Below are 204,701 nucleotides of genomic sequence, written 5' to 3' on the forward strand. Positions count from 1 at the left end.
GCTTGGATGATTCCTTGACCTCGATCACGTCGCCGAGCTTGACCAGATAGCTCGAGATGTTGACCTTGCGGCCGTTCACCTTGACGTGGCCGTGGTTGATGAACTGGCGCGCGGCGAAGATCGTCGAGACGAACTTGGCGCGGTACACAACCGCGTCGAGACGGCGCTCGAGCAAGCCGATCAGGTTCTCGCCGGTGTCACCCTTGAGGCGGCTGGCCTCGACGTAGATGCTGTGGAACTGACGCTCGGAGATGTTGGCGTAATAGCCCTTCAGCTTCTGCTTGGCGCGGAGCTGCACGCCGAAGTCGGAGAGCTTGCCCTTGCGGCGTTGGCCGTGCTGGCCGGGGCCGTATTCGCGGCGGTTCACGGGGCTCTTCGGGCGGCCCCAGATGTTCTGGCCCATACGGCGATCGAGCTTGTACTTCGCCTCACTGCGCTTAGTCATCGCGTCCTCTTCAGGTACTTGGTTTGAGGAAACGCGCCCTCCTGTGTGACGGGCTAGCCCGGCACTGACAGGTCCGATCCCAAAGCTTAAGGGACAGGACCACGGGTCGCGAAACGCTTCGCGGGCCGAAATCGGCCCGCGAGCAAGCGGCTTTTAGGGGGATTTGGGGCTCGCTGTCAATGCGAATGGCCCGGAATCACGTTCCGACTGCCCGGATCGACTTCGACCCGGCCGCACGCAATTCGGCAGCGATTTCAGTGTTCAGGACCTGTTCCAGCCGGGTCAGGACGCGGGCGATCGGGGCGGCGTCGGTGACCCGATGATCCCAGCGGATCACGACATGGATGGTCTGGTCAGGCCCGACCACCCCATAGCTGACGATGAAGGGGCCGGGCGTGATCGGGTGAAGCTCGCCACCGCCATAGGCGGCCACCGAGCTCACCGCGAAGCTGCCGAACCAGTTGCCGCGCTGCCGGCCGAAATTCAGCCCGATCGCCCAGGACAGCCGCCGCAACGGCAGCGGCAGGCGGGTCGCCCGCATGATCTTGCGAAACATGGGAATTTCGTCGATCGGGGCGGTCTTTGCGTGCCGGATCTCGGCGTCGACCGCAGTCAGCGTCATGGCCTCGGGAGCCGCGATTCGCTGCGGGATCACGCATTCCTCGCCGCCCTCGACCCGGGCAATGGCCACCGACGCTACGCTCTTCGGCAGCTCGTAAAGCGACGGCCAGGGCCATTTGGCATAGACGGTACGCAGGACCGGCTCGTCCCTGGCGACGAGGGCAAAAGCCTTGACGAACATGGCCGCCCAGCCGGCTGGCGCCATCGCGCCCGCGCGGGCCTCCAGCAGGGGGCCGATATCGAGCGAACGGGAAAGCGACACGAAGGGCACGCCCATCGAGGCGTGCATGAGGTCGATAATCAGGCGACGCGGCAGCGAAATGGTCTTGGGCGTCCCGCGCATCGCTCTTTGGTTTCCCCTGATTAAAGTTTGTGCAGCGAGCGGGGTTCCCGCTCGCCGCCTGCTCTAGCACGAACCAACCCGCGTGGGGCCGGTCGGTTCGCCGCATCAGGGCGCCGGCGAGGCCAGCGGCTTGGTCTTGTCGACGACGTAAACTCCAAGCACTTTCATAGCCTTGTCGCCGTGGGCTTTGGCGTCATGCACGACGCCCGCCGGGATCTGGTAGGAATCGCCGGCTTTCAGCCTCTTTTCCGGCTGCCCGTCGATGAGGAGATTGAGTTCACCTTCGAGCACGTAGCCGGTCTCGATGCCCGGATGGGTATGGCGTCCGGCCGCGCCGCCCGCCGGGACCTCCGCGATGGCCGTGATGGTGTTGTAGCCATCCGGAAACTCGACCTTCTGGAGCGGGGTGCGCTTGATGCCGGGCTGCTGGGCGAAGGCCGCAACAGCGAGGCCGGTGAAGGCGAGAGCGAGCAAAGTCTTTTTGAGCATGGTTTTTCCTCCCTGGAACGGCTGAGCCTAGCAGCGCCGCGGTTCCCGGCAAGACTCAATGGCTAGCGCTTGATCCCCTCGAACGCTGCCATGATGCCGCGCTGGAATAGCGACCAGTCGAAGCCGAGCGCGATCGCGCGGTAGCCGCGGTCGACCAGGGCGTTGGCCTGGTCCGCGGTACGGGCCACACCGCCGATCGGCACACCGCTTCTGAGGATGCCGGCCTCGGCCCGCGCCACCAGCTCCAGCAATTCCGGATCGTCCATCTGGCCGCGCTTGTTGATGGAGGTGGCGAGATCGCCGGGGCCGATCACAGCTACATCGATGCCGGGCGTGGCCATGATCTCGTCGATGCGGTTGACGGCGTCGACGTGCTCGATCGTGATCATGCAGATCATCTCGTCGTCGGCGCTGGCCATGTAGTCCGGCATCGACTGGCCCCAGCGGAATGGCGCATGGAACGGACCCCAGAGCCGATCGCCGCGTGGAGGATAGCGCACGCTGCGCACCGCTTTCTCGGCCTCCGCGCTATTGGTGATCATCGGGAAATTGATGCCGAAGGCGCCGATGTCCATCGGTGCCTTCGCAAGCCATGGCTCGTTCGCCGCGATGCGCACCAGCGGCGTGCATGGGGTGCCGGTGGTGGCCGCGATCATCGCATGTGCTTCGGTCAGTCCAATCGGCCCGTGCTCGAGATCGACGATGATCCAGTCGAGAGAGCGCGCCATGATCTGCACGGTCTGCACGCTCGGGATCGTCGCGATCGCGCCGAAGGCAGGACGACCCTCGCGCCAGAGCTGGCGAAGACGGTTGAGCGGCGTGGTCGGGACGGACATGGGAAGAACCTGTAGGAAACGACGACGGCGGACCCTAGCAGCGGGGCGTCGAGGCGCAAGATCAGGCTGGAATGCGGCCGCCGAAGAACGGCGTCAGCATGGTCGAAAGGCCATGCACGCGGTTCGAGGTGAAGATCATTTCGGCGCCGGATTGCGCGATGCCACCGGTGTGCGGGCCGAGCAGATCCGAGACGCGGCGGGCGATCGCGGGCGCCGGATCAATCCAGTCGACCGGCCAGGGGGCGAGCTTTTTCAGCCGGTCGAGCAGCAGCGGGTAATGCGTGCAGGCGAGCACCACGGTGTCGGTGCGTGCGCCTGCGTCCCCGGCATCGCCCACGAAACACGGGGCGAGCTCGGCGAGGATGGCGTCGTCGCTGACGGGAGAGCCGCTGAGCTCGGATTCAGCCAGCGCGGCCAACTCGGGCGAGCCGACCAGTGTCACCTCGCAACCCTGCGCGAAATCGCGGATCAGCGCCTTGGTGTATTCGCGCTTCACGGTGCCCCTGGTGCCGAGCACCGACACGCGGCGGCTCCTCGACTGCGCGCAGGCTGGCTTGATCGCAGGCACCGTGCCGACGAAGGGCAGGGAATAAGCGGCGCGCAGATGCGATAGGACCAGCGTGGACGCCGTGTTGCAGGCGATCACGACGAGGTCAGGATCGTGCATGCCGATCAATTCCCCCATAAGCGGCACCACGCGGGCGATGATCTCGTCCTCGCTGTGGTGGCCATACGGGAAGAAGGCGTCGTCCGCGACGTAGACGTAATGCGCGTCGGAGCGCGCAGCCACGACCTCACGCAGGACCGTGAGGCCGCCAAGGCCGGAATCGAACACCAGAATCGTCGGAGAATGGGTCACGTGAACACTCTAGCCCGCCATCGTTACCATTCGGTTTTTGGGGCGGTTTTGCGGCAAGGGCACTTAGGGCTATTTTGGAGCGATTCAATTTCGCGACGGCCACATGTTCCCGGTATCAGCTGCCGTACGGCGGTGCGGATAGGGACAGGCCCGCAAAACTCCGGAGCACCGACATGATCAGAAATACCAGTCACGGCTGGGGCAGCATTTCCCGATGGCTGCACTGGAGTCTGGCGCTGATCATCATCGGCATGATCGGCTTCGGGTGGTGGATGAACCACATCCCGGCGCGTCCCGACCGCTTCTTCTACCGCTCGATCCACGCCGATATCGGCTATGTGATCCTGCTGCTCACCGTGCTGCGCCTGGTGTGGCGCCTCGTCAACCCGACGCCGATCATGCCGGCCGGGACCTCGCGCTGGCAGAAGGTCGCCGCCCATTTCAGCCACGGCGCGCTCTACCTCGCCGTCATCATCGTCACCATGCTCGGCTGGGCGCATTCCGGTGCGCACGCACCTGATTATTCGAACTTCTTCGGCCTGTTTCACGTGCCGCAATTCACGGCTCCCGACCGCGCGGCGGCTGGCGTCTATGAAGACCGCCACATCCTCTTTGCCTATGTGCTGCTCGCCTTGATCGCGATTCACGTGATCGCCGCCGTGTGGCACCATTTCATCCGCCGCGACCGCATTGTGGCGCGGATGGTGACGGACGAGGCGGGGTAGGGCGGACATGGGAGGAAGCATCGCGCCCGCGATTGCTTCGCTGCGCTCGCAATGACGGAGTAAGGTGTGGGGTCACGAAACATCCAATTGCGTCGCAGGAGGCCTCATGCTCACCGTCCATCATCTCGGCAAGTCGCAGTCCGAGCGTATCGTCTGGCTGTGCGAGGAGCTGGGGATTCCCTACGAGTTGAAGCGCTATGCGCGCGATCCCGTCACCATGCTGGCTCCGGCCGAGTACAAGGCGCTGCATCCGGCCGGCACGGCGCCGGTGATCACGGATGGCGAGCTGGTGCTCGCGGAATCCGGCGCCGTCGTCGATTACATCGTTGCAAAATATGGCAACGGCCGACTCGTGCTCGGTCCCACTGATCCCGCCTTCGCGCAGTTTCTATATTGGGTTCATTTCGCCAATGGCAGCCTGCAACCCGGTATGGGACGGATGATGATCCTGAACCGGCTCGATCTCGCCAAGGACAATCCGACCCTGCTCGCGATGAAGGGGCGTCTCGATCGGGCCTACGATCTTCTCGACGCAAGGCTTCGCGAGGCCGAATATCTTGCGGGCAGCGCCTTCACGACCCCCGACATCATGACAGTTTTCTCGCTGACCACGATGCGCTACTTCCAGCCCTATGACCTCCAGCGCTCTCCGAACGTGGTCAAATATCTCGGCCGCATCAGTGCGCGGGCGGGCTATCGGCGTGCGATGGAGAAGGGCGACCCGGGCATGGCGCTGCTCTTGGACTGAGCGGCGAGGCGATCGCTCACGCGATCCTGTTCGTGGTGGCGGCCCTCTCTGTTGCCAGCTGCTTCTGCAGGCGCTCGATGTTTTGCAGCAGCCGCTGGCTAGTCAGCACCAGGAAGTAATAGCCGAACTGCGGGTCCTGGAAGTAGATCTCGAGCAGCCGGTCGTAGGTGATCGTCAGCACCTGGCCGTCCTCGATGCACTCGACCGTTCCGGTGCGCCGGTTGTCCGGCGTGAGGAAGCCGAGTTCGCCCATGAGCGTTCCGGGCAGGATCTCGATGTTGATCTCCTTGACCAGGAACTTGCCGGTGACGGTGAGGAACATCTCGTTAGCCGGATCGCGCAGCTTGAACAGCGTATCGCCGCGACGATATTTGCGCTCGGTCATGAACGGCTTGAGCCATTCGATCGACATGTCGCCTTCGGCTGCATGGCGCGCCTTCTTGACGAGCTTGAGCATCTGCCGCAGGCGCAAGGCGTTGATCGGTAGCAGCAGGAGATAGAGCAGGAAGGTCGACACGTTGGCGGAGAGCGCGCCGAAGACGGCGAAGAACGCGCAGCCGACCATGTTAGCGACGCGCAGCGGCACCATGGTCCGCATCAGAAGGGTAGCGACGAAGAAGCCGGCGCCGACCGCGGCGAACATATTGGCCAACGTGATATTCTGGACGAAGATCTCCAGCATCCGATTGAAGATCGAGTCATAGGTGACGTTGTTCGGATCGAGGCCCATCTGGACCAGGATCTTCGCGATCCTGAGGTTATCCGTCGCCGCCTCGAGAATGCGGTCGAGGATCGACGAAATGTCTGCGCTGCCGGACGGCATGGTACTATCCCCGCGTAAGGCCTTCAGTCCCGGTCGGTATTCTCGACACCTATAGCCGAAATCGAACGACGACCGCTTGAATGAAGTTTTGGGCCGCCGTGCCGCAAGAGGCAAATTTTAGCCTGATCGGGCGTTTCGGCAATTGCCTGTTTGGCGGTGCATATGGCCGTGGCGCGCCCGCGATTCGGGGGCCAGTGGGTACGAGCCTCGGCGTGGTCGACCTCGGCGGCCGACCGGGCGAGGGGGACCAGGCGTGGGCGTGGGGCGATCCCCCCGCCTTAGGGCTTGGCGGGCGGCACGACCTCCTGCTCGACCAAGCCGAGGTGCCCCGGCAGTGAACCAGCGCGCAGCAGCATGGCGACGCTGTTTGCTTCCTCCAGGGTGAAATTGCCGGAGATCTGGCCCGAGCCGCCGGTGATGGGCTCGCGGATGATGGGGGCGGAGATCACCTTGCCGTCGAGCACGATGGCGAAGGGCTTTGCGATATTCTCTTCGGTGATGTGGGCAAAGCGCCGCGTGCCGCGGCCGTTGAAGCGGAACGAGGCGATCGGCTCTTTCGTGGCGCTCGCAAACCCCGGGCCCGCATAGCTGATGTCGTCGCCGTCGAGCACGCTGTCCTTGGCGACCAGATAAAGGCTCTTGTCCTTGAAGCCGGGCAGGACTTCCGTGCCTGCCGGTGGCGTGCCGGATTGCGCCTGCTCCGGCGGCACCGAGAGGTCGATCAGGCGGAAGCCGACCTTGACCCTGCGGGCGAAGACCGCGGTGACGCGCTCGGGCTCCATCACACCGGGCAGGAAGATGCGGATGCGGTCGGTCCCATCGGGCTGGACGCTGGCCAGCTGGACGCCGGCCTCCTTCAGACGCTGCTCGATCATGGCGATGGCATCTTCGACGAGTTCGTGCAACCGCGCGGCGGATGCCGCATTGGTCGGCACGAGCCTGACCAGTCCGTCGCCGTCGGTCACGGCGAGTGCATGCGACGGCAATCCTTCCGCGGCCGACGCGAGCTTGCGCGCGAGTTGCTCGCGGCCCTTGACGTCGGCAATCTTCAACTCGACGCCGCCGTCGCGGATCGCAAGACCGGAGAAGGCGATCTTGCCCTCGCGCAGGTTCTTGTAGACGTCGTCGCGCAAATCCGTGACTACGCTCTCGCGCAGGCCATCGGTGTCCACCTTGTAGACGATGCGTGACCCGCCGAGCTTCTCCATCTTGTCGCCGATGAAGGCCGAGATCTTGGCGCGCATCTTGTCGAGCTGGCCGTCCTCGGCGAGTGCCGCGCGGGGCAGGGCGATCACCGATGTCATGATCCCCGCTGTCACGGCGAGCGCGATGAACAGCCGGGTAGCGCAATCCCGCGGGGCGTAGTCATGATCACCTCAGTCTTGCGCCAGGGCGCTGGCGAGGACGCCGGCATGTGAGTCCTATGCCAGTTCTTGGTCCCCGGATCGGGCGCGCAGGTTCAAAAGCCTCTCACCACAGCCCGAGGCCGTTAGGTCATGGACGAACGCCAAATCATCCATCATTCTGCCCGTGCTCGGCCGGCCCATCGGTCGAGGCCACGCCAAACCAAAATGTCAAAAGACAGGGGGCGCGGACATGCATCTGAGGGAGGACGGAATTCCATGGCGGGCATCCACGCGCTCGATCGGCTCATCGGCAGCGACTATCCGGACCTGGCGACGGACGCCGAGGTTCGAGCCTTCGAGCAGGTCCCTTACGCCGATCGCGTCGCGGCCGACAGCACCTATGACGCCATCAGGCTGGGTGCGGTCCGCAACCCCAACGGGCCGGCGATCCAGTTCCTGCAAAATGCCGATCCCGCCGACACGCCGGTCGTGGTCACGTACCGCGACTTCATCGCGCGCGTCACGCAGGCCGCCAACATGCTTCACGCGCTGGGCGTGGAGAAGGGCGACGTCGTCAGCTTCATGCTGCCGCTGGTGCCGGACGCCTTTGTAACGCTGTTCGGCGCGGAAGCCGCCGGCATCGCCAATCCCGTCAATCCGCTCCTGGAGCCGCACCAGATCGCGGAGATCCTCGAGGCCACGAATACGAAAATCCTGGTGGCGCTCGGGCCGATGCCGGGCACCGACATCTGGCAGAAAGTCGAGCAGATCAGGCCGCAACTCAAGCAGCTCAAGGCGATCGTGCAGGTGTTCGGTGCTGGCGATCCGGCGAGAGGAATCTTTGCCTTCAACGACCTCATCAAGCCGCAGCCTTCGGACCGCCTTATCAGCGGACGCAAGATTCTCGGCAGCGACATCGCCGCCTATTTCCACACCGGCGGCACCACCGGCACGCCAAAGCTGGTGCGGCACACGCATGCCAACCAGGTCTATCAGGCCTGGGCGCTCAATCTGCTGCTGAAGTCGAAGCCGGGCGCCAACATGCTGTTCGGCATGCCGCTGTTTCACGTCGGGGGCTCCTTGACGCAGGTGCTGACGACGCTGTCGGCTGGCGGTTCGCTGGTCGTGCTGTCGCCGAGCGGATGGCGCAACCCGAGTGCGGTGAAGAACATCTGGCAACTGGTCGAGCGCTTCAAGCCGGAGGCGCTGTCGAGCGTCCCCACGGTACTCGCCGCGACGCTCGCGGTACCGCCTGGCAATGCGGACATCTCCAGCCTGAAATATGCAGCCGGTGGGGGCTCCGCGATCCCGGTCGCGGTGGGGTCTGCGATCCAGGACAAGCTCAAGCTGCCGGTCGTCGAGGTCTACGGCATGACCGAGACCTCGAGCGTGCACACGCTGGCCTATCGGTCGCGGCCGATCCGGCTCGGTTCGGTCGGCCTTCCCATGCCTTACGCGCGGGTCCGCATCGTCCAGCTCGATGCCGAGGGCAAGCTGATCCGCGACTGCGCGCCGGACGAGATTGGCGTCGTCATCATGGCTGGCCCAGGCGTGTTCGGCGGCTATCTCAACGACGAGCACAACAAGGGTGCCTTCGTCGACGAGGTCTGGGTCAATTCCGGCGATCTTGGCCGGCTCGATGCCGACGGCTATCTCTGGATCACCGGCCGCGCCAAGGATCTCGTGATCCGCGGGGGCCACAACATCGATCCGGCGCCGATCGAGGAGATCATGTTCCGGCATGCCGCCGTCGGCTTTGCCGCCGTGGTCGGCCAACCCGACGCCTATGCCGGCGAGCTGCCGGTCGGTTACGTGCAGCTGAAGCCGGGCGCGACCGTCGAGCCGGGCGAGCTGGAGACATGGGTGCGCGAGCGTACGCCGGAGCGCGCCGCCGTTCCCGTACAGGTCATCTCGATCGATCCGATGCCGGTGACGGGCGTCGGCAAAGTGTTCAAGCCGCAGCTGCGCTGGGACGCAGCCCAGCGCGTGTTCACGAAGGTGCTGACGCCGCTCACTGAGCGCGGCATCGACTGCAAGGTCAGGGTCGGCGCCCACGGCAGCCACGGTTCGATCGCCACCGTGACGCTCGCGGGCCTGCCGGCGGATCAGCGCGAGGCGGTTGCGAGCGAGGTGCACGCACTGCTTGCACCGTTCGTGATGCGCCACGAGGTGGTGCAAATGTAACGGGCTCAACAGACGGCTTTGGCGTCAGCTCCAGAGCAGGGCGACGCTTCGCCGCATCATCCATACCCCGATAGAGCCCCTTATGTGACAAGTATCACATAGGAAGAATTGGTAATTGAGCCATGGTCCGAATAGTCTCGTGGAATTGCATCCGGGGGGACGCAAGTGATTCCGTTTCGGATATTTGTTTTGTTGATTTTGGCCATTGGCCTCGCCTGCGGACCAGCCCATGCGGACCGGCGGGTGGCGCTTGTCATCGGCAATTCCGCCTACAAGAGCGCGCCCAAGCTCGGCAATCCCGTCAACGATGCCACTCTGGTCGGCGGCATGTTCAAGAAGGCGGGCTTTGATTCCGTCGATGTCAGGCTGGATCTCAGCGCCAGCGAGATGCGGCGCATGTTGCGCGAGTTCGCCGGCAGGACCCGCGATGCCGATATGGCGGTGATCTATTACGCCGGCCACGGCATCGAGCTGGAAGGCACCAACTATCTCATTCCGATCGACGCGACGCTGGAGACGGATGGCGACGTACTCGACGAGACCATCCCGGTGGAGCGCGCGCTGTTCGCGGTCGAGCCGGCCAAGCAGCTTCGTCTGATCATCCTCGACGCCTGCCGCGACAATCCGTTTTCCAAGAGCATGAAGCGGACGCTGGCTTCGCGCGCGATCGGACGCGGGCTTGCGAAGGTCGAGCCGACCAGCCCCAACACCATGATCGCCTTCGCGGCAAAGGCCGGTTCGACTGCGTCCGACGGCGATTCGAGGAACAGCCCGTTCGCCACCGCGCTGGTCGAGCACTTGCCCAAGCCGGGCCTAGATTTGCGCAAGGCGTTCGGATTCGTGCGCGACGACGTGCTGAGGAGCACCGGGAACAAGCAGGAGCCCTTCGTGTATGGCTCGCTGGGCGGCGATGACGTGCCGTTGGTTGCTGCCAAGCCGGCTGCAACCGGTCCGCAGGCAAATCCGCAGGATTCGATTCGCAGGGATTACGAGCTCGCGCTGCAGCTTGCCACGCGCGACGGTTGGGAAGCCTTCCTGGCGCAATATCCCGAAGGCTTCTATGCCAATCTGGCCAAGGGCCAGATGAACAAGATCGCTGCTGAAGAAACGCGCGCGTCGGCCGAGCAAAAAGCGAACGCGGCCGAGCAGCAGAAGGCAAGGCTCATTGCCGAACGCGCCCAGAAGGCCGAGCAGGACAAGGCGGCCGCGGCTGCCAAGGCCGCCGAAGAGGCCCGGGTCGCGGCGGAGAAGCAGAAGCAGATCGAGCAGGCAAGGGCGGACGCGGCCGAGCACCAGCGCAAACTGGCTGAGGCTGCCGCGGCAAAAGCACAAGCCGAGAAGCAGGCAGCGGAGAAGGCCAGGGCCGAGCTTGCCGCCAAGCAGGCCGCCGAGAAGGCGGAGCAGGCGGTAAAACCGGCGGCCGATCGGCAGATGCCTGAGGTCGAGCAGAAAGTTGCAGCCCTTGCGCCGGCGCCGGCATCCACATTGTCGGTGGCTGATCTGACGAAATCACTCCAGAGCGAACTGCGCCGCGTCGGCTGCCTGTCCGTCACTGCGGACGGCGACTGGAATTCAGCTTCGCAGCGCTCGCTGGCGCTGTTCAACAAATACGCCGGTACTCAGTTCGATGCCAAGCTCGCCAGCGCCGACGCGCTCGATGCCCTGAAAGCCAAGCCGGGACGCGTCTGCCCGCTCATTTGCAATTTCGGCTCCAAGGCCGACGGCGATCAATGCGTGAAGATTACCTGCCGCGCCGGCTATCGCGTCGGTGATGACAACGAGTGCGAAAAGATTCAGGAGAAGAAGCCGGTCGCCACGCGTGAGGAATCGCGGAGGCGGGATACGGACCGGAAGGCAAGCGAATCTTCGCCGTCCAGGCCTGAGGCGAGTGGACAGATTATTTGCAGCTCGACGGGATGTCGCCCGGTGCAAAAGGGATGTCGGCTTGTCAGCGGGACGATCCCCGGCAGGGTTAGTTCGAATACAGCCACAGGCGGCAACTTCGAGGTCTGCAATTAGGGTGTCACAGGCAATCGCCCGTAAAAGGCTCGGCGTTTCATGATCGTCTTGCGATCTCTTTCACTGTTGATTTTCGGTCTTTGGCTGGGGTGCGGATCGGCCCAGGCCGACAAGCGCGTTGCGCTCGTCATTGGCAATTCCGCTTACAAGAACGCACCGCGGCTTGCGAACCCGGTGAATGACGCCGGGCTCGTGGGCAGCATGTTCAGGAACGCAGGCTTCGATACGGTCGAGGTCAGGCTGGATCTCAACGCCAGCGAAATGCGGCGATCGTTGCGCGAGTTCGCGGCCAGGACGCGCGATGCCGACATGGCAGTCATCTACTATGCGGGCCATGGCATCGAGCTGGACGGCAGCAACTATCTCGTTCCGACCGATGCGATGCTGGAAACTGACGGTGACGTCCTCGACGAGACGGTCGCGCTGGATCGCGCGCTGTACGCGGTCGAACCGGCCAAACAACTCCGTCTCGTCATCCTCGATGCGTGCCGCGACAACCCATTCGCCAAGACGATGAAGCGCACCCTGGCCTCGCGCGCGATTGGTGGCGGACTTGCCAAGGTCGAGCCGACCAGTCCGAACACGATGATCGCCTTTGCGGCCAAGGCGGGATCGACGGCGTCGGATGGCGACTCCCGCAACAGCCCGTTCGCGGTCGCGCTGACCGATCATCTCCCGAAGCCCGGGCTCGACTTGCGCAAGGCATTCGGTTTTGTCCGTGACGACGTCTTGAAGAAGACCGGCAACAAGCAGGAGCCGTATGTCTATGGCTCCCTGGGCGGCAGCGACGTGCCGCTGGTGCCGCTGAGGCCAGTCGCCGCAGCAGGTCCGCAGGCGAACCCGCAGGACAGTGTGCGCAAGGACTACGAGCTGGCGCTTCAGGCCGGCCTGCGCGAAGCCTGGGAAGCATTCCTCCAGACCTATCCGGACGGCTTTTACGCCAACCTCGCTCGTGTGCAGTTGAAGAAGATTGCCGCCGAGGAGGATCGCACGGTGGCGACCGAGAAGGCGCGTCTGGCCGAACAGGAGAAGGCGAGGCTCGCGACCGAACGAGCCCAGAAGGCCGAGCAGGAGAAAGCCGCCGCAGCTGCCAAAGCCGCGGAAGAGGCGAGGATCGCGGCCGAGAAAGCCAAGCAGATCGAGCAGGCCAAGGCGGAGGCGGCCGAACGAGATCGCAAGGCGGCGGAAGCTGCCGCGGCCAAGTCGCTCGCGGAGAAGCGGGCGCTCGAGAAAGCGGCGACGGAGGCCGCAACGAAGCAGGCGGCGGACAAGCAGGCGGCTGATGCCGAAAGCAGGAAGGTCGCCGCGCTGTCGCCGCCGCCAAGCTCCCCGCCGCCCGGCGATCTCGCGAAATCCGTTCAGAGCGAGCTGCGCCGCGTCGGCTGTCTTTCGGCCGCCGCTGACGGCGATTGGAACGCCGCATCGCAACGCTCGCTGACGCTGTTCAACAAATATGCCGGCACCCAACTCGACGCGAAGCTTGCAAGCGTCGACGCGCTCGATGCGCTGAAGGCGAAGCCAGGACGCGTCTGTCCGCTCGTATGCAATTTCGGCTTCAAGGCCGACGGCGATCAATGCGCGAAGATCACCTGCCGCGCCGGCTATCACGTCGGCGATGACAATGAATGCGAGAAGGTGCCGGAGAAGAAGCCGGTGGTCACGCGCGAGGATTCGAAGAGGCGCGACCAGGACCGCAAGGAGGCGGAGTCCGCGGCTCCGAAGTCGCAGTCCTCCGGGCAGATGATCTGCAACAACGCCGGATGCAGACCGGTCGCAAAGGGCTGTCACCTCGGGCCGGTGCCCAATGCGAACGCCAGCGCCAAGATCACCGGCGAGGTCTGCAACTGAGGGCCAGGCAGCGGTGATGTCCGGCCGGACCAGACACGTCTGCGGTTGAGGTGAGGGCAGGCGACACGAGGCTTGCGTGCCCCGCCGCAAGCGAGCATCATTCCCAAAAAAATGGGGAAAACCGATGCTTGAGCTCTCGCGCCGCAGTCACCTTCAGCAATTGTCGGCCGTGCTCGGATCCGCCGCGCTGCCTGGGTGGTCGAGATGCGCTAGGGCTTCGGAGGCAGACATTCCCTCCGAGGGCATCGGCAAGGGCATCAAGCACATCTCCTACAGCGACATCGGCGGACGGCCCGACAGTGTGCAGGTGATGTTCAACCGGCAGCATGTCTATGTCGGACATATGTTCAGCGACGGCGTGACGGTCCTGGACGCATCCGATCCGCGTGCGCTGAAGCCGGTCAATTTCTTCACCGCGGGACAATACACTCGCACCCACCATTTACAGGTGGCGGAAGACCTGCTGCTGCTTGCAAACGGCGCCAACATCGTCGCGATGCAGTCCTACGACAATATGCGCGGCTATTTCGAGAACACGCTGGTCGACAGCATCACCAAGGCCAAGAAATTCCGCTGTGGGCTGTCGATCCACGACATATCGAAACCGAACGAGATGCGCGAAATCGCATTCCTCGAAATGCCCGGCTTCGGCATCAATCGGCTGTGGTGGCCGGGCGGCCGCTATGCCTATGTATCGGCGCATCTCGACGGGTTCACCGACCACATCCTTTGCGTGGTCGATCTCAAGACCATCACCAAGCCGGAGATCGTCGCGAAATGGTGGCTGCCGGGCATGAACCGTGCGGCCGGCGAGCCGGCAACGCCGAAGGGCAAGCGCTTTGCGCTCCATCACATGATCACGGCGGGTGATCGCGGCTATGCTGCCTGGCGCGATGGCGGCTTCACCATTCACGACATCGGCGATCCCGTGAATCCAAAGCTGCTGTCCCACATCAACTGGTCGCCGCCCTTCGCCGGCGGGACGCATACGCCGCTGCCGCTGCCCAAGCGACAGCTCGCAATCGTCGCCGACGAAGCGAACGCGGACAATTGCGCCAAGGGGCTGTTCCATACATTCGTTCTCGACGTGCGCGCGCCGGCAAATCCGGTGCCGATCGCGACCCTGCCGACCCCGCGCGACCGCGATTTCTGCACGAACGGCACCTTCGGTCCGCATAATCTGCACGAGAACCGCCCGGGCTCGTTCCAGAGCGAGGAGACGATCTTCGCAACCTACAACAATGCCGGCGTCAGGGTGTTCGACGTCAGGGACGCCTTCGCACCGAAGGAGATCGCGTATTGGGTGCCGCCGACACCGAAAAAGCTCATCGATCCGCGCCCGAACGTCGCGCTCGCGGCCAAAACCTGCGACGCCTATGTCCGGCCTGACGGGCTGATGTTCGTCTCCGACTGGAACGCCGGCATGCACGTGCTGCAATATCAGGGATGAGCGGTGTTGTAGGGTGGGCAAAGGCGCGAAGCGCCGTGCCCACCATTTGCAGCGGAGAAGTTTGTGGTGGGCACCCTTTCGCTTTGCCCACCCGGCGAGACCTGCACTAACCCGCCGGCATCCGCGTCTCTACCAGGCGCGCCCAATACGACGCGCCGTGGCCGAGGATGTTGTCGTTGAAGACGTAGGCCGGGTGGTGGCACTCGTTGCCGTCGCCCATGCCGACCAGGATCATCGCGCCGGGGCGCGCTTCCAGCATGAAGGAGAAGTCTTCGGCGCCCATCATGGGAATGAACTTGTCGTTGACGCGCTCGGCACCGACGATGTCGCGGGCGACGTCGGCGGCAAGGCCGGCCTCGCGCGCATGGTTCATCGTCACCGGATACATCCGCATGTACTTCGTTTCGGCCGAGCCGCCATAGGCGCGGGCGACGCTCTCGGCGACCTCGCCGATGCGGCGCTCGACGAGATCGCGCACTTCAGGATCGAGCGTGCGCACGGTGCCGCCGAGCTCGGCGACCTCCGGAATGATGTTGAAGGCGGTTCCGGAGTGGAATTGCGTGATCGAGATGACGGCCGATTTGAGCGGATCGACGTTGCGCGCGACGATCGATTGCAGCGCGTTGACGATCTGAGCGCCGATCAGCACGCTGTCGATGGACTTGTGCGGACCCGCGCCGGCATGGCCGCCCTTGCCGTGCACCGTGATCTGGATGTTGTCGGAGGAGGCGAGCATCGCGCCGGGTGTGGTCGCGAAATGGCCTTCGGGCAGGCCCGGCATGTTGTGCATGCCATAGACCTCCTGGATATTCCAACGCGTCATCAGCCCGTCCTCGACCATGGCTTTGCCGCCGCCGCCGCCTTCTTCCGCGGGCTGAAAGATCACCACGGCCGTGCCGTCGAAATTGCGCGTCTCGGCGAGGTATTTGGCGGCGCCGAGCAGCATCGCGGTGTGGCCGTCATGGCCGCAAGCGTGCATCTTGCCGGGGACCTTGGAGGCATAGGGTACGCCCGACGTCTCCATGATCGGCAGCGCATCCATGTCGGCGCGCAGGCCAATGGTCTTGCCCGAGGCGGACTTGCGGCCGCGGATCACGCCGACGACGCCGGTGCGGCCGATGCCCGTCACCACCTCGTCGCAGCCGAACTCGCGCAAGCGGTCGGCGACGATGCCGGCGGTGCGGTGGACGTCGTATTGCAGCTCCGGATTCTCGTGGAAGTCATGGCGCCAGGCGGCCATTTCGTCGGAGAGGGCGGCAACGCGGTTGACGATGGGCATGAGGGAGGTCCGCCTTGATTTGTAGCCCGGATGAGCGAAGCGAAATCCGGGATTTTTTGTGGGAAAAGTCCCGGGTGTCGCTGCGCTCACCCGGGCTACGAATGACGCTCAGCTTTCGCCGAACACGCGCTTGAAGATCGTGTCGACGTGCTTGAAGTGATAGCCGAGGTCGAACTGCTCGTCGATTTCGGCGTCGGTGAGATACTTCTTCACTTCAGCGTCCTTCTTCAGGAGCTGGAGGAAGTCGCCCTCGCCGCGCCAGACCGGCATGGCGTTGCGCTGCACGAGCTTGTAGGCGTCCTCGCGGCTTGCGCCCTTCTGCGTCAGCGCCAGCAGAACGCGCTGCGAATGCACGAGGCCGCCGAGGCGGTCGAGGTTCTTCTGCATGTTGGCGGGGTACACCAGCAGCTTGTCGATCAGGCCGGCGAGGCGGACCAGCGCGAAGTCCAGCGTCACGGTCGCGTCGGGGCCCATCATGCGTTCGGCAGAGGAGTGCGAGATATCGCGCTCGTGCCAGAGCACGACGTTCTCCAGCGCCGGGGTCACATAGGCGCGCACCATGCGCGACAGCCCGGTGAGGTTTTCCGAGAGCACCGGATTGCGCTTGTGCGGCATCGCGGACGAACCCTTCTGCCCTTCGGAGAAGAACTCCTCGGCTTCCAGCACTTCGGTGCGCTGCATGTGGCGGATCTCCACCGCGAAACGCTCGACCGAGGAAGCGATCACACCGAGCGTCGAGAAATACATCGCGTGGCGGTCGCGGGGGATGACCTGCGTCGAGATCGGCTCGGGGACGAGGCCCATGGCATTGGCAACATGCTGTTCGACGCGCGGGTCGATCTGGGCAAAAGTGCCGACCGCACCAGAGATGGCGCAGGTGGCGACTTCCTTCCGCGCCGCGATCAGGCGCTCCCTGGCGCGCGAGAATTCGGCATAGGCATAAGCGAGCTTGAGGCCGAAGGTCACGGGTTCGGCATGGATGCCGTGGCTGCGGCCGATGGTCGGCGTCATCTTGTGCTCGAGGGCGCGCTTCTTCAGCGCCGCCAGCACCTTGTCGAGGTCGGCGAGCAGCAGGTCGGCGGCGCGAGTGAGCTGGACGTTGAGGCAGGTGTCGAGCACGTCGGAGGAGGTCATGCCCTGATGGACGAAGCGCGCTTCGGGGCCGACGATCTCGGCGAGGTGGGTGAGGAAGGCGATGACGTCGTGCTTGGTCTCGCGCTCGATCTCGTCGATGCGGGCGACGTCGAAAGTGGCGTCCTTGGCCTTGGCCCAGACCGTTTTGGCGGCCTCCTTGGGAATCGTGCCGAGCTCGGCAAGGGCGTCCGCCGCATGCGCCTCGATCTCGAACCAGATCTTGAACCGGGTCTGCGGCTCCCAGATCGAGGCCATTTCCGGGCGGGTATAGCGGGGGATCATTGGACTGCTCCAGGAAGGTGGGCGGGCGACCCAGAAGGGGCGACCTGCCAAAATGCTTTTTACGCCGTGACTTAGCAGAGCGGGGAGAGCGAAACAAACGGCACCGGCAACGTAGCGGGGGATGATTGGGCTGGGTGGGGGCATCGGCCGGCCGCGGCGCGCGATGAGCGGAACGTGCCCCGGGGCCGCAGATATTAACTGTCAATCACGGATCATTGACTGACAGATATTGAAATCTGTCAGCGAGACGTGTATATCCGTTCTCGGACGCTCCAATTGGGCGTCTGGCGGCATCCCGGGAGCCCGACGTCCCAAGCAGATGGGGGATTGAGGGTCGCAATTGAACAACAGGGACCGCCAATTGATTGGAGACTTACGACAATGACGACCGAAATCATCAATTTGACCGGGACGATTGGGCACTGGCTCAATTTACTGGTGGCGCGCCAGATCGCGGCGCAGGCTGCAAAACTGCCTCATTAAGGCGAGAGCTTTCCGAAACGACCGGCACGGGCGCTTCGGAAGCAGCTCTGTCGCCGGGTAACTGAGCCCTCAACGGGAACATGGTGCTGGCATGAACGAAGCCGTTATCTTGACGCCGGAGCGGATCCTCGAAGTCACCGAGGACGTGCTGCGGCGTTACGGACTGGCCAAAGCCACCGTGGTCGACGTTGCCCGTGCGCTCGATGTGAGCCATGGCAGCGTCTATCGCCATTTCCCGAGCAAGGCTTCGCTGCGCGAAGCGGTTGCCAAACGCTGGCTTGACCGCATCGACGCGCCGCTGCTGGCGATTGCCAAGGAGCAGGGCCCGGCGCCTGACAGGCTCGACCGCTGGCTGCGCACGCTGTTCGCCGCCAAACGTTCGCGTGTGCTCGACGACCCCGAGATGTTCGACACTTATCTGACCCTGGCGCGCGAAGCCTGCGCGGCCGTCAAATGTCACAAGGACACCATGATCGACCAGATCGCGGCAATCCTGTCCGACGGCGTGACGCAGGGCGTGTTCGCCGTCGATGACGTCAAGACCACCGCGCGTGCGATCTTCGATGCCACAGTCCGCTTTCACCATCCGGCCCATGCCGACGAGTGGAAGGATGCCGATCTCTCGGCGCGTGTCGATGCGACGCTGGCGCTGGTATTGCGCGGGCTGAAGGCGTAGGCCGAATACTCCACGCGCTGTTCCAAAGCCGTTCGATCGTCCGCATGGGCGGCGCTTTTATCCGTCGACCTTGTGGGCGAGGGCACCATCGCGAAGCGAACGCGGATGGTGGGACTTTTTCCGCGCACGAAGAGCGGTACCCGCCAATGGCACGACCGGCGGGCTTTCCGGATACGCATTGACTTCAATTTCGACGAGGTCCTTCGCCCGCTTTCGAAGCCTGTAGAATGCAAGCTCCTGTTCGAGCATGGGGCAGTGGAATCGAATGGTTGCTGTGTCTGGCAAGCGGCAGAGTTCATCGATGAGCTCGCCGACAGTGATGAGCGCGGGATAGGTAGCTTCGCGGATAGCCTTACTCATGGCGGAACTCCTTCACTGCGGTACTAACTGGAGTTCGATGGCCTCCGTTCCAATCCGCATCGCAAGGCGGTCGAAATATACCTGGGAGACGCCCGCATGCGGAGGATGGCTCCGTGCGCCTGCCTCCAGGGAGGGGCAAACATCTAGATCTTCGTCAGTCCACAATTGGCTGCCAGCCGCACCAGCTGCGCATCCGTGCGCGCGCCGGTCTTGGTCTTGATCAGATAGTGATAGTTCTGCACCGTCTTGACGCTGAGATTGAGATGCGCAGCGATCTGTTCGGTCGTGGCACCGCCGGCGAACTGGCGCAGGATCTCGATCTCGCGTTCTCCCAATTGATCCAGCGCCGAGCCCGCCGACAGACTGTCCTCGGCCAAGATGTGCGCGATGTCGTCGCTCATGGCGCGCTCGCCGCGGGCAACGCTGCGGATCGCGGACACGACCGCGGACGGCTCGCTACTCTTGGTGACGAAGCCGCTGGCGCCGGCACTGAAGGCTGCCTTCACCAGAACGGCTTCGTTGTGCATGGTAAAGACGAGGATGCGCGCCCGCGGACTGCGCGCGCGGATGTTGCGGATGGCTTCCAGTCCGCTCGCGCCGGGCATCGAGATATCAAGCACGACGACATCAGGATCGCTCGCCTTGAAGGCGCTGTAGGCATCCGCAGCGTTGTCGGCTTCCGCCACGACATGCAGATCACCCTGGCTTTCCAGCACGCGCCGATAGCCTTGCCGCACGATCGGATGGTCGTCGACCAGCAGCACGGAAATGCCCGTTGCCGTAATCTCGTTCATGCCGGCCTCATGCGGCGAGCGGGATGGTGGCGGCGACGCTGAGTCCGCCTCGGGCGGGCAGGATCGAGAATGATCCACCGGCCGCTGCGACGCGCTCGCAGATGCCGGTGAGGCCGAAGCCGGCCGACTGCTTGACGCGTGCCGCGTCGCCGCCGCCATCGTCGTCGACACGGATCAGCAATGCATCGTCGTCGCCCGCGCGCCGTTCCACGCTGAGCGAAATCTCGCGTGCCGCGCCGTGGCGCAACGCGTTGGTCAGGCATTCCTGCGCGACGCGATAGGCCGTGATAGCGGCCGGGCCGCTGATGTCGGTGAGGTCGCCCTTGAGATCGAGCTGGATCGTCGGCCGCGCCGAGCTCTGCGAGCGCCAGCTATCCACCAAATTCACGAGGCTCGCCTCCAGCCCAAGCTCGGCGGGCAGAGGATTGCGCAGGCGCTTCAGCGCGTCGCGCAGCGAGGCCATCAGATGATGCGTGGCCTGCGAGATCATCCGCGCGTCCTGCACGATGTCGTCGCGCTTATCTGCCTTCGTGCTCGCCGTTTCGATGGTGTTGGCGAAGGCGAGGATGGCCGAGAGATTTTGTCCGAACTCGTCGTGCAGCTCGCGGGCGAGCGCGCAGCGTTCGTCGTCGCGGATCTCGATCAGGCGCCGCGTCAGCGCCGCGCGCTGTTCGGTCGCCTCCTCCAGCCGGCCGCCGAGCTCGCCGACGGCGCTGCCGATCATCGCCAGCTCCATCGAGCGGAAGCGCGGCAGTTTCGTGCGATAATGGCCGCGGGCCATGCGCTGCAAGGCCGTGACGATCGTGCGCGCCGGCGCCAGCGCATGCGCGATCGCGAGCGAGGCCAGCAGCGCGATCGCCGCCGCCATCAAAAGCGCGACGTCGATCACGTTGAGGATGTACTCCCAGGCGAGCGAAATGGCGGCCGTTTCATCCGGCGTCGCGACCACCGTTCCGGCGGTCGCCGCGCGGGGACTGACGGGCCGTATCACTTCGGCATGGCTGCCGAGGAAGGTCGGCACGATCGACGCGAACCAGCGCGGCGGCGTCTTGCCCAGCCCCTCGCTCTGGCCGCAGAGCGGCTTTTCGAATGCGATGGCCGGTTGGAATTCGACGCAGACGCCGGGCGAGATCAGCTTCATCGTCTCCAGCGTGCGCCACTCCGGAACCGGCAGAAGCTGCTCGCGTGTTCTGCTGCTACGCAACAGGAATTCGTGCCAATACAGGGCCTGAAGCGCCTGGGCGACCCGCTGCGCCGAGGCCGCAGTTGCCCGGTCGACGCTGCGATAGGCGTCGAACGTGGCCCAGATCGTCGCCGCCCCAAGGCAGAGCGCGACGATGAGAAACAGACGGGCGACAAGCTGAAGCACAAGGCGCATGCGATCACCCCAAAGTTTGCTAAGGTCAGCCTAACAACGCCGCCGCGCCTTGCCAATTGCGAGGCACGGCAAGATGGCAGCTCGGGCAAATTTCCCAAGCCGGATTGGGCATGGCTCTTTGGACGGGGGGCGGCGGCTTTGATCTAATGGGCGGAATTCACGGCCAGGAGCGGTGCAGCATGAGTTCGATGACGATTGGGCCAATCGCGGGGCCTGCTGCCGACCCATCCGAGCGCAGTGCGCTCCTGTTCTGGATGATCTTCACCGGGCTTTCGATCTTCGCCGTCGTGCTGCTGTGGCGGTTCGGCCTGATCCGCCTGATGCTGACCTCAGATCGGACCTACATTTCCAGCGTGATCGCGCTGCTCTATGTCCTCACCTGCGGTCACTGCTTCCTGCGCACGCGGGCCATTGCCCGCGAGGGCGCGGCGGCAAGGCGCTGCCGCGCGGTGCTTGCGGCCCCCGAGGGCGGCAGGGCGCTCGACGTCGGCGCTGCCGCGCTGCCGCGCGGGCTGGTGCGGGACCACATTGAGAGCCTCGTGACCAAGGCCGCGGCGCAGGACTACCGCCCCGTCGACCAGACGCTATTGCTGCGAACGCTCGCCGACCGGCTGCGCGGCTCCAACGGCTTCGGGGCCTTCGTCTCGGATACGCTGATGAAGCTCGGCCTGCTCGGCACCATCGTCGGCTTCATCATCATGCTGGCGCCGATCGCGGGACTGGATGCCGCCGACAAGGTCGCGATGCGATCATCGATGGGACTAATGAGCGACGGCATGGCGGTCGCGATGTACACGACGCTGGCGGGCCTCGTCGGTTCGATCCTGGTCCGCATCCAGTATTACATGCTGGATGCCGCGACCCAGAAGGTGTTCTCGGATGCGGTGGTGCTGACCGAGACCTATGTGACGCCGGTGCTGGAACGTAAGGGCGCTGGAATCGCGACATGATGGATGATTTCGGTCTCTATCCGCGCGAGGAGCCGTTCGATCCCTTGGGCGTGATGCTGTTCAAGGCGCTCCAGGTGATCGCTTTCCTGTTCTTCCTCGCGCTGCTCGCGGTCTCGCCGGACGCCAAGGACGGCAAGATCGACTCCAAGGCCGAGTTCATGATCACGCTGGACTGGCCCGACAGCCATCCCGACGATCTCGACCTGTTCGTGCAGGATCCCGTGGGCAATATCGCCTGGTATCGCCACCGCGAGGCCGGCTTCCTCACGCTTGACCGCGACGATCGCGGCGGAGCCAACGACTTCATCATGGTCAACGGCAAAAAGATTGCCTCGCCGATCCGCGAAGAGATCGTCACGGTGCGGGGCATCGTTCCCGGCGAATACACCGTCAATGTCTCACATTTCGTGGCTACGACCGGCGAGCCTGTGACGGCCAATGTGAAGGTGCAAAAACTCAATCCGACGGCGCAGGTGATCTTCGATAACAAGTTCACGGTCGATCACACCGGCGACGAGAAGACCGCGGTGCGGTTCCGGCTCGACGCCGAAGGCAAGGTCGTCAATGTGGACCAGCGGCCGAAATCGCTGCTGGAGACCTTTCGCAGCGGCTGGCGCAACGGCGCCGATCTCGACCCGAGCACCGGCGTGAGCAAGAACGCTGTGAGGGTGCGCCGTGACTAGCCTGCAAACGGTCATCCTCACGCTATCGATAGCCTACGCCGTCATCGGTGCGCTGCTGCTGGTCGTTCTGGTCTATGCGCGGCTGCATTGGTCGTTCAAGGCGGTCGCGGTGGTCGTGACCAGTGCGTTCTATGTCGTCAGCTTCACCGAGATGCGCGGGCTGCTCGGCTGGGCCAGCGCCGATCGGCTGCCGGCCTCGTTCAAGCTGCTGAAGGCCCGCATCGTCGAGCCGCATTCGCTGGAGGGCGATCCCGGCTCGATCTATCTCTGGGTCGAGCAGCTCGACGAGGACAATCGGCCGAGTGGCATCCCGCGCGCCTTTCGTGTGCCCTACAATGACAGGCTGGCCGACAAGACCCATGCGGCGGAGAACGAGATCGCGCTGGGACATCCGCAAGGCGGCCGGGCCGCCGATTTCGGCGGCGGCGATGGCAGCCTCATCGACATGGTCCGGGAATATGTGACGCCCAAGACCATCATGGAGACGAGCGGAGGCGATTCCTCGACCGGCGAATTCCTGGCACCACCGGCCGGCGCGCAGGGCGCCGTGTTCACGCCGTTGCCGCCGCCCCGGATGCCGCCGAAGGACGAGCAATAGGCTCTTCACCATCGCGACAGGGCAGTGCTGGCAAACCGCGCGCCGCTGGCGCATGTTCTTGACCTCCCTCAATTTAGCCTTATCGGCTCCCAATAAGGTTCGAGGGTGGAGGGTGCGTGCTTCTCGCTGTCTTCTCGGATATCCACGGCAACCGGCAGGCGTTCGAGGCGTGCCTGAAAGTCGCGCGGGCGCGTGGCGCCGAGCGCTTCATCCTGCTTGGCGACTTCGTCGGCTATGGCGCCGATCCGGAATGGGTGGTGGATACCGCGATGGAGCTGGTTGTCCAAGGCGCCGTCGCCGTGCGCGGCAATCATGACCAGGCGGTGAATTCCTCGGCCGAGACCATGAATGCCGAGGCGCAAATCGCGATCGAATGGACCCGCGGCCGGCTCGACACCGCGCAGCGGCGGTTCCTGGCGGAATTGCCGATGCTGGTGGAGGACGGCGATCGCCTGTTCGTGCATTCGGAAGCCTCCAGCCCCCGAAGCTGGCACTATGTCCGATCGACCGCCGACGCAGCCAAGAGCCTGATCGCGACGCCGGCTCATGTCACGTTCTGCGGCCACATCCACCGCCCGGCGATCTATTCGATGTCGGTGACGGCGAAGATGTCGGGACTCGTGCCCAAGACTGACGTCTCCGTACCGCTGCTGCGCGGCCGGCAATGGATTGCGGTGCTCGGCTCGGTCGGCCAGCCGCGCGATGGCGATCCATCCGCGGCTTTCGCGCTGTTCGACACGGTCTCGTGCCAGATCACCTATTGCCGCGCGCCCTACGACGTCGAGACGGCCGCGAACCGGATCCGCGAGAACGGCCTGCCGCATTGGCTCGCCGACCGACTGTCGCAGGGGCGTTAGAGGCCGATGCCGAAACCCCTCGTCAAATCAGGCGCAGAGATCGACGGCTACACGATTGGCGAATGCGTCCATGCCGGCGGAATGGCGACGCTGTGGACCGTCACCCGTCCCGGCCTCGACGTGCCGCTGCTGATGAAAATTCCGCGGGTGTCGGAGGGCGAGGACCCCGCGGCGATCGTCTCCTTCGAGATGGAGATGATGATCCTGCCGCGGCTTGCGGGTCCGCACGTGCCCTCCTGTTTCGGCACCGGCGATTTCGCCCACCAGGCCTATGTCGTGATCGAGCGCATCTCCGGGACCACGCTCTACAAGCGGTTGCCCGACCTACCGCTGCCGTATGACGAGGCGCGGCAGCTCGTCGCCAGGATCGCAACGGGGCTTGCTGATTTGCACCGGCAGAACGTGATCCATCACGACATCAAGCCGAGCAGCATCATGTTCCGCGAGAGCGGCGAGGCGGTGTTGATCGACTATGGCCTGTCGCATCACAACCATCTGCCGGACCTGTTGCAGGAGGAATTCCGCCTGCCTTACGGCACCGCGCCCTATATGGCGCCAGAACGGTTGTCAGGGGTGCGCGACGATCCGCGCAGCGATCTGTTTTCGCTGGGCGTGCTGCTCTATTTCTTCACGACCGGCGAGCGGCCGTTCGGCGAGGGCGAGACACTGCGTGCGATGCGGCGCCGGCTTTGGCGCGATCCGCACCCGCCGCGCGGCTTGCGCGCTGATTATCCGCCCTGGCTCCAGGAGGTGGTGCTGCGGTGCCTCGAGATCGAACCGGTGCGGCGCTATCCGACGGCGTCGCAGCTCGCCTTCGATCTGACCCATCCGGACCAGATCAGGCTCACCACACGCTCGGAGCGGATGAAGCGCGACCCGTTAAGCGTCGCTTGGCGGCGCCGCTTCAACCAGGGCGTCATGCAGCCGCGGGCGAAATCGGATGTCGCAGCCCAGATCGCATCAAGCCCGATCCTCGCGGTCGCGCTCGACACGGTGGAAGGCGCCCCCGAGCTGAACGAAGCGTTGCGCGTCACCACCGAGCGTATTCTCGCCACGCTGCCGTCGGCGCGGCTCGCCTGTCTCAACGTGCTGAGGCTCAACCGCATCGCGATTGACAGGACGCTGGATGAGCAGGGCTCCAACAAGCATATCGACCGGTTGGTGGCGCTCAGACACTGGGCCACGCCGCTCAAGCTCGATGAGAGCCGGCTCTCGGCTCACGTGCTGGAAGCCGTCGATCCCGCGGCGGCCATCCTGGAGTTTTGCGAGGTCAACCACGTCGACCACGTCATCATCGGCGCGCGGCAGGGCTCGTTCAGGCGCACGCTGCTCGGCAGCGTCTCGGCCAAGGTGGCCTCGGAAGCGGCCTGCACCGTCACTGTGGTACGGCCGCCGCGAATGGCTGCGGATGCGGGCGAGGAGGCCGGATAGGGCCGCGCTCTGGATCCTGGAGGCTCAGGCCGCGTGAGCGGTGTGGACGGAGCGCTTGCGACGGATCGGCCAGGAGAATTGCGGGCCGGGCTCGCAGTGATCCGCGCTGCCGCCGAAGAACTGGATGATCTCGCGGCACGGCTCGCAGTTGAACAGGTTACGCGACGCGGATGCCTTGGTCATTTCCTTGAGGCAGTTCGGGCAATGCGGCTTCATGAGCTTGGTCCAGAAAAGAATTCAATGCCGGCGCGGTGACCGGAGCGGGTGATCCAGGTCCATCTCGGGCCCGGTGTCGTCGCGCATCTCGCCTTCGGTGCGTTCGAGCCGACCGAAGAAAAAATCGAGGTCAGGATGTGGGCGCCGCGGGATGCGGCACCGGCGCTTCGGCTGACGTTTCACGAGCGCGATCTGCATGGGGTCAGGCCCGATACCAGTCGCGACGAGCGATGCGGGCCGAGCGTACCGAGACCTTCACCGGTCCGGCCGATGGACCAAACACAACAAACGCACAAAAACCAAGCCACAACGCCACGCCAGTCCAGACCAGGGTCGTCGTCATGATGTGCTCCCGCGAAAACAGGCAAGAATCACTTGCGGTGATTTGCGCGAATCAGGGAAGCCCGGAGGAGTACGGATCAAGTTGCAAATTTAGGCATTACGCGCCGCAACACCCGTAGAGGCCGCACGTCTGCGGAGTCGAGCGGGCCCTCAGATCGCCTCGCCGCGTGCACCCGCGGCGGCGTTGCGGATTGCGGCGATGTTGGTCTTATAGGCGTCCTGCGTGCCGCCCCTGAACACGGACGTGCCGGCGACGAAGGCGTTGGCCCCGGCCGCAGCCAGGGGACCTGCGACGTCGGGCCCGACGCCGCCATCGACCTCGATATCGATCGGCCGGCCCGCTGTCATGGCGCGGATGTCGCGGATCTTGCCGATCGCGGAGGGGATGAAGGCCTGGCCGCCGAAGCCGGGATTGACCGACATCACCAGCACGAGGTCGACCAGGTCCAGGACGTATTCGAGGGCACTGATCGGCGTGCCCGGATTGAGCGAAACGCCGGCCTTCTTGCCGAGTGCGCGGATCGCCTGAAGCGAGCGGTGCAGATGGGGACCGGCCTCGGCATGCACGGTGATGTGGTCGCAGCCGGCTTTCGCGAAGGCCTCGAGATAGGGGTCACAGGGCGAGATCATCAGATGCGCGTCGAAGATCTTCTTGGTGTGCGGGCGCATCGCCTTAATGACGTCGGGGCCATACGAGATGTTGGGAACGAAGTGCCCGTCCATGACGTCGAGATGGATCCAGTCGGCTCCAGCGGCGTCCACGGCGCGCACCTCCTCGCCGAGCCTGGAGAAATCCGAGGCCAGGATCGAGGGCGCGATTGCCAGGGGGCGGGGAGCGAAGGCTTGGGTCATGGCGGTTTCCCGTGGCGGCCGTAGAAGATGGACTCGCCTAACATGGGCCTCTCAGCCGGGCAATGCAGGGGCGGCGTGCTTCCTGTGGGCGGAAATTTCTGCCGCGACCGGCATGAATTGCCGGTGTTCCGGGCCGTGCAAAGTGCGGTGAAAGCGGATTTCATTGAGCTTTTTGCGCTGGCACGGCGCTTGCTGACTTCACCTGAACAGAACATTGGCCGCGGCATGCCGCATTGGTTGGAGTTGTGCAATGTTGTTTGCTCTTGGGGCCGTATCGAGCGCACTCGACGCGATCCAGTCGCTGACGAATTCGAAATCGTCCTCGTCGACGCAGAAGACGGGATCCTCGCAAAAGCCCGCGACCAATCCGTTCGCGATCGAGAGCGGCAGCAACAGCACGACCGGCGCGGCCTCGTCGGTCAATGCGGGCAAGACCCCGCAGATCTCGCCGGAGACGATGAACGCGCTGTTCGCTGCGCAGAGCCAATCCTCGGACAGCACCGGCAGCGCCGCCAGCTCGACCTCGTCGAGTTCGACGTCCTCCTCCTCGACGCGCCGCGACGCCGCCTTGAAGGATCTGTTCTCGCAGATCGATGGGGACGGCGACGGCAAGATCACCAAGTCGGAATTCGAGAATGCGCTCGGCGCCGGCGGCACCAATCTCGCGCAGGCCGACGACGTTTTCTCGAAGCTGGATTCGAATACCGACGGCAGCGTCAGCCTCGACGAGATGTCGAAGGCGCTGAAGGGCGGCCATCACGGTCACCATCACGCGCAAGGCGCGGGCGATGCCTCCGGCAGCGGTTCGGGTTCCTCCTCGCGGTCCAGCGGCGGCTCGACCTCGACCTCGACGACCGGCGCCGACGGTTCGACCACCACCACTGTCACCTATGCCGACGGCTTCAAGATGTCGACGACGGTCCCGGGCGCCTCCAGCTCCCGTAATTCGGCGTACGATCTGTTCGCGCAGTTGATGCAGCGGCAGGGCGGGCAGGGACAAGGCGCCTCAGCGGCTGTCGGTTCATCGATGTCGATGAGCGTGTAACCTTGCTCACGGCTAGCCTGCATATTCGTGCGTGATGTCACGATAGACATACCGATCACGGATTTCGCGGTTGAAGAACGTACCCTTTGAGCGCACATTCTTGAGCGCGGCGGCGACCTCGGGCGGAACGTCCGCGTAGACATAGACGCGTCCGCTGACGAAAGTCACCGTCAGCTCGCGCCTATCGGGGGCGTAGCGGAAAAAGCGGATCACGGAAGACGGCATGGCGGTGCACCTTGTCGGCCAGGGTAACGCCGTGTCAGCCGTTTCGTTTCTATCCGAACCGGTCCTTCCACGCCGGCATTGCGCCGGCAAAGGGCAGGGCCGTCGCATTGTAGACGCCGCGAGCGATGGCGCGTGCGACCACGTTGGCGGCGATCGTTCCGAGCTCGGTAAGGCCGACCAGCGGCTCGATCGGCTTCTCGCCCGTTGCGGCGGCGAACAGCACGTCGCCGTCGGTCGGGGCATGCACCGGATAGATCGCACGGGCGAACCCGGTATGCGCGATCATCGCAAGCCGCTTGGCCTGGGGTTTGGTCAGCGTGGCATCGGTGACAACGACGCCGATCGTGGTGTTCTCGCGCGCGTTCGCGGCGGGTCCGCCCTTGATGCGCATCGCCAGCATGTCCGGTGTGAACGTGGACGGCAGGCCGCGCCCGCCGAACTCGCCGTTCTCCTCGAAGGGCGCAGCCCAGAACCAAGGCCCTTCGCCAACGGTTGTGCTGCCGACCGCGTTGACGACCATGATCGCGGCGACCTTGATACCATTGGCCAGGACCGCGGAGGCCGACCCCAGTCCACCCTTGAAGGTCGCGGTGGTGGCACCGAGGCCGGCGCCGACGCTGCCCAGTGCGAAATCGTCGCTGGCGGCCAACGCTGCGGCGTAGCCGAGGTCGCGATAGGGCGCGAAGCGTCCCCAGGCCTTGTCGCCGCCGTTGAGCAAGTCGAAAACGATTGCGCCAGGCACGATCGGAATCACCGCCTCGCGAATCCGCAAGCCGCGGCCTTGTTCGGCGAGCCAGGCCTGGATGCCGCCGCCGGCGTCGATTCCAAAGGCGGAGCCGCCGGACAGCGCGATGGCGTCAACGCGATCGACGGTGCTGGCGAGGTCGAGCAACGCGTCTTCGCGCGTGCCGGGTCCGCCGCCGCGAACATCGATGGCCGCAACCGCGGGGGCGTCGAAGATGATCGCGGTCGTGCCAGTGGCGATTTTCGCATCCTCGGCATGGCCGACGCGGACGCCGGCGATATCGGTGAGAAGGTTTTTCAAGGCGGCTCCGCAGGCTGAAAGGCGCGCGCTTCAGCGATATCGCAGGGATGCCGCAGGCTCAACCCGCGAGCGCGGTCCTCAGCATCTTGGCGAGCTCGGACTTACGGTAGGGCTTTGCCAGCAGCAGCACGCCGGAATCGAGCCGCCCGTGATGGACGATGGCGTTCTCGGTGTAGCCCGAGGTGAACAGCGTCTTCAGGTCGGGGCGGCGGCGAGCCGCCTCGTCGGCGAGCTGGCGGCCGTTCATGTTGCCGGGCATGATGACGTCCGTGAATAGCAGGTCGATGTCCTTGTCGGCGTCGATGATGACGAGGGCCTCGGCCGCGTTGGCGGCTTCGAGGGCGGTATAGCCGAGGCTCTTGATCTGGGTCACGACATATTGGCGCACCAGCGCGTCGTCCTCGACGATCAGGATCTTCTCGTGGCCGCCGGTGACGGGCGCGTTCTGCAGCGCCTCGAATTCGGTCTCCTGCACGCCGCTCGAGCGCGGCAGGTAAATCTTCACGCTCGTGCCGTGGCCTTCCTCGCTGTAAATCTTGATGTGTCCGCCGGACTGCTTGACGAAGCCGAACACCATGCTGAGCCCGAGGCCGGTGCCCTTGCCGACCTCCTTCGTGGTGAAGAAGGGATCGAACACCCGGTCCATCAACTCCGGCGGGATTCCGGAGCCGGTGTCGCTGACGGCGATCATGACGTAATTGCCGGCCACCACGTCGGGATTCATGCTGGCATAGCCGTCGTCGAGGAAGATGTTGCGCGTCTCCAGCACCAGCGTGCCGCCGTCGGGCATCGCATCGCGCGCGTTCAGCGCGAGGTTGAGGATCGCAGTGGAGAGCTGGCCCGGGTCGATCAGTGCCGGCCACGCATCCTCGGTGAGTTGCGGCATGATGGTGATCTGCTCTCCGAGCGTGGGGTGCAGGAGCTTTGCGGCCTCGAGCGTCAATGCGTTGACGTCGATTTCGCGCGGTTGGAGCGGCTGCTTGCGGGCGAACGCGAGCAGATGCTTGGTCAGTTGCGCGCCGCGCTCGGCGGCGTCGTCGATCAGCTTGGTGATGGCGGCGAGCTCGGGACGGTCAGCGACCGCGTCCGCTAAAATTCCGATGGTGCCGGTGATGACGGTCAGCACATTGTTGAAGTCGTGCGCGACGCCGCCGGTCAATTGACCGATGGAATCCATCTTCTGGACGTGCCTGAACTGCGCCTCGGCCGCCTGCTTCTCGGTGAGGTCGCGGCCGATGAAGAAATGGCGCTTGACCGGCTCGGACCAGGTGCCCATCCAGTTCAGCGTGACCTCGTGACCGTCGTAGTGGTAGTAGCGCGCCTCGAAGCTGCGCTTGACCGCGCCACGCCGCGCCGCGCGCATCTCGTCGCGCGTCTTCTGGAGGTCATCGGGATGAATGAACTCGGTGGCGCTGTGCCCGATCATGTCTTCCGGATTCAAGCCGAGAATGGTCTTCACGCTCGGGCTGACCTGGATGAAATTGCCAAAACCGTCGGTGACCAGGATCAGATCCTGTGAGGTCTCGAAGATCCGCTGCCGCTCCTCGACCTCGCGGCGCAGTTTTTCTCGTGCCTGCTTCTCTTCCGTGATGTCGTGGGCGATCTTGGAAGCGCCGATGATCTGTCCGTTGGCTGATTTCAACGGAGAAACATTGAGGACGACGTCGACCCGCCGGCCGTCCTTTCGGATCCGGACCGTCTCGTGCTGTGCGATCGTTTCGTTGCCGCCGACCCGGTTCAGGATACCCCTGACCTCGGCCTTGCGGTCCTCCGGGACGATGATGTCGATCGGCTGCCCGATGGCCTCCGCGGCGGCATAGCCGAACAGATGTTCGGCGGCCTTGTTCCAGCCCGTGATGACACCGTCGAGCGTCTTCGTGATGATGGCATCATTGGCGGATTCGACGACGGCGCCGTACAGGGCAAGGCGCTTGCCATAATAGTCGCGATCCAATGCCGACTGCTGGCGCAGCCTGCCGACGAGACCCAGCGTATGCGCCTGGAGGCGGACATTTTCGATCAGGAGCACCGCGAGCACGAAGGTCGCCGCGCAGAGGCCGTAGACACGACCGGCGTAGAAGCCGAGATCGAAGCGCGCCACGTTGACGATCGCCGACAGCGCGATGTCGAACAGCCATGCGCACATCACCACCATGAGCCAGACATCGATGACCGAATGCGGACGGCGGAACCACAGCGAGACCAGCGCGGCGAAGCTCAAGGACCAGACAAAGGACACCACGCCGATCATGATCTGCGTGTAACCGCCATCGCGCAGCAGGACCGGAAGCAGGTCGTGCTGCGCAGTGACGATCCAGGTCAAGACGATCATGATCGTGACGACGCCGACCACGCTGGCGTAGATCGCCTTGCTTGCCGAGCCCGTGATCCGGGCGCCGCCGTCGGCCTCCTTCAGCCAGGCGTAGGCCAACACGCAGAGCGGAAAGCCGCCGTGCCAGATCATGTAGAGCCAGACCGTGGTCTGCTGGTTGGCCCCCAGCAGCCCGGTCGGCGAAAAAAGTCCGGGGAAGGTGAGGGCATGGACCACGGCCGCGGCGGCTGTGAACAGATAGCCCGTCGCGAGCACGAGCAGCGCGCTGGTCCTGAGCACCGCAAACTGCGACAACAGCAGGACGGCGGTGACAATGTCCGCGACCACAAGGGCGGATTGATAGCTGGCGACGAAGGCTGGCACGGGCAGTAGCGAGATACCCGCGAAGGGCACGGCCACTGCGAACAGGATCGACGAGACGCCCACGATCGCCAATGCTGCGGTGCGGTCCTTCGGGGTAGCCGGCAACGTCGAAAGGAATGTGCTTCGATCGGTCGTCGCAGACACGTGCAGCTCGCGCAGATCGGTTTTGAGCATCTTCGCCAATCTCATTTGGCCCAATCAATTTCTGCCCATGGTAGCGGGTTCTGGGCACGCATCATGACAAAACCCACTGCGACTCAACCGAAGGTTACAGTTTACTTAATTTTGGGGGGAACGCGCACCGGGGATCGGGTAAGATGCGCTTTACTGGATGGTGCAATAATGCTCTCCCGCAGCTGCGGGTTCCAGGTTTGAACCAGGCATTTTGATGTCAGGATCCGGGAGTTGTTCCCTGTGCCCCGCGTTCTCATCATCGACGACCAGAAGGACGTCCGTGCGATGGTCGCGATCGTGCTGCGCGTCAACCGTTATGAGGTCGTTGAGGCCGACAGCGGCGCAGCCGGGGTGAAAGCCTTCACCGAGGTCGGCTTCGACGCGGCAATCGTGGACATTTTCCTCGGCGATACCAGTGGCGTCGAGGTCATCACGACCCTGCGCGAGCTTGCACCGAGCCTCCCGGTCGTTGCCGTGTCGGGGATGACGGCGCTGGACTTCATGGAACAATCGCCCCACCTCGCCAGCGTGGTCTGCCTGCAAAAGCCGTTTCGGCCGAACGATCTTCTTCAAGCGCTGAGGAAGGCCCAAGCCGCGGTGGACGGCGCGATACAAGCAGCAGTCTGATCCTGACGCAGGAAGAAACGCCCCGGGCGAGCCGGGGCGCGATGATGATTGGAGGAGGCCTTCAGGCCCCGGCAAGCGTGCTTAGGTGCCGTTGCCGCTGATCGCGGCGTAGCCGCCCTTGGCGTCCCATTTGTAGACGACGTAGTCGAGCTGCTTGATATCGCCCTTGGAGTCATACTCGATCGGCCCGATCACGGTATCCCACTTGCCGGCCTTGATGGCTGCCATGACCTTCTTGGCGTCGGTGGTGCCGGCCTTCTTGGCCGCCTCCGACCAGACCTGCATCGCTGCGTAGGTGTAGAGCGTGTAGCCCTCGGGGTCGATGTTCTTGGCCTTGAAGGCTTCGACGATCTTCTTCGCGGTCGGCTTGTTGCGCGGATCGGGGCCGAAGGTGAACAGCGTGCCTTCGCCGGCCGGGCCGGTGATGGAGGCGTATTCCTTGTCGGCGAGTGCGTCGCCGGCCATCAGCACGGTCTTCAGGCCCTGGTCGCGCATCTGGCGCAGGAGAAGGCCGCTCTCTTGATGGTAGCCCCCGACATAGACGAGATCGATGTTGTCGCGCTTCAGCCGCGAGACGATCGCGTTGAAGTCCTTGTCGCCCTTGTTGTAGGACTCGTACATCTTCTCGGTGACGCCGGCCTTGTTGAGCGCCTTCTTGGTCTCGTCCGCAAGACCCTTGCCGTAGGTGGTCTTGTCGTTGAGGATGGCGATGTTCTTGCCCTTGTAGTTCTTGGCGATGAACTGGGCGGCGACCAGGCCCTGCTGGTCGTCGCGGCCGCAGACGCGCGCCACGTTCCACAGTCCGCTATCGGTGAACTTCGGATTGGTGGAGGCGGGAGTAATCTGGAGCACGTTGCCGTCGGCATAGGCTTCCGACGCGGGGATCGACGAGGACGAGCAATAATGCCCGGCCACGAACGGAATTTTCGCGCCGGCGATCTTCTCGGCGATCGAGCGCGCCTGTTTCGGATCGCAGGCGTCGTCCTCGACGGACAACGCGAGCTTCTTGCCGTTGACGCCGCCGGCGGCGTTGATATCGGCTACGGCCATCTCGGCGCCGTTCTTCATCTGGCGGCCGAAGGCGGACTCGCCGCCGGTCATCGGACCTGCGACTGCGACGGTGACATCCTGCGCGAATGCCGCGCTCGACAGCGCGATCGATGCGCCGAATGCCAGACCGATGAGCTTCAGTGATTTCATGAGATACCTCGAGGGTGGTCGCCTGTGGAAGTTACCGGGCATGCCCGGTTCAAACCGGCGCCATTCTTGAATGAATTCGAGGAGAAGTCACCGGCAAAATACGGGCATTGGCAGAGATATCGCCAAATTCGGCCGCACGGGTTCGCCTTGGGCGGCCTCAGCCGTGCCGGCCGCCTTCCAGGTAGGCGGCGCGAATCTCGGGGCGCTGCAACAACTCGGCACCGGTCCCGGCCAGGGTGATCAGGCCATTGACCATGACATAGCCGCGATGGGCGAGCTTGAGCGCGTGGTTGGCGTTCTGCTCGACGATCAGCACGGTCAGGCCGTCCTGCCGGTTCAGAGTGCGGATCGCATCGAAAATCTGGCGCGCGATCAGCGGCGCCAGACCGAGCGAGGGCTCATCAAGCAGGAGCAGGCGAGGGCGGCTCATCAAAGCGCGGCCGATGGCCAGCATCTGCTGCTCGCCGCCAGACAGGGTTCCCCCGCGCTGGCCGTAGCGTTCCTTCAGCCGCGGAAACAGCGTGAACACGCGTTGTAGCGTCACCTCGCGTTCGGCGTCGGTGCATTCGGTGGCGTCCGCGCCCATCTGGAGATTTTCCGCCACGCTCATGCGCGGGAAGATGCGGCGGCCTTCCGGCGATTGCGCGATGCGCAAATGCGCGATCTCGTGGGTGGGCACTTCGGTGATGTCGCGGCCTTCGTACAGGATCTGGCCGGCGCGGGCGCGGGGCTTGCCGAAGATCGTCATCATCAGCGTCGATTTGCCGGCGCCGTTGGCGCCGATCAGCGCCACGATCTCGCCGGCATTGATCTCGAGGTCAACGCCCTTCAGCGCCTCGATCTTGCCGTAGGCAGCGCGAAGGCCGTGGATCGCGAGCAGTGCAGTGGGCGACGTCACGACCCGCTCTCCATCACGGCCGCCGCCTCTTCCTCATCGGTGCCGAGATAGGCGGCGATCACCTTCGGATCGTCGCGAACCTCGCGCGGGGAGCCTTCAGAGATCTTCACACCGTGGTCCATCACCACGATATGGTCGGAGATCTCCATCACCACGGACATGTCGTGCTCGATCAGCAGGATCGAGGTGCCGAGCTCGTTGCGGATCGACAGCAGCAGCTCGCTCAGGGCGGCGCTCTCGCGCGCATTGAGGCCGGCGGCGGGTTCGTCCAGGCACAAGAGCGCGGGCTCGGTGCACATCGCGCGTGCGATCTCGAGTCGTCGCTGGTCGCCATAGGCAAAATTACCGGCAGCATCGTCGGCGCGATCGAGCAAATTGACGCGCTTGAGCCAGTCGGTGGCGAGATCGATCGCGCGCTTCTCGGCGTCGCGGTAGACGGGCGCGCCAATGAGCCCGAGCAAGGTGAAGCCGGAGGCGCGCATCAGCGCGTTGTGCTGCGCCACCATCAGGTTTTCCAGCGCGGTCATGCCGGGAAACAGGCGGATGTTCTGGAAGGTGCGGGCGACCTTGGCCTGCTTGGCGATGCGGAAATCGTTCAGCCGTTCCAGCGCGATCACCTTGCCGTCGTCATGGCCGAGGCGGATGGCGCCGCCGCTCGGCTTGTAGAAGCCGGTGATGCAGTTGAAGACCGTCGTCTTGCCGGCACCGTTGGGTCCGATCAGCGCGGTGATCTTCTTCCGCTCGGCAGCAAACGACAGGTCCTGCACCGCGACGATGCCGCCGAAGCGCATGGTGAGCCGGTCGACCTCGAGAATCTGGTCGCGGCTCATCCGTGCCCCTCCTTGACGAGGTCCGATGAGATCGCGTGGGCCTTGGTCAGGTACACGGTCGGCGCGCGATGGCCGATCAGGCCGCGCGGCCGCCAGATCATGATCAGCACCATGGCCATGCCGAACACCAGCATGCGATAGCTCTCGAGGCTCCGGAACAGTTCGAAACCGCCGATCATGGCGAGCGCTGCGAGCGCCACGCCAAGCTGCGAGCCCATGCCGCCGAGCACGACGATGGCGAGCACCAGCGCCGATTCCTGGAAGGTGAAGGATTCCGGGCTGATGAAGCCCTGGCGGGTCGCAAAGAACGCGCCGGCAAAGCCGCCGAACATCGCACCGGTCGCGAATGCCGTGAGCTTCGTCGTGGTGGTGTTGATGCCGAGCGCGCGGCAGGCGACCTCGTCCTCGCGCAGGGCTTCCCAGGCACGGCCGATCGGCAGGCGGCGCAGCCGGATCGTCACCCAGTTGGTGAGCAGCGCGAGCGCCAGGATCAGGTAGAACAGGAAGACGATGCGATGGGTCGGAGAATATTCGATGCCGAGTCTGGCGGCGAGCCCGTTGTCGCTGTTGTCGAGCGGGATGCCGAAGAAAGAGGGGCGGGGAATGCTGGAGACGCCGTTGGGGCCGCCGGTCAGATCCTGCCAATTAATGATGACGAGGCGGATGATCTCGCCGAAGGCGAGCGTCACGATCGCGAGGTAGTCGCCGCGCAGGCGCAGCACGGGGAAGCCGAGCAGCACGCCCCAGAATGCGGCGAGGACGCCCGCTAGCGGCAGGCAGATCCAGAATGACCAGCCGAAATTGGTCGCAAGCAGCGCGTAGGAATAGGCGCCGACCGCATAGAAGGCGACATAGCCGAGATCGAGCAGGCCAGCCAGCCCGACTACGACATTCAACCCCCAGCCCAGCATCACATAGGTGAGCACGAGGATGGCGAGATCGAGGATGTAGCGCTGGTCATAGAAGATCACAGGCACCAGCAGGGTGAAGATCAGAAGCGCCGGTGCGAGATAGCGGCCGAGGAACGACATTCCGCTCTGCACCGCCGGCGGCACCAGCTTCTCGGCGCCGGTCGGACCGATCCATTGCTTGAGCAGCTCGAGCACGATCGAGCCGCCGAATACCGCGGCGACGAGGGAGGCGACCTCGCCGAAGCGCGTCCAATAGGTGAGCTGGCCGTCGGAACCGGCTTCGGTGCGGACGCCGACCATCAGCGAGAACAGCACCAGCGCGATCAGTGCGTTGACGCAGGCGGTCTTCAGGAGAGCGGGGATGCCCGATGCGGTTTTGGCCGTATTGATCGAGGGAGCTTTCACGCGCGCGACCGTCAGACTTTTTCGACTTCGGGGCGGCCGAGCAGGCCGGTCGGCATGAAGATCAGCACGACGATCAGGATCGAGAACGCGGCGACATCCTTGTATTCGACCGAGAAATAGGCCGACCAGAACGTCTCGATCAGCCCGATCGCGAGCCCCCCGAGCATGGCGCCGGGCAGCGAGCCGATGCCGCCGAGTACGGCCGCGGTGAACGCCTTGATGCCGGCGACGAATCCCATGAAGAAATCGACCAGGCCGTAATAGAGCAGGTACATCAGGCCGGCCACTGCGGCGAGCGCAGCGCCGATCACGAAGGTCATGGAGATAGTGCGGTCGACGTTGACGCCGAGCAGCGCCGCCATGGTCTGGTCCTGCTCGCAGGCGCGCATGTCGCGCCCGAGCCGTGTGCGCGACACCAGCCAGGTGAAGATCGCCAGCAGCACGATGGTGGTGATGACCACCACGATCTGGATATTGGAGAGCTGGATGACGAAGCCATCGGCGCTCTCGTGCAGCGTATAGCCGCCGGTGATCACTGGCGGCACTGGCTTCACCCGCGCGCCTTGCGCCACCTGCGAATAGTTGGTCAGCACGAACGACATGCCGATCGCCGACAGCATCGGCGCGAGGCGGAAGGAGTGGCGCAGCGGACGGTAGGCGATGCGCTCGATGGTCCAGCCATACAGGGCGGTGATCGCCATCGAGACCAGGATCACGATCAAAAGGATCACCGGGACCGCAGTCAGGCCCGTCGAGACCAGCAGAAGGAAGGTGATCAGGGCGATGAAGCCGCCGATCATGAAGACATCGCCATGGGCGAAGTTGATCATCCCGACGATGCCGTAGACCATCGTGTAGCCGATCGCGATCAGCCCGTAGATCGAGCCGAGCACGAGACCGTTGATGAGCTGCTGGGCGAAATAATCCATAGGCTGCCGTACCCAAATCTGACGCGGCTCAAAGGGAGCTCTTCGAGAGAGTGCTGGTTTCTTCTCGGGCCCCGGCAGCCCTTAAGCATTCTCGTTTTGTAACAGGAGGGAACTGGCGGCTGCAACCGGCCTCGCCTCCGCATCAAGGCTTTTACAGAGATCATTTGGCGCTCCGGTTCCCCCGCAATGGGCGGAACCGGCTCCGTCAGCGCCATCGGATGCCTGTCGGGAGGCAGTTAAGGTAAACAAAGGGTTTAAATTGCCGCCACAGTCTGATGCGAGTTAGCTCCCGGCAGAGCCTTTCATCGAAGGCGCGGCCAAACGAAGCGGGAAGCGGCATGTTCGGAAACTGGCGGATCGGTTCGGTCAACGGCGCACTTCTGGCGGCCTATTTCATCCCGACCTGGACCCTCGTTGCCTTCAACATCATGGTGGCGCCGGTGCACGGCCTCTATGAGCGGCCGAGCGTCGCAGTCGCTCTTTTCCTCAGCGACCATCTCCAGATGGCGGGGATGGACACGGTGCGCGCCGCCTGGCTGCTGGCGCTGGGGCGCTTAACGGTGGTGGCGTTCTTTGCGATCTACCTTGCGCTGCTCTGCATCCCCCGTATCCGCAAGAACGGCGGCAGCGACGAAGCGCTCGGCATTGCGCTTGCGATCGGCAGCCTGATCTCGTTTGCGAGCATGATCATGGCCTCGAAGGTCGGCGAGATGGCCGCGCTGCGGCTGCACGCCACCGAACTTCTGCTCTTGCTCGGTGCCGCCATCGTGGTGGTGATCGAGCGGCCCGCGGCGGCGCCCAAGATCGTTCAGAAGCCCGTCGAGGCCACCCCGCCGCTAGGTCTTGAGCAGGCCGAGCTCCTGCACAATCGCTGAGGCTTCCTTGACGGCGTGGTTCGCCGCCGGCACGCCGCAATAGATCGCCTGCTGCAGCAGGATTTCCTTGATGTCGTTGGGCGTGAAGCCACCCTCGGCGAGGGCCGCGCGCACATGCAGGCGGAATTCATCCCATTGCCCAAGCGCAACCATGGTGCCGATCACCAGCACCCGCCGCGTGCGCTCGTCGAAATGCGGCCGCGTCCAGATCTCGCCCCAGGCGTAGCGCGTGATCATGTCCTGGAAATCGGTGTTGAATGCATTGCGACCCGCGATCGACTTGTCGACCCAGGCATTGCCCAGCACTTTTCGGCGCACGTTCATACCGGCATCGCGGCGTTTCTGGTCGTCCATGCTGTTTCCTCCTTCGTCATTGCGAGGAGCGAAGCGACGAAGCAATCCAGTCTCTCACGGCAGACGGATTTCTGGTTGCATCGCTGTGCTCCCAACGACGGTTGTGGCTAGCGTTGCGTCAAAAAGCCCACGACCGCGTCGGTGAATGCGTGCGGCTGCTCGACATTGGAAATGTGGGCGGCGTCAATGATGGTCATGCTCGCGCCGGGAATGCTTGAGCGGATCAATTCACCCGCCGAAATCGGCGTCGCCATGTCGTGGCGGCCGGCGATCACCAGTGTCGGGTTCTTGATGTTCGGCAGCAACGCGCGCTGGTCGAGCGTCGACAGCGCTTCGCAGCAGGCGAGATAGCCTTCGAGCGGCGAGGCCAGCAGCATCTCCTTCATCCTGGCGGTGATGTCGGGCGCGCGCTCGCGGAAATCCTGGGTGAGCCAGCCGGCGATAACGGCGTCGGCGACGGCGGCGATGCCGCCCTTCTTCACCGCGTCAATGCGCTCGAGCCATTTGGTCGGCTCGGCGTAGTAGCAGGAGGTGTTGGCGAGGATGAGCTTGCCGAAGCGCTCCGGCGCGTTCGCGCCGAGCCATTGCCCAACCATGCCGCCCATCGACAGGCCGCACCAGTGCACTTTTTCGATATTGAGGTCGTCCAGGATGGCGAGCACGTCGCGGCCGAAGCGCTCCATGGTGTAGGGGCCGGGCGGAACGTTGGACTTGCCGTGGCCGCGGCGGTCGTAGCGGATGACGCGGAATATCTGCGTCAGTGCCTTCATCTGCGGCTCCCACATCTGCAGCGTGCAGCCGAGCGAGTTCGAGAGCATCAGCGTCGGCCCGCCGTCGCGGCCCTCGACGGAGACGTTGATCAGGCAACCGTCGGCATCAATCATGGGCATGCGGGCGTCTCCGTTTTATTTGCGCGCAGGACTGCTTTATTCGCGTTCGAGGCTGTCGAGCAGGCGATCGATCAGGGCTTGGGAAGCGCCTTGATAGGCCATCGGCTCGAGCAACGCCGCAATTTTTTCCGGCGAAAGATGCGCAGTGACATGCGAATCGGCTGCGAGCACCTCGCGCAGATGCTTCTTCTCGGCGACCGCGCGCTTGCTCGCGGCCTCGATCAGATGATGCGCATCGCTCTTGCCCATCGTCTCGGCCAGCGCAAAGGTAACCGCTTCCGCCATGATCAGCCCGTGCGTCGCATCGAGATTGCTGCGCATGCGCGCGGCATCGACATCGAGACCCTCGGCGATGTCGACGATGGCGGCAAGCGCGCCGGAGGTGACCAGCATCAATTGCGGCAGCGTCGGCCATTCCGCGTGCCAGGGACCGGCGCTGCGTTCGTGGTCCTGCACCTGTGCGGCAAAAATCGTCGCTGCGAGCTGAGGCGCCATGGTCGCGCAGCCGAGCGCGCTTGCGGCTGCGACCGGGTTGCGCTTGTGCGGCATGGTCGAGGAGCCGCCGCGGCCTTCCCCGGCGGGCTCGAACGCCTCTGCGACGTCGGTCTGCATCAGCAGCGAGACGTCGCGCGCGATCTTGCCGCAGCTTCCGGCGAGAATCGCGAAGGCTGATGCGGCTTCCGCGATGCGGTCACGGTGGGTGTGCCAGGGGGCTTCTGGCAATGGCAGGTTCAGCTCCTGCGCCAGCCGTTCTGAAACGACGAGCCCCTTGTCGCCAAGTGCCGCAAGCGTGCCGGCCGCGCCGCCGAATTGCAGTGCGAGGCCCTCGCGGCGCAGCCGCCTGAGGCGGCAGCGGGCGCGGGCAAGGCTTGCGGCATATTCGGCGGCCTTCAGTCCGAACGGCATCGGCAGGGCGTGCTGGAGCCAGGTTCGCGCCACCATTGCCGTGTTGCGATGACTGCGCGCAAGTGCGGCAAAGCCCTTGATGGCGCGGCTGAGATCGGCGTCCAATGCATCGATGCCGGCGCGAAGCGTGAGCATGGTCGCGCTGTCGATGACGTCCTGGCTGGTCGCGCCCCAATGCACGTAGCGTGCGGCCTCGGCGTCGCCCTTGCCGACATTGGCGGTCAGAGTCTTGACCAGGGGGATCGCGAGATTGCCGGATCGAGTCGCGGCCTCGGCCAGCGCAGCCATGTCAAAGGTATCGGCCTTGCACGCGGCTTCGATCGGGCCCACCGCGGACGCGGGAATCACACCCGTGGCCGCCTCGGCTCGGGCGAGGGCTGCCTCGAAATCGAGCATATTCTGAAGGGTCGACCGGTCGTCGCAGACCGCGCGCATGGCCACGCTCGACAGCATCGGCGCGAGCAGGGGGGAGAGGGATGTGCTCATATTGTGCGGGACCTAACCACCATGACCCGCCTGTGCCAATCCCAAACCGGCGGCGCAAGCTTTTTGCAGTTGCGAATATGCATTGCACGTGACCGAGGGCCACCCTTTCTTTTGCCGCCTCCGTGCGGTACTTGAGCTGCATTATAGTTGCGCGATCCAAGTTCGGTATCCCGGGAGGCACCCAATGGCCATGACGATGAACGGCGAAGTCCAGCTTGCGGCGCCGCGCGAGGCCGTGTGGGCCAAGCTCAACGATGCCGAGGTGCTGAAGGCCTGCATCCCCGGCTGCGAGGAGCTGGAGAAGACCGACGATGGCGGCTTTCGCGCGACGGCGAAAATGAAGGTCGGTCCGGTGTCGGCGCGCTTCAAGGGCAAGGTCACACTGTCCGATCTCGACCCGCCGAACGGCTACAAGATCTCCGGCGAAGGCGAGGGCGGGGTGGCCGGCTTCGCCAAGGGTGGCGCCGTGGTCAAGCTTGCGGAGAAGGACGGCGGCACGCTTTTGTCCTACGAGGTCGAGGCGCAGATCGGCGGCAAGTTGGCGCAGCTCGGCCAGCGCCTGATCAACGGCGCCGCCAAGAAACTGGCCGACGAATTTTTCGCGAACTTCGCCAAGGCGGTACAGGGCTGAAGGCCAACACCTCAAGCATTGCGCCTTTCGGCATATCGCGTTTTGTCATGGCGCCTTGCATTCCGGGTGATGTTGCCCCGGGGCATAATGGCCCATATGATGGGTTGGAATAAATATAAGAACCGCTTCGACGGGACCCGTCGGGGCGCTGATAGAGAGTGTTTATGGCAAAAATCTCCCTCATCGTGAACGGCAATCCTGTCACGGCCAACGTCGATCCCCGCACCCTGCTGGTGCAGTTCCTGCGCGAGAATCTGCGGCTCACCGGCACCCATGTCGGCTGCGACACCTCGCAGTGCGGCGCTTGCGTCGTGCATCTGGACGGCAAGGCCGTGAAGTCCTGCACCACGCTCGCCGTGATGGCCGATGGCCACGAGGTCAAGACGATCGAGGGCCTGGCCGCCGACGGCGCGCCGCTGCATCCGATGCAGGAGGCCTTCCGCGAACACCATGGCCTGCAGTGCGGCTTCTGCACGCCCGGCATGATCATGACCGCGATCGACATCGTCCATCGCAAGGGCAACGAGCTCGACGACCACACCATCCGCGAGGAGCTGGAAGGCAATCTCTGCCGCTGCACCGGCTACCAGAACATCGTCACCTCGATCTCCGCCGGCGCCAAGGCGATGGCGAAATCCGATCTCGCGTAAACCTCGCGCGCACTCTGCGATCAGGACATTCAGATGTACGATTTCAAATACCATCGCCCCGGGACCGTTCGGCAGGCCGCCAACCTCCTGGTGAAGAACGAAGATGCCAAGGTGATCGCCGGCGGCCACACGCTGATTCCCGTCATGAAGCAGCGCCTCGCCAGCCCGCCGCATCTGGTCGACCTCTCCCATATCGATGGGCTCAACACGATCGAGATGAAGGGCCGCGCGCTCGTGATCGGTGCCACCGCCAGGCATGCCGAGGTCGCAAGCTCCGCCATCGTCGGCGAGGCGATCCCGGCGCTCGCGAACCTGGCCGGCCAGATCGGCGATCCCGCCGTGCGCCACAAGGGCACGATCGGCGGCTCGCTCGCCAACAACGACCCGACAGCGGACTATCCGGCTGCCGTGCTTGCGCTCGGCGCCACCATCGTCACCAACAAGCGCCGCCTCAAGGCGGAGGAGTTTTTCCAGGGCCTGTTCACGACGGCGCTCGAAGCCGACGAGATCATCACCAAGGTGATGTTCCCGCTGCCGAAGAAGGCGGCCTATATCAAGTTCCGCAACCAGGCCTCGCGTTACGCGCTGGTCGGCGTGTTCGTGGCGCGGCGTCCCTCCGACGTGCGGGTCGCGGTCACCGGCGCCGGCTCCGAAGGCGTGTTCCGTGTCACCGCGTTCGAGGAAGCCCTGAAGAAGCGCTTCGCCGCGAAGGCGCTTGACGGCATCGAGGTGCCCGCGGACGGCCTCAACAGCGACATCCATGGCAGCGCCGAATACCGCGCGCATCTTATCGGCGTGCTGACGCGGCGCGCCCTCGACGCCGCCAACGCCAAGGAATGAGTGATCCTCACGCCTCGGCCCAAACTTGTCCCCGGTGAGGGCGTAGCGAGACTGGCTTTTTCATGACCTCAGCGGCCAATACGTCCGGTGCCAATACTTCAGTTGTATTGCCGGCATCGGTCGATTCGATGCTCGAACTCCTGACGTCGCGCGGCTATCTCGCCGAGCGATCGCTGGCCACGGTGACCTATCTGTCGCTGCGCATGGGCCGGCCGCTGTTTCTGGAAGGCGAAGCCGGCGTCGGCAAGACCGAGATCGCAAAAGTGCTGTCGGCGGCCTTGGGGCGGAAGCTGATCCGCCTGCAGTGTTACGAAGGCCTCGACGTTTCCTCGGCGGTCTACGAATGGAATAGCGCCGCGCAGATGATCGCGATCCGGATGGCGGAAGCCGCCGGCGACACCGATCGCGATCAGCTCTCCTCCGATATCTTCGCCGACCGCTACATGATCAAGCGGCCGCTGCTGCAGGCGCTGGAGCCCGACGTTGCGGGACCGCCGGTGCTCTTGATCGACGAGCTCGACCGCGCCGACGAGGCGTTCGAGGCATATCTGCTCGAAATCCTCAGCGACTTCCAGGTGACGATTCCCGAATTCGGCACCGTGAAGGCGCCGCATCCGCCGATCGTGATCATCACCTCCAACCGCACCCGCGAAATCCACGACGCGCTGAAGCGGCGCTGTCTCTATCACTGGGTCGATTATCCCGATGCCGATCGTGAGCTCGCGATTGTCAAGTCGCGCGTGCCGGGCATCTCCGCGAAACTGTCGCAGCAGGTCGTGCGCTTCGTCCAGGCGCTACGCAATCAGGATTTCTACAAATCGCCGGGCGTTGCCGAGACCATCGACTGGGCCACTGCGCTGTCGGAGCTCGACGCCCGCTCGCTGACCCCGCAAGTGGTCGGCGACACGCTGGGCGCGCTGCTCAAATACCAGGACGACATCACGCGGATGCAGGGCGACACCTTGCAGAAGGTGCTGAAGGACGCGACGAGCGAGTAACTTGTCATTCCGGGGCGCGCGGGAGCGTGAACTCTGGTGCGCAATTGCGCACCTGAGAATCTCGCGCCACAATCTCTGGATTCCGGGTTCGTCGCTTCGCGACGCCCCGGAATGACGGAGCGAGGAAAGACCATGGCCATCAACCACCTTGCGCCTGAGCAGACCGAGCAGTTCGCCGACAACATCGTGGGCTTCGCCCGCGCGCTGCGTTCGGCCGGCATGCCGGTTGGGCCGGGTGCGGTCATCGATGCCATGAGCGCGCTTGAGGTGATCGACATCGGCCACCGCGCCGACGTCTTCACCACCCTGGAGGCGATCTTCGTCAAGCGCCACGAGCATGCGCTGATCTTCAAACAGGCCTTCAACCTGTTCTTCCGGGCGTCGGAAGAGTGGAAGCACATGCTGGATTCGGTGCCGCTGCCGGAGCAGGCCAAGAAGAAGCCGCAGGCCGGCTCCCGCCGCGTCCAGGAGGCGATGTCGCAGCCGCGCATGACGGAGACGCCGCAGCACCAGGAGCAGGATTTGCGCCTGTCGGTCTCCGACAAGGAAATCCTTCAGAAGAAGGATTTCGCTCAGATGAGCGCGGCTGAGATCACCGAAGCGCTCCGCGCTGTCGAGCGGATGCGGCTGCCGCAGGCCGAGCTATTGACGCGCCGGCACCGGCCTGATGCGCGCGGGCTTCGTCTCGATTTGCGCCGCACCTTACGCGCGTCCTTGCGCACCGGTGGCGACATCATCGACATCCATCGCCTCGGGCGGATCGAGAAACCGGCGCCGATCGTCGCGCTGCTCGACATCTCGGGTTCGATGAGCGAGTACACCCGCCTGTTCCTGCATTTCCTGCATGCCATAGGGGACGCGCGAAAACGTGTCTCGGTGTTCCTGTTCGGCACTCGCCTCACCAACGTGACCCGGGCGCTGCGCCAGCGCGACCCCGACGAGGCGCTGGCGAGCTGCTCGGCCTCGGTCGAGGACTGGGCCGGCGGCACGCGGATCTCGGCCTCCCTGCACAATTTCAACAAATTGTGGGCGCGGCGCGTGCTGAGCCAGGGCGCCATCGTGCTGCTGATCTCCGACGGGCTGGAGCGGGAAGCCGATTCCAAGCTCGCCTTCGAGATGGACCGGCTGCACCGTTCCTGCCGGCGGCTGATCTGGCTCAACCCGCTGCTGCGGTTTGGCGGCTTCGAGGCCAAGGCCCAGGGCATCAAAATGATGCTGCCGCACGTTGACGAATTCCGTCCGGTACATAATTTGAGCTCGATCCAGGAGCTGATCACCACGCTCTCCCGGCCGCTGCCGCCGCATCACCGCAGCTTGATCCGCTCCGCAGCCTGAGAGGTAGCCATGCTCGATCGCGACGAGGATATTCTGAAGGCGGCGGAGGACTGGCAGAAGGCCGGCCGTGGCGTCGCGCTCGCCACCGTGGTCGAGACCTGGGGCTCGGCACCGCGTCCGGCGGGCTCGAGCCTAGTCATCAACGACGAGGGCACGTTCCTGGGGTCCGTCTCCGGCGGCTGCGTCGAGGGCGCCGTGGTCACGGAGGCCATGGATGTGATCCAGAGCGGCAAGCCCAGGATGCTGGAGTTTGGGGTTGCCGACGAGACTGCCTGGAATGTCGGGCTGTCCTGCGGCGGCACCATCCGCGTCTTCGTCGAGAAAGTCGGCTAGCCGTGAAGCTCGAGATCCTGCACGAACTCAATACCGAGCGCGCCGCGCGCCGCGCGGTGATTTTGGTCACCGACACCGAGAGTGGTGAGCAGCGCCTGGTGAAGGCCAAGGATTTTGCCAAGGATCCATTAGGCGCCGAGCTCGACAAGCAGCTTCGCATGGGCAAAAGCGCCAGCGTCGAAGCCGGCGGCAAGAAGCTTTTCCTCAACGTCTATGCGCCGACCGCAAAGCTCGTCATCGTCGGCGCCGTCCATATCAGCCAGGCCCTGGCACCGCTGGCGCGCTCGCTCGGCTACGACGTCACCGTGGTCGATCCGCGCACGGCCTTTGCGAGCCCCGAGCGCTTCCCCGACGTTCCACTGGTCGCGGAATGGCCCGACACGGCGCTGCCGCTGCTCAACGTCGACGCCTACACGGCCTTCGTCGCGGTAACGCACGATCCCAAGATCGACGATCCCGCGCTGCTGCACGCCTTCGAGCGCAACTGCTTCTATATCGGCGCGCTCGGATCGCGGAAGACGCACGCCAAGCGCGGCGCCCGGCTGCGGGCGCAAGGCGCCAAGGAGGCTGACATCGCGCGCATTCACGCGCCGATCGGGCTTGCGATCGGCGCGGTCTCGCCGTCCGAGATCGCGGTCTCGATCATGGCCGAGATCACGGCGGTGCTTCGCCTGCCGCCCAAAGAAAAAGAAGAAGCCGCATGAAGTTCGGCCCGGCGAGTCCCAGGGATGCGATCGGCGGGGTGACCGTCCACACCCTGCGCCAGGGACCGCTGGTGCTGAAAAAGGGCACGACGATCGGCCCGGCCGAGGTCGAGGCGCTGGAGCGCGCCGGCATCAAGGACGTTGTGGTGGTGCGGATGGAGGAGGGCGATGTCTCCGAGGACATCGCTGCCGCCAGCATCGCGCTCGCGGTCGGCGGCGAGGGCATCCATGTCGAGCGCGCCTTCACCGGCCGGGCCAATCTGTTCGCCGCGCAGCCAGGCGTGCTGGTGATCGATCGCGCCGCGGTGGACCGCATCAACAATATCGACGAGGCCATTACCTTTGCCACGCTCTCCGCCTACAAGCCGGTGGTCGAGGGCGAGATGGTCGGCACCGTCAAGATCATCCCGTTCGGCGTCAAAGGAAACTTGCGTGATGCCGCGGTGAAGGCCGCGGGTCGCGACGTTCTGAAGATCGCGCCTTACGTCATCAAGCGCGTCGGCGTGGTCTCGACGCTGCTGCCCGGCCTGTCCTCCAAGGTGATCGACAAGACGTTGCGGGTCACCGCCGAGCGGCTGGCGCCAGCCGGAGCCGGCATCATCGCGGAGCGGCGGGTTCCGCATGAGGAGCAGGCGCTGTCGGCTGCGATCAAGGAACTGCTGGGACTTGGCGCCGAGCTCGTGATCGTGTTCGGTGCATCCGCGATCGCGGACCGCCGCGACGTGATCCCTGCGGCCGTCACCAGCATCGGCGGCGAGATCGAGCATTTCGGCATGCCGGTCGACCCCGGCAACCTGCTGCTGATCGCCCGGGCCGGCGCCGTGCCGGTGCTGGGCGCGCCCGGCTGCGCGCGCTCGCCGGTCGAGAACGGTTTTGACTGGGTGCTGATGCGGCTGCTCGCCGGCATCAAGGTGACGCGGTCCGAGCTGATGGGCATGGGTGTTGGCGGCCTCCTGATGGAGATCGTCACGCGCCCGCAGCCGCGCGCAAAACCGGAGATCGAGGGCAACAACCAGGTCGCGGTCATCGTACTCGCGGCGGGCCGCTCGACCCGAATGGGTGGGCCGAACAAGCTACTGGCCGAGCTCGATGGCAAGAAGCTGGTGCGAATAGCGACCGAGCAGGCGCTGGCCTCCAAAGCGTCCGAGGTGATCGTCGTCACCGGCCATCAGACCGAGCTGATCGAACAAGCCTTGCAGGGCCTGAAGGTGCGTTTTGTCAAAAATCCGGATTTTGCCGGCGGCATCGCAAGCTCGGTCAAGGCGGGCATCGCGGCCGTTCCCGAGGCGTCCGACGGCGCCGTGGTCTGCCTCGGCGACATGCCGCTGATCGATGCCGGCCTGATCGACCGTCTCATCGACGCGTTCGCACCGGACCGCGGCAATCTCATCGTCGTGCCCGTCAGCGAAGGCCGCCGCGGCAACCCCGTGCTGTGGTCGCGCCGATTCTTCGGGGAGTTGATGACGCTCGACGGCGATGTCGGCGCGCGCCATCTGATCGCCAAGCACACCGAGGCGGTCGCCGAAGTGCCGGTCGACGGCGAGAGCGCCTTCCTCGACATCGACACGCCGCAGGCGCTGGAAGCGGCACGGCGGGGATAGCGCCGCAAGGTGGGCAAAGGCACGCAGCGCAGTGCTCACCGTCTCTCGACACCGTCGTGTTTAATTGGTGGGCGCGCTTCGCTTTGCCACCCTGCGGCACGCCCAAGCCTCAATTTCAACGCCTGTTCACCATCTGGAAACGACCGCGGCTTACAGTCGCCTTCACCTGCCTTGGGGGGAGGGGTTTTTCCATGGCTTCGAACGTCGTCGCGCGCCGTTGCGCGATGTTTTTCTTTGCGCTGTCCGTCTGCATCGCGGGCGCTCGCCATATCACGGATGCGCATGCCGCCGGTGCATTTGCGGTCGGCAAGTGCGGCGCTTACGGCCAGGCCTTTGATTATGGCGCCGAGCACGAAGCCCGTGCGGCGGCGCAGAAGCAGTGCAAGGGCGATTGCACGACCGTGACGATGAAGCGCGCCTGCGCCGCGATGTCGGTCGATCTTTCCAATCCCTGCGGCGCCTATGGCTATGCCGTCAAGCCGAAGATCTCGACCACGCTCAATGCCGCCACGCGCGAATGCTACAAATACGGCGGCAAGGAATGCGTGATCCGCGCCTGGGCCTGCGACGCCAAGGGTTGATTCCTGTTGCAGTCATTCCGATCGTGCGTAGCATCGAATCCGGAATGACAGTCGGGGAGTTGTATGCAGTTCGATACCAAGATCGCCATCGTGATTCGTACCGATCTTCAAGCCTGGCAGAAGCTCAACGTCGCGGCCTTCCTCACCAGCGGCATCGCCGCGGCCTTTCCGGAATGCATCGGCGAGCCCTATGAGGACGCGTCGGGCACGAAATATCACGCGCTGATCGGTCAGCCCATCCTGATCTATGGCGCCGACGGTCCCGCATTGACGCGCGCGCTCGATCGGGCCCTGACGCGCAACGTCAAGCCGGCGGTCTATACCGAGGACATGTTCAAGACCACTCATGATGCCGCCAACCGCGAGGTGGTGAGGGCAGTGGCGCGCACCGATCTCAATCTCGTCGGTCTCGCGATGCGCGCGGAGCGCAAGGTGATCGACAAGATCGTCGACGGGTTGAAGTTTCATAGTTGACGTGAACGCGCGCGGTCTTGCGCGCGCTTCCACCTGCGATGCCTCACCCCGGCGGCATGCCCGCGAATTTGGGCAGGTCAGGGTCAAGACGATCCCAGTGATGTCCGCGCGCGGCGAAAGTGACCGCCTGCGGCTTGTAGCGGGCGGGCTCGTCGAGGCTTGCGGCGCGGATCGTGAAGACGTCGGGCTGTGCCGCGAAGGTCATGTACACAGGCACGCCGCACTGTGTGCAGAAACCGCGCGTCTTCACGTTGCCGCTGTTGGCGACCATGTCCCAATGCTTTGCCTCGCCCGTCACCGTGACGCCGTCGCCTGCGAATGTCATGTACGAGCCGTGGGCGCTGCCGCTTTCGCGCTGGCAGTCCCGGCACTGGCAGTGATTGCTGAACAGCGGCTCACCGGCAATCGAATAGCGGATCGCGCCGCAGGCGCAGCCGCCGGTATAGGGCTTGGTCATGCGATTACTCCTTACTTGTCTTCGCCGCTGATCTCGTCGAGCTGGCGGACGACCTTCTTCCAGCCGCCGCTCATGCCCGTGTAGGCCGATTCGTTCCTGGGCAAGACGAAGCCCGCATGAACCAGACGGATCCGCGTGCCGTCCTCGACCGGGGTGAGGGACCACGTCACGACGGTGTCGAGCGGCGCGCCGTAGCCAATGTTGCGCTCATCGCCGCCCTTCCAGGCGTAGACGAGGCGGCGGTTCGGCATGACTTCCAGTACCCGGCAATGGATGACACCATCCCATGCGCCGCCCGGCGTGGTCTGGTAGGTGAAAGTGTTGCCTTCGACGGCCTCGAAACCGGTCGGCGGCATCAGCCAGCGCGCGATCAGCTGGGCGCTGGTCAGCGCCTTCCAGATCGTCTCCGGCGCATGAGGGAGCACCTCGTCGATGACGATGTCTTTTGTCTCGGCTTTCAATTCAACAGCACTCACGGCTCGATCTCCTTCAAGAGGTCACGCAGGTTCTGGAAGCGCTCGCGCCAGAACACGCCGTAATGGTCCATCCAGGAGACCAGCGGTTCGAGGCCTTGCGGCGCGGCACGGTAATAGACGTTGCGGCCCTCGGCACGCTCGGCGACGAGGCCGGCCTGCTTGAGGGACTTCAAATGTTGCGAGATCGCGCCTTGCGTCACGCCACTTCCCCGCGTGAGTTCAGCGACGCTGATCTCCGTGCTCTCGAACACGCGTTCGAAGACGGCGCGTCGCGTCGGGTCCGCGAGGGCGCGCATGACGGTGGTAACGGGATTTGGGGCGGCTTCGATCATAGAATTAGATTAGCCGTCGCTAATAAATTAGTCAATACTAATTTGTGGACCAGATTGGGTCCGCAGCGCTGTCTTGACTATGACTGACTGGTCAGTCATATCAGATAGATGACCAGCAAACCCGCCAAAGCCGCCACGCCGCCCGCAGCTCGCGCGAACGCGAAGGCCAATTCACACGCTGGCGAGGACGCGGTGCCCGCGTCGAGCCGTGCCACGCGCGCGGCGGAGCGGCGCGCGGCGATCGTGGATGCCGCGATGGAGGAATTCATCGCGCGGGGCTTTGCCGCGACGCGGCTCGACGACATCGCGAAGCGTGCGGGTGTCGCCAAGGGCACCATCTACCTGCACTTCAAGGACAAGGAATCGATGTTCGAGGAGCTGGTCCGGACGGTGATCGTGCCTGTCGTGACCCGGTTGACGGCATTGCCGCCACCGGCGGGCTCGGTGCGCGATCTGGTCGAGGCGTTTGCGAGTAACTTCCTGAAGGAGGTCATCGGCACCAGGCGCGGCGATCTCGTGCGCCTGATCGTGGCCGAGGGGCCGCGGTTTCCCTCCGTGGCCGACTTCTACTACCGCGAGGTCGTCTCGCGCGGCATCTCCGCCATGCGCGCCCTGATCGAGCTCGGCATCGCCCGCGGCGAGATCCGCCAGAAGAACCTGGCGCACTATCCGCAGATCCTGGTCGCACCCGCGATGATCGCGGTGATCTGGCAGAGCCTGTTTGCGCGGCACGCGCCGCTCGACGCGCAGGACATGCTGCGCGTTCATCTCGATTTGATTTTTGGCGAACGGAGCACGACATGAGGCCGTCGCAAGCAATTTCTGTACTCGCATTGATCGCGGTCCTCGCGACCGGGCTTGCCGGTTGTAAGGACAAGCGTGATCCCGGCTTCCAGGGCTGGGTCGAGGCTGACATGATCTTCGTTAGCCCAGACGAGGCGGGTCGCGTGACGAAGCTCAATGTCCGCGAGGGCGATCAGGTCAAGGTCGGCGATCACCTCTATTCCGTCGACGACGATCTCCAGCTTGCCGATCTCAATCAGAACAAGGCGACGCTGGCGAATGCGCAGCAAACCTACGATCGCGCGGCTTCGCTGAGCAAGACCGGCTCGGGCACGCAGGCCAATCTCGACTCGGCGGTCTCCGCCTTGCGCGTCGCCGAGGCACGGGTGGCGACCTCGGAGACGCGGATGGCGCGGCGCAAGGGCTTTGCGCCGGTCGCCGGTACCATCCAGCAGATCTATTTTCGCGAGGGCGAGATGGTGGCGGCGCAGCGGCCGGTGCTCTCGATCATGCCCCCCGGCAACATGAAGCTGCGCTTCTTCGTGCCGGAGACCGAGCTGCCGAAGCTTGCGATCGGCGATACGGTGCGGATCGCGTGCGACAATTGCGCCGCCGATCTCACCGCAAAGATCTATTTCATCGCAACCTCGGCCGAATACACGCCGCCTGTCATTTACAGCCTCGAGGAGCGCAACAAGCTCGTCTATCTGATCCAGGCGCGGCCTTCGCGTCCCGACGCCTTGCGCGTCGGACAGCCGATCGACGTCTATCTCAATCCAAAAACTCCGGTGGCGGACAAACGATGAGCGGCAATGGCATCGCGATCGACGTCAAGGGCCTGACCAAGTCGTTCGGCGGCCGGGAGGTCGTGCACGATCTGTCGATGCAGGTGAAACGCGGCTCGATCTACGGCTTCCTCGGGCCGAACGGCTCCGGCAAGACGACGACCATCCGCATCCTCTGCGGCCTGCTCACACCCGACAGCGGCGAGGGCACCTGCCTCGGCTACGACATCCTGAAGGACGCCGAAAAGATCAAGCGCCAGGTCGGCTACATGACCCAGCGGTTCAGCCTGTATCAGGACCTGTCGGTGCGCGAGAATCTCGAATTCGTCGCGCGGCTCTATGGCCTTGCCGACGCCCGCGGCGCCGCGCGCGACATGATCAAGCGGATCGGGCTCTCGGGGCGCGAGGAACAGCTCGCGGGCGAACTCTCCGGCGGCTGGAAGCAGCGGTTGGCGCTAGGTGCCTGCACATTGCCCAGTCCGAAACTGCTGCTGCTCGACGAGCCGACCGCCGGCGTCGATCCCAAAGCGCGGCGCGATTTCTGGAACGAGATTCATGCACTCGCGGCCGACGGTCTCACCGTGCTGGTCTCGACCCACTACATGGACGAGGCCGAGCGCTGTCACGAGATTGCTTATATCGCCTATGGCCATCTGCTCGTGCATGGCACCGTGGACGAGGTGATCGCGAAATCCGCGTTGACGACCTACACCGTGACGGGCGAGGACCTGAACGAGCTCACGGCTGCGCTCACCGGCAAGCCGGGAATCGACATGGTGGCGCCGTTCGGCACGTCGCTGCACGTCTCCGGCCGCGACGTCGCCGCGCTCGAGGCCAGCATCGCGCCGTGGCGCGAAAAAAGCGGACTGCATTGGCACAAATCATCGCCGTCACTGGAAGACGTGTTTATCGAATTGATGAGCCGTTCCAAGGACAATTTCCAATGAGCGCGGTCGATCATCCTGAACCCCAGCACGCGATCCGGGAGCGCTTCGGCTTCTGGAGGCGCTCCTATGCGATGCTGATCAAGGAGTTCATCCAGCTCAAGCGCGACCGCGTGTCATTTGCGATGATCGTGATGCTGCCTGTGATGCAGCTGCTCTTGTTCGGCTATGCCATCAACACCACGCCGCACAATCTGCCGAGCGCGGTGCTGCTTCAGGAGGATTCCGATCTCGCACGCTCGATCCTGAAGGCGCTGGAGAACACCGCCTATTTCCGCTTTCTCTACGAAGTCCACGACGTCGAAGATTTCGACAATCTCCTGAAATCCGGCAAGGTTCTGTTCGGCGTCGAGATCCCGCGCGGCTTCGAGCGGGCAGTGCGGCGCGGCGATAAGCCGGCGCTGCTGGTCGCGGCTGACGCCACCGATCCAGTGGCGGCGAGCGCGGCGATCGGCTCGCTCGGCATGGTCGTGCAGACCGCACTCAAGCACGATCTCTACATCGGAGATCCCCCGGAGATGCCGTTCGAGATCCGCGCGCACGCCCGCTACAACCCCGCCGCCGCGTCGAGCCTCAACATCGTGCCGGGCCTCGTCGGCACCATCCTGACCATGACCATGCTGATCTTCACCGCGCTCTCGGTCACGCGCGAGGTCGAGCGCGGCACGATGGAGAGCCTGCTGTCGATGCCGATCAAGCCGGTCGAGGTGATGTTCGGCAAGATCATTCCCTACGTGCTGGTCGGGTTCGTGCAGGCGTTCCTCATCATTGGCATCGGGGTCGGCCTGTTTGGCGTGCCGGTGCTCGGAAATCTGTTCCTGCTGGCGCTGCTCTCGACGCTCTTCATCACGACCAATCTGGCGATCGGGTACACGATCTCGACGCTGGTGCAAAACCAGCTCCAGGCGATGCAGATGTCGATGATGTTCTTCCTGCCGAGCATCTTGCTGTCCGGATTCATGTTCCCGTTCGCCGGGATGCCGGCCTGGGCGCAATATGTCGGTGAGTGCCTGCCGCTGACGCATTATTTGCGCATCGTCCGCGCCATCATGCTGAAGGGTGCGAGCATGCAAAATTTGCGTTTCGACGCGTTGGCGCTGGCGGTCCTGATGCTGCTCGCCATGACCATCGCCGTGACGCGCTTCCGCCGCACGCTGGATTGAGGCAAGATGCCCCTGGAATCAAGGGGGCGGAATGGTCAGTTTTGCGAGCAGGAAGGCCCGGCAGCATGCCGTGATGTCCGAAGACTTCGAGCGCGAGCTGACGCGCGAGGTGCTGCGCACCGAGCTCGTGCGAGTGAGGGCGCTGATCACGACGGGCTGCGTCATCGTCGTGTTCCTCACCGCGATCTACCTCGTCAATTCCTCCGTGGTGCAGCGGGTCTGGCGGGGCACGGAGGGGCTTGCCGAGGTCTATGGTCTCCTGACCGGCTTCATCCTGTTCGAGGTCTGGGTCCACAGCCAGATCAGGCGAAACCTCAAGCTCGACCGCGATCTGCCGGTGATCCGGCGCTATATCGGCGCGCTGATCGAGACCTCGCTGCCGACCGTCATCCTGATCCTGCAGATCCGCAGCATGGGCGCGAGCCAGGCGCTCGGCTTCGTCGTGCCGCTGATCTATTTCATTTTCGTCATCCTCTCGACCCTGCGGCTCGACTTCTGGCTGTCCACCTTCACCGGCTTCGTCGCTGCGGGTGAGTTGCTCGCTGTGGCGCTGATCTTCGATCCCGCCAGCGGGAGCGGCGAGCCGCAGATCTATTTCCACGCGGTGCGAAGCACCATCATCCTGATCTGCGGCGTGCTTGCAGGCGCGGTCGGTGCGCAGCTCCGCCGCCAGTTCGCCGCAAGCATTGCCGCAGCGACCGCGCGCGACCGGGTGACCAACCTGTTCGGTCAGCACGTGTCGCCACAGGTGGTGGAGCGGCTGATGGCGGCGGGGACGAGCGCCGCCGGCGACCTCCGCCGCGTCGCCGTGATGTTCGTCGATTTCCGCGGCTTCACCGCCGGCGCGCAGTCGCGCACCCCGCAGGAGGTGGTCGACCGGCTCGACGGCGCCTTCGCCGTCCTGGTCGACATTCTCGACCGCGAGGGGGGCATCGTGAACAAGTTTTTGGGCGACGGCTTTCTGGCCCTGTTCGGCGCGCCGCTGGAGACCTCCGACGCCGCGCACCGCGCGGTCGCCGCGGGCCGCGAGATGCTGACCGCGATGGAGCGCATCAACGCGCAGACGAGCTGGCCGCTCAGAATCGGAATCGGCATCCATTTCGGCGAGGTCGTCGCCGGCAATATCGGCTCGCCCCGGCGCAAGGAATACACGGTGATCGGAGACACCGTGAACTTCGCCTCCCGGCTGGAGGCGCTGAACAAGGAGTTCGGCTCGCAGCTCTTGATCTCGGCGGCGGTCCGCGAGGCGCTGGGCGAGGACGGCGACGATGCGGTGTCGCTTGGGGAGGTCGAGGTGCGCGGCTATGAGCAGAAGGTGGCGGTGTTTCAACTGGGGTGAGGGCCGCCGCCTGCGCCTTCACTTGTGAGTCGCGTTTCGTTGAAGCGGCTCGCGTTTCGTTGAAGGCGCGTGATGAAATATCCTTGGTAGCTTTTGGGTCTTGCACGGTGGAAGCCGAAAATCTCAGCTTCCCTTTGCCACCCGGAGAAAGCCAATGACTCGATCGATCCTTGTTGCAGCCGCCCTGATCGCCGCCGCTGTCACCCAAAGCCAGGCCGCATCGGCGCGGGACAGCGTGCCGCGCCGCGCCGCAACTCACGTGGCGACCGACTGCGTCAGGGCTCCGGCAGCAGGCGCGTATGCCTCTGCGCCTTACGCACAGCCGCCTTGCCTGCCCAACACGGCGTCCGCGTACTAACTCGCGGCAGAGACGAAGCCGGGCCGGTGAAGTCCGCCAGCCCGGCGTCGCGAACGCTGATGGCGGACTGCGCGGGATCTCGCGCTGGAGGCCGAGTAGATTCGGCGCCGTATCGCAACGGCGCGGCCGGCGAAGATTTTGCGAAGACGGCCTACCCGCTGCTGCGCAACGCGTACGGCCTCGATCGACTGCTCTGGGGCAGCGACTGGCCGCACACGCAGTTCGAGAAGGCGCAAAGCTACGCGAAGAACCGGCGATTTATCGATGGGCTGATCGTCGATCAGAGTGAACGCGCGCAAGTGCTCGCATCGCCACGTTCGCTCTGCCGCTTTTGATCCGTCTTCCGCGATTGCTCCGATTGCACTCTATTTTGGGGCATGACGGGCGATGTCGCCGGCTTGTAGAGTGCCGGCGATGCAGCCGACCGAGGCTGCGCTTGCGTGAAGAGGAAGCGAAGATGCAGCGCCGCTACATCACCGTCGACGTGTTCACCGACCGCGCCTTCGGCGGCAACCAGCTCGCCGTGGTGCTGGATGCCGGCGGGCTCTCCACGCAGCAGATGCAGGCGATCGCGACCGAGTTCAACTATTCGGAGACGACCTTCGTACTGCCGCCGCGCGATAAGGCCAACGACGCCGAAGTGCGCATCTTCACGCCGGTGTTGGAGATCGCCTTTGCCGGTCATCCCAATGTCGGCACAGCCTTCGTGCTGGCGTCGCTGGCGAAGGAGCCGAAACCGCGCCTGCTGTTCGAGGAGAAGGCGGGGCTCGTGCCGGTCGAGATCGTGCGGGAGCAGGGCCGGGTGGTCAGAACGGAGCTGACCGCGCCGCAGCCGCTGGCGCGGTATGCGCCACTGTCACCTGCTGAAGCCGCGAGTTGCATCTCGCTCGGCGCGGATGACATCAAGACCGACAACCACGCAGCGCACGTCGTCACCGTCGGAAACGCGTTTCTCGTGCTGGAGCTGCATTCGCGCGAGGCGCTGAAGCGGGCCCGGCCGGATGCCGCGGCCTATGGCAAGATATTGCCACGCGATGGCGCCCGCTCGGTGTGGTTTTATACCCGTGACGTGCCCGCAGCGGAGGCGCCATGTGAGCGCCAGGCGCGCATGTTCATGCGCGGCGCCAGCGGCCTCACCGAGGATCCCGCGACCGGCAGCGCAACCGTCGCAGCCGCCGCGCTGTTCGCCGATCTCGATCCCAGGCGCGACGGCGAGTTGAGGCTCACGGTCGGCCAGGGCTTTGACATGGGCCGGCCCAGCGTCCTGCAGACGCGCGTGCGCAAGCAGGACGGCAAGATCGTCTCCGCCCATGTCGGCGGCAGCTGCGTGCAGATGATGGAAGGGACGTTGAGGCTTGATGGGGAGGGTTAGCTCTCTATTCCATCGTCATGCCCGGGCTTGTCCCGCCTGCGCGGCCGAAGCCGCTTCGGCGACGCGAAGGCCCGGGCATCCACGTTCTTCGTGCTGTGTGGCAAGGCGTGGATGGCCGGGACAGGCCCGGCCATGACGGAGAGAGTCGTTCAGGCCTGCCGTCCCGCCAAATTCTTCACCGTTACCCCATCGCGCTCCTCGATGATCTCCGCGATCATCTGGCGGTGGCAATGGGTGTGGTCGCGCTCGTAGCAAAGCAGGCAGACGGGACCGGCTTTCTTCACCAGCGCCGAGAGCTCGTCCATCTGCTCCCTGGCCTCCGGCGTCTTCAGGTGCTTTGAGAAAACCTTCTCCAGTACATCGTATTGCCCGCTGCGGGCGGCGAGGCGGCCTTCCTTGGGCGTGCCGAGCGCTGCCAGATGGACATAGGCGATGCCGCGTTCATCGAGGCCTGCGGCGAGCTGCCTCTTGGAAAAGCCGGGCCGGCGCGATGACGTCACCGCGCGCACGTCGACGACGAGCTTGACGCCGGATTGCTCCAGCTCGTCGAGCACTGCCTTCGGCGGCGTCTGCTCATAGCCGATGGTGAAGAGCTTTTTTGCCTTTGCCATGAGACACCTTTAGCGAAATACCTCAGCTCACCCGTGCGATCAGTTCCATCGCGCCGGCTGGCGCGCGCACCTTGCCCTCGTGGATGACATAGGCGAACACGTCGCGCGGCTCCTTCTTCGGCTTGGCCTTGTCGACCTTCGGCAGGTCGTCGGGTTCGCTTCCCTCGGCCCAGTCCTGAAAGCGCTTGGCCCAGGCATCGAGCTGCTTCGGCGGATAGCAGGTCTTGATCTCGTCATTGCCCTTCTGCAGTCGCGCATAGACGAAATCGCCGGCGACGTCGGCGATCGCCGGATATTTGCCGTGCTCGGCGAACACGACGGGCGTCTCGAATTCGCGGATCAGCGCGACGAAATCCGACGTGCAGAAACTGTCGTGACGGACCTCGACGACGTGGCGCAGCGCGCGTCCCTCGAGCTTGCGCGGCAACAGCTCGAGGAATTTTCCGAAATCGGCGCCGTCGAATTTTTTGGTCGGCGCAAACTGCCACAGCACTGGCCCAAGATGATCGCCGAGTTCCAGCACGCCGGAATCATAGAAACGCTTGATGGAATCTCCGGCCTCGGCCAGCACGCGCCGGTTGGTGGCGAAGCGCGGCCCCTTCACCGAGAACACGAAACCATCAGGCACCTCGCTCGCCCATTTGCGAAAGCTCTCCGGTTTCTGCGAGCCGTAATAAGTCCCGTTGATCTCGATCGAGGTCAGCTTCGAGGCGGCGTAGGACAGTTCCTTGGCTTGCGTGAGCTTCTCCGGATAGAACACCCCGCGCCATGGCTCGAAGGTCCAGCCGCCGATGCCGATGAAGATGTTGCCGGATTTTTTGGACGCGGTTTTTGCTTTGGCCACGGGAGGATCTCGGATGCGGGAGGAGGGCCTCCATCCTAATCAAACCAGTTGTGATTGGCCAGTTGCGACGTCCCGTCTAAGCTCGCGATAGGATCTGCGAAAAAAGGAGAACAAGATGCGGATGCTGATGGTGGGAGCGGCGCTCGTCATGATGACATCTGCTGCCATGATATCTTCAGTTATGGCCGACGATGACGATGCCAAGGGTGCGCAGAAGCTCGCCACGCAGGGCCGCGACGATTATTGGCATTGCCTGGCGCGGGAATATTCGCGCGTCGGCAATCAGGGCCTGTCGGAACAGGATTTTGGCCGCTCCGTCGCCGGAGCCTGTCCGTCGGAGCGACAATACTACCGGGTGGCACTGCTCGATTATCTCACCGCGCAATATCCGGATATTGATGCCGGCGCCCATCTCGCGACCGCGAACAGGGCGGTGGAGGCGGCGCAGAAGGACATCGTGACGGCCTTCGTCAAGCACAAGCCGCCGCAGAAATAGCCCATTGAACCGGTGCGTCCGGCAAGCCCTTCCGGCAGCGCGCTCATCCATGGTATCACTGGGCGCATCTGGAACAGGGATGGGTTTCCATGTCGTCTGAGTCGGTGGGGGGCATTTTGGGCGCGATCGTCGCGGCGATTGTGCTTGCGGTCGCCGTCGTCTTTGGGCCGATCGGCCAGTACGGCAAGCCGCCCAAGCCTGCGAAGGCCGAGCCGGCCGGGGCTGCGGCGCCGGCGGCCCCTGCCGCGCCCGTGCCGCGAGGGCCGGTGATCAAGGAAGTCCCGAACCAGTAAGCGCGTGAAAAAGGCATCTTTCGCCCCTTGTAAAGCGGCGTTACCGTTCCCATTTAGCTTCTAACGGCGACGTTGAGCGAAAAACTCCGGCGCTGGAACGACCTTGGAATAGCACAGGCTGCGCCGGATGTACGCGCGGCCCGCCCTTCCGGGGTCGTTGGCATTTTTGGCCCCTTTTGGGGCCGCCCCCCAGAGAAACCCTGGCTTGCTGGCGCAAGTTCTTGGCAGCACAGGACGCGGCGGATATACGCTGCCGTCATGAATGAAGCGATCAGACCGGGCTCCGACATCCCACAGAAGGCTTCGCCGGCGCCCGAATTGTCGGTCGTCGTCCCGACCTTCAACGAACGCGACAATGTCACGGTGCTGTACCGGCGGCTGGAGGCCGTGCTGGCCGGCATCGCCTGGGAGGTCGTGTTCGTCGACGATAATTCGCCTGATGGCACCTGGGACGTCGTGCGCGCGCTGGCCCAGCGTGATAGCCGCGTGCGCTGTGTCCGCCGTATCGGCCGCCGCGGCCTGTCGGGGGCCTGCATCGAGGGCATCCTGGCCTCCAGCGCGCCCTATGCGGCCGTGATCGACGCCGACCTCCAGCACGACGAGACGCAACTGCCGAAGATGCTGTCGCTGCTCGCGAGCGGGCAGGCCGAACTCGTGGTCGGCAGCCGCTACATCGAGGGCTACAAGAGCGAAGGCTTCAACAAGCAGCGCGCCGGCGCCAGCGCGCTGGCAACGGAACTCGCCAGGAAAGCGCTGCGGGTCGAGATCGCCGATCCCATGAGCGGCTTCTTCATGGTTCGCCGCGACCGCTTCGAGCAGCTCGCGCCGAAACTTTCCGTGCACGGCTTCAAGATCCTGCTCGACCTCGTCGCAAGCGCTAACGGCACCTTGCGCGCCATCGAAATTCCCTACACGTTCGGCGAGCGCCAGCACGGCGAAAGCAAGCTCGATTCCATGGTCGCGCTGGATTTTCTCGGCCTCGTTCTGGCGAAGTTCACCAACGATGCTGTCTCGTTACGCTTCCTGCTGTTCGCGATGGTCGGCGGGATCGGCCTCGTGGTGCATCTCACCACCCTGTTCATATCGCTCGAGCTGTTCAAGGAGCCGTTCGCGGAAGCGCAGGCCTCCGGCGCCATCGTCGCAATGACCAGCAATTTCGTCCTCAACAACTTCCTCACCTACCGCGACCAGCGGCTGAAGGGCTTTGCACTGCTGCGCGGCCTGATCGCGTTCTACATCGTGTGCAGCGTCGGCCTGCTCGCCAATGTCGGCGTCGCCTTCTCGGTCTACGACCAGGAGCCGATCTGGTGGCTTGCGGGTGCGGCCGGGGCGCTGATGGGCGTGGTGTGGAACTACGCGATGTCCGGATTGTTCGTCTGGCGCAAGAAATAGCTCACGATGGGCGGGGCTGACGCGCGGATCGTCCGCAATACGGCGCTGGTGACCGTTGCGCTGGTCGGCTTGCGGCTCGTCGCAGCCGCCTTCACGCCGATCACCTTCGACGAAGCCTATTACTGGATGTGGTCGCAGAACCTCGCCGGGGGGTACTACGACCACCCGCCGATGGTTGCCTACGTCATCCGCGCCGGCACCCTGATCGCCGGCGACACCGAGCTCGGCGTTCGCGTGGTCTCGATCCTGCTCGCGCTGCCGATGAGCTATGCGGTCTATCGCTCCGCCGCGATCCTGATCGGCGGCGCGCGGGTGGCCGCGACCAGCGCCATCCTGCTCAATGTAACGCTGCTGGCCTCGGTTGGCACGCTGATTGTCACGCCCGATGCGCCGCTTCTGGTTGCCTCCAGCTTCGTGCTGTTCTTTCTCGCCAAGGTGCTGGAGAGCGGCCGCGGCATCTGGTGGCTCGCGGTCGGCGCAGCCGTCGGTGCGGCGCTCCTGTCCAAATACACCGCGATGTTCTTCGGGCTGGCGATCCTGATCTGGATCGCTGCCGTGCCGAAACTGCGGCACTGGTTTCTCTCGCCCTGGCCGTATCTGGGCGGTTTCGTTGCGCTCGCGTTGTTCTCGCCGGTGATCCTCTGGAATGCCGATCATCAATGGGTCTCGTTCGCAAAGCAGCTCGGGCGCGCCAGGATCGAGGATTTTCGTCCGGTCTTCATCGCCGAGCTGATTCCGACGCAGATCGCGTTCGCAACCCCGCTGGTGTTCATCCTCGGCGCGATGGGGCTGCACGCGCTGACCTGGCGCCGGGCCGGCGCACTCGCCTCGCGCGTGCTGATCGAGACGATGTTCTGGACCATCGTCGCCTATTTCGTCTGGCATTCGCTGCATGCCCGCGTCGAGGCCAACTGGTTCGCGCCGGTCTATCCGCCCTTCGTCATCGCGGCGGCCGCCGCCGCCAATCTGGTGCAGTGGAAGCCGCGGCAGCGTCGCCTGGTGGATTTCTGCCTGCGCTGGGCCGCACCCACCGGCATCGTGATGTTTGCCGCGCTGATCGTGCAGGCCAATACCGGCTGGCTGTCCGGCTATCGCCGCGATGCGACCGTGCGCAGCGTCGGCGTCGGCTGGCGCGAGCTCGCTGCCGAAATCGAAGCGGTGCGAGCTCGCAATGGCGCGACCTGCGTGCTTGCCCCGGACTACGGCACGACGGGCTGGCTCGCCTTCTATCTGCCGCGCGGCAGCTGCGTGGCGCAGCAAAACCAGCGCATCCGCTGGGCCAACATGCCCGAGCCGGATCCAAAGCTGCTTGCGGGCAAACTGATCTATGTCGACGAGCTGCGCTCTGACGGCCATCCCGCCGTCCACGATCTCTTTGCCAAGGTGACGCAGGTCGCGCAATTGCAGCGCAAGCGCGGCCCGCTCGTGATCGAGACTTACAGCATCGATCTGCTCGAAGGCGCCAAGGGCGACGTGCTGGACCGCTCGCCGCCGCCGGAAGCGCGGTAGCTCTCCTCGGAACGACGACGAAAGTTCAGTTGATCATCTCGGCCTTGGTCGAGGCCTGGTTCGGCCTGTCCTGGTCGCGCCAGAACCAGACGCTCACGACGCCGGAGCGGCCGCGGACCTGCGTGAGCAGGGGGCCCGACAGAACGCCGTCGGGACCGCCCTGAAAGTCGGCCGCATCCAGCAGCGTATCGCTGAGCGCGAGCCGCGCGCCGTTCTGAACGGCAACCTCCATCAACCGGCTCGCGACGTTGACGGTGTCGCCCGTCGCCGTGATGTGCTGATGGCTTTCGCCGAGGCGCGAGGCGACGATCGGGCCGAAATGCGCACCGATCTTGAAGCCGAGCTGATCCCTGATCGCAGGCGGCAGCGACGCGATCCAGCGTTCGACGCCGCGGTGCAGGTCGATCGCGCATTTCAGCGCGCGTGCGGCGTCGTCGGGCATCGCGCCGGGCAGGCCGAACAGGATCATGGCGCCGTCGCCGAGAAAGCCGCTGATCATGCCGCCGCAATCGACCGCGGTCTTCTCGATCAGCGCGTGAAACGCCTTCAGAATGTCCTGGAGTTCGCCCGGATCGATCCGCTCGCTCAGCGCCGTGAAGCCGGAGAGATCGATGAAGACCACGGCGGCGTCCTGCCGGACAGGTGTCGACAGGAAATTCGGATCGCGCGCCAACCACTCCTGCACGGCCGGCGCCTGGAATTGCGCGAGCGACCGGCTCTTGGCTGCGAAATATTGCGTGCGGCGGCCTCCCGCCCATAATTGCACGCCGGCAAAGACCGCAACCGGCGGCACGGCTGCGGCGAGCGTGGTCGCGGCGTTCAGCCAGACGCCGTGCGTGAACGCAAACAGATTGAATCCGGTCCAGGCGATCATCACCGCGGCCGCCGCGACGATGCCGAGCGCGCTGCGCCGGCAGGCGAGCAGGCCCACAAGCAGCATCGGCAACAGGATCGCGATGAGCGCGTCGGCGATGTGGACCTTGCGGTCGCGCACGATGCTGTCGCCGGCGACGAGATGGGTGATCGCGGTGGAGACCACTTCGACGCCGGGCATTAGAGAATCGAACGGTGTTGGGTAAAAATCACCGCCGCCGGCGACCGAGGCCCCGATCACGACGATCCGGTTCTCGATCGCCGCGCGACTTAACGTGCCGTCGAAGATGCTCTGTGCGGTGACGGTGCGGATGGTCCGGCGCGGGCCGTAATAGGTGATCGGTAACGCGAAGTCGGTATCGGTGGGCACCGCGCGGTCGCCGAGCATCAGATGGTCCGGCGCGATCGTCAGCGACTTGTCGAGCGCGCGCGCCGCGACCCGCAACGGAAAGGACAGCTCGACCTTGTCGCTCGTCCGGAACAGCATCGGCACCGAGAGCGGTGAGCCCGATTGTCCGGTCGCAACATTGACGACGCCGACTTCGGCATGATCGGCGAACGCCGGCAAGGGCAGCAGGAAGCGCTCGGCCTGCGGCAGGGCGGCGAGGGGGCCTTGGCCGCTGGTCTCCACGGTCTCGCTGGCGGACGGGAAGATCGCTGCGGCGGCAAGGACGATGGGACCCGTAGCCAGCGTATTTGCCAGCGTAGCGTCGCCGATCGCAGCGCTGCGATCGACCAGCAGCAGGTCGATCGCGACGACCTTCGGCTTGAACTGCACGATGGTGTCGACGACGCGGGCGAGATCGGCGCGCGGCAGCGGATAGCTGCCGCCGCGCTTCACGACGGTGTCGTCGATCGCGACGATGGTGACGAGATCGGGCGGAACCCGCACGCCGCGGACCTGCGTCCGCCAATCCGCCAGCGTCGCCTCGAGGCGATCGAGAAACCGCAGATGACCGTTGGCGTGACCGGCATAGATGCCCGCGCCCCACAGTGCGGTGAGGACGAGTGCCACCAGGATCTGAACGCGTCGGCTACTCATGTGGTCGTGTTGCAATTTCTCTATCGTCCAAATGCTGTTCGCCGCGCCCAGGTGACCCGAACCATTGGCCAAGTCTTACTGACCAAGTCTTGCCATCAACGCGTCGACGCGCGGCTGGCCCCATGTCTTGACCGTCAACGGGCCTGTGGCTTCCACGTCGACGCCTTGGCCACGGTCTAATACCACGCTGCGCCCACCATTCCTGCGGCTCACGCCGACACGGCCGTCAGCCACGAAGACGGAGGTCTTGGCCTCTGCGACATCGACCGCCCATTTCGTGCCGCGCACCGCGGCGATCGCCTGCGGCGTCAGCACCTTGAAGGGATTGCCGCCGGGCTTCTTGGGCACCTCGACCAGCAGCGCTTTGCTGCTCAACTCCACCGAGTCTATATGTCCGTCGCGGTTAGCGTCCTTAAGTTCAAATCTGGCACCGCTTTCGGCAACGATCGTGATGCCGTTGTTGCAGCGCCAGGTCTGCGTACCGGCAGCAGATGGCGTCGCCGTGCAGCCCACATTGGCGGCAGGCTGGGCAATCGCGTGTCCGATCAACAGAAACGACCCCGCCAGAGCGAAAAACCCTGCGCGCACGAACTCTCTCATGCCAGCCTCCGTTTGCGTGCTCGGCACAGTTCAAGGCGATCTTGATACGGTACCGTATCACACGCAGAGGCTGCTGAAAAGTGCCGGTTGCCGTAGCTATTTTCTCGCTGCGGCCTTTTCCAGTGCGGTGCGATCAACTTTCGGTCAGGGCACCTGCTCGCGTGCGCGGTGTAGCTGCTGACAACCGCGCTGCGGCTGCGGAGCAGAGGGTGCTTGCGCACCAGCCTCGCGCAACGCTTCCCCCGCTATCTTCCGGGTATTGAACACCACGAAAACGACTTGGTTGGATGGCCTTAGAGATGCGGCCGGAGACGGTCGCCGGCAACGCCAATCCCGCCGAGAATTATAGTTAACAGACGCCCTTAAGTCCGTAGTTCTGCGGGCTTTTTTCTCGAAATGGGACACCCCAACGGGTTGCCTCACATCCGCCCGAACTTAATCCGCATTTAACTAAAAGTGGCCTTAATGACGCTCCGACCCTCTGCGAGATGCTGTTCCCGGATCGTGACCAGCGGCGCTTCGAAGGGGGACCGAGTGACACCGTTCTGGACCCAAGGCGAATGAGTACGAGTATCGCTGCGCAAGGCATCGCGGCACGAAAGTCCAAAGGATTCTCGAGCAATTCCTATCGGAAGCCTTCCCGGAAAATGACCACCCAAAACGTGCTTGGCGCCGCCGTGATCGGCTGCGTCGTGCTTGGCGCCGGCTGGACCATCTACAGCAACATCTTTGCCGCCAGCGTCTATCCGACCGTCGGCAGCAGCGGCTACGACGAGCCCGTGATCAAGCGGGCGCCCAGGGTCGCGCTGCGCGAGGCCGGTGAGGCCGTCAAGGACGCCTTTGCGCTCTTGCCCGACCGCTTCCAGGTGGCAGCGCCGATCTCGCGCGAGATGTTCAACGATCGCTTTGCCGCGGCTGCGACCCAAGGCGTGACATCGAATGCGGCCAGCGCCGCGCCCGCAACCAAGGTCGCCGAAGCCAAGGACGCGCCGAAGCCGAGCGTGATCGCGAGGGTCGCGGAAGTCCTGAAGCCAGGTCCCGCCAAGATCGCTGACGCTGCGAAGTCCAAGCGCGGCGCTGACGCGCCGCTGCAGCTTGCCTCGGCAGATCCGGCCGAGATCGTGCCGGCGCCTGAGGCGAAGCCAAAATCGATTGCCGATCGCGCCAAGGCTGCGGTGATGTCGATTACCGGACCGCGCCAGTCGATGGTGGAAAAGCTCTGGGGCAAGCGCGAGCCGTCCGGTGGGCTGCTCGCCTATGCCTCGGCCGACGCCAGCGTGACCGCCTCCATCGCGCCGAGGGAGCAGAACCCCATGCTCGGCGGTTCGGCGCCCTATGAGCGTGACACCGCGGTCTACGACATCTCCGCTAAAACGGTTTACTTGCCCGACGGCACCAAGCTCGAGGCGCATTCCGGCCTCGGTTCCAACCTCGACGACCCGCGCTCCTCGCGCGTCCGCATGCGCGGTGTGACGCCGCCGCATATCTACACGCTGAAACCGCGCGAGGCGCTGTTTCACGGCGTGCCTGCGCTGCGCCTGACCCCGATTGGCGGTGAGAGCGCGATCTACGGCCGCGACGGCCTGCTCGCGCATACCTTCATGCTCGGGCCCAACGGCGATTCCAACGGCTGCGTGTCGTTCAAGGATTATTACGCGTTCCTCGACGCCTACCGCAACAAGGGCATCCGCAAGCTCGCGGTGCTGGCGCGCGTGGACTAGGCTCAGTCAATTCGAGATCACGCAAAGGGCCGCTTGCAGCGGCCCTTTTCTGTTTCGCTTCGCGCGTGCGTTTTAGCCCGGCCAGCACTGCCCGCCGCCGTCGATCCGCAGCACCTGACCGGAAACGAAGGCGCCCATGGGCCCTGCGAAGAATTCGACAACGCGCGCGACCTCGTCGACGGTTGCGATCCGGTCGAGCGTGCCGGTCTCGACCATTCTGTCGGGGTCGACTGCACGCGTTCCGAGGAAGCGGCCGGTGCGGGTATCTCCGGGCGCGATGCAGTTGACGGCGACGTCGTAGGGGCGGAGCTGGTCGGCCAGGCATCGCGTGTAATGGGTCACGCCGGCCTTCGAGACCGCATAGATCGAGCCTTGGGTACGTCCCTTGAAAGCGGCGACGGAGCCAAGCGTCACGATGCGGCCTCGTCGGCGCTCCATCATGCCGCGCGCGACCGCCTGGCATGTCAGGATGGTGGAGAGCAGATTGCGCTCCAGCACCGCGCGCACGTCGGCCTCCTTGATATTCACCGCATCGTTCGGATCGGGCTTGCCGCCCCCGGCCGCGATATCGCCCCCGGCATTGTGCACGAGAATGTCGATCGGGCCGAGTGCCGCTTCGGTCTCCGCGATGACGCGTGCGATGTCCTCGCCCTTGGTGAGATCGCCGAGCACGCGCTGGCTGCGAACGCCGAATTCGCGGCCGATCTCGACGGCGACCGCGGTGAGGGTGGTGCCCTCGCCATACTCGGCCGGCCCGTTCTCGCGCATGCCGTGGATGGCGACGTCAGCGCCGAGCGCGGCAAGCTTCTCTGCAAAAGCGCGGCCGAGCCCGCGCCCCGCGCCGGTCACCAGTGCAACTTTGCCTGCCAGAAGCTTGTTGGTGTCATGCGATGTCATGATCTTGTTCCTGTTGTGAATGTCAGTCTGCGGCGAGGTCGAGGCCGATCGCCAACGCCTGCACGAGGCACATCGGTGCGACAAGCGTACGCAGCGCGGGCTCAGGCATGTCCTGGATCTCGAACACGACGCTCGCGCCCTCGACGATCGGGCTCAAAAGGCTGTCGGTGATGGAAATCGTGGGCACGCCCCGCGCGACGAGTTCGGGAAACAAGCGCGCCGTATCCGGATAGTAATTTCGGAAGCTGATCGCGACCAGCGCGTCGTCTGATGTCGCCGCGTGCGACTGCTCGTGGATGCTGCCGCCAAGGCCGTCGAGCAGGACGACGCGCCGTCCGAGCTTGCGCAGCACGTAGGCGAGGTGGATCGCAACCGGGAACGAGCCGCCCAGGCCGAGCAGATAGATGTCACGTGCCTTGGCAAGGATCGCGGTTGCGGCGTCGAGTTCGCGCGCATGGACGGATTGGCTGAGCGTGACCAGCGATGATTGCGCTTCGGACACGAAACGCGACAAGACCGCGGCCGGCTGGCGGCCGAGCACTGACTTCTCCTGGCTCTTCATGCGGGCGAGGCGCGCCTTGTAGCTTGGCGCGACGCCGGCGACGAGACGGGAGCGGAACACCTGCTGCATCTCGGTGAAGCCGCCGAACCCGAGCGCATGCGCGAAGCGAACGATCGCCGACGGCGGCACCCCTGAGCGCTGCGCCACCTCCGCCACGGTGCCGAGTGCGACATCAGTCGGGTGATCGAGCACGAACTCCGCGATCTGCTGTAACCGGCCGGACAGTGCCCGGTGCCGCTGCGCGATCGCGCCGCGCAGTTCGTCATAAGTCATGGCGCCAGCCGCCTTGTTCATCGAGTCGGATCTCCGGATCGGCCGCCTGTTTAACGGCATTTCACCATTTGGATCAAATATTCTACTTTACATAACATATGGAATGAATATTCTAATCCCACAAGAAGCAAAAGACTTCGGAAACGGGAGGACACGATGAGAGGGCGTCAGATCTCACGGCGAAGCGTTCTGAAGGGCAGCTTGATGGCGAGCGTCATCGGCGGCGCCGGCAGCTTCTTTGGGCCGTGGCGGCAGAATCATGCCTGGGCGCAAGGCGCGAAACCGATCAAGCTGGGCCTGACGTGCGATGCCAGCGGTCAATACGGCAACAGCGGCCAGGATGATTTCCGCGGCATCAAGATGGCGATCGACGAGATCAACGCCAAAGGTGGCGTACTCGGGCGCCAGGTCACGTTCATCACGGCGGACACCGAGACGACGCCAGCTACCGGCAGCCGCGTCGCGGAACGTTTCATCACCCGCGAGGACTGCACCATCCTGATCGGCGCGCTGCATTCGGGCGTCGCCAACGCCATCACACAGGTCGCTAGCAAATATGGTGTGATCTACATGAACACCAATTCCTCCGCGCCCAGCGAAGCCGGGGAGAACTGCTCGCGCGTGAAATTCGTATGGGACGGCAACGGCACCAATTTTTCCAAGGCGTCGGTCAAGAACGCGGTGGACTCCATCGGCAAGAACTGGATGCTGCTGACCAACGACTATGTCTGGGGTCACACGACGTCTGCCGCGACCAGGACGCAGGTCGAGAGCGCCGGTGGCAAGATCCTCGACAATCTGCTGGTGCCGCAGAACACGCGCGACTTTACTGCCTATCTGCTGAAGATCCAGCAGGCCAAGCCCGATGTTGTGGCGACCGCAGTTGGCGGCGACGATATCAAGGCATTGCGCGAGCAGGTGGCGCAGCTCAAGCTCGACGGCAAGCCGGCCTGGATCAACAACCAGCAGGACTGGCCCGATGTGTGGGGCGCGCCCGACAGCCTGTTCGGCGTGTTCGGCACCACCTGGTATCACAAGCTGCCGCTGCCCGGCGTCGCCGAATTCGTCAAGAAGTGGCAGGCCGCCAACAAGGACGGCCCGATCCCGGTGCCGGGCAACGTCTCCTACAACGGCTACATGTCCACGCGCGAACTGCTCCGTGCGATCGAGCGGGCAGGGTCGACCAACAACGTCAAGATCATCAAGGAGCTCGAGAACCTGAAGGTCTCGGCGACCGATCGCATGCAGCATTTCGACGCCTACATGGATCCGATGACGCACCAGATGCAGCAGACGATCTATCTGGCGCGGCGCAACGCCAAGCCGGTCGACAATACCGATCTGTTCGAGATCATCAGCTGGACGGAGCCGAAATCGGCCGCCGATGATGCGGCACCCGGCAAGTGCAAGCTCACCCCCTACGAGCAGGTGCCGACCGTCGACTCCTAGAGACGGTGCGTCACATCGCAGAACGAGCGGCGCGCATCTCGCGCGCCGCGCCTCCGGGACCGTCAGCCTCCCGGATGACACATGCCAGTTGCGAGAGCCAAAAACCTTGTTCGACCTTCTTCCGCATCTCCTCAACGGCCTGACGCTCGGCCTGTTGTTCGCGCTGATCGCACTCGGCTTCATGCTCATCGTCGGGCTGATGGAGCAGATCAACCTCGCGCACGGCTCCCTGTTCGCGCTCGGGGCTTATGTCGCCATGCAGCTCACGGGGCCGCGCCCTCCATTGCCGATGGAACTTGCGAAAGCGTGGCTCGCGCTGCCGCTCGGCTGGCGCTATGCGGCGACGTTGATCATTGCTCCCGTGATCGTGAGTCTGGTCGGCATGCTGATCGAGCTCTGCATGCGGCGCACTTACGGCAAGGATCCGCTCTACGGGCTGCTCCTGACCTTCGGCGCCACGATGGTGATCGAAGAGATGATCCGCCTGGTGTGGGGCACGCGCGACTACGTGCTGCAGGTGCCGTCCGCCATCAACGGCGGCTTCCTGTTCGGCGACCTGATCTGGTCGACCTATCGCTTCTACGCAGCGGGCATCGCGGCCGGGGTCATCGGCCTGGTCTGGCTGTTGATCGAAAAGACCTCGTTCGGTGCGACGGTCAAGGCCGGCGCGCATGACAGCGAGATCGTTCGCGCGCTCGGCATCAACCTGTCGCGGTTGCGGATGCTGGTCTTCGTGTTCGGCACGATGCTGGCCGCGATCGCGGGCATCATCGTCGCGCCGATCTGGGGCATTCGCCCGCATATGGGCGTCGATGCGGTCATTCCTGCGTTCCTGGTGATCGTGCTCGGGGGCGTCGGCAGCTTTTGGGGTGCGGTCGTGGCGGGTCTTTTGGTCGGACTGTGTGTCGGCCTTGCCGGCGCCTACGCGTCCGAATGGTCGCTGTTGTCGATGTACATCTTGCTCGTGGCCGTCGTGACGTTCCGCGCGCGCGGCCTCTGGGGCAAAAAAAGCGTGCTCGAGGCCTAAAGGGAATGATTGTGGGACCAAAATCTTCACCGGACGCTGCGCGCCTCGTGACGCCGACGATGCTGGTGCTCTGGCTCGTGCTTGCAACGGTGCCGCTCTGGATCACGCGGATCGGGCTCTATCCCTATCTCGGGATCGAGATCCTGATCTGGTCGCTCTATGCGCTCGCATTCAACCTGGTGCTGGGCACCGCCGGACTTCCGTCGTTCGGTCATGGTGCCTATTTCGGCATCGGCGCCTACGCGTTCGGTCTCTGTCAGTTCGACATCGTCGCCAATCTCTGGATATGCCTGATTGCCGCGGCCGCGGCGGCAGGTCTCGCCGGCGTGCTGGTGGCGCTGTTCATCTCGCACAGGCGCGGCATCTATTATGCCTTCATGACGATTGCCTTCGGCCAGATCTTCTGGACGTTGGCGATAAAATCGCACCGGATCACCGGCGGCGAAGACGGCCTTCTCAAGATCAAACGGTTGCCGGCCGATTTCGGGCTTGTGTCGTTCGATCTCAACGACAATGTCGCGTTCTACTATTTCGTGCTCGCCGTCTTTGCGGTCGGCACCGCCGCATTGTGGAGGCTGGTGCACTCGCCCTATGGCCGCGTGGTCGCTGCGATCAGGCAGAGCGAAGTTCGCGCGAGCCATCTCGGCTATAATGTGTGGCTCTACAAAGTCGCGATCTTTGCGCTGTCGGCCGCCGTCTCGGGGTTTGCCGGCGGATTGTTCGCCATGGCGCAGCTCGCCGCATTCCCCGACGTCATGAGCCTGCATCAATCCGGCTACGTCGTGATGATGACGCTCGTCGGCGGTGGCCTCGTCAGCTTCTGGGGTCCGGTGATTGGCGTATTTCTCTTCCTCACCGCCCGAGACGTGATCGGTGCGCTGACCAATGCCTGGATGCTCTATTTTGGTCTGCTCTTCATCGCCATCGTGCTGTTTCGCCCCGAGGGCATTGCCGGCGCGATATCCGCTGCCGTGCAGCAGCACTCACTCGGCGCCTTACGGCAGCGCGGTACCTCGGCGATGCGGCTGCTGTTCGGGAGCGGGCGATGAACATGATCGAAGCCGCAGCCGTTCATGTCCGCTTCGGCGATCGGGTCGTGCTGGAGAGCGTCGATCTCGCGGTCGCGGAGGGCGAGTTTCACGGCGTGATGGGCCCGAACGGCGCCGGCAAAACCACGTTCTTCAATGTCCTCACCGGCCGGGTGAAACCGAACCGTGGTCGAGTCCTGCTCGCCGGCGAGGATGTCACGGGCCTCAGCCCGCACCGCATCGCCACCAAGGGCATCGCCCGCTCGTTTCAAATCATGACACTGTTCGACGAATTCTCCGCGCGTGACAACGTCATGATGGGCTTGCCCGAGTTTCGCGCCCGTGGCCACGATGTCGCGCGCGCAGCGGCGGGCGACAGCCGGCTTGCCGCGAAGGCCTCTGAATCGCTGGCGGCAGTTGGGCTTGCCGACAAAGGCGACATCCGCGCCAAGGACCTGTCCTATGGCGACCGGCGCGCGCTGGAGATCGCGGTCGCCCTGGCGCAGGCGCCCCGGGTGCTGTGCCTGGACGAGCCGACGTCCGGCCTCGGCTCCGACGGGGTGCACCGGCTCGCAGCCCTGATTGCTCGCCTGAAGGGGCGGCTGACCATCGTCGCCATCGAGCACGATATGGAGTTCCTGTTCTCGTTGGCTGACCGGATCTCGGTCATCCATTGGGGCCAGGTGGTGGCGCGCGGAACGCCACACGAACTGCAGCAGAACGAATGGGTGCGGCGCTCCAATCTCGGGAAGTTCGCATGATCCTCGAAGTGGACGCGGTCGATACCTTTTACGGCGAGACCCAGGCGCTGTTCGGCGCCTCGCTTGCCATCGAGCACGCCAAGGTGTTTGCGCTGCTCGGCCCTAACGGCGCCGGCAAGACGACCATGCTCCGCTCGATTCTGGGGCTGACGCGTCCGCGCCGCGGCTCCGTTTGTTTCGACGGTCACGACGTCACGCGCGATCCGACCCACGAGATTGCGCGCGCCGGCATCGGCTGGGTACCCGACGACCGCCGGCTGTGTCCGACATTGACGGTTGCGCGCAACCTGTCGATCGCGCAAAAGCGCACGCGCTTTCGCCACTGGAGCGTCAAGGAGGCCGCTGCGATCTTCTCACCGCTCGAATATCTCATGGAGCGCGACTGCGAAAACCTGTCGGGCGGCGAAATGCAGATGGTGGCGATCGCCCGCGCGCTGGTCGGCTCGCCGGGATTGGTGCTGTTCGACGAGCCGAGTCAGGGATTGGCGCCGAAAATCGTCGGCGACGTGCTCGCGACGATCTTGCGCATGAAGGACGAGGGCATTGCCTCGCTGGTCGTGGAGCAGAACGCCGAGATCGCGCTGGCGGTCGCAGACCATGCCGCGGTGATCGATCGCGGCCGGATCGTCTGGACCGGGGAGGCCGCGGCCTTGCGCGATGACCGCGGGCTTCGTCAGTGCTTGCTGGGAGTACAATAAGTGGCCGCACCGCTGCTCGTTCTCGACGACGTTCGAAAGGTCTATACACGGGGCCGCGTGATCCGCCGACCGACATTCACGTTACAGGCAAACCTGTCGCTGGACGAACCTGATATCGTTGGTGTCGTCGGCCCGAATGGCGCCGGCAAGACGACCTTGTTCGAGATGATGACGGGCTCGAACGCCCCGACCTCCGGGCGCGTGCTGGTCGCGGGCACCGATATCCATGGTGTCAAATATCGCGAGCGCGACCGGCTCGCGATCCACTATCACCAATCCTATCAGGTTAGGCGCTTCCGGAAGCGCATTCCGTCCGCCTTCCTGGCGCCGTCGCCAACCCGGACGCCGCTGGTTCACCTGTTCGACGAACCGCAGTTCAACCTGCAGGATGGCTATATCGGCTTCATGCTCGATTTCTTCCGCAAGCTGCGCGACGAGGGGCGGCTGGTCGTGCTCTGCATGCATCCGACGGCGGCCTGGCACCTCGACATCCTTGCCGAGATCGCCGGGCGATTCCTCTTTGTGGCCGGCGGTGGGGTGACACGCATGGCCGATTTCGGCGCTCTGGTCGCCGAGCCACGCTTCCGCTCCTATCTGGGGCCGGAGATGACAAAGGCGGCGGACGCGATTTGTCACCGAGCTATTCCTATCCCGACCTAACGCAGAAAAAAGCGACCACAGGAGAATCCGTTGGCCTATTCGAACACCCAGCTTTTCATTGGCGGCAAATGGCGACCGGCCCATTCGGGCAAGGTGATCGAGGTCCGCAATCCCGCGACTGAAGAGGTGATCGGCACCGTCGCCCATGCGGGACGGTCCGACCTCGACGAGGCACTCGCCGCAGCCAGCGCCGGCTTGAAAATCTGGCGAAACGTTGCTCCCTTCGAGCGCTGCCGCATCATGCGCAAGGCCGCCGCGATCATGCGCGAGCGCAATGAGGAGATCGCGCCGCTGCTCACGATGGAGCAGGGCAAGACGCTCGGCGAGGCCAAGATGGAGGCGATGGCCGCCGCCGACGTGATCGAGTGGTTTGCGGAGGAAGCCAAACGCGCCTATGGCCGCCTGATCCCCGCGCGCGGCCCGGGCATCTACCAGCTCGCGATCAAGGAGCTGGTCGGCCCGGTTGCGGCGTTCGCGCCCTGGAACTTTCCGATCAATCAGGTCGTGCGCAAGCTCTCCGCCGCACTCGGCGCCGGCTGCTCGATCATCGTCAAGGCCCCGGAGGAGACGCCGGCCTCGCCCGCACAGCTGATCCGCGCGTTTGCGGACGCTGGCGTGCCCGATGGCGTCATCAACCTGGTCTACGGTATTCCTGCCGAGATCTCCGAATATCTCATTCCGCATCCGGTGATCCGCAAGATCTCGTTCACAGGCTCGACCCATGTCGGCAAGCAGCTCAATGCGCTCGCGGGCCTGCACATGAAGCGTGCCACCATGGAGCTCGGCGGTCATGCGCCGGCGATCGTTTTCAAGGACGCCGACGTCACATCGGCGGCCAAGATTCTGGCGGCAGCAAAATATCGCAATGCCGGGCAGGTTTGCATCTCGCCGACGCGGATGCTGGTCCAGGATGACGTGTTCCGTGAATTCGTCGACACATTTGTCGACAGCGCCAAGTCGTTCAAGGTCGGCAACGGCCTCGATCCCGAATCCAAAATGGGCTCGCTTGCCAATCCGCGCCGTGTCACCGCCATCGAAGGCATGGTGCAGGATGCCGTCGGCAAGGGGGCAAAGCTCGAGACCGGCGGTAAACGCGTCGGCAACAAGGGCCATTTCTTCGAGCCGACGGTGGTGAGCGACGTGCCGAAGGATGCGCGCGCCATGAACGAGGAGCCGTTCGGCCCGCTCGCGCTGATTTCACGCTTCTCGTCGTTCGACGAGGTGGTCGAGGAGGCCAACCGCTTGCCGTTCGGGCTGGCGTCCTACGCCTTCACAAGCTCGGCAAAGACGGCGGCTGCGATCGGTTCGGCAGTCGAAGCCGGCATGATGTCGATCAACAGTTTTGGTCTGGCGCTGCCCGAAGTGCCGTTCGGCGGCATCAAGGATTCCGGCTACGGCTCGGAGGGCGGCACCGAGGCGATGGAGGGTTATTTCAACACCAAGTTCATCAGCCAGACGGGCGTGTGACCGGCCGGGGATGCGCAGCTAGCGTTTGACGAAAACCAGATTGCAGGCCCGCGCCTCGTTGCGCTTGCCGGTTCCGCGGGTGCGATCGAACTGCGCATCGACCGTAAAGGCGTAGGGCGAGCCGGGCGCTAGATTGTTCAGCGTGTACGCGCTCGCTCCCGTCGTGCCGCGCGCGCTCAAGGTGGTCTTGCCGTCCGCCGGGATCTGGCCGTCGATCTCGAGCCGGTTGATGTTGTTGCCCGGACCCTGCGCCTCGGCATGAAGCACGCCGTTCGTGACGGTGGCGACCAGAGGTCTGGTGAAGCCCTGCGCCTTGCCGGTGGCCAAGCAGTTCAACGTCACGTCCCAGCTGCCGTCAAAATCCTTGCTTCCGCCGCTCCGGCCGTTGCCTGACGGCGCGAGCGCCACCTTCTGCTTCAGCCCCTCGATTCGAGCTTTGGCGAGCGTGGCGAAGATGCAATTCGGGAATCTCGCGAGGTGATCCTCGAAAGCGCCCAGCGTGCCGATGCCGTCGGCAGCCTTCCAGTGTGCTTCTGCTGCTGCGCAAGGGTCAGCCCGGGGCGCGGCTTGTGGCGCCGCCGGCGCCACCGTGACTGACACCGGTCCGTTCAGGTAGAACTTGCCGATGATCGACAGCGACAGCTCCGGGAGTTGGGTCTTGCCGCTGGAATCGTAGACGTCGCTGCTGATGTCGCGAAAGACTTCGCCGATCTCCTGCGGCTCCTCGATGTGCTTCAGGAACGCCGTCGTATAGGGGCTGTTGCGGCCGCTGCCATCGGCCGCCGTCTGCCCGGACTGGGTTGAGAACGACACGATCGTGCCGCGCGGTGCTTCGACTTTCGACAGGCCCCGCCCGATCGAGGCGCCGCGCGTCATGCCGGCGGAGCGTTTCAAGGTTTCGGCCAGCGGATTGTCGCGGCAGGAATCGAGGATGAGGATGCGCAGGTTCTTGGCCTGCTGCAGGTCGTTCACGATGTCGTCCACCCGCACGAAGCGCTTCAGGTCGGCTTCGTCGCTCAGCACGGCATCGACAGGCATCAGATAGTTCACGCCGTTGTACTGCATCGCATGGCCGCTGTAGTAGAACATGGCGACGTCGGCTTTGCTCGCGGCGCGCGCGAAGCGGATGGTGAGGTCCTGCATGTCAGCTTGGCGCAGGTCGATGCCCTGGAGCACCTCGAAGCCGCTGCGCTTGAGCGAGGCGGCGACGTCTTCGGCATCGTGCGACGGGTTGGGAAGCTGCGCCGTACTGGCATAGGCGCCATTGCCGATCACCAGGGCGACGCGGGTTTCCGCCGATGCCGGCGCAACGGAAAGCCAGCAGGCCAGGAGGGCAAGGCAAAGTCCGGCCGGGCAAAATCTGGAAAGAGCACGCATGAATGCCTTCCAAGGAAATGTCGAAAAATATCCCTCCAGATTAGCGCATGCCGCGCCGACATCAATGCCCTGCCGGAGCACCGCTCAGATTTCCCGGCCGTGACATCCTGTCACGCCGGGCTCGCCGCCATCGTCTTGCGGACGGCCATTTCGGTCGCAATCGCGTCCCGCACGGCCGGTCGCGCCTGCATGCGCGCGAGATAGGCCGACAACGATGGCCATTGCGCGACGTCGATTCCCGCGGGACGGAGCAACAGCAAAGCCCAGGTGAGATGGGCATCCGCGACGGTGAAGCTGTCGCCGACGAGGAATTCGCGGTCCGTCAGATGCGCGGCAGGCATCGATAATGTCTGCGCTATCCTTGCACGCGGCTTGGCGAGCGAGGCGTCGTCCTTGTACCAGAAGGTTGGAAACAGGAACGCCTTGTGGATCTCGGCCCCGACGAAACTGAGCCATTCCTGGAGCCGATACCGGTCGGGATTTCCGAAGGCGGGTGCAAGGCCCGCCTGCGGCTTTAGGTCGGCGATGTATTGCAGCACCGCGGCGCTTTCGGTCAGCCGTTCGCCATTCTCCAGCACCAGGACCGGCACCGCGCCCTTTGGGGAAACGCCGAGGAAATCGCTGCCGTCGTCCACGACCTGCTTGGTCTGGAGATGGACCGGATGATAGCGGGCCTCGATGCCCGCTTCCATCAGCGCGATGCGGCTCGCAAGCGAGCAGGCCATCGGTGAGAAATAGAGTTGCAGCATCGCCTACGCTCCTTCAGGTCAACGTCTCGGTTTGTGCGATGATCGCAAACCGGTCCGACAATTCGGCCAGGGCGACCTCGTGGATGATCCTTGCGGAGAGCGCTCCGCCGCGGCCGTCGGGAAGATCGCGTGTGGCGCAGGCATCGGCTGCGATCGTCGTGCGCAGGCCGAGGTCGAGCGCGGCGCGGGCGGTCGAGCTGATGCACATATGGGTCATGAAACCGGCCAGCACGATGTTCGTGCGTCCGGTTGCGGCCAGCCGGACTTGCAGGTCGGTGCCGGCAAAAGCGTTCGGCAGCGCCTTTTCGATCACGGCTTCGCTGGCGAGCGGCGCCACGTTCCTGACGATCGCGCCGCGCGCGGCCTCGCGGTCGAACAGGCTGCCGGCACGTCCCTTGTGCGCGATATGGAAGATCGCAGCGCCGCTCGCCCTCGCGCGGGCGAGCAGGCGCGCGGCGGCGGCGATTGCGGGCTCCGCGTCCGGCAAGGCGAGCGGCCCGGCGCAATATTCGTTCTGGATGTCGATTAGCACGAGGCAGGAATCGGCGAGCCTGGGCGGAGTGAGATCGGCGCCGGACAATTCAAGCAGGGTTTTTGGGGCGGTCATGCGGGTCCGGCCTTAAGGCATATCGGATAGCGCCACAGTAGCGCGGCGGCGGCCTGCCAATGTGCAGGACTATTGCAGCATATGGCTGCAAATTTGCAGGAGCCCGTCGTGCCTGCTAGGCTCATCGCCATGAACTGGGACGATCTGCGCATCATCGCCGCGGTCAGGGACGAGGGCACCTATGCCGGCGCCAGCGCGCGGCTGCGCATCGACGAGACCACCGTCGGCCGCAGGCTCGCGCGCATCCAGCGCGATCTCGGCGTGCCGCTGTTCGATGCGGTGGACGGCCAGCGCCGGCCGACGCGGAGTTGCGAGGCGGTGCTGGCGCATGTCGAGGCGATGGCCGCACATGCCGCCGAGATCGGTCGCGTCGGCGAGAGTCTTGCAGGCCCGGTGGGACGCCTGCGTATCGCCTCCACCAACACGGTTGCCGAGGAGGTTCTGTCGCCTCGCGCGAGCGACTTCCTGCGCGCCAATTCCGGCCTGACGCTGCAATTCCTCACCTCGAGCGAGAACGTCAAGTTCTCGCGCTGGGAAGCCGATCTCGCTATCCGGCTGCGCAAGCCCGACAAGGGCGACTTCGCGATCTCCAGGCTCGGTGACGTCAAGCTCTATTATTTTGAGCCTGTCACGACCGAAGGCGAGCCGGTGCTGTGCGCCTATCCGGACGAACTCGGTGCCATTCCTGAGATGCAATTCCTGCGTATGAAGCAAGCCCACGCGCGCTGCGTTACCGACAACGTTCGCGTCATCCGTAACCTGATCCGCGCGCATCAGGCCGCCGGCGTGTTGCCGGAGCATGTCTGCGCGGACTTACTCGGCGATCGCCGCCTGCGCGCCACGCTGCTGCCTGGGCGCCGCGACGTCTGGCTGCTGGTGCAGAACCATCTCAAGCGCGATCCGGCGACGCGGCTCACCATCGAATGGATCCGCCGCTGCTTCAGCGATCTCGCGCGCGGTTGATTGCGACCCATGAACGCGATCCGCGCGCGGCGCGACCAAGTTATGGGATTGCGTACGCGCGAGGGTTGCGTAATCTCGCGACGACTACGGGCTTGATCAGGGCAGGCGCATGACCACTCTTCAGGAAACCATCCACCCGCAGGCCAAAGCGCGGGAATGGAAGGCGATCGTCATCCTGATCCTCCTGATTCCGGTGCTGTGGTCGCCGCCGTTCCTGTTTCGCATCTTCCTGTTTCAGCCGTTCAACATCCCGTCCGGCTCGATGACGCCGACGCTGGTCGTCGGCGACTACGTCTTTGCTGCAAAATATGCCTATGGCTATGGCCGTTATTCGTTTCCCTTCGCGCCGTCGTGGATCTCCGGGCGTTTCCGGGCCACCGATCCCGAGTATGGTGACGTCGTCGTGTTCCGGACGCTAAAGGACACCCCGGTCGACTATGTCAAGCGCGTGGTCGGGCTGCCCGGTGATCGCATCCAGATGCGGCAGGGCCAACTCATCCTAAATGACCGCCCGGTGACGCGCGTCGCTCTGAAGCAGGCATTCGCCGGCTCCACCTGCGGCGTGGATGACGGTGCGAAGGCCAAGCGCTGGCGCGAGACGCTGCCGAATGGCGCGTCCTACGTGACGCAGGACTGTGTCGACAACGGCTACTACGACAACACCGACGTCTACACCGTGCCGCCGGGCCATTTCTTCGTGCTCGGCGACAATCGCGACAACTCGAGTGACAGCCGCGTGATGTCGTCGATCGGATTCGTGCCGATGGACAATCTGGTCGGCAAGGTGACGCGGATATTCTGGTCGCTCGACCAGCACGGCGAACCGCACACGGAGCGGCTGGGGAAGGTGTGGTGAAGCCCCACTGTCATTCCGGGCTCCGCGCTGCTCCGGGATGGGACCACCGAAGAAAAACAAAACCCCGGCATCGCTGCCGGGGTTTCGCATTTTGTCGTTTGCCGGAATGGCTGGATCAGAAATCCATGCCGCCCATGCCGCCGCCCGGGGGCATCGCCGGACCGGAGCCGCCCTTCTTGGGCAGCTCGGCGACCATGGCTTCCGTGGTGATCAAGAGCGCCGCAACCGAGGCTGCGTTCTGGATCGCGGTACGGACCACCTTGGTCGGGTCGATGATGCCCTTCTTGACGAGGTCAACATATTCGCCGGTCTGGGAGTCGAAGCCGTAGGCGTACGACTTGTTCTCGAGGACCTTGCCGACGATCACGGAGCCATCTTCACCGGCGTTGATCGCGATCTGGCGAGCGGGCGCGGAGAGCGCCTTGCGCACGATCTCGACGCCGGTCTTCTGGTCGTCGTTCTTGGTGCGCAGGCCCTTGAGCTGCTCGGAGGCACGGAGCAGGGCGACGCCGCCGCCCGGGACGATGCCTTCCTCGACCGCGGCGCGGGTCGCATGCATCGCGTCATCAACGCGATCCTTGCGCTCCTTCACCTCGACCTCGGTCGCGCCGCCGACGCGGATCACCGCGACGCCGCCTGCGAGCTTGGCAAGACGCTCCTGGAGCTTCTCACGGTCGTAGTCCGAGGTGGTTTCCTCGATCTGCGCCTTGATCTGCGACACGCGCGCTTCGATGTCGGCCTTCTTGCCGGCGCCGTTGACGATCGTGGTGTTCTCCTTGTCGATCATCACCTTCTTGGCGCGACCGAGCATGTTGAGCGTGACGTTCTCGAGCTTGATGCCGAGATCTTCCGAGATCGCCTGGCCACCGGTCAGGATCGCGATGTCCTGCAGCATGGCCTTGCGGCGATCGCCGAAGCCCGGAGCCTTGACGGCCGCGACCTTCAGGCCGCCACGGAGACGGTTCACGACCAGGGTGGCAAGCGCTTCGCCTTCGACGTCCTCGGCGACGATGACCAGCGGCTTGCCGGTCTGCACCACGGCCTCGAGCAGCGGCAGCAGCTCGTTCAGCGAGGAGAGCTTCTTCTCGTTGATGAGGATGTAGGCGTCGTCCATCTCAACGCGCATCTTGTCGGCGTTGGTGACGAAGTAGGGCGAGATGTAGCCGCGGTCGAACTGCATGCCCTCGACGACGTCGAGCTCGGTCTCAAGCGACTTGGCTTCCTCGACGGTGATGACACCCTCGTTGCCGACCTTCTTCATGGCGTCGGCGAGGAACTTGCCGATCTCCGCGTCGCCGTTGGCCGAGATGGTGCCGACCTGGGCGATCTCGTCGTTCGAGGTCACCTTCTTGGAGTTCTTGACGAGGTCCGCAACGACGGCTTCGACCGCGAGATCGATACCGCGCTTCAGATCCATCGGGTTCATGCCGGCGGCAACCGACTTGGCGCCTTCGCGTACGATCGCCTGGGCCAGCACGGTCGCGGTGGTGGTGCCGTCGCCGGCCGCGTCAGCGGACTTGGAGGCGACTTCGCGCACCATCTGCGCGCCCATGTTCTCGAACTTGTCCTCGAGCTCGATCTCCTTGGCGACGGTGACGCCGTCCTTGGTGATGCGGGGAGCGCCGAACGACTTGTCGAGCACGACGTTGCGGCCCTTCGGACCGAGCGTGACCTTCACCGCGTTGGCGAGAATGTCGACGCCGCGAAGCATCTTGTCGCGCGCATCGACCGAGAATTTGACTTCTTTAGCTGCCATCTGGATTTTTTCCTTAGGTGTTTAACTGGATAAGAGAGGGGCTCTTAGGCCGCCTTCTTCTTGGAAGCGGGGACGTCGAGGACGCCCATGATGTCGCTTTCCTTCATGATCAGCAGGTCGACGTTGTCGATCTTGACCTCGGTGCCGGACCACTTACCGAACAGCACGCGGTCGCCGACCTTCAGGTCGATCGGGATCAGCTTGCCAGCTTCGTCGCGGCCACCCGGGCCGACGGCGACGATCTCGCCCTGCGAGGGCTTTTCCTTCGCCGTGTCGGGAATGATGATGCCGCCAGCGGTCTTCTCTTCTGCGTCGATGCGCTTGACCACGACGCGGTCGTGAAGCGGACGGAAATTCATGCAGTTCTCCTAAGCTTTTGCACGATTTGGGAATTTTGGGTTGTTAGCAGTCTGCGCCAGCGAGTGCCAGCGCAGGCACAACTGAGATAAGGCAGGATTTTGGCGGGAGCAAGGGCTTGTAGCAGAAAAATAGCACTCGGAGGCGCCGCCTGCCAAAATCTCTTTCCATCGTTAATCGCGCTCGGCGCAGTATTAGCACGGAGCTAGATCTGCTGCTAACGCATTGAATTTCAACAGCTTGTTAAACTTTTGGGCTTGAGATGGATTGTCAGTTTGCGTCACATTTCTCTTATGTGAGCGCATCAGCAGCGGGTGGCTCTTAAGGCGCACCGGAAAGCCACTCCTTGAATGCGCTCCTGCAAAGGAGGTTGGCATGGGCTTGCGGAGTAGAGCCGTTTCGGACGATTTCCGGAAACAGCTGCTGGGTTACGGAATGACGACGGCGCAGATTCTCTACCGGATGCCGGATCATCCCTCGCTGCTCCAGACTTACGTCTGGCAGGACTACGACATGTTTCCGAAATTTCCGGCGCTGAAGGATTTTCTGGCGTTCTGGCAGGAAAAGCTCGACGGACCGCTTCACTCGGTGACAGTGGCGCATTCCAAGCTGATCAAGCCGGCCGAGTTGCGCGCGGTGGACGGAGTATTCCGGCTGCATTGAAGGGCGGAGCTGTAGGGTGGGTTAGCGTCAGTGTAACCCCCCATGCTTCAACGCTTGCGCAAAGAAGTGGTGGGTACGTTAGCGCTAACCCACCCTGCGATTTCGCATTCTGTGCTAGCCTCTCCCCATAACAACAGGGGAGGCCGCCCATGGCCAAGAAAGCAAAATCGCGCAGCGCATCGCAAGCCGCGGTGAAGAAGCGTAGCGGGGCCAAACCCGCAGCACGATCCACGGCGCGCACGGCGGTGAAGGCAAAAGCCCCCACGACAACGGCAAAGTCATCCGTCAAGAAACCGGCGCGGCCCAAGCAGCGCATTGCGATCAGCCATCACCGCGAGGAAGACTTCAAAGCCGACGGTCTGCGTACCTACGCGAAATATCGCGACCTCGGCATCGCCGCCGCCAGCCATGGCCTCGCGCAGGCGCACGTGATCCGGCTGCAAGGCCCCTGCAATCCGGACGAAGTGTCGAAGCTGCACTTTCACGACGTCGAATTCCAGATGGTCTACGTGCTCAAGGGCTGGGTGAAGACCTATATGGACGGAGAGGGCGAGACGCTGATGAAAGAAGGTAGCGCCTGGACCCAGCCGCCGAAGATCAAGCACATGATCCTGGACTATTCGGACGACGTCGAGCTGCTGGAGGTGATCCTGCCGGCGGAGTTCAGGACTGTGGAGTTGAAGGCGTAGGCGAGGCGGAGATCAGCCGCCGTCGTTGCAATAGCGTTTCCACATCGCGCGATAGGCATCGTCCACCGCTTGCACGTATGAGATTGGGTTGCCGGCGGCGGCAGCCCTGATCTGTCCGGGCAGTTCGCCGCGCAACTTATCGAGCTCGCCGATCTGCAACCCACGGCTCGCTGCGATTTCGACATAGGCCTCATCGCTGTCCGCGACCCACTCCGGCAGGCCCAGCGCGGTGAGGATGGAGCCGGCAGCACGGCTCGGCAGGCTGTGACCGAGCTTCGCCACCACCGGCACGCCCATCTGCAAGGCTTCCCACGTGCTGACGCCGCCATTCTGCGGGAATGGGTCGAGGCCAATATCGACGCGATTGAACGTTACCAGATGTTCGTCTCGCGACGTGGCTCCGAGCAGATCGACGCATTCGGCCGGCAACTGGCAAGCGGCAAACCGCGCCAGCAGATTGTCGCGGACCAGCTGAGCGTCCAGTGCAGTATCCTTGATCAGCAGTCGCGAACCCGGCACCCGCTCGAGAATCCTAGACCAGACTTCCACCGCCTCGTTCGAAATCTTGCTGATGCGGTTGAAGACACCGAATGTGATGAAGCCGTTCGCGAGCGCCGGCGTCGGCGCCCGCGCAATCCCGGGTGGCAGCGGCGCCAGCGTCACAAAGCACGGCAGGTCAACGATGGTCTCCGCAAACAGATGCCGAACCGCGGCAGGAATCGCGACCGGGTCCGAGAATAGATAATCGATGGTTGGCAACCCGGTCCCGGTACCATGGCCCCAGCCATGCGCCTGAATAGGTGCCGGTTTGCGCGCAAACACACCGAGGCGGTTTCCGCTGGTGTGGCCGGACAGATCGATCAGGATATCGACGCCGTCGGCGCGGATCTGAGCGGCGAGGCGATCGTCGGACCATTGCGAGGCGTCGCGCCAGCGATCGGCGATCCCCTGAAATTCGCTGGTCGTCGCATCCGTTTTCGGTGAACAAGCGTAGCACACGATCTCGAACTGTGCCCGATCATGGTGCTGCAGGACCGGCTTGAAAATGAACGCCGCTGAATGTGTGTGAAAATCCGACGAGACATAACCCAGCACCAGACGGCGATCCGGATCGCGGCTGTTCTCATGCGATCCCGCCGCTGCTGAGGCGATCTTCGCACCGATCTGCTCCCACCATACATGTCGCGCTTGCTGATGCTGCGCAACGCTGGCGTCGGCCATGAAATCGAGGGTGAATATCTTGCTGGAGATCGTGCTCTGATCAGGCTCGATGTCGAGAGCTCTGTCGAAACTGGCGAGGGCTTCGTCGACCCGGCCAAGTGCCGCGAGACATTGGCCGAGCAGGCTGTGGGCCTGAGAGAAGCCGGGATCGGCCGCGAGAGCCTTCTCGCAATCGGACAATGCTTCGGCAACTTGCCGGGTCAGGAGCAAGATACTGGCCCGCCAGAGCCATCCATTCGCGTCGTCGGGTGCGAGGGCGATTGCGCGATTGCAATCCGCCATGGCTTCGTCAAATCGCTGAAGCTCCCGCAATGCAACGGCGCGGGTCGACAGCGCCGAGGCGTAGTCAGGCTTGATCGATAGCGCGCGGTTTAAGCTTGCGATCGCTTCGTCATAGGCGCGCACACGGCAGAGCGCCCAACCCCGGCCGTTATGGGCTTCGGAAAGTCTTCCGTCGATTGCGAGCGCCTTGTCGTAGCTCTCGAGCGCTTCCTGATAAAGTTCAAGGGCCGCGCTTGCGTTGCCGAGATTGGACAGGGCCAAGGCGTAGTTGGGTCGAAGGGCGAGGGCCTTCCGATAGCTCTCGCGGGCCTCATTGTGACGTTTCAGCCCGTTGAGCGCGACGCCCAGGCTCATATGGGCTTCGGCAGATCGCGGATCCAAGGCCACCGCTCGGCTCAGCAAAACTTGCGCCTGCCGATAGTTTTTGGCTTCAGACTCCAAAGCGCCCAGCAAATGCAGCGCGATGAATTGGTTGGGCGCAAGCTCCAGGAGTTCGCGATAGGCCGTCTTGGCCTCGGGGAGAAGTCCCGCCTTGTGGAGCTGGAGGGCGCGCGCGAGCAGCGGCCCTAGCTCGGCTTTTTGCCGTTTCTGAAGCCGGGCATTTTGAAATGCCCGCTGGCCTGCGCTGTTGCTCATGAATCAATTCCAGCCGAATCTCCTGAAGAGATTAACATGGAAGGATTGTCGCGATTGCGCTGCGCCCCCTCGGAGCTACGAGGGCGCCAGCCTCACACAAGCTTCACGTCAACACCCCCACCACTGCTCCCATCAGACACGTCGTCAGCGTTCCCGACACGATGGACTTCAGCCCGAGCGCGTTGATTTCCTCGCGCCGTTCCGGCGCCATCACGCCGAGACCGCCGATCATGATGCCGAGGCTGGCGAAATTGGCGAAGCCGCACATCGCATAGAGCATGATCAGGCGCGAGCGCGGATCGAGCGTGCCGGGCGGCAGCTTCGAGAAGTCGACATAGGCGATCAGCTCGTTCAGCACGGTTTTCGTGCCCATCAGGCTGCCGGCGGTGATCGCCTGATCCCACGGCAATCCCATGAGCCAGCACACCGGCGCCATCACGAGGCCGAGCAGGCGCTGCAACGAGATCGCAGCGCCGCCGACATCAGGCAGCAGGCCGAGGATCGCATTGACGAGATAGACCAGCGCCACCAGCACCAGCAGCATGGCGACGATGTTGATCAGCAGCTCGATCCCCGCGCCCGTCCCTTTCACGATCGCGTCCATCGTGCTGGAGACCTCCATCTCGGGAGCCTCCAGCGCGCCGCCGGTGCGCTTGTCGGATGTCTCCGGCACCATGATGAGGCTGACCAGGATCGCGGCCGGGGCACCCAGCACCGAGGCGATGACGAAATGGGCGGCTGCGTCGGGAATGAGGGGAGCAAGGAGCGTCGCATACAGCACCAGCACCGTGCCGGCGATGCCGGCCATGCCGCCGGTCATCACCAGGAACAACTCGCTGCGGGTCATTTGCGCGAGATAAGGCCGCACGAACAGCGGCGCCTCGACCATGCCGAGAAAGATGTTGGCGGCGGTCGAGAGTCCGACCGCGCCGCCGACGCCGAGCGTCCGCTCCAGCAGCCAGGCCATGCCGCGCACGACCGGCGGCAGCACGCGCCAATAGAACAAGAGCGTCGTCAGCACGCTCATGACCAGCACGATCGGCAGCGCCTGGAACGCCAGGACGAAATCGGCACCCGGTGCTTTCAGGTCGAAGGGCAGGGGACCGCCGCCGACATAGCCGAACACGAAGGAGGAGCCGGCGCGCGAGGCCGCCGAGATCGCGCCCACCGCGTCGTTGATGGCACCGAACGCGCGCGCGACGACGGGCACCTTCAGGAGAACAATCGCGGTGACGAAGGTGGCGACGAGGCCGATCGCCGCCTGGCGCAGCGAGGCCGCGCGGCGATTCTCGCTCAGGACCAAGGCGATCAACAGCAATGCGAAAACGCCGAGTGCCGATTGCAGCCGCAGCATGATGTCCCCAAACCCCGATGATTATGGCCACCCCTGCGTTGCAAACGCAATGCCGGGAGATTGTCGAAGCGTCTCGCTGTTGACAAGCAGGTCCGCGTCAGCCACGCGGAGCACGTCGACATCAGGAGCCGGATAGCCCGAGCGTGACCGAAGAGGCGATGCCAGACCAGCCCATATCGGGAAACCCGCCGGTCAGTGCCCGCGCGCTCCTCTCCCATCGCGCCTTTCTGTTCTTTCTGCTCTCGCGCAGCCTGTCGCGTTTCTCCAGCCAGATTGCGGCGGTCGCGATCGGCTGGCAGATCTACGATCTCACCGGCTCGGCCTTCGATCTCGGCATGGTCGGCCTCGTGCAATTCCTGCCCACGGCGCTGCTGGTGTTCATCGCCGGCCATGCCGCCGACCGCTACGAGCGCAAGCGCGTGGTCCAGCTCTGCCAACTCGTGGAAGCAGCGACCGCGCTCTATCTCGGCGTCATCACCTATCTCGGCTTGGTCAGCGAAGTTCAGATTTTCGTGGCCACCTTCGTGCTCGGCATTGCCGGCGCGTTCGAGAGCCCGACCACCGCGGCGCTGCTGCCGGCGATCGCGCCGCAGGGCTCGCTCCAGCGCGCCACCGCCGTCTCCAGCGGTGCGGCGCAGGTCGCGACCATTACCGGTCCGGCGCTAGGCGGTTTTGCCTACGCGGTTGCGCCGCATCTCGCCTACGCGGTGATGGTGCTGTTCTGGATCTTCGGGATGATCCTGACCGGCTTCATCCGGCCGCGCCCGCAGGCGATCGCCAAGGACATGGCGGGCGCCGACAATATCTTCGCCGGCGTCCGCTTCATCCGCGGCAATCCCGCGATCCTCGGCACTATCTCGCTCGATCTGTTCGCGGTCCTGTTCGGCGGCGTCACCGCGCTTCTGCCGATCTATGCCCGAGATATCCTCCAGACCGGTCCGATGGGGCTCGGGATCCTGCGCGCCGCGCCCGCGGTCGGCGCGCTGCTGATGACTATGGTGCTGGCCCGTCACGCCATTTCGCGGCATGTGGGCCTGCGCATGTTTCAGGCAGTGATCGTGTTCGGCGTCGCAACGATCGTGTTCGCGCTGTCGTCCTGGATGTGGCTCTCGGTGCTCGCGCTCGCCGTTCTCGGCGCGGCCGATACGATCAGCGTCGTGATCCGCTTCTCGCTGGTGCAGCTCGCGACGCCCGACGAGATGCGTGGCCGGGTCGGTGCGGTGAACTTCCTCTTCATCAACGCCTCCAACCAACTCGGCCAGTTCGAGAGCGGGGTGGCCGCCGCACTGTTCGGCGCCATGCCGGCAGCCGTGCTGGGCGGCGTCTGCACGGTCGCGGTGGCGCTGTTGTGGATGCAGCTGTTCCCGAGCCTGCGGCAGGTGGAGAGGCTGGAGTAGGAGAAGGTCTCGTGTCCCGGACGCGGTGCAGCGCGCAAGCGGTGCGCCGCTGAGCCGGGACCCATGTTGTCGCAAGCAACGTCGGAGAGTGATGGGCCTCGGCTCAGCAGCGCGTCATTTCATGCCGCGCAGCACCCGGGGCACGTGATTAGCAGTCCGGATTGCTTCGTTTTGCTCGCAATGACGACTGCGGAAATACCGTAGATGAATCAATAGGGCGCCTACTGTGCATGGGGTTGTTTTCGCGTTTTTTGATTCAGCCCCGTCCCACGAACGGCATCTTGGTTGCCATGACGGTCATGGTCAGCACGTTGGCATCGAGGGGCAGGCCGGCCATGTAGGCGACGGCATCGCCGACCGCCTTCGCATCCATGCGCGGCTCCTGCTTCGACGTGCCGTCGGGCTGCAGCACGCCGGGGCCGTTGACCATGCGGTCGGTCATGGGCGTTGCGGCGTTGCCGATGTCGACTTGGCCGACCGCGATGTCGTACATGCGGCCGTCGAGGTTGGAGGCCTTGGTGAGGCCGGTGATGGCGTGCTTGGTCGAGGTATAGGCCGCCGAGAACGGCCGCGGCGCATGCGCCGAGATCGAGCCGTTGTTGATGATGCGGCCGCCGCGCGGGCTCTGGTCCTTCATGATGCGGAAGGCGTGCTGGGTGCACAGGAACGGGCCGGTGAGATTGGTGTTCACCACCGCCTGCCACTGCTCGAGGCTGAGATCCTCGAAATTCACCGGCGGTGCGCCCATGCCGGCATTGTTGAAGAGCACGTCGAGTCGGCCATAGGTGGCCTTGACCTTGTCGAACAGCGCGGCGATCGAGTCCGGCTTGGTCATGTCGGCGGTGACGCAGAGGCTTTTCCCCGCGGGGCCGAGCTTGGCCGTCTCCTCGAGCATGTCCGGCCGGCGCCCGACCAGCACCACGGTGAAGCCTATGTTCATCAGCGCCAGTGACGCCGCGCGCCCGACTCCGGTGCCGGCGCCCGTCACCACTGCGATCTTTTTCGCTTCACTCATCGTTTCCTGCCTTTTCTCTTGATCTGTCAGGTTTTGGATTCTTTTTCGTTCTTGTAGGGCGGCCGCGGAATGTTCTGATGCGCGGCGCGCAAGGCCGCCGACCAGCGCGAGCGCAAATCGTGGAAATAGGGCTCGCCCGCCTCGATGCGGTGGTTGAGGTCGGCCTCGCAGGCGTCGGCGCGCACCACCAGAACGTCGATCGGCAGGCCGACGCCGAGATTCGAGCGCATGGTCGAATCCATCGAGATCAGCCCGGTCTTCAGCGCCTCGTAGAGTTCGACGTCGTAATGCATGGCGCGGTCGAGCACCGGCTTGCCGTATTTGTGCTCCCCGATCTGCAGATAGGGTGTGTCGGTGGTGCATTCGATGAAATTGCCGGCGGTGTAGACCATGAACAGGCGCATGCGCGCGCCGTTGATCTGGCCCCCGAACAGGAAGGACACGTCGAACGATACGTCCTCAGACCTCAGTGCGGGGCCCTCGGTCGCGTGCACGGCCCGGATCGCCCGGCCAATGCGCTGGGCGGCCTGGAACATGGTCGGCGCGTTCATCAGCGTCTCGATCTCACCGGTGTCGGGGTCTTCGAGGCCCTCGGTCAGCGTCGAGAGCACCGACTGGCTGATGGCGAGGTTGCCGGCGCTGGCAATTGCCATGATGCGATCGCCGGGCTTGGAGAAGATGTGGAGCTTGCGGAAGGTCGAGACGTTGTCGAGGCCGGCATTGGTGCGGGTGTCGGCGATCATCACCAGACCGTCCCGAACCAGAATTCCGCAACAATAGGTCATTTCCTGTCCCCGAACGCGTTTGCGCGGATTACTAGCCAATTTCAAGGGCCGCTCCAACCCCCGATTGCCGCGGGGCGGCAGGGTGGAAACGACCGTGGGTGAGGGGCGCGCGGGGCGCGGCTCAGCTCTGCCGCTGGGACTGCGATTGCGACTGGCCGCCACGGCCGGCCTGCTCGACCTTGACCGCCACCGACAGCGTCTCCGCGCCGCCGCCATAGCGGGTGCCGCGTACGGGGGCGGCGCCGAGATAATCGAGCCCGATCGCGACGCGGACATGGGCGTCGGTGGCGCAGATGCTGTTGGCGGGATCGAAGCCGACCCAGCCGAGACCGTCGACATAGGCCTCCGCCCAGGCATGGCCCGCGTCCTGATGCACCGTGCCGTCGGAGCGCAGGAAATGGCCGGAGACGAAGCGCGCCGGCACGCCGCCGCTGCGGGCGCAGGCGATGAAGATGTGCGCGTAGTCCTGGCAGACGCCGCGCTTGAGCGTGAACGCTTCCGCCGCCGACGTGCCGCTGTTGGTCGGGTCCTCGTCGAAGGTCATGTGATCGCTGATTTGCGTCATCAGCGTGTGCAGGAAGCCCAGCGTGTCGCTCTCGGCCTCGCTGCGCAGCTGGCGCGCGACCGCATTCATCGCGGGATTGACCGTGGTAAGGTCGGTGGCCCGCAAGAACATGCCGGCCGGAAAGCGCTCGTCGGCGCCGCGCAGAACGCCGCCGGTGTCGTGGGTCTCGATCAGGCCCTCGGCGGTGATCTTGATGTCGCCGACCGGTCCGCAGGACAGCACGTGGGTGACGTTGCCGAACGCGTCCTCGTGCGTGTCGAGCTTGGTGTCGGTCGACACGTCGATCTGCCACTCCGCCACATATTGCCCGTCATGGCTGCCGGGCGTCATGCGCAGGATCTGGATCACGCTCGTGGCCTGCGGCTCGTAGCGATAGGTCGTGGTGTGCAGGATTCGTAGGCGCATGGTGGACCGTTGTTGTAGCGTCATCGATCCGGGCTAGCCCTGCGGGCGTCCCCGGAATGACAGCAGTATCAGATCAAATACTGCTTCGTGATGATTTCGCCCAGCCTGGAATTGTCCAAGATGAATTCCTGAATGAATTCATGCACGCCATGCTGGAAAATGTCGTTCATATTGCTGTGTTCCAGCCGGTTGCGAATGCCGCGGGCATGGCGCTGGGCCGGACCCTGGCGGCCATAGGCGACGCCGATCTGATCGAGATTGCGCACCAGATTGCCGTAGCAGCTTGCGAGCGAACGCGGCAGCGAATCGTTGAGGATGAGCAAATCCGCGATCAGCCAGGGCTTCAGTGTCTCGCGATAGACCCAGTGATAGGCCGTCAGCGCCGAAACCGAACGCAGGATCGAGGTCCATTGGTAGAAATCCAGCGGGCCGCCGACATGCTCCTCCTCGGGCAGCAGCACATGGTATTTCACGTCGAGAATACGAGCGGTGTTGTCGGCGCGTTCGAGATGCAGGCCCATCCGCGAGAACCAGTAGGCGTCGTTGCGCAGCATGGTCCGGTAGGCCGAGCCGTCGAAGCGCAGCGAGGTCTCCTGCACGAAGCGCAGGAACTTTGCTAGATCCTCGCGCGTGGAGGTCCCTCTGCTCCAGACCTCCTGCAACTCGATCCAGGCCGAGTTGATGGTATCCCACATCTCGCTCGTCAGCGCTGTGCGCACCGAGCGCGAATTCAGCCGCGCGGCCTCGATGCAATTCCTGATCGAGGACGGATTATCCGCCGAGAACGAGAGATAATCCACGACGTTGCGCTCGTTGGCTTCTTCGTACTGCTGATAGAAGCTTGCGGCGACGCCGGCGGTCAAAAGCGCCGAGTCCCATTCGTTGGTCTTGCCGATATAGGCGGCGGGAAGCGCGGTGACGCGCAGCGTCGCATCGATGGTGCGCGCGAGATATTCGGCCCGTTCGACGTAGCGGGCGAGCCAATAGAGGTTTTCGGCGGTACGCGACAGCATCTCTCTACTCGTCCAGGATCCAGGTATCTTTGGTGCCGCCGCCCTGGCTCGAATTCACCACCAGGGAGCCTTCCTTCAGGGCAACGCGTGTCAACCCGCCGGGGACGATCGTGGTGCTCTTGCTGCCGGTGAGCACGAACGGCCGCAGGTCGACGTGGCGGGGCGCAAGGCCGGATGCCGTGCAGGTCGGGCAGGTCGAGAGCGCCAGCGTCGGCTGCGCAATGAAGCCCTCGGGCTCGCGTTTGAGCTTCTCGCGGAAGGCTTCAATCGTCGCCTTGGTCGCGGCAGGGCCGATCAGCATGCCGTAGCCGCCGGAGCCGTGCACCTCCTTCACGACGAGCTCGCTCAGATGGTCCAGCACATAGGCGAGATCCTTCGGCTCGCGGCAGCGCCAGGTCTGCACGTTCTTCAGGATCGGCTCCTCGCCGAGGTAGAATTTTACGATGTCCGGCATGTAGGAGTAGATCGCCTTGTCGTCGGCGATGCCGGTGCCGACCGCGTTGGCGAGCGTGATGTTGCCGGCCGCATAGGCCGACATCAGCCCGGGCACGCCGAGGGCGGAGTCGGGCCGGAAGGTGAGGGGATCGAGGTAGTCGTCGTCGACGCGGCGGTAGATCACGTCGACCCGTTTCACGCCCTCGGTCGTCCGCATGAACACTTCGTTGTTCTTGACGATGAGGTCACGGCCCTCGACCAGCTCGATACCGAGCTTGTCGGCGAGGAAGGAGTGCTCGTAATAGGCCGAGTTGTAGACGCCCGGCGTGAGCAACGCGACGGTCGGCTCGCCGGAGGCGCTTTGCGGCGCCACCGAGCGCAAGGCGGATAGCAGCTCGTCCGGATAGCGTTCGACCGGCGCCACCCTGTGGCGGGCGAACAGGTCCGGAAACAGCCGCATCATGATCTCGCGGTTTTCCAGCATGTAGGACACGCCCGAGGGCGTGCGTGCATTGTCCTCCAGCACGATGAAGTCCTCGGCATCGACCCGGACGATGTCGATGCCGGCGATGTGCACGTAGACGTCGTGCGGCACCTGCTGGCCGTTCATCTCGGGACGGAAGACCGGGTTCTGAAAGATGAGGTCGTCGGGCACGATCTCGGCACGGAGGATATCGCGCCCGTGATAGATGTCGCGCAGGAACATGTTGAGCGCGCGCACGCGCTGCTTCAGGCCCTTCTCCAGCAGTGACCATTCCTTGCCGGACATGATCCGCGGGATCACATCGAAGGGGATCAGGCGCTCCGTGGACTCGGAGTCGCCATAGACCGCGAAGGTAATGCCGATGCGGCGGAAGAGGAGCTCGGCCTCCTGGCGGCGATATTCGAGCGCCTCGGGAGGCGTCTCCTTGAGCCAGCGCGCCAGCTCCTGATAGGCGGGGCGAAGGTCCCCACCGGGAATGTTCATTTCATCAAACGCGACTGCCATAGATCCCGACTTGTCTCCGCAAGGCGTTGCGCCATTCGACAGGTCGCGAGGCCCTGGTGAAGACCGCAACGTCCTGGCCATGCGGCAAGAGTGCATGACTTTCATGCGGTAGCAAGGGCCGGGCCAGCGCGATAAGCATGGGGAGAGGACATTTGCCGGGGATGGCCGGCGGCTTGCCTGAAAAAATGGCTGAGGACTGCTTATTTCGGCAGCAAAACCGCGTGACTTCAACGCGTTACCTCGGCAAAGTCGGGCCGATAGGTGAGGGACTTGAGGTATGAGCGAGATCGTCACGGCGGGTATTCTGGTCATTGGGGACGAAATCCTGTCCGGCCGGACCAAGGATAAGAACATCGGCTTCATCGCCGAATACCTGACCAATATCGGCATCGACCTGAAGGAGGTCCGGGTCGTCTCCGACGACGAGTCCGACATCATTGCCGCGTTGGATGCACTGCGGCATCGCTACACCTATGTCTTCACCACAGGTGGCATCGGGCCGACCCATGACGACATCACCGCTGATAGCGTCGCCAAGGCGTTCGGCGTCGGCATCGACCATCACCCGGAGGTGGTCGCCCGTTTCCGCGAGCGCTGGAGCGAGCAGGACCTCAACGAGGCCCGCCTGCGCATGGCCCGCATTCCTGATGGTGCCGAGCTGATCCAGAGCGCGACCATCCTCGCTCCCGGCTTCAAGATCGGCAATGTCATCGTGATGGCGGGCGTGCCCTCGATCATGCAGGCGATGATGGACATCGTCTCGCCCAAGCTGAAATCGGGCGTGCGCATGCTCTCTGAATCGGTCCGCGCCAATGCGCGGGAAGGCGACATCGGCAGCCCGCTGCGGGCGATTGCCGCCCAACATCCCGACACCATCATCGGCAGCTATCCCTTCATGGATGAAGAGCAGAAGCCGAACACCAATCTGGTGGTGCGCTCGCGCGATGCGGACAAGCTCGCAGCCGCAATGGCGGCGGTGAAGGAAATGCTGGCGGGATTGAACATCACCCGCTAGCAACCTAGCTGCCGGCAGACGAAGCAGGAGACGACGATGGCTGGTGAAGCACCGGAACTAAGTGCGGAAGAACGGGCGGGCCGCCCCTTTCCGGTGTCGTGGGACCAGTTCCACCGGGATTGCCGGGCACTGACCTGGCGGCTCAATGAAGTTGGTCCGTTTCATGCGGTGATCGCGATCACCCGCGGCGGGCTTGTGCCGGCGGCGATCGTGGCGCGCGAGCTTGGCGTGCGCGTGATCGATACGGTCTGCATCGCCAGCTATGACCACGACAAGCAGGGCGATCTCAAAGTGCTGAAGGGCATCTCCGAAGACGTGATGACGCTTGGCGGCGGCACCGGCAAGGGGCTCCTGATCGTCGACGATCTCGTCGACACCGGCAAGACCGGCAAGCTGGTGCGCGCGATGCTCCCCGACGCGCATTTCGCAACCGTCTACGCCAAGCCGAAGGGACGTCCGCTGGTCGATACCTTCATCACCGAAGTCTCGCAGGACACCTGGATCTTCTTCCCCTGGGACACCGCGCTGTCCTATCACCCGCCGCTTCGCGACGGGGCGGCGTGATTATCGCCGTCATTGCGAGGAGCGAAGCAACGAAGCAATCCAGGCTACCTCCGAGGATGCATTTCTGGATTGCTTCGCTTCGCTCGCAATGACCGGTGGAGGCGACCATGCCCCTGCAAAACCGCGTCACGCCGACCGGCGAGATCATCGCGACACCGCACCGCGGCATGTTCACCGGCAACCGCGGCATCATTCATGATCCCGCGACGAAGACGCTGCTGAAAAAGCGCTGGTCGTCGCCGGCCTGGATCACCTGCCTGTGCGAATTCCGCGGCTGGCGTCGGCCGGTGATGGCGCGGCGGAGCTGGACCGAGCTGTTCTTCCTCGACGAGGCCACGGCTTTTGCCGCCGGCCATCGGCCCTGCTTCTTCTGCCGCCGCGACGATGCGAAGCGATTTCGCGTTGCATGGGAGATGGGCAACGACGCCCGCGGCATCAGCGCCAAGGCGATGGATGCCGTACTGCATCGGGAGCGGCTCGATCGTGGCAAGAAGCGGCTGCATGTGCTGTCGATGCCGCTCGCGGAATTGCCTGACGGCGCGATGGTGCAACAGGGCGATGACTGCTTCCTCCTCGCGCAGGGCAAGGCGCTGCAGTGGTCACCCGCGGGCTACACCCCGCATACGAGCGCCCTCGATCACCCGATGCTGCTGACGCCGCCTTCCACGCTCCGCGCGATCATCGCTGGATATAAGCCCGTGCTGCATCCGACCGCGCGCCGCTAGCGCAGCGGCTTGCCGTGCTCATCCACTGTCGTCCGCGCATCGCGCAGCGCCCATTCGCGGATCACTTGGCGGCAGCGCGTCAGCTCGGCTTCGCTCGCGGCATTCGCATCCTTCGACGCACGCTCCACGATTGCCTTGCAATTGAGAAGCATGGAACGATCCTCTGCGCGCGCTGACAGCGCGAACGCGGCAAGCGTTGCAATGGTGAACGCCAGACGGATCACATCCTTAACCCAGCTTCTCGCGTGCCAGCGCGGCACCGGCGCCGAGCGCCATCAGCTTGGCTTCGGCGATCTCGCGCCGCATCGGCGCCATGCCGCAATTGGTGGTGGCGATGATGTTGCTCTTGGGTACGAATTTCGACACCGCGTCGATCACCTGCACGACATCCTCGGCCGTCTCCACCGTGTCGCTGGCGACGTCGATCACGCCGGCCTGCACGATCTTGGTCTTGAGCAGCGCAAGCAGGTCGAGCGGCACCTTCGAGTTGCGGCACTCGATCGCGACCTGCTGGATTGGGCTGGCGTCGATCGCGGGAAATATCTGCTCGTACTGCCGCCATTGCGCGCCGAGCGTTTCCTTCCAGTCGGTGTTGGCCTTGATGCCGTAGCCGTAGCAAATATGCACGGCGGTGGCGCAGGTCAGGCCCTGCGCGGCGCGCTCCAGCGCCTTGATGCCCCAATCGTTGACCTCGTCCATATAGACGTTGAACGCGGGCTCGTCGAACTGCACGAGATCGACGCCGTCGGCCTGGAGCGCCTTGGCTTCCTCGTTCAGCAATTCGGCGAACGCAAAGGCCATCTTGACGCGGTCGCCATAGTAGCGATCGGCAATGGTGTCGATGATGGTCATCGGGCCGGGCAGGGTGAATTTCAGCTTCTTCATCGTGTGCGCGCGGGCGACACGCGCCTCGTCGGCGTGGACGCGGCTCTTCAGCCGGAGCGGGGCGACGACCTGCGGCACCATCGCCTTGTAGCGATCCTTGCGGATACCCATCTCGACCTTGTGGGCGAAATCGATGCCCTCGATCTTCTCCAGGAACCCGTGGACGAAATGTTGCCGGGCCTGCTCGCCCTCAGTGACGATGTCGATCCCGGCGTCCTCCTGGACTTTAACGGCAAGCATCGTCGCATCGCGCTTGGCGCGGACGAGCTCGTCGCCTTGCGACTTCCAGGGCGCCCAGAGCATGTTGGGTTCGGCGAGCCATTCCGGCTTCGGCAAGGAGCCGGCGATCGTGGTTGGAAACAGCATGGCGGCCCTCTCGGCGGGTTATGATTGCGCCCCTTCCTGCCATGTCTTAACGTCGAGGTACAGAACAACAAAAGTCGCCTTGAAACCGGCGGCGCCGGACCGGAAACGCCATGATCGAATTCTTCTTCGACTGTTCCAGCCCCTGGACCTATCTCGCCTTCCACAACATCCAGCCGCTGGCCAGGGAGGTTGGCGCGGAGATCATCTGGCGGCCGATCCTGGTGGGCGGCATCTTCAATACGGTCAACCCAAGTGTCTACGCGCAGCGTGAGACGCCGGTGCCGCTGAAGGCGCGCTACATGAAAAAGGACCTTGCCGACTGGTCGCGCTCGGCCGGTCTCGCGATCAAGATGCCGCCGACGGTATTTCCGGTGAACAGCGTGAAAGCGATGCGCGGCTGCATCTGGCTCGGGCAGGAATCGGTGCCTTTCGCCACGGCGGTGTTCGAGACCTATTGGGGCGAGGACAAGGACATCTCGCAGGATTCAGTGCTCGCGGAGATCTGCAGGAAGGTCGGCGTCGATGAGCAGAAATTCTTCGCGGGCATTTCGGGGCAGGGGATCAAGGATCAGCTCAAGGCCAACACCGAAGAAGTCGTCGCCCGCGGCGGCTTTGGCTCGCCGACGATCTTTCTCAGCAAGACCGACATGTATTTCGGCAATGACCGCCTGCCGTTGATCCGCGAGGCGCTGCTGCGCGGCAAGGCGAGCGCGGCCTGATGGTGCGGGCTGTCGTTTGCCGCGCGCTCGGCGCGCCCGAAAAATTGCAGCTCGAAGAGTTTCCGTCGCGCGAGCTGAAGCCGGGCGAAGTGCGCGTCGCGATCCGTGCCGCCGGCCTGAATTTTCCCGACGTGCTGATGGCGGCCGGCGAATACCAGCTCAAGCCGGAGCTGCCGTTCACGCCGGGCATGGAGGCGGCCGGCGACGTGACCGAGGTCGGCGCAGAGGCGAGTGGCGTCTTCCTCGGCGACAAGGTCATCGTCAAGATGCGACACGGTGCCTTCACGGATGAAGCCGTGGTGACACCGTCGCAGCTCACCCCGATGCCATCGACGTTCGACTATGCGGAAGCCGCGACCTATCTCGCCGGGCACGGCACCGCCTATCACGCGCTGATCGACCGCGGCCGGGTTGCGCCGGGCGAGGTGCTGCTGGTGCATGGCGCCGGCGGTGGCGTGGGCCTTGCTGCCGTGGAGATCGGCAAGATGCTGGGTGCCACCGTGATCGCGACGGCGTCCAGCGACGAAAAGCTCGCGGTCGCCAAGGCGCGTGGCGCCGATCATCTCGTGCGCTACGATCGCGAGCCGTTTCGTGATGCTGTCAAACGTATTACCGACGGGCGCGGTGCCGACGTCGTGTTCGATCCCGTCGGCGGAGAAGTGTTCGAAAACTCGATGCGTTGCATCGCCTGGGGCGCACGGCTGCTGGTGATCGGCTTCACCGGCGGCATCGGCTCGGCGAAAACCAATCTCTTGCTGATCAAAGGCGCCAGCGTGCTCGGCGTGCGTGCCGGCGAGGCCGTGCGGAAAAATCCAGCGCTTGGCGAAGTGCGCCTGAGGGCGCTGCTCACATGGGCGGAAGAGGGCAAGCTGCGGCCCCACGTCTCGCACCGCCTGCCGCTGGAGGAGGTTGCGAAGGCGATGCGGTTGCTGATCGACCGCAAGGCGATCGGGCGTGTGGCGTTGTTGATGGACTAAGTGCCTACAAGGTCACTTGTACTCCCGCTCAGTCCACCACGGGAAATAATCCGGCATATCGCTCGATACCTTGTTCTTGAACTGCGCAGGGCGCTTTTCCAGGAACGACACCACGCCTTCCTTCACGTCGTCGGAGCGGCCGCGGGCGTAGATGCCACGGCTGTCGACCTTGTGGGCTTCCATCGGGTCGTCAGCGCCCATCATGCGCCACATCATCTGCCGGATCAGCGCCACCGATACCGGCGCGGTCTTGGCCGCGAATTCCTTGGCGAGCGCCCGGGCGGTCGGCAGCAGATCATCGGGGGCCACGACCTTGCTGACGAGACGTCCTGCGAGGGCTTCCTGCGCCGGGAAGACGCGGCCCGAATAGCACCATTCCAGCGCCTGCGAGATGCCGACGATGCGCGGCAGGAACCAGCTCGAGGCCGCCTCCGGCACGATGCCGCGCTGGGAGAACACGAAGCCGAAGCGCGCGGCATCGGAGGCGATGCGGATGTCCATCGCGAGCTGCATGGTAACACCGATGCCGACCGCGGGACCGTTCACCGCGGCAATCACCGGTTTCAGGCATTTGAAGATGCGCAGTGTCACCTGGCCACCGCCGTCGCGCACCTGAGAATCACTGTAGTCGACCTTGCCGTCGGCGAAGCGCTTCACCGGTCCGCGACGCGCGTCGCGATCAAAGGTGTCCGCGCCCGACGAAAGATCTGCGCCCGCGCAAAACCCGCGACCGGCGCCTGTGACGATGATGGCGCGGACGTCGTCGTCCTTGTCGGCGGCGTCGAACGCGTCGATCAGCTCTCCTTGCATCTGCGCGTTGAAGGCGTTGAGCTTGTCGGGCCGGTTCAGCGTGATGGTGAGGATCTGCTCGGCGACCTCGTATTTGATCGTCTCATACGCCATGGTGGTTTCCTTCCCTGTCCTGAATTCTGTCTCGAAGAGACGTCATGCATAGCCGCCAGCGTCCGTCTTGCGCGGACTGGGCATGTGGCGGCCAGTAAGAGAACGCGGATGGCCAGTCTAAACAACAAGCCCGGCCATGACGGAGTGTATCTAATTCGCCGGCGGGCTCGGCCAGGGCTTCTGCGGCCCGCGCAGGCTCTCGAAAGCCTTGGCCATGCCAAGCACGCCGATATCGTCGAAGCGGCGGCCGACGATCTGCACGCCGATGGGAAAACCCTTGGCGTCGAAGCCGCCGTTGATGGAGATCGCCGGATTCTCCGACATATTCCATGGCACGGTATAGGCAATGTGTTCGAACGGCTTCATGGGATCGTTGGTCGGCGAGGCCCACTCCGCCGGATAATTCACGTTCGGCGCGGTCGGCGAGATCACATAGTCGAGCTCGCAGAACAGCTTTGATGCCGCAGCGCGGATTGCCATGGTCTGGTTGAAGCCCCTGATGACGTCGACGCCGGACAGCTTTGCGCCGGACTCGCCCCATTTGAAGATGTAGGGCAGCACCTTTGCCTGTTCGGCCGGCGTCAGCTTCGACAGATCATCCCACATCCGTGCGCGCCAGAAGTTGTCGAGGCCGTCGAGCATCTCGCGCGTGAGGATGCCGTCGACCTCGCTGACGACGGCGCCTGCGGATTCGAACGCTTTCGCCGCCTTCACAGCGACCTCGCGCACCGGTTTCTCCAGCGCCAGGCCAACGCCGGGATCGAGCATCAATCCGATGCGCAGTTTGCGCGGGGATTTCTCCGGCCCCTTCCAGTTGAGGGGCTCCGCTGGAAGGCTCATGCCGTCGCGCCGGTCGGGTTTTGCGATCACGCTCATCATCAGCGCGCAATCGTCAACGGTGCGGGTCATGGGGCCGGCGACGCGGCCGACATAGGTGGGATCGATCGGCACGCGGCCAAAGCTCGGCTTCAATCCGACGAGGCCGCACCAGCCCGCGGGCAGGCGGACCGAGCCGCCGATATCGGTGCCGAGATGCAGCGGACCATAGCCGGCCGCGGCCGCGGCGCCCGCGCCGGCGCTGGAGCCGCCGGGGTTCTTGGAGAGGTCCCAGGGATTGCGCGCGAGCGCGTGGAAGGAGGACAGCCCCGAGGACAGCATGCCGTAATCGGGCATGGTGGTCTTGGCAAAGATGATCGCGCCGGCTTCGCGCAGGCGCGCGGCGGGCGGTGCGTCCTTCTCGGCCGGCACGAGCTTGACGCTGGCCGCGCCCAGCGGCACCGGCACGCCTTTGGTCGCGATGTTGTCCTTCACCGTCACCGGCACGCCGTCGAGCGCTCCGGACGGCTCGCCCCCGGACCAGCGCGCGGTCGAGGCCTTCGCGGTCTCGCGCGCGCCGTCGGGATCGAATGCATAAAGCGCCTTGAGGTGCGGCTCCCACGCGGCGACGTGCGCGAGCACGTCTTCCAGCACCTCGCTCGGCGAGAACTGCTTGGCGCGATAGCCCGCGATCAGATCGACCGCAGAGAGATCGTGCAGCGAGGTGACTTCCTCTTCGACACCCTTTTTATGCATGGGCACCCGCCGGCATCCGGGTCTCGATGATCCGGGCGAACATGCTGGCACCGATCGGCAGGATCTTGTCGTCGAGCACGAAGCCGGGATTGTGCACGGGCACCGAGCCGTCGTGGCCGACCCAGAAATAGGCGCCGGGAATGGTTTGAAGCATGTCGGCAAAATCCTCGCTGCCCATCTTCGGCTGGGCGCGGGTGATCACGTTGGCGGGGTCGACGATGGTGCGCGCGACCTCCTCGACCACCTTGGACTGCTCGACCTGGTTGACCAGCACATCGAAGGTGTCGCGGATGTCGACGTCGATCACGCACTGATAGGCGCTCGCAATGCCGGTGCAGATCGTGCGAATGCGTTCGCTGATCAGGATGCGGACTTCTTTCGAGAAAGTGCGGATGGTGCCGCAAAGATGCGCTTCGCCGGGGATGACGTTGTACGCCGAACCGGCGTGAATCTGCGTGATCGAGACGACGGCGGCCTGCAGCGGCTCGACGTTGCGGCTGACGATGGTCTGGATCGCCTGCGCCAGCGTGGTCGCGATGATCACCGCGTCCTTGGAGCGTTCGGGCATCGCACCGTGCGCGCCGTAGCCAGTGATGCGGAGGTCGAAGAAGTCGGCGCTGGCCATCGCGGGGCCGGGCAGGATCGCGATCTCGCCGTGGTTGAGGTCGGGCGCGTTGTGCAGGCCGTAGAGTTCGTCGCAGGGAAATTTCTCGAACAGCCCGTCCTTGATCATCGCGCGGGCGCCGCCGAGACCTTCCTCGGCCGGCTGGAAGATCAGGTGCACTGTGCCGTCGAAGTTCCTGGTTTCCGCGAGGTAGCGCGCGGTGCCGAGCAGCATGGTGGTGTGGCCGTCATGGCCACAGCCGTGGAAGCGCCCGGGGATTTTCGAGCTCCATTTCAGATTGGTGTTCTCCTCCATCGGCAGCGCATCCATGTCGGCGCGAAGCCCGATACGCTTGCCGCTCGAACCCTTGCCCTTGATGACTCCGATCACGCCGGTACCGCCGAGACCGCGATGCACCTCGATGCCCCAGCTCTTCAGCTTGTCCGCGACGATTCCGGAGGTGCGCACTTCCTCGAAGCCGATTTCCGGATGGGCGTGAAGGTCGCGCCTGATAGCAGTGAGTTCGTCGGCATAGCCGTCGATGCGGTCGATCGTGGGCATGTGTTCTGTCCAGTTAGCGTGAGGAGGGAGTGAAAATCGGGCCGTTCGGCTTGATGCGGATGCCCGGCCGCAGGCGCGTCCATGGCAGCGTGGCTGTGTCCGCGGGCATCGCGCCGGGGGCGGCGCAGATCATCAGCTTTTCTGCGATCGGCTCGAAATCGGCGCGGAAGTGCACCGAGCTCTTGTTGACCAAAATCTTCTCTTCGGTCGGCTCGATGCCGACATAGCGGTACATTGCCTGGTCGGCGAGCTGCGCCTTGTGCGAGGAGACGACAACGCGGACGTCGCCGATGCGCAGGCAGGCGGAGGGGCCCATCTCCATCTCGCGGCCGCCGTAGTAGGGCCCGGGCGCGATGAAACGGCCGTCGGAGAGTTTTTCAACGACGAAGGTCTCACGATAGGGCTCGTCGCCGGGAATGCCGGACTTGCCGCCGAGCGACAGCGTCACGGTGGCACCGGCGCCGGCTGCATGCGCGGCCTTGGCCGATTCCGGATCGTAGATCGCGCCGGTCGCAGCACTCGCCTTGTTGCGCACCAGCGCGCGTAGCATGCCGGTGGTGTCGGAATCGCCGCCGGCGCCGGGATTGTCCTGGGTGTCGGCGATGATGATCGGCTTGCTCGCGCCCTTCGAGAGTTCCATCGCGTGGCGCACGCCGTCATCGGGTGACCAGATCTTGCCGTCGAAATCGTCCTCGTGACTTTCGATCAACTTCACGATTGCATCCGCCGCGCGGTCGGCATCGGCTTGCGTCTTGCCATAGGCGAACACGCTCGGCCCGCAATCGCGGAAATCGGCGGCGGGGAAGCCGGGCGCGAAGGACAGCGTCGGAACCGCTTCGCTCTCAAGCGCGGCAAGCTTTTCGTAGATGCCCTTGGTCGGCTGGTCGTTGGTGCACTGCCAGCTGATCGGGATCAGGAACGGCAATTGCCGGAAGGCCTTTGCGAAACGCTGCTTTGTCTTCAGAAGCAATGCGAGATGTTGCGCGCAGGCGCGGCCGGTCTCGGCCATGTCGATATGGGGATAGGTGCGGTAGGCGATCAGCGCGTCCGCATGCTCTATCATCTCGGGCGTGACGTTGGCGTGCAGGTCGAGGCTCGCGACAAGCGGAATGCCCTTGCCGATGACGCGGCGCACGCGCGCGAGAATCTCGCCTTCGCCGTCGTCGAGATGTTCCGTGACCATCGCGCCGTGCAGATCGAGATAGACGGCGTCGATCGGGCCGGCGGCGGCAATGCCATCGACCATGACCTTCACGATGCGCTCGAAGGCGTCCTTGGTGACATGCGCCGAAGGGCTCGCGCCGCAGGCAATCGTTGGAATGAGTTCCCAGCCGTGGGCCTCGGCGCTGTCGACAAAACCGGCGAGACCGACATTGATGCGGCGCATCACCTTCAGCACGTCGGGACCTTGCGTCATCGCCGGCCAGCCGCCGCCGTGCTGGAAGTCTGCGAAGGTCGCCTTCGTCGGAGCGAAGGTGTTGGTCTCGTGCAGGAAGCCGCCGACGGCGATACGTGTCATCAACTCAAGTCCAGCAATTGAATGTGCGCGACGTTAGCCCTGTGCTTGCGGCGAGAGCAAGCCGGGAAGCAATCGCGCCGCGCATGGCGTCAAGCCGTTTTGGGAATGCTTGTCGCAACCGCCGTCATTGCGAGCGAAGCGAAGCAATCCAGAATCCTTCCGCAGGGACAGTCTGGATTGCTTCGCTGCGCTCGCAATGACGAGGCGAGAGACTAGGCGCTAGCCGCCGCGCCCTCGGCCACCGGCCGGAAGTTAGCAAAATCCCAGCCGCGGCCTGGCGCTGCCTCGAGCAAGGCTCTGGTGTACGCCTCCTTCGGATGCGTCAGCACTTCGGCGGCCGGACCCTGCTCGACGACGCGGCCGTGTTGCATCACCATGACCTCGTCGCAGATCTGTGCTGCGACGCGTAGATCGTGAGTGATGAACAGGATGGCGATGCCGAGCCGCTGCTGGATCTCGTCGAACAGTTCCAGCACCTGCGCCTGCACGGAGACGTCGAGGGCGGAGACGGCCTCGTCCGCGACCAGCACGTCGGGATCGAGCGCGAGCGCGCGGGCGATCGCAATGCGCTGACGCTGGCCGCCGGAGAACTGGTGCGGATAGCGCGCGACCGCATCGGCGGGCAGGCCGACCAGCTCGAGCAATTCGCGCGCACGCTTCATTGCGTCGGCATGCGACACGCCATAATTGATGGGGCCTTCCGCGATGCTTTCGCCGACGGTGACGCGCGGGTTGAGCGAGCGGTAAGGGTCCTGGAATACGATCTGGATCTTCTTCCGATGCGGCTGCAACAGCCGCCGCGAAATGTCCGAGATCTCGCGGCCGGAGAGGCGCACGCCGCCCGAAGTCGGGTCGATCAGGCGGACGATGCAGCGCGCCACGGTCGATTTGCCCGAACCGCTCTCGCCGACGATGCCGAGCGTGCGACCCTTGCGTAGCGTCAGCGTGACCTTGTCGGCAGCGACGACCTCGCGGCCTTTACCGAAGAACGCGCGCTCGCGGTAGACCTTCCCAAGCTCGTTGGCTTCCAGCACCACCGGTTCCTTGGTCTCAAGCCGTGCCGCGCGCGGCACCAGGCTCGGTACTGCGGAAAGCAGGTTGCGGGTGTACTCCATGGTCGGATTGCGCAGGATGGAATCCAGCGTTCCGGTCTCGACCAGTCGGCCCTGCCGCATCACGGCGACGCGGTCGGCGATCTCGGCGACCACGCCCATGTCGTGGGTGATGAACAGCACGGCGGTTCCGTGATCGCGCTGGAGGTCGCGGATCAGGGTCAAGATCTGCTTCTGCGTGGTGACGTCGAGCGCGGTGGTCGGTTCGTCCGCAATGAGCAGCTTCGGTTCGAGCACGAGCGCCATCGCGATCATGATGCGCTGGCGCTGACCGCCGGAGAGTCGGTGAGGGTAGGAGGCAAAGATACGCTCAACCTGGGGCAGGCGCACCTGCTCCATCATGTCGAGGATACGCTTCTTGCGCGCCTTCGCGTCGAGTTTGGTGTGCGCGCGCAGGACTTCGTCGATCTGACGGCCGACCGGCATCACCGGATTGAGTGCCGTCATCGGCTCCTGGAAGATCATCGCCATTCGGGTCGCGCGGAGCTGCCGCAGGCGGCGGTCGGTCGCGGTGAGAATCTCCTCGCCGACCAGCTTGACGCTGCCGCCGGTGGGAACGAGCGTGCCCTTCGGCAGCAGACCCATCGTGGTCAGGGAGGTCACCGACTTGCCTGAGCCGCTTTCGCCGACAAGGCACAGCGTCTCGCGCTCGTGCACCTGGATCGAGATGCCGTCGAGGATGTTTGCAGCATTCGGCTTCTTGCCGACGGACACGACGAGGTTGTTGATGTCGAGGATGGGGCTGGTCATCACTTGATCGGTCATCATTTGCCTTCCCGCTGCTTCATGCGCGGATCGAGTGCATCGCGGGCGGCGTCGCCGATCAAATTGATGCTGAGGATGGCGATCGAGAGCAGCAGGCCCGGCCAGAAGATCAGCGTCGGCTTGAGCTGGAAGTACTGACGGCCCTCGGCCATGATGTTGCCCCAGGTCGGCGTCTCCGGCGAGATGCCGGCGCCGAGGAAGGAGAGGATGGCCTCAGTAAGGATCGCGGACGCGCAGACGTAACTGCCCTGCACGATCAGAGGTGCGATCGTGTTCGGCATCAAATGCCGCCACATGATCTTTGGCAGGGATGTGCCGACCGAGATCGCCGCTTCAACATAGGGCTCTTCGCGCGCCGACAGCACGACCGAACGCACCAGGCGTGCCACGCGCGGAACTTCGGGGATCGTGATCGCGATCAGCACCGTCCAGAGGCTGGCCCCGGACAGCGACACCACGGCGATTGCCAGCAGGATGCTCGGCATTGCCATCAGGCCGTCCATGATCCGCATCATGACGGAATCGACCAGCTTGAAGAAGCCGGAGACGAGGCCGATCGCCAACCCAATGACGATCGACATGATCGCCGAGCCGATGCCGATCAGAAGCGAAATGCGTCCGCCATACATCACGCGCGATAGCAGGTCGCGGCCATAGGCATCGGTGCCGAGCAGGAATTGCGCCGAAGAGGGCTTCAGCCGCTGCGAGGGCGCAAGCTGGATCGGATCATACGGCGCGATCAACGGCGCCAGGATCGAGATCAGCACAACCAACGCCAGGCAGATGGTCGCCGCCGCGATGATCGGCGTCGAGGTCAGGAATCCGAGGCGCGGTCGCAGCGGCGACGTGATCGGGATGGAGGACTGGGGAAGGGTATCGACCGACATTTTTGTTGTTATCCTTAGCCCTAGTACCGGATCCGGGGATCGAGCAGCGTGTAGGCGACGTCGATCAGGAGATTGACGACGACATAGATCAGCGACGTCAGCAGGATCATCGCCTGGATCACCGGATAGTCGCGCGCCAGCACCGCATCCACTGTGAGGCGGCCGATGCCGGGGATGTTGAACACGCTCTCGGTGACGACGACCCCGGAGATCAAAAGCGCAAAGCCGGTACCGATCACCGTGATCACGGGCACGGCCGCGTTGCGCAGCGCGTGCCGCATCATCACGGCGACCTCGTTGATGCCTTTTGCCCGCGCGGTGCGGACGTAGTCCTCGCCGAGCACGTCGAGCATCGCCGCGCGCGTCATGCGCGCGATCAACGCGATATAGATGAAGGACAGCGCACAGGTCGGCAGGATGATGCGCTCGAAGAACGGCCCAAACCCGTTCGAGATGCTGCGGAAGCCCTGCACCGGCACCCAGCGCAGGTCGATCGCGAAGACCTCGATCAGGATGTAGCCGACCACGAACACCGGCACCGAGAAGCCGAGCACGGACAGGCCCATCACGAAGCGGTCGATCCAGGTGCCGTGCTTCCACGCCGCGATCACACCCAGGGGAACCGCGACGATGACGGCGAGGATGATGGTCGACAGCGCGATCGAGATCGACGGCTCGACCCGCTGGCCGATCATCTTCATCACCGGAAGGTTGGAGATGAGTGACGTTCCGAGATCGCCATGCAGCAGCTTGTTCAGCCAGGTGATGAACTGCACGATCAGCGGCTCGTTGAGGCCGAGCGAGGTGCGGATGCGCTCGAGCCGCTCCGGCGTGGCGTTGTCGCCGGCCAGAATCGCGGCGGGATCGCCCGGAGTGAGGCGGAGCAGGAGGAAGACGAACAGCGCCACCACGCCCATCACGGGCACGGCGGCGAGAATTCGGCGAAGGAGATATCCGAGCAAGTTGGATCCCGTCAGATGAGAGTCAAATCAGAGACAGCGGCTGGAGCCTGGGGTTCTGCCACCAGCCTAACATTTCAGCAATTCCCATGCCATCCGGGCCACCGTTTTTGCAGTGCGGTCAACTTGTTTCGGTGATCTGGCCCGGTTTTGGCGATGTGGCTCGCGCCGTTACTCCAGAGTCGCGAGCAGCCCCGCCATCAGCCGGCCGCGTTCGACCAGACTTTCAACCTCGATATACTCTTCGAGCGTGTGGCCGTTGCCGCCACGCACGCCCAGGCCGTCGAGAGTCGGGATGCCCATTGCGCCCGTGAAATTGCCGTCGGAGCCGCCGCCGGCGCTCGCATGCGGCAGTTCTGCGCCAAGCGACTTGGCGATCCCGCGCGCCCTTTCATACAGCGCCATGGTGCCGGCATCAGGCTCCCAAACCGGACGTGTCACGCCGCGCGTCACCTTGAAGGTGACATCATTGGTTGTACCGGAGAGCGCCAGCATCCTCTCGACGCCGCGATCGAGGTCAGCCTGGCGCTTGGCCATCGAAAGCGCTTCGCCGGTGGCGGTCGTGGCAACGCAATTGACCCATTGACCCCCGTGCACGACGCCGACTGAAAACGTGCAGTCTTCGCCCGTCATCGCATCGATGGTGAGGATTTGCCGCGCCATCTCGCGAATCGCCGAGCGGCCTGCCGACAAGGTCGCGCCGGCGTGGCTGGGTCGGCCGGTCGCCTCGAGATTGAAGCGCGCGATGGCGTAACGTCCGGTGGTGACGCCGTTGTCGGCGCGGCCGGGCTCCGGCACCAGCACGTATTTGTTGCGCGCGGCTTCCGCCTCGATGATATCGCGCGTGGAGGGTGTGCCGACTTCCTCGTCGGGCGTGAACAGCACGGTGATCGGCAGTGGCGTCGTCAACGAGGCGCGGGCCAGTTGTCGGATGGCTTCCAGCGAAAGATAATTGCCGCCCTTCATGTCGTAGATGCCGGGGCCATAGCACTTGTTACCCTCGCGGCGCCATTTCAGCTTCTCGATGGTGCCTGTGGGGTGGACCGTATCCATGTGTCCGGCGATCAGGATGCCCGGTTCGCCCTGCTTCGGATGCGGAAAGCGGGCGCGGATCACGCCGCCAAAGCCCTGGCGACCGGCGATGCGCTCGATCGTCGCACCCATGATCGCCATCTCCCGCGCTGCGATATCGAGCATGCGGTTCACGGCGCTCGCGTCCCAGGTCGGGCTTTCGCATTCCACCCAGCCGCGCAGACCCTGGAGCATCGCTTCGGAATCGAAGGGAAGATTGGCTGGATTCATCTCAATGTCTCTCCAATGTCTCTTGGGCTTTGGAACATGGAACGCGCATTGCATCGGCGCGGGGCAGGACAGGCGGAGAGTGTTGTAGAGCCAAACCGATCCTTGTGGAGCCCGTGTGCGCGCCGCTTGGGCTTGCGGCGAAACCGGATTGACGCGCTCGGCACCGTCTGCAAGTCTCGAAAAGATAAAGGCATTGCATGAGGTTCGTTCGCCTAAAGAACGAACCGGATGCTCAATCAATAACCTGCCTTTGAACAGTTTCACGTCAGGAGAACTTTTTATGTTTAAGTTGATGCGCCGGGGGCCTCGCGCGTTCGCCTCCAAACTTGCGCTGTCGCTCGTCGCGCTTTCGACCGCACTGGCCTCGCCGGTGCTTGCGGCCGGCAAGACCATCACGGCGGTAATGCATTCGGATCTGCGCATCATCGATCCGATCTTCACCACGGCCTACATCACGCGCGACCATGGCTACATGATCTACGACACGCTCGTGGCGCCCGATTCGAACTTCAAGATCCAGCCGCAGATGGCGGACTGGAAGATCTCCGACGACAAGCTCACCTACACCTTCACGCTGCGCGACGGCCTGAAGTGGCATGACGGTGCGCCGGTGACGGCGGAGGACTGCGTCGCCTCGCTCAAGCGCTGGGCCGCAGTCGATGGCATGGGCCAGAAACTGCTCGACTTCACCGCCAGCATCGAGGCGACCGATGCCAAGACCATCACGCTGAAGCTGAAGGAGCCCTACGGCCTCGTGCTCGACTCGATCGGCAAGCCGTCCTCCCGCGTTGCCTTCATGATGCCGAAGCGCCTGGCCGAGACGCCGCCGGACAAGCAAATCCCCGAGCAGATCGGTTCGGGTCCTTTCAAGTTCGTGCAGTCGGAATTCCAGCCGGGCGTGAAGGCGGTCTATGTCAAGAACACCGATTACGTGCCGCGCAAGGAGCCGTCGAGCTGGACCTCCGGCGGCAAGGTGGTGAAGGTCGACCGCGTCGAGTGGATCACCATGCCGGACTCGCAGACCGCGGTGAACGCGTTGCAGTCGGGCGACATCGACTTCGTGGAAAATCTGCCTTACGACATGCTCCCGTTACTGGAAGCGAACAAGGACATCACGATCGAGGTCTCGAACAAGTTCGGTTTCCAGACGCTCGGCCGGATGAACTTCCTTTATCCGCCGTTCGATAATGTCAAAGTGCGCCGTGCTGCCTTTCTGGCGATAAACCAGAAGGACGTTCTCGACGCGCTCGTCGGCAACGCCAAATATCAGAAGGTCTGTGGCGCCTTCTTCGTGTGCGATACGCCGTTCGCGACGGAGGCCGGTGCCGAGACCCTGGTGAAGGGCAACGGCATGGCCGAAGCCAAGAAGGCGCTCGCCGAATCCGGCTATGACGGCACCCCGATCGTGATCATGGCCCCCGGCGATGTCACGACGCTGAAGGCGCAGCCGATCGTTGCGGCTCAGTTGCTGCGCGAGGCCGGCTTCAAGGTCGACCTGCAAGCGACCGATTGGCAGACGGTGGTGAGCCGCCGCGCCAGTCAGAAGCCTCCGAAAGAGGGCGGCTGGAACATGTTCTTCACCAACTGGGTCGCGGCCGACGTCTCCAACCCGATCGCCAATCTCTCGATCGGCGGCCAAGGCAAGAAGGGCTGGTTCGGTTGGGCCGAGAACGCCAAGATCGAAAAGCTCAAGGACGACTTCGTTCGCGCCGCCTCGCTCGACGATCAGAAGAAGATCGCCTCTGACATCCAGAAGGAAGCCTATGAGCAGGTGATCTACATCCCGCTGGGGCAGTATCTCCTGCCGAGCGGCTGGCGCAAATCGCTGACCGGCGTGCTCGACGGTCCCGCGACCCCGCTGTTCTGGAACGTCGACAAGTCGGAGTAGGGCAAAGGCCCTTCCTTTCGTCCGGATCATCATGCGGCGCCGCTGTCATCAGCGGCGCGCTCTTTTGCCAGTCTCGGTCCTTTGTTGACCTTACGCCGGCTGAGAAAGCGGATGCTTTCAACGTTCCCAGTCTGCGGTCATTGCTATTTGTTTCGATCCAGAACTAGATGTGTCGTGCTCGCGCATCATCTTCCTCCCTCCATTTGATTCCAGTGCCGATCGATTTTGCATTCCAGGCGATGGCCGAACGGTCCGATCGCGCGCCGGCACGATGGCGCCGGCCATTCCGGCGTTGGCTCGATGGCGTCGAGACGGGCTGGGCCGTGCCGCTTCTCGTCGCCTGCTTCGTCGGGATCTGGACGCTCTATCTGGCAGTCGCCTATGCCGGCAGCGGTCTGCACCCCGATACGCTGGAGGCCTGGACGCTGGGGCGGCATTTCGCGTGGGGCTATCCCAAGCATCCGCCATTGACCGGCTGGGTTGCCGCGAGCTGGAGCGCCATTTTTCCGCTCACCGACTGGTCGCTGCAATTGATGGCGATGGCCAACGCCGGGCTCGCGCTGGTCTTCGTCGATCGGATCGCGCGGCAATTCGTGAGGGGGCACAAGCGCGTCCTGGTGCTGTTGCTCCTGATGCTGACGCCGGCCTATCAATTCCATGCCCAGCGCTTCAACGCCAATGCGGTGCTGCTGGCGGTCTGGCCGCTGGCGACCTGGTGCTTCCTGCGCGCATTCGAGACCCGAGCGGCGTCGTGGGCGGTTGCCGTGGGATGCACGACGGCACTGGCCATGGTCGGCAAATATTATTCGATCTTCCTTGTCGCGAGCTTCACGTTTGCCGCGCTGGCGCATCCGGCGCGACGCGCCTATTTCACTTCCGCCTCGCCCTGGATTTCGGTCGTCGTCGGGCTTGCGGCGCTGTCACCGCATCTTCATTGGCTCGCGACCACGGGGGCATCGACCTTCACCTACGCGCTGAACCATGCCAACGGCACTGCGGCGAGTTCTGCTGCTGATGTCAGGAACTTCCTTTTGGGCCTGTTGGCGGCCATGAGTGTGTCAGCCGTCAGCTGGGTATTGATCGCCGGCACGCGGCTGAAGCAGTTTCCGGACGATTTCGCGGCAATGAATCCGGGCCTGCGGCTCCTCTTTTACGTTGCCGTCGGCACGATTGCGCTGCCGGTCCTGATCTCGCTCGTGATGGGCACCGATCTGCCGTCGCTATGGGCTTTGCAAGGGTTGTTTCTGTTCGCCATTCTCGTGGTCTGCGGCGCAAATTATTCAATCGAGCGCTTTTACACCGTCAACCTCACCGTGGTCGTGGCCGGTGTCGCGCTCACGGCCGTCCTCGTCGCCGCGCCGACCCACGCGGTCTATCGCAACGATCACGGTTACGAGGAGGGGCGCAATTTCTACGCGCAAGCGGCGAGCCGATTGACACGCGAGTGGCGCGAACTGACGGACGAGCCGCTCGCCGCCGTGAGCGGCGACGATTCACTGGCCTTCGCGACAGCCTTCTACAGCCCGGACCACCCGCACCACGTGCGGCCGTTCGAGGATCAATATCTCGGGGGCTTGCCGCACAAGACGACGCTGGAGCGCGGCTGGGCCGCGCTCTGTTTTCGCGATCAGGATGATTGCAGCCGGTGGATGGACTCGGTGGCCGGGCGCGCCGAGCATTTCATCAGGCGGGAACTTATCATACAGGCGCAGCTATGGGGCCGGCCCGGTCTCACGCGGGAAGTGGTTGTGCTGACGGTGCCGCCCCGTGGAAGCGGCGCGGCACCCGAAGGCATTGCGGACGATTTCAGCGCCAGCAGGCGCGCAACGGAATAGGCGTCTTGCTCAGCAGTGGCTGTCGCGGACCCGCTCGAGCCCTTCACTCGCGAATGGCACGGTGACGGCGGTCTTTTCGGCGCTCGACGGCGTGCGTTCCGTCTCCGCCCGTTCCGCGGCGTCGTGGTCTTTACGGTGTTTCGGTTCCATTGAAGCGCCCTTTCAAATTGTTGCAGTACAACATCGAGAGCGCCACGGAGTTCCTCAGCCGATGGCGCGATGATGCGGCCTGAACAACCGTCCTCTCTCCACCACCAGCACGATCGCGAGCGCGGCGAGGGACGACACGAAGAAGCCGACCGAGAACGGCAGCAACGTGCCGTCGAAGCTTTGTCCGATGGCCATGCCGACGGCGATGCCGATCAGCGTGGTGATCGAGCCGTAGAGCGAGGACGCCGTGCCGGCGATGTGGCCCTGCGGCTCCATGGCGAGTGCAGTGAAGTTGGCGACCATCATGCCGAACGAGAACATCATCAGCGCCGAGAGCACCATGAACAGGGGAAGCGGCAACGCGGCGAGGCTTTCCGTCAGCAGCATCACTCCCGCCACCGCGGTGTAGAGCGTCAGCGCGCCGTGCGAGATCACGCGCATGCCGAGGGTCCCGACGAATCGCGCATTGAGAAAGCCGGCAATGGCGGTGCCGGCCGCGATCCCGGCGAAGGCGAGCGGAAAATAATGGCCGAGGTGATAGATGCCGACAAAAACTTGCTGAGCCAAAAATACGTAGGCGAACAGCGCGCCCATGACGCTACCGGCGGCGAGCGCATAGCCGAGGGTTTGGCGATGGGTCACGGTCTGCCAGTAGGCCGTGAGCACGTCGGCCGGCGCAAGCGACCTGCGTTCGCTCTCAGGCAGGGTCTCCGGAAGCCGCAGCACGGACCATGCAAGCGCGAGCAGCCCGTAGAGCATCAGCACGACGAAGATGCCGCGCCATTGCGTCACCAGCAGCACCGCCTGTCCGAACGAAGGGGCGATCACGGGGACGGCGATGAAGATCATCATCGCAAGCGACATCACGCTCGCCATGCGGCGGCCGACGTAACAGTCGCGCACGATCGAGGTCGCGATCACGCGAGTCGCCGAGGTACCGAAACCCTGCAGTGCGCGTGCCAGCAGCAGCGTCTCGAACGACGGCGCCGCAATCGCCAGCACGCTTGCCACCGCATAGACCGCCATCCCGCCGAGCAGCACCGGGCGGCGGCCAAAGCGATCCGACAGCGGGCCCATGACGAACTGCCCCGCGCCAAAGCCGATCAGGAAGGTCGACAGCACCAGCTGAAGATGGTTGGCGACGGGGATATTGAAGGCCGACCCGATATTGGGCAGTGCCGGGAGCATCATGTCCATCGCAAGCGGATTCAGCGCCATGATCGACGCGATCACGATGACGAATTCGGGGAAACCCATGGGACGGTGTCCCGAGGACACCCAGTCGTCGGCATTGACGTCGGACAAGAAGCTCACCTCTGATTTGAGGCCCTTATCTATCTTCAATGCTGCGTTGCACAAGCAACGTTTCGGGATGGCTGGCAGGCGGTGCAGGAGCAGACAGGAATTGATGAGGTATCAGCGCTCGCGGCCGCCGCGCGCGGCGGGATCCTCCGCGCAGCTTTCGTGGTGCGGGCAGCCGGGGTCGAACCGGCACAGCGCTTGCGCGCCGAGGGATTTTAAGTCCCTTGCGTCTACCAATTCCGCCATGCCCGCTTGATCCAACGAGATCAGCCACTTAAGTCCCTTGCCGGCGGTCTGGAATTGGCATTTGCAGGCCGGAGGGGTGGTTCTTCCTTAGGCGAGCCGGCGGCACAAGGCAAAGCCTCAATCCGGACATCTGTTGTTGCTTTAGGCATTCTCAATCGACGGGGACTATTCATCCGGCATGTCAGCTTTGATCCAATATCGCCTGCGCCCGTGCTGCGTGGTCGCCGCGCTGCTCGCGGCCGACTTCGCGCTGTCCGGCTGCGCCGGCATGAGCGAGACGGTCGCTCCGGCCTTTGCCGATCCCGCCAAGTACGAATTGTACGATTGCAAGCAGCTCGAAGGCGAGCGCAAGTCGATCGCCAACCGCACCGGCGATTTGCAGAGGCTGATGGACAAGGCACAGACCGGCGCGGGCGGCGCCGTGGTGTCGGAGCTTGCCTATCGCAACGACTACATCGCAGTACGCGGGCAGGCGCAGATGGCCGATGACGCTTGGCGCCGCAACAAGTGCCGGGAAACGCCCCCCGAGGCGACGCCGGCCGCCGCGGCGCCCGCAGCCAATCCTGGCCCGAAATCGACAAGAGCCGTGCGCTGAAACGTCCTGACATCAGCGCCTCGCGTCAGGGCCGCCAGCCGTAGATCCAGTCCTGCCGTGCCAGCATGCGTTCCGGGCCGAGGGCGCGGACCGCAAGATCGCGCGCGAACGCGAGCGGCCCACTGAAATGATAGATGCGGCCCTGCTGCCGCGCGGTCCGCTGCACCCGCCGCACGCGCGCCTGGCGCGTCCGGCCGTATTGTCTCAGCGCTGCCGTGATGCCCGCGGTGGTCTCGGCGATCTCAGGGCTCAAATGCTGCGCGAGCACTGCGGCGTCCTCGATCGCCATGCCGGCGCCCTGGGCCGCAAACGGCAGCATCGCATGCACGGCGTCGCCGAGCAGCGCGACCGGGCCTTTGCTCCAGGGGCAGTCGTCGGGGACGCCGAACAGCGCCCATTTCCGCCAGCTGTCGACTGTGGCGAGCATCATGCGCGCCGGCGGCGGCCAGCGCGGCGCGGCGAAGGCGTCCAGCACTTCGCGGGGATCGCCGGGCGTGCTCCAGCCCGGCCTGTTCCAGGTGCCCGGCAGCACCGCGACCACGTTGATCTGGCGTCCGCCCGCGATCGGGTAGGCGACGAGATGGGCATTCGGGCCCATCCAGAGCTGGACCCGGCGCGCTGTGTAGTCCTTCGGCAGTTGCGTGGCATCGAGCGTACCGCGCCAGGCAATCAGCCCGGAGAAGCGCGGCTGCACCTCGGGGAATAGATGCTGGCGCACCGTCGACCAGATACCGTCGGCGCCGATCAGCGCACTGGCGAGATCGCTGCGCCGGATCGTGCCGCTGCGATGAACCACCGTCAGCCCCTTCACGTGAGGCGCGACGTCTTCGAAGGTCGCGCCGAGTTTCAGGTCGATATCGGGATGGTCGGAAACTGCGCCGGCGAGGGCGGATTGCAGGTCGGCGCGGTGCACCACCCAATAGGGGGCGCCGGCGCGCTCGGCGGCGGCTTCTCCCAGCGGCATGCGCAAAAGCTCACCGCCGGCCCGCGCGCTCATGATCGAGACTGCCTCCGGGATCACGGCGCGCAACTTGAGGCGCTCGGTGAGGCCGAGCTCGACCAGCACGCGGCTGGCGTTCGGGGAGAGTTGCAGACCGGCGCCGACTTCCTCGAGCCGCTCGGCCTTTTCCAGCACGATGATGCGGAAGCCGCGGGCCGCGAGCGCAAGCGCAGCCGTCAGTCCACCGATGCCGGCACCGGCGATGACAATCGTTCGGGGGAGCGCCACCCCTGGCCGATCGAAGCGGTCAGGCCACCTTGTCCTTCAGGACGCATTCCGGCGGACGGGCTTCGCCCGCCTTCAGGTCGGCGGCGAAACGGTACAGAGTCGAGCAGTACGGGCAGATGATCTCGTTGTCGTTGCCGAGGTCGAGGAAGACGTGCGGATGATCGAACGGAGGGTTGGCGCCCACGCACATGAACTCTTGCGAGCCGATCTCGATGACGGGGACACCGGCATCGTTGTGGAAGTGCGGGACGACATGGTCGGACATCGTACTCATCCTGGAGTGGCAATGGCGGCAGACACAATCACGACTGCCGCGGCATTATTAAGGCGCCGCGGACCATACTGGTGGGTGGAGATGATTGCTAGTCCAGCGGAACCGAAAGCTCCGCAATGCCCCATGCTCATTTGCTCATGCAAATTCGACACAATCTTGCGGCCTGAGAGAAGCCCTTCTTTCGTCGGGGACGTTGTGTCGCAATTTTGGCATACTATGTCTGTGGACGAGCGTAATTGCGACGAAAGACAACCGTTAGGCGTCAACGATCTCAGGACCGTCCAGGCTCTCCGCATGAAGTGGTTGCGAATCAGCACAGCGTTGACCGGTATCGCGGCATGCGGCTTCATGCTCGCGCAGGTAGCACCGCACGCCCGCGAGGCCGGGGCGATTCTGGCCGCCCAGGACGATCCCGCCGCGCTCTCAGAGATCAAGCTCGACGCGCTGCTGCGGCACAACGACCGCCTGATTCAAGACAACATCGAGGTCGCGCTCGCATCGGGCGATGCCGATCTTGCCGACAGTTTTGTCGCACTGGCGCGCGACCGCAACATCGCGCTGCCTGACGACCTCCCGAGCCGTGTCGGTGACGCGGTCAAAGCCGAAAACTCCACCTCGCATTTCGCAAAACGGTTTGCCACCGGTCTCGTTACCGGCAACGCGGATGATGTTGCGAGCTTGTCGGGAACCGTGGCCGGCGATCTCTTCGTCATCGGCGACATCAGGGACGTCGTCCGCGAGGGCAAGCACCTCGCCATGGGCGAGGAGACCGATCGCCTGGTGCTGGGCCTTGCGGCCGCGGGTCTCGCGGTCACGGCCGTGACCTACGTCTCCGTCGGCGGTGCCGCGCCGGTTCGCGCCGGGCTGACGCTGGTGAAGGACGCGCGCAAGGTCGGCCGGCTCGGCGAGGGACTAGCGGCATGGGCCGGCCGGTCCGCGCGCGAGGTCGTCGATACGCCGATGCTCCAGAACGCGGTTGCCTCCGGCTCGGTGCTGCGGCCGGGCCAGACCTTGAGCGCGATCAAGGCCGCGTTCCGCGCCGAGAAGGCCGGCGCGCTGGTTCGGCTCGGCAAGGATGTTACGCGCGTGGTCGAGAAGACCGGCACGCGCGGCGCGATGGATAGCTTGCGCATCGCTGAAGGTCCCAAGGACGTCGCACGCGCGGCGCGGCTCGCGGAAGCGCAGGGCGGCAAGACGCGCGCGATTCTGAAGCTGCTCGGCCGCGGCGCGCTGCTGCTGATCGGCGGGGCGTTCAATCTTGCACTCTGGCTGTTCGGTGCGGCGTTGACGCTGCTCGGCCTGTTGTCCTCGATCAAGGCGACGACGGAGCGCCTGACCCAGGCCTGGTGCGATCGCAGACGGGCGCGGCGACTTCGCCAGGCGCGGATCGCCGCCGAAGCCGTTCTGGCAAGCCCTGCCATCACGGCCTAAGATACCTCTTCCCCTCAAGATTGCGGAACTGATGATGCCGAGCTTTCACAACGGCGCCGTTGAAATTGCCTATCTCGACGAAGGCGAGGGCGATCCGATCATCCTGGTGCACGGCTTTGCCTCCAGCAAGAACGTGAACTGGGTCTATCCGACCTGGGTCTCGGAGCTGCGCAAGAACGGCCGCCGTGTCATTGCGCTCGACAATCGCGGCCATGGCGAAAGCGCAAAGCTCTACGAGCCCGCGCAGTACTCCATCCCGACCATGGCCGCCGACGTGCTCGCGCTGATGGATCACCTCGCCATCCCGCAGGCCGATCTCATGGGCTATTCGATGGGCGGACGGATGACGGCCTGGCTCTCCCTCAACGAGCCGCAGCGCCTGCGTTCGGCAATCCTTGGCGGCATCGGCATCGGCGGCCTGATCGAGGGCACCGGGCCCGGCGAGAACGTCGCGAAGGCGCTGGAAGCGCCCTCGCTCGACGACGTCTCCGATCCCGTCGGACGCACGTTTCGTGCTTTTGCAGACCAAACCCGTTCCGACCGCAAGGCGCTGGCCGCCTGCCTGCGCGGCACGCGCGATCTCATGACGAAGGACGAAGCCGCGCGCATCGACGTGCCCGTGCTGATCGCGGTCGGCAGCACCGACGACGTCGCGGGTTCGGCCAGCGCACTCGGTGCCATCATCCCGGGTTCGGAAGTGCTCGATATTCCCGGTCGCGATCACATGCGCGCAGTCGGCGACAAGGTCTACAAGACTGGCGTGCTCGATTTCCTCTCACGCCGCGCCTGAGGCGATGAGGCGGTTTCAGCTATCCTGAAATGTCTCGTTACAGTGGGCCATCCACTCCGTTCGGCAACCGTCCATTCCTGTACCTAGGGATCGGGGTTCGCTAAGGGCGCATATGAGACTCAGCTCGAAGCCACAGCTTTATCGAGGTCAATCGGATACTTGCAATTCCGATCCGTCCAACTGCGCACGGGCTCCGTCGGCGCGTCGCGCAGCCCGGTAACGGCCGGGCGACTGACCAATGTGCCGGTGAAACAACTTCGAAAACGCCGCTGCAGTCTCGTAACCGATCCGGTTGGCAATCCGTGCGATCGGTTCGTCGCTGGTTTCCAGCAGGAACGCCGCCTCCGCCATCCGGCGTTCGATCACATAACGTTGCATGGGCTGGCCCACGAGCCTAGTGAAGCGCGCCGAAAATGCCGAGCGGCCGAGCCCGACGCGACGGCCTAGGTCGCTCAGCGTCCAAAGCTGCTCCGGACTTTCGTGAATCAGCTTCAGCGCCGGTCCGATATGGGGGTCAGAAATGGCCCCGATCCAGCCGCCTTGCCCGGGACTGAGAGACGCGATCCAGCTTCGCAGCACCTCGACGAAGAGCACTTCCGTCAGTCGTGAAAGCGCGACGCCTTGGCCAGGACGCTCGAGCGCGGACTCGCTCATCATGCGGCGCAGGATGGCTTCAAGCCAACCACGGTCGGACGTCGGCTTCAGCAAGAGCACGGGTGGAAGCAACTCCAGCACGCTGCCAAACGTCGGCCGCGACACCGTGAAATTGCCGCAGAGCATGGTCGAGAGCGGCTTTGCACGGCTGCCGTGACGAACGAATCCGAGGCGTGGCGACGACCGTTCGATATCCACGATGCGCAAAGGCTCGGCCCGGCGATCCGAATAAAACACATGGGGCTCGCCACGTGTGATGACGACAAAATCGCCCCCGGTGATCTGGATTTCCTCTCCCTGTTCGAGCGCGAGGGTCGCTGAACCTTGGCTGAGATAGTGAAACAGGGCGTAGGGGCGCGCCGGCAACTCAAGATGCCAGGGATGGCCGAGCTCGAAGTGAAAGAGCAGCGTCCCGCCGAGACGAACCCGATCGAGCACCTGGGTGAGTATATCCATCCCCCGAGACTAGAACCGCGGACGATCGGACACAAGACACGGACGATTGGTCCCTATCGTCCGAGAGGTCCACGGAATACGTCATGCCACGGCGGGCCGACGGGACGTGCGGCAACCATTTCGCCAACGGCAGATGGAAGAACCGCGACCTTGCTGGAAACGCCTGTCCATTCCCCCGGACTACTTTCGTCCGATATGCCAACAGGAACAAACAATGCGAACTATTCTCCTCTCAGCCGCCACCGTCCTCCTGGCCGGAACGACGTTGGTCGGAGCCGTACATTCCGCCGAACTGCCCAAGGGGGCAGCCCACAACGTCGTGCTCGTGCACGGCGCCTTCGTAGACCAGACGAGCTGGCAGCCGGTTGCCGATATTCTCACCAAGAAAGGCTACAACGTCACGCTCGTCGAAAATCCACTCACTTCGCTCGCCGCCGACGTCGATGCGACCAAACAGGCGCTCGCGAAGCAAGCCGGCAGGACCGTTCTGGTCGGCCACTCATGGGGCGGCGTGGTGATCACGCAAGCCGGCAACGATCCCAAGGTTTCGGCGCTGGTTTATGTGTCCGCCTTTGCGCCGGAGGTCGGTGAATCCCTGGCGTCGCTGGCAAAGGCCGGTCCGCCGACCGAAGGCGGCAAGGCGATCCACCCCGATGCGAAGGGCAATCTGTACATCGATCCAAAGGTGTTTCCGTCAGCCGTCGCGGCTGACCTTCCTCCGGAGATCGCCGCGCACCTGGCCAACTCGCAGCTTCCGCTGAACCACGTTGCATTCGAAGCCCCGGTCGACGTTGCGGCCTGGCATGACAAGCCGACGTTCTACGTCATCAGCACGAAGGACAAAGTCCTCGCGCCCGAGGCCCAGAAGTCGTTCGCGGCCAGGATCCACGCCCAGACGACGGAAGTCACCGGCAGCCATGCCTCGCTCGTCGTCCATGCGAAGCAGGTCGCTGAGGTGATCGAAAAAGCCGCCCTCACGAGGTGACGGTACCGCTCCCGGCGCTGTGGCGCCGGGAGCCCGCGCGCTCCCGCTCGACCATTTTAAGCCAGGCATCCGTAGAGTGCTGAAACGTCCTGACGACACTTCAGCTCACGGACGTGAACACCTCCAATCGCGGAACGCAACAAGTGTTGTCATGATGTGAGCGACGCATTGGAATGGACATTCATGCATGTATAAGGCACTTCTTGTCACCCTCACTGCTGTGGCTCTTACCACCGTGTCTGCCGCGTCTGCTCCCGCCGTCAGCAGAGAGCCGCTGAATGCTGCGACGCTCAGCGCAATCAAATCGAAGTTCGGAAGGCTGATGAAATTGGCAAACAAGCATGATTTCAAGGCTCTGCATCGGATGTTCTGGCAATCGCCCTCGGCCCTTTTGGTGGCCAAGAGCGCGATCCCGTCCGAGGGAAACTGGGCCGGCTTTTGGGGTAACGCGGCGATTGATCAATAGCTGCATGATATCGGTAGCCCGGTCCGGTCGTACTCGAGCCAGATTTTTCGAAGCTCAGGGTTGTCGGCCTGACGCGCGACGTCGCCGAGTCCTATGTGCCGATGAACATCACCGTCTCTTATGCGGGGCAAGATGGAACAGCCAGGCCGTTTCTCATGATCAGCAACTGGCTTCGCGTCGGGAAGGACTGGAGGGTCGCTTCCGAAATCATTCTTCCGGTGCCGGCGGCACCGGCACAAAGAGCTAGCCGCGGAACGCCTCAGTGGTTGTACGGCACTGACCGTCTCGCACTTGGGTCCGTTTTCACGCAGCCGGCTGACTAACGGCTGGTCGTGCTCATGCCACCGCCCCGCCGCGTGTGCCGATTTGCGGGGGCGATGAAGGGCTCCAAACACTCTTGAGAACGAACGATGCGCTGGTCTTACTGGATAAACGCGATCGCTGCTCGGACGAAACCAGGCACGATGGCGCTTCACCCCAATCTCACCGCGCTTTGCTGTCTTCCCCAAGGCGGCGCGCCAGCGCCATCAGCACGGTGAAGGTCGCAACCCACACCATCCGCGCGCCGTAGCGGTCGTGCGGGCCGGAGATCACGCCGCAGATGAAGGCATTGCCGAGCAGCGCCAGCGTGATGGTCGCCGCCAGCAAGGTCAGGTCGTCGAGCCGGCGGTTCGCGAGGGCATGCGCCAGCAGCGCGACCAGCGCCAGCATCGAGGCCAGCGCGACGGGAACGTGCAGCCAGTTGATGGTGTCGAAATCCAGTCCCCAATTCTGCTGGCGCGCGGCGCGCATCGGCGCGGCCTGCGAGGGGACATAACGTTCGATGATGCCGCGGGTGTGCGGGATCCAGCCATTGGTGCCTTCGCCGGTCGCCACATGGAGCAATTGCCGTCCCAGCGCCCGCAACGCCGCGCCGGCCTGCCAGACAGGATAGTCGGCGAGCGAACCCACGACGATGCTGCCCATCTCGTCGTTCATGCCTTCGAAGCGGCCGAGCGTGTTGAACATGCTCTTGCCCCACAGGAATTCGTCGGCGCTCGCCGGCAATTGGTCGCGATAGGGGCAGAGCTTGAGTTTTTCGCGTGGGCAATGGTCATTGAGATAACGCGCAACGATGCCGTCCTGCATCATGCGGCCGAAGGCGACGCCGGTGCCGCCGGGCGTCCACGTCCATTTGCCCGACAAGGCATGGTTCGCCAACACCAGCATCAGGCCGCCGGCGACGATGGTGAGGCTCGCTTGGACCAATCCGGCGATCGGAAGTCGGCGCCCCAGCAACGGCCGCGCCATCCAGCCGGCGAGGCAGAGCCCGAGCAGCACGCCGAGCGTGGCGCTGTGGGTCGCGGCGGCAAAGGCGGTGAAAACGAACAGCGAGATCTTTTCGAGCGCCGAGGTCCGCTGCCCACCGATGACCAGCAGGAATAGCGACAGCACCGACAGGCCTGCAAAAATGTCGGTGAGCAGCATGCTCGCAAGCCAGGGCAGCGCAGTCGACAGGATCAGGAGCAGGCTGATCACGACGAAACGGAACGTCTGCATCATCGAGAGCACGCGCAAGGTGAGCTGCAACAGCCACAGCGTGGCCAGCGACTGGACCGCGAGGTTGATCCAGAACCCTGAACTTTCGCCATAGTGCAGATAGATGCCGAACACGGTGGAGCGGCTCGGGACGAGATAGCCCTCGTACCAGCGCGCCAGATAGCCTCCGGTATCCCATTGCAACAGCGGATAGCCGTTCCAGAATGCCGGCGCGATCAACAGGAGCGGCAAGGCGATGGCGGCGAGCCGCAGCCAGAGTGAGCCCGCGGCGCCCGCGCGCACATGATCGGTGGTGATGGTCAAATCCGCTCCGTCCTCACTCGGACCATGCCCGCAATAACGGTTGAGGCGGAATTCACCAATAGTTTGACGCCGCCCGGCTTGAATTTGGCGAAACCCTGACCATTTTGAGCCGACCTTGCGGCCCGGGGTGTCGGAAGAAACTGTTGTGATTCAACGCGTTGGCATGCCCCCGCCGGACAACGCACTGTTCACTCTCAGGCAAGCCCGTCAGGACTTTGTCGCCTAGACTGTGTTATAGAACCAGTGAAACGAGCCAATTCGAAAGAGCAGATCTCATGGCAGTGCATCAGGTCAATCCGGGAGGAAAGCTTGCAACGCTTGATCCGATCTGGGATCGGATCCGCGGCGAAGCGGAGGACATCGTCCATCGCGAGCCGGAGCTTGCGACCTTCATCTATTCGACGGTGCTGCATCACAGCCGCCTGGAAGATGCGGTGATCCATCGAGTCGCCGACCGGCTCGATCATTCCGCGCTGTCGGGCGATCTCGTGCGCCAGACCTATGACGAGGCGCTGCGCGACGATCCCGATCTCGGCAACGCCTTCCGCGCCGATCTCGTCGCCGTCTACGATCGCGACCCCGCGACCTCGCGCTTCATCGATCCCTTGCTCTATTTCAAGGGCTTTCACGCCATCCAGACCCACCGCCTCGCGCATTGGCTCTATCTGAAGGGCCGCAAGGATTTTGCGTATTATCTGCAGAGCCGGGCGTCTGCGGTATTCCAGACCGACATCAATCCCGCCGCGCGCATCGGCCGCGGCATCTTCCTCGACCACGCCACCGGCTTCGTCTGCGGTGAGACTGCGCTGATCGAGGACGACGTCTCGATCCTGCATGGCGTTACGCTCGGCGGCACCGGCAAGGAGAACGAGGACCGCCATCCGAAAATCCGCCACGGCGTCCTGATCGGCGCCGGCGCGAAGATCCTCGGCAACATCGAGATTGGTCATTGCGCGCGCATCGCGGCGGGCTCGGTCGTGGTCAAACCGGTGCCGCACAACGTGACGGTCGCAGGCGTGCCTGCCAAGGTCGTCGGCGAAGCTGGCTGCGCCGAGCCGTCGCGCACCATGGATCAGATGATCAACGCCATGGGACTCTGAGATGGGCCTCTGAGGCGGGCCTTCGAGCTTGTCGGAAGGGGCGGATTTTCCGCCCCTTTCGTCCCAAAATTCTTTGGCAATTCATGCTGGCGGTTGGTCGCGTCTCGTCCTAAAACCCGCGCCAACCCAGATTTCGATTGGAGACTTGCCGTGGACGTCAAGGAAGTTAGGAAGCTCGACGCGTATTTGAAGCGCGTATTCGGCAATCCCAAGATCCGCGTCGTGCCGCGGCCGAAGAAGGATGATTCCGCCGAGGTCTATATCGGCGAGGAATTCATCGGTGTGCTCTTCGTCGACGACGAGGACGATGATCGCTCGTTCCAATTCCAGATGGCGATCCTCGAGGACGACCTCGTCGACCAGGAATAGTTCGGCGATCGTCTCGCTCAATGGGGCCGCGCGGGCGCGGCTCCATGCCTTTGCTTTCTTGCAAGAACATATATCTGCGAGGGTGATGTTCAGCTCAGGTCGTGCAGGTCTTTTCCGAGGGGAGGTGTCAGACGAAACGTCGAGAATACGACTTCTAGCCCCGCCCGTTCGGGTGTGCAGGCCATCGGTCCCACAAGGTAGGAGTTTGCTTTAGGAAACGCCGCCAGCCGCATGAGGGGCCAGGATTTGCCGTCGGCCGAAACCTGCAGACGAAGGACACCGTTGGCGATGGTCGCGCGGACCCAGAAGTCGCTGGCATTATGCTCATAGGGTGCTGTCGCCCAGTCTGATTGCCCGTTTGTCAGCACGCTCGCGAGCATAGCGCGGCCATCTGACAATTCGATTCCGGCTTTGACCCAATGATGCGCGTCGAGGCGCACCATGATGCCCGCCTGATCATAGAGCGCCCGGAAATCGCCCTGAACACGCAAATCTGCGGTGAATGCTTCGCCTGTCGGAAAGCCCAGGAAATGTCCGCTATCGCGATTGAAGCCGTAATGGGTTTCGCGCCAGAAATCCGTGGCCTTGTCCGTGAGGATCCGCAGGTCATCACCCTCTGCCGCCCATCGCTGCGGTTCATTTAGCCACACACCGTCACTTCTGCGGAGAATCATGACTAACCTCTGTCGCGGATGCCTGCCGGTTCGGTCCGTGAGTCGGACGAGCACGGCATCGTGCATTGAGATGAAAAGGCAATGTAGCCGAGATTGCTTCGCTTCGCTCGCAAGGACGAGCAACAGCTTCACCGCCGCCCCATCCTGACACCATACGCGCGAAGCTGACTTCGAAAAATACGAAGCATTACAGGAGCTTGGCTACTGTGCATGGGGTTGTTTTCGCAGTTTTTGTTTTGGAGGCGCAGGTCGCGCGGTCGCGTTCAGCCCTTCGGGCCGCGCAGCTGCGCCGTCAGTTTCTCCATCGCTTCCGCCGTATCGCGCCACTGCGACAGCCAGCTGCGCGGAAAGCGGAAGGTGAGGTCGGCGCCGCCGACGCGGCGTTCGGCGAGGCACATGCCGGGCGTCGCACCATCGCGCGTGCAGCGCGCGGTCAGCGCGGGACTTGCGGCAGAATAGAGATCCTCGGTGCCGTAAGGCGTGTCAGCGCGGAATATCCGCATCGTCAGCCCATCCTGAGGCATTGCCGCGGCCTGGTCGAGATAGCGCGGATAAATCGTGGCTACGCGCTGCTCGGGCGAGAGCGCATCGCGATGTGCGGCGATCGACAGGAAGATGCGGTCGATCGGCTGCATCGCCGCATCCACGCTATCGGCGGTGACGTGCTTCGGCGCGCCCGGCGGCTCCAGCGAAGGGTACAGGAAGTCGAGATCGATCCGCTCCTGTGGCCCGGAGTGGCGCTGGATCTTCATGCGGATCGCGTTGGTCGGCAGGTTGAACAGCGTGTCGCCGACGCTCACCGGCAACTTGTCCGGGGCATTCGCGCCGCTCGGACCCCAGGTCGGCCACAACAAATAGGCGACGAGCGCGACGGCGCACACCGCGGCAATGCCGCCGAGCACGATCGGGACGACGTGGGCCCGGGTGCGCACCCGGGGAGATTGAGGGGAAATTGCCGAAAACACCGTCATGAGCCGCGCGAATGAGCCGGAAGTCGGCCGATGGCCGACGAATCAGCGGCGAATATGCCACGTGGTGGCGATTTCGCGGAGCGTTGGCCGGCTGCAGGGAAGGGAGAGAGGCCTGCGTGGAACGGCTGGCGGCGTTAACCTTCCCTTAAGGATAATGTAGCGTTAACCGGCACTCTTTGTCACAGGAAGGTACCTCGCGTTGCGTAAGGGCGGACTGTTCCGATGACACCTGAAGCTCTCAACACATTCTTCTCGATCGGCATTGGTTTCGCGCTCGCGGGAGCGCTCGTGAGCGGATACCAGACGGTCGCACAGCGGCCGGCCGGCTTCGGTCTGTTGCAGGACGGCGTGGCGCCGAAGACCTTCGCGGCGGTTCCGTTCCTGGTGTTCGCGGCGCCTTTCATCATCATGCGCAATACTCTGCGCGGCAGGCAGGTGGAGAGCCGCCGCGTCGAATTCGTGATGATGGCGACCGTCATCGCCGGCTTCTGGAGCATGATGAGCGGCACCTTCTTCCTGATGACGCTCCGCGCGGCCGGCGTTCTGGTCTGATGCGCGCCGCTGTAGGGCTGCCTGCGCGGCGGCCCTTTGCGTCAAGGCCGCCGTTTCGCTATGGCTGGGGTTGACGCGACAGGAGACCCTCATGGCGATCTACGAGCTCGACGGGCAGGCGCCCGACCTTCCCGCCGACGGCAACTACTTCATCGCGGAGACCGCTACCGTGATCGGCCGCGTGCGCCTGAAGCCGGGCGCGAGCGTCTGGTTCGGCGCGGTGCTGCGCGGCGACAATGAGTGGATCGAGATCGGCGAGGGCGCCAACGTGCAGGACGGCTCGACCTGCCACACCGATCTCGGTTTTCCGCTTCAGATCGGCAGGAACTGTACGGTCGGGCATAACGTCATCCTGCACGGCTGCACCATCGAGGAGGGCGCACTCGTCGGCATGGGCTCAATCGTGATGAACGGCGCCAGGATCGGGCGCAACAGCATCGTCGGCGCCGGCTCCGTCATCACCGAGGGCAAGGAGTTTCCCGAACGGTCCCTGATCATCGGCTCGCCGGCGCGGGTGATCCGCACGCTCGACGATGCTCAGGTGCAGAAGATGGGGAGTGCTGCGAAGTTCTACGTCGCCAATGGACCGCGCTTCACAAAGGGCCTCAAGCGGATCGGGTGAACTCAGCTTCCTTCGGACTCGCGCGCTTCTATTGCGCTTGCGACCTTCTCGTGCCCCGCGGACCATAGGGCATGCTCATCGCTACCGTCCTGGTACGGATTGGCTTCCGCCGGAATGTTTTTACGCGCCGCGCGTTCGCCTTCTGCAAAAGCATCGCGATCGTTCATCGTGACTGCGCCTTTCTGTTTGCGGAGCAGAAGATCAGCTTGCGCGTGATCGTGCCCGCCTTCCCGGTTTCAAGCTGATGCGACGGCATTTGTTCCGGAACCGGTCCTTGCTGCGGCGGTTGATCGGCGAAGGAGAATTTCAATGGCCAGATTGCCTATAGCCCGTTCAATCAAGACCGTGATCGTGATCTTCGCCCTTGCCGCGGTGCCGGCCGCATCGTTCGCGCAAGCCACCGGCGGCTCCACAGGATCGGCCGGAGGTGTCGCCAATTCTCCGGCTCCCGCGCCAGGCACCAACAGTCTGGGGACCGCCCAATCGTCCGGTGCGAATGCACCCGGCGTCACCACTGGGACCGGCGCAGGTGGGTCCACCGACGCCGCCGTCAACGCCGAGAACCGGCTGCTCGACAAGAAGCTCAAGAGCATCTGCCGCGGCTGCTGACGCTCGCGGGGAAGTGAGACAGTGAGGCTGTCAGGAACGCCTCAAGCCGATTAGCTTGGTCCTGCTTTGGAGCGTGGAGGGTATCCACGCAGAGGATCGAGTGATGTTACGGAAGATGATGTTGACGGCGCTGGCTGTGGTGGCGGTTGGGTCGTCGATGCCGCAGGCGGCACAAGCGGGCGGTCACGGCGGCTGGGGTCATGGCGGCGGTGGCTGGGGCCATGGTGGCGGCTGGGGTCATGGCGGCCACTGGCATGGCGGTGGCTTCTGGCCAGGCGTCGCCATCGGTGCCGGTATCGCCGGCGCAGGTTACTACGGCGGGTATTACGGCTACGGCCAACCGTATTACGGCAATCCATATTACTATGGTACCGGATACGATGATGGCGGTTATGGCGGCTGCTACGTTGTGCGGAAGCGCGTCATGACGCCATCGGGCTGGCGCGTCCGCCCCGTGGATGTCTGCGAATAGGCGGCGGTACCCGTCAAAAAACAAGGCCGTTGACGCAATATACCGTCAACGACCTTGCCAGCCCCGGACATTGAAATCGGCTCACGCCATCCGGTAACGGCGAGCATCGCTTGGAATCACACGGGCGAATGTGATCCAGTTCACAAGTCCAAAAATTTAAGGGTGGCGGCGCCGGCTGCTCAGCCGCGCGAGCGCTTGCGTGCACTGGCATGGACACGATGCCGTGCAGGTTTCCTGCGGGTAACTGAGGGAGTCTCCGCCTCGCTCGCCCGGGCGCTGGCAAAGGATTGCCGCAGGCCATCGATGGACTCGTTGAGTGTCGAGACCTGCTCGGACAGACGCTTGGTGTCGGCCTGCTGGAATGCGAGCAAGCGCTTCACACTCTGGAGCTGGTCTTGCACGACCTGGAGCTGGTCAATCGATTCCTGCTGGGTTGCCTCCAGCCCCTTGGTCTTCTCGACCAGCTGCTCGGATGCCTGTGCGGTGCGAGCCTGCAGCTGCCGCGACGCCACCACCCGGTCGGTCTCAGGGGCCGCACCGGTATAGGCACGCCAGATCGCGATCGAGGTCACCCCCGCGATCAGGAGCAGGAGCGCGGCGGCGGTCAGCGCGATAGGCTGGGCGCCAAGGCGAAGGAGGGGATGGGACCGCGTGTCCTCTGCGAGATCGATCATCGCTGACAAAACCCAAATTGAAACTTGGTGAGTGGCGAAGACCGGCAACCTGAGGTTACCGGGGCGTCCCGAAAGCGTTACGTGTCGGCAAGGAATGGGACCAAAAAGAGGCTAAGAGCAAAAAAACCAACAATCAGGATGCCTTAGGGCATCCGTGCCCCCGTCAGAGGCAGAGATCAGGGCTGAAACAGCGAAAACGGACCGGAATAGGTCTTCGAGCGCGGCGCCGCGTAGGGCCCGAGCCGGGAGGTCTTCAGTCCCAGTCGCACCAGTGATTCTGCCAAGGTCACCGCGGCGGCGACGCCGTCGATCACGGGCAGGCTGTGCGTGGCGGCGAGTTCATTGGCGAGATCGGCCATGCCGGCGCAACCGAGCACGATGGCCTCTGCGCGATCGTCGCGGATCGCGGCCGTGATTTCCATAGAGATTTTTGCGAGCGCATCGGTGTTGCGCTCCTCGAGCGCGAGCACCGGCACCTCGGCGGCGCGGACGCGCGCGCAGCGTTCGGCGAGGCCGTATTTCCGCAAATTATGCTCGATCGGCACGATGGAGACACCGAGCGTCGTCACCACGGCGAAGCGCGCGGCAATCAGGCTCGCCATGTGGAAGCCGGCCTCGCCAATGCCGATCACTGGTGCCCTTGCCGCAGCGCGCGCGGCGTCGAGGCCGGTGTCGTCGAAGCAGGCGATGACATGCGCATCCGCGCCGTCGCGGTCGGCCTCGCGGATGCAGCCGAGCATGCCCGGCACCGCGAACGCCTCGTCGTAAAATCCCTCGATCGAGACCGGGCCCATCGTGGGCTGGCGCGCATCGATCACGGTGTCGGGCAGGGCGACCGCGCGCGCGGCAGCGGCGATCTTCACCGTCATGGACGCAGTGGTGTTGGGATTGACGACGTGAAGCCGCATCGGATCAGACAAGCCCCTTCTCAGACAAGCCCTTTGCCGGCGTCCGAGCCTTTGGCCGCCTGTCGCTTGTTGAGCATGTGGATGGTGCCAAGCGCAAGCGCGATCACCGTGAACGAGACGGCCGAGATCACGGTGCCGAGCGCATAGAGGTCGGGGTTCGTCACGGTGGTGGTGAGGCCCTGGAGATCGAGAGGCAGCGTGTTCACCGCCCCGATCGCCTGGCTGGAACGCGCGAGTTCGTCCCAGGACAGTGTGAAGCCGAACAGTCCAATGCCGATCACGGAGGGCAGGATGATCGGCAGCACGACATGACGGAACGCCTGCCACGGTGTCGCACCGAGATCGCGCGCGGCTTCCTCGAGCCTGGGATCGAAGCGATTGAAGATCGCGAACATGATGAGAAGGCCGAACGGCAGCGTCCAGGTCAGATGTGCACCGAGGCCCGAGGTGAGCAGACCCATCGAGGTCTCGAAATTCTCGTTCCAATGCGCCTTGATCAGATCGTCGATGATGCGGAATTCAAGCGAGATGCCGAGCGAGGTGATGATCGAGGGCACGATGAGGCTCGCGATCGCGGAGTAGAACAGGATGCTTTGCGCCTTGAACTTGCGGCGAAACGCCATGCCCGCTGCGACCGACAGCACGACGGTGACGATCATCACGATAATGCCAAGCAGCAGCGAACGGCGGAAGGCGGCGCCGAGATCGACGATGCCGGTGCCCTGGAACAATTTTGCGATCCAGAAAGTCGATACACCGTTCATCGGGAAGGTGAGGCCGCCCTGCGGTCCCTGGAACGACAGCACATAGATCGCGATCATCGGGCCGTAGAGGAACAGCGTGTAGGCCGCGAAGAAGATCGCGAGCACGTAGAAAGAGCGCGGGCGTCCTTCCTTCATGCTCTAGAGCTCCTTCTTGATGTCGACGATACGCGACATCATGGTGATGATCAGGAACGTGATGACGAGCAGGATCACGGCATTGGCCGCTGCTGCCGGGAATTGCAGCGCATTCACCCGCGTCTCGATGATCTTGCCGGCGGCCGCGATCTGCTGCCCGCCCATCACGCCGATGGTGATGAAGTCGCCCATCACGATGGTGATGACGAAGATCGAGCCGATCACGATGCCGGGTTTTGCCAGGGGAATGATGACGTTGACTAGCGTCTGGAAACCGGTCGCCCCGGCGTCATAGGCGGCCTCGATGAGCGATTTGTCGATGCGAACCATTGAGTTGAAGATCGGCACCACCATGAAGAAGGTGAAGAGGTGCACCAGCGCCAGCACCACGGAGAATTCGGAGAACAGCAGCCATTCAACGGGATGGTTGATCAGCCCCGTCTTCACCAAGCCTGAGTTGACAAGGCCATTGCGCCCGAGCAGCGGAATCCAGGCGATCATGCGGATCACGTTGGAGGTCCAGAACGGGATCGTGCAGAGCAGCGACAGTCCCATCTGCCAAGTTTTCGACTTGACGTGAAAGGCGAGGAAGTAGGCGACCCAGAAGCCGATGAAGAGTGTGATGACCCACACGAGGAAACAAAGCTTTAGCGTCTTCAGATAAGTCTTGGCGATGGTGCAGAGATCGGGGAGCTGCGCGATGCAGCCCTCGAACGTGTCGGTGTAGCCGCGGCCCGAGAAGGCCGGCAGCAACTGGTATTCGTTGTAGTCCCAGAACGAGACGATGACGACGAAGACGAGCGGGATCAGGAAGAAGGCGAGGAACACCAGCATCATCGGCCCGGCCTGGAGCCAGGAGATGAAGGAGGGTGACAGCCGCGCCGCTTTGCTGCGGCGCGCCGTCTCCGATCCCCGGACCAGGTCCGGAGATGCCTGTTGCAAAATGTCCTCCGACGTGTCCATCAGATTACGCCGCGATGAACTCGTTCCACTTGCGGACCATGTAGTCGTTCTCGTCCATCACGGCGTTCCAGCACGCGACGCCGCCCATGCGGTCCTCGTAGGAGCCGCCGTCGCGCACGGCGCCAGCCTTCTCGAGCAGCGAGCCGTCGGGCGCCTTGATGTCCTTCTCGGCCGCCTTGCCTTCCATCCAATAGGCCCACTCGTAAGGCTCCATATGCGCCTTCGCGGTGGAGAGCACGGCCGAGTAGTAGCCCTGGCGGTTGAGATAGGCGCCGGCATAGCCGGACAGGAACCAGTTGACGAACTCATAGGCCCATTCGAGCTTCGCACCCGAGACGCCCTTGGAGACGCAGAAGCCGGAGGCCCAGGAGCGATAGCCTTCCTTGAGCGGCTGGAAGGTGCAGGCAATCCCCATCGAGCGGACCTTCGTCACCGCCGGCGACCACATCGACTGGATCACGGTCTCGCCCGAGGCCATCAGGTTGACGCTCTCGTTGAAGTCTTTCCAGAAGGCGCGGAACTGGCCTGCCTTCTTGGCCTCGGTCATCACCTTCATGGTGAGATCGATCTCTTCCTTGGTCATGTTGCCCTTGTCGGCATATTTGTACTTGCCGGTGGCTTCCACGACCATCGCGGCATCCATGATGCCGATCGAGGGGATGTTGAGGATCGAGGCCTTGCCCTTGAACTCGGGGTTGAGCAGCTCGGCCCACGAGCTGATCGGACGCTTGATGATATCGGGGCGAATGCCGAGCGTGTCGGCGTTGTAGACGGTCGGGATCAGCGTGACGAACTCGGTGGCAGACGTCGCGAACTTCTTGGAGTCCTTGCCTTCGAGATAGAGCACCTTCCAGGGTGCGGTGCCCTGGCCGCCGATCTTCTTGCCGCCGGGCGTGACGCCCTTGGTGAAGACCGGCGTGATGTTGTCGAATTCCTTGATCTTCCTCGCGTCGAGGGCAAGGATGTTGCCCGACGGCACGATCTTCTTTAGCGCGAAATATTCGGTGTCCAGCACGTCGAAGGAATTCGGCTGGGTCATCACGCGCTTGGTGACGTCGTCGGTGGTCGCGGTGATATATTCGATCTTGATGCCCGTGTCCTTCAGGCACTGCTTGGAGATCTCGTCACCCTCGTTCACTGCGGTGCCGAGATAGCGCAGCACCTTCGGCTCGGCCGACATTACATAGGGAAAGCCTGTGATGGCGCCGGAGCCCGCGGCAAGTCCGGCGAGACCCGCGGTGCTCTTCAGTAGCGTGCGGCGGCTAAGGCCCTTCTTCCTGGTCGTTTCGGTCATATCACTCACTCCTCTGTTGCGCATTCCGGTGATTGATCGGCGCTATTGCAGACGTTGCGCCTTGGCGGGATCCCAGATGGCCAGCACGCGATCGCCCGGCCGGAACTGGTGGACGTCGAAGGCGGCCTCGGGAAGGTGGGAAAAAAGGGCGGTCCCGTCGTCGAGCGTGAGCGAGACGGCGATGTAGGAGCCCTGGTACTCGGTCTGGGTCAGTAGCGCGGGCGCGCCGAAGGCGCCGTCAGTGAACGGCGCGATGCCGAGCTGATCGGCGCGCACGGCGATGAGTTTGCCTGCGTCGCTGAGGACGTTGTGACCGCCGATGAAGCGCGCCACGAATTCGGTGCGGGGGTGATGGAAGATGTCGCGGGCGCTTCCCTGCTGTTCGATCCTGCCCTGGTTCATCACCACGATGTGGTCGGCCAGCGCCATCGCCTCTTCCTGGCCGTGCGTGACCTGAACGAAGCTGATGCCGAGTTCGCGCTGTAGCCGCTTCAATTCGCCGCGCATCCTAACCCGCAGGAACGGATCGAGTGCCGAGAGCGGCTCGTCGAGCAACAGGATCTGCGGCTCGGTGATCAGCGCGCGGGCGAGTGCGACGCGCTGCTGCTGGCCGCCGGACAGCTGTGCGGGGAGGCGGGCCGCATAGGGCGTCATCGCCACCAGCTCGAGCAACTCGCCGGCGCGCTTGTGCCGCGTCGCCCGGTCGATGCCGCGCATTTTCAGGGCAAACGCCACGTTGTCGAGCACGGTGAGGTGCGGAAACAGCGCGTAGGACTGGAACATCATCGCCGTGCCGCGCTTGGCGGGTTCGAGATCCGTGACGTTCTGCGGACCCAGGATGATGTCGCCTTCGCTGACGGCCTCGTGGCCGGCGATCATGCGTAAGGTCGAGGTCTTGCCGCAGCCGGAGGGGCCGAGCAGGCAACAATAGGTGCCGGCCGGGATCTTCAAATTGACGGTGTCGACCGCCAGCGTCGTGTCGTAGCGCTTGGTGACGGCGACCAGTTCGAGGGCGGCGGGAGTGGCCATGGCGTGTCCGGGGCGAGGGCGATGCTGCGCCTCTCTCCGCAAGGTCCATGCCAATCGCGCTTGAATCGTTCTCGGCCGGCCGAATTCCAAAACAGTGCAGCGGAGTCAGATCGTTAGATCGAATCCCACGGGCTTGGGCGGTTCGCTGCCTTCGCAGTTGCGTGCACACAAAACAGGCGCGGATTGTATAAAGTTTCGCCTGTGATTGGATACAGCTGGTCGATTAGGATTCAACGCCCTCGTCGACGATCGAGTCCTCACCCCCATGGCCGTCAAGTCCCGACCGAAATCCGACGCGCCAGATGCGAGCGATCGCGTCAGCCGCATCCGGGAAGGTGTGACTGCGGCGATCCTCGAGCATCGCCTGTTGCCCGGCACGAAACTCGGCGAGGACGAGATCGGCGAGATCTACGGAGCAAGCCGAACGCTGGTTCGCACCGCGCTGCAACAGCTCGCGCATGAAGGCATCGTCAACATCGAGAAGAACCGCGGCGCCTTCGTCGCGCGGCCGACGCCTGCGGACGCCCGCGAAGTGTTCGAGGCGCGCCGCCTGATCGAGCCGACAATCGTCGATCACGCCGTTGACGCGGTGTCGCCGGCCTGGATCGGGCGTCTCCAGCGGCATCTTGCCGAGGAGCGCGAGGCGGAGCTGCGTGGCGATGCGCGTGCTTCGGTCCGCCTCTCCGGCGACTTCCATCGACTCGTCGCCGAGATGAGTGGCCACAGCATCTATCTTGGTTTTCTCAAGGAGCTGATCGCGCGCTCCTCGCTGATCATCCTGCTCTACCGCCGGCACGACACGCCGGCCTGCGGCACCGATCATCACGCCGGAATCGTCTCCGCGATCCGCAAATGCGACAGGGAGGCCGCGCGCGCGCAGATGTTGTCGCATCTGAACGAGATCGAGGCCGAGCTGTTCCTGAAGGATCCCGCCGCCGACGAGTTGCGGCTCGCGGACGTGCTCGGGGTCTGACCTCCAGGAGGTGTCCGCACCCGGCTGGGCGCGGCGACGGCTATTGCGGCTCCAACCCGAGAGTCTTGATCGACTCGAGCCAGACCGGCCCTTCCTTTTCGTAGAGCGCAATCGAGGATGCGCGATCCATGGCCGGCTGGTCGACGCCGAAGGCATCGAGCAGCTTCTGCACGCGCTCCGTCTTGCCGCCTTCGACCATCAGCTTGGCGAGCATGTCGATCCGGTCTGCCGGTATCGCAGCGGGCGCCACCAGCGCGGTAAAACTGATGAGCTGGAAGACATTGCCCGTGACCCCTTGCTCAGCAAATGTCCTGGTCTCGGGCAGCTTCTTCATGCGCACCGGTGTCGGCACGGCAATCGGGCGGCCGATGCCGGTATCGAGCACCGGCAGCGCGGCCTGATAGCTGCCGACCGCCGCCTGGATCACCCCGGCGGCCAAATCCTGCCACATCGGCGCTTCGCCGCGGTAATGCACGATGGAAATGTCGAGACCGAATTGCCGGTTGAGCTCGGCGATCGCAATATGTGCGAACGAGCCGATGCCGTACGAGCCGGCCGTGACCTTGTTGCCACGTGCGTACGCGACGAACTCTTCGATCGTCTTTGCATTGGTGGCGGAATGGACCACCAGCGGCAGATGCCCCGAAGGCGTCATGGCGACGATCGTGAAATCCTTGTCCGGATCATAGGCCAGCGATTTCAACAACAGCCGGTTACCGAGCAAGGTGGACGAGATCGTGTACATCAGCGTGTAGCCGTCGGCCGGGGAATCCTTCACCGACTGTGCCGCCAGCGCACCGCTGGCTCCGGTTTTGTTTTCGACAATGACCGGCTGGCCAAGCTTCTGCGAGATATAGTCGCCATAGGCGCGGGCGAAGGCATCGGTGATGCCGCCTGCCGGCGTGGAGACGACGATCCTGATTGCCCGGGTCGGCCAGGCTTCGGCCAAAGCCGTTTCAGAAGCGGCCATCGTCAGGCATGCCATCGCGGCAGCCCAAATTCTCGCGGATGTCCGCACTTCGGCCTCCCCTTTTCCCTGTGTCATTGGGCAGCCGGCAGCCGCCGCAACGAGGTGTCACACGGGCAGGAAGGGGGGTCAAGAAATCAAAATATCGTTTCACTGTGTGAAATGATCATCGCCGACCTGCAGGAGAACCCGGCGCAGCAAGCTTGGCACCGAGCGCCTCGGCAAGTGCGGAAGCGACCTTCTTCATCGGCGGTACGAAGCGCCGCACACCGTCCTCCAGACCGACCGCCTCGCGAAGCATCATCACGTTCATGCTGCCGAACAGGCGATTCCGCAAAACGACGGGTACGCCGATCGCCCACACTGCGCCCCCGAAGACGCGGCGGCTGTAGGTCTCGTCCATGACTGCGAACCCCGCGCTACGGATCGTGCGCAGCACTTTGGCAAGTCTGCCGGGATTGCGCGCCAGATCGTTCCAGGGCTCCGGACCAAGGGCCAGCCGTGCGGCAATGCGCTCCTGCTCGGCGGGTTCGCAGAAGGCGAGATAGGCGCGTCCCATCGAGGTGCCGAGGACGGGAAAGCGAAAACCCGGCGGGCGGCTGAACAGCAGCGATCCATCGACGCGCGTCGTGTGGGCGATGACCATGGACTCCTGATCGAGCACCGCGATGTCTGACGGCCAATGGATCTGCTTGCGGAATTTGTTCAGGATGGGTTCGGCGATGCCGCCAATCCAGGTCGGCTCATCATAGCCTGCGCTGAGCAGCAGCGCCCGTCCCGTCGGCGCGTAGCTGGCCGGCTCGGTACGACGTACCACATAACCTTCATGTTCCAGCGTCTCGAGCATGCGGACGATCGTTGACTTGTTCAGCCCCGTCGCCTTGTGCAGCGAGCCGACGGTCGACTGCCGTTCCTGATTGATCACCCGAAGGACTTCGAGGCCCCTGGACAACGCGATGACGGGACGGAACGACGTCATGCCAACTCCTTGTGATTGCCTGTGCCGCTAGCCGATGAAGCAACGGCCGGAGGGACAGGGCAGCGCGCTCGACGCCATCGCCACCGATTGCGGGAAGGTTGGCATGAGTCAAGCTCGCTGACGCGTTCATCTCGGTTTCGAGAAGGGCGGGATTCGCAGTCAACTCGATCGCTTGCTGTGCCCAGCGGCAATTTAGTTCCTGTGGTCAAGCTGGATTGTGCGCTCCCAGCCTCGTGTGGACGGCAGGGCGCTGCGACGTCACGTGACTATTCCTCGCGAGCCACACCGGCTATAGGATGGCGCTCTGTCATCGAACTGTCATGTTACCGTAAATGCTGAAGTCAGACGCAACGCCGGTTCGCAAGGCTCCGAGCGCGCGGGATGGAAATCCTGTTGCAAGGGAAAACAAGAGAACGCAAGTCGTTGCTGGCTTCTTCAGGCAGCGTGAGCCGGCCGAACTCGTCGCGGAACCTGTGATCGATCAGACGCCATTGCAAGACGCGGAACCGGCAACGGAACCACTGCGGTCGAGCGCTGCCGCGCATGGTGCCGGTGAGATCGAGCTCAAGCTTTTCGTCGATGCCGATCGCATGGCGCATTTCAAGGCCGCGCCTGTGATCGCGATGAACGCGCGCAACAAGGGCGCGCGCAAACATCTCAAGTCCGTCTATTACGACACGCCGGAGCGGACGTTGCGTCGCCACGGCTTGAGCTTGCGCGTTCGTCAGAGCGGCGCGCGCTTCGTGCAGACCGTGAAGACCGATGCGGTGGACGATCCGCTCCGCCGTGGTGAGTGGGAGATGAGGGTACTGTCGCTTGCGCCCGATCTCGGTTTGGCAATGCCGTTCATTCCCGAGAAGCTTCGCGGCAACCTGGAAGCGCAGCCGCTCGAATCGGTCTTCACTGCCGATGTCCATCGCCATGCGCGGCCGATCGAACTGCCGTCAGGCACGGTCGAGATCGCCTTCGACCGGGGTGAGTTGACGGCCGGCGACCGTTCACTGCCGGTGAGCGAGATCGAGCTGGAGCTCAAGAGCGGCAGCGCGAGCGCGCTCTACGAGATCGCGCTGCGGCTCGCGGAGCACGGCGACGTAAAGCCGTCCATTCGCTCCAAATCGGCACGCGGCTTCGATCTTGCCGCCGACAAGCCACCCTCGGCGCGGCGTCCGCGAAAACTTCGTCTCGATCCGTCGGTGACATTGGACGAGGCGTTCGCGACAATCCTGCGTTCCTGCTTCCTCCATTTGCTTCAGTCGCTGCCGGCGGCCGAGGATGGCCGCAATCCGGAAGGAATCCATCAGCTGCGCGTCTCGCTGCGCCGGCTTCGATCGGCGTTGGATCTGATGGGGTCGGTCGGCGCGCTCAGCAATCTCGATGCGCTACGGTTGGAAGCCAGATGGCTGGCGCAAGAGCTCTCCGCCGCGCGCGACTGGGATGTGTTCCGGCTCGATACCTTGCCGAAGATCGCAACAGCCTGTCCGTCGGTCGCGGGCTTCGATGCACTGGGCCTGGCTGCGGCCGGGCGCCAGTCCGACGCCTATCGCAAGGCGCATGGCGCCCTCGAAGATCGCCGCTGCGCCATGTTCCTGCTCGGCCTCGGCAACTGGATCGAGGCGCGGGGCTGGCGCAACGACGTCGCCACCGAGGATCTCGGCCAGCTCGCCGAACCCGCGGCCGACTTCGCGGCACGCATCCTATCGGCGCAATACGCCAAGGTGCTCAAGCGCGGCCGCCGCTTCAAGTCGCTTTCCGCCGAACAGTTGCACCGCCTGCGGCTCGCGACCAAGCGGCTGCGCTATCTCAGCGAGTTTCTGCTGCCGCTGTTCGCAGACCGCAAATCCACGCGAAAATTCTCGCGAAGGCTCTCCGGCTTGCAGGAGCAGCTTGGCGCCGTCAACGACATGGCGGTTACGGCATCATTGCTGGACGGGCTTGATGCCGAGCCCGACGGCACCATCGCCGCGGCGGCGATCGCAGGCTGGCAGGCGCGCGCGTCGATCGGGGTGCAACCCGTCCTGCAAAGCACATGGCGCGATTTCACCGTCGCGCGCGTGCCCTGGTCGCGGCAGGCGCCGCAGAACTAAGCGAAGTACACCCTAAAAAAGTTGCGGCCAGCCATTGGGGGAGCTTTGGCCGCCTGTTGTATATACGAGTGAATTTCAGTCGTTGACGGCTTTTCCCCGTCCTGTCCCCAGCGTGGGCAAGCTGTCGATGCGGTCCCACTCGGCGCGCGGGACCACGTGTTCGTAGCGTGAGGCGCTGCGCTCGTCGCGCCAGTTGCCGGTTGCGACCAAACCCTTGGTGTCGGCGCCGCCGTACATCCGCATCCAGGTCGCCCATGTGTGCCGAAAGATATGGAAGGTGACGAAGCCCAGCCTGAACTGCGGCTTCTTCCAGCCGGTCGGCCGGCGCTTGGGGCACGGAAGCCCGCAGGCGGCCATTGTGGCGCGCAGCAGCAGGTGCTTGAAGTGGCCGCCCTCCTTGAAGCGGAATAGCCGCACGCGGCCCGGATGGGCCTCCAGATGGGCTTGCAGCCGCATCGCGACGTCGCCGCGCAGTTTCAGCATGCGCGGATCGCCATTCTTCGTGGTCGGCAGCCACAGTGCCAGATCCTCCGGCCGCGTATTGGCGGCCAGCGCATTCAGGCCCTCGCTCTTGCGGATGCCGTTATAGAGCAGCACCAGCAGATAGAGCTCGAATTCGGGATCGACCACTGCTGCCTCGGCCAGGATGAGACTGGCATCCTCCGGCCACATGAAGTCCTTGCGCTGGCGACCCTTCGAGCCCTTCGGGCGTCGGAAGACGGGCGCTTTGTCGCCCAGCGCATGGCGGATGATGGTGATGGCGGGCGCATAGACCGCGCGATTTCTATAATCAGGTGCGCCGTGCGGCAGGAGGGTGGCTGCGGCATCGTCCAGCGCGACCTGGTCGATCTCCTCAATCGGCGTCTCGCGGAAGTGCCGCAGCAGCATCGGGACGTAGCGGCGTTCGCCGCCGTCCTGCATGTAGGCGTTGGCTGCTGTCAGGAAGGTCGGCCGCCCGGGATCAGGCTTAACTTCCGGGGCCGGGTATCGGCCGTGCTTCTCGATGCACTCTTCGATCTCGACGAGCTTGTCTCGAGCGACGGATCGTTTGTGAGTGCCGCTGCTAACTTCCACGCGGCAGCCGAGGTAGGTTCCTCGGATCTCGAAATTGGGCGTCTTGCCCTTCCGCGGCGGCCTAAGCTTGAGCGGCACTTCAACTCCTCCCGTAACGCAAACTCTATGCGGGCGATGTCGTCCGAGCGGAACACCTTATCCCGCCCCATGGGCGTGTAATAGGGCTCGCCGGACTTATCCCGGGGGTGTGCACGGAGCCATTCCGCCAGCCAACGGGGCGACGGGGCCTTCAGCTCGGCGGCGGCTTCGGCGAGGGTGTAGCGCTGGGTCATCGGGGCCCCCGGCATGTCTCGCCCTGGATCGCCCCGCAGGCCATGCAGCCGCCGTCAAGGTCGACCTCGTCGGTGGTGCATCGCTGCGGCGGCTCACTGTCGTCGCGGGTGCCGCGCTCGATCGTGCCGATGCTGCGCAGCATGCCGGCGACCAGCTGCTCGCATGTATCGAAGTCGAGATGACGAACACCGCGGGCCAACAAATCGCGCTGCAGGGCTCCTGCCATGATGACGCTGATACCGCTCATGACACAGGCACCTTAAAGCCCGGCGGAAGGTCCAGATTTTCCTGGATGGCTTCGCAAACGAACGCGAGGAGCCTCAGAGGTTCGTCGACCACGGAGGAGGGTGATGCGCTCAACAAATATTCCGAGCAGGCATAGCGCAGCACCTCGATTTCGTCGCTATATCGAAACGGCGGGCCGTCGTAGAAGGCGATCGCATCCTGAAAGTCTCGGACAGCCTCACGCCGATCGGCGCCGGGCTTGGCATCCTTGATCTCGGCGAGGAAATCGAAACAGACGTCACTGAGGCCCATCAGATCCTCCGTCCAAAGCTGGCCGGTTTGCCGCTGTCGCGGAACACGACCGTTCCATCCATCTTTCGCTTCAGGATGTCTTGTCGGCCACCGCGCATCGGATTGCGCGCGACGCGCGCTCCGTGATGGCCGGCATGGATGCGCTTCGCCTTAGCAATCGCCGGAATGTCGATGGTGGCCGTGTGCGTGCGATGACATTTGCGGTGGGCCGCGCGTCGGTTGCTGTCGTCGTCAGGCCCGTTGAGTTCCAGCGGGATATCGTGGCTGACGTCCCATGCCTGACCGACGTAGATCAATCCGGTGCAAAGATGGCAGCGGTATTTCTCGCGCTGGAGAAGCGCAAAGCGCTGAGTTGTGGAAAGGCGGATGCGCCTCTTCGACGGGCAGAATCGAAAGGAGGTCGTGCTTATCCGGTTGTCACCCATGAGCGACGCTTCCCCGGCTTTCTCCATCGAGACGCGGAGCACTCCGCGCGCGAGCTAGGATGTTTCGGGCCGCGTTCACGTCGCGGTCGTGAGTTGCCCCACAATCGGAACATCGCCAGATTCGCTGAGACAGTCCTGCGATACCCTTCGGCCGCTCGCTGGAATCTGTCGATCCGCAGCAAGAACAGGTCTGTGTCGTGAATTTCTCATCCACCTCGAGGTATGCAGTTGCTTTATAGGCAAGTTGACGCCGCAAGGTGGACCAGCCGGCGTCGAGTACGGACTTTGCCATCCGTGTCCTGGCCAACTGTTCGCTATTGACGTTGCCGATTGCGATGAACGCGTAATCGCGGGCCAGCTTCGTCGAAGTCTTATGAAGGAAATCCCGCCTTGAGTTTTTGATCTTGGCGTGGAGAGCGCGAGCTCGGTGCCGATTGCCGGCGCGCTGTGCGGTCGCGAGCTTGTGCTGCATTGCGTGATAGAAGCGCGGGGCTTCAATCTTGCTCCCATCGCTCAATGTCGCGAGCGACTTTAGGCCGAGGTCGATACCTATTGACCCATCGCCAGATGAGGGCTTTTGCTCGACTTCGACTTGGAAGCAGACGTACCAGCGCCCCAGCGCGTCCTCAACGAAGGCGCCGCCCTTGGCGTCGCGCGGTAGTGGTCGACGCTTGTTTCCGAAGTATCGATAGGTTCTGCCCAGATAGGTGATGGAATTGCCATCGATCTGCCGGCCTTGTCTCAGGAAAGGGACCCAGCCGAGGGTGCGGGCCTTGCCGAAACTGGAGCGGAAACGCGGCGCACGGCGGGCTTGTTTGCGGCTGTCGGTGAACTGTCGGCAAATCTCTTGCACGGTCTTCTGATGGATACCGAGTTCGGCGCCGACACCGTTGCATTGCTTCGCGAGATCAAAGTGAGACGCCCACCTGCGCTTCGGTGCACCGGCGTGGTATCGGGCTTCGACGTCCAGCTGCTGCGCGACACACCAATTCCAGACCTGGTTGGTCGCATGGGCGTGCCGTCGCAGTACCTTGCGCGCGGAGCGATCCTTGATGCGATATTTGTAAGTTAGAATCACTGCCCAGCCTCCGACATCTCCATCGCCACCACGTGCTCCGCCGCCGTCTGCCGGGCATCGGCGAGCAGCGCGTGAACCTCGAACGGCGAGTAGCCGAACGAGACCAGCGTCATGATGGAATCGCCGTGGTCGACGAAGGCGCCGGTCTCGACCAGGCGCGAGGCCATCTCGGCGACCTTGTGGATGCGTTGGGCGCGGACGGCGTCGAGGCAGAGCGAGCCGTCGATCAAAGGGTAGATGGTGATGCTGCTCATGTGCATCAGGCCCAAAAGATGCGCGCGCAGTGGCAGCACACAACGTCGCCGCACGATCCGATGGCATGGTGCCGACCATCCGGGCTCAACGCGCAGCGCGCGCTGGTGCCGAACGGGTCCGCGATCGTGGCAATCACGCAGCCGATCTCGCGCTCGCCGACAAAACTGATGATGTTAGCAGGGCGCTCGGCGTGGCGGGCCGGCATTCGGGCGATTTGCATGGCGGTGGTCCTCTGGCGGTTGAGAAAATCGCGAGGTGGGCGGCGGCGGTACGCCACGTGCCGCCGCCCGGCCGCGCGGGTGATCAGGCGAACAGGTTCTGGCTGTCGTTCCGGGCATGCGGGCTGCGATGCCCGCGGTAGAAATTCCGCTTCGTGGCCGCGCGCGCGACGGCGCGATCGAGCACCTCGCGCGTGGCCTGGTTGAACAGCGTGGGATCGATGAAGCGCGGATGCAGGTTCTTCGCTTCCGCGAACGACTTCGACATCGTCGCGATCAGGATGCCGCGCTCCGAGGGCACCTCGATCGTCACCATCGCCTTCGGCACCCAGACGGCTTTGGCCGCAATGCCGCAATCGGAGACGAGGATCGCCTTGGCCGTCTGGCCATGGCGCACCAGCACCAGGGCCGTCATGCCGGGGCTGGTCGGCACGACGGCCCTTCGGCCGAAACCACGAGGCGCTACGCTCGCGGAAACAGAATTGGTGAAGTGGGCAATGGTACGCATGACGCTACTTTCCTTGCACTGGTTGAGTGGTGATGTCGCAGCCGGAGCTGCTCGGCATATTCGCGAGCCTCGCCGCTGCCGAACGGAAGCGGGCGCGGCCGTCGATCGCCCGGGCGACCGCCGTAACGATCAGGTGCTTGACCCATTCTTCCGGCAGGTGGCTGGGGGTTGGTTTGCTGGTGCTGATGAGATGGAAGCGATGGGCGAGTTGCTTTGCGTCGTTCAAGAGCGATGCAAGGGCTTTGGCGCCCTCGTCGGTCTCGCAATAGGTGCCGAGCAGCGTGAGGTCGTCATAGCGCTCGCCGGTCTTGCGAAGAACGCGGGCGCCACAGGTGCCGTCATACGCGGGGCGCACGACGTAGTCGCCGATCGCGGGAGCGACTGCCTGGGCGGCTTTCGGCTTGGCGGACGGCATGGAAGGCTCCCGTGAGGCGTTTCACGGGAGGCAGGCTATTCACGGAATGTGGAGTTGTCAATCAGAAATCCACAAACTGTGAAGTTTTAGAATTTCGCTATTTGGGCCGCGCGTTCGGCGGCGCAGCCGGCTCCGTGAAATCGAATAGCGATCCGAACATGGTCATTGCGGGGCCGCTGGGGATCGGCTGGACGCGAACCTGAAAGAATTTGAGCGGGCGGTTCACGTCGATCACGATCACTGGCAGGCCTGCCGGCGTCTCAATGCAACCGAGTTCTCGCAGCCATTTTTCGTCCTGTGCCGCGACGGCAGTCTTGCCTTCCTTGATCTGGAAGGGTGATACGCACAGGACGGTGTTTGGTATCGTGTAGATCGTCCTCACGGCCTGTGCGGCCACAGGATTGATCGGCCATGTCGCGCCGAGCAAGGCTGCTAACAGCCCGAATCTAGCCCCGTTGACGCGCTTTCGCGCGAGGAGCGGCGGCCGCCCGCTCCGGGGCAGTAATCCCGCGCGGCTTGGTTGGCTCGTCAAGTTTTGCCGCCAGGTGAGGTGAGAGGGTCGACTCGTCTCCGCTGAAGATCCATTCGAAGGGGACGCCATAGGCAGCCTTGAGCTTGTAGGCATGGAACGGATCGACGGCGCGTGTGCCGTTTTCGTAATTCGAGACCGCGGTGGGGCCGACACCGAGCTTTTTGGCGATCTCAAGCTGCGACTTGCCCAGCGCAAGGCGTAGCCGCTTGAGGCGTTGCCCCACGGAAATATGAAAGTCCCGGTCTGAAATCATTGGGGAATTCAGCCACTGTTCACAGCTTGTGGCTATTCCCAATACGTGAACTGTTGACGACTCCACAGAACGTGAATATTTAGATTCCATGATTGATTCGGTCGATAAGGTCATTGAGGCGCTCGGCGGTCCCGCCAAGACGGCGGAACTTTGTGGCGTCGGCCCATCGGCGGTTAGCAATTGGGTTGCGCGCGGAAAAATTTCTAAGGGCAATCTGCTCACAGTGCGCGATGCGCTAGCGGCACAAGGTCTTGAAGCCTCCCCAGTCGTTTTTGGTTTCAAGGCGACCGAAGAGGCCCGGGCATGACGCCGCACCGGAAGGCGAACCAAAATTCCCATTACGCAATTTCCCCCGCACTAATAAGGCGGGATGTCGTTCCGTGCACCCGCCGGTTGCGCGGCTATTCTGTGTCGACAAGGCGACACAGTGCAAACGGAATCGCGGCATGCGTGGGTCCACAATTGGACCATAGATGCGGCGCGGCAAACGGTGATCATCGTGCATCGCTGTGCCGCGATGAAACATCACAGCACGTAGCGTGCATCGCGCTGCGAGGTTGCGTAGCTGGATTTGTAACTGAACCAATCGCGTTTTATGGGAGTGTTGCGTTATGGGGCGTGATTCAAGACGGCGCGTCGTGCCATCCAGTTCCCGCCGCGGAACGTCGAGGGCCAAAAACGGGTCCAGAAATGGGCCGAAAAAAATCTCGTTCGGCGCTCTTACGAGGTTCGCCGTGCCCCGCCGCACCGAACAATTTCTCACCCAACGCACCGGCTGCGGACGTTCGACTGCGAAGCGCTGGCTGTCGGGCAGGAGCCGCCCGTCCGGTGACGCGGTCTGCGCCGTCGTCGCAGATATCCTGGTGCGCCTCAGGTAGAGCGCTGCATTGCGCAGGCGCGCTTCAAGCTCGATCGACAGTGTTGCGTTGCGTAGGGGGTATGTCATGGGTGGCGAATCAACAGCACGGCGGCGCTCCGTGTCGAGTGAGAACATTGGAACATGTGTTCCAAGAAACATCACGTCGGCCCGGCGCAACAAATTTGGAACAGTTGTTCGGGCCCTCTGGCCGCACAAGCCGGCGCTCAACCTGGCGCAGCGCGCTGGGCTCTCGCAGCGCGGCGCACAGCTCATCATCGACGGCCATCGCAAGCCGAATGCTCGCGTCGCCGCTGTCGTACACGTCGAGATGCTCGACGACTGAATCCCGAGCGAAAGAACCAAAGGCAAACGCAGGATCAGCGGTCGCGACATCGGGCCGCCCTGCATGGGTTCGAGTAGGATCGTCCGTGGTCGGGTCGCGGACTGCAACGTCTGAGGGAATGGACGCGACGGGCGGAGAGAGTGCCGCAACCAGCTTTGACAGTGCCAATTCTTTTTCTGTCATCGGAAGCGCGAGAGGCACTAGCGCCATGCTCCATCCCGGGGCCGTAGATGGGTCAACCACAAGCCTTGCAGGCCGGGACAGTGGTGACAGGGCGGAGAGACGCTCAACCAATTTCATGCAGGGTAGAGCAGCCCGGTCAGCTCGTGTGGCTCATAACCACAAGGTCGTCAGTTCGAATCTGACCCCTGCAACCAATTCACGGAGGGCGGCGTGAGAACGCGTGACAAGCTCGCCGCCGAGCTGCGCAAGGTTGGCGCGCTCTCGACACGCCACCAGGTTCAGTACGAAGGGTTCGCGAAGCGCGCCGAGACCGGCGAGTTCGACGACTACGCCGACACCTACGCATGTCCGGTCACCCAGCTCTACAAAGAGCTGACGGGCGCGGGCTTCACGAAGTTCGCCGCGCGCGTCGCCGCTGGTGAGTTCGATGCGACCAAGGAAGAAAGTGACGAGTGGGTGCGCAGCCCGTCGGGGCAGGATGCCGCTAGGCGCCTCTCGCCGGAGATGCGCGCCGTGCTCGGCATGGCTCGGGTGAATTGAGGGGCGCGTGAGGGATTCGATCAACAACCGTGAAGCCATCGAGATGATGACCCGCTGCAAGCAGGAAATCCTAAGCCTGCGCGCGCAGGTCGATCAGCTGAAGCCGAAGGCCGACGCTTACGACAATCTCGCTATCGTGCTGGGCCTGCTGCCCCGCCAAAGCGTCGGCATGGGAGAAGACCTGGTCTGGATCCTCGACAAGCGCATGCGCGAATTGAAGTCGGACGAAACGACCTCGGAGGCTTGATGGCTCGTAAGGCCAAAAAGCCGAAGAAAGGCAAATACAGGCCGCGCTGCCGTTAGCGCGCCTCACAGTTCCCAGTAAGCGTCACCAGCGTATCCCAACATCACCTGCAGCTGCACCCGTTCGGTCATTTCCGGACGCGAGCTTCTGCGTCCCTGAACCATGGAGCTGTTCGATGTCTCCGATCGTGCATCACCTGATCACCGGCCTGTTCGCCTACACCATGATCGGCTCTCTGGTCTGGATGGTGATCTACAGCTACGGCCACCTGGCGCGCGTCTATGACGAACCTTCGGGCAGCGGCGAGGTGATCGACGGCATCGCCAACATCATCATCACCCTGACGCTGATCCTCGGCTGGCCTGGCATGCTCGGCGTCGTCCTGCATTGGACCCGGCAGCGGAGGGCCCGCCGGTGAACATTCTGATGGTTGCACTCTCCGTCGCCTTCATCGTGATCGCGCTGCTCTTAGCCGGCGCGCTACGGGTCGCCCGCCAGAGGGGCCGTCCTTGTCGCCTCGAGGCGGAGGCGGGTGACCCGTTTCTTTATCCGTTCGGCGAGATGCCGACGGTCCCACGCGAGCGCCACCTGGTGGCGCGCGACTTCCGCGCCTGGGGCATTCCACTTCGTTCGAATTCCGCCGCGGTTGCCCACCAGCGGAATGAGGGCGGCGGCCGTCCTGCTCTCCAATCCCTGTCGGGGACGGCCGTCGTTCTCACCTTTCCCAAGAGGAAGGCGTGATGCAGCAACATCTCACCCGCGCCGAGCAGGCCAACCTGATCGCCGGCCACGCCGTCGCCTACGCGACCGCCTATCTCGATGGCCGCCACACCGCCCAGCAGCTCGCCGACAACGCCGACCGGCTCTTTCTTGATCTGTTGGTGGTCGAGACACCTGAGACCAGCACGTTCCTGGTCCCGGTCCAGCTGCTCGCCATCACCATGATGAGGGCAGCCCGTCGCAAGATCCCGGAATCGCTCGATACCGACACGCGAGCAGAGCGCTGGCACGCCGTGATGGCCGCGCTGGTCGAACTCGTTTGCCACGAAAGCCGACAGATCGAGAAGGACCGCGCATGAAGCCGCTCTCCGAGCACATGACCGTGCTGATCGCGACCGCCGAGGACATGATGCGGCGTCCGGTCCATCAGATCCCGACGCATCTGCCGGCGGGCTTCTCCGAGGTCGCAGCCGCGATCAAGCACGCCGACAATTCGCCCTGCGACGGCATCCGCGCCACGCGCCCGGCTGTTGTGATGTGCACGGCGATCGAGGCCTACTTCGCCGAGCCGCAATCGCAAGACTATTGGCAGATGCTGATCGGCGCCACGCTGCCGCTGCTGCGGCGTGCCGCATGGCAGGCGCTCCGCAATGAGCGCGCGGTCTCCGAGGAGACGCGGCGATGAGCGTCAACCTGCTGCCCGAAGAGATCCGCCGCGAGGTCGATCGGCGTCTCGCCGCCGCGCTTCGCGATGCGGCCGGCAGCGCGCTCGGCATGCCGGGCTCCGTCGACACCTTCAAGGCCATGCTCGATCGCGCCGATCTCGCGCTCGTCCTGAAAGATGGGGTGTAACCGTGGCCGATCACTCCGCACCCCAGGCGCAAGCCTATCCCCTGCAGTGGCCGTCCGGCTTCCCGCGCTGGAAGCAGGGCCGCGTCTCGGGCTCGTTCAAGACCAACTTCGAGACCGCTTTGCGCAACGTCAAGAAGAGCCTTGAGCTGTTCGCCAAGGACAGCGGCAAGAAGATCGAATTCCCGGTGTTGTCGAGCAACATCGACTTCAACCCGCTGACCATCAACACCGGCAATCGCCCCGCCGATCCCGGCGTCGCGGTCTGGTTCGCCTGGGACGGCCTGCAGGTCTGCATCCCCGTCGACCGCTATGACACGCCGGCGGCGAACCTGCAGGCGATCCATCACATCATCGAAGCGCGCCGCGTCGAGCTTCGCCACGGCACGCTCGCGCTGGTGCGCGCGACCTTCTCCGGCTTCCAGGCGCTGCCGGCGCCGAAGGGCAAGCACTGGCGCGACATCCTGCAGGTCGGCGGCAGCGCGACCCGGGCCGTGGTCGAGGCCAACTACAAGCGTCTGGCGCAGGACTACCACCCCGACCGCGCCGGCGGCTCGATCGAGAAAATGTCCGAGCTCAACGCCGCCCGTGATGCGGCCATCGCGGAGATCGGCTGATGGCAGACCGCTCCGCAATCGAATGGACCGACGCGAGCTGGAATCCGATCCGCGCACGTAACATCGACACCGGCAAGGTCGGTTGGCACTGCGAGCACGCCACGACCGGTTGCCAGCACTGCTATGCCGAAGGCTTCAACAAGCGTCTTGGCACCGGTCTGCCATTCAAGCCCGGTCACCGCGACGACATCGAGATATTCCTCGACGAGGACATGCTGTCTCAACCCCTGTGCTGGAAGAAGCCGCGCCGGATTTTCGTCGGCTCGATGACGGACATCTTCGCCGACTTCGTGTCAGTCGATTGGATCACGGCCATCTTCAGCGTCATGCGCGCGTGTCCGCAGCATACCTTTCAGCTATTGACGAAGCGCGCCGATCGGATGAGGGCCATCGTCGGAGGCCTATCGTGTGGCTCGGATGGAATCCAGCGGCCTCATCCGAACGTCTGGCTCGGCGTCTCGGCCGAGCGGCAGCAGGAGGCAGACGAGCGGATCCCGGACTTGCTCGCGACGCCCGCGGCGATACGTTTTCTCTCGCTCGAGCCGCTGCTCGGACCCATCAACCTGCGCAATATCGCAGGCAGGCTGCCGTGGTTGCCAGCTTATCACGATCATTTTGATGCGTTGCACGAACACCAGCGGCACCGCATAGACATGGTCATCGTCGGCGGAGAGAGCGGGCGTAGTGCCCGTTCGATGCATCCCGACTGGCCGCGGCGTCTTCGCAATCAGTGCACTGACACCGGCACCGCCTTCTTCTTCAAGCAGTGGGGCGAATGGGCACCCTCAACCCCGGAGGATGCCAAGGGCAATCCGCACTCCGGATGGCAAGCGATTGCCGCACATCCCCACGTCGCCAGGGCAGCCGAGCTCTATCCGGACGCCGGAGCGAAGTTTGTCGCACGCGTCGGCAAGAAGGCAGCCGGTCGTCTTCTCGACGGCGTCGAGCACAACTCATTTCCAATCACGGAGACTCGCAATGGCGTTTGAACGCATCACGATTGCTGTCGGCAAGACCAAGCAACCGGCTGGTCTGTCGATCAGCGCGCGCGGCAACACCGTCGTTGCGGTCTCGGCTGAGCTGATCAAGCAGGCCGGTTTCAAGGCCAACGCATCCTTTGCCGTTCTGCTCGGTACCGAGGATGACGCCGGCAAGCTCCGCATCGTGCACGACAAGGATGGCGTGCCGTGCGCACGCGAATTCAAGCGCACGGGGGCGTTCTTCTTCAAGCTCGGCATGGTGCCGGCCATTGGCACGCTGCAGCGCAAGCAGCAGAGGACGGCTGCCCGCCTGGTCGACGGCGGCATTGAAGTCGATATCCCGCCGGATGATGGCCCAAAGCTGCTGGCGGCGCCCGCGAAGTCATCCCAGGCGACAACAAAGCCGGCCGCGCCGAAGACATCCGCCGGCGAGACGTTTGGCAACGTCGTCATTAACACTGGCGACGATGAAGAGAGCATCACCTTCAAAGGCAAGACGGTCGCGATTTCCGCGCGTGAAGCCAAGTTCCTGAAGATCCTGGCGAAGCCAAGGCCGAATGCCGTCGGGCTCCCCTTCATCATCGACAAGCTGTGGGACGGCCGAGCGCCTTCGAGCGCCCAGGTGATGGTGATCGCATTGGCGACCGATCTGAAGAAGTCCCTGCCGTCGATTGGGCTCACGGTCAATCACGTCAAGGGCGTCGGCTATCAGCTCAAGGACAACGTCTAGCCGATGACGCAGCTCGCTGCCTACGATCGCGCCCGAGTCGCGCTTGCCGAGGCCACCCGCGTCGACGAGGTGCTCTCGATCCGCGACGAGATGCAGCACGTGAAGCTCTATGCCCGGCAGATCCAGGACAAGGCTTTGCTCGAGGACGCGATCGTGCTGCAGACCCGAACCGAACGTCGTCTGGGAATCCTGCTCGCCGCCGCCAAGGAAGCCGGCCAGATCGCGGAAGGCCGCCGGCGGAATGACGATCCCGAAGGCGAGCGGGTCACGCTCACCGAGATCGGCGTCGACCGCAAGCTGTCGGCCAGGGCGCAGAAGGCCGCGGCGCTCGATGACGAGCACTTCGAGCGTCTGATCGAGCACACCCGCGAGAAAGTCCGCGGCGGCGGCGCCATTCTGGTCGATCCGATTCAAGCCGCGACCAAGGAAGCCGAGATCGCCGATCGCCGCGCACAACATGCCGCCCGGACCCTGAACGGCGGCTGCGTCGCCGATCTCGGCGCGCTGGCGCTGACCGGCAAGCGCTTCGGCTCGATCGGCATGGACCCGCAGTGGAAATTCCTGACCAGATCCGCGGCCGGTGAGGGCCGGTCGGCGAACATCCACTACAAGACCGAAGAGGTCGACAAGATCAAGGAGCTGCCGGTCGGGAATCTCGCCGCCGATGACTCTGCGCTCTACATGTGGATGGTCGATTGGTGTCCGCAGGACGCGCTCGATCTGATCGCCCATTACGGCTTCAAGCACATCACCACGGCCTTCACCTGGATCAAGACCAACGGCGACGATGAGGCGTTGAGCCTGTGGGACAAGTCCACCTGGCACATGGGGCAGGGCTACTGGACCCGCGCCAACCCTGAGCAGTGCTGGCTCGCCACCAAGGGCAACCCCAAACGCCTCTACGCCGATGTGCGTCAGCTGATCGTCGCCCCGGTGATGGAGCATTCCCGCAAGCCCGACGAATGGCTCGATCGCATCGAACGCCTCACCGAAGGCGATTACCTCGAGCTCCAGGCAAGGCGTCCGCGCAAGGGATGGACGAGCTGGGGTGACGAACTCCAATGGACGGGGGCCGTAGCATGAGCGTCAATCGGAAAGTCTGGACCGAGGAAGAATGGGCCACTCTCAAGCGCATGCGCGCTGAAGGCGCTCTCTGGACGGCCATCGATGAGGCACTGGGGCGCCAGCCCAAAAGCTCGCGTTCGAAATGGGAGAACGAACGCGGCAAAGAACGCGTTCGCGCGGATATCGCGGCTCGCGCTGTACGGCCAGTGCCTGCAGAGCACCAATCCCTGACCGCCGCATTCTTCGGCGATCCGCTTCCGGGCCGCAGCGCCCTCGATCGCAGGCAGGTCGAGGCTTCGAGCAAGTCGATCTCGCTTGGAGGGGTGTCGGCATGACGTCACAGCTCTCATTTTTCAACGCACACAGTACCGGCATCGGAAGCTGCAAAGACCCGGCCTGCCGCTCCGTGCATGTTCATCTGCTGGACGAGCAGGATCAAGCGCACGCACAGTTCGTGATCAACTGCGAGCACATCGAAGACGTGATCGCCGACCTGCGCACCGTGCGCGATCGGATCGTCATGGGCGGCGAAAAGAAGGGGCTCGACAATTGACCCATCGTCACCGCCTCGCCACCCGCCGGCGCCACGAAACCATCGCGATGGAGCACGAAGGCCAACGCTACAAGGTTGGGCTCGGCCGGGAGGTCCTGTGCGACGGTAGCTGCGGCGCGACGGCGATGCGCTTCGGTCCGATCGCCGAAGTCTTTTTCAATGCCCAGAAGGTCAACTCGCCGATCGACGTGCTGGTCTCCGACAGTGCGATCCTGATGTCGATGCTGCTGCAGTACGGCTGCCCGCCGGCGGACATCTTCCACGCTATGAAGCGCAACCCGGACGGCTCGCCGGCCTCGCCGCTCGGCCGCGCCGCGGCTTTCCTGGTCGAGGTCGGCCATGACTGACATCGAGCGCCAGATCCTGCTCAACCAGATCGCCATGCTCGAGGTGCTGATCCCGCTCGGATCGAACGGCCCTGAAGGCACGCGCGAGATCTTGCGCCGTCGATACCGCGAGAGTGCCGAACTCGTCCGTCAACATTCACCCCCAAAAACCTGAAGGGATTCCGCCGCCATGGATATCAAGGTCCCGCTGAAGATGCTCAAGTTCGGCCACGAAGACGGCGAGGGCATCAATGCCCGCGTCGCCGGCCGCGATGACGGCATTGCCGCACTTGCCGCCAACCTCAACGCCAACGGCCAGATCGAAAACCTCGTCGTCAAGGATGCCGGCGACGGCTTCTTTTCGGTCGCCAACGGCAACCGGCGTCTGGCCGCCTTCCGCATGATGTACGGCGATGGCGCGGACCAGCCGATCGGCTGCACCCTGCACCAGGTCGACAATAATAAGGCATTCGAGTATTCGCTCGCCACCGCGATCACGGCCGAGCAGCTCCATCCCGTCGACCAGTACGAGGCGTTCGCCAAGCTGAAAGAGCGCGGTCAGACGGAAGAGGAGATCGCCCAGCATTACGGCCTGACGGTCAAGTACATCCGCCAGCGGCTGGCCATGGGATCTTTGTCGCCGCTGGTCCGTCAGGCTTGGCGATCGGGAGAGTTCGATGAAGAGGCGGCCAAGGCGTTCACGCTCGCCGCCGATCACGCGCAGCAAGAGAAGGTGCTGCAGAAGCTCCGCAACGATGTCGCCGAGCAAAACTGGGGCGACGGTAAGATCGACGCGGACGAAGTCGAGGACGAGCTCAAGGTCGATCCCAACAACATCGGATATCTGCTGCGCTTCGTGGGCACCGAGTCCTATGAGGCCAAAAAAGGCAAGATCATCACGCGCGACCTGTTCGGGCATCGCCACAAGGTGTCCGATGAGAAGCTTCTGAAGAAGCTCGCCGATGACAAGCTGGAGGAGGCCTGCAAGCGGCTGAAGAGCGAGGGCTGGTCGTTTGCGACCACTGGGCGCCCGAACAATTCTTGGGATTACGGCTCGACGAAAATCGAGCCGACACCGACGGCGGACGAAGAGGCCCGGATCGAGCAGCTCAATCACATCATCGGCGACGACAACAGCCTGATGATCGGCGAGATGACCCCGGACCAGGTCCAGGCGCGCGCTGAGCTGCTGGAGATCCAGACGGCAATTCTCGATCGGGCCTATACGGAGGAGATGCGCGCCAAGAGCGGATGTTGGGTCGATATCGATCATAACGGTGAGCTCAAGGTCGAGTACGGCAAGATCAAGCCGAAGGAAAAGGCAGCGGCCGCTGCCGTCGAGCGGACCGAGCGTAAGAAAGCCGCAACGAACCAGGCTGCGGCCGAGGGTAAGCCCGCGCCGGAATCCAAGGTCGTCTCGAACGCCCTTCGCCAGCGCCTTGAGGCGCAGCTGATCACGGCGACGCGCGACGCGATCGCCGGGGATCCTCTCCTTGCGGAATCACCTCTGGCCGAGATCATGGCCAAGACGATTTGCAGCATGATCACGCCCGATCGGGCCTACTCGATGCCCGACGGAGTGCGGACCAAGTTGCCGACTATCCGACAGGCGCTGGATGAGAACGTCTTCAACGCCGCGATGGCGAAGCGGTTTGATGCGAAGGACTATTTCTCCAACGCGCCGAAGCCGCTGGTGTTGAAGGCCATCAGCGAGGCGATCAATCCAGACGAGGCGCGCAGGCTGGCCAGCAAGACGAAAGCCGACATCTGGAAGTGGGCGCTGGATAATCTGGCGAAGACCGGCTGGCTGCCAAAGGAGCTCCGCACCGTTCACTACAAGGGGCCGGGATCGGAGGGCTACAAAAAGCCGGTGGCTGATGCCAAGGGCGCCAAGCCGGACATCGCGACTGCGATGCATGATGCACTGACCAAGGCAGAAAAGGCGTTGAAACCGCTGAAGCGCGCTGCGGCGGCTCGTAGAGCCGCCAAGGCCCCGGCCAAAAAGCCTGTCAAAAAGCCGGCGAAGAAGAAGTAACGGTCATGCACATCGGACGCATCAAGGATGCCACGCGCGTGATCGGTCAGCGGCAGGGCTATCTCGGCCTGCCGCTGCGCGACATCACGATAGACTGTTCGGTCAACGGACCGCGCACGCCGGCGATGGAGACGGCCTGGCTGCCGACGCCGGAGGAGATCGCCGCGATCGTCTGCGGCGCGCCCGTGGTGCTGCGCATTCTCGGCAATCAGCATCCGCCGGTCGCGGTCTACGTCGGCGACATTCCGAGGCAGGACTAGCATGGCGGGCGAGGCACATGAGGGCGTGGTGTCGTTCGAGCCGCTGACGCTCGGCCGCGAGGCCGTGATGCTCGGCAAGGTGCGGGTCGGCGAGATCAGCCCGCTCGACGGCAGCCGGTACCGGGCTTGCTTCCGACTGAGCCTGCCCGAGGCCTCGGCCACCAGCTGGCGCCCCGCAAACGACATCGATGACGCCAAGCGCCTTACGCTGATCAAGATCAACGACTGGCTCAATGCCGCCGGGGTCGTGCCGATCGGCGCGGGCGCCGGGCAGCTGGTTGCCTCCGGGCGCGAGGCGGATTGATGCGCGAGAAAACATCAGGCCAACTGCTAAAGGAGCGGGACGAGGCGGATCGCGCGGCCGGCGCGGCCATGCGCCGGATTGTTGTGCTCGAAGAGAACGCGCGGAAGGAAGCAAGCTGGCTCTCCGAAGCGAAGCGCGCGGAGGGCTATTCCGACAACACATCCTTTGACGACGTCTGGGCCAACCTCCGCGCCGAGCGCGATCACCTGCGAGCGCTGGTCGCCGCGGACCCGGTCAAGGCCGACACCGATCGGCTTGACTGGCTCGACGCCGTGAACCAACGCGCCAATGCGCGCAACGGTTCTAGGTACGGCTGGAAATTCGACATCAACCATAATCGCGCAGCGCTAACGGACAACAACGCCCCGGCGTTGTCCGTGCGCGTCGCGATCGATTCTGCGCGCGACAAAAGGTGAGCTTGGTACGATGAAGCCTCCCGGCAAAACCACGCTCGTCCGCATGCAGCGCACTGCCATGCTCGAGGCGGAGCGCATCGAGATCACCCAGGACTACTGGGTCAAGGACGGCCGCATCAAGGAGCCGGAGCCATACCAGGTCGAACGCCGCGACGACTTCGCCGGCATGGTGCGATTGATCGACGCCATCAACAGCGACCAGGATTTGCTCGATCGCCTGAAGCGGCGGATGGCGGCGCTGGCCGTCGAGAGTGCGACGCCGGCGCCGGCGGCGCCGACAGAAGACGATGCAGCCGGTGACGTTGAGGTTTCGGACTGATGGCAATCGACGATGCCTTCGAAGCCTGGCGCCGGCGCGCAGCCGACGCCAAGATTCTGGATGTTGCACAGGGCGGCGACGTCAAGGCCAATCTCACGAAGAAATCGCGCGAATGGGTCGGTGCGTGCCCGCTCTGTGGTGGCGGTTCTGACGCCAAGGGCAAGAAGCGGAAAGCCGATGGTTTTGCGGTGAATCCCGCCAAGGGCATCTTCAATTGCCGGCGGGGTGGCGCCGGCGGCGACGTCATCACCATGGTGATGCACACATGCGGCGTATCTTTCTTGCAGGCCTGCGAGATGATCAACGGCGAGCCACCTCCGGAGCGCGGCAGCGTTATCACGGAAGAGACCCGCAAGAAGACCGAGGAGCTCAAGGCCGAGGCGGCCGAGCGGGATCGCCGGCGGCGCGAGGATGACAATATCTACCGAGCCCGCGAGATCCGCACGGTCCGGGACATCTACAATCAGGCCCATCCGTTCGCAGGATCGTCCGCTGAGCTCTATGCCGGCATACGCGGCCTCGTGTTTCCGCCCGCACCTCTCGATCGGGCGGCCCCGATCAAGTGTGTCGAGGCGATGCCTTATCACGTTGATAAGGACACGATCGTGCACCGTGGACCTGCCATGGTGGCGCCCATCATCAGCGCCGACCGCGAATTCCAGGGCCTGCATTTCACATACCTCGATCTCGATCGAGAGAAGGGCAAGCTGCAGCTCGAGCACGACGGCGACCTGCTCGACGCGAAGAAGTCGCGGGGATCTAAGCAGGGCAATTACATCGCGCTCGGTGGCCCACCGGCGCCGACGCTGCTGGTGCTGGGCGAAGCGATCGAAAAGACCACCGCGGTCTATATGGCACTCGATGCCAGAGGGCAGGATCTGTCTGGCGCCGCCTTCTGGTCGGCGTGCGACCTCGGTAACCTGGCCGGCAAGGCCGTGGCGACGGTCGCGCATCCAACGCTCAAGAGCGAGAAAAGCGGGCGGCCAATCAAGGTGCCGGGCGCCGTGCCGGATCTGACGGAGCCTGCGATCATCATCGCGGATAGCGTCACTGAGCTCGTGCTGCTCGGTGATTCAACATCCGACCCGTTCACGACCAGGCTTGCAATGGCACGCGCGGCCGCGAGGTACGCCAGGCCAGGACGCTCGGTTCGCGTCGCCTGGGCGCCAGACGGTTTGGACTTTGACGACCTGCTGCGAGAGGCCAAGGGCGACCAAGGCGCCATCGCGGCCGCGCTCGAGCGCATAGCCAGCATCATCGATGCGGCGCCGGAAGGCGACGTGCCTTTGCCCGACCATGCGCAGGCAGAGGCCGACGTCGACCCCGCAACCCTCGCACAGGCCGAGCGCAAGTTCGGACTCGAGCAGCTTAACGCCGGCCTGGCGCAGATCCGCGCGGCGGAGGGCGACGACCGCGCGCCCATGCTGTCGGCGATCGCCGAGCAGCTCGGCCAGCTCGCGGGCGCCGGCGCGATCGACGAGCGCTTCGCCAAGGCCTCGCTCGAGGATGCAGCCGCCGGTGTCGGCTTTATCCGCGACATGGGCGCGAAGGCCGTCAAGAGCGCGATCGCCGCTGGCCTGAAGCTTGGCAGGAAGTCGCCCCGGGATCTGGCCGAGGTGCGACGCGCCGCTTCAGCGGCGCTTGGAGCACCTCATGAGGATGGGCGCCCGCGAGAGGCGGGCGACAATGTGGTCTCTTTCCCCGGCGATCGAGAGGACCCGCCGCCGCCATCTTCCCAGGCTGCCTTGCCGTCGCCGTCCCCCGCGCCCCCCGCAGAGGGCGACGAATTCGCAACCTCCCAAATGGGAGATTGGCCGGAGGCTGCTGCGACAGCGGGGAGCGGGGGAGGCGATGAGGCGCCACCAGAGGATAGCGATGCGCTCCATATGCGGTTGGCGTTCTTTCCGCTGACCGACCTCGGCAACGCTGAACGGTTTCGCGAGCGACAGCGCGGCAGGTTGCTATTCAATACGGCGCTCGCCACGACCTCGCCGGGCCGGCAGCGAGGCTGGCTGGCATGGGATAACCGGCGTTGGTCGAGCGAAAGCGGTGCTGAAAGGGTGATGATTGCCGAGCACGAAACCGTGCGATCCATCCAGGAAGAGGCCGAGTGTGTCGCTGCGAGCGGCGATCGCGACGAAGACGGCGCCGAGGATGGCGCCCGTGACTTTGTGGTCGAGACCAAGAAGGATGGCAGCGCCACCCTATATTCCGACAAGATCGCGCGATGGGGCCGGTCGTCGGAGTCGGCGCAGAAGCTCGGCGCGCTGTCGAAACGCGGAGCACCCTATCTCTCTGTCGGCATCGGCCACCTCGATGCTGACCGAATGAAGATCAACGTCAACAACGGCACTCTGGTGATCCGCAAGCGGGATGACGGCGACTACGTCCAGTTTGCTGCCCACAGCCCTGCGGACATGATCACCAAAGTGTCGCCCGTCGATTACGATCCATCCGCGACGGCGCCGGAGTTCGAAAAGTTCCTCGCGCGCGTGCAGCCCAATCTCGAGATGAGATTGTTCCTGCAGCAGTGGTTCGGTCTGTCGCTCACCGGCGATACTTCCGCACACAAACTTGTCTTTCTTTACGGCAAAGGCCGCAACGGCAAATCCGTGCTGGTCAATGCGGTCTCACACGTCGCCGGCGACTATGCGCAGAGCGTCCCGATCGAAACCTTTCTCGACCAGGGCAAGGTCCGCGCCGGCGGCCAGGCGACACCCGATCTGGCGAAGTTGCCCGGCATCCGATTGCTGCGGGCATCCGAACCAGAAAAGAATGCGAAGCTCGCCGAGGCGCTGATCAAGCTCGTCACCGGCGGCGAGCCGATGGATGCGCGCCATCTGCAGGGCGACTTCTTCACCTTCTTCCCCGAGTTCAAGCTGACGATCCAGGGCAATTACAAGCCGACGCTGTCGGGAACGGACGAGGGCATCAAGAGCCGTCTGCTGCTGGTGCCATTCAACGTCACGATTCCAAAGGAGGAGCGGGACATGAAGCTGGCCGACAAGCTTCGCGCCGAGGCGAGCGGCATTCTCAACTGGATGCTCGATGGCCTTCGCTCATGGCTCGACAACGGCCTGACCGAGCCGCAGGAGGTCACTGACGCGACGGCGAAGTACTTCTCGACGTCGGACGTGCTCGGCCGCTTCCTCGAGAATTGCACCGTCAAGGAGCCCGGCCATCGCGTGCAGTCGTCCGTCCTTCATCAGGTCTATGAGGCCTGGTGCAAATCGTCCGGTGAGACGCCGTGGAAGAACCGCGGTTTCTCTCTCGCGATGGATGAGCGCGGGTATGAGCGCAAGCAAAGCGACGTCGTGTGGTGGCTCGACCTCAAGCTGACCAAGTCGGTCAACGACTTCGTCGACTCCCAAGGCAACCCAATTCGGGTGTCTGGCGGCGATGGTGACAACGGAAACGCGGTCGATGACGAGATCTGATCCTCCCAACCTCCCGAAATGGGAAGAATCGATTCGGCTTTAAGATGTTGGATTTATTGACGATGGGAGGTTGCGGGTAAAACGGGAGCTTCTTCCCGCATACACATGCGCGGGCGTGCGCGCGCGTAGCGACTACAAAACGAATAACTGATGTCCCTTTGTATGCGTAGAGTTCTTCCCAATCCTCCCATCCTCCCAAGAGGAAAGTAAAAACATCCTAAGACCAATGACTTGAAACTAACGGGAGGATTGAGTGACCTAAATTCAATCCTCCCGAGATCATCCCAAGAGCGATCTGGGCAATCGCTCTTCCAAAAAACTGTACCCGATCGGTACAGTTTCCGACCGCCAGCAAATCGACAGGGAAAATCGAGATGTTGGAGTTACCGAATGAAGCCGATCGCGGAAGCGTTCGAAAACCTGTCGCCGGACGTGCGTGCTGAACTTCTCAGGCCAGCGCAAAGCTACGATCCGCGGAATGCAGAGATTATCGAGGGGAGGAGGCCCTGCTGGCATCTGATCGAAGCTTACGAACCTGCTCAGCACAATGTGCAGAAGGTGCTGATGGAACGCCGTTTTGGGATATTTGTCCCGGAACAGGAAATCGTCGAGGTGCGACGTGGCCGAAAAGTTACGCGGCGGTCGCTGCTCTTTCCGGGCTACATTTTCGTGTTTGTCTGGGATATCGACCAGCACTGGTCTCGTATCGCTGAAATCCCTGGCGTGTCCCAGATCATCACATCTAAGCCGGACATGGTGCTGCTACAGCTCGGTGCACGAACCGTTGATGAAATAGCTCTCGGGATCGGCGTCTCGCGTGAGCGCGCAACCCTTCTCAAGCGACATGCCCAATCTGCGGCGCGGCGGCGCGCGATCATTGTCAGCGATGAGCTGATCAACCTGATCAGGGCAGTCGAGAACGGCGAGCGTCGGCTTCCCGAAAAGAAGCGCACGCGTGGCAAACGGCAAAACGGTGACAACGAGGTGGTCGCGACATATTCGTGGTCAGCTTTCCCCGATCGTCTACTACAGCTTGACTCAGACGAACGGAATCAGTCACTGCGTAAAGCCTTGGGCCTCTCCTAGTACCTGTCGGCAACGAAGGTGTGGAACGGAGGTGGTGGACCGAAGCGAGACGTCGCTTCATTAGCGAAGCTATGGTTTGAAGCCCGGACACGGAAACGTGCCGGGCTTTTGTGTTTGCATAGGGTGTGCGGTTGCACACCTGTGCGTTGCCGCTGCCCTCCTTGGGCGTTTCCTCCCTAGACTTGGCTACGCCGCCTGCATTGACTGCATGCTGCAGGCGGCGGCCCTTTCACGGTGGTCGATGTGGCCGGCAAGTTACGGGTGATGGGCCAGAAGCTGAGACCGCCAGCGCGCGACACGCGTATCTCGGTCAGGCCGAAGGAAGCGCTGCCGTTCTACCTGTCGCCGGAGTGGAAGGCCTTGATGAGGCAGATCATCAAGGTCCGCGGACGCAGATGCGAAGATCCCGGCCATGCGAAGGACCGGCCGCGCGAAGGGATCCGCCTCTACGGTGACCATGTCATCGAGATCGCTGATGGTGGAGCGCCTCTCGATCCGTCCAATGTGCTGCTCCGATGCGGAACATGCCACGGGCGTAAGACCGCTGCTGCTCGAACTGCCCGAAGCAGGGGGGGGTAGGTCAAAAAATCGACTGATAGGGAGCCGGAACCGCATGGGTTGTCACGCGCAGAAGTTTTTTCTGGGCCCAGAGCGTTGATTTAATCGAAGCCCAATCAAAGAAATCAAACGGCCATGAGTTCTGGCGACGAAACGGCTCCGAAGTCCAAGCGCGGCGGCAAACGCCCTGGCGCTGGCCGGAAGCCGAAAGGTCACAAGGCAACGTCGGCGTTGCCGGCGCTCGATCTCGAGGCGGCCCTGGCGGCGCCGGCGCCCGACGATATCGAGTCGACAGCGCAGGCCTACTCCCGCGGCGCGATCGCCTCGCTGGTGAAGCAGCTCTGCCACGGCAAGAGCGAGTCCTCGAAGGTGAACGCGGCCAACGCCATCCTCGACCGCGGCTACGGCAAGCCCTCCGTCGACGTCGGTGGCCTCTCGCAGCTGTCTCTGTTCGGCGGCATCCGGCCCGCGGCCGTCGTCGGCGACGAGATCCGGGTCGAGGCGCGCAAGTACGCCAACCTGGCGATCGAGGTGCTGGGTTCGATCGCCACCCGCGGCGAAACCGAGAGCGCGAGGGTTTCAGCCGCGAAGTCGCTCCTCGATCGAGGAGTGGGAACGGTGCAGGTGGCGAAAGTGCCGGAAGGACTACAGCCGAAGACTCTGGGCAAGAAGGAAGAGGCCGCTGTTGCCGCCCGCAACGCTGCCGCCGGCAAATACGCGCCGCCGGCAGCTCCCGGTTCATCTCGGCCCGGAACGATGCAGTAAATGAACTTCGTTCCGACGTGGTCGACGGCCTGCTTGGATTGGCAGAGCCGCATCATCAACCGGCAATCGCTGGTGACGTTCGATCCGATCTTTCCGGATGAGGCGGAAGCGGCGCTTTCGATCTTCCGTGATCTGAAGATCGTCGATGTGCCGGGGCGGCCGACCATCGGCGAGGCCTGTCTGCCTTGGGCCTTCGATCTTCCGCGGGCGTTGTTCGGTTCGTACGACACCGTCTCGGGAAAGCGGCTGATCCGATATTTTTTTCTATGCGTCGCGAAGAAGAACACCAAGTCGACACTGGCCGCCGGCGTGATGGTCACCGCGCTACTGCGGAACTGGCGCGAGAGCGGCGAATTCTACATCCTGGCGCCGACCAAGGAAGTCGCCGACAATTCGTTTTTCCCCGCGCGCGACATGATCCGCGCCGACGAGGAGCTGCTCAAGCTTCTGCACGTCCAGGACAGCCAGCGGCTGATCACACACAGGACGACGGGGGCGTTCCTGAAGGTCGCAGCTGCCGACAGCGAAACGGTGTCCGGCAAGAAGACCATCGGCCTCCTGGTCGACGAAATGTGGCTGTTCGGCGCCCGGGCCAACGCCGAGTCGATGATACGCGAGGCTGAGGGCGGCCTGGTTTCACGTCCGGAGGGTTTTGCGATCTATCTGACGACGCAGTCGCCGAAGCCGCCCGCCGGCATCTTCGATCAGAAGCTGAAAGACTTCCGCGACATCCGCGACGGCAAGCTGGTGGATCCGCAGAGCCTGCCGATCATCTACGAATTCCCCGAGGAGATGATCAAGTCGAAGGCTTACGAGAAGCCGGAGAACTGGTTCATTCCGAATCCCAACTGGGGCAAGTCGGTCGATCCGAACTTCCTGATCGGCAAGCGCGCGGAGGCCGCCCGCAGTGGCAAGGCCTCGCTGATCGACTGGGATGCGAAGTTTCTCAACGTCCAGGCCGGCATTAGCTCGCGTGCGGACGGGTGGGCGGGCGCTGAGGTCTGGGACCGCGGTACCGACGCGTCGCTGACGCGAGATGCGATCCTGGCACGCAGCGAAGTGGTGACGATCGGACTGGACGCTGGCGGCTTGGACGACTTGCTAGGCGTGGGCGTCGTTGGTCGCGAAAGGGAAACCAAACGTTGGCTCGGTTGGGCTCACGCATTGATCTCGACGATAGGCCTGTTTCGGCGCAAGGCGAACCTCAACGAATACCGCAAGTTCGTCGCTGCAGGGGATCTTACCGTTTTCAGGTTTCACGATCGCGACGCGGAAGAGGCGGAAACCGACCCCGACGTTCAAGCATTTCTCGCCGAGTTCCCGCCGAACCGAACGATCGAAGGAAGCCTCCCGTTCGACATCAAGTGGATTGTCGAGCTGGTGGACCATATCCAGAAGCTGGGGTTGCTTGCGCAGGTCGGCGTGGACGCCGCCGGCATTGGGCCGATCGTCGATGCCCTGAACGGCATTGGCGTGACGCAGGATGCAGAGAAGCTCGACGCGGTGCGTCAGGGCATCGGATTGATGGGCGCGTACAAGACGGTAGAGCGTAAGCTTGCCGATCGCACGTTCATCCACTGTGGCTCCGAATTGCTCAAATGGTGCACAGGAAATACGCAGGTGGTGTTGACGCCGACGGCGTCACGAATTGCCCGCGATGAGGCCGGATTCGGCAAGATTGATCCGCTGATGGCGATGTTCAACGCGGCGCATCTTATGAGCCTGAATCCGGTCGTCACGCCGAAGCTCGACATCTCGGCCATGGTTGCCTGACGGAGAGACGACAATGACGATGATCTTCAAGACAGTGGCAGGTGACGGCGGGTTGGACTTCGTTCTGTCCGACGATACGGTCGATCGCTACGGGGATATCATCGTTGCAACCGGCTGGTTGCTGGCCAACTTCAAGAAGAACCCGATCGCGCTGTTCGGTCATTCGAACGGCTTTCCGATCGGAACATGGTCGAACCTGCGGATCGACGGCGGCAAGCTGATCGGGACGCTGAAGCTTGCGGCGCGCGGCACCAGCGCGCGCATCGACGAGCTGATCAGCCTGGTCGAGCAGGGCATCCTGCGGGCCGTGTCGGTCGGTTTCATTCCGATCAAATCGGAGCCGATCAATCCGGACCGGCCTTACGGGCCGCAGAAGTACACCAAGCAGGAGCTGCTCGAGACCTCGCTGGTCTCCGTTCCTGCGAACCCCGCGGCGCTCGCCTTGGCGAAGTCGCTGAACATTTCCGACGAAACCATGACCCTGGCCTTTGGCGAGCAAGCCGAAGTGAGGCGCAGGGACGTGTCTGCCACCGGCGAGCATGCCGTCTCATCTCATGCCACAAAGGCACCCCTGAACATGAAAACCCTTGCCCAGCGCATCGAGGATGCGCAGACCGAACTCACCACCAAGAAGGACGCGCTGACCGTCCTTCTCAACGTCGACGAACTCGATGCTGACGCGATCGACGAGCTCAATCAGCAGATCGAGAAGTCCGAGCGCACCCTGACCGTTCTCAAGGCATCCGAAGCCCGCATCGGCGCTGCCGCGGCAGGCGTCGTGAACAACGGCGTTGCCGCGCCTGCGATCGCGCGCCGTCCGCTCGGCGTGGCGCAGAAGGAGGTCAAGGGCCTTGATCTGATCACCCGCGGTGTCGTCGTCCGCGCGCTGGCCTTTTCGGAGCGCCGCTCGATCGGCGATGTTCTGAAGGAGCGCTATCCCGACCACGAGGCCACTGCGATCATCTGCAAGGCGGATCAGACCCTCGGCACCACCACCGTGTCCGGCTGGGCATCGGAGCTGGTGCAGACCGCCTACGGCGAGTTCGTCCAGGCGCTGACCGGCTACTCGATCTACCCGGCGCTGCGCGACAAGGGAATCGGCCTGTCGTTCGACCAGGCCGGCAACGTGACCATCCCGGGCCGCACCGCGGGCGGCGCCGGCGGCGGCTTTGTTGGTGAAGGCCAGCCGATCCGCGTCGGCCGCATCACCACGAACTCGATCAGCATGACGCCGCGGAAGATGGGCGTCATCATCCCGTTCTCGCGCGAACTGGGCAAGCGGTCGACGCCGGCGATCGAGGGGCTGATCCGTCAGGCCATCCTCGAGGACACCTCGGCGGTGCTCGATCCGCTGCTGCTCGATGCGGTGGCGGGCGATACCGTGCGTCCCGCGGGTCTGCTCAACGGCGTGTCGGCGGTTTCGACCGGATCCGGCGGCGGCGACTACCAGGCCGTGATCGAGGACTTCAAGGCGCTGCTGGCGCCGTTCGTTTCGGCGAATGCGGCGGACGGCATCACCGTGATCATGAACCCGACGCAGGGCCTCAACCTCGCGCTGATGCCGGGCCCGGTGGGGCAGCCGAACTGGTTCGCCGAGATCCAAAAGCGCATCAACATCGTCGAGTCGACCCATGCGACGGCGGGCCGGCTGATCGCGCTCCGCAGTGCCGACTTCGCAACTGCCCTCGGTGGCGAGCCGGAGTTCGACGTGTCCGAGCAGGCGACCATCCACATGGAAGACACGACCCCGCTGGAGATCGTCAGCGGTACCGGTCCGACGACGGCCGATCCCGTCCGCTCGCTCTGGCAGACCGCCAGCATCGGCGTCCGCATGCTCTGGGACATCTCCTGGAAGATGCGCCGCGCCGGCATGGTGCAGTGGATCAACGGCACCACCTGGTAACTCGCCGCTCGTCCTTCAGTATCGGGAAGCCCCGGCGCAGCGATGCGGCCGGGGCTTTCGTTTGTACATGGGTAGAGGGCTATTCCTCCGTACTGATGACGAAAGGTTAGAATCATGGCTCTGCGCAGGTATTCCGTCCCCGTGACCACCGCTGCCGATGGGAGCGCGACCGCTTATTCCCCTTGGCTTTCCGGCTATGTGCACGAGATCCACTACATCAAAACGGACTACGTCGATGGCGTCGACTTCACGATTACCTCGGAAGCGACCGGCGAGACCATCTGGGCACAGAGCGACGTGAACGCGGCCACCGTGAAAGCGCCGCGCCAGGCAACGCATTCGACCGCGGGCGTTGCCGCGCTTTATGCGGCCGCCGGCGTTGCCGTCAATGATCGCATCGCGCTCGGTCGCGATCGCATCAAGATCGTGTTGGCCCAAGGCGGAAACGCCAAGACCGGCACATTCATCATCCTGATGGCCGACTAGCCGTCGTTTACCGACGAATGAGCGGGAGCGCGCATCGTCGCGCTCCTTCGAACCGCAACAGGGAGCGGAGCGAATGCCCACCCAGATCTTGGCAACGAATTCGACAGCTGCGGACTCCGCTGACGTGGTGGTCGCCGCCGGCACGCCGCTCACCGTTTGCCTGAAGGATGCAGCAGGCGCTCTGGTCGGCGCCGGCGCCCGGGTCGATATCCTGCTGAAGGATGATGCCGGGCAATATTTCCTGGTCGATAGCCTCAGCGCGCAGAAGCTGGCAGTCGTCATCATGGGTGCCGGGACCTACAGGTTCAGCCGCCTGGCCGGCGTCTCTTGTGGCGTGTTCAGTGGCTAGAGTCACCCAGCCGCTGACGCGGCGGCTTACTCAGCGTCTCACGTCGCGACTGAACGCATCCACTGACCTTGGGGGAGCGCACAACACACGCCAATACCTACAGTCCTCCTTGAGCAGCGCAGGGCTTCTGACGGCGTTCGATTCCCTCTACCTTTTGGGCGGCGCTGACGCCACGCTTTCGCTCACGGACATCGCCAAACCGACCCGCGTGGCGACAGTAAGCGGAACGGTCCCGTTCGTCGCTAATCGCGGCTATACGCCCGATGGCGTGTCTGGCTTCATCGACACGCTGTTCAATCCTGCCGTCGATGGCGTGAACTTCACACAGAACAGCAACTGCCATCTGGATTATATTCTTACCGCGGTTGCAACGCCGGTCGGCGGCTGGGACTTTGGCCAGACCAACTACACGATTGGCCCATTTGGATCGGTGAAGACGCAAGACTTCTCACGAAATTCGTCCACCGCGTCCCTTTCGAAGTCGTTAGTTGCGCAGGCGGGCCTCTACGCCAGCAACCGCTTCGGCTCGCCCGGGTACGATACGACAGTCGAAGGCGGGACACTATTTTCTGGCGCCAAGACATCAACCGGCGCAAATATCTTCGTCTCCGGCTCCCAAGAGGCTCAGGGGTGGTGTACCGATGCGTCGTTCTACTACGTGGCAACGACTGCCGGTCTCTATAAGCGTGCTCTGGCTGACTGGTCGACTTCCGCAAGCAATCTGACGCCCTTCGCGAGCGTACCTGGCTCAAGCAACCACACTGGCGACATCGACATTTACAACGGCAATCTGTACGTTCCGAGTTGCAGTTGGAGCGGATCGTGCGGAGGCTCGAATACCAATTCGCGCATCAACCTTTATTCGGCGACCGATCTTAGCTTCGTGTCCTCGACTGCGATCAGTGAAATTCTATCCGGCCTCGCAATCGATAGTGTTCGCGGCCTCATCTATGGGGTCGACTACTGCGATCCGACGGTTTGCCACGTGTACGATTTGACGACACGGACCAAAATCCGCACTATCACTCTTGCGTCAATCCCGTTCCAGAACTTCCAAGGCGTGGCATATAACAACGACACGCTCTTTATGAGCTGCACAAATTCGACGTCGAACATCTACGTGCTTGCCTACGATCTGACCGGCAATTTTCTCTACGGCTTCAATCCAACTGATGCGGGCGCGGTTGGCAGCATCGAAGGTCTTAGCTTCTCGGGATCAAGCTGCGGCATCATGCTCGACAATCACACGACTACGGCCCAGGTCAACTTCTACACGCTGCCGACGCTGGGCACCAACAACTCCTTCACGCAAGCCAGCTCTGCCGTGAACTCGGAGACGTTTACTATCGGCAAGCGCAATGGAACGTCCGTCTTCACGAGCAACCAGCACTTCATCACAGGGATGGCTCGCGGCTTCACCCCCGCCGAGTTGAGGACAGTTCAGCAGATCTTCAAAAGGACGGCGCAAATGGCCGGCGCGGTCTAATTGACCCGCCGAAGCACGAGCAGATTGTCGTCCTGGACGCGGTGACCGTAGCGGCCGGGGTTCTCTGCAATGTGTTCGTCGATGGCCTTCACGACGCCGGGGAAGCTGGTCGAGTAGTCGTCGAACAAGAGCAGGCCGCCCACTTGGAGGAGATCGGCGTAGCCCTGAAGGTCGGCCTTCACCGCGTCGAAGGTGTGCTCTCCGTCGATATAGATCAGCCGAAACGAAGGGCTCAATGTCTTGATCTCCGCCCTGGCTTCGACGGATGACTTGGCATGCGCCGTCACGCGATCGGCAACGCCGGAAGACTTCATGTTGTGAAGGAAGTTCGGCAAAAGGTCAGAACGATCGGCCTTGCCGACGACATACAGGCTTTCGTTGCCGGGGTTGCCCTTGAAGGTGTCCACGGCATGGACGATGCCGGTCTCGGTATCCTTACAGGCTTGAGCAAGAAAGAGCGTTGAGCGGCCCTGCCATGATCCGATTTCGAGGATATCCCCGCCAAGGTGGGCAGTGGACAGCGCCATGTAGTACATGATCTGACCGCGCTTGAGGCTGACCATGCCGGGGATCGATACGGCTTTTTCGTACAGGTCGGTGATCTTTGCCGATCCGTCCGCAACGAAGCGTGACGTGTCTTCCAGGCGTTCTAGGCGCAAGCCGAGCTTCGCAGCCATCAGGACTATGTTGCGCCGGACGGTGGATTTGAGGCCCGTGTCGAACGGCGAGTATGTGTCGACCGCTGCTTTAACCATTTGTTTCCCCTGTTCTTCGCTCGGTGCTTTAGTACTATAAGGGCCGTCTCGCAACTGTAAGGCGCGCCATGGTTAAATCGTTCTTTTTGGTCGTATTCGATCGCGACAGCGGGCAGTGCTCAGTGGAAGGGCCGATGTCCGATGACAGCGCTTGGGTGGACGTGATCACCAAGGCTGCGGATAGCGGAAGGAATCTCAGGTGCTGGCAGGCGGCTGACGAAGGTGACAGAGCTAAGGTTGAGGATGGGCTAAAGCGGCTTTTCAGCTACGAGGTGCAGCCCCCCGGGTCGATTATAGCCCTCAGCACACATTGAGATTGTCGATCATTTGCGTAAGAGGCGCGATAGGATGATCCCTCACGAATGGGGTGCTGCACGCAGGACGGGTGGTGTGGCTTTTATTCGAGGAGCCACCGCCAACGTTCGCCGGGCCCCTTCCGGCAAACGCTCAACGAGTGCGGCTACGGCATAACAGACGGTGACCGTCACAATGAATCTAAGCAGCGCAAAATCCATTCCGGCATTTTTCAGAAGTATCTGCACGGGCTGATGCAAGAACATGATCATCAGCGAGTGCTTGCCGAAACGGGCCAAGGGCGCTGCCCACCAATGGGATTGCAGCATGAACGCAACTCCACAGACCCCGCCGCAGGCGAGTAGAGAGAGCGCTAAGGTTAAAGCTGGGATCCCGTAATAGCCCTCTTTCATGTTGTATGCGACGGCAGGAAACAGCGCGGGCGCTATCAACATAGCTAATCCGAATGCCCACCACGAACTGGGGCTCGCCAGTCGAGTCTTCAGAGCAAATCCGATCAGGACCAAGGGCACGGCATGCAAGACGACCTGCAGGCTAAGTGGCATAGTCGTTGTAATTTTGTAGCTCGCCAAAAGTGCAATCACGGACAAAACGTAAATAGGAGCGCGGCCGAGATACTTCATACCGCTGAACACCGTGAGTTGAGCCAGCATGAGAACAGGGACAAACCAGGCTGTGCTGAAGAAGCCACCTGGATCGCCTCCGGCAAGCTTGGTTGCTCCGAATGCGATTCCGACGAGCGCAAGATAGATCGCTGATGGTAACATGACACTTTGAAAACGGCGGACCAGAAAGGTTTTCAGGTCCATCGTGAACGAGAGAAATATGCCTGACAGGATGAAGAACAGAGGCATATGGAATAGGTAGAGAGGTGCAGCAATGCTTGCACCCAATATGTGCCCGCCAGCAACCGCTAAAATTCCGATCCCTTTTGCAATATCGATCCACTCAATTCTGTTTTCCATCGGTCTCAAAACCCTTGTCCTGACAATGCCGCCCGCAATACAGCGTACCCAGTCTTCACGAGGTGAACCGAGTCCCGGTTGAAGTTTTCGCACTGCTGTGGTGACCAGTTGCAGGTCAAGGCCTGCTCATCGACAGGAACAAATTTGGTGTTACTTCTCGCCCCCAGATCGATCGCTATCGCTTCGTTTGTTGCGCGCCGCTCGTCTGCCTTGAAGGAGAATGAAGCTCCCCGCGGCAGGACAGGAAACACGTAGATGATAGCTTGGGGCCAAGCTCGTTGAATGCTGTCGAGGACAGCCGCTATTCCGGCAGCAATGCCGCAAGGTGCTGCTGAAGGCTCTACGAAATTGTTGGTCCCTACAATCAAGATCACGCGCGACGGGGAAATAGCAGGTCGAGCTGTCTCGATCTGCCAAAGCATCTCTTGCGTGGTTTGTCCGCCTATGCCGAGGCCTGCCACCGAGAGGCCTGGAAAATCTCGAGCTGAGAGGCTTTGCCATGCGTGGGCAATTGAGTCGCCCATGAGGGCGACATCGAATGATCCCGTCATGGTCTGAAGCTGGCGGGCTCTTAAGAGTTTCGCGGGTGACTGTTCGATTACTGGAGTGGTCGATACAGCGAGCTGAGTTGCGTCGCATGTCGAGGCCTGGGCGGGTAAGGCCGAGCAATAGAATGCTGCTAGGATGGATCCTAAAAATCCGATGTGACGGGACATGGTACTTTCAGGACAATACTGCGCTGTGGCTCGCCAAATGAGAGTAGTTCGTTCTTGTACTTTGGCCTCGGCTCGCCGCGGTAGGGTTTTCGTCCCGCTCAGGAGGCGACGCACTCTTCACGGGATGGAGTTCCTCCAGCGGTTACGCCGAAGACGCGAAACAACTGCTCTAAGGCCATATCCGGCAGCAAAGCCGAGCGCGAACACCGAGAGAAGTACGATAAGACCGATCATCGCGCCCACTGAAAACCGAAAACCATTAACAATGGCCTCATTCTAGGTCCTTCAGCCCGCGCTGCAAGTTCGAGTTGATAGCTTGGTTTACTCCCCGTCAGGGGCGGTCAGCCGCATCATTTTAGTGAGGAAATCGAGATCCTGCCAATGTAGCGACGGAAACGCTGCAAAGGTTGGCTGGCAAAAAGCCTGTAGTCGCCATCCGAGGTGCCCTATATCGCCGGCAAATTCCTCTAGATCTTGCCCGGTCAATCGCCTCTCCGCACCGCGGTTGCTTACGCAGACTGCCAGGTCGCCTTGCTCCGGTCCAAGCTCAAGAGAGTAGCTACCGTGAATGAGATCGTTTCTAACGTCCTGCAGTCGCCTGATCTCGACCACTGCCACAACCATCATGATGGCGAGAACTGGATGATCTCGAAAGGAGAGACGAGCCTCCTTCTCGAGTCGCTTAACCTTCTCGGCTAGCGGAAGCGCCTTCCATTTTTCTCTCGATCGTGATGCTCTGATCAATGCACCAAGTAACTGTTCAAGCTCAGCCTCGAATAAGCCCCAGAGAACAAACGCCCGGCCTATTGCCAGAATGAAGCTCTGTGGCGCCGGAGGGAGTAGGCTCGGCCTTCGCAGGCTTGAGATGTTTCCCATCAGAACGAAATTGCCGCCCTCCATGCTAGCCCCCGCTTAGTCGTGCCCGGCATCACTTGCTTCCAATATCCTAGCTTTCACGGTGCGCTCCCGTCCACTCCCTCAGGGGGAACGGAGGGGAGTGCTCAATGTACTCCGCTGGCCGTACCTCTCGAGATCGCGCGCGTCACAGCCTCAAGACGGGCTGCGATGCCGCTCATCCGGCGTGCAATATCTTGAAGCGCTGCTATATCGGTCGGCCCGGCGGCACTGGCGAGATTGAGTTCGTTCTGCAGGTGCTGGAATTCTGCCTTGCACCGGTCCAGTTCGGTGAGAAGCATCGCGGATTCGTCCATTGATGAACGCCCCTTAATTGTAGAGCTACGGCCAATATAGGGTCAGTTCGACGGGGCTGTCTGCTGTCTTTTCGGGGGAGGGACGGGAGTAGATCGCGCGCGTCAAAGCCCCGGGGCGGCCTGCGTTGCCGCTCAGCCGGCGCGCCCTGCGCCGTTGGTCAAATAAACCGGCCACCACGAAATCCGCGCTGGCCTAACAAGGGAGTTCGATGATGCAGGATGTCTGGTACGTGCTCGAGGACGGCCGCACGGTCGATCCGAACGAATGCTCGACCGATGATGGCGGCGTGCTCCGCGATGCGAGCGGTGTCGCCGTCAAGATGCGATCACCGGGGGTGCCGCTCAGCCGCGGCGTCAATGCTGCGAAGGAGCGCGCCAAAGCGGAGCGCGCGGCTAAAGCCGGTGGGGATCCGAAGGGGGCTGCTGAAGCCAAAGCAAAGGCCGAGGCTGAGGCCAAAGCAAAGGCAGATGCTGAGCTTGCGGCCAAGGCAGCAAAAGACATGAAGCCCGGCGAGGGCGATCTCCAATACAAGACGCGCTAGGCGCGCCTGAGATCTCTGTCCGCATCACGGCTAAGCTTATGGGGCAGGACTACTCTCGAAAGGAAGACGCGTCATGAACGGCAATGTGAAGAATCTGTACCTGTTGCAGGACGGCACGCAGGCTGATCCGTCCCACTGCGAAATCGGCAAGGATGGCGTGCTGCGCCACCAGAACGGCCTCGCAGTCGCGATGGGTGAAGACGGAAAGCCGCAGACGATCGGCGGCGCCGCCGCGTCGGGTGGCAATGCAGCGGCTGCGGCAGCAGGGAAGCCCGCGGCGAAAGAGCCTGAACAGGAAGAGGTCAAGGAGACCGACCTTCCTGTGAATGAGTTCGGTCAGCAGCCGGCGGCTACTGGCGAGCCCGCCTAGCCAATGGCCAACTGGCTGACCAAAATGCTCCCTCGGTGGTCCAGAAAGTCCACCGAGGGGCAATATCGCCCTGGGCCGTACTTCCTGACGGACGGTTGGCTTTCCGCGTCCGCCGGCAAGTTCATGAACTGGTGGCAGATGGGGCACTCGGTCAGGCCCTATGGCGGCAGCAACGCCATGGTCGAGGCATGCGTGTCGGCCTATTCGCAGACGGTGGCGATGTGCCCGGGAGATCATTGGGCCGCCGAGCTTGATTCTGACGGTGTGGCGACCGGTGGCCGCGTATGCGTGCGCACTTCCGCGCTGTCGCGCATCATTCGCAAGCCGAACGATTACCAGTCGATGTCGGATCTGCTGCTCAACATGACCCGGCGGCTGTACGAAAAAGGCGAGGCGTTCGGGCTGGCGATCCGAAATGACAGGTTCGAGATCTCTGAGATTCACTGGATGCGGAACGGGCAGCCGTTCATCGCAGAAGATGGCTCGATTTTTTATGGGCTCGGCGGTAACGAGATCGTGGAGCGACGCTTCGATCTGTCGATGCCAATTCCCGCGCGCGACGTGCTGCACATTCGCCTGCACACTCCGATGCATCCGCTGAATGGCATCAGCCCCATCTTGGCGGCGGCGCTCGATCTGCAGCTCTCCGGAGCTGCACTGTCGCAGCAGGTGGCATTCTATCTCAATGGTGCCAGGCCCAGCATCATGCTGGAGACGGACCAAAAGCTCGAGAAGAAGGAAGCGGATGAACTGCGCCAGCGCTGGGATGCCCAGACGAAGGGCGATAACGCCGGCGGCACGCCGATCCTGAGCTGGGGCCTGAAGGCCAAGGAGATCCAGTTTCGCGCAGGCGACGGCCAACTGGCCGATATGCTGAAGATGTCGGATCAGGCCGTCGCGCTGGCGTTCCGGACGCCTTTGCAAATTCTCGGCATCGGCGGCACACCGTTCGCGTCCACGGAAGCGTTGATGTCGTCCTGGAAAGCGACGGGCCTCGGCTTCTGCCTCAACCATATCGAGGAAGCATTCGGGCAATTGTTCCGCCTTCGGGGCTTCCCGGACGAATACCTCGAGTTCGATACCAACGCGATGATGCGGTCGTCCTTCAAGGAACTGATCGACGCGTTGTCGAGCGGAACGCGGCGCTTGATGCGGATCAACGAAGGCCGACGCTTCCTTGATCTGCCGGCCGTCCCTGGCGGCGATCAGATCCTGGTGCAGCAGCAGGACATCCCGCTGAGTATGGCGGGCCAGCTTCAGACCCAGGCGCCGGCGCCCGCAAACGATGCTGGCTCTAACCAGCCGACTGATGGTGATGCAGCCGATGCTGCGAAGGCCGTTTCGATCTTCAGGAAGGGGCGCAAACGTGCAGCAATCGGCCCTTGAGGCTCTTGCGGGCGAGCTCGGCGAGGTTGCCGGTGCGATCGAGCGAGACGCGAAGCTTCGTATTGACGCGCTGCTGGCGGATCTCGGCCGGCGGGACGCGGAGCGCGAGTTGCGCGTTGTGCAGCTGGAGCGTCGGCTCGAGGAGCGGCTTTCCTCGTTGAAGGATGGCGCACCTGGGCGGCCGGCCACGGCGGAAGAGATCGCGCCCGTCGTCGCCGCCGAGGTTGCCCGGCACGTCGCAGCAATGCCGCCGGCGGAGCCGGGCAGGAGTGTGTCGATCGACGACGTGCGGCCGCTGTTGCAGGAAATGGTCGCCGCGTTGCCGCCCGCACAGCCAGGCAAGAGCGTTTCTGCCGAGGATGTGGCACCCATGATCGCGGCCGAGGTCGCCCGCCAGTTGGCGGCGCTGCCCGCTGCGGAGCCCGGCAAGAGCGTGACGGTCGAGGACGTGGCGCCGCTGATCGAGACGGAAGTGGCGCGGCAGGTGGCGTTGCTGCCGCCGGCAGAGGCCGGCAAGAGCGTCACCGTCGAGGAACTGACGCCCTTGCTGCAGCAGATGGTCGACGCACTGCCGCCGGCCGAGGCCGGCAAAAGCATCACGGTCGACGACGTCGCGCCACTGATCGGAGAAGAAGTCGCCCGCCAGGTGGCGTCGCTTCCGCCTGCGGAGCCCGGCAAGAGCGTCACGGTCGAGGACGTGGCGCCCTTGATCGAGACGGAAGTGGCGCGCCAGGTGGCGCTGCTGCCGCCGGCCGAGGCCGGCAAAAGCGTCACGGTCGACGACGTCGCGCCTCTGGTCGGAGAAGAAGTGGCGCGCCAGGTGGCGCTGCTGCCGCCCGCAGAGCCGGGCAAGAGCGTGACGGTCGAGGACGTCGCGCCCTTGATCGAGACGGAAGTGGCGCGCCAGGTAGCGCTACTGCCGCCCGCAGAGGCCGGCAAAAGCGTCACGGTCGATGATGTCGCGCCGCTGATCGCCGAGGAAGTCGAGCGCGCCGTGGCGGCACTGCCGCCGGCCGAGCGCGGTCCGCGTGGCGAGGCGGGGCCGGAGGGCAAGCTTCCCGTGGTCAAGGCATGGGAAGACCGGGTGCATTACGAAGGCGAGGTCGTGACGCATGAGGGGGCGACCTGGCAGGCCTCGAAGGATACTGGGCGGTCACCGCCGGACGCCGACTGGCTATGCATCGCCAGCGCGGGCGCCGATGGCGTCTCGCCCTCGGTCGAGGGCACCTTCGATCCGGAGCGGAAGGACTATCGCCGCCTCAGCATCGTCGCGCTCAACGGCGGATCGTTCGTGGCCAGGCGGGATGACCCGGGCCCGTGTCCGGGAGAGGGCTGGCAGCTGCTGGCGTCCGTCGGCAAGCGTGGCCAGGCGGGCGAACGTGGACCGGCAGGGGTCGGTGCCCGCGGGCCGGCAGGACCTGCCGTGACGTCGCTCGATGTTGCGGAAGACGGGGTCGTGACGCTGGCCAACGCCGACGGCTCAACCGTCCGCCTCGACCTCTATCCGCTGCTCTCTAAACTGTCGGGCTGACCCATGTTCCAGGTGACACAGCCCGCCGGCGATCTCAATCTGCTGACGATCGAAGAGCTCCGCGTCGCGGTAGGACTCGCGTCTGACGACCATGCGCAGGACGAAAAGCTTGAGGTCCTCGGCAAGCGCGTGTCGGCGATGATCACCTCGGCCTGCATGGTGGTGAAGGATGGTGTGCATCCGCCGACCCTGCTGCTCGAGGGATGCCTCGAGTCCTGGCGGCTGACATGCGCGCAGCAAGGCCTGTATTTGTCGCGGCGGCCGATCTTCCAGATGGTGTCCGTGACGGTCGGAACATCGGTTCTGGCGCAGGATATCGATTACGAGGTGGACGCGGCCTCCGGAAAACTCATCCGCCTTTGCGGCGACAATGAAACGTGGTGGGCGTCCGGCCGAACGGTCGTCGAGTATGACGCCGGCTATGACACGGTGCCGGACGATCTGAAGGCGATCGCGGCGCAGCTTGCCGGCGGTTATTGGGCCGACGACGGCGTCGACCCGATGGAAAAGAGCCTTTCGATTCCCGATGTGGTCTCGATCGAGCGCTGGGTCGATGCTGGCGCCGATTCACAGATGCCGGCCGACATCCTGCAGCGGCTGATCGATGGCGGTTATGTCAACCGCAACATGGTTCTCTGATGTCATTGGCCGAACGAATCCGCGCGCGATATCGGCGCGAATTGCAGAAGTTCGAAATGATTACGGTCCGTCGGTACCACGGCTCAGGATCGCCGCGGCCGAAGCTTGAGCGCACCACATGGGGGCGGGAGCTCTCCTACCAGCCAGAAGAAATCGTAGGGGCTATCCTTCAAGGCGACTGGAAGATCATCCTGCTTGCGGAGGATCTTGAGACGGGCGCCGTCACCCTGCCTCTGCTCAACTCGGACAAGCTCGCTGTTCGCGGCAAGGAGCTCACCATCGCCGGGATCGACGACAAGACGCGTCGCGTCGGCGGCGTTCTATGTGCCTACGAGCTTCAGGTGCGCGGATGAGCGTCACGGCCGATGAAGCACTCACCGCCATCAAGGCGCGGGTTACGGGGCTTGCGTTTCCAGTCTATTGGCAGGGTGATGACGCCCCAACCTTGCCGGATGATCCGTCGCCCTTCGCATTCGTTGTGTTCAGCAATGACGGATCAGGGCGCGGCCCTGTCGCGTTCGGCGGCGGCGCGGGGCGCAATCTGTATCGCAATCAGGGCGTGATCGAGGCCTATACGTTCTCGCCGATCGGCTCGGAGGTCGGCGCCGAGAATGTGATGCGGCGCGCAGAGACCATCGCCACTCTGCTGCGCAGCTGGCGGACCTCGGAGATATCCTTCACGTCCGCCGACGTGATCTATGTCGGAAATGGCAGCAAGATTTCGGTGCCGGGCTTGTCGCCTTCGCCCGTGAATAATTACCAGTGCGCCGTTGCCGAGTGCGCGTTCCACTTCGACCAGATCGGCTAAGGCCGTAACCCCCCGCTGCGTCGTGGTGGCGCCGCATTCCACTGATGGAGATTTGCCATGCCGCTCGCAGAAGGCGTAAGTGCTCGCGTTACGCTGAAGGAATACGCCACCGGCGTGATCTCTTCGAACTCGCAGCCGGTGTCGAGCGTCGATCCGGCAGCGTCCGGCGGCCAGATTCTTCGGCGCGTCAGCAGCACGCTGAAGCTCGGGAAGGACACCTATACGTCGAACGAGGTGGCGTCCCATCGGCAGATCACCGATTTTCGTCATGGCGTGAAGCGCGTCACCGGCGGTCCGGTTGCGGGCGAATTCAGTCCCGGTACTTATTGGAAGCCCTTCGGTGCGGTGTTGCGTGCGACGGCTGCCGTTGCCGTAACTGGCGATCAGACGGATTTCACATCCGTTTTGGCGGACAACACCACGTCGAAATTTACCTTCGCTGCCGGCGACCCGGTCGCGAAGGGCTTCCGGATCGGGAGCATCATGCGCTTCACCAACATGTCGGACACGGACAACAACGCCAAGAATTTCCTGATCCTGTCGTTCGGCGGAACGTCGAATCGGGATGTGACGGTGTTTCCGGCGCCGGACACCATGACGGCCGACACAAGCTTCACCGTCGGCGAGGTCGGTCAGTCCGTCTATATGCCGACGTCCAACCATGTCTCGCGCAAATTCGCGATCGAGCATTACTTCGCGGACATCGATATTGCGCGCCTGTTCACGGAAGTCCGCTTCGACGGCTTCAACCTTCAGCTTCCCGCGACCGGTATTTCGACAATCGACTTCACCGGCATGGGACGTGACATGGAGGTATACACAGCTGGCGCGGCGCCGTTCTTCACCTCGCCGACGGCTGAAACGACAACGGGCCTCGCCGCGGCCGTCAACGGCGCACTGTTCTTCCAGGGCACGCGGGTTGGGGTCTGCACCGGCCTCAATATCAAGGCGGCCCTCGGTGCATCATCCGAAGGCGTGGTCGGTCAGAACTATGTGCCGGAAGTCTTCCTGGGCCGCCTCAATGTGACGGGTCAGGCGACCATCATGCTGGAGGATGCGACCTTCATCAATTATTTCAAGGATGAGACCGAAGTGTCGCTGCTCTCATTCCTCACGTCGAACAACAACCCGAACTCGCCTGCCGCCAGCTTCTATCTCCCGCGGATCAAGCTTGGCGATGCGGATTCACCCCTCCAGGGCGAGGCCGGCATCATCCAGACCTGCCCCTTCCAGGCATTGATGGGCACGTCGTCCAGCAATGGCAATATCGCGACGACCATTCGCATCCACGACACCGAGGCGACCTGAGGTCGCTTGAGATCTGATCCGTTCCCCGCCGCACACGGGGATCCTCGCACGGGCTGGCCGCAGTGATGCGCCCTGACCGGGCGGTGACGTCACCGGACGGCCTCGCTGGCGGGCGAGGCCGTTCACCCTTCCGCCAAAGGAAATAGAGACCATGAATAAATTTGCTTCCCTCGCCGCCGACGTGTCCAAGCCGTTTCGGGTCGAGCTGATCGATCCTGTGACCGAGGAGGTCATCCGGGACAAGTCTGGCAGTGTTGCCTATATCGACGTCTGGTCGACGGACGGTCCGCAGGCGCGCGAGCACGGGAAGAGCAAGCGCAAGGAGCTCAACCTAAGGATCAAGCAGTCGCGCAATGGCAAGGTCGAGCCGAACGACCAGCTGGAAGAGAATATTGCGCTGGTCGCGACGCTGACGAATTCCTGGTATCTCGTCGACCGCGTAACCGGTGAACCGATCGATGTCACGTGCACGCCTGAAAATGCTGCGGATCTCTATTCGCCGCCCGGCATGGGCTGGATCTTCCAACAGGTATTCGTCGAAGCGTCGAGCACGGCAAATTTTTTGCCGAAGCCGTTGAAGCCCTCTGTGCGTACGCCGAGCCAATCTGGCGGGCCGGCCGAAAGCTAGATGACCTCGGCACGGAGGGTGATCACGCGGCATCGGCGGCTCGGCAGTTAGCCGCACTGGGAAAGTCCGTAGCCGCCAAGCAGGCAGACCCTGATCTTCCGCCCTTTCCCTGGGTGCTGGAGTATCTCTGGGAACTATTCGGCGAGTTTTCGATGGGACTTGCGTCGAACGGGATGGGGCCGGTGATGGCTTCGTGGCGGGATGTTCAGGATTGGTGCGCGGCAATGTGTCTCGACCTCGAGCCTTGGGAAAAGAAGGTGCTGATCAAACTCGCGAACCATCGTGCCGCGATCATGTCTGAAGAAAAACCGAAGGCCACCAGCAAGTGAAGATGGCGTTCGACGATGATGACCCGCCCGGTACCGAGCTGATGGTACTTACCGATCAGCGTTCGCCGGTCTCGATCGGCAGGGCGGTGGCCGAGTTCGTGGCGCGGGAAATCGCGACCGTCGATGCCGAGATGGTGGTTCGGTTTGGCTATGCGGTGGCGAAATCTGTGCTGGTCGATGGCCGCAAGGATGTTGCGCTCTACAACGTCAAGCCGGACGACGGCGAGATCGTTGCCGAATGGGAGAACATGCTCCCGATCGTGCTGGTCTGGATCGCAAAGACGCTGGACGAGCGGTCGCCGCGAGCATCCGGCGAATACCAGCGCGAGCATCGGGTGCTTGCCGACGGTGTCGAGATCGATGTGACGGGTGAGATCCCGCCGGCGAAGGAATTCATCTTCTTCAACACGACCCCGTACAGCCGGCGGATCGAGATCGGCAAGACCAAGGCCGGGCGGGATTTCGTCGTTCAAGTGCAGCCGCGGATCTACGAGCGGACTGCCAAGGATGCTGCGGCGCGCTTCGGCAACGTGGCGCGCATCACGTCAGAATTCGTCATTCCGCCGAATGCAACGACGCTGCAGCACGATCAGCCGACGCGGTCGTTTACCGGTGGCAGGCGCCGCGTCAGCCGTCGTATTCGTTCGGATCGCCGGAGAGGTAGCGAAGTGACCGTGCCTGCCATCATCGTGAGGGTTTCCTGACCATGGCTACGTCGTCCGAAGCGGTTCGCCGGCTGTCCTACAAGGTGGACTCTGACGATGCGGTTCGTCGCATCGGCAATGTCACAGCGGCGCAGAAGGGCGTTACCGCGGCGTTGAACGAGGGCTCGGCGGCCACCGACATCAACGAGGCGCGGACCGCGAAACTGCAGTCTCGCTATGACGAGCTGGTGAAACAGCAGCGCAGTTACCAGTCGATCGCCATCAATCAGGCCGCGGCTGTGGCGAGCTCAACGCTTGCAATGACCGCGGCGAACGACAATTACGCGCAGTCCCACTCGCATCTGTCCGACGTGTTGCGGGTCGGCACCAAGGCCGCGATCGACCACGCGGCTTCCTGGCTCGCGACGGTCGGCGCCGTTGGGGCCGGCTTGCTCGTGCTTGGTGGGGTGCTGGGGGTGCTCGGTCCGATCATCCTGACCTACAAGCTGGTCAAGGACGCAATCGGACTTGCAGCCGAAGCCTGGCAGCTCAGCGGCGAGAAGTTGGAAGAGTGGCGCCAGATCGCGAACAATGCCGCGAAGGTTGATCTCTCGCCGGAGTTCTTCCAGCGCCTCTCGAAGGGCGCCGAAGGTCTCAGCGTCAAGGTCGACGACCTCACGAAGTCGCTGCAAGCCCTGAAGAGTTCGTCGGCCGACACGCTCGGGGGCAGTGCCCTCGACAAGAAAGTGGGTGCGCTGGAGGACGCTGGAAACTTCAACAACAATCCGGGATCCGGTCAGCTTCAGCAGGCCAACACGAACGAGGAGCGCTACAGGGCGGTCGCGGCGATCATCCACCAGGCCATGCTGGATGGCGAACGCCTCGCGGCGATCGATTTGGCCAATACTGCCTTTGGGTCCGATGTTGCCGATCAACTTAGGACGGACTCCGAGTACCTCGACAAGATCTTGGCTGCAGCGGACAAGGTCAGCCAGACGCAGCTGGTGTCGGACGCTGATATCGGCCGTGCGCTCGAGATGCAGCGGCGCTGGGACGAGGCCGTAAAGATCCTCGAGCAGCGCTGGCATCCGATCCAGGACTTGCTGACGCAGGGCGGCATCGCGCTGCGATCGACGTGGGTCGATATCGTCTTCAATATCGCGCAGGCGGTCGACTACGTGGTCAAGCTGGCGGAAAAGATCCCGACGATCCAGATGCCGGAGTGGATGAAGACGGGATGGAAGGCCGGCGTGACCGCGGCGGCGAGCGCCGTCACCGGTCCCATCGGCGGCGCAGCCGTCGGCTATGCAACGGGTCTTTATGGATCATCCGGTAACGACGGTGCGAAGTCTTCGACGGACGCCTACAGCAATGCCGTCGACCGGCTGCGTTCGGGGCTTCAAAACCAGAACGCCGTCCAGCAGGCCGTCAACCAAACCACAACGATTGCCAACAAGGTTCTGGGCGACAACAGCCGTACGATCGATACCGCGACGAAGGCGGCTAGCGATCAGAAAGATGCGCTCGAACGTGCCATCGAGTCGATCGAGAAGCATACCGCGACGACGGCGGCCCAGGCGCAGACCATCGATCAGACCGTCGGCGAGCAGGCCAGGGCAAAGACGATGGCTGAGCTGTTGTCGGCCGCTCAACGCGCCGGCATCAAAGACGTGTCGGAATATGCTACGCAGTTCAAGGACTTGTCCGATCGCGCCGCCGCTGCGGCTCAGTCACTCGGCCTCGCGCGGGTGCAGTCTCAGATCAAATTCGGTCGCGACACGGCTCTACTTTCTTCTGATGACGTCGCGATCGCGCAGCAGCTCAAGAGCATCTATCCGGATGTGGCGACCGCACTGGGTAGCGTCGAGGCATCTGCGCTGCGGACCAACCAGGCCCTATCCGGGATATCGTCGTCATTGTCGAGCAATCTGACATCGGGACTTACCGATATCGCCATGGGGACCAAGAGCGTCAAGCAGGGCTTCTCCGACATGACGATGTCGATCATCCGGGACATCGAGCAGATGATCATCAAGCTCTACGTCGTCGGACCGTTGATGCAATCGCTTCAGGGCGGGTTGTCGGGCCTCGGTGGCTTGGGTGGCATTTTTGGCCCATCTTCCGGCGCCGCGGCCCAAGCCGCGTCGGCGAGTACCCTGGCGAGCAATACGGGCGGCGCGTTCTTCGGGCCCGGTTTCCATTCCGGTGGCATCGTCGGTGCCGAGCCATCGTTCATGCGCATGGTGAGTTCGTCTCATTTTTCTGATGCAGCGCGCTTCCACACCGGCGGCATTGCCGGCGATGAAGTTCCAATCATTGCCAAGCGCGGTGAGGGAGTGTTCACGCCCGGCCAGATGGCGGCGATGGGCGGCGGAGGCAACAACCCAAGCGTCCAGGTCAATGTCAACGTCGACAATTCGAGTGGTTCAGACGTCCAGGTCCAGCAGCAGAAGAACGAATCCGGCGGTGTCGATCTCAACGTCATGGTGCGGAAGGCCGTCGACAGCAACATCGCCAGCGGCGCCCATGACAGTTCGCTCGGCGGCCGGTTCGCCGTCAAGCCCTCGACGATCAGGCGCTAGGCCATGTCGACCGCAGCATGGCCCGCCGGCGTCTCGCAATTGGCGCAGGCCGGCTCCTTCAAACAGACGCCCGATCGCAATGTCTCGAGCTTCAAGCCTGATCGCGGCACGCCGCTGGAGCACCGCGCGACCTCGGTCTCGTCCGATCAGGTCCAGTTTGCGACGGAGATGATCTATGGAGATTATCAGACGCTGTTGTCGTTCTACCGCGACACTTTGAAGGATGGCGTGCTGCCGTTCACGCGCAAGCATCCCTATGACATCGGCGGCGCCGATCTGACCTTCAAGTTCATGGCTGAGCCTGTGTTTTCCGACATCGCCAATATGGTGGATCTCGGAACCGTGTCGCTGTCGCTGCGCCGTCTGCCGTGATCGTTTTTCGCCGACTGTCTGACATCATCCAAGGGGAGCCGCGCCTGCCATGAGCAAGAGCGACACGTTCGAGAACGACCTTCTCAAGTTGATTTTTAACGCCACGGCGATCGCCAACATCGCCGACAACGCAGCGAGCTCGCCGTTGGCGAGTCTTTACGTCGCGCTCCACACCGCCGATCCCGGCGATGCCGGGACCCAATCGACCAGCGAATGCACCTATACGAGCTATGCCCGTGTCGCGGTGGCACGAACGACCGGCGGCTGGACCGCATCGACCGCGGGTTCGACCAGTCCGGCCGCGAACGTCGATTTTCCGGCCTGCACCGGCGGCAGCAACACGGCAACTCACTTCTCGGTCGGCGTCGCCTCGGGCGGCGCCACCAAGATCCTCTATTCCGGCACGCTGACGCCGAACATCTCGATCTCCAACGGCGTCACCCCGCGGCTGTCGACCGCGTCGACGATCACGGAGGATTAGCACCATGCCGATCGTTGAAGCCATCGGATCGGCCTCCGGCATGCGGGCAGGGAAGGCCGTCTCGTTGAAGATTCAGCAGGCCATGGCGTTCGCCGCCGCCGAATGCCAGGCCGAGGGCGTCACGGATCCGGACGTGATCCGCGAGCGCATGCTGGCGGCGCGCCATGCGGTCAAGGATGCGATTGCCGCTGCGCGGGCGGCCAACGCGGCCAGGGATTGATCGGTCATGGCAAGGGGCAATCGCGCCAAGATGACTGTCTCGGGAACACCCGGGACGGGTTCCGTCACGCTGGGCGCAGCCTATTCCAACGCGTGGCTGACGATCGCCGAGGCCGGTATCGTGGACGGGGCCGGGATCACGTGCCTTCTTGAAGAAGGCACGGATTTTGAGCTGACGCGCTGCACCTATACGTCATCCGGCACGTCGCTGGCCCGCAACACCGTCATCGTTTCCAAGAGCGGCGGCACCAAGGGCACATCAAAATTATCGCTGACGTCGGCGGCCCGGGTGACGCTGGTTGCGGCCGCCGAAGATAGTCGCGAACTGCTTGTCGCGGCCCGCAGTTACTACGTGCGATCGGATGGCAGTGATTCCAATTCGGGTCTCGCCAATACATCCGGGGCGGCATTCCTGACGCTGCAGAAGGCGCTCGACACGGTGTTCGGCAAGCTGGATCTCGGCGGCCAGAATGTCACGATCAATCTTGCCGATGCAACCTACACGACGTCGGGATCCACAACGGTGACAGGCGCGCAGGTCGGGGCGGGCACGATCTCGATCATCGGCAACACCACGACGCCCGCCAACGTCATCCTGAATTCGACCGGCGACAACACCCTGGTATTTGACGGCAACGGCGCCATCAGCATCGACGGCTGCGAGATCCGCAGCAGCACGGCTTACGGCCTCAAGGCGATCAACGGCTTCAAGGTCGCCATCGGCAACAATGTCCGCGCCGGCGCCTGCAGCGCGGCGCAGTTCTTTGCCCAGATTTTCGGCCGTCTCATCTTTGGCACCGCGGTCAGCGTGGTGGGCGCTGCGGCCAGCTTCGTGCGGTGCGCGGACCATTCCTATGCAGTTCTCAGCGGCATGACCGTGACGATTACCGGGACGCCTGCTTTCGGTGCGGCCTTCTACGTCACAACCGGCATCGCCAAGATCGCTGCGGCCAGCGTCACTTACTCCGGCAGCGCGACCGGCACGCGCTATCTCGTTGACCAGAACTCGGTCCTCGATGCCGGCGGCGCCGCGGCATCGATACCGGGCAATGCCACAACGGCGCCGACGACCGGCGGCCAGGCGATCTAGTCCATGTTGGGGTTTGGTGCATTCGGCGAGGTTGCGTTTGCCGATTCCGGCGACGGCGTCGTCTCGGCTGTCGGCGTCTCGGCGGGGGCGGGAAGTGCTGCCGGCGTCGGGGCATCGATCGCGGCGGCCACTGGCGCATCGGCCGGCACATCGGTGCTATCTGGCACCGGCAGGTCAACGGCCGCGGGCGCGGGGGCGGCTGCAGGCGTTTCTAGCTCGTCGGTGGTCGCAACCGCCATCACGCCCACCGCGGGTGCTGCTGCTGGTGTCGGCGCCGCGGCCGGGACCGGCCGGTCGTTCTTTGCTTCGATTGGCCAGTCATCGGGCATCGGAGCTGCTGCAGGTCCGGGGCGCTCAACAGCGGCAGCGATCGGCGCTGCGGCCGGCATGGCGGTTATCAACGGCCGCGGTGCCCGCATCTTCAACCGCCTGTCGGCGGCGTTCCGCAATGAGGTTGAGGCGCAGCAGTCCGCCGAGGTCGCGCTGGTATTTGCCACCATCACCCATCCCGAATTGTTGACGCCGATCCGGGTGGTGAGCGAAGACGACAAGGGCTACTCGATCGCCAACGGCAAGGTCGTCAACTACCGCTATGGCGGCGAGCTCTATTACGGCTGCCCGTTTGCGATCCAGCTGGTCACCGACAACGATCGAGCGCCGCAGGCGCAGGTGACGTTGCCGGATGTGGAGCAGCGTGTCGGCCTCGAAGTGCTGCCGCTGATCGATAGCCCGAAGATCAAGATCGAGGTGCTGGCGCTGTCGGACTTCTCCGACGCGCTCGATGCCGACAACGCGCGCAACCCGATCGGAACGCCGACCGTGGAATATGCCGCCGATCACCTTTACCTGGCCAATGTCACCGGAGACCAGATGTCGGTTCAGGGGCAATTGACCGGGCTGGATTACTCGGCGGAGCCATGGCCGAAGATCCGCACCACGCAGGATCGGTTGCCGGGGCTTTATCTATGACCGGCATTCCGCGCTGGACTGAGGCCTATAACGGCATCCCCTTCGTCGCCAGTGGCTTCGATCGCGCCGGCTGCCATTGCTGGGGGTTGGTGCGCCTGGTGCTGGGCGAGCAGCGTGAGCTTTGGCTGCCGACCTATGGCGAGATCTCCGCGCGCGAGCTCGCGGCGGTCGCCCGCACCTTGCGCGCCGAGAAGCAGGCCAAGGTCTGGTCGATGGTCGAGGCCTGGCAGCCGTTCGATGTGGTGCTGATGGCTGGACGTCTCGGCGCCGGTGGCCGCCGCACTGAGCTGCATTGCGGCGTCGTCGTATCCGGCGATCACATTCTGCACGTCGAGGAGACGACAGCGGCAGTCTGCGTTCGCCGCGATCATGCCAGCGTCAAGTTCCGCATTCTCGAAACCTATCGCCACGCGAGCCTTGCATGACGACATCCGCGATTCCGGTCATCTATCGCGATCGGCCCTTCAGCGATCGCGCGGTCCGGCGCGTCGTGCTGCCGGGTGTGACGCTGGCAGAGATCGTGGCGACCACGGATGGCCTGCCGCGTGGTTTTGCGCAGTTTGGAATTGTCTGCGTCAATGGTGAGGAGGTGCCGCGGGAGTGCTGGCTTCGGGTGCGGCCGCGGTATGCCGCCGGCCGTGAGATCCTGGTGACGTTGCACGTACCGATGCAGGGCGGCGGCGGCGGGGGTGCCAAGGCCGCGCTGCGTATCGCTGCGCTGATTGCGATTGTGGTGGCTGCCGCTTATGCGGGGCCGCTCGCGGCTGGCGCGCTTGGCTTCACCGCAGGCACGGTGGGATTTGCGGCGGCGAGCGCGCTGACATCGGCGGCGATCTCGGTCGGTGGCTCGCTGGCCATCGCAGCTTTGACTCCTCCGCCGTCGCTCAACAGCACGCAAGCGAGCGATGCTCCGTCCGGCACCAATCCTGGCACGGCGTCGCTGTCCGGAAATCTGCTGTCGCCCGGCGCCGGGGTTCCGCGCGTCGTCGGCACCATGCGCGTCTTCCCGCCGCTCGGCTGCAATCCTCTGATCGAGCTCGTTGGTGATGACGAGTACGTCGAGGGCGTATTCGTGCTCGCCGGTCCGCACGCCATCAGCGCGATGCAGAGCGACGGGCTCGACGTCGGGACGCTGGATGATTTCCAGACCGAGGTATCCGAAGGGCTCCCGGCGTCGGAGCGGGTTGCGCTCGTCCAGCGCTACAGCAAGACGGATAGTCCTTCGATCACGCTGTCGAATTACGTCGTCGACAAGGATGATGCCGGCGTTCTCGACAACCAGAGTCTGCCCGAGACCTGCATCCCGACATGGCACCGCGTCATCAGCCGCAAATCGCCCGACGAAATCTGGCTCACCTTGACCTGGACCGAGGGGCTGATGGTCGACGACGCACCCGGCGTGGTCCGTGGTTGCCCGGTCCGTTTCCGGATGCGGCAGCGTGGCACCACCAGCTGGATCAATGGCCCTGAAATCCATATGTCCCATGGCTCGACGTCAGCGTTCAAGAAGGTGCTGAAGCTGATGTTTCAACCAACGCCGAGCGTCATGCCGATCCCGGCGAGCGATAATGCGCCATATTTGGCCTACCGCGGCGTTCCCGGCCAAAGCGTCCTGTTGCCCACGACGACGGGCTGGACGGCCGACTCCTATTTCTCGACTGGGTCCGGTGACGACTACCTGTCGTCCGGGAATGTCGCAACTTCTGGCGTTCGCAACATCGCGTTGTTCGGAGACCGGGTCGAGGTCTATCTGTCCGGCAGCCAGTTTCCGGTTGGGCAGTGGGAAATCGAGGTGATCAAGGGCTACGGCTACAACACCACCATCTTCAACACCACGACCTACAACCTGAATTCCAAGGTGCACGATCTGTTCGGCTATTTCGTCAATACCGACAACGGCAACAAGCTGTCGACGCCGTCCGGCACGGCGAATTTGCACAACACCTGCGTCATCCAGCGCCTTGCCAGCATCTACAATCGCCATCCGATCCAGTCGCAGGATTTCGCGCATGTCGCGGTACGCGCCAAGAACCGCCAGATCGGACAATTTTCCGTGCTCGCCAACGGCTACGTTAATGATTGGGACGGCACGAGCTGGTCCGAACTGTCGCTGACCGACAATCCGGCCGCGCATTACCGTGACGTGCTGGTCAACCCCGCGCTGAACGCGCGGCCGTTGCCTGAAGAGATGCTCGACGTTGCCGATCTGCTGGCCTGGCGCTCGATGGGCTACACGGTCAATGCCGTCTGCGAGGGTAAGAACGCGGTCGACGTGCTGACGATGATCGCAGCATCCGGGTATGCACGGCCGCGGCAGAGCGAGAGATGGGGCATCATTCTCGATCGCGACCGCTCGGCCGATGGGCCGGTTCAGACCTTCTCACCGCGCAACATGAGCGGCTTTCAGTGGACCAAGGCCTTTGCGCAGCGGCCGGACGGCTTCCGGGCGCGGTTCTCGGACGTCGACAATGACTACCAGGAGAACGAGATCGTCGTGCTCGATCCGCTCGCGACCGTCGACAACGGTCGCTATGAGGACATCCGCTATGATGGCCTGGTTGCGGCCGCCGACATCACCGCGCGAGCGAAATTTGATCTGGGCAATTTGCGTTTTCGCATGAACTTCTACAAAGGCACCACCAATCGCCAGCATCTCGTCATCCGCCGCGGCGACCTGGTCGGCGTGTCCTATGACGTGATCGCGCGCAATGCCGGCAGCGCCTACATCAAGGCCATCGTGACCGATGGCGGCGGCAACGTGACCGGCCTCGTGCTCGACGGCACCGTGCCGCTCGGCGGGGACGACGCCTTCAGCGATTTTGATGCAGCCTTCTCCTCCTATCACGACGCGTTTTCCGGGGAGCGAACCGGCTGCGCCATTCGCCTGCGCACGCAGTCCGTGCTGGTGGCCGAGATCACGGGCCTCTCCCCGGAGACGGCGCAAGTCGATTTCGCCGTGCCTTTTGTCGATCCGGGACCGAGCGCGCTCGCCGCCGGCGCGCTGGTCGTGTTCGGGCCGCTCGGCCAGGAATACAAGCGGATGATCGTCTATGACGTCACGCCGAAGTCCGAGATGACGGCCGACATCACCTTCGTCGACGAAGCGCCGCAGCTGTTTGCGGCTTAAGGGATCGCTCCATCATGACTGCTACGCTGCGCGGCGTGCCTGCCGTCGACAATGGCGGCACGCCGCCCTTCGACGCGATCGACTGGCAGAACCAGGTGCACGGCAATGTCGCCGCGCTCTGGGGCCGCTCGATCTGCTGGCTGTCCAATATTGGCGGCTCGCCGAGCGCGGTCACGGCGCAGTGCAGCCCGACCGAGACGGCCTATGCGCGCAACAAGGCCTATTGGTACATTCCGATCGCGGACAATCCGACCGCGCTCTCGATCAATATCGACGGGCTTGGTTTTAGAGCCGTTGTGGATGCCTTTGGCGACGGCCTGACCGGCGGCGAGACCAAGGCAGGCGGGTTGAATCTTCTGTTCGACGATGGGACGCAGCTGCGCCTGGTGTTTTCCGCAAACGGGCAGGCGACCGGCGGAGCCAGCGGCGCACCCGATATCATCCTCGAGGATCAGAAGACCTCGGGCACGTCGGGTGGCAATTTTTCGTCGGGCGTCTGGGCTGTGCGAGATCTGACCACGGCGATGCGTAACGATGTGGCAGCCTCGACCTTTGCCGGCAACCGCATCACGCTGCCCGCCGGGACCTATTACGCGGTCTGGTCGTGCCCGGCCTCGGCCTGCGGCGAGCACAAGTCGCGGCTCTATAACGAGACCGATAGTGCCGTGATTGCCTATGGCACCTCGGAGCGCCAGGTGGTGGGCACGGCGAATCCGACGCGCTCGATCGGCAGCGCATATTTCTCCCTTGGTGCATCGAAAACGCTATTGCTTCATCACCGCTGTGCCAGCACGGCGGTCAATGGTTTTGGCGCGCCGTCGAGTCTGGCAACAGAGATCTATTCGCGCCTCGAGATCTGGAAGGTCGGTCAGACCGATCCCGAGGTCTCTGGCGTGCCCGGCGGCGCGCTGACGTTCTTCTTCACGTTCTCGTCGACGACGACGGACGCAGATCCGGGGCCGGGTTTGCTGCAACTCAACAATGCAGCTGTTGCGTCTGCGACGCGCGTCTTCGTCGACAACTCCGATTATTATCTCAACGACATCACCGCTGTGCTTGCCTCGGTCGCGACGTCGACCTCGTCGATCAAGAACCGCCTCCGGATGGAGAAGCGCGGAGATAACACCAAGTGGGCGACTTACGATGTCACGGGTGACTCTGCGCCGTCCGGCTATCACCGTTTCAACCTGACCTACACGGCCGGCCCTGGCGGCTGGGCCAACAGCGATGTCGTGATCGCGCGGTTCGACACGGTCGGCCAGAAGGGCGACACGGGATCGGCGGGGCCGACGGGCAGCGACCCGACGTTCCTGCTGCAAAATTTCAGCTGATCGAAACTCAATCCTCCAGAGACAGGATCATCCCAGATGTCATCGACGCCCGTTTTCGCGGCGACGCCGAAGCTCGGCCTCGCGCAGATCGCAACCGCCAATACCAACAGGGACGGCACCGGCACGATCGGAACTGTCGCCACCGCCGGCTCGAGCGGCTCGCGCTTTGATCGTATCGATATCACCGCGGCAGGCACGACCACGGCCGGCATGGTGCGTCTCTACATCAATGACGGCACCAATACCCGGCTTTGGAAGGAGGTCCAGGTTACTGCGATCACGCCGAGCGGGACGACGCCAGCATTTACGGCGACGCTTGATCTGTCGGCGTTGCCGCTGATTCTGCCGAATGGCTACTCGCTGCGGGCCGCTACCCACAACGCCGAGACCTTCAACGTCGCGGCAACTGGCGGGGACTTCTGATGAACTTCGGCGCCAACCGCGGAGTTCATGCTCCTGCGATCATTCGGCCGACTTACTATCCGTGGCAGCTCGGCTGCGCGGGCGATGGTCGGTCTGACGATACCCGCGGCTTGCAGGCCTTTCTCGACAAATGCTCGGGCGCGATCGGCGACCTCGGCGGCCGAACCTACATCTTCAACGGGCGTCTCTACGCGCGCGCCAATACGTTGTTGAATTGCCAAGGTTCGACCCTGATGGCATCGCCGATCGCCGGCAACAACATGTCGAGCCTCAATCTGACCGATCCGACGCAGGGAACTGCGGCAGGCCCCGATAACGTCACCATTCTCGGCGGTTACTTCCGCGGCAACGCGACTGCGCGACGTGCCAACGGCACGCTGACGACATCCTCAGGCGTCGGCAATGCCGCGATGATCTACGTCATCGGCTGCGCCCACACGACACTTCGCGACATCCAGATTTATGATTGCGAAGGAGACGGCGTTTCCGTCGGGGGTGCATCAAACACTTCAGGTAATTCGGTCTACTTCAAGCTCGACAACCTGTATATCAATAATCCAAGCCGAAATGCCCTCTCGTTCTTCGGAGCGAAATATGGGGATGCTGTCAATTGCACGTTCACACAGATTTCCTATGGCAACTCTGTCGGCAACATTTCCTATGGGGTCGACTACGAGCCGGACGGAACGACATCGAACAATCTCGCCGTCAACCTGATTTCTTGCAAATCGATCGGCTGCCAGACCGGCTTTGGCGGCAACAGCAACGCCGGCGGCACCAACACCCATATCAATTGGGATGACTGTTACTCGGAGAGCTGCACGACCGCGTTCTACGCGTCTGCGGCGGGCATGGGGATTCGCGTCACCGCCGGTCGTCTCAACGGCAACGGCACGAACTTCACCAATCTAAGCGAAGCGATCGCCAGCTTCCCGTAAAAATTGAGGCATGAAGATGACTGATTTGACCGTCGACAGCATCGCGCCCGGCCCGGATGCGGATGGCGTCAAGACGGCAAGTGTTGCCACATCATGGGGCACGCTGGCTGTGGAATATGCGTTCTCAACCGACCCAGAACATCCGGACGGACTTCAGTTTCTTCATGCCGATCTCAGCCAATTGTCCCTGCCGGAGGGCGCGCGTCTGTCAGCCGCCGGCCCGCGATGGATTGCGGCGGTCTCGGCCGCGCTGCGTACGGCCAGAACCTGAGCGCGCGACTTAAGAACGATCCTCTCGACCAAACACGGAGAACGGTGATGACCTACAGCCTGACCTGGCTGCCCGGATGCTTGCGCGATGCCGGCCTCGAAGTGCTCGAACATGACGGCTGGCAGACGCGCGGCCACGGCGACATGGGCAAGGTGCAGGGCGTGCTCTGCCACCACACCTGCGGGCCGCTGCACGGCGATTTGCCGGACATCAACGTGCTGGTCGACGGCCGGCCGGACCTCGGCGGGCCGCTATGCAACATCGGCCTCGGCCGGTCCGGCAAGGTCTACATGATCGCGGCCGGCAAGGGCTGGCACGCCGGCGCCGGATCCTGGCAGGGCGTCACCGACGGCAATTCGCACTTCATCGGCATCGAGGCCGAGAACACTGGCGAGACCAAGGGGCCGCGCGCCGAGGCCTGGCCGGACGTGCAGATGGCGGCCTATATGCGCGTCTGCGCGGCCATCATCGATCACATCGGCGCCGGCGTCGGCATGGTCGCTGGCCACAAGGAATATGCCCGGCCGCTCGGGCGCAAGGACGACCCCAGCTTCGACATGGTGATGTTCCGCGCCGGCGTCGCCAAGCTGGTCGCGGACAAGCCGGTCGCAGCGCAGGTGCCACACCAGGTTGCGCGCCCTGGTACCGTCAACATCGACGGCCTCAACGTCCGCTCCAATGCGTCGGCGGCCTCGACCATCGTCGGCGTGCTGTTCAAGGGCGACAAGGTTGAGGTCAGCGGCGAGGTCATGAACGGCAACAGCAAATGGTTGCGGGTCGCCGGCGGCTATGTCGCCGCTCGCTTCGTCGACCAGGCTTCAGCCTGATGCGCACCGCCGCGCTGCTGCTCGCGCTTTCGCTCATCGCCGGCGGCATCATTGCCGCGCTCGGCCTGCCTGTGGTCGCCGTGATCGCGGGCCTCTGCATCCTTGCCGGTCTTGTCCTCATTTCCTGACCGGCCCTGATCCGCTCGCGTGACGGTTCTCGCGCATCCCTGACATCTTCGGAGGTTTTGCAATGTGGCTTCCCAAACAAGCCCAGGTGAACGCGTTTACGCGCAACCTGGCCAGCGGCGCCGCCGGCGCTGTCCTGATGCTCGGCCTGGGGTCGAAGATCGACACCGCGGCGCTGACGCAGGCCATCGCGGCGGCCGGCACCGTGGTCAATGACGTCGTGGTGCTGGTCGGCGTGGCCGCGCCGATCGTCGCGGGGCTCTACGCCTCGCGCACCGCCAATCCGCAGGCGCAGGCCGCGGCCGTCGGCGCCAGCCCGTCGACGGTCGTCGTGCCCGGCGCCGGCGGCACCGCGACCATCACGGTGCTGGATCCCGGCATGGCCCAGGCTGCGCTCGATGCGCACCGTGCGAGCTAAGGGGAAACCATGCTGAAACGCATTCTCGCAATTGCGAGTCTCGCCCTCGCGCTCGCCGGCTGTGCGCAGTGGCAGGCGATCGAGCAGAAGGTGGTGACCGTCGCCAGTGCGATCTCCGGCGCCACGGTCAATCCGCAGGCCGTCCTGGTCGCATCGAACATCTTCGATGGACTCGAGGTGACCGCGACCAACTATCTGCGCCTCGCCAAGTGCAACGGCACGACGCCGGTGTGTCGCGATCCGTCCGCGACCAAAACCATCATCCCGGCCATTCGTTCCGGCCGGGTCGCCCGCAACAACCTGCAGCAGTTCTTCAAGGACCATCCGGGCCAGCTCGGTCCGGCAGGCCTTTACGACGCCCTGCAGAAAAGCATTGGGACGCTGCAGAGCGTCTTTGCGCAATACCAGATCGGAGGTGCGTCTTGACCGCGATGCTCACAACCATCCTCGGCCTGATCTCCGCGCTGGTGCCGGCCGGCACCAATGCGGCGCTGATCGAGAAGATCGTCGAAGCCCTGATCGCGATCATTCCCGTGGTGGTGAAGGAATATCAGGACCTGGTCCCGATCGTCCGCAACATCATCGGCGCGCTCAAGGCCGACCCGTCGACCACGGCCGCCCAGCTCGAGCAGCTGCAGCAGCTCGAGGTGCAATGGGACGCCGACTTCGAGGCCGCGGCTGCGGCCGCGACCGCCGAAGACGGCGCCGGCTGAGCAAATCCAAACTCATGCCGCCGCGGGCTGTTCCGCGGCGGCAATCGGGCCATGGGGACAAGATGACAGCGACGCATCTCACAGAAGAAGACATCACGCGCATCGTTCGCGCCGTATTGGATGCGGAAGCCGAGCGGCGCGGTCACACGCTCGATGATGTCGTGATGAAGGCGGTCGCGACAATCCTGACGTCGTTCGGCGTGGAGGATGATGATCGCAAGGAGATTCGGGCTGACTTCGAGCACCTTCGCAAATGGCGTAAAAGCGTGGAGCAGGCGCAGAGCCTGACCTTCCGCATGATTTTGACGGCGATCGTCACCGGCCTCGTCGGAGCAACCTGGCTCGGCATTAAGACGCTGCTCGGCAAATAACGATCGCTCGTAACCACTGAATTCCAAAGGAGCATCACATGGTTCGTCACCGCATTCTCGCGGCGATTGCGCTCGCCTGCGCGACGCTATTTTTCTCATCGACCTCGGAGGCGCGGCATGTGCGCCATCAGCATCTGCAGCTGGCGCATCCCGACTGCAATGTGAAATTTCCCTGCGAGGGCGTGATGGCTTCGTCGCGCGGCGAGATGATCGCACGCAAGATCGGGATCGGCGCGCCGCAGAAGATCTATAAGCCGCGCGCAGCGGCAGTCGCACGGATCCGCGGGGTGGAGGCGCAAACCTCGATCCAGCCGCATCCGACAGGTTGTCCGGCCCGCGCCTTCTGTGGCTGCGGTGCCGCCATGCGCGTGTTCGGCAGTCCCGTACGCTCGCTGTGGCTGGCAGCGAACTGGTTCAAATTCCCGCGGACCGCACCAGGTGCCGGCATGGTGGCGGTGCGCCGGCATCACGTCTTCGTCCTCGAGTCGCATCTTGAGGGCGGGACCTGGCTTGCCTATGACGCCAATTCGGGTGGTCACGCGACGCGCATCCATGCCCGCTCGATCAGGGGCTACACGATCGTGAATCCGCATGCCGGCCTCGTGCTGGCGTGGAGGGCGTAGCCATGCGCTGCGACTGGCTTGTGCCCTTCTTCATCCTCCTGGTCGCAGTGAGCTGGCCGCTGCCGTTCGTGCTCGCGCGGGACGACGGCCGCTTCGCCAATTCGGAACTCAAGCCATGGTTCGACTCCTTGCGCAGCGGCAAGGGGCCGTGCTGTTCGGATGCCGACGGCTATGCACTCGGCGACGTCGATTGGCAGAGCGCCGGCGTCCGGTACCGCGTGCGGATCCCGCGCTCCAACGATCCAGCCGACAAGAACGTCATGGTCTGGGTGGACGTGCCCGAGGATGCCGTGCTCACCGAGCCGAACCGTGCCGGCCGCACTATGGTCTGGCCGATCTGGGGGTACCAGGGGCCGTCGATCCGCTGCTTCTTACCGGGAAGCATGACGTGAGCGGCATCCGCAAGCGCGTGTTCGGTTATCTCGACGCGGCGCGCGATCGAGGTGCCTTCATTGTCTCCGGAATCTTCTACGGTCTCGATCCAGAAGATATCGCTGACGAGATCGCACGGGATTGGGATTCCGGTGATCGCGACGGGAAGCTGCTGTGGGCTCCCGGCGACAGCAAGCCGGAAGTCTCCGATATCGCGCCGCATGTCGCGGCGTGGCTGGTCGCGGCTGTCGAATGACGACGGACAATCTCGACCTGATCCTCGCCAAGGATGAGACCGGCGAGCATCGCCTGTGGGCCTGCCGCGGCGCAGGCAAGGGATGTGCACGCAACAAATACAGGCGGCAGCGCAAGCCATGCGGAGATTGCGTTGGCCCACTCGACGAGAAGCTGACGGTTGGGGAGGTCGCCGATCTCCTCAAGCGCGGTGACGCGTAACCCTGAGTCCGCCGCCGGACGGAGATCCGGCAATCCAACCGAGAAAGGATCTGGCTATGGCCATCCGCTGTAAGATGCGTCTCGACAATGTGTTTCGTCAGCAACGGGGAGGCATCAAGGCCTTCTTTAGCTGCAGCTATGACGAGAAGCTCGCCAAGGAAGACGTGTCGTTCCAGAAGGCGACGCCGACGGGCAACGCTGAATTCGTCATCGACAATCCCAAGGCTGCCGAGCAGCTCGAGATCGGCGAATACTACTACGTCGATTTCCATCCGGTGCCAAAACCGGCGCCGGCCTCTCCTTCTTCGTCTTCGTAAGCGTAGCGTCCTCCAAGTCAGCCCGCGTCGCCATGCCCGGCGGCGCGGGTTTTTGCGTTTGACGGCCTAGACGAAGGGCCATCAGCTGCTGTTCTGACTACAAGGAAACAAAAGCCGCAAACTCGCCTTGCTCATAGAGCTTGGAGAATTTCAGATCTGGATTGGCTGCGGTGAACTCCCGCCAGGCAAGCCGCTCGCCTTTGTCGGGATCGTTATGGAAGCAGGCCCAATCGTCGAAGACGATGACCGTTCCCCTTTGCAGAAACGGCACGATGAACTTCAGGATCGGGACGGTCGAGTGGTAGAGATCGCAGTCGATGTAGATAACTGCAGCCTTGCGGTCGGACAGACGCTCCTGAACCTCTTTCGTCAGCGACTTGTCGTAGAAGCCTTTCACGATGCTCAAACGATCGGCCGGCATACCCGCCGACTGGCATAGGCGAACAAACTCTTCATCCGCGGTCTTTAGCTTGCCCGGCTGCCAGATGGCCTGTTTGTCGATCTCTTCGATTTCGGGCAGACCCTCGAAGCTGTCGAAGGCGACGTAGTGCCAGTTGAAGAGGTGGCGAGTGTGTTTCCATGCAGCCCGCATGGTGTTTGCTTCATGGCATCCGAACTCGAAATAGTAGCCTTCGATTGGACGGTTGGTGTGGCAGAACCGCACGATCATCAGCAGCAGATCCTCGCGCGGTTTACGCGCTGCCCTGTTATAATAGCGTCGCGACCACCTTGCGGCCGGGTATCTCAACCAATCGACCGACAGGCCTACAGAACGGGCAATGGGCGCAGGGAGCACCGATAACGTTCTGCGATATAGTGCCTTCATTGCCTTCTCGCCCCTTCAAAAAAATCCAGTCCTCAAAACCCCCGGATTGGGGGGTACCTACCATCTCAACCCCGAATAGAGCAACCGCATGCTAGGCCGATCCTGCTGATGACCTGACGCAAGGCTAAAACTCGTCGAAGGAAAAGATTCTGTGGCCGGCCAACCTGCCGAACCTCGCTGCACCTTTCAAACTCAGGTGGTCCTCATTCCAATAGTCGGATGGATCATCCGAGAAAGCAGTGAAGTCAAAGTACCTGAGCCCAAACACGCGCTGCGCGTTGCTGATGTACTCGCGGATTTGTCGCGCTCCCGGACCCGCATAGGCCTGCCGGAGTGTTGGGTAAAATGGCGTTGAGATCAGGACGACCTCGATGTGGTGATCTTTGGCCTCTGCCATGATCTGCCTGAAAAAATAGTCGAAGACCTGACTGACCTTCAAATTGTCGGGTGTGGGTGCCGGTGGCCCTGGAAACGACCTGTTGGGGAGCAGGTTGTAAGAGAAGCCGTTCTTGAGGATGTCGAAGTGGAGCGCGGTCGGGTCGGGGGCGAGAGACCGGCCTTTGATGAAATCCGATGCCAGGCGGAAAATATCTTTCCGGTAAGGACTGTCGGTAAGGGTGAGAATCGGCCACTTAATCGCCGCTCCGCTGGCACGAGCAATGGTGAGGTCTTCGCCGGTCACATAGTCTTCGTAGAAAAAATACGGACTGCTCGGACCGGAGCTGCTCATGAGCGGCGCGTTCATCTCCAGCAAGATGATCTCGGGCTTCACTGTTGCCCTTCGAAGAAGAATACGCAGCTTCAGCCAGGCCTCGCTGATGCTCTCGCCCCGCCACGCGAGATTGTAGAAGTCGTGACTATCGATGTTGAGCGACATGTTCGCCTGGGAAGAGCCTAGGGCGACGTAGCGCGTCGGGTGCGCGAGATAAGCATCGAGCTGGACGCGCCGCGGTTCATGCTGCGGGATGACGATGGTCCGGTGGAACGCCTCCGTCGCGCCAAGGATTGTCCCAAGGCAAAGTGCCTGGGAGGCGATGAGCAGCGCGGCGAACGTCTTCTTCGATATCGACATTGTCAGAAGTTGAAATAGAGGAACGGCGGCGGCGCATTGAGGTAGAAGGCAACGACAAAGGCGGCCGAGGTGCCGACGCCGAGTGCGGGCACGTGCCAAAGCGATGGTTCATAACGGTCGATGATTTCCATGCTGTTCGGCAGGGCAAAGCAGATCGCAAAACAGCACAGGCACATAAAGGCCCATGTCGGGGTGAACATTGGGTCGGCCTGAAAGCGCTCAACAGGATGCCGCGCAATATCGAGCCAGGCGATCGGGTCGTGCATCGCGGTCAGGATCGACCATGCATCGGCCAGTGACGGAGCGCGGAAGAAGACCCAGCCGACGACAACGAACCAGAACGTTGTCGTGATCCCGAGGACCGGCGGCATTCTCAAGCCCGTCCTCTGGAACACGCGATGCGCGCACAGCCCTGCACCGTGCAGCGCGCCCCATGCGACGAACGTCCATGCCGCGCCATGCCAGATTCCACCGATGACGAACGTGGCGAACAGGTTGAACAGCACACGGCGGTGGCTGCCGCCGAGCGGGATATAGACATAATCGCGCAGAAAGCGGCCAAGGGTGATGTGCCAGCGGCGCCAGAATTCCTGGATGCTCTGCGACTTGTACGGTGACAGGAAATTGGCTGGCAGGGTGATGTTGAACATCAACGCGCTGCCGATGCCCATGTCGATGAAGCCGGAGAAGTCAAAGTAAAGCTGGAAGGTGTAGCTCAGTGCCGCGCACCAGGCGTCAATCGGCCCATGCGAGGTCATCGCAAAGCCGTTGTTCGCGTAGAGTCCCATGCGATCTGCGATCAGCAGCTTTTTGATGAACCCGATGCAGAACAGCACGATGCCGCGATTGAAGTTATCGGTGTTGAACTGCCATCGCGCCCTGTCATCGAACTGCGGCATCATCTCGGAATGATGCACGATCGGCCCCGCGATCAGCTGCGGGAAGAACGTCACGAACAGCGCAAAATTGATCGGGGAGGGCCGCGAGACCTTTCGCTTGTAGACATCGACCAACAGCGCGATCTTCTGGAAGGTGAAGAACGAGATCCCGAGCGGCAGGAAAATCTCGATCGGCGTCAGGTGCAGGCCAAGCAGGTCGACATTGGCGATGATGAAGTTGGCGTATTTGAAAAACGCGAGCAGGCCGAGATTGAACGCCAGTCCCCCGATCAGAATTGCCCGCCGGTGGCGTTCGAAGCGAAACAGCGCGTCGACGAAGCAAAGGTTGATGACAATCGAGGTCAGCAGCACCGGGAGGCTTGGGAGATTCCAGAGGCCGTAGAACAGCAGCGATGCTGCGATCATCACGATCTTGGCCGAGGTATTGCCGGCGAGCCGGCGCGTGGCAAAAAAGGCGCCCAGGGTCAGCGGCAGGAACACCAGCGCGTATTCTGGAGTGAAATAGAGCATCCCCGCCCGCATTCTGAGGTAGTTCTTATCGTTCCTCCTTCACTACAAGGCGTCCGCGCAACCCACAAGGGCGGACGGCGCATGTTCAACTAAAAGCTAGCAAGAAAGGTAAAATAAGCCCGGCTGGATGCTTTTTTTGCAACCTTAACGGGCCCGCTTTCGGATGCGCGCGCCGTTCTGAAGGTGCGGCCGCTAGAATGAATCCATCACCCGCCGAAACGCTGGATGCCGCCGGTTCTTTACCTTCACCCAGTCGCAGGTGCGCGGCCGATATCGCCGCTCCCGGTGCTTCGAGACCAGGCCCTCGAGGCCCATGCGGCATGCGGCCTCGAACAGCCCCGGGCCGATCTCGCCTTTCTCGAACGGCGCCACGAAGATGCCCTCCGGACGTCGCGCCAGCAGCTTGTTGAGGCGCGCCTTGCGCTCGAACAGCGGCCGCTCGCGCACGTTGTCGCTGTCGATCGCAACCAGGTCGAAGGCGTAGAGTTGGGCTTCGTCGTTGTGCTTGTTCGAATGCAGGGCGTTGAAGTCGGAGATGCCCTGCAGGTCCAGCACGCAGATCTCGCCATCGATGATGAAGCGCTGCTGCTTCAGCTTCAGCGCAGTCTCGGCGATCCACGGGAAGCGCCACGTCCAGTCGAGCCCGCTCTTGGACAGGATCTTGACCTCTCGGCCGTCCCGGACCACGCGGCCGCGATAGCCGTCATATTTGACCTCGTGGATCCAGTCGGGCCCGGCGGGAACGATTTTGGCGGCAATGGGCTTACAGTAATCGAATTCAGGCATAGGTTGGAGATAAGAGCCGAAAAGCCGAATTGCGAATCCGGAGGAGCATAGAATGCGCCAAATCTCGCTGGACCGACTCTCGGTCTATGAGGGCGACCCGGGCTATTCGGCCTTTGAAAATCTGGGAGAAAGCCGACATCGTTTGCGCATCAGGCTTGACGGCTTCGATCAAGACGGCGTCGTCACCGCGGATCGCTCGCAAGGCTGGTTGCGCCGCTACGTGATGGTCGACGGCCATCCCGTCATCCAGAACGGTCTGACCTTAACGGAGATCGTGAAGGGCAGGATTGAATTCGTCCTGGACGATGCGGGCTAAGCCAGCCGCAACGCCAGCTGCCGGTGATGACCTTCATGCCGCTCAACGAAATCCTGCAGGCCTGAGGGCACGTCCGCCATCTGCAGGTCGACCCGCCGGCGGATCTCGCGAGCGACATCTTCGGAGACGTCTTCCGACCAGCGCTCGGCGGTGTTGAAGGCGATGATCCGGACCGGGTGGCTGTACTCGCCTGACATCAGGTCAGTGATGACGGTCTCGAGGTCGGTCGCCTCGGCGTCGGCCTCGCGCCAGACTGCTCCGTGGCGGCCCAGATCGTCCTTCACCAGGTAGACCGTCTGATCACAGCCTTCCGGCACGATCGAGGGCGAGGAACGCATACGCAAACTCCACAGAACTAAGCGCTAATCGTCAGAGATGACTGATCGTTCCGCGCCCGGAGTTCGCAAACTATACAGCCCTATTTGGGCGGTTGCAGTCCCGGAGATGTAAGCCACGCGGACATCTGTGAGCCCGTTTCAGCTTGGCGCGCCTGGCGAAGAAGTGCTTCGCGGGCCGCGCCCGGCGGGACCTCCTTGGCTTTCTCGCGAAGGCGCTTCGCTTCCTCCGTTAGCCTTATTTCCAGCGGGGAAGATTGGATGATCCTGCGGCGCTGCGTCATGGTCCTACACCAACCAAAGACTCTGCCTCCATCAACGTACAATGATGGTTCCAGTTCCGGCGACCAAGCCCCTATGTGACCGCCTCAGCCTGTTTTCGTTTTGTGCTTACGTTGAGATAAATCAAGGAATTTGATCCGCCCCGAACACATTGCGAACGCGAACGCATCCGCCAACGGAGGCGGTTCACTCTTTCCAGTGCAGCTTTGCGCAGTTGGGGCACTGGTACACCCCGACTTCGCGACCGGACCCGGTGTCGAGAATGAAGGTTCTCAGGATTGTCGGGATGTCGCAGTTGTCGCAGCGTGGATGCTGCTCGGTCCTGGTCACTCGCTTCAGCATTGATTCGGTCCCCAGCATTCGCATGCATACAACGCGCGCTGGATGGGCGCCTTTACGCAAGTTAAGCGGGCAAGTCGTGTCGCAGACGTAGGGGTCTGCTACCGGTGCCACGGCCGCCGACGGCCCTGGATCTCGCGCGCCTTGCTGATCTCGTCATAGCCGATCTGGCCGTGCAGATCCTCCCACGCTTCGCGGAAGCGCGCTTTGGCCTCGCTGAGGCTGCCCGCGCCGCCGCGGTGCTGGTCGCGCTGGGGCACGTTCGGCAGGAAGACCGACCAGGACCACCCGTTGGTGCCGCCGACGCCGACGCCGCGCAAGATCCGTCCGATCGAAAGCTCGTCCCACATCACTTCGTAATCGTCGGGCGCGGTCTCGCCGCCGATCACGGTGCGTCGCATGGTGAGGTCGTCTGACATGTGAGAACGAATAGGGAATTTTCCCTCACCCGAAAAGGGTGTTCAGCTCGCGACGTTTTCTTATCGAACCTATTCCCAGCGGCCACTCAACTTGGTCCGCGCGGCGATCGTCGTCTCGATCTCTTGCACCATCTCTCCGAGCCGTTCAGCGAGCCTTTCGAACAGCGCGCGCGTCTGCCTGTCGGGCGCAGTTCTTGACAATCGAGCACAATATTCCACCTCCGCCCGAAACTTCTCGAGCTGGGCAACCAATTCTTCCATACCGCTACGTCCCCGACCAAACGACCGGAAGTTGTAGCGCCTGGCGCCGGGCCGGGCACCTGGGAAATTTCCCAAGGTCCAAGCTCTATGGTTGCGTCGCAGAGGAAAGCCGGGATGAATGCGAGTCGGACCGCACGGCTGCGACGACCAGCGGGGGCCACGATGGCGACAATGGACGACTTCCGGGAGGAACTCGAGGCTCAGATTGCCAGGGCGGCCAGGCAGGGCCGTCCTCACGTCGAGATCAATGCCGGCGAGCTGCACCGCGTCGTCAGCCCAGACGAGAACCTGCACTCAATGGCGTGCGAGGCAATGCGGCAGTTGCAAAACGTCGGTGACCAGGTCGTCCATGCGCCATCAGCCGGCGATGGACCTTCCTTCACGATCCGCTACATGCTTCCGCGATCACAGGCGGGGTTGTTTTAACGCATGCGCCCGCCGCGCTGCGGAACGAGACCTCGCGGCCGGCATTGGCTCCCATGGATGACAGAAAGTGGATCGCCATCATGGTAGCCTCAATGCTGCTTCTGGCCGCGGTCGCAGCACTTCTTGTGCAGCGGCCGGGCTTGGTGACGGACACCCACACGTTGATGAGTCGCTAGCGCGGAGCGCTCGCTACCAGAAACCGAAAGGCTGCGGGCACTTGGACGCCTGCAGCGAACGACCCACGGGGCCTCGTTGGCGAGTACCCTTCGTAATCGACACCAGGTGGCGCCACCTGCACGCGAATTGATTACCCTATTGAAAGGCAAGTGTACGACGGCCCCTCTTGCAGGTGAATCGCGAGAAATCTCCCTGCGATGTCCTTCCGGATCTGTGCCGAGGAATGTCTAGGCAGTCTGAGATTTCCTGCACTGTGAATTAGGAGGCCAGCGACAATCCGCTTGAGTAGAACTGTGATGTTCACTCTTCTCGCATAGCGTCGCCCCTCATCGGAAGAGAGGCCTTTGATTTCTTCGACAAGATCGAGCAGCCCTGCTTTTAGGTCGTAGCTTGCTTGTTCGAGCAATGCCGGATGAGCCAGAAAAGCAAGGACGGTGATTTCAAAGTCTTTGTATGTCCAGGCGGAGCGGCTGCAGGCGCCATCATTCAAGACCTGCTCGCATACGAGGACCTGCACATTCGAAATCCGATGGAAGATGACTTTGCGGCCGCAATAGGCACATGAGCATAGGTCACCGAAGATGTTAGCGAGATCATTTCCTTTTCGCCCACGATGCGCCAGATTCTGTTGGCGCGCCGCCTGCGCAGCATCAAAAGTGGTCTTGTCTACGACTGCAGGGTAATAGCCGGAAATTGGAGCGCCGCTCGGGATACCCTTCTTATGACCTGCAGCGAAGGATTTCGGCTGGTACTCACCGTAGGTCGCCCGGTTCCTGAGCATCGAGTCTATGGTGGTGTTGTCCCAGCTGAGCGCTCGGGTGAAGGTCGGCACCTTTAGTTCGTCGAGATAATTTGCGATGGCGTAGCTGCCCATCCCGCCGATCGCGAGTTCGAAAATCTTTCGCACGGTTTCGGCCCGGTCCGGCAGAAACACGAAAGACGAACGGTCTTCATTGAGGCCGAGCCAACTTGGCGCTGCTGAGATCTTTTTGCTCACCTTAGACATATTAACACTCGGTCGCGAATGGGTCGCTGCGGCAGCGAAGCGGACACTCGATTCGTCGTTAAGCGCAAATCGATTCCCACCCTCAATCGCAGTGGAGGTGCATGTTCCCGCGTTAGGGACCATTCCTCGGCAGGCTCTCACGCAGCTGTGAGCGGCAGAAACTTCTATATCGAACAATAGCTTAGGCCGAAATTAGTCAGAAGAAGTTGCGTGATTTTTGTGCAACACCTGTCTGAAAACAAGCTTCTTAGGCCCATTTCGGAGCGTTCTCTTGTTGTGTGTGCAGGGACCATCGATCATGGTGACTGGGCGACGGAGGGGGGCATCCCGAGGTCGTCCCGTCTTAGGTGGTTCGCTTAAGTCCCTCGCGTTCAGCGGGTGTGTCC

General features: G+C 63.5%; 232 protein-coding genes, 2 tRNA genes and 1 pseudogene (1 of these 235 only partly in view). 137 read left to right on the forward strand and 98 right to left on the reverse strand.

All coding sequences use genetic code 11. The features are described 5' to 3' along the window. The 5 genes from rpsD to murI form a co-directional block, all read right to left on the reverse strand. A protein-coding gene (gene rpsD / locus AC0L3B_RS13610; protein WP_007602315.1) for a 30S ribosomal protein S4 crosses the window boundary here: on the reverse strand, window positions 1-445 show its 5' portion. 173 nt of this gene lie to the left of the window's left edge; only the first 445 of its 618 coding nucleotides appear in the window; the start codon lies at window positions 443-445; its stop codon lies off the left edge, out of view. A gap of 196 nt (window positions 446-641) precedes the next feature. Then, window positions 642-1,409 carry an acyltransferase gene (locus AC0L3B_RS13615; RefSeq protein WP_018455541.1) on the reverse strand — a complete coding sequence of 256 codons (768 nt, stop codon included), beginning with the start codon at window positions 1,407-1,409 and terminating at the stop codon, window positions 642-644. 105 nt (window positions 1,410-1,514) lie between these two features. Next, a complete protein-coding gene (locus AC0L3B_RS13620; protein ID WP_018455542.1) occupies window positions 1,515-1,898 on the reverse strand; it encodes a cupin domain-containing protein in 384 nt (127 codons plus the stop codon). Between the two features lie 62 nt (window positions 1,899-1,960). Continuing rightward, window positions 1,961-2,734 (reverse strand): HpcH/HpaI aldolase family protein, encoded by a 774-nt coding sequence (locus tag AC0L3B_RS13625; protein ID WP_085349355.1) that lies wholly within the window; start codon window positions 2,732-2,734, stop codon window positions 1,961-1,963. Window positions 2,735-2,795: 61 nt separating this feature from the next. Next, window positions 2,796-3,593: a glutamate racemase gene (murI, locus tag AC0L3B_RS13630; RefSeq protein WP_085349354.1), complete on the reverse strand. Its 798-nt coding sequence runs from the start codon at window positions 3,591-3,593 to the stop codon at window positions 2,796-2,798. A gap of 173 nt (window positions 3,594-3,766) precedes the next feature. Between murI and AC0L3B_RS13635 the strand changes: the two genes are divergently transcribed. Continuing rightward, a complete protein-coding gene (locus AC0L3B_RS13635) occupies window positions 3,767-4,318 on the forward strand; it encodes a cytochrome b (protein ID WP_247409380.1) in 552 nt (183 codons plus the stop codon). 106 nt (window positions 4,319-4,424) lie between these two features. Next, entirely contained in the window at window positions 4,425-5,066 is a 642-nt protein-coding gene (locus AC0L3B_RS13640) for a glutathione S-transferase family protein (protein ID WP_473332464.1), read from the forward strand. A 16-nt stretch (window positions 5,067-5,082) separates the two neighbouring features. On the opposite strand, the gene AC0L3B_RS13645 is transcribed toward AC0L3B_RS13640, so the two are convergent. Next, window positions 5,083-5,889, reverse strand: coding sequence for a Crp/Fnr family transcriptional regulator (locus AC0L3B_RS13645; RefSeq protein WP_027518831.1), 807 nt, complete (start codon window positions 5,887-5,889; stop codon window positions 5,083-5,085). A 278-nt stretch (window positions 5,890-6,167) separates the two neighbouring features. Continuing rightward, a complete protein-coding gene (locus tag AC0L3B_RS13650; RefSeq protein WP_473332466.1) occupies window positions 6,168-7,193 on the reverse strand; it encodes a SecDF P1 head subdomain-containing protein in 1,026 nt (341 codons plus the stop codon). A gap of 318 nt (window positions 7,194-7,511) precedes the next feature. Here AC0L3B_RS13650 and AC0L3B_RS13655 point away from each other — a divergent pair, with 318 nt between their 5' ends. The 4 genes from AC0L3B_RS13655 to AC0L3B_RS13670 all read left to right on the forward strand — a co-directional run bounded on the left by AC0L3B_RS13655 (window position 7,512) and on the right by AC0L3B_RS13670 (window position 14,736). Next, the gene (locus AC0L3B_RS13655) at window positions 7,512-9,419 is read left to right on the forward strand and encodes an acyl-CoA synthetase (RefSeq protein WP_368507655.1); all 1,908 of its coding nucleotides are present in this window, start codon (window positions 7,512-7,514) and stop codon (window positions 9,417-9,419) included. 192 nt (window positions 9,420-9,611) lie between these two features. After that, complete coding sequence (locus AC0L3B_RS13660; protein WP_473380517.1) at window positions 9,612-11,438, forward strand: caspase family protein; 1,827 nt, start codon at window positions 9,612-9,614, stop codon at window positions 11,436-11,438. A gap of 39 nt (window positions 11,439-11,477) precedes the next feature. Then, window positions 11,478-13,286, forward strand: a complete 1,809-nt coding sequence (locus tag AC0L3B_RS13665) for a caspase family protein (RefSeq protein ID WP_018455551.1) — start codon at window positions 11,478-11,480, stop codon at window positions 13,284-13,286. A gap of 124 nt (window positions 13,287-13,410) precedes the next feature. Continuing rightward, the gene (locus tag AC0L3B_RS13670) at window positions 13,411-14,736 is read left to right on the forward strand and encodes an LVIVD repeat-containing protein (RefSeq protein WP_204511648.1); all 1,326 of its coding nucleotides are present in this window, start codon (window positions 13,411-13,413) and stop codon (window positions 14,734-14,736) included. A gap of 106 nt (window positions 14,737-14,842) precedes the next feature. Here AC0L3B_RS13670 and AC0L3B_RS13675 read toward each other — a convergent pair whose 3' ends face one another. Both AC0L3B_RS13675 and purB read right to left on the reverse strand, forming a co-directional pair. Beyond that, complete coding sequence (locus AC0L3B_RS13675) at window positions 14,843-16,015, reverse strand: M20 aminoacylase family protein (RefSeq protein ID WP_204511647.1); 1,173 nt, start codon at window positions 16,013-16,015, stop codon at window positions 14,843-14,845. A gap of 108 nt (window positions 16,016-16,123) precedes the next feature. After that, complete coding sequence (gene purB / locus AC0L3B_RS13680) at window positions 16,124-17,431, reverse strand: adenylosuccinate lyase (RefSeq protein WP_204511646.1); 1,308 nt, start codon at window positions 17,429-17,431, stop codon at window positions 16,124-16,126. A 574-nt stretch (window positions 17,432-18,005) separates the two neighbouring features. On the opposite strand from purB, the gene AC0L3B_RS13685 reads away from it, so the two are divergent. Beyond that, entirely contained in the window at window positions 18,006-18,590 is a 585-nt protein-coding gene (locus AC0L3B_RS13685; protein WP_018455555.1) for a TetR/AcrR family transcriptional regulator, read from the forward strand. A gap of 57 nt (window positions 18,591-18,647) precedes the next feature. Here the strand turns inward: AC0L3B_RS13685 and AC0L3B_RS13690 are convergent, their stop codons facing one another. The 3 genes from AC0L3B_RS13690 to AC0L3B_RS13700 all read right to left on the reverse strand — a co-directional run bounded on the left by AC0L3B_RS13690 (window position 18,648) and on the right by AC0L3B_RS13700 (window position 21,122). Further along, window positions 18,648-18,950, reverse strand: coding sequence for a hypothetical protein (locus tag AC0L3B_RS13690; RefSeq protein WP_018455556.1), 303 nt, complete (start codon window positions 18,948-18,950; stop codon window positions 18,648-18,650). A 143-nt stretch (window positions 18,951-19,093) separates the two neighbouring features. Beyond that, window positions 19,094-19,744, reverse strand: a complete 651-nt coding sequence (locus AC0L3B_RS13695; protein ID WP_204511645.1) for a response regulator — start codon at window positions 19,742-19,744, stop codon at window positions 19,094-19,096. A gap of 7 nt (window positions 19,745-19,751) precedes the next feature. Beyond that, window positions 19,752-21,122, reverse strand: coding sequence for a sensor histidine kinase (locus AC0L3B_RS13700; protein WP_204511644.1), 1,371 nt, complete (start codon window positions 21,120-21,122; stop codon window positions 19,752-19,754). 179 nt (window positions 21,123-21,301) lie between these two features. Between AC0L3B_RS13700 and AC0L3B_RS13705 the strand changes: the two genes are divergently transcribed. The 5 genes from AC0L3B_RS13705 (at window position 21,302) to AC0L3B_RS13725 (ending at window position 25,641) form a co-directional block, all read left to right on the forward strand. Continuing rightward, a complete protein-coding gene (locus AC0L3B_RS13705; protein WP_085351049.1) occupies window positions 21,302-22,072 on the forward strand; it encodes a MotA/TolQ/ExbB proton channel family protein in 771 nt (256 codons plus the stop codon). Then, window positions 22,069-22,755, forward strand: a complete 687-nt coding sequence (locus AC0L3B_RS13710) for a hypothetical protein (RefSeq protein ID WP_085351050.1) — start codon at window positions 22,069-22,071, stop codon at window positions 22,753-22,755. Before AC0L3B_RS13705 ends, AC0L3B_RS13710 begins: the two co-directional genes overlap by 4 nt. Beyond that, window positions 22,748-23,353, forward strand: coding sequence for a hypothetical protein (locus AC0L3B_RS13715; RefSeq protein WP_204511643.1), 606 nt, complete (start codon window positions 22,748-22,750; stop codon window positions 23,351-23,353). Before AC0L3B_RS13710 ends, AC0L3B_RS13715 begins: the two co-directional genes overlap by 8 nt. Before the next feature lie 116 nt (window positions 23,354-23,469). Further along, the gene (locus tag AC0L3B_RS13720; RefSeq protein WP_204511642.1) at window positions 23,470-24,210 is read left to right on the forward strand and encodes a metallophosphoesterase family protein; all 741 of its coding nucleotides are present in this window, start codon (window positions 23,470-23,472) and stop codon (window positions 24,208-24,210) included. Window positions 24,211-24,216: 6 nt separating this feature from the next. After that, window positions 24,217-25,641 (forward strand): bifunctional serine/threonine-protein kinase/universal stress protein, encoded by a 1,425-nt coding sequence (locus AC0L3B_RS13725; protein WP_018455564.1) that lies wholly within the window; start codon window positions 24,217-24,219, stop codon window positions 25,639-25,641. A 24-nt stretch (window positions 25,642-25,665) separates the two neighbouring features. On the opposite strand, the gene AC0L3B_RS13730 is transcribed toward AC0L3B_RS13725, so the two are convergent. The 4 genes from AC0L3B_RS13730 to rpe form a co-directional block, all read right to left on the reverse strand. Then, entirely contained in the window at window positions 25,666-25,857 is a 192-nt protein-coding gene (locus AC0L3B_RS13730) for a hypothetical protein (RefSeq protein WP_085351052.1), read from the reverse strand. A 21-nt stretch (window positions 25,858-25,878) separates the two neighbouring features. Next, the gene (locus tag AC0L3B_RS13735; protein ID WP_162847283.1) at window positions 25,879-26,055 is read right to left on the reverse strand and encodes a hypothetical protein; all 177 of its coding nucleotides are present in this window, start codon (window positions 26,053-26,055) and stop codon (window positions 25,879-25,881) included. A gap of 4 nt (window positions 26,056-26,059) precedes the next feature. Then, on the reverse strand, window positions 26,060-26,200 hold the full coding sequence (locus AC0L3B_RS13740; RefSeq protein ID WP_162847284.1) for a hypothetical protein: 141 nt from the start codon (window positions 26,198-26,200) through the stop codon (window positions 26,060-26,062). A gap of 149 nt (window positions 26,201-26,349) precedes the next feature. Beyond that, on the reverse strand, window positions 26,350-27,051 hold the full coding sequence (rpe, locus tag AC0L3B_RS13745) for a ribulose-phosphate 3-epimerase (RefSeq protein WP_018455567.1): 702 nt from the start codon (window positions 27,049-27,051) through the stop codon (window positions 26,350-26,352). 250 nt (window positions 27,052-27,301) lie between these two features. Here rpe and AC0L3B_RS13750 point away from each other — a divergent pair, with 250 nt between their 5' ends. Next, window positions 27,302-28,096: an EF-hand domain-containing protein gene (locus tag AC0L3B_RS13750; protein ID WP_085385053.1), complete on the forward strand. Its 795-nt coding sequence runs from the start codon at window positions 27,302-27,304 to the stop codon at window positions 28,094-28,096. 12 nt (window positions 28,097-28,108) lie between these two features. On the opposite strand, the gene AC0L3B_RS13755 is transcribed toward AC0L3B_RS13750, so the two are convergent. The 3 genes from AC0L3B_RS13755 to AC0L3B_RS13765 are packed head-to-tail and all read right to left on the reverse strand — an operon-like array spanning window position 28,109 to window position 32,235. Further along, window positions 28,109-28,321 (reverse strand): KTSC domain-containing protein, encoded by a 213-nt coding sequence (locus AC0L3B_RS13755; RefSeq protein ID WP_085351054.1) that lies wholly within the window; start codon window positions 28,319-28,321, stop codon window positions 28,109-28,111. A gap of 49 nt (window positions 28,322-28,370) precedes the next feature. Next, complete coding sequence (locus AC0L3B_RS13760) at window positions 28,371-29,366, reverse strand: P1 family peptidase (protein ID WP_018455570.1); 996 nt, start codon at window positions 29,364-29,366, stop codon at window positions 28,371-28,373. Between the two features lie 58 nt (window positions 29,367-29,424). After that, entirely contained in the window at window positions 29,425-32,235 is a 2,811-nt protein-coding gene (locus AC0L3B_RS13765) for a PAS domain S-box protein (RefSeq protein ID WP_085385070.1), read from the reverse strand. A 240-nt stretch (window positions 32,236-32,475) separates the two neighbouring features. Here AC0L3B_RS13765 and AC0L3B_RS13770 point away from each other — a divergent pair, with 240 nt between their 5' ends. Continuing rightward, complete coding sequence (locus AC0L3B_RS13770; protein WP_018455572.1) at window positions 32,476-32,862, forward strand: response regulator; 387 nt, start codon at window positions 32,476-32,478, stop codon at window positions 32,860-32,862. Window positions 32,863-32,943: 81 nt separating this feature from the next. Here the strand turns inward: AC0L3B_RS13770 and AC0L3B_RS13775 are convergent, their stop codons facing one another. From AC0L3B_RS13775 to AC0L3B_RS13795, 5 genes are all read right to left on the reverse strand, one after another. Continuing rightward, the gene (locus AC0L3B_RS13775) at window positions 32,944-34,062 is read right to left on the reverse strand and encodes a branched-chain amino acid ABC transporter substrate-binding protein (RefSeq protein ID WP_018455573.1); all 1,119 of its coding nucleotides are present in this window, start codon (window positions 34,060-34,062) and stop codon (window positions 32,944-32,946) included. A 157-nt stretch (window positions 34,063-34,219) separates the two neighbouring features. Further along, window positions 34,220-34,960: an ABC transporter ATP-binding protein gene (locus tag AC0L3B_RS13780; RefSeq protein WP_018455574.1), complete on the reverse strand. Its 741-nt coding sequence runs from the start codon at window positions 34,958-34,960 to the stop codon at window positions 34,220-34,222. Then, window positions 34,957-35,790, reverse strand: a complete 834-nt coding sequence (locus AC0L3B_RS13785) for an ABC transporter ATP-binding protein (protein WP_018455575.1) — start codon at window positions 35,788-35,790, stop codon at window positions 34,957-34,959. Before AC0L3B_RS13785 ends, AC0L3B_RS13780 begins: the two co-directional genes overlap by 4 nt. Next, a complete protein-coding gene (livM, locus tag AC0L3B_RS13790) occupies window positions 35,787-37,106 on the reverse strand; it encodes a high-affinity branched-chain amino acid ABC transporter permease LivM (RefSeq protein WP_018455576.1) in 1,320 nt (439 codons plus the stop codon). The genes AC0L3B_RS13785 and livM overlap by 4 nt, the downstream gene beginning before the upstream one ends. Window positions 37,107-37,117: 11 nt before the next feature. Next, window positions 37,118-38,035, reverse strand: a complete 918-nt coding sequence (locus tag AC0L3B_RS13795) for an ABC transporter permease subunit (protein ID WP_018455577.1) — start codon at window positions 38,033-38,035, stop codon at window positions 37,118-37,120. 338 nt (window positions 38,036-38,373) lie between these two features. Between AC0L3B_RS13795 and AC0L3B_RS13800 the strand changes: the two genes are divergently transcribed. Beyond that, window positions 38,374-38,910, forward strand: a complete 537-nt coding sequence (locus AC0L3B_RS13800) for a hypothetical protein (protein WP_018455578.1) — start codon at window positions 38,374-38,376, stop codon at window positions 38,908-38,910. Here the strand turns inward: AC0L3B_RS13800 and AC0L3B_RS13805 are convergent. The 3 genes from AC0L3B_RS13805 to AC0L3B_RS13815 form a co-directional block, all read right to left on the reverse strand. After that, window positions 38,872-39,264: a carboxymuconolactone decarboxylase family protein gene (locus tag AC0L3B_RS13805; protein ID WP_085351059.1), complete on the reverse strand. Its 393-nt coding sequence runs from the start codon at window positions 39,262-39,264 to the stop codon at window positions 38,872-38,874. The genes AC0L3B_RS13800 and AC0L3B_RS13805 overlap by 39 nt on opposite strands. A gap of 107 nt (window positions 39,265-39,371) precedes the next feature. After that, window positions 39,372-40,154: a 3-oxoadipate enol-lactonase gene (pcaD, locus tag AC0L3B_RS13810; protein WP_018455580.1), complete on the reverse strand. Its 783-nt coding sequence runs from the start codon at window positions 40,152-40,154 to the stop codon at window positions 39,372-39,374. Window positions 40,155-40,190: 36 nt separating this feature from the next. Beyond that, complete coding sequence (locus AC0L3B_RS13815; RefSeq protein ID WP_368507659.1) at window positions 40,191-41,546, reverse strand: 3-carboxy-cis,cis-muconate cycloisomerase; 1,356 nt, start codon at window positions 41,544-41,546, stop codon at window positions 40,191-40,193. Window positions 41,547-41,730: 184 nt separating this feature from the next. On the opposite strand from AC0L3B_RS13815, the gene AC0L3B_RS13820 reads away from it, so the two are divergent. The 10 genes from AC0L3B_RS13820 to AC0L3B_RS13865 all read left to right on the forward strand — a co-directional run bounded on the left by AC0L3B_RS13820 (window position 41,731) and on the right by AC0L3B_RS13865 (window position 49,693). Continuing rightward, the gene (locus tag AC0L3B_RS13820; protein WP_018455582.1) at window positions 41,731-42,177 is read left to right on the forward strand and encodes an SRPBCC family protein; all 447 of its coding nucleotides are present in this window, start codon (window positions 41,731-41,733) and stop codon (window positions 42,175-42,177) included. A 164-nt stretch (window positions 42,178-42,341) separates the two neighbouring features. Beyond that, window positions 42,342-42,827 carry a (2Fe-2S)-binding protein gene (locus AC0L3B_RS13825; RefSeq protein WP_007602418.1) on the forward strand — a complete coding sequence of 162 codons (486 nt, stop codon included), beginning with the start codon at window positions 42,342-42,344 and terminating at the stop codon, window positions 42,825-42,827. 33 nt (window positions 42,828-42,860) lie between these two features. Then, window positions 42,861-43,667 carry an FAD binding domain-containing protein gene (locus AC0L3B_RS13830; protein ID WP_027518800.1) on the forward strand — a complete coding sequence of 269 codons (807 nt, stop codon included), beginning with the start codon at window positions 42,861-42,863 and terminating at the stop codon, window positions 43,665-43,667. A 62-nt stretch (window positions 43,668-43,729) separates the two neighbouring features. After that, complete coding sequence (locus AC0L3B_RS13835; RefSeq protein WP_026232979.1) at window positions 43,730-44,665, forward strand: AAA family ATPase; 936 nt, start codon at window positions 43,730-43,732, stop codon at window positions 44,663-44,665. A 132-nt stretch (window positions 44,666-44,797) separates the two neighbouring features. Next, the gene (locus AC0L3B_RS13840; protein WP_085361694.1) at window positions 44,798-46,000 is read left to right on the forward strand and encodes a vWA domain-containing protein; all 1,203 of its coding nucleotides are present in this window, start codon (window positions 44,798-44,800) and stop codon (window positions 45,998-46,000) included. 9 nt (window positions 46,001-46,009) lie between these two features. Then, window positions 46,010-46,333: an XdhC family protein gene (locus AC0L3B_RS13845; RefSeq protein ID WP_007602422.1), complete on the forward strand. Its 324-nt coding sequence runs from the start codon at window positions 46,010-46,012 to the stop codon at window positions 46,331-46,333. A 2-nt stretch (window positions 46,334-46,335) separates the two neighbouring features. Further along, on the forward strand, window positions 46,336-47,037 hold the full coding sequence (locus AC0L3B_RS13850) for an XdhC family protein (RefSeq protein ID WP_204511634.1): 702 nt from the start codon (window positions 46,336-46,338) through the stop codon (window positions 47,035-47,037). Further along, window positions 47,034-48,638 (forward strand): NTP transferase domain-containing protein, encoded by a 1,605-nt coding sequence (locus tag AC0L3B_RS13855; RefSeq protein ID WP_473380518.1) that lies wholly within the window; start codon window positions 47,034-47,036, stop codon window positions 48,636-48,638. The genes AC0L3B_RS13850 and AC0L3B_RS13855 overlap by 4 nt, the downstream gene beginning before the upstream one ends. A gap of 191 nt (window positions 48,639-48,829) precedes the next feature. Then, window positions 48,830-49,219 carry a DUF4189 domain-containing protein gene (locus AC0L3B_RS13860; protein ID WP_018455588.1) on the forward strand — a complete coding sequence of 130 codons (390 nt, stop codon included), beginning with the start codon at window positions 48,830-48,832 and terminating at the stop codon, window positions 49,217-49,219. Between the two features lie 63 nt (window positions 49,220-49,282). After that, window positions 49,283-49,693: a DUF2000 family protein gene (locus AC0L3B_RS13865; RefSeq protein WP_018455589.1), complete on the forward strand. Its 411-nt coding sequence runs from the start codon at window positions 49,283-49,285 to the stop codon at window positions 49,691-49,693. 43 nt (window positions 49,694-49,736) lie between these two features. Here AC0L3B_RS13865 and AC0L3B_RS13870 read toward each other — a convergent pair whose 3' ends face one another. From AC0L3B_RS13870 to AC0L3B_RS13880, 3 genes are read right to left on the reverse strand one after another with little or no spacing between them, the layout of a single operon-like run. Further along, window positions 49,737-50,150 (reverse strand): GFA family protein, encoded by a 414-nt coding sequence (locus AC0L3B_RS13870; protein ID WP_473380519.1) that lies wholly within the window; start codon window positions 50,148-50,150, stop codon window positions 49,737-49,739. A gap of 11 nt (window positions 50,151-50,161) precedes the next feature. After that, window positions 50,162-50,626: an SRPBCC family protein gene (locus AC0L3B_RS13875; protein ID WP_085351066.1), complete on the reverse strand. Its 465-nt coding sequence runs from the start codon at window positions 50,624-50,626 to the stop codon at window positions 50,162-50,164. After that, window positions 50,623-50,958 carry an ArsR/SmtB family transcription factor gene (locus AC0L3B_RS13880; RefSeq protein ID WP_085361698.1) on the reverse strand — a complete coding sequence of 112 codons (336 nt, stop codon included), beginning with the start codon at window positions 50,956-50,958 and terminating at the stop codon, window positions 50,623-50,625. The genes AC0L3B_RS13875 and AC0L3B_RS13880 overlap by 4 nt, the downstream gene beginning before the upstream one ends. Window positions 50,959-51,066: 108 nt before the next feature. On the opposite strand from AC0L3B_RS13880, the gene AC0L3B_RS13885 reads away from it, so the two are divergent. The 7 genes from AC0L3B_RS13885 to AC0L3B_RS13915 all read left to right on the forward strand — a co-directional run bounded on the left by AC0L3B_RS13885 (window position 51,067) and on the right by AC0L3B_RS13915 (window position 57,702). Next, window positions 51,067-51,762: a TetR/AcrR family transcriptional regulator gene (locus AC0L3B_RS13885; protein WP_473380520.1), complete on the forward strand. Its 696-nt coding sequence runs from the start codon at window positions 51,067-51,069 to the stop codon at window positions 51,760-51,762. After that, complete coding sequence (locus AC0L3B_RS13890; RefSeq protein ID WP_085351069.1) at window positions 51,759-52,547, forward strand: HlyD family secretion protein; 789 nt, start codon at window positions 51,759-51,761, stop codon at window positions 52,545-52,547. The genes AC0L3B_RS13885 and AC0L3B_RS13890 overlap by 4 nt, the downstream gene beginning before the upstream one ends. After that, complete coding sequence (locus AC0L3B_RS13895; RefSeq protein WP_018455595.1) at window positions 52,544-53,473, forward strand: ABC transporter ATP-binding protein; 930 nt, start codon at window positions 52,544-52,546, stop codon at window positions 53,471-53,473. Before AC0L3B_RS13890 ends, AC0L3B_RS13895 begins: the two co-directional genes overlap by 4 nt. Then, the gene (locus AC0L3B_RS13900; RefSeq protein ID WP_018455596.1) at window positions 53,470-54,633 is read left to right on the forward strand and encodes an ABC transporter permease; all 1,164 of its coding nucleotides are present in this window, start codon (window positions 53,470-53,472) and stop codon (window positions 54,631-54,633) included. The genes AC0L3B_RS13895 and AC0L3B_RS13900 overlap by 4 nt, the downstream gene beginning before the upstream one ends. Window positions 54,634-54,664: 31 nt before the next feature. Continuing rightward, the gene (locus AC0L3B_RS13905; RefSeq protein ID WP_085385048.1) at window positions 54,665-55,972 is read left to right on the forward strand and encodes an adenylate/guanylate cyclase domain-containing protein; all 1,308 of its coding nucleotides are present in this window, start codon (window positions 54,665-54,667) and stop codon (window positions 55,970-55,972) included. Window positions 55,973-56,356: 384 nt separating this feature from the next. Then, window positions 56,357-56,665: an amidohydrolase family protein gene (locus AC0L3B_RS13910; RefSeq protein WP_240550529.1), complete on the forward strand. Its 309-nt coding sequence runs from the start codon at window positions 56,357-56,359 to the stop codon at window positions 56,663-56,665. Between the two features lie 122 nt (window positions 56,666-56,787). Next, window positions 56,788-57,702, forward strand: a complete 915-nt coding sequence (locus AC0L3B_RS13915; RefSeq protein WP_247409368.1) for a PhzF family phenazine biosynthesis protein — start codon at window positions 56,788-56,790, stop codon at window positions 57,700-57,702. A gap of 149 nt (window positions 57,703-57,851) precedes the next feature. Here AC0L3B_RS13915 and AC0L3B_RS13920 read toward each other — a convergent pair whose 3' ends face one another. After that, window positions 57,852-58,313 (reverse strand): DUF488 domain-containing protein, encoded by a 462-nt coding sequence (locus AC0L3B_RS13920; RefSeq protein ID WP_018455600.1) that lies wholly within the window; start codon window positions 58,311-58,313, stop codon window positions 57,852-57,854. 22 nt (window positions 58,314-58,335) lie between these two features. Beyond that, the gene (locus AC0L3B_RS13925; protein ID WP_085385045.1) at window positions 58,336-59,157 is read right to left on the reverse strand and encodes a DUF72 domain-containing protein; all 822 of its coding nucleotides are present in this window, start codon (window positions 59,155-59,157) and stop codon (window positions 58,336-58,338) included. Between the two features lie 115 nt (window positions 59,158-59,272). On the opposite strand from AC0L3B_RS13925, the gene AC0L3B_RS13930 reads away from it, so the two are divergent. The 4 genes from AC0L3B_RS13930 to AC0L3B_RS13945 all read left to right on the forward strand — a co-directional run bounded on the left by AC0L3B_RS13930 (window position 59,273) and on the right by AC0L3B_RS13945 (window position 62,847). Next, entirely contained in the window at window positions 59,273-59,653 is a 381-nt protein-coding gene (locus tag AC0L3B_RS13930; RefSeq protein WP_026232984.1) for a hypothetical protein, read from the forward strand. Window positions 59,654-59,742: 89 nt separating this feature from the next. Next, window positions 59,743-59,946, forward strand: coding sequence for a hypothetical protein (locus tag AC0L3B_RS13935; RefSeq protein ID WP_026232985.1), 204 nt, complete (start codon window positions 59,743-59,745; stop codon window positions 59,944-59,946). Window positions 59,947-60,204: 258 nt separating this feature from the next. After that, a complete protein-coding gene (locus AC0L3B_RS13940; protein WP_085351076.1) occupies window positions 60,205-61,338 on the forward strand; it encodes a glycosyltransferase family 2 protein in 1,134 nt (377 codons plus the stop codon). A 6-nt stretch (window positions 61,339-61,344) separates the two neighbouring features. Continuing rightward, window positions 61,345-62,847, forward strand: a complete 1,503-nt coding sequence (locus tag AC0L3B_RS13945) for a glycosyltransferase family 39 protein (protein ID WP_473380521.1) — start codon at window positions 61,345-61,347, stop codon at window positions 62,845-62,847. A 25-nt stretch (window positions 62,848-62,872) separates the two neighbouring features. Here AC0L3B_RS13945 and AC0L3B_RS13950 read toward each other — a convergent pair whose 3' ends face one another. Continuing rightward, window positions 62,873-64,762 (reverse strand): CHASE2 domain-containing protein, encoded by a 1,890-nt coding sequence (locus AC0L3B_RS13950; protein ID WP_473380522.1) that lies wholly within the window; start codon window positions 64,760-64,762, stop codon window positions 62,873-62,875. A 75-nt stretch (window positions 64,763-64,837) separates the two neighbouring features. Next, the gene (locus tag AC0L3B_RS13955) at window positions 64,838-65,362 is read right to left on the reverse strand and encodes a FecR domain-containing protein (protein ID WP_473380523.1); all 525 of its coding nucleotides are present in this window, start codon (window positions 65,360-65,362) and stop codon (window positions 64,838-64,840) included. A gap of 647 nt (window positions 65,363-66,009) precedes the next feature. Between AC0L3B_RS13955 and AC0L3B_RS13960 the strand changes: the two genes are divergently transcribed. Further along, window positions 66,010-67,083 carry a DUF2778 domain-containing protein gene (locus tag AC0L3B_RS13960; protein ID WP_473380524.1) on the forward strand — a complete coding sequence of 358 codons (1,074 nt, stop codon included), beginning with the start codon at window positions 66,010-66,012 and terminating at the stop codon, window positions 67,081-67,083. A gap of 72 nt (window positions 67,084-67,155) precedes the next feature. On the opposite strand, the gene AC0L3B_RS13965 is transcribed toward AC0L3B_RS13960, so the two are convergent. Both AC0L3B_RS13965 and AC0L3B_RS13970 read right to left on the reverse strand, forming a co-directional pair. After that, window positions 67,156-67,980 carry an SDR family NAD(P)-dependent oxidoreductase gene (locus AC0L3B_RS13965; RefSeq protein ID WP_018455609.1) on the reverse strand — a complete coding sequence of 275 codons (825 nt, stop codon included), beginning with the start codon at window positions 67,978-67,980 and terminating at the stop codon, window positions 67,156-67,158. Window positions 67,981-68,002: 22 nt separating this feature from the next. Next, window positions 68,003-68,836, reverse strand: coding sequence for a MurR/RpiR family transcriptional regulator (locus tag AC0L3B_RS13970; RefSeq protein ID WP_018455610.1), 834 nt, complete (start codon window positions 68,834-68,836; stop codon window positions 68,003-68,005). A 135-nt stretch (window positions 68,837-68,971) separates the two neighbouring features. Here AC0L3B_RS13970 and AC0L3B_RS13975 point away from each other — a divergent pair, with 135 nt between their 5' ends. From AC0L3B_RS13975 to AC0L3B_RS14005, 7 genes are all read left to right on the forward strand, one after another. After that, a complete protein-coding gene (locus tag AC0L3B_RS13975; protein WP_231190578.1) occupies window positions 68,972-70,264 on the forward strand; it encodes an ABC transporter substrate-binding protein in 1,293 nt (430 codons plus the stop codon). A gap of 106 nt (window positions 70,265-70,370) precedes the next feature. After that, the gene (locus AC0L3B_RS13980) at window positions 70,371-71,291 is read left to right on the forward strand and encodes a branched-chain amino acid ABC transporter permease (protein WP_473380525.1); all 921 of its coding nucleotides are present in this window, start codon (window positions 70,371-70,373) and stop codon (window positions 71,289-71,291) included. 5 nt (window positions 71,292-71,296) lie between these two features. Continuing rightward, the gene (locus AC0L3B_RS13985) at window positions 71,297-72,340 is read left to right on the forward strand and encodes a branched-chain amino acid ABC transporter permease (protein ID WP_085385040.1); all 1,044 of its coding nucleotides are present in this window, start codon (window positions 71,297-71,299) and stop codon (window positions 72,338-72,340) included. Beyond that, window positions 72,337-73,080, forward strand: a complete 744-nt coding sequence (locus AC0L3B_RS13990; protein ID WP_204511622.1) for an ABC transporter ATP-binding protein — start codon at window positions 72,337-72,339, stop codon at window positions 73,078-73,080. The genes AC0L3B_RS13985 and AC0L3B_RS13990 overlap by 4 nt, the downstream gene beginning before the upstream one ends. Beyond that, window positions 73,077-73,778 carry an ABC transporter ATP-binding protein gene (locus AC0L3B_RS13995; protein WP_018455615.1) on the forward strand — a complete coding sequence of 234 codons (702 nt, stop codon included), beginning with the start codon at window positions 73,077-73,079 and terminating at the stop codon, window positions 73,776-73,778. The genes AC0L3B_RS13990 and AC0L3B_RS13995 overlap by 4 nt, the downstream gene beginning before the upstream one ends. Further along, complete coding sequence (locus AC0L3B_RS14000) at window positions 73,779-74,438, forward strand: ATP-binding cassette domain-containing protein (protein ID WP_204511621.1); 660 nt, start codon at window positions 73,779-73,781, stop codon at window positions 74,436-74,438. A gap of 30 nt (window positions 74,439-74,468) precedes the next feature. Beyond that, window positions 74,469-75,905, forward strand: coding sequence for an NAD-dependent succinate-semialdehyde dehydrogenase (locus AC0L3B_RS14005; RefSeq protein WP_473380526.1), 1,437 nt, complete (start codon window positions 74,469-74,471; stop codon window positions 75,903-75,905). Between the two features lie 18 nt (window positions 75,906-75,923). On the opposite strand, the gene AC0L3B_RS14010 is transcribed toward AC0L3B_RS14005, so the two are convergent. The 3 genes from AC0L3B_RS14010 to AC0L3B_RS14020 form a co-directional block, all read right to left on the reverse strand. Beyond that, window positions 75,924-77,282: a caspase family protein gene (locus AC0L3B_RS14010; RefSeq protein ID WP_204511619.1), complete on the reverse strand. Its 1,359-nt coding sequence runs from the start codon at window positions 77,280-77,282 to the stop codon at window positions 75,924-75,926. A 110-nt stretch (window positions 77,283-77,392) separates the two neighbouring features. Then, the gene (locus AC0L3B_RS14015; RefSeq protein WP_085361708.1) at window positions 77,393-78,031 is read right to left on the reverse strand and encodes a glutathione binding-like protein; all 639 of its coding nucleotides are present in this window, start codon (window positions 78,029-78,031) and stop codon (window positions 77,393-77,395) included. A 13-nt stretch (window positions 78,032-78,044) separates the two neighbouring features. Further along, window positions 78,045-78,638, reverse strand: coding sequence for a cysteine hydrolase family protein (locus tag AC0L3B_RS14020; protein ID WP_204511618.1), 594 nt, complete (start codon window positions 78,636-78,638; stop codon window positions 78,045-78,047). 129 nt (window positions 78,639-78,767) lie between these two features. On the opposite strand from AC0L3B_RS14020, the gene AC0L3B_RS14025 reads away from it, so the two are divergent. Together AC0L3B_RS14025 and lepB are read left to right on the forward strand one after the other, a co-directional pair. Further along, complete coding sequence (locus AC0L3B_RS14025; protein ID WP_018455621.1) at window positions 78,768-79,601, forward strand: LysR family transcriptional regulator; 834 nt, start codon at window positions 78,768-78,770, stop codon at window positions 79,599-79,601. Window positions 79,602-79,710: 109 nt separating this feature from the next. Further along, window positions 79,711-80,457 carry a signal peptidase I gene (lepB, locus tag AC0L3B_RS14030; protein ID WP_204511617.1) on the forward strand — a complete coding sequence of 249 codons (747 nt, stop codon included), beginning with the start codon at window positions 79,711-79,713 and terminating at the stop codon, window positions 80,455-80,457. Window positions 80,458-80,572: 115 nt separating this feature from the next. Here the strand turns inward: lepB and groL are convergent, their stop codons facing one another. Together groL and AC0L3B_RS14040 are read right to left on the reverse strand one after the other, a co-directional pair. Further along, window positions 80,573-82,213, reverse strand: coding sequence for a chaperonin GroEL (gene groL / locus AC0L3B_RS14035; protein WP_085351091.1), 1,641 nt, complete (start codon window positions 82,211-82,213; stop codon window positions 80,573-80,575). Between the two features lie 44 nt (window positions 82,214-82,257). Then, on the reverse strand, window positions 82,258-82,572 hold the full coding sequence (locus tag AC0L3B_RS14040) for a co-chaperone GroES (RefSeq protein ID WP_007611913.1): 315 nt from the start codon (window positions 82,570-82,572) through the stop codon (window positions 82,258-82,260). A 373-nt stretch (window positions 82,573-82,945) separates the two neighbouring features. Here AC0L3B_RS14040 and AC0L3B_RS14045 point away from each other — a divergent pair, with 373 nt between their 5' ends. Together AC0L3B_RS14045 and AC0L3B_RS14050 are read left to right on the forward strand one after the other, a co-directional pair. Further along, the gene (locus tag AC0L3B_RS14045; RefSeq protein ID WP_204511616.1) at window positions 82,946-83,233 is read left to right on the forward strand and encodes an usg protein; all 288 of its coding nucleotides are present in this window, start codon (window positions 82,946-82,948) and stop codon (window positions 83,231-83,233) included. Window positions 83,234-83,382: 149 nt separating this feature from the next. Beyond that, on the forward strand, window positions 83,383-83,922 hold the full coding sequence (locus tag AC0L3B_RS14050; protein WP_085361709.1) for a cupin domain-containing protein: 540 nt from the start codon (window positions 83,383-83,385) through the stop codon (window positions 83,920-83,922). Between the two features lie 12 nt (window positions 83,923-83,934). Here the strand turns inward: AC0L3B_RS14050 and AC0L3B_RS14055 are convergent, their stop codons facing one another. Continuing rightward, the gene (locus AC0L3B_RS14055) at window positions 83,935-86,061 is read right to left on the reverse strand and encodes an O-linked N-acetylglucosamine transferase, SPINDLY family protein (protein WP_204511615.1); all 2,127 of its coding nucleotides are present in this window, start codon (window positions 86,059-86,061) and stop codon (window positions 83,935-83,937) included. 103 nt (window positions 86,062-86,164) lie between these two features. Next, on the reverse strand, window positions 86,165-87,415 hold the full coding sequence (locus AC0L3B_RS14060) for a NupC/NupG family nucleoside CNT transporter (RefSeq protein ID WP_085361711.1): 1,251 nt from the start codon (window positions 87,413-87,415) through the stop codon (window positions 86,165-86,167). A 158-nt stretch (window positions 87,416-87,573) separates the two neighbouring features. On the opposite strand from AC0L3B_RS14060, the gene AC0L3B_RS14065 reads away from it, so the two are divergent. Further along, window positions 87,574-88,812, forward strand: coding sequence for an MFS transporter (locus AC0L3B_RS14065; protein WP_247474203.1), 1,239 nt, complete (start codon window positions 87,574-87,576; stop codon window positions 88,810-88,812). A gap of 256 nt (window positions 88,813-89,068) precedes the next feature. Here AC0L3B_RS14065 and AC0L3B_RS14070 read toward each other — a convergent pair whose 3' ends face one another. The 5 genes from AC0L3B_RS14070 to AC0L3B_RS14090 form a co-directional block, all read right to left on the reverse strand. Then, the gene (locus AC0L3B_RS14070) at window positions 89,069-89,827 is read right to left on the reverse strand and encodes an SDR family oxidoreductase (RefSeq protein ID WP_085361712.1); all 759 of its coding nucleotides are present in this window, start codon (window positions 89,825-89,827) and stop codon (window positions 89,069-89,071) included. A gap of 26 nt (window positions 89,828-89,853) precedes the next feature. Further along, window positions 89,854-90,612 (reverse strand): proteasome-type protease, encoded by a 759-nt coding sequence (locus AC0L3B_RS14075; protein WP_026232918.1) that lies wholly within the window; start codon window positions 90,610-90,612, stop codon window positions 89,854-89,856. A gap of 121 nt (window positions 90,613-90,733) precedes the next feature. Then, window positions 90,734-91,582 carry a transglutaminase family protein gene (locus tag AC0L3B_RS14080; protein ID WP_007611900.1) on the reverse strand — a complete coding sequence of 283 codons (849 nt, stop codon included), beginning with the start codon at window positions 91,580-91,582 and terminating at the stop codon, window positions 90,734-90,736. 68 nt (window positions 91,583-91,650) lie between these two features. Then, a complete protein-coding gene (locus AC0L3B_RS14085) occupies window positions 91,651-92,595 on the reverse strand; it encodes an alpha-E domain-containing protein (RefSeq protein ID WP_018455303.1) in 945 nt (314 codons plus the stop codon). Window positions 92,596-92,599: 4 nt separating this feature from the next. Beyond that, window positions 92,600-94,018 (reverse strand): circularly permuted type 2 ATP-grasp protein, encoded by a 1,419-nt coding sequence (locus AC0L3B_RS14090; RefSeq protein WP_027518749.1) that lies wholly within the window; start codon window positions 94,016-94,018, stop codon window positions 92,600-92,602. 277 nt (window positions 94,019-94,295) lie between these two features. Between AC0L3B_RS14090 and AC0L3B_RS14095 the strand changes: the two genes are divergently transcribed. From AC0L3B_RS14095 to AC0L3B_RS14105, 3 genes are all read left to right on the forward strand, one after another. Further along, window positions 94,296-95,033, forward strand: coding sequence for a competence/damage-inducible protein A (locus tag AC0L3B_RS14095; protein ID WP_018455305.1), 738 nt, complete (start codon window positions 94,296-94,298; stop codon window positions 95,031-95,033). A 36-nt stretch (window positions 95,034-95,069) separates the two neighbouring features. Beyond that, entirely contained in the window at window positions 95,070-95,597 is a 528-nt protein-coding gene (gpt, locus tag AC0L3B_RS14100) for a xanthine phosphoribosyltransferase (protein WP_026232919.1), read from the forward strand. A gap of 107 nt (window positions 95,598-95,704) precedes the next feature. Then, entirely contained in the window at window positions 95,705-96,322 is a 618-nt protein-coding gene (locus tag AC0L3B_RS14105) for a hypothetical protein (protein ID WP_473380527.1), read from the forward strand. On the opposite strand, the gene AC0L3B_RS14110 is transcribed toward AC0L3B_RS14105, so the two are convergent. Together AC0L3B_RS14110 and AC0L3B_RS14115 are read right to left on the reverse strand one after the other, a co-directional pair. Then, entirely contained in the window at window positions 96,319-96,582 is a 264-nt protein-coding gene (locus AC0L3B_RS14110; protein ID WP_473380528.1) for a hypothetical protein, read from the reverse strand. The two genes, AC0L3B_RS14105 and AC0L3B_RS14110, sit on opposite strands and share 4 nt — an antisense overlap. After that, window positions 96,551-97,573 (reverse strand): methionine synthase, encoded by a 1,023-nt coding sequence (locus AC0L3B_RS14115; RefSeq protein WP_085351098.1) that lies wholly within the window; start codon window positions 97,571-97,573, stop codon window positions 96,551-96,553. Before AC0L3B_RS14115 ends, AC0L3B_RS14110 begins: the two co-directional genes overlap by 32 nt. A gap of 110 nt (window positions 97,574-97,683) precedes the next feature. On the opposite strand from AC0L3B_RS14115, the gene AC0L3B_RS14120 reads away from it, so the two are divergent. Together AC0L3B_RS14120 and AC0L3B_RS14125 are read left to right on the forward strand one after the other, a co-directional pair. Continuing rightward, window positions 97,684-98,292, forward strand: a complete 609-nt coding sequence (locus tag AC0L3B_RS14120) for a DsbA family protein (RefSeq protein ID WP_473380529.1) — start codon at window positions 97,684-97,686, stop codon at window positions 98,290-98,292. Then, window positions 98,292-99,269, forward strand: coding sequence for an NADPH:quinone oxidoreductase family protein (locus AC0L3B_RS14125; protein WP_085361714.1), 978 nt, complete (start codon window positions 98,292-98,294; stop codon window positions 99,267-99,269). Before AC0L3B_RS14120 ends, AC0L3B_RS14125 begins: the two co-directional genes overlap by 1 nt. A gap of 12 nt (window positions 99,270-99,281) precedes the next feature. Here the strand turns inward: AC0L3B_RS14125 and AC0L3B_RS14130 are convergent, their stop codons facing one another. From AC0L3B_RS14130 to AC0L3B_RS14165, 8 genes are all read right to left on the reverse strand, one after another. After that, complete coding sequence (locus AC0L3B_RS14130) at window positions 99,282-100,172, reverse strand: crotonase/enoyl-CoA hydratase family protein (protein WP_085351100.1); 891 nt, start codon at window positions 100,170-100,172, stop codon at window positions 99,282-99,284. Window positions 100,173-100,322: 150 nt separating this feature from the next. Next, window positions 100,323-101,744, reverse strand: coding sequence for an amidase (locus AC0L3B_RS14135; protein ID WP_377830003.1), 1,422 nt, complete (start codon window positions 101,742-101,744; stop codon window positions 100,323-100,325). Beyond that, on the reverse strand, window positions 101,737-102,909 hold the full coding sequence (locus tag AC0L3B_RS14140) for a M20 aminoacylase family protein (RefSeq protein WP_473332507.1): 1,173 nt from the start codon (window positions 102,907-102,909) through the stop codon (window positions 101,737-101,739). The genes AC0L3B_RS14135 and AC0L3B_RS14140 overlap by 8 nt, the downstream gene beginning before the upstream one ends. Before the next feature lie 13 nt (window positions 102,910-102,922). After that, on the reverse strand, window positions 102,923-104,428 hold the full coding sequence (locus tag AC0L3B_RS14145; RefSeq protein WP_473380530.1) for a M81 family metallopeptidase: 1,506 nt from the start codon (window positions 104,426-104,428) through the stop codon (window positions 102,923-102,925). Between the two features lie 212 nt (window positions 104,429-104,640). Further along, complete coding sequence (locus tag AC0L3B_RS14150) at window positions 104,641-106,290, reverse strand: ABC transporter ATP-binding protein (RefSeq protein WP_204513961.1); 1,650 nt, start codon at window positions 106,288-106,290, stop codon at window positions 104,641-104,643. 14 nt (window positions 106,291-106,304) lie between these two features. Continuing rightward, window positions 106,305-107,192 (reverse strand): ABC transporter permease, encoded by an 888-nt coding sequence (locus AC0L3B_RS14155; protein ID WP_018455317.1) that lies wholly within the window; start codon window positions 107,190-107,192, stop codon window positions 106,305-106,307. A gap of 20 nt (window positions 107,193-107,212) precedes the next feature. Beyond that, complete coding sequence (locus AC0L3B_RS14160; protein ID WP_007602533.1) at window positions 107,213-108,154, reverse strand: ABC transporter permease; 942 nt, start codon at window positions 108,152-108,154, stop codon at window positions 107,213-107,215. Between the two features lie 168 nt (window positions 108,155-108,322). Further along, window positions 108,323-109,453, reverse strand: a complete 1,131-nt coding sequence (locus AC0L3B_RS14165; protein WP_473380531.1) for a M20/M25/M40 family metallo-hydrolase — start codon at window positions 109,451-109,453, stop codon at window positions 108,323-108,325. A gap of 280 nt (window positions 109,454-109,733) precedes the next feature. Here AC0L3B_RS14165 and AC0L3B_RS14170 point away from each other — a divergent pair, with 280 nt between their 5' ends. Beyond that, complete coding sequence (locus AC0L3B_RS14170) at window positions 109,734-111,341, forward strand: ABC transporter substrate-binding protein (RefSeq protein ID WP_231190580.1); 1,608 nt, start codon at window positions 109,734-109,736, stop codon at window positions 111,339-111,341. A gap of 239 nt (window positions 111,342-111,580) precedes the next feature. Further along, window positions 111,581-113,176 (forward strand): glycosyltransferase family 39 protein, encoded by a 1,596-nt coding sequence (locus AC0L3B_RS14175; protein WP_473380532.1) that lies wholly within the window; start codon window positions 111,581-111,583, stop codon window positions 113,174-113,176. Window positions 113,177-113,380: 204 nt separating this feature from the next. Here AC0L3B_RS14175 and AC0L3B_RS14180 read toward each other — a convergent pair whose 3' ends face one another. Together AC0L3B_RS14180 and AC0L3B_RS14185 are read right to left on the reverse strand one after the other, a co-directional pair. Next, on the reverse strand, window positions 113,381-114,631 hold the full coding sequence (locus AC0L3B_RS14180; RefSeq protein ID WP_026232922.1) for a multidrug effflux MFS transporter: 1,251 nt from the start codon (window positions 114,629-114,631) through the stop codon (window positions 113,381-113,383). A 160-nt stretch (window positions 114,632-114,791) separates the two neighbouring features. Further along, window positions 114,792-114,880 (reverse strand) — tRNA-Leu (locus AC0L3B_RS14185). A 172-nt stretch (window positions 114,881-115,052) separates the two neighbouring features. Between AC0L3B_RS14185 and AC0L3B_RS14190 the strand changes: the two genes are divergently transcribed. Next, window positions 115,053-115,469 carry a hypothetical protein gene (locus AC0L3B_RS14190; protein WP_018455323.1) on the forward strand — a complete coding sequence of 139 codons (417 nt, stop codon included), beginning with the start codon at window positions 115,053-115,055 and terminating at the stop codon, window positions 115,467-115,469. Between the two features lie 25 nt (window positions 115,470-115,494). On the opposite strand, the gene AC0L3B_RS14195 is transcribed toward AC0L3B_RS14190, so the two are convergent. Together AC0L3B_RS14195 and AC0L3B_RS14200 are read right to left on the reverse strand one after the other, a co-directional pair. Continuing rightward, a complete protein-coding gene (locus AC0L3B_RS14195) occupies window positions 115,495-116,697 on the reverse strand; it encodes an FAD-dependent monooxygenase (RefSeq protein WP_247299779.1) in 1,203 nt (400 codons plus the stop codon). Window positions 116,698-116,716: 19 nt separating this feature from the next. Beyond that, window positions 116,717-116,962 (reverse strand): zinc-finger domain-containing protein, encoded by a 246-nt coding sequence (locus AC0L3B_RS14200; protein WP_007602543.1) that lies wholly within the window; start codon window positions 116,960-116,962, stop codon window positions 116,717-116,719. A 303-nt stretch (window positions 116,963-117,265) separates the two neighbouring features. On the opposite strand from AC0L3B_RS14200, the gene AC0L3B_RS14205 reads away from it, so the two are divergent. After that, the gene (locus AC0L3B_RS14205) at window positions 117,266-118,402 is read left to right on the forward strand and encodes a hypothetical protein (RefSeq protein WP_247299776.1); all 1,137 of its coding nucleotides are present in this window, start codon (window positions 117,266-117,268) and stop codon (window positions 118,400-118,402) included. Window positions 118,403-118,436: 34 nt separating this feature from the next. Then, window positions 118,437-119,192 carry an alpha/beta fold hydrolase gene (locus AC0L3B_RS14210; protein ID WP_026232923.1) on the forward strand — a complete coding sequence of 252 codons (756 nt, stop codon included), beginning with the start codon at window positions 118,437-118,439 and terminating at the stop codon, window positions 119,190-119,192. A 147-nt stretch (window positions 119,193-119,339) separates the two neighbouring features. Here the strand turns inward: AC0L3B_RS14210 and AC0L3B_RS14215 are convergent, their stop codons facing one another. Beyond that, window positions 119,340-120,302, reverse strand: a complete 963-nt coding sequence (locus AC0L3B_RS14215; RefSeq protein WP_018455327.1) for an AraC family transcriptional regulator — start codon at window positions 120,300-120,302, stop codon at window positions 119,340-119,342. Window positions 120,303-120,516: 214 nt separating this feature from the next. Between AC0L3B_RS14215 and AC0L3B_RS14220 the strand changes: the two genes are divergently transcribed. Then, window positions 120,517-121,287, forward strand: a complete 771-nt coding sequence (locus AC0L3B_RS14220) for an alpha/beta fold hydrolase (RefSeq protein WP_026232924.1) — start codon at window positions 120,517-120,519, stop codon at window positions 121,285-121,287. 187 nt (window positions 121,288-121,474) lie between these two features. Beyond that, window positions 121,475-122,076 (forward strand): annotated as a pseudogene (locus AC0L3B_RS14225) (hypothetical protein). A gap of 160 nt (window positions 122,077-122,236) precedes the next feature. Here AC0L3B_RS14225 and AC0L3B_RS14230 read toward each other — a convergent pair. Beyond that, entirely contained in the window at window positions 122,237-123,595 is a 1,359-nt protein-coding gene (locus tag AC0L3B_RS14230; RefSeq protein ID WP_473380533.1) for a hypothetical protein, read from the reverse strand. A 275-nt stretch (window positions 123,596-123,870) separates the two neighbouring features. Between AC0L3B_RS14230 and cysE the strand changes: the two genes are divergently transcribed. Beyond that, the gene (gene cysE / locus AC0L3B_RS14235; protein ID WP_007602549.1) at window positions 123,871-124,695 is read left to right on the forward strand and encodes a serine O-acetyltransferase; all 825 of its coding nucleotides are present in this window, start codon (window positions 123,871-123,873) and stop codon (window positions 124,693-124,695) included. A gap of 150 nt (window positions 124,696-124,845) precedes the next feature. Next, window positions 124,846-125,064, forward strand: coding sequence for a DUF3126 family protein (locus AC0L3B_RS14240; RefSeq protein ID WP_007602550.1), 219 nt, complete (start codon window positions 124,846-124,848; stop codon window positions 125,062-125,064). Between the two features lie 89 nt (window positions 125,065-125,153). Here the strand turns inward: AC0L3B_RS14240 and AC0L3B_RS14245 are convergent, their stop codons facing one another. Next, window positions 125,154-125,738 carry a DUF1349 domain-containing protein gene (locus AC0L3B_RS14245; RefSeq protein ID WP_026232925.1) on the reverse strand — a complete coding sequence of 195 codons (585 nt, stop codon included), beginning with the start codon at window positions 125,736-125,738 and terminating at the stop codon, window positions 125,154-125,156. A gap of 263 nt (window positions 125,739-126,001) precedes the next feature. Continuing rightward, on the reverse strand, window positions 126,002-126,709 hold the full coding sequence (locus AC0L3B_RS14250) for a hypothetical protein (protein WP_473380534.1): 708 nt from the start codon (window positions 126,707-126,709) through the stop codon (window positions 126,002-126,004). Between the two features lie 222 nt (window positions 126,710-126,931). Here AC0L3B_RS14250 and AC0L3B_RS14255 point away from each other — a divergent pair, with 222 nt between their 5' ends. Together AC0L3B_RS14255 and AC0L3B_RS14260 are read left to right on the forward strand one after the other, a co-directional pair. Further along, entirely contained in the window at window positions 126,932-127,261 is a 330-nt protein-coding gene (locus AC0L3B_RS14255) for a DUF6949 family protein (protein WP_007602553.1), read from the forward strand. A 91-nt stretch (window positions 127,262-127,352) separates the two neighbouring features. After that, window positions 127,353-127,883 carry a gamma carbonic anhydrase family protein gene (locus AC0L3B_RS14260; RefSeq protein WP_018455332.1) on the forward strand — a complete coding sequence of 177 codons (531 nt, stop codon included), beginning with the start codon at window positions 127,353-127,355 and terminating at the stop codon, window positions 127,881-127,883. Window positions 127,884-127,885: 2 nt separating this feature from the next. On the opposite strand, the gene AC0L3B_RS14265 is transcribed toward AC0L3B_RS14260, so the two are convergent. Further along, window positions 127,886-128,050 (reverse strand): ribosome modulation factor, encoded by a 165-nt coding sequence (locus AC0L3B_RS14265; protein ID WP_247371639.1) that lies wholly within the window; start codon window positions 128,048-128,050, stop codon window positions 127,886-127,888. Window positions 128,051-128,192: 142 nt separating this feature from the next. On the opposite strand from AC0L3B_RS14265, the gene AC0L3B_RS14270 reads away from it, so the two are divergent. Next, window positions 128,193-128,492: a hypothetical protein gene (locus AC0L3B_RS14270; RefSeq protein WP_026232927.1), complete on the forward strand. Its 300-nt coding sequence runs from the start codon at window positions 128,193-128,195 to the stop codon at window positions 128,490-128,492. 103 nt (window positions 128,493-128,595) lie between these two features. Next, window positions 128,596-128,964, forward strand: coding sequence for a hypothetical protein (locus AC0L3B_RS14275; RefSeq protein ID WP_247367965.1), 369 nt, complete (start codon window positions 128,596-128,598; stop codon window positions 128,962-128,964). Between the two features lie 179 nt (window positions 128,965-129,143). On the opposite strand, the gene AC0L3B_RS14280 is transcribed toward AC0L3B_RS14275, so the two are convergent. From AC0L3B_RS14280 to AC0L3B_RS14305, 6 genes are all read right to left on the reverse strand, one after another. Continuing rightward, window positions 129,144-129,638, reverse strand: coding sequence for a hypothetical protein (locus tag AC0L3B_RS14280; protein ID WP_247367967.1), 495 nt, complete (start codon window positions 129,636-129,638; stop codon window positions 129,144-129,146). Window positions 129,639-129,814: 176 nt separating this feature from the next. After that, window positions 129,815-130,546: an aspartate/glutamate racemase family protein gene (locus AC0L3B_RS14285; protein WP_247368074.1), complete on the reverse strand. Its 732-nt coding sequence runs from the start codon at window positions 130,544-130,546 to the stop codon at window positions 129,815-129,817. Window positions 130,547-130,566: 20 nt separating this feature from the next. Next, window positions 130,567-131,445 carry an ABC transporter permease gene (locus AC0L3B_RS14290; protein WP_247367969.1) on the reverse strand — a complete coding sequence of 293 codons (879 nt, stop codon included), beginning with the start codon at window positions 131,443-131,445 and terminating at the stop codon, window positions 130,567-130,569. A 3-nt stretch (window positions 131,446-131,448) separates the two neighbouring features. Beyond that, entirely contained in the window at window positions 131,449-132,408 is a 960-nt protein-coding gene (locus AC0L3B_RS14295; protein ID WP_007602562.1) for an ABC transporter permease, read from the reverse strand. Between the two features lie 4 nt (window positions 132,409-132,412). Next, on the reverse strand, window positions 132,413-133,702 hold the full coding sequence (locus AC0L3B_RS14300) for an ABC transporter substrate-binding protein (RefSeq protein ID WP_007602563.1): 1,290 nt from the start codon (window positions 133,700-133,702) through the stop codon (window positions 132,413-132,415). Between the two features lie 42 nt (window positions 133,703-133,744). Continuing rightward, window positions 133,745-134,731, reverse strand: coding sequence for an ABC transporter ATP-binding protein (locus AC0L3B_RS14305; RefSeq protein ID WP_018455340.1), 987 nt, complete (start codon window positions 134,729-134,731; stop codon window positions 133,745-133,747). A 265-nt stretch (window positions 134,732-134,996) separates the two neighbouring features. Between AC0L3B_RS14305 and AC0L3B_RS14310 the strand changes: the two genes are divergently transcribed. After that, on the forward strand, window positions 134,997-135,704 hold the full coding sequence (locus AC0L3B_RS14310; RefSeq protein ID WP_085351121.1) for a GntR family transcriptional regulator: 708 nt from the start codon (window positions 134,997-134,999) through the stop codon (window positions 135,702-135,704). 40 nt (window positions 135,705-135,744) lie between these two features. Here AC0L3B_RS14310 and AC0L3B_RS14315 read toward each other — a convergent pair whose 3' ends face one another. Continuing rightward, a complete protein-coding gene (locus tag AC0L3B_RS14315; protein ID WP_210350893.1) occupies window positions 135,745-136,674 on the reverse strand; it encodes a Bug family tripartite tricarboxylate transporter substrate binding protein in 930 nt (309 codons plus the stop codon). Window positions 136,675-136,837: 163 nt separating this feature from the next. Beyond that, a complete protein-coding gene (locus AC0L3B_RS14320) occupies window positions 136,838-137,650 on the reverse strand; it encodes a helix-turn-helix domain-containing protein (RefSeq protein ID WP_018455343.1) in 813 nt (270 codons plus the stop codon). Window positions 137,651-137,982: 332 nt separating this feature from the next. Between AC0L3B_RS14320 and AC0L3B_RS14325 the strand changes: the two genes are divergently transcribed. Beyond that, complete coding sequence (locus AC0L3B_RS14325) at window positions 137,983-139,734, forward strand: CYTH and CHAD domain-containing protein (RefSeq protein WP_473380535.1); 1,752 nt, start codon at window positions 137,983-137,985, stop codon at window positions 139,732-139,734. Between the two features lie 75 nt (window positions 139,735-139,809). On the opposite strand, the gene AC0L3B_RS14330 is transcribed toward AC0L3B_RS14325, so the two are convergent. The 11 genes from AC0L3B_RS14330 to AC0L3B_RS14380 form a co-directional block, all read right to left on the reverse strand. Beyond that, the gene (locus AC0L3B_RS14330) at window positions 139,810-140,886 is read right to left on the reverse strand and encodes a hypothetical protein (protein ID WP_473380536.1); all 1,077 of its coding nucleotides are present in this window, start codon (window positions 140,884-140,886) and stop codon (window positions 139,810-139,812) included. Window positions 140,887-141,076: 190 nt separating this feature from the next. Then, complete coding sequence (locus AC0L3B_RS14335; protein ID WP_473380537.1) at window positions 141,077-141,328, reverse strand: hypothetical protein; 252 nt, start codon at window positions 141,326-141,328, stop codon at window positions 141,077-141,079. Beyond that, window positions 141,325-141,618: a hypothetical protein gene (locus tag AC0L3B_RS14340; RefSeq protein ID WP_473380538.1), complete on the reverse strand. Its 294-nt coding sequence runs from the start codon at window positions 141,616-141,618 to the stop codon at window positions 141,325-141,327. The genes AC0L3B_RS14335 and AC0L3B_RS14340 overlap by 4 nt, the downstream gene beginning before the upstream one ends. Beyond that, entirely contained in the window at window positions 141,618-142,070 is a 453-nt protein-coding gene (locus AC0L3B_RS14345; RefSeq protein WP_473380539.1) for an HNH endonuclease, read from the reverse strand. Before AC0L3B_RS14345 ends, AC0L3B_RS14340 begins: the two co-directional genes overlap by 1 nt. Next, window positions 142,036-143,121: an RNA-guided endonuclease InsQ/TnpB family protein gene (locus AC0L3B_RS14350; protein ID WP_473380540.1), complete on the reverse strand. Its 1,086-nt coding sequence runs from the start codon at window positions 143,119-143,121 to the stop codon at window positions 142,036-142,038. Before AC0L3B_RS14350 ends, AC0L3B_RS14345 begins: the two co-directional genes overlap by 35 nt. Then, complete coding sequence (locus tag AC0L3B_RS14355; protein ID WP_473380541.1) at window positions 143,118-143,375, reverse strand: hypothetical protein; 258 nt, start codon at window positions 143,373-143,375, stop codon at window positions 143,118-143,120. Before AC0L3B_RS14355 ends, AC0L3B_RS14350 begins: the two co-directional genes overlap by 4 nt. A gap of 5 nt (window positions 143,376-143,380) precedes the next feature. Continuing rightward, window positions 143,381-143,596 (reverse strand): hypothetical protein, encoded by a 216-nt coding sequence (locus AC0L3B_RS14360; RefSeq protein ID WP_473380542.1) that lies wholly within the window; start codon window positions 143,594-143,596, stop codon window positions 143,381-143,383. An 83-nt stretch (window positions 143,597-143,679) separates the two neighbouring features. Beyond that, window positions 143,680-144,102, reverse strand: a complete 423-nt coding sequence (locus AC0L3B_RS14365; RefSeq protein ID WP_473380543.1) for a hypothetical protein — start codon at window positions 144,100-144,102, stop codon at window positions 143,680-143,682. 4 nt (window positions 144,103-144,106) lie between these two features. Further along, window positions 144,107-144,517, reverse strand: a complete 411-nt coding sequence (locus AC0L3B_RS14370; protein WP_473380544.1) for a hypothetical protein — start codon at window positions 144,515-144,517, stop codon at window positions 144,107-144,109. Window positions 144,518-144,614: 97 nt separating this feature from the next. Then, window positions 144,615-144,914, reverse strand: a complete 300-nt coding sequence (locus tag AC0L3B_RS14375; protein ID WP_473380545.1) for a hypothetical protein — start codon at window positions 144,912-144,914, stop codon at window positions 144,615-144,617. A 49-nt stretch (window positions 144,915-144,963) separates the two neighbouring features. Beyond that, complete coding sequence (locus AC0L3B_RS14380; protein ID WP_473380546.1) at window positions 144,964-145,302, reverse strand: helix-turn-helix domain-containing protein; 339 nt, start codon at window positions 145,300-145,302, stop codon at window positions 144,964-144,966. A gap of 88 nt (window positions 145,303-145,390) precedes the next feature. On the opposite strand from AC0L3B_RS14380, the gene AC0L3B_RS14385 reads away from it, so the two are divergent. The 32 genes from AC0L3B_RS14385 to AC0L3B_RS14540 all read left to right on the forward strand — a co-directional run bounded on the left by AC0L3B_RS14385 (window position 145,391) and on the right by AC0L3B_RS14540 (window position 168,488). Then, a complete protein-coding gene (locus AC0L3B_RS14385; protein ID WP_473380547.1) occupies window positions 145,391-145,609 on the forward strand; it encodes a carph-isopro domain-containing protein in 219 nt (72 codons plus the stop codon). 427 nt (window positions 145,610-146,036) lie between these two features. Beyond that, the gene (locus AC0L3B_RS14390; protein WP_473380548.1) at window positions 146,037-146,180 is read left to right on the forward strand and encodes a hypothetical protein; all 144 of its coding nucleotides are present in this window, start codon (window positions 146,037-146,039) and stop codon (window positions 146,178-146,180) included. Window positions 146,181-146,246: 66 nt separating this feature from the next. Beyond that, on the forward strand, window positions 146,247-146,504 hold the full coding sequence (locus AC0L3B_RS14395) for a hypothetical protein (RefSeq protein ID WP_473380549.1): 258 nt from the start codon (window positions 146,247-146,249) through the stop codon (window positions 146,502-146,504). 299 nt (window positions 146,505-146,803) lie between these two features. After that, window positions 146,804-146,881: transfer RNA gene (locus tag AC0L3B_RS14400), tRNA-Met, on the forward strand. Window positions 146,882-146,897: 16 nt separating this feature from the next. Then, window positions 146,898-147,227 (forward strand): hypothetical protein, encoded by a 330-nt coding sequence (locus AC0L3B_RS14405; protein WP_473380550.1) that lies wholly within the window; start codon window positions 146,898-146,900, stop codon window positions 147,225-147,227. A 7-nt stretch (window positions 147,228-147,234) separates the two neighbouring features. Further along, window positions 147,235-147,474, forward strand: coding sequence for a hypothetical protein (locus AC0L3B_RS14410; protein WP_473380551.1), 240 nt, complete (start codon window positions 147,235-147,237; stop codon window positions 147,472-147,474). A gap of 172 nt (window positions 147,475-147,646) precedes the next feature. Beyond that, window positions 147,647-147,889 carry a hypothetical protein gene (locus tag AC0L3B_RS14415; protein WP_473380552.1) on the forward strand — a complete coding sequence of 81 codons (243 nt, stop codon included), beginning with the start codon at window positions 147,647-147,649 and terminating at the stop codon, window positions 147,887-147,889. Next, window positions 147,886-148,212, forward strand: a complete 327-nt coding sequence (locus tag AC0L3B_RS14420) for a hypothetical protein (RefSeq protein WP_473380553.1) — start codon at window positions 147,886-147,888, stop codon at window positions 148,210-148,212. The genes AC0L3B_RS14415 and AC0L3B_RS14420 overlap by 4 nt, the downstream gene beginning before the upstream one ends. After that, complete coding sequence (locus AC0L3B_RS14425) at window positions 148,212-148,550, forward strand: hypothetical protein (RefSeq protein WP_473380554.1); 339 nt, start codon at window positions 148,212-148,214, stop codon at window positions 148,548-148,550. The genes AC0L3B_RS14420 and AC0L3B_RS14425 overlap by 1 nt, the downstream gene beginning before the upstream one ends. Further along, window positions 148,547-148,876, forward strand: a complete 330-nt coding sequence (locus tag AC0L3B_RS14430) for a hypothetical protein (protein ID WP_473380555.1) — start codon at window positions 148,547-148,549, stop codon at window positions 148,874-148,876. The genes AC0L3B_RS14425 and AC0L3B_RS14430 overlap by 4 nt, the downstream gene beginning before the upstream one ends. Continuing rightward, on the forward strand, window positions 148,873-149,043 hold the full coding sequence (locus tag AC0L3B_RS14435) for a hypothetical protein (RefSeq protein ID WP_473380556.1): 171 nt from the start codon (window positions 148,873-148,875) through the stop codon (window positions 149,041-149,043). Before AC0L3B_RS14430 ends, AC0L3B_RS14435 begins: the two co-directional genes overlap by 4 nt. Window positions 149,044-149,045: 2 nt before the next feature. Then, entirely contained in the window at window positions 149,046-149,657 is a 612-nt protein-coding gene (locus AC0L3B_RS14440) for a J domain-containing protein (protein ID WP_473380557.1), read from the forward strand. Beyond that, window positions 149,657-150,646 (forward strand): DUF5131 family protein, encoded by a 990-nt coding sequence (locus AC0L3B_RS14445; RefSeq protein ID WP_473380558.1) that lies wholly within the window; start codon window positions 149,657-149,659, stop codon window positions 150,644-150,646. The genes AC0L3B_RS14440 and AC0L3B_RS14445 overlap by 1 nt, the downstream gene beginning before the upstream one ends. Next, entirely contained in the window at window positions 150,636-151,367 is a 732-nt protein-coding gene (locus AC0L3B_RS14450) for a hypothetical protein (protein ID WP_473380559.1), read from the forward strand. The genes AC0L3B_RS14445 and AC0L3B_RS14450 overlap by 11 nt, the downstream gene beginning before the upstream one ends. A gap of 3 nt (window positions 151,368-151,370) precedes the next feature. After that, window positions 151,371-152,450, forward strand: a complete 1,080-nt coding sequence (locus AC0L3B_RS14455) for an MT-A70 family methyltransferase (protein ID WP_473380560.1) — start codon at window positions 151,371-151,373, stop codon at window positions 152,448-152,450. A 313-nt stretch (window positions 152,451-152,763) separates the two neighbouring features. After that, window positions 152,764-152,985 (forward strand): hypothetical protein, encoded by a 222-nt coding sequence (locus AC0L3B_RS14460; RefSeq protein WP_473380561.1) that lies wholly within the window; start codon window positions 152,764-152,766, stop codon window positions 152,983-152,985. Further along, window positions 152,982-153,332: a hypothetical protein gene (locus AC0L3B_RS14465; RefSeq protein WP_473380562.1), complete on the forward strand. Its 351-nt coding sequence runs from the start codon at window positions 152,982-152,984 to the stop codon at window positions 153,330-153,332. The genes AC0L3B_RS14460 and AC0L3B_RS14465 overlap by 4 nt, the downstream gene beginning before the upstream one ends. Beyond that, window positions 153,325-153,486, forward strand: a complete 162-nt coding sequence (locus AC0L3B_RS14470) for a hypothetical protein (RefSeq protein WP_473380563.1) — start codon at window positions 153,325-153,327, stop codon at window positions 153,484-153,486. The genes AC0L3B_RS14465 and AC0L3B_RS14470 overlap by 8 nt, the downstream gene beginning before the upstream one ends. 15 nt (window positions 153,487-153,501) lie before the next feature. Continuing rightward, on the forward strand, window positions 153,502-155,346 hold the full coding sequence (locus AC0L3B_RS14475; RefSeq protein ID WP_473380564.1) for a ParB/RepB/Spo0J family partition protein: 1,845 nt from the start codon (window positions 153,502-153,504) through the stop codon (window positions 155,344-155,346). A gap of 5 nt (window positions 155,347-155,351) precedes the next feature. Continuing rightward, complete coding sequence (locus tag AC0L3B_RS14480; protein ID WP_473380565.1) at window positions 155,352-155,606, forward strand: hypothetical protein; 255 nt, start codon at window positions 155,352-155,354, stop codon at window positions 155,604-155,606. Between the two features lies 1 nt (window position 155,607). Then, window positions 155,608-155,910 (forward strand): hypothetical protein, encoded by a 303-nt coding sequence (locus tag AC0L3B_RS14485; RefSeq protein WP_473380566.1) that lies wholly within the window; start codon window positions 155,608-155,610, stop codon window positions 155,908-155,910. Continuing rightward, a complete protein-coding gene (locus tag AC0L3B_RS14490) occupies window positions 155,910-156,326 on the forward strand; it encodes a hypothetical protein (protein WP_473380567.1) in 417 nt (138 codons plus the stop codon). Before AC0L3B_RS14485 ends, AC0L3B_RS14490 begins: the two co-directional genes overlap by 1 nt. Before the next feature lie 10 nt (window positions 156,327-156,336). Continuing rightward, entirely contained in the window at window positions 156,337-156,645 is a 309-nt protein-coding gene (locus AC0L3B_RS14495; RefSeq protein ID WP_473380568.1) for a hypothetical protein, read from the forward strand. Continuing rightward, entirely contained in the window at window positions 156,645-160,082 is a 3,438-nt protein-coding gene (locus AC0L3B_RS14500; RefSeq protein ID WP_473380569.1) for a phage/plasmid primase, P4 family, read from the forward strand. The genes AC0L3B_RS14495 and AC0L3B_RS14500 overlap by 1 nt, the downstream gene beginning before the upstream one ends. Window positions 160,083-160,472: 390 nt before the next feature. Further along, window positions 160,473-161,168 carry a transcription termination/antitermination NusG family protein gene (locus AC0L3B_RS14505; RefSeq protein ID WP_473380570.1) on the forward strand — a complete coding sequence of 232 codons (696 nt, stop codon included), beginning with the start codon at window positions 160,473-160,475 and terminating at the stop codon, window positions 161,166-161,168. 363 nt (window positions 161,169-161,531) lie between these two features. Beyond that, window positions 161,532-161,747, forward strand: a complete 216-nt coding sequence (locus AC0L3B_RS14510; protein WP_473380627.1) for an HNH endonuclease signature motif containing protein — start codon at window positions 161,532-161,534, stop codon at window positions 161,745-161,747. Between the two features lie 114 nt (window positions 161,748-161,861). Continuing rightward, a complete protein-coding gene (locus AC0L3B_RS14515) occupies window positions 161,862-162,491 on the forward strand; it encodes a hypothetical protein (RefSeq protein WP_473380571.1) in 630 nt (209 codons plus the stop codon). Next, window positions 162,492-164,264, forward strand: coding sequence for a terminase large subunit (locus tag AC0L3B_RS14520; RefSeq protein ID WP_473380572.1), 1,773 nt, complete (start codon window positions 162,492-162,494; stop codon window positions 164,262-164,264). A 13-nt stretch (window positions 164,265-164,277) separates the two neighbouring features. After that, on the forward strand, window positions 164,278-166,167 hold the full coding sequence (locus AC0L3B_RS14525) for a phage major capsid protein (protein WP_473380573.1): 1,890 nt from the start codon (window positions 164,278-164,280) through the stop codon (window positions 166,165-166,167). 114 nt (window positions 166,168-166,281) lie between these two features. Then, window positions 166,282-166,653, forward strand: a complete 372-nt coding sequence (locus AC0L3B_RS14530) for a hypothetical protein (protein WP_473380574.1) — start codon at window positions 166,282-166,284, stop codon at window positions 166,651-166,653. Window positions 166,654-166,726: 73 nt separating this feature from the next. Then, window positions 166,727-167,002, forward strand: a complete 276-nt coding sequence (locus tag AC0L3B_RS14535) for a hypothetical protein (RefSeq protein WP_473380575.1) — start codon at window positions 166,727-166,729, stop codon at window positions 167,000-167,002. 109 nt (window positions 167,003-167,111) lie between these two features. Continuing rightward, a complete protein-coding gene (locus AC0L3B_RS14540; protein WP_473380576.1) occupies window positions 167,112-168,488 on the forward strand; it encodes a hypothetical protein in 1,377 nt (458 codons plus the stop codon). Here AC0L3B_RS14540 and AC0L3B_RS14545 read toward each other — a convergent pair. The 5 genes from AC0L3B_RS14545 to AC0L3B_RS14565 all read right to left on the reverse strand — a co-directional run bounded on the left by AC0L3B_RS14545 (window position 168,485) and on the right by AC0L3B_RS14565 (window position 172,450). Then, a complete protein-coding gene (locus tag AC0L3B_RS14545; RefSeq protein WP_473380577.1) occupies window positions 168,485-169,297 on the reverse strand; it encodes a class I SAM-dependent methyltransferase in 813 nt (270 codons plus the stop codon). The two genes, AC0L3B_RS14540 and AC0L3B_RS14545, sit on opposite strands and share 4 nt — an antisense overlap. A 302-nt stretch (window positions 169,298-169,599) precedes the next feature. Beyond that, window positions 169,600-170,523 (reverse strand): acyltransferase family protein, encoded by a 924-nt coding sequence (locus AC0L3B_RS14550; RefSeq protein ID WP_473380578.1) that lies wholly within the window; start codon window positions 170,521-170,523, stop codon window positions 169,600-169,602. A gap of 5 nt (window positions 170,524-170,528) precedes the next feature. After that, on the reverse strand, window positions 170,529-171,239 hold the full coding sequence (locus AC0L3B_RS14555; RefSeq protein WP_473380579.1) for a GDSL-type esterase/lipase family protein: 711 nt from the start codon (window positions 171,237-171,239) through the stop codon (window positions 170,529-170,531). Between the two features lie 321 nt (window positions 171,240-171,560). Further along, window positions 171,561-172,139, reverse strand: coding sequence for a hypothetical protein (locus AC0L3B_RS14560; protein ID WP_473380580.1), 579 nt, complete (start codon window positions 172,137-172,139; stop codon window positions 171,561-171,563). A 101-nt stretch (window positions 172,140-172,240) separates the two neighbouring features. Further along, window positions 172,241-172,450 carry a hypothetical protein gene (locus AC0L3B_RS14565; protein ID WP_473380581.1) on the reverse strand — a complete coding sequence of 70 codons (210 nt, stop codon included), beginning with the start codon at window positions 172,448-172,450 and terminating at the stop codon, window positions 172,241-172,243. A gap of 209 nt (window positions 172,451-172,659) precedes the next feature. Between AC0L3B_RS14565 and AC0L3B_RS14570 the strand changes: the two genes are divergently transcribed. The 34 genes from AC0L3B_RS14570 (at window position 172,660) to AC0L3B_RS14735 (ending at window position 196,661) form a co-directional block, all read left to right on the forward strand. Continuing rightward, window positions 172,660-172,992: a hypothetical protein gene (locus AC0L3B_RS14570; protein WP_473380582.1), complete on the forward strand. Its 333-nt coding sequence runs from the start codon at window positions 172,660-172,662 to the stop codon at window positions 172,990-172,992. Between the two features lie 73 nt (window positions 172,993-173,065). After that, window positions 173,066-173,362 (forward strand): hypothetical protein, encoded by a 297-nt coding sequence (locus tag AC0L3B_RS14575; RefSeq protein WP_473380583.1) that lies wholly within the window; start codon window positions 173,066-173,068, stop codon window positions 173,360-173,362. Window positions 173,363-173,365: 3 nt separating this feature from the next. Next, complete coding sequence (locus tag AC0L3B_RS14580) at window positions 173,366-174,748, forward strand: phage portal protein (protein ID WP_473380584.1); 1,383 nt, start codon at window positions 173,366-173,368, stop codon at window positions 174,746-174,748. After that, the gene (locus tag AC0L3B_RS14585) at window positions 174,729-176,279 is read left to right on the forward strand and encodes a hypothetical protein (RefSeq protein ID WP_473380585.1); all 1,551 of its coding nucleotides are present in this window, start codon (window positions 174,729-174,731) and stop codon (window positions 176,277-176,279) included. Before AC0L3B_RS14580 ends, AC0L3B_RS14585 begins: the two co-directional genes overlap by 20 nt. Before the next feature lie 3 nt (window positions 176,280-176,282). Then, complete coding sequence (locus tag AC0L3B_RS14590; RefSeq protein ID WP_473380586.1) at window positions 176,283-176,918, forward strand: hypothetical protein; 636 nt, start codon at window positions 176,283-176,285, stop codon at window positions 176,916-176,918. 56 nt (window positions 176,919-176,974) lie between these two features. Continuing rightward, complete coding sequence (locus AC0L3B_RS14595) at window positions 176,975-177,271, forward strand: hypothetical protein (protein WP_473380587.1); 297 nt, start codon at window positions 176,975-176,977, stop codon at window positions 177,269-177,271. Further along, window positions 177,268-177,726 carry a hypothetical protein gene (locus tag AC0L3B_RS14600; protein WP_473380588.1) on the forward strand — a complete coding sequence of 153 codons (459 nt, stop codon included), beginning with the start codon at window positions 177,268-177,270 and terminating at the stop codon, window positions 177,724-177,726. Before AC0L3B_RS14595 ends, AC0L3B_RS14600 begins: the two co-directional genes overlap by 4 nt. A 57-nt stretch (window positions 177,727-177,783) precedes the next feature. Next, window positions 177,784-179,034 carry a phage tail tube protein gene (locus AC0L3B_RS14605; RefSeq protein ID WP_473380589.1) on the forward strand — a complete coding sequence of 417 codons (1,251 nt, stop codon included), beginning with the start codon at window positions 177,784-177,786 and terminating at the stop codon, window positions 179,032-179,034. A gap of 151 nt (window positions 179,035-179,185) precedes the next feature. Further along, the gene (locus tag AC0L3B_RS14610) at window positions 179,186-179,662 is read left to right on the forward strand and encodes a hypothetical protein (RefSeq protein WP_473380590.1); all 477 of its coding nucleotides are present in this window, start codon (window positions 179,186-179,188) and stop codon (window positions 179,660-179,662) included. A gap of 56 nt (window positions 179,663-179,718) precedes the next feature. Then, window positions 179,719-179,991, forward strand: a complete 273-nt coding sequence (locus tag AC0L3B_RS14615) for a phage tail assembly chaperone (protein WP_473380628.1) — start codon at window positions 179,719-179,721, stop codon at window positions 179,989-179,991. Between the two features lie 2 nt (window positions 179,992-179,993). Beyond that, window positions 179,994-180,695, forward strand: coding sequence for a hypothetical protein (locus AC0L3B_RS14620; RefSeq protein ID WP_473380591.1), 702 nt, complete (start codon window positions 179,994-179,996; stop codon window positions 180,693-180,695). 2 nt (window positions 180,696-180,697) lie between these two features. Beyond that, on the forward strand, window positions 180,698-183,217 hold the full coding sequence (locus tag AC0L3B_RS14625; RefSeq protein WP_473380592.1) for a hypothetical protein: 2,520 nt from the start codon (window positions 180,698-180,700) through the stop codon (window positions 183,215-183,217). Between the two features lie 3 nt (window positions 183,218-183,220). Next, window positions 183,221-183,589 (forward strand): hypothetical protein, encoded by a 369-nt coding sequence (locus tag AC0L3B_RS14630; RefSeq protein WP_473380593.1) that lies wholly within the window; start codon window positions 183,221-183,223, stop codon window positions 183,587-183,589. A gap of 49 nt (window positions 183,590-183,638) precedes the next feature. Further along, a complete protein-coding gene (locus AC0L3B_RS14635) occupies window positions 183,639-184,070 on the forward strand; it encodes a phage tail fiber protein (RefSeq protein ID WP_473380594.1) in 432 nt (143 codons plus the stop codon). Between the two features lie 4 nt (window positions 184,071-184,074). Then, on the forward strand, window positions 184,075-184,290 hold the full coding sequence (locus tag AC0L3B_RS14640) for a hypothetical protein (protein WP_473380595.1): 216 nt from the start codon (window positions 184,075-184,077) through the stop codon (window positions 184,288-184,290). Window positions 184,291-184,296: 6 nt separating this feature from the next. Next, window positions 184,297-185,379, forward strand: a complete 1,083-nt coding sequence (locus AC0L3B_RS14645) for a hypothetical protein (RefSeq protein WP_473380596.1) — start codon at window positions 184,297-184,299, stop codon at window positions 185,377-185,379. Window positions 185,380-185,382: 3 nt separating this feature from the next. Further along, a complete protein-coding gene (locus AC0L3B_RS14650; protein ID WP_473380597.1) occupies window positions 185,383-186,348 on the forward strand; it encodes a hypothetical protein in 966 nt (321 codons plus the stop codon). Continuing rightward, window positions 186,345-186,773 carry a C40 family peptidase gene (locus AC0L3B_RS14655; RefSeq protein ID WP_473380598.1) on the forward strand — a complete coding sequence of 143 codons (429 nt, stop codon included), beginning with the start codon at window positions 186,345-186,347 and terminating at the stop codon, window positions 186,771-186,773. The genes AC0L3B_RS14650 and AC0L3B_RS14655 overlap by 4 nt, the downstream gene beginning before the upstream one ends. Continuing rightward, window positions 186,770-189,475 carry a hypothetical protein gene (locus tag AC0L3B_RS14660; protein ID WP_473380599.1) on the forward strand — a complete coding sequence of 902 codons (2,706 nt, stop codon included), beginning with the start codon at window positions 186,770-186,772 and terminating at the stop codon, window positions 189,473-189,475. Before AC0L3B_RS14655 ends, AC0L3B_RS14660 begins: the two co-directional genes overlap by 4 nt. Window positions 189,476-189,489: 14 nt before the next feature. Continuing rightward, window positions 189,490-190,806, forward strand: coding sequence for a hypothetical protein (locus AC0L3B_RS14665; RefSeq protein WP_473380600.1), 1,317 nt, complete (start codon window positions 189,490-189,492; stop codon window positions 190,804-190,806). A gap of 36 nt (window positions 190,807-190,842) precedes the next feature. Beyond that, a complete protein-coding gene (locus AC0L3B_RS14670; RefSeq protein WP_473380601.1) occupies window positions 190,843-191,229 on the forward strand; it encodes a hypothetical protein in 387 nt (128 codons plus the stop codon). 233 nt (window positions 191,230-191,462) lie between these two features. Continuing rightward, window positions 191,463-192,167: a hypothetical protein gene (locus tag AC0L3B_RS14675; protein ID WP_473380602.1), complete on the forward strand. Its 705-nt coding sequence runs from the start codon at window positions 191,463-191,465 to the stop codon at window positions 192,165-192,167. A gap of 16 nt (window positions 192,168-192,183) precedes the next feature. After that, on the forward strand, window positions 192,184-192,438 hold the full coding sequence (locus AC0L3B_RS14680) for a hypothetical protein (RefSeq protein ID WP_473380603.1): 255 nt from the start codon (window positions 192,184-192,186) through the stop codon (window positions 192,436-192,438). Window positions 192,439-192,485: 47 nt separating this feature from the next. Further along, on the forward strand, window positions 192,486-193,265 hold the full coding sequence (locus AC0L3B_RS14685) for an N-acetylmuramoyl-L-alanine amidase (protein ID WP_473380604.1): 780 nt from the start codon (window positions 192,486-192,488) through the stop codon (window positions 193,263-193,265). Further along, window positions 193,265-193,393, forward strand: coding sequence for a hypothetical protein (locus tag AC0L3B_RS14690; RefSeq protein WP_473380605.1), 129 nt, complete (start codon window positions 193,265-193,267; stop codon window positions 193,391-193,393). The genes AC0L3B_RS14685 and AC0L3B_RS14690 overlap by 1 nt, the downstream gene beginning before the upstream one ends. Window positions 193,394-193,455: 62 nt before the next feature. Next, the gene (locus AC0L3B_RS14695) at window positions 193,456-193,809 is read left to right on the forward strand and encodes a hypothetical protein (RefSeq protein WP_473380606.1); all 354 of its coding nucleotides are present in this window, start codon (window positions 193,456-193,458) and stop codon (window positions 193,807-193,809) included. 9 nt (window positions 193,810-193,818) lie between these two features. After that, window positions 193,819-194,235, forward strand: coding sequence for a hypothetical protein (locus AC0L3B_RS14700; RefSeq protein ID WP_473380607.1), 417 nt, complete (start codon window positions 193,819-193,821; stop codon window positions 194,233-194,235). After that, complete coding sequence (locus AC0L3B_RS14705) at window positions 194,232-194,522, forward strand: hypothetical protein (protein ID WP_473380608.1); 291 nt, start codon at window positions 194,232-194,234, stop codon at window positions 194,520-194,522. The genes AC0L3B_RS14700 and AC0L3B_RS14705 overlap by 4 nt, the downstream gene beginning before the upstream one ends. A gap of 62 nt (window positions 194,523-194,584) precedes the next feature. Continuing rightward, on the forward strand, window positions 194,585-194,893 hold the full coding sequence (locus AC0L3B_RS14710) for a hypothetical protein (protein ID WP_035968754.1): 309 nt from the start codon (window positions 194,585-194,587) through the stop codon (window positions 194,891-194,893). A gap of 38 nt (window positions 194,894-194,931) precedes the next feature. Next, entirely contained in the window at window positions 194,932-195,516 is a 585-nt protein-coding gene (locus tag AC0L3B_RS14715) for a hypothetical protein (RefSeq protein ID WP_473380609.1), read from the forward strand. A 2-nt stretch (window positions 195,517-195,518) separates the two neighbouring features. Then, the gene (locus tag AC0L3B_RS14720) at window positions 195,519-195,908 is read left to right on the forward strand and encodes a hypothetical protein (RefSeq protein ID WP_473380610.1); all 390 of its coding nucleotides are present in this window, start codon (window positions 195,519-195,521) and stop codon (window positions 195,906-195,908) included. Continuing rightward, complete coding sequence (locus AC0L3B_RS14725) at window positions 195,905-196,144, forward strand: hypothetical protein (protein WP_473380611.1); 240 nt, start codon at window positions 195,905-195,907, stop codon at window positions 196,142-196,144. Before AC0L3B_RS14720 ends, AC0L3B_RS14725 begins: the two co-directional genes overlap by 4 nt. Further along, a complete protein-coding gene (locus AC0L3B_RS14730; RefSeq protein ID WP_473380612.1) occupies window positions 196,141-196,344 on the forward strand; it encodes a hypothetical protein in 204 nt (67 codons plus the stop codon). The genes AC0L3B_RS14725 and AC0L3B_RS14730 overlap by 4 nt, the downstream gene beginning before the upstream one ends. A gap of 56 nt (window positions 196,345-196,400) precedes the next feature. Beyond that, entirely contained in the window at window positions 196,401-196,661 is a 261-nt protein-coding gene (locus AC0L3B_RS14735; protein ID WP_473380613.1) for a hypothetical protein, read from the forward strand. A gap of 97 nt (window positions 196,662-196,758) precedes the next feature. Here AC0L3B_RS14735 and AC0L3B_RS14740 read toward each other — a convergent pair whose 3' ends face one another. The 4 genes from AC0L3B_RS14740 to AC0L3B_RS14755 form a co-directional block, all read right to left on the reverse strand. Beyond that, entirely contained in the window at window positions 196,759-197,487 is a 729-nt protein-coding gene (locus AC0L3B_RS14740; RefSeq protein ID WP_473380614.1) for a TylF/MycF/NovP-related O-methyltransferase, read from the reverse strand. Window positions 197,488-197,611: 124 nt separating this feature from the next. Beyond that, window positions 197,612-198,559, reverse strand: a complete 948-nt coding sequence (locus AC0L3B_RS14745) for a hypothetical protein (protein WP_473380615.1) — start codon at window positions 198,557-198,559, stop codon at window positions 197,612-197,614. Window positions 198,560-198,561: 2 nt separating this feature from the next. After that, window positions 198,562-199,968, reverse strand: coding sequence for an MBOAT family O-acyltransferase (locus tag AC0L3B_RS14750; protein WP_473380616.1), 1,407 nt, complete (start codon window positions 199,966-199,968; stop codon window positions 198,562-198,564). 192 nt (window positions 199,969-200,160) lie between these two features. Continuing rightward, window positions 200,161-200,754: an ATP-dependent DNA ligase gene (locus tag AC0L3B_RS14755; RefSeq protein ID WP_473380617.1), complete on the reverse strand. Its 594-nt coding sequence runs from the start codon at window positions 200,752-200,754 to the stop codon at window positions 200,161-200,163. Window positions 200,755-200,806: 52 nt separating this feature from the next. Here AC0L3B_RS14755 and AC0L3B_RS14760 point away from each other — a divergent pair, with 52 nt between their 5' ends. Then, window positions 200,807-201,070 carry a hypothetical protein gene (locus tag AC0L3B_RS14760; protein ID WP_473380618.1) on the forward strand — a complete coding sequence of 88 codons (264 nt, stop codon included), beginning with the start codon at window positions 200,807-200,809 and terminating at the stop codon, window positions 201,068-201,070. Here the strand turns inward: AC0L3B_RS14760 and AC0L3B_RS14765 are convergent. Beyond that, complete coding sequence (locus AC0L3B_RS14765; RefSeq protein ID WP_473380619.1) at window positions 201,067-201,408, reverse strand: hypothetical protein; 342 nt, start codon at window positions 201,406-201,408, stop codon at window positions 201,067-201,069. The genes AC0L3B_RS14760 and AC0L3B_RS14765 overlap by 4 nt on opposite strands. A 719-nt stretch (window positions 201,409-202,127) precedes the next feature. Next, on the reverse strand, window positions 202,128-202,445 hold the full coding sequence (locus AC0L3B_RS14770; RefSeq protein WP_473380620.1) for a hypothetical protein: 318 nt from the start codon (window positions 202,443-202,445) through the stop codon (window positions 202,128-202,130). A 432-nt stretch (window positions 202,446-202,877) separates the two neighbouring features. Here AC0L3B_RS14770 and AC0L3B_RS14775 point away from each other — a divergent pair, with 432 nt between their 5' ends. Next, window positions 202,878-203,132, forward strand: coding sequence for a hypothetical protein (locus AC0L3B_RS14775; RefSeq protein WP_473380621.1), 255 nt, complete (start codon window positions 202,878-202,880; stop codon window positions 203,130-203,132). Between the two features lie 307 nt (window positions 203,133-203,439). Here AC0L3B_RS14775 and AC0L3B_RS14780 read toward each other — a convergent pair whose 3' ends face one another. Next, entirely contained in the window at window positions 203,440-204,315 is an 876-nt protein-coding gene (locus AC0L3B_RS14780; protein WP_473380622.1) for a recombinase family protein, read from the reverse strand. Window positions 204,316-204,701 lie beyond the last annotated feature (386 nt).

This window comes from Bradyrhizobium sp. Kon56 (assembly GCF_055807635.1).

What these genes read in the sequence shown, in the direction of transcription:
- AC0L3B_RS13615 (WP_018455541.1), bottom strand. Translation starts at nt 1,409, where the DNA reads ATGCGCGGGACGCCCAAGACCATTTCGCTGCCGCGTCGCCTGATTATC.
- AC0L3B_RS13620 (WP_018455542.1), bottom strand. Translation starts at nt 1,898, where the DNA reads ATGCTCAAAAAGACTTTGCTCGCTCTCGCCTTCACCGGCCTCGCTGTT.
- AC0L3B_RS13625 (WP_085349355.1), bottom strand. Translation starts at nt 2,734, where the DNA reads ATGTCCGTCCCGACCACGCCGCTCAACCGTCTTCGCCAGCTCTGGCGC.
- AC0L3B_RS13635 (WP_247409380.1), top strand. Translation starts at nt 3,767, where the DNA reads ATGATCAGAAATACCAGTCACGGCTGGGGCAGCATTTCCCGATGGCTG.
- AC0L3B_RS13640 (WP_473332464.1), top strand. Translation starts at nt 4,425, where the DNA reads ATGCTCACCGTCCATCATCTCGGCAAGTCGCAGTCCGAGCGTATCGTC.
- AC0L3B_RS13645 (WP_027518831.1), bottom strand. Translation starts at nt 5,889, where the DNA reads ATGCCGTCCGGCAGCGCAGACATTTCGTCGATCCTCGACCGCATTCTC.
- AC0L3B_RS13650 (WP_473332466.1), bottom strand. Translation starts at nt 7,193, where the DNA reads ATGACATCGGTGATCGCCCTGCCCCGCGCGGCACTCGCCGAGGACGGC.
- AC0L3B_RS13655 (WP_368507655.1), top strand. Translation starts at nt 7,512, where the DNA reads ATGGCGGGCATCCACGCGCTCGATCGGCTCATCGGCAGCGACTATCCG.
- AC0L3B_RS13665 (WP_018455551.1), top strand. Translation starts at nt 11,478, where the DNA reads ATGATCGTCTTGCGATCTCTTTCACTGTTGATTTTCGGTCTTTGGCTG.
- AC0L3B_RS13670 (WP_204511648.1), top strand. Translation starts at nt 13,411, where the DNA reads ATGCTTGAGCTCTCGCGCCGCAGTCACCTTCAGCAATTGTCGGCCGTG.
- AC0L3B_RS13675 (WP_204511647.1), bottom strand. Translation starts at nt 16,015, where the DNA reads ATGCCCATCGTCAACCGCGTTGCCGCCCTCTCCGACGAAATGGCCGCC.
- purB (WP_204511646.1), bottom strand. Translation starts at nt 17,431, where the DNA reads ATGATCCCCCGCTATACCCGCCCGGAAATGGCCTCGATCTGGGAGCCG.
- AC0L3B_RS13685 (WP_018455555.1), top strand. Translation starts at nt 18,006, where the DNA reads ATGAACGAAGCCGTTATCTTGACGCCGGAGCGGATCCTCGAAGTCACC.
- AC0L3B_RS13690 (WP_018455556.1), bottom strand. Translation starts at nt 18,950, where the DNA reads ATGAGTAAGGCTATCCGCGAAGCTACCTATCCCGCGCTCATCACTGTC.
- AC0L3B_RS13695 (WP_204511645.1), bottom strand. Translation starts at nt 19,744, where the DNA reads ATGAACGAGATTACGGCAACGGGCATTTCCGTGCTGCTGGTCGACGAC.
- AC0L3B_RS13700 (WP_204511644.1), bottom strand. Translation starts at nt 21,122, where the DNA reads ATGCGCCTTGTGCTTCAGCTTGTCGCCCGTCTGTTTCTCATCGTCGCG.
- AC0L3B_RS13705 (WP_085351049.1), top strand. Translation starts at nt 21,302, where the DNA reads ATGAGTTCGATGACGATTGGGCCAATCGCGGGGCCTGCTGCCGACCCA.
- AC0L3B_RS13710 (WP_085351050.1), top strand. Translation starts at nt 22,069, where the DNA reads ATGATGGATGATTTCGGTCTCTATCCGCGCGAGGAGCCGTTCGATCCC.
- AC0L3B_RS13725 (WP_018455564.1), top strand. Translation starts at nt 24,217, where the DNA reads ATGCCGAAACCCCTCGTCAAATCAGGCGCAGAGATCGACGGCTACACG.
- AC0L3B_RS13730 (WP_085351052.1), bottom strand. Translation starts at nt 25,857, where the DNA reads ATGAAGCCGCATTGCCCGAACTGCCTCAAGGAAATGACCAAGGCATCC.
- AC0L3B_RS13735 (WP_162847283.1), bottom strand. Translation starts at nt 26,055, where the DNA reads ATGCAGATCGCGCTCGTGAAACGTCAGCCGAAGCGCCGGTGCCGCATC.
- AC0L3B_RS13740 (WP_162847284.1), bottom strand. Translation starts at nt 26,200, where the DNA reads ATGACGACGACCCTGGTCTGGACTGGCGTGGCGTTGTGGCTTGGTTTT.
- rpe (WP_018455567.1), bottom strand. Translation starts at nt 27,051, where the DNA reads ATGACCCAAGCCTTCGCTCCCCGCCCCCTGGCAATCGCGCCCTCGATC.
- AC0L3B_RS13750 (WP_085385053.1), top strand. Translation starts at nt 27,302, where the DNA reads ATGTTGTTTGCTCTTGGGGCCGTATCGAGCGCACTCGACGCGATCCAG.
- AC0L3B_RS13755 (WP_085351054.1), bottom strand. Translation starts at nt 28,321, where the DNA reads ATGCCGTCTTCCGTGATCCGCTTTTTCCGCTACGCCCCCGATAGGCGC.
- AC0L3B_RS13765 (WP_085385070.1), bottom strand. Translation starts at nt 32,235, where the DNA reads ATGCTCAAAACCGATCTGCGCGAGCTGCACGTGTCTGCGACGACCGAT.
- AC0L3B_RS13775 (WP_018455573.1), bottom strand. Translation starts at nt 34,062, where the DNA reads ATGAAATCACTGAAGCTCATCGGTCTGGCATTCGGCGCATCGATCGCG.
- AC0L3B_RS13785 (WP_018455575.1), bottom strand. Translation starts at nt 35,790, where the DNA reads ATGAGCCGCGACCAGATTCTCGAGGTCGACCGGCTCACCATGCGCTTC.
- AC0L3B_RS13795 (WP_018455577.1), bottom strand. Translation starts at nt 38,035, where the DNA reads ATGGATTATTTCGCCCAGCAGCTCATCAACGGTCTCGTGCTCGGCTCG.
- AC0L3B_RS13800 (WP_018455578.1), top strand. Translation starts at nt 38,374, where the DNA reads ATGTTCGGAAACTGGCGGATCGGTTCGGTCAACGGCGCACTTCTGGCG.
- AC0L3B_RS13805 (WP_085351059.1), bottom strand. Translation starts at nt 39,264, where the DNA reads ATGGACGACCAGAAACGCCGCGATGCCGGTATGAACGTGCGCCGAAAA.
- pcaD (WP_018455580.1), bottom strand. Translation starts at nt 40,154, where the DNA reads ATGCCCATGATTGATGCCGACGGTTGCCTGATCAACGTCTCCGTCGAG.
- AC0L3B_RS13815 (WP_368507659.1), bottom strand. Translation starts at nt 41,546, where the DNA reads ATGAGCACATCCCTCTCCCCCCTGCTCGCGCCGATGCTGTCGAGCGTG.
- AC0L3B_RS13820 (WP_018455582.1), top strand. Translation starts at nt 41,731, where the DNA reads ATGGCCATGACGATGAACGGCGAAGTCCAGCTTGCGGCGCCGCGCGAG.
- AC0L3B_RS13825 (WP_007602418.1), top strand. Translation starts at nt 42,342, where the DNA reads ATGGCAAAAATCTCCCTCATCGTGAACGGCAATCCTGTCACGGCCAAC.
- AC0L3B_RS13830 (WP_027518800.1), top strand. Translation starts at nt 42,861, where the DNA reads ATGTACGATTTCAAATACCATCGCCCCGGGACCGTTCGGCAGGCCGCC.
- AC0L3B_RS13835 (WP_026232979.1), top strand. Translation starts at nt 43,730, where the DNA reads ATGACCTCAGCGGCCAATACGTCCGGTGCCAATACTTCAGTTGTATTG.
- AC0L3B_RS13840 (WP_085361694.1), top strand. Translation starts at nt 44,798, where the DNA reads ATGGCCATCAACCACCTTGCGCCTGAGCAGACCGAGCAGTTCGCCGAC.
- AC0L3B_RS13845 (WP_007602422.1), top strand. Translation starts at nt 46,010, where the DNA reads ATGCTCGATCGCGACGAGGATATTCTGAAGGCGGCGGAGGACTGGCAG.
- AC0L3B_RS13855 (WP_473380518.1), top strand. Translation starts at nt 47,034, where the DNA reads ATGAAGTTCGGCCCGGCGAGTCCCAGGGATGCGATCGGCGGGGTGACC.
- AC0L3B_RS13860 (WP_018455588.1), top strand. Translation starts at nt 48,830, where the DNA reads ATGGCTTCGAACGTCGTCGCGCGCCGTTGCGCGATGTTTTTCTTTGCG.
- AC0L3B_RS13865 (WP_018455589.1), top strand. Translation starts at nt 49,283, where the DNA reads ATGCAGTTCGATACCAAGATCGCCATCGTGATTCGTACCGATCTTCAA.
- AC0L3B_RS13870 (WP_473380519.1), bottom strand. Translation starts at nt 50,150, where the DNA reads ATGACCAAGCCCTATACCGGCGGCTGCGCCTGCGGCGCGATCCGCTAT.
- AC0L3B_RS13880 (WP_085361698.1), bottom strand. Translation starts at nt 50,958, where the DNA reads ATGATCGAAGCCGCCCCAAATCCCGTTACCACCGTCATGCGCGCCCTC.
- AC0L3B_RS13885 (WP_473380520.1), top strand. Translation starts at nt 51,067, where the DNA reads ATGACCAGCAAACCCGCCAAAGCCGCCACGCCGCCCGCAGCTCGCGCG.
- AC0L3B_RS13890 (WP_085351069.1), top strand. Translation starts at nt 51,759, where the DNA reads ATGAGGCCGTCGCAAGCAATTTCTGTACTCGCATTGATCGCGGTCCTC.
- AC0L3B_RS13895 (WP_018455595.1), top strand. Translation starts at nt 52,544, where the DNA reads ATGAGCGGCAATGGCATCGCGATCGACGTCAAGGGCCTGACCAAGTCG.
- AC0L3B_RS13900 (WP_018455596.1), top strand. Translation starts at nt 53,470, where the DNA reads ATGAGCGCGGTCGATCATCCTGAACCCCAGCACGCGATCCGGGAGCGC.
- AC0L3B_RS13905 (WP_085385048.1), top strand. Translation starts at nt 54,665, where the DNA reads ATGGTCAGTTTTGCGAGCAGGAAGGCCCGGCAGCATGCCGTGATGTCC.
- AC0L3B_RS13915 (WP_247409368.1), top strand. Translation starts at nt 56,788, where the DNA reads ATGCAGCGCCGCTACATCACCGTCGACGTGTTCACCGACCGCGCCTTC.
- AC0L3B_RS13920 (WP_018455600.1), bottom strand. Translation starts at nt 58,313, where the DNA reads ATGGCAAAGGCAAAAAAGCTCTTCACCATCGGCTATGAGCAGACGCCG.
- AC0L3B_RS13930 (WP_026232984.1), top strand. Translation starts at nt 59,273, where the DNA reads ATGCGGATGCTGATGGTGGGAGCGGCGCTCGTCATGATGACATCTGCT.
- AC0L3B_RS13935 (WP_026232985.1), top strand. Translation starts at nt 59,743, where the DNA reads ATGTCGTCTGAGTCGGTGGGGGGCATTTTGGGCGCGATCGTCGCGGCG.
- AC0L3B_RS13940 (WP_085351076.1), top strand. Translation starts at nt 60,205, where the DNA reads ATGAATGAAGCGATCAGACCGGGCTCCGACATCCCACAGAAGGCTTCG.
- AC0L3B_RS13945 (WP_473380521.1), top strand. Translation starts at nt 61,345, where the DNA reads ATGGGCGGGGCTGACGCGCGGATCGTCCGCAATACGGCGCTGGTGACC.
- AC0L3B_RS13950 (WP_473380522.1), bottom strand. Translation starts at nt 64,762, where the DNA reads ATGAGTAGCCGACGCGTTCAGATCCTGGTGGCACTCGTCCTCACCGCA.
- AC0L3B_RS13955 (WP_473380523.1), bottom strand. Translation starts at nt 65,362, where the DNA reads ATGAGAGAGTTCGTGCGCGCAGGGTTTTTCGCTCTGGCGGGGTCGTTT.
- AC0L3B_RS13960 (WP_473380524.1), top strand. Translation starts at nt 66,010, where the DNA reads ATGACCACCCAAAACGTGCTTGGCGCCGCCGTGATCGGCTGCGTCGTG.
- AC0L3B_RS13965 (WP_018455609.1), bottom strand. Translation starts at nt 67,980, where the DNA reads ATGACATCGCATGACACCAACAAGCTTCTGGCAGGCAAAGTTGCACTG.
- AC0L3B_RS13970 (WP_018455610.1), bottom strand. Translation starts at nt 68,836, where the DNA reads ATGAACAAGGCGGCTGGCGCCATGACTTATGACGAACTGCGCGGCGCG.
- AC0L3B_RS13975 (WP_231190578.1), top strand. Translation starts at nt 68,972, where the DNA reads ATGAGAGGGCGTCAGATCTCACGGCGAAGCGTTCTGAAGGGCAGCTTG.
- AC0L3B_RS13985 (WP_085385040.1), top strand. Translation starts at nt 71,297, where the DNA reads ATGATTGTGGGACCAAAATCTTCACCGGACGCTGCGCGCCTCGTGACG.
- AC0L3B_RS13990 (WP_204511622.1), top strand. Translation starts at nt 72,337, where the DNA reads ATGAACATGATCGAAGCCGCAGCCGTTCATGTCCGCTTCGGCGATCGG.
- AC0L3B_RS13995 (WP_018455615.1), top strand. Translation starts at nt 73,077, where the DNA reads ATGATCCTCGAAGTGGACGCGGTCGATACCTTTTACGGCGAGACCCAG.
- AC0L3B_RS14010 (WP_204511619.1), bottom strand. Translation starts at nt 77,282, where the DNA reads ATGCGTGCTCTTTCCAGATTTTGCCCGGCCGGACTTTGCCTTGCCCTC.
- AC0L3B_RS14015 (WP_085361708.1), bottom strand. Translation starts at nt 78,031, where the DNA reads ATGCTGCAACTCTATTTCTCACCGATGGCCTGCTCGCTTGCGAGCCGC.
- AC0L3B_RS14020 (WP_204511618.1), bottom strand. Translation starts at nt 78,638, where the DNA reads ATGACCGCCCCAAAAACCCTGCTTGAATTGTCCGGCGCCGATCTCACT.
- AC0L3B_RS14025 (WP_018455621.1), top strand. Translation starts at nt 78,768, where the DNA reads ATGAACTGGGACGATCTGCGCATCATCGCCGCGGTCAGGGACGAGGGC.
- lepB (WP_204511617.1), top strand. Translation starts at nt 79,711, where the DNA reads ATGACCACTCTTCAGGAAACCATCCACCCGCAGGCCAAAGCGCGGGAA.
- groL (WP_085351091.1), bottom strand. Translation starts at nt 82,213, where the DNA reads ATGGCAGCTAAAGAAGTCAAATTCTCGGTCGATGCGCGCGACAAGATG.
- AC0L3B_RS14040 (WP_007611913.1), bottom strand. Translation starts at nt 82,572, where the DNA reads ATGAATTTCCGTCCGCTTCACGACCGCGTCGTGGTCAAGCGCATCGAC.
- AC0L3B_RS14045 (WP_204511616.1), top strand. Translation starts at nt 82,946, where the DNA reads ATGGGCTTGCGGAGTAGAGCCGTTTCGGACGATTTCCGGAAACAGCTG.
- AC0L3B_RS14050 (WP_085361709.1), top strand. Translation starts at nt 83,383, where the DNA reads ATGGCCAAGAAAGCAAAATCGCGCAGCGCATCGCAAGCCGCGGTGAAG.
- AC0L3B_RS14055 (WP_204511615.1), bottom strand. Translation starts at nt 86,061, where the DNA reads ATGAGCAACAGCGCAGGCCAGCGGGCATTTCAAAATGCCCGGCTTCAG.
- AC0L3B_RS14060 (WP_085361711.1), bottom strand. Translation starts at nt 87,415, where the DNA reads ATGCTGCGGCTGCAATCGGCACTCGGCGTTTTCGCATTGCTGTTGATC.
- AC0L3B_RS14065 (WP_247474203.1), top strand. Translation starts at nt 87,574, where the DNA reads ATGCCAGACCAGCCCATATCGGGAAACCCGCCGGTCAGTGCCCGCGCG.
- AC0L3B_RS14070 (WP_085361712.1), bottom strand. Translation starts at nt 89,827, where the DNA reads ATGAGTGAAGCGAAAAAGATCGCAGTGGTGACGGGCGCCGGCACCGGA.
- AC0L3B_RS14075 (WP_026232918.1), bottom strand. Translation starts at nt 90,612, where the DNA reads ATGACCTATTGTTGCGGAATTCTGGTTCGGGACGGTCTGGTGATGATC.
- AC0L3B_RS14080 (WP_007611900.1), bottom strand. Translation starts at nt 91,582, where the DNA reads ATGCGCCTACGAATCCTGCACACCACGACCTATCGCTACGAGCCGCAG.
- AC0L3B_RS14085 (WP_018455303.1), bottom strand. Translation starts at nt 92,595, where the DNA reads ATGCTGTCGCGTACCGCCGAAAACCTCTATTGGCTCGCCCGCTACGTC.
- AC0L3B_RS14090 (WP_027518749.1), bottom strand. Translation starts at nt 94,018, where the DNA reads ATGGCAGTCGCGTTTGATGAAATGAACATTCCCGGTGGGGACCTTCGC.
- AC0L3B_RS14095 (WP_018455305.1), top strand. Translation starts at nt 94,296, where the DNA reads ATGAGCGAGATCGTCACGGCGGGTATTCTGGTCATTGGGGACGAAATC.
- gpt (WP_026232919.1), top strand. Translation starts at nt 95,070, where the DNA reads ATGGCTGGTGAAGCACCGGAACTAAGTGCGGAAGAACGGGCGGGCCGC.
- AC0L3B_RS14105 (WP_473380527.1), top strand. Translation starts at nt 95,705, where the DNA reads ATGCCCCTGCAAAACCGCGTCACGCCGACCGGCGAGATCATCGCGACA.
- AC0L3B_RS14115 (WP_085351098.1), bottom strand. Translation starts at nt 97,573, where the DNA reads ATGCTGTTTCCAACCACGATCGCCGGCTCCTTGCCGAAGCCGGAATGG.
- AC0L3B_RS14120 (WP_473380529.1), top strand. Translation starts at nt 97,684, where the DNA reads ATGATCGAATTCTTCTTCGACTGTTCCAGCCCCTGGACCTATCTCGCC.
- AC0L3B_RS14125 (WP_085361714.1), top strand. Translation starts at nt 98,292, where the DNA reads ATGGTGCGGGCTGTCGTTTGCCGCGCGCTCGGCGCGCCCGAAAAATTG.
- AC0L3B_RS14130 (WP_085351100.1), bottom strand. Translation starts at nt 100,172, where the DNA reads ATGGCGTATGAGACGATCAAATACGAGGTCGCCGAGCAGATCCTCACC.
- AC0L3B_RS14135 (WP_377830003.1), bottom strand. Translation starts at nt 101,744, where the DNA reads ATGCATAAAAAGGGTGTCGAAGAGGAAGTCACCTCGCTGCACGATCTC.
- AC0L3B_RS14140 (WP_473332507.1), bottom strand. Translation starts at nt 102,909, where the DNA reads ATGCCCACGATCGACCGCATCGACGGCTATGCCGACGAACTCACTGCT.
- AC0L3B_RS14145 (WP_473380530.1), bottom strand. Translation starts at nt 104,428, where the DNA reads ATGACACGTATCGCCGTCGGCGGCTTCCTGCACGAGACCAACACCTTC.
- AC0L3B_RS14150 (WP_204513961.1), bottom strand. Translation starts at nt 106,290, where the DNA reads ATGACCAGCCCCATCCTCGACATCAACAACCTCGTCGTGTCCGTCGGC.
- AC0L3B_RS14155 (WP_018455317.1), bottom strand. Translation starts at nt 107,192, where the DNA reads ATGTCGGTCGATACCCTTCCCCAGTCCTCCATCCCGATCACGTCGCCG.
- AC0L3B_RS14165 (WP_473380531.1), bottom strand. Translation starts at nt 109,453, where the DNA reads ATGAATCCAGCCAATCTTCCCTTCGATTCCGAAGCGATGCTCCAGGGT.
- AC0L3B_RS14170 (WP_231190580.1), top strand. Translation starts at nt 109,734, where the DNA reads ATGTTTAAGTTGATGCGCCGGGGGCCTCGCGCGTTCGCCTCCAAACTT.
- AC0L3B_RS14175 (WP_473380532.1), top strand. Translation starts at nt 111,581, where the DNA reads ATGGCCGAACGGTCCGATCGCGCGCCGGCACGATGGCGCCGGCCATTC.
- AC0L3B_RS14190 (WP_018455323.1), top strand. Translation starts at nt 115,053, where the DNA reads ATGTCAGCTTTGATCCAATATCGCCTGCGCCCGTGCTGCGTGGTCGCC.
- AC0L3B_RS14200 (WP_007602543.1), bottom strand. Translation starts at nt 116,962, where the DNA reads ATGTCCGACCATGTCGTCCCGCACTTCCACAACGATGCCGGTGTCCCC.
- AC0L3B_RS14205 (WP_247299776.1), top strand. Translation starts at nt 117,266, where the DNA reads ATGAAGTGGTTGCGAATCAGCACAGCGTTGACCGGTATCGCGGCATGC.
- AC0L3B_RS14210 (WP_026232923.1), top strand. Translation starts at nt 118,437, where the DNA reads ATGCCGAGCTTTCACAACGGCGCCGTTGAAATTGCCTATCTCGACGAA.
- AC0L3B_RS14215 (WP_018455327.1), bottom strand. Translation starts at nt 120,302, where the DNA reads ATGGATATACTCACCCAGGTGCTCGATCGGGTTCGTCTCGGCGGGACG.
- AC0L3B_RS14220 (WP_026232924.1), top strand. Translation starts at nt 120,517, where the DNA reads ATGCGAACTATTCTCCTCTCAGCCGCCACCGTCCTCCTGGCCGGAACG.
- cysE (WP_007602549.1), top strand. Translation starts at nt 123,871, where the DNA reads ATGGCAGTGCATCAGGTCAATCCGGGAGGAAAGCTTGCAACGCTTGAT.
- AC0L3B_RS14245 (WP_026232925.1), bottom strand. Translation starts at nt 125,738, where the DNA reads ATGATTCTCCGCAGAAGTGACGGTGTGTGGCTAAATGAACCGCAGCGA.
- AC0L3B_RS14250 (WP_473380534.1), bottom strand. Translation starts at nt 126,709, where the DNA reads ATGACGGTGTTTTCGGCAATTTCCCCTCAATCTCCCCGGGTGCGCACC.
- AC0L3B_RS14255 (WP_007602553.1), top strand. Translation starts at nt 126,932, where the DNA reads ATGACACCTGAAGCTCTCAACACATTCTTCTCGATCGGCATTGGTTTC.
- AC0L3B_RS14260 (WP_018455332.1), top strand. Translation starts at nt 127,353, where the DNA reads ATGGCGATCTACGAGCTCGACGGGCAGGCGCCCGACCTTCCCGCCGAC.
- AC0L3B_RS14265 (WP_247371639.1), bottom strand. Translation starts at nt 128,050, where the DNA reads ATGAACGATCGCGATGCTTTTGCAGAAGGCGAACGCGCGGCGCGTAAA.
- AC0L3B_RS14270 (WP_026232927.1), top strand. Translation starts at nt 128,193, where the DNA reads ATGGCCAGATTGCCTATAGCCCGTTCAATCAAGACCGTGATCGTGATC.
- AC0L3B_RS14275 (WP_247367965.1), top strand. Translation starts at nt 128,596, where the DNA reads ATGTTACGGAAGATGATGTTGACGGCGCTGGCTGTGGTGGCGGTTGGG.
- AC0L3B_RS14280 (WP_247367967.1), bottom strand. Translation starts at nt 129,638, where the DNA reads ATGATCGATCTCGCAGAGGACACGCGGTCCCATCCCCTCCTTCGCCTT.
- AC0L3B_RS14285 (WP_247368074.1), bottom strand. Translation starts at nt 130,546, where the DNA reads ATGCGGCTTCACGTCGTCAATCCCAACACCACTGCGTCCATGACGGTG.
- AC0L3B_RS14290 (WP_247367969.1), bottom strand. Translation starts at nt 131,445, where the DNA reads ATGAAGGAAGGACGCCCGCGCTCTTTCTACGTGCTCGCGATCTTCTTC.
- AC0L3B_RS14295 (WP_007602562.1), bottom strand. Translation starts at nt 132,408, where the DNA reads ATGGACACGTCGGAGGACATTTTGCAACAGGCATCTCCGGACCTGGTC.
- AC0L3B_RS14300 (WP_007602563.1), bottom strand. Translation starts at nt 133,702, where the DNA reads ATGACCGAAACGACCAGGAAGAAGGGCCTTAGCCGCCGCACGCTACTG.
- AC0L3B_RS14305 (WP_018455340.1), bottom strand. Translation starts at nt 134,731, where the DNA reads ATGGCCACTCCCGCCGCCCTCGAACTGGTCGCCGTCACCAAGCGCTAC.
- AC0L3B_RS14310 (WP_085351121.1), top strand. Translation starts at nt 134,997, where the DNA reads ATGGCCGTCAAGTCCCGACCGAAATCCGACGCGCCAGATGCGAGCGAT.
- AC0L3B_RS14315 (WP_210350893.1), bottom strand. Translation starts at nt 136,674, where the DNA reads ATGGCCGCTTCTGAAACGGCTTTGGCCGAAGCCTGGCCGACCCGGGCA.
- AC0L3B_RS14320 (WP_018455343.1), bottom strand. Translation starts at nt 137,650, where the DNA reads ATGACGTCGTTCCGTCCCGTCATCGCGTTGTCCAGGGGCCTCGAAGTC.
- AC0L3B_RS14325 (WP_473380535.1), top strand. Translation starts at nt 137,983, where the DNA reads ATGCTGAAGTCAGACGCAACGCCGGTTCGCAAGGCTCCGAGCGCGCGG.
- AC0L3B_RS14335 (WP_473380537.1), bottom strand. Translation starts at nt 141,328, where the DNA reads ATGAGCGGTATCAGCGTCATCATGGCAGGAGCCCTGCAGCGCGATTTG.
- AC0L3B_RS14340 (WP_473380538.1), bottom strand. Translation starts at nt 141,618, where the DNA reads ATGGGCCTCAGTGACGTCTGTTTCGATTTCCTCGCCGAGATCAAGGAT.
- AC0L3B_RS14345 (WP_473380539.1), bottom strand. Translation starts at nt 142,070, where the DNA reads ATGGAGAAAGCCGGGGAAGCGTCGCTCATGGGTGACAACCGGATAAGC.
- AC0L3B_RS14355 (WP_473380541.1), bottom strand. Translation starts at nt 143,375, where the DNA reads ATGAGCAGCATCACCATCTACCCTTTGATCGACGGCTCGCTCTGCCTC.
- AC0L3B_RS14360 (WP_473380542.1), bottom strand. Translation starts at nt 143,596, where the DNA reads ATGCAAATCGCCCGAATGCCGGCCCGCCACGCCGAGCGCCCTGCTAAC.
- AC0L3B_RS14365 (WP_473380543.1), bottom strand. Translation starts at nt 144,102, where the DNA reads ATGCGTACCATTGCCCACTTCACCAATTCTGTTTCCGCGAGCGTAGCG.
- AC0L3B_RS14370 (WP_473380544.1), bottom strand. Translation starts at nt 144,517, where the DNA reads ATGCCGTCCGCCAAGCCGAAAGCCGCCCAGGCAGTCGCTCCCGCGATC.
- AC0L3B_RS14380 (WP_473380546.1), bottom strand. Translation starts at nt 145,302, where the DNA reads ATGATTTCAGACCGGGACTTTCATATTTCCGTGGGGCAACGCCTCAAG.
- AC0L3B_RS14385 (WP_473380547.1), top strand. Translation starts at nt 145,391, where the DNA reads ATGATTGATTCGGTCGATAAGGTCATTGAGGCGCTCGGCGGTCCCGCC.
- AC0L3B_RS14395 (WP_473380549.1), top strand. Translation starts at nt 146,247, where the DNA reads ATGGGTGGCGAATCAACAGCACGGCGGCGCTCCGTGTCGAGTGAGAAC.
- AC0L3B_RS14415 (WP_473380552.1), top strand. Translation starts at nt 147,647, where the DNA reads ATGTCTCCGATCGTGCATCACCTGATCACCGGCCTGTTCGCCTACACC.
- AC0L3B_RS14425 (WP_473380554.1), top strand. Translation starts at nt 148,212, where the DNA reads ATGCAGCAACATCTCACCCGCGCCGAGCAGGCCAACCTGATCGCCGGC.
- AC0L3B_RS14430 (WP_473380555.1), top strand. Translation starts at nt 148,547, where the DNA reads ATGAAGCCGCTCTCCGAGCACATGACCGTGCTGATCGCGACCGCCGAG.
- AC0L3B_RS14435 (WP_473380556.1), top strand. Translation starts at nt 148,873, where the DNA reads ATGAGCGTCAACCTGCTGCCCGAAGAGATCCGCCGCGAGGTCGATCGG.
- AC0L3B_RS14445 (WP_473380558.1), top strand. Translation starts at nt 149,657, where the DNA reads ATGGCAGACCGCTCCGCAATCGAATGGACCGACGCGAGCTGGAATCCG.
- AC0L3B_RS14450 (WP_473380559.1), top strand. Translation starts at nt 150,636, where the DNA reads ATGGCGTTTGAACGCATCACGATTGCTGTCGGCAAGACCAAGCAACCG.
- AC0L3B_RS14455 (WP_473380560.1), top strand. Translation starts at nt 151,371, where the DNA reads ATGACGCAGCTCGCTGCCTACGATCGCGCCCGAGTCGCGCTTGCCGAG.
- AC0L3B_RS14460 (WP_473380561.1), top strand. Translation starts at nt 152,764, where the DNA reads ATGACGTCACAGCTCTCATTTTTCAACGCACACAGTACCGGCATCGGA.
- AC0L3B_RS14470 (WP_473380563.1), top strand. Translation starts at nt 153,325, where the DNA reads ATGACTGACATCGAGCGCCAGATCCTGCTCAACCAGATCGCCATGCTC.
- AC0L3B_RS14475 (WP_473380564.1), top strand. Translation starts at nt 153,502, where the DNA reads ATGGATATCAAGGTCCCGCTGAAGATGCTCAAGTTCGGCCACGAAGAC.
- AC0L3B_RS14480 (WP_473380565.1), top strand. Translation starts at nt 155,352, where the DNA reads ATGCACATCGGACGCATCAAGGATGCCACGCGCGTGATCGGTCAGCGG.
- AC0L3B_RS14485 (WP_473380566.1), top strand. Translation starts at nt 155,608, where the DNA reads ATGGCGGGCGAGGCACATGAGGGCGTGGTGTCGTTCGAGCCGCTGACG.
- AC0L3B_RS14490 (WP_473380567.1), top strand. Translation starts at nt 155,910, where the DNA reads ATGCGCGAGAAAACATCAGGCCAACTGCTAAAGGAGCGGGACGAGGCG.
- AC0L3B_RS14495 (WP_473380568.1), top strand. Translation starts at nt 156,337, where the DNA reads ATGAAGCCTCCCGGCAAAACCACGCTCGTCCGCATGCAGCGCACTGCC.
- AC0L3B_RS14500 (WP_473380569.1), top strand. Translation starts at nt 156,645, where the DNA reads ATGGCAATCGACGATGCCTTCGAAGCCTGGCGCCGGCGCGCAGCCGAC.
- AC0L3B_RS14505 (WP_473380570.1), top strand. Translation starts at nt 160,473, where the DNA reads ATGAAGCCGATCGCGGAAGCGTTCGAAAACCTGTCGCCGGACGTGCGT.
- AC0L3B_RS14510 (WP_473380627.1), top strand. Translation starts at nt 161,532, where the DNA reads ATGAGGCAGATCATCAAGGTCCGCGGACGCAGATGCGAAGATCCCGGC.
- AC0L3B_RS14515 (WP_473380571.1), top strand. Translation starts at nt 161,862, where the DNA reads ATGAGTTCTGGCGACGAAACGGCTCCGAAGTCCAAGCGCGGCGGCAAA.
- AC0L3B_RS14520 (WP_473380572.1), top strand. Translation starts at nt 162,492, where the DNA reads ATGAACTTCGTTCCGACGTGGTCGACGGCCTGCTTGGATTGGCAGAGC.
- AC0L3B_RS14525 (WP_473380573.1), top strand. Translation starts at nt 164,278, where the DNA reads ATGACGATGATCTTCAAGACAGTGGCAGGTGACGGCGGGTTGGACTTC.
- AC0L3B_RS14530 (WP_473380574.1), top strand. Translation starts at nt 166,282, where the DNA reads ATGGCTCTGCGCAGGTATTCCGTCCCCGTGACCACCGCTGCCGATGGG.
- AC0L3B_RS14535 (WP_473380575.1), top strand. Translation starts at nt 166,727, where the DNA reads ATGCCCACCCAGATCTTGGCAACGAATTCGACAGCTGCGGACTCCGCT.
- AC0L3B_RS14550 (WP_473380578.1), bottom strand. Translation starts at nt 170,523, where the DNA reads ATGGAAAACAGAATTGAGTGGATCGATATTGCAAAAGGGATCGGAATT.
- AC0L3B_RS14555 (WP_473380579.1), bottom strand. Translation starts at nt 171,239, where the DNA reads ATGTCCCGTCACATCGGATTTTTAGGATCCATCCTAGCAGCATTCTAT.
- AC0L3B_RS14560 (WP_473380580.1), bottom strand. Translation starts at nt 172,139, where the DNA reads ATGGAGGGCGGCAATTTCGTTCTGATGGGAAACATCTCAAGCCTGCGA.
- AC0L3B_RS14565 (WP_473380581.1), bottom strand. Translation starts at nt 172,450, where the DNA reads ATGGACGAATCCGCGATGCTTCTCACCGAACTGGACCGGTGCAAGGCA.
- AC0L3B_RS14570 (WP_473380582.1), top strand. Translation starts at nt 172,660, where the DNA reads ATGATGCAGGATGTCTGGTACGTGCTCGAGGACGGCCGCACGGTCGAT.
- AC0L3B_RS14575 (WP_473380583.1), top strand. Translation starts at nt 173,066, where the DNA reads ATGAACGGCAATGTGAAGAATCTGTACCTGTTGCAGGACGGCACGCAG.
- AC0L3B_RS14580 (WP_473380584.1), top strand. Translation starts at nt 173,366, where the DNA reads ATGGCCAACTGGCTGACCAAAATGCTCCCTCGGTGGTCCAGAAAGTCC.
- AC0L3B_RS14590 (WP_473380586.1), top strand. Translation starts at nt 176,283, where the DNA reads ATGTTCCAGGTGACACAGCCCGCCGGCGATCTCAATCTGCTGACGATC.
- AC0L3B_RS14595 (WP_473380587.1), top strand. Translation starts at nt 176,975, where the DNA reads ATGATTACGGTCCGTCGGTACCACGGCTCAGGATCGCCGCGGCCGAAG.
- AC0L3B_RS14600 (WP_473380588.1), top strand. Translation starts at nt 177,268, where the DNA reads ATGAGCGTCACGGCCGATGAAGCACTCACCGCCATCAAGGCGCGGGTT.
- AC0L3B_RS14605 (WP_473380589.1), top strand. Translation starts at nt 177,784, where the DNA reads ATGCCGCTCGCAGAAGGCGTAAGTGCTCGCGTTACGCTGAAGGAATAC.
- AC0L3B_RS14610 (WP_473380590.1), top strand. Translation starts at nt 179,186, where the DNA reads ATGAATAAATTTGCTTCCCTCGCCGCCGACGTGTCCAAGCCGTTTCGG.
- AC0L3B_RS14620 (WP_473380591.1), top strand. Translation starts at nt 179,994, where the DNA reads ATGGCGTTCGACGATGATGACCCGCCCGGTACCGAGCTGATGGTACTT.
- AC0L3B_RS14625 (WP_473380592.1), top strand. Translation starts at nt 180,698, where the DNA reads ATGGCTACGTCGTCCGAAGCGGTTCGCCGGCTGTCCTACAAGGTGGAC.
- AC0L3B_RS14630 (WP_473380593.1), top strand. Translation starts at nt 183,221, where the DNA reads ATGTCGACCGCAGCATGGCCCGCCGGCGTCTCGCAATTGGCGCAGGCC.
- AC0L3B_RS14635 (WP_473380594.1), top strand. Translation starts at nt 183,639, where the DNA reads ATGAGCAAGAGCGACACGTTCGAGAACGACCTTCTCAAGTTGATTTTT.
- AC0L3B_RS14640 (WP_473380595.1), top strand. Translation starts at nt 184,075, where the DNA reads ATGCCGATCGTTGAAGCCATCGGATCGGCCTCCGGCATGCGGGCAGGG.
- AC0L3B_RS14645 (WP_473380596.1), top strand. Translation starts at nt 184,297, where the DNA reads ATGGCAAGGGGCAATCGCGCCAAGATGACTGTCTCGGGAACACCCGGG.
- AC0L3B_RS14650 (WP_473380597.1), top strand. Translation starts at nt 185,383, where the DNA reads ATGTTGGGGTTTGGTGCATTCGGCGAGGTTGCGTTTGCCGATTCCGGC.
- AC0L3B_RS14655 (WP_473380598.1), top strand. Translation starts at nt 186,345, where the DNA reads ATGACCGGCATTCCGCGCTGGACTGAGGCCTATAACGGCATCCCCTTC.
- AC0L3B_RS14660 (WP_473380599.1), top strand. Translation starts at nt 186,770, where the DNA reads ATGACGACATCCGCGATTCCGGTCATCTATCGCGATCGGCCCTTCAGC.
- AC0L3B_RS14665 (WP_473380600.1), top strand. Translation starts at nt 189,490, where the DNA reads ATGACTGCTACGCTGCGCGGCGTGCCTGCCGTCGACAATGGCGGCACG.
- AC0L3B_RS14670 (WP_473380601.1), top strand. Translation starts at nt 190,843, where the DNA reads ATGTCATCGACGCCCGTTTTCGCGGCGACGCCGAAGCTCGGCCTCGCG.
- AC0L3B_RS14675 (WP_473380602.1), top strand. Translation starts at nt 191,463, where the DNA reads ATGGCATCGCCGATCGCCGGCAACAACATGTCGAGCCTCAATCTGACC.
- AC0L3B_RS14680 (WP_473380603.1), top strand. Translation starts at nt 192,184, where the DNA reads ATGACTGATTTGACCGTCGACAGCATCGCGCCCGGCCCGGATGCGGAT.
- AC0L3B_RS14685 (WP_473380604.1), top strand. Translation starts at nt 192,486, where the DNA reads ATGACCTACAGCCTGACCTGGCTGCCCGGATGCTTGCGCGATGCCGGC.
- AC0L3B_RS14690 (WP_473380605.1), top strand. Translation starts at nt 193,265, where the DNA reads ATGCGCACCGCCGCGCTGCTGCTCGCGCTTTCGCTCATCGCCGGCGGC.
- AC0L3B_RS14695 (WP_473380606.1), top strand. Translation starts at nt 193,456, where the DNA reads ATGTGGCTTCCCAAACAAGCCCAGGTGAACGCGTTTACGCGCAACCTG.
- AC0L3B_RS14700 (WP_473380607.1), top strand. Translation starts at nt 193,819, where the DNA reads ATGCTGAAACGCATTCTCGCAATTGCGAGTCTCGCCCTCGCGCTCGCC.
- AC0L3B_RS14710 (WP_035968754.1), top strand. Translation starts at nt 194,585, where the DNA reads ATGACAGCGACGCATCTCACAGAAGAAGACATCACGCGCATCGTTCGC.
- AC0L3B_RS14715 (WP_473380609.1), top strand. Translation starts at nt 194,932, where the DNA reads ATGGTTCGTCACCGCATTCTCGCGGCGATTGCGCTCGCCTGCGCGACG.
- AC0L3B_RS14720 (WP_473380610.1), top strand. Translation starts at nt 195,519, where the DNA reads ATGCGCTGCGACTGGCTTGTGCCCTTCTTCATCCTCCTGGTCGCAGTG.
- AC0L3B_RS14730 (WP_473380612.1), top strand. Translation starts at nt 196,141, where the DNA reads ATGACGACGGACAATCTCGACCTGATCCTCGCCAAGGATGAGACCGGC.
- AC0L3B_RS14735 (WP_473380613.1), top strand. Translation starts at nt 196,401, where the DNA reads ATGGCCATCCGCTGTAAGATGCGTCTCGACAATGTGTTTCGTCAGCAA.
- AC0L3B_RS14740 (WP_473380614.1), bottom strand. Translation starts at nt 197,487, where the DNA reads ATGAAGGCACTATATCGCAGAACGTTATCGGTGCTCCCTGCGCCCATT.
- AC0L3B_RS14745 (WP_473380615.1), bottom strand. Translation starts at nt 198,559, where the DNA reads ATGTCGATATCGAAGAAGACGTTCGCCGCGCTGCTCATCGCCTCCCAG.
- AC0L3B_RS14750 (WP_473380616.1), bottom strand. Translation starts at nt 199,968, where the DNA reads ATGCTCTATTTCACTCCAGAATACGCGCTGGTGTTCCTGCCGCTGACC.
- AC0L3B_RS14755 (WP_473380617.1), bottom strand. Translation starts at nt 200,754, where the DNA reads ATGCCTGAATTCGATTACTGTAAGCCCATTGCCGCCAAAATCGTTCCC.
- AC0L3B_RS14760 (WP_473380618.1), top strand. Translation starts at nt 200,807, where the DNA reads ATGCGCCAAATCTCGCTGGACCGACTCTCGGTCTATGAGGGCGACCCG.
- AC0L3B_RS14765 (WP_473380619.1), bottom strand. Translation starts at nt 201,408, where the DNA reads ATGCGTTCCTCGCCCTCGATCGTGCCGGAAGGCTGTGATCAGACGGTC.
- AC0L3B_RS14770 (WP_473380620.1), bottom strand. Translation starts at nt 202,445, where the DNA reads ATGTCAGACGACCTCACCATGCGACGCACCGTGATCGGCGGCGAGACC.
- AC0L3B_RS14775 (WP_473380621.1), top strand. Translation starts at nt 202,878, where the DNA reads ATGGACGACTTCCGGGAGGAACTCGAGGCTCAGATTGCCAGGGCGGCC.
- AC0L3B_RS14780 (WP_473380622.1), bottom strand. Translation starts at nt 204,315, where the DNA reads ATGTCTAAGGTGAGCAAAAAGATCTCAGCAGCGCCAAGTTGGCTCGGC.